Raw genomic sequence first — 230,686 nt, 5'->3', positions numbered from 1 at the left:
ATTCGTAAACGCCTTCCGTTATGTAGTGTTGAAGTATTGATTCCAGATTTCCTGGGAGAACGAAATAGTCTAGAGATTGTCATGAACAGTAATCCAGACATTCTTAACCATAATATTGAGACGGTGGAACGGATGTCAGACCGTGTGCGGGCTAAAGCGAAGTATCGCCGTTCGTTGGAACTACTGCGTAGAGCCAAGGAAATGAAGCCGGACATTCCTACCAAATCAAGCATTATGCTTGGAGTCGGTGAAGAGTGGGATGAAATTTTACAAGCAATGGATGATTTACGAGCCGTAAATTGTGATATATTGACTTTAGGACAATACTTACAGCCTTCTCCAAAGCATTTAAATGTGGAGAAATATTATCCACCGGAGGAATTCGCACTGCTCAAGGAAGAGGGGCTAAAGCGTGGCTTCAGCCATGTGGAATCAGCCCCGCTTGTTCGCAGCTCTTATCGTGCGCATGAGCAGGTAAAATCTGCCGCTCAAGCTCGTGAGGAACGCGCAGTTTCTTCTAGTTAATTTTTTTGAAATAGTGACAAAGTCACAAAAAGGTTATTAAGAAGAGGGTTGAAGGAGCGATAGCGTTCTGAAACACTCAGCCCATAGGTTACACATAAAAAAACGTTGATTTGAGTCATTGGAGAGAAATGTTGGAGCTGCAGGAGCGTTAGCGTTTGCCTGAAAGCTTTCCGAAGGAAAGCTAGCATCGTAAGCATACACTGTTGATTTATTTCAACCGCTGATGCGGTTCAAATAAAAGAAATTAATCAACAACAGCGACCGAAAGCCCAATATTTCTCGGAAATGACGGCATAATCAACGAAAATACTTTCCTTCGAAAGGCAGGCGGCAAAAAGTTTGATCGTTATAGGCGGAAAAGGCTACGAACTTATGTTAGATCATAAGGATGGTTGGAATCCGGAGGCGTTTCGCGGAAGATATAGCGAAGTGCTGGAAAGATACGACTATATTATTGGTGACTGGGGTTACAGTCAGCTGCGCTTGAAAGGCTTTTACCGAGATAACCACCCTAAGGTGAATCGGGATACAGCGATTTCTGGCATGGTCGATTATATTAATGAATATTGCAATTTTGGCTGCGCATATTTTGTGTTGCATAAATTAAAAGAGGTACCACAAGAAGGCATGTTCAAGGATATTCTAATCAAAGAAATACCAGAACCGAGTGAGGAAGAAGATTCGGAGCTAGAAGCCGAGGATCATGATGGAGCGGTTATAGATAAAGAGTTCTCCTCCAAAGAAACGTCATCTAAGCCAGGTTCGAATTCATCTGCTGCATTTAAAGAGATGACTTCTGCTAAGGAAAGACCTTTAAGAGAACATCAAAGCCGAAATCACCGGGGTAAAGATTCGCAGGGGAAGAAGTCCAAAAAGGAATTTCAAAGCAGACCACCACAAGGTCAATCTCAAAAGCCGCAAAACACACAAAACACACAAAACACACAGAAGTCTCAAAATAACCAAAATGCACAAAACGTAGAGAATTCAGAATCTTAAAGATGAAAGCTGACCATAAGTAGAGAACTTCTACGAGTGAGACAGCTTTTTTCTAAATATAGGGATAACGTATAAGTTTCCACTATACATTATCCTTTTATTTCTCGCATAAACGACTACCGTCCATTGGGACGCCGAAGGCGTTTTTTGCTTTTTTGAAATGGATATTGTACAACAATAAAGGCAGCAACCCTCCATCTCTGGAGAATTGCTGCCTTTTCATATCGTTATGGATTATTTTACAGATAATTTCAATTGCTTCTGTGTAGCATTGTAACTCCACACGAGTGCGGGGAACTTCTTCTTAAAGGCATTTAATTCAATGTAGGTCTCACCATTCTGGGATAGCGCCTCTTTGGAGGAAATCGTAAAGCCAGTGGAATTGCCTGCTCCGCTCTTTACGATGACCTTTTTATTCTTGGCATCCCATGTGACCTCACCCTCGATAAGTGCAGCCAGCACAAGCGAAGAAGCATAAGTTTTATCGCCCTGCTTCACAAGACCGACATTACCAGCAAAAGGAACGCCATTGATATTTAAGATGTGATGATCTCCGGTGACTTCTAAAGTCTTCATTCCAGCAATCTGCAGGGCGGTAATCAGCTGTGCGGTTTTGCCTTTAACCTCAATATCCGGTGTAAGACCGATATGATTAAAGTCTTCTTTCTTAGGGGTCAGATATTTCTGCGTGGTTAATTTCAGCATGTCGCCATTAGACACCTTAATTAGGCTTTGAATACGCGCTTTGCCGTAAGAGCGAGTGCCTACGACAGTTGCCAGCTTGTTGTCACGCAGGGCCCCAGTAAGAGCTTCAGATGCACTTGCAGTATATTCGTTGGTTAGAATTACGACGGGTACACCGATTTTGCTGCCACTAGTAATCGTTACAGGAGTTAATGCGCCACTTTGATCAGAGGTATACATCATAATGCCTTTATCCATAAAGCTAGAGGCAATGTTGTATGCCGAATCCATATAGCCACCCAAGTTATCACGTAAATCTAACACCATGGATTTCATTCCTGCTGCACGCATCTTCTTCAGCATAGCAGCGAATTCTTCATCAGAATTCTGGGTGAAACCACTGAGCGAAATATAAGCAATCTTCGGTCCAATGAGGGTTCCAAAAACGGAAGTCGAATTTAATTCATTTCGGGTGACAACATAATTTTTAGAGACGCCATTTCTGAGAATCAATAAGGTGACCTTGGTGCCTGCGGCTCCACTGAGTTCGGTATCATCCGTTTCGTCAACGGGGATTCCGTTAATTTTGAGAATCGTATCTCCGCGTTTCAAGCCTGCCTTTTCTGCAGGAGAACCTGGAGAAATTTCTTCAATGTAGAGCTCTGTCGGCGTATATTGTAATTTAACACCGATGCCAACGTATTCGAGATCAACCGCATGTTCAAATTGCGCCGCTTCCTCGGAATTGAAGTATTGGCTGTATGGATCGTCCAGTGTGTTCACCATGCCGTCAATGGCTCCGCGAATCAAAGTATTCTTATCTACATCTGAAAGGTTATAGTTCTCTAATAGCTTCATTACTTCATTAATAAGATCACTGTTGTCTGTAGAAGCTTGAACGGCATCTGCAGCAGAGGCTACAGGAGCAAATGTAATAGATAAAGCCAGACAGCTGGTTAACAGTGCGCTTATTACTTTTTTCGATTTCATGGAATCAAACACCCTTTTTATTAGGATTTCACAAGTTTATTGTAGACGTTATATGTGTTATCGATTGTCCATACACCGGTATCCGACTTGGATAGAATGTAGATAAGGCCCTGCTCATAAGTCTCCTCTTCACTAGCTTCCTTGTCTTTGCTTTCTACATATATCGCTGCTTCTTTGGCACTGTAAAAATAGACATTTGAAATGCCTGGAGTATAGGTAATATCGTACGAAGTGAAGAAATCATCCAAATCTGCCTTGAGAGAAGAATCATATTCTTCACCATATGAAGTCATCGTGGAAAGAACTGCTGTAAGATTCTCTTCGTTCATTGCTTGATAATACTTGGTAATAGTTCCTTTAATAGCATCGGCATCATTTTGAGGGATGTTGGCTGCTGTTTTTAGGGCTTGTTCACGAGTAAGGAGAATGGTCGAGCTTTGGGATTCCACGGATGATATCTTCCAGCTTCCATTCTTGCGGACCAGGGTATATACGTATTCATCCTCTGTATCTGGAGTATAAGCCCCACCTGTTCTGCGAGAACTTTCAAGCGTATACACAGTGGCTTCGTCAGCTTTAAGGTCGAGGATTTCCAAACTATCAATAGTATTCTTTATGTCAAAAGCTTTAAAAGATTCATTGAGCTCTGCCACTGATTCCGCGTAAGAGGAATCCGAATCTATAAGGGAGTAGTAGCTAGTCGCTTTTTCTTCATTAAAATACTGATTAGATAAACGGATTAATGCTGTAATGGCTGCTTCGTCCTTATCTTTGGAGACAGGAGTAGTAATCTGTACACTTCTACTGGTGGAATTCCAGACGGCTGTGCCTCCTGTTGCCTCAGCGATAAAACGCAAAGGGATGTATGTAGTGCCAGCTGATGAGACTGGTGCGGTCGTTAATTTTTTAACGGTTCCGTTAACAGTTGCGCGGTTGCTGCCAATCTTGAGGGTAATTGCAAGATTTGAACTTTTACCTGTTACGGTTCCAGTCTTGGCATCCCAGAGAACTTGAAGTCCAAGCTTCTCAAAGACGACCCGGAAAGGTACGAGTACAGAATTGTTCGCTAAGTATGGAGATCCAGCGGTGAAGGAAACCTTACTCCCGTTAATATACACGTCAATCGGTTTTGAAGCTGCAAAAGCCGGGACCGCTAGTATAAGGGCCAGTAGACTTATGCTAAAGAGGGATAATAATCTTTTCAACAGTACTCTCTCCTTTTATGTAACTCTTTGTAAAATAGCCTCATTATACCATTTGACTTCTCTCTCTGTCTATCAAATGGTGTTAGTTTTGTCACACAAAAGAGCCGGAGATACGGATATCTCCAGCCACAAAAAAATGTTAAATTCTTAAACCAAAAAGGCTTCACGGACACGGTTCCAGAATGGGAAAGGACGGTACCTGGCGAAACTGACTTTCTTGTCCGATACTTGGCAGCGTACTGAAATCAGGTCGTCTACCGGGATATTGTTATGATCTATCGTCAGTAGTAAACGCTGATCTTTACATGAAAGAATATCGCAATGATGATGCTTCGGCAGAAGCAATGGCGATCCCATTGTTCGGAATACACGGTTGTTAATGGAGGCGATTTCGGCAATCTGCAGCGCCTCTATAGATGGGTGAACCATGGCTCCCCCAAGGCTTTTGTTATAGGCCGTGCTACCAGAGGGAGTTGAAATACATAGTCCATCACCTCGGAACATTTCGAAGGTGACATCATTGATGTCAACTTGAATCATTATAGTTCCATCCACCCCTTTAAGGGTAAATTCATTTAGGGCTATGTGGGACGAAGAACCGGATTTCTTGTGAATTTCCAGCTCAAGTAACGGATATTTTACGATTCGGGGTTTCTGTGGCTCAGAATCCTCGGTTCCGCACATATAGTCGATTAAGGTGGGCAGCTCTTCCGCTTGCCAGTCCGCATAGAAGCCTAAGTGCCCTGTGTGGACACCTACGAAGGCTAAATTGGGAACTTGATCGATAAAAGTATGAAAAGCGTGCAGCATTGTGCCGTCTCCGCCAATAGAGATGACGATTTCGGGAGACTCGGCATCCAGTTGCAGGTCCCGCTCCGCCGCCAGCTTGTGAAACTGCTCGGCAAGTTTGATTGATAGTTCATCACCGCGGTCCAGAACATAATATCTCAAGATGTACAGGCTCCTTTTGTATATTTCAGTCATACACCGATCATAATCAATCTTGACCCGGAACACAATATGTTAATCAACTTCGCCGTATCCAACGAATCATTGCAGTGAAAGCTGGGAGAAGCAGGGAGACTAAAATCGCAGCACTTAATAAAAGGCTCAGCAGAGCGATGCTTGCAGTGATCCCCGTGGCAGAAGGTGTAAAGGCAATAGAGGCAGGCAATGATACCCATGCAGTAGACAGCCCTGTGTCCATTACAGGGTTCCAGAGCAGCAATACGAGTCCTGATGCGAGGAAGGCGTGAATTAGACGTGCAGTCATAAATGGCAGATACCGAATTCCGGTGCCATTCAGGATACTGGCTACCTGGGCATGTACAGATAAACCGCCCCAAGAGAGGATGAAAGCAGCTGCGGCAACCTTGAACTGAAGCGGGATGGAAGAAGCAGCTTCACCCGCAGAACGGGCACCGATAGTAACTTCGAAGAATCCGCTGATCAGAGCCTGGGCCAGTTCGGGGGGACCACCCACAAGGGAAATAAGATGTCCGGTCAAGCTAAAGAGTGAGGATAGAATTCCTGCGCGGGCAAGCAGTTCCATTAGTACATTGAAGAATACAACCAAACCACCTACGACAATAATAAGCTTTAGTGAGGACTGGATGGCACCTCTTAATAGCTCCCCGAAGCTTCGCCCATCTTTGCGCCGAGCTTCCTCCATGGCAAGTAGTGCTGCATGGATTCTTCCAAAACCTTTTTTGGATGGAGCAGAGGGGGCGGCAGAACTAGTTGTGGATGGGTCTTGAGATGGGGATCTCTGTTCTTTGCGTCCATGGAACGACATTAGCAAGCCAACAATCAAACCGCTCCCGTAGTGGGCGAGAGCTAGGATGAGCCCCAATGATGCATCTCGAAAAAATCCGACGGACACTGCACCCAACAGAAAGATTGGATCGGATGAGGTTGTGAAAGCGACTAATCTTTCCCCTTCCACTCTGCTAATCAGATTCTGTTCCCGCAGCTTAGCGGTTAATTTAGCGCCAACAGGATATCCTGATACATATCCCATTGCAGCGACAAACCCACCGCTACCTGGTATACCAAAAAGAGGACGCATCAACGGATCAAGCAAAGCGCCAAAGAGATGAACAATCCCTAAGCCCAGCATGATTTCGGAAATGACGAAGAATGGAAATAGGGAGGGGAATAACACATCCCACCAAATGGCCAAGCCACGTAAGGCTGCGCCAAGGGACGCCTCCGGATGAAACAGCATTAGCAGCATACAGCCCGCCAATGTTAATCCCAGCAGTGGGCCGCCAATCTTTTTTAAAGTCATAATTAACGCCTCCTGATCTATGGTTAGATGTATGCGAAAAGAAGGACAAACAGCACAAAAAAAATAAAGGAAGCGGTTACATAAATCTGTGCTTTTTCGCTTGAGTTATGATATTATGTAAATAAGGAATGCACCCTCTGTTACAAGAATAAATGGGATGGAGTGATGGCGATGAGCGTTGTAGCCGGAGTTCTCGTTTGTGCTTTTGTATATGTGATCCGGGTCTCTCTCGTCCCTGCAGGTGATGAAGAATTTCGGACCTACTGACAATAATCTCCAGACGCTAAACTAAAGTTTAGCGTCTTTTTTCTGCCGTTTAGGGGCACTTTCGACGGATATCCGGGCAGTGCTTTTTTTTGGTATAATAAATTAAGAAACGTTTCATTAATATGGAAGAAAGCTGGTAACCTCAATGAATCCAAATGAGAGTATATATGAGAACTTAGGGGGAGCTGAGGCATTACATCGTTTGGTGGAAGTGTTCTACGCCAAAGTACAGCTTCATCCGCAGCTGGGTCCGTTATTTCCCGAAGACATTTCTCCTGTTCTGGAGAAGCAGTATCAATTCCTAACACAGTTTTTTGGCGGTGGCCCACTGTATTCAGAATTATATGGACATCCCATGATGAGAGCAAGGCATATGCATATTCCCATTACTCCAGAACGTGCTGAAGAATGGCTGCAGTGCATGAAAGAGGCGCTTGTGGAGACTGGTGTAGAAGAGCCGCTGCGTTCCTTCGTGCTTAGTCGCCTTGCGGGTCCCGCACATCATTTTGTTAACATGCCCCAGGAATAATAAGGGACAGGTTGATCCTGAAAGGAATGAGAGTACTTGCCAGACTTAATACCCCTATATTCTATTAAGGTCAAATGTTGCAATTGTGAACATGAATTCTCAACCTCTCGCGTACGTCCTAGTCTGAAAAAGGCTATTCGCCGCGATGCTGATTTTTGTGCATATTACAAAAACGAGAATCCCGATTATTATGTTGTACGCGTCTGCCCGAGTTGCGGGTTTGCCTCTACAGAAAATTCAGCGGACAAGCTGACGGAGTTGCAGCGAAAGGCATTTAATGAACAGGTAGGAAAACGCTGGAAGAGCCGTGACTTTGGGGATAAACGAAGCTGGGAAGCTGCACTTGAGACCTATAAACTTGCACTTCTATGCGCTCAAAGCATTAACGATAAGGATCGGATTATTGCAAGTCTACTGCATCACATTGCTTGGTTGTATCGATATCAAGGGAATACAGAGCAAGAACAACGCTTTTTGCGTTATTCATTAGATGAATATGTGAAGGTGTATGAAAAAGATGGAATAGGCGGTAATGATGCCCGGCTCATGTATCTGATTGGTGAGCTTAATCGGCGCATCGGAGAGTTCTCTGTGGCTGTAATGTGGTTCTCCCGTCTGATTAATGATCAGAAGATTATGGATGCTGCGATGATTCGGGCTGCCAGAGAGCAGTGGGTTGTGCTAAGAGAACAAATGCGCGGTGAAGCCGTAGATGTTGATGCCGATGGATTGCCTTCAGGTTCTTAAAGTTTACGAACAACAAAAAGCGCAGAAGAGAGTAATGCTCTCGTCTGCGCTTTATAAAAATGTTAATATTGGAATTCAGATGACCTTTTATTTATCGAACTGCCCGATCGAATAGGAGGTAATCTCCGTCGTTATCTACAACTGTGGGGCTGGCGCTGCAACATGGGAAGACAAGCAGTTTTTTCTTGCCGTCACGAACGATTTGCAATTCTTTTGGCTTCATAGGAAGAAGGACATTCTCCGAGTTGCAAAAAGGGCAGTACTGCACATACATATCGCCTAAAATAATGTCATAAGGCCAGGTATGACTAAAGGGAATCATTGTGAATCCTTCCCGGAAGGAGACTCTTCATTTCCATCCTCAGCTTGCGGTGAATTCTGCTTTTTGGATAGCTCAGCTATTTTTTGTAGCAAAATATGTTGGGGCATATGCATCAAGTGTTCCAGTGGAACGCCTAGTTGCTTGGATAACGTAATGGCTGTTTCCGGTGAAATTTGTAGTGGCTTCATATGGATGCCCTCCTAAAGTTTATCGGCTATGAATGTTCCGGTATCGTTATTCACTTTACCATGGTGTTAAGTCAATTACAAAGAAAACCAAATGAGAGCAAAGGAATGGTGAGTACAGATGAAACAACCATTATCACTGACTTGGGAACTTGATTCCATATTTCCTGGAGGATCGTCGTCTTCTGAGTTAGAAAGCTTTTTAAAGAATCTTGAGCAAGATATTGCAGCCTTACAGGGTCTGGTGAAGAATGCTGTAGCTCCAACGGATGTTGAGTCTACCAAGGCGCTGGACGAGGTTATAGAACTACTTCAGAGCTGTTCAGGAAGACTAGTGGAGGTATCTTCCTTCGCAGACTGTCTGGGCGCTCAGAATCAAATGGACAAAGGTGCAGTAAGACTGGCGGCCCGAGTGACAAGTATGCGTGCTGGTTTCGAAGGCATCAGTTCACAATTCAGTAATGTGCTTCGTCAGACTACGGACAAGGTATGGGCAGAATGGATGGCTCGTCCGGAGATTGCTCCTTTAACGTTCGTGCTGAGCGAGAGCCGTGATTTGGCCCGTGAAAAGATGAGCCCAGAGCTGGAAAGCTTAGCGCTGGAACTAGCTGTTGACGGATATCATGGATGGAGCGGGCACTATGATACGATTGTGAGCTCGATTAAAATCCCGTTTGAGGATGAAGAAGGAACCAAGCTACTCTCTGCAGGTCAAGCTTTTAACAAGCTGGATGATCCAGATCCGAAAGTACGTCAATCCATGTTCCGCAAATGGGAAGAAGCATGGACCGAAGCAGCAGATAACTGTGCGGATACCTTGAATCACTTAGCAGGCTTCCGTCTGAAGCTTTATAAAGGAAGAGGTTGGGAAGATATTCTGAAAGATCCGCTGAGCATCAATCGTATGTCACAAGATACTTTGAATTCGATGTGGGACGTGATTACGAATAGCAAGCCTGCACTCGTAGGCTATCTTCAGCGTAAAGCAAAGCTGCTTGGGCTGGATGCTCTCTCGTGGGTAGATGTCGAAGCACCTGTGGGCAAATCTTCAGGTAAAATCCCATATGATCAGGCTGCTAAAGATATCGTTACCCAGTTCCGCAAATTTAGTCCGAAGATGGCCGAGTTTGCAGAGCGTGCTTTTGATAACAACTGGATCGAGGTTGAGGATCGTCCGGGGAAACGTCCTGGAGGATTCTGTACATCCTTCCCTGAGAGCAAGGAATCACGGATATTCATGACCTATAGCGGCACAACTTCCAATGTTTCAACCTTGGCGCATGAGCTGGGACATGCTTATCATTCTTATTTGCTGGATGATCAACCTGTCTTTAATCAGAACTACGCTATGAACGTTGCAGAGACTGCTTCAACCTTCGCAGAGGTCATTGTGTCTGATGCTCAGGTTAAAGCCGCTAGCAATGCTGAAGAGAAGCTGGCGCTGCTTGAAACGAAGATTCAGAACAGCGTTGCTTTCTTTATGAACATTCACGCTCGGTTCTTGTTCGAGACTCGTTTTTATGAGAAACGTAAGGAAGGCCTTGTAAATGCTGAAGAGCTGTCTGAATTGATGGTGGAAGCACAGAAGGAAGCTTTCTGTGGGGTGCTTTCAGAATACCATCCTCATTTCTGGGCTTCTAAACTGCATTTTTATATCACGGATGTGCCGTTCTATAACTTCCCTTACACCGTAGGTTACATGTTCAGCACAGGCTTGTATCGACTGGCCCTGCAAGAAGGAGCTTCCTTTGCGGATAAATACGATAGCCTGCTGCAAGATACTGGTGTGATGACTTTAGAGAATCTGGTACTTAAGCATCTGGGTGTGGATCTGACGAAGCCGGACTTCTGGCAAGGTGCTACAGATCTGATTGTAGCTGACATTAATGAGTTCTTGGAAATGACGGAGCACTTAGTTTGAAAAAGTCTAAACTAAGACATATTTTACGGTAGAAAAAACAACAGAATTTCAGTATGAATACGCAAAAGCCCCTGATGCAGGGGCTTTTTTTAAGGGCAAAATGTCGAAAAAACACGGTTTATAAAAACTAATATACAATAATTCTATGGATTTCGCGCATCTATAGGGATAATAACCCAATTTTGCCGAATAATGTTGTTTACCTTTTATTAGTAACCTATAATGAGTCTTAAGCCTTATATAAGGCGAAACTAGAAAAATCACTCAGCTAGCTCACAAAACAGAGAAAACGCTTACAAAAACAGTTTTGTACGAAGTCAATTCGGATGAAACAAAGTCTCACAAAACTTTTAGGAGGAAAAGTATGCTTAAGACAGAACAGCTATCATTAGCAAGACAGATGGACATGGTATTTAAGGAGCTTCAGGAAGAATTATCAGGATTAACTTCTGGTACGGTATTTGTGCAAATACGAAATAACATGATTGGCAAATTCGGTATACGGCATAATCCTCTTTCTGGGCGGAGTGGGGGGTTCACTGATGTGAAAGAAGGGATGACAGATGGACAGCAATCTTCTTTTCGACTAATGGCGCTGGAAAGCCTGAAGTACAAGCGTCGTTGGACACATGGTGAGATTTCTTATGAATTTGCCATTAGACAGGGTATGGTGATTGTAGATGCTACGCTGGAGTCCAATTACAATATGGCCAACTTGATGATTCGTTCTCCTCGTAATGCCTACGCTGAAAGTTCCGAACAATTTTTTGGTTAAGCGTTATTTACATAAAATTTCAATAATTGTGAAAATCAAAAACCCTCCCACAGCTTCAGAAAGAAGTGTGAGAGGGCTCAAAAGCTACTCGGTTTTAGGCTTTTTTAATATGCCCTAGCCGGATAAAACACTTAAGATAACGTTGTTACTGACGACCGGACAGTTGTTGTTCTGCCAGTTGTACTAGACGTTTAGTGATGTAACCGCCCAGAGAACCAGTTTCGCGAGAAGTGTAGTTCCCGTAATAACCGTCAGCTGGGATCGTTACTCCAAGCTCCTGTGCTGCTTCATATTTCAACTGTTGCAATGCCGCAGTTGCTTGAGGAACGACCAGGTTATTGGAACGGCTGCTACGACCTTGACCTGCTTGACCCATGTGTGTCACCTCCTTCGCCCGTTGTGAAGATAGTATGAGCGCTAAGAGGTTAATTCATGCATTCCTTCGAAAGGTTTTAAGGCTGGTAATTATTAGTGAAATAAAAGTGAGGATAGGATAGAAATTCTTTGTTGCTAGGTATCATACAAAAAAATCGGTCTTTCCTTACGTAATCGCAAGGCAAGACCGATATAATGTATATCTGCTTTAAATCTCAGGATAAATCATTTCCAGCAAGGTGGTCAGATTCTGACTCTGTCCGGGTTCTATCGTTAAGAGGCCTGTGAAGGAAGCGTCATCGGATACATTCGGTGCATTTGCGAGCCATGTATAGGGTTCAATGCACAGAAATTGATCTGCTGGTCCTTTGGTATATAGCACCCAGTGACGGAATAGATTCTCGTCAGCGGTATAACGGAGGCCATAACCATCATCGCGTAATAATAGGGCTTCTACAGGCTGTTTTTCTCCAATGCGAAGAGCAGTATCAAAATTAGTTCCCTGCATGTTCATTCCGGTGTTCAAGGCTTCCAGATCACCAAGTGGAATTAGATTGCCGCTAGGGAGCAATTCATCGTTCAGTTCATAAATACTATTTACTGGGAGCTTAAGATTCCAGCGCTCAGGTTCTCCATCAATCATAAACCAGGTGTGATAACCGATCCCAAAAGGAATTCGATGATCTCCGAGATTTGTAACCTTTAAAGTTTGGGTAAATCGGGCTTCCTGAAGCCTAAATGTCATTTCGAATTTAAGTGGGATAGGGAATTGTTCCATCCAATGTGGATCATCTTCCGTTCGGAATTCAGTAGTGACCGCGCAACCATCTTCATCTTCTTCAATATCGCTGACACACCAGGCCTGAGTTCGGTGTAGACCATGAATATGATTGTCATTAGCGGTATTCTGGTCAAATTGATAACTTGTACCGTCGAACTGAAATTGGCCCTTACGAATTCTTCCGGGTGGAATTAATAGCGGCATGCCAAAATGGTAAGGTTTTTGCATAAAGAAAGCTTGATCGCTTTCATCAGGCCGCCGTAGAATTTCCCGTTGTTTCTTTACATCAAACAATGAAATCACGTTATTTCCTAGTCGCGGCAAAAGCGTGACTTCCAGTTCACGGCTGTGCAAAATATAAGTATCATAACCGCCCCACTGCCCTTTGGTCACCTGTTTCATGAGATATGCTCCTTTATCGTAACTGTAATCGAATAGAACATGGATAACCTTATCATAACAGATTTATACCGTAGTGGTTAAGTGATTTGACAACTTCTCTTTATGGTTCTATGATGAAGGCATTAATTCATGATGATAATGTGATGACGGGGATAAGTAGGCAGGTATTGTACCTTCAGAAAGCCGGTGGTTGATGCGAACCGGTAGGACACTCCTGATGAATGGACCCCTGAGCGCCGAGCTTGAACGGGAGCTAGATGCCCTAGTAGACCGGCCGGATCTTCTCCGTTAACGGAAGACGAAGGCTGTTTTCTTCTTGTCCTAACAAGATTAAGCAGCGAATAAGGGTGGCACCACGGTCTCACGTCCCTTGCGGATGAGGCTTTTTTTGCGTTCTCGGAAACTTAGAAATTACATCAAACGGAGGTCTCTATTATGAAAAAAGTAATGTCAGGCATTCAGCCGAGCGGTTCACTTACACTGGGGAACTATATAGGAGCACTGAAAAATTTTGTGAAGCTGCAAGATGATCATCAATGTTTCTTTATGGTTGTCGATATGCATGCGATCACTGTAGCTCAAGATCCAGCGGCGCTACGTGAGCAATCAGAGTCTGTAGCGGCTCTATTTATTGCAGCAGGAATTGATCCTGCACGTTCTAATGTTTATATGCAGTCGCATGTGCCGCAGCACGCTGAACTAGGCTGGATTATGACGACACTTACAGCGATGGGCGAGCTGGAGCGTATGACCCAGTTTAAAGATAAATCATCAGGTAAGGATTCTGTCGGCGCTGGTCTTTTCGTCTATCCTTCCCTGATGGCAGCAGATATTCTAGTTTATAATGCGGATCTTGTGCCGGTAGGAGAAGATCAGAAGCAGCATTTGGAGTTGACTCGTGATTTAGCTGGGCGCTTCAATAATCGTTTTGGCGAATTCTTTACCATTCCTGAGCCATACATCCCAGAGGTTGGCGCACGTATTATGTCTCTAGATGATGGCACCAAAAAAATGAGCAAGAGCAATCCAAACGCTGGAAGCTATATTGCTCTGTTAGATTCAGCGGACGTAATTCGTAAAAAAATCAGCCGTGCAACGACTGATTCTGGACGTGAAGTGATCTTTGATCCGGCTAATAAGCCAGAAATCAGTAATTTGATGAGTATTTATTCTGAGTGTTCTGGAATGACACTTCAGCAAATTGCCGATCGTTATGAAGGACAAATGTATGGCGGCTTTAAGAAGGATCTTGCTGAAGTGGTTGTATCCACGCTTGAGCCTTTACAACAAAGATATAATGAAATTCGTAGCTCGGGTGCGATCACAGATATTCTTGCTGAAGGAGCTGGTCGCGCACGTATTGTTGCAACAGAGACGCTGAATGGAGTTAAAGAGCGGATGGGATTTCTGCCAGCTCGTTAATCTAATCAGCGCTTAGGCTTTCCTGTTTGCGTCTGATCTTGGCTTTGAGGATAAATCCCCAGCCAATATTCATAACACAGAGAAACCCGAGCAGAAGTGCCAACCAAAAGCTATAACTGATCGCGATTGAAGCGGCTGTAAGAATAAGAATAGAAGAACAAGCGAACCAAAGTGAAAGTCCTTTACCCATTAGGAGAGCCTTCCTTTCTATGTCTACTAAAATGAATCCCGGAGTATGATAACCATACTCCGGGATTTTTTGTGATTATAGAATAGATCTCTGCGTAAGTCTACAGTTTCATCGTAAAGAACCGGGATCAATGGAAAATCGTTTGTCGAGCTTCTCGCTGCTAAGCCAACCTACATACGTATTTAAAGGTCGATATTGATTGTCCATCACTAATACAGCCACAAATGGGTATTGTTTGCGGTGTAAATAACGCACGTCCCCCCAGCGCACCATATATCCTGAAGGAAGTTCCTCCACTTCGGCTACTGCATAAGAGGTGAAGTATAGAAAAGACTGAATATCAGGGTGCGACTTGGATATCTCTACAGCGGGATGATTCGAGCAAACAGCATGTTTGAACCATTCCAGACGGTTATTCACTAACTGCCCAACATTATAGCTGCCATCTTGTTTTACTTTTACTACGTTCCAGCGCTTTAGTGAAATTGTAGGGATTACAATATAACGTTCGCCGACATTATGATGTAAATCCTTAAGCTTGATATTACGCGTAAGGCGAGCGTGAACGACGGTTCTCCAAATATAATAAAGAATAGTACAGGCATAAAGCGTAATAAATAAAGGTTGCGGTGGAACGATACCGGTGATCCAGAGAAGGATGGCAGCGATATGGCTACCAAATATAAACGGATCAAAAATATGGATGATGTTCCAGGCAATCCATTTCTCCGTGAATGGACGAGCAGCCTGAGTGCCATAGGTATTAAATAGATCAGAAAATACGTGAACACCTACACCAATGAAGCTCCATAGCGCAATATGGCTTAGGGCTTGTAAATCAGTAAAGCCGAATAAGGGCCCTAACACGAAGGAAATCAGGGCGGGCCATAGAATTAGAAAGGGTAGGGAATGTGTGATTCCTCGGTGGTTACGAATATACAATGCATTGTCCTTCAGTCGCAGCGCAGTATCAGCATCAGGAGCCTGAGAGGCGAGAACCGTTGCCAGCATAACAGCTCCGGCCAGTTTCGGATCAGAAGCAACGATGGGATCAACGAAGGAAAGCCCAGCTAAGCCTAGGCCCATAACTAAATGTGTAGCAGTATCCATTGGTCAGTTCTCCTTTGTTGTTCGGAAGTTCTCTATTAATAATTACCCAAATACAGCTCAGGTTATTAAGGGGATTGCAATAAATATAAAATAATTATTGTCACGTAATTGTCGAATTCATGAACTTACTGCCCCATGACTGTCAAAGTCTTCACGGGTTTGTTATGATAAAGTTAACAGCGAAGTTTTAAATGCTTCGGCTAGAACGTTAGATGTTCGTTTAGAAGGAGGATCATTAGGTGTGGACAATCATATAACATTTCAAGCTTCTTCCGACTCAGCAGCTATGTCTGCAAAATCTCCACCGGAAGGTGCTGGCTGGCGTGATTTCATTACCGTAACAAAACCCGGTATTATCCGATCTAACCTCATTGCGGCCTTTGCGGGATATTGGCTTGCCTCAGGTTGGGATGTTAATTACGGCAGGTTAGTTCTAACTCTGCTAGGAACAATGCTGGTTATGGCTTCGGCCTGTGTTTTTAATAACTATTTCGACCGTGACCTGGACATGAAGATGGAAAGAACCCGTGAAAGGGGGCTTCCTACAGGACGACTGAAACCAAACATTGTATTATTATACGCCATTGGGCTTGGTATTGCAGGTTTGATCGTACTGTTTGCTTTTTCGGGTATGCTTGCCGGTCTGTTTGGAATTGTTGGCATGTTCGTTTACGTTGTAGTATACACGCTTTGGTTGAAGCGGACATCAACATGGAGCACCTCAGTAGGTGCAATTTCTGGAGCGATGCCTCCGGTAATTGGTTATGTCGCGGTTTCAGGAAGCGTTGATCTAGGTGCTTGGCTGATTTTTGCCATGTTGTTTTTATGGCAGCCTCCTCACTTCTGGGCTTTGGGTATAAGACGTAAAGAAGAATATAGAGCGGCAGGATTTCCATTGCTACCTGTAGTTAAAGGAACGCGGCGTACGAAATTTCAGATGATTCCTTATGTAGCCCTTTTGCTGCCTATTCCAGTGTTAATGTACGCCTACGATTACGCAGGCATATTTTATCTAATCATTTCAACAGCGTTGTCTTTGGCTTGGTTAGTATTGACCTTGATGGGCTTTAAGGCTAAAGATGATGAAGTCTGGGCGAAGAAGAACTTCCTCTTCTCCATTAACTACCTGACAGTTAGTTTGATCGTACTTGTATTAAATACGATTCACGGTTAAGAAGAGGGAGGGTATACGTGTCCGTGCAGACCTTTAAGCGTTATAAATGGACTTGGCTTCTGCTATTACTTGCTTTGATTATGGCTGGTTATCTGGCAGTTAACTCTTTGAATTTAGGAAAAGAAAAACTGCCAGTAATCGGAGAAGTACAGGACTTTTCTCTTGAAAATGTGAATGGAGACCAGATTACTCTGGCTGATACACAAGGTAAAGCACGGTTGGTATACTTCTTTTTTACTCAGTGTCCGGATGTATGTCCTATAACTACGTTTTTGTTATCTCAGACACAGAAGATTTTGGTTGAGGATGGCAGCTTTGGTAAAGATACGGAGTTTGTCTCTATCTCTTTTGATCCGAAGAATGATACTCGGGAAGCTATTAAGACGTTTGCGGACCGTTTTCAGGCCAATTATGATGGATGGTATTTCTTGCGGGGAGATCAGGAAGAAGTTCGTAAGCTGGCGACTGATTCTTTTAAAGTACTAATCGCGGGGAATTCCAAAGAAAATTTCGTACATGCCAACCGTATAGCGTTAGTTGACCGAGACAATCGTCTTCGTGCATTGTATGACGCAGGTGATACGGAGACCGTAACTCCTGAATTTCTTGCGGCTCAGCTGAAGGAATTGGCTCGGGAATAGAACATACCGATACACCAAAGACGCCTTTTTCGAATCCCCCTTTTTGGAAGGGATAACGAAGAAGGCGTTTTTTTAATGAAATATAAGAAAATATAAGTTTCACGCTATATAGAATCCTTAATATTTCTCGTATAAACGCTTATCGTCCTTATAAGGACGATAAGCGTTTATGCTTGTTTCAGCTTAAAAAGGAAGGGGTTCAGGATAGATGATGAAATCTTCCAATCCAGCTTTCTCAAGCTGAGTGATATTGTATTCATCGGGCGTACCCTCCACCCCAGCATATCCGCGACGAGTATAGATGTGACCGGCATCGGGGAAAGCATCACGGAGAACACTGCGTATTTTTTTGCCAGAAGAGTCGTTATCCAGATAAAGGTACACTTCTCCATCCCCTACTTGTTGCCGAAGGGACTCTAATTTAAGTGTATTTAATGTGCCAAAGGTACATAGGATTTCTACTTCCGGTACCAGCACACGCCGTAATCTGCTACGATCGTTTTTGCCTTCGACAATAATCGTAATGGACATTAACTGAAAATCACCTCCGGAAATGGGCCCCAAGCTTCAGACTCATTATAGTTTACCGAAGGATCGTCATTTTTAACAACCGTTTCTGCAGGAAAGTCTTCATTCCCCGGGAAATGTCGTAAAAACAAAGAATCATGCGGCTCGCCCGTTCCATTTGGAAGTGAGGTCAGATAGTTTCCCTGTATTGTTAGGCGGAAGCAGAAGCAACGCGACCATGAGCAGTAGAAAGGCTATGAAGTAAGGTGAAACGAATCCCCTTAGCTGTCCGGCGGCTACGGGTCCAGCGAATGCACCAAGTGACATGGCAATCGACTGCAAGGAGAAGGTCCGACCCATTCGACCAGGGCCGCCTAGACTAATAAAAAGTGATGCCATTGCAGGGAACAACACTCCTTTAGCCGCACCAAGCATAAAGAGAATAGCGGCAGTCGGAATGGTGTGGAATGAAGCGAGTGCAAAGAAGCAGATGGCCATTCCCAATAATGCCGCTGCAATTCTTCCTCCCGGAGAAAGACGGTTCAGGAAGAGCATGCTGAGCGTTACCAAAGCACCTAAACTAAGGAGTGACAGTAGGATGCCTGTGGAAAGAATGCTGTTACTGCCTGTTTGAGACAGTGGGAGCTCGAAAAAGAGCACGCCTTGTGAACAGGAAACGAAAAAAGGTAATAGGTAATAACGTTTGGATACGAGATCATCATCTTTCGCCGGAATAGAAGGTTTAGCAGGGATTTTTGGTGACTGCGCTGTGCTTAGCGGGCTTAATGTACGTCTTGAAGGCGCAGGTACACTGAAAAAAGCCATGACTCCTGTTGCGATAAGCAGCCATCCAAGTGTGGTGAAGGTGCCAGAGTAGCCGGCTTTTGCTACAATAAAAGCTCCCGCTGCAGGGGATACAACTGAAGCTAAAGTATGAACGATACCATGTCCGGACATATATTTACCTTGCTCTGTGGCATCCGATGACAATGAAGCCAGCAGTGTCATACATGCTGGAGAGAGGAAGGCGAGGACGAATCCACTCGCTGCTCTTAGCATTAGCAGATGCCATGGAAGCTGCACATGAGCCTGCAGCAGTAAAATAGCTCCCGCAGCGACAAGGCTGAAGACGATGTAGCGGCGGGAACCGTTGCGATCGACGAGTACGCCTGCAAGTAGATTGCCGGGAAGGTGGGTCAATGAGTACATGCCCATCATCCAGCCAATAAAGGTGGGTCCCGCACCAAGAGAGATGGCAAAGGGTGTAAGGACAGGATACTGAGCATGTAAATCGAAGAAAGCCAGAAAGAGAAATAAGTATAGCCACAGCGCAGTTTTCACAGGGAAACACCTCCAAGAGCCACCTACAGCACAAGTTAACGCAGGACGGCTTAATAATGAAGAACAAAATTAAAGCACTACTTGTACTTTACGTGGGACAGAGAGGGCTTATACCGCTTTTTTAAATCGTTTAGTAGGGTATACCTTTCGCGGAGGGTGGAACCATGAATTATGATGGGCATTCATGTATAATAATTAATATTGGCGTTATGTCTATGGGAAGTGAGAATCCTTAGGACGAAATTAGGTGATAGGGGTGTTGTGAGGTTGATGGATCCAGAGGTATGGTCACAGTTTATAAGGGAAAATTGGCTAGTTATTGTTATTGCGCTTGTCCTGCTGTTTGCGGTTGTTAATTTGGTCAAAACCGTTCTGAAATGGGCGATTGTCATTGTTATCGTTGTAGGTTTATTCATCTATAGTGGTGTTACAATGGACCAAATTGGTAACGCTGTGAATAAGGTGGCGGATGGAACAGTAAGTACGCTAAAGAAGGAAGCGCAAGAGGTTATGCTTAAAGAAGCGCAGGATGCGAAGTATACTTCAAATGGAGATGGGACATTTACGATCACAACCCCAAATATTGAAGTGAAGGGCGCAGCGGGTGAAGATAAAGTAGAGGTTACTTTCCGTGGCGTTAGTCTTGGGAAGTGGAGTGTTACAGATACGACAAAAACATTTATCGAGGAAGCCCAAAAACATAAGTGATAGGCTTGAACTCAAAAAATATAACAGCCGAGCAAGCAGGCGACTGAAAGGAGTGAGCGGATATGATAAACGGATGGATGGCTAGTGTGAGTGATGCTAATATCATCTCCATCGCCCTCCTGCTGGTTGTAGTCTTCTCACTATTGCAAGGCTGGAGCAGAGGCTTCTCAAGTGCCACCGGAAGATTATTTGGACTGCTGGGAACAGGATTATTTACTATAGTATCTTTGGTACTAGCTATCCCAGCTGCGGCTTACCTGAATCCTTATGTAGAGAATTGGGCGTCGGGGATTAGTTTGCCTGATACGAAGCTTGCCCAGTGGCAGCAAATTTATTATACGGCGGTGTCTGTGCTATCGGAATCCCCGCTAGTTCGGTTTCTGCTGTTACTCCTGATTTCTTATATGTTGATTCGTATGCTCCTGGGATTGTTATCCATGTTGCTTCCTTTTCCGCAATTACGGCGTACTAAGAAATTTAAAGATAGAAAGATTACGCAAGTAAGCCGAATGGGAGGAGCAATTGTTGGATTAATTATCGGCTTAACTCGTAGTCTGGTAATTGTTCTTGCTCTTTTTATCTGTGTCGGATTAAATCCAGAGAGTGGGTTTAGTCGTTATGTGGAGTCATCTCCAATCTATAGTCAAAGTGCTGCCGCTGTATTTGAACCTATTGTTGGGGAGACCGTGCAGAAGAAGCTCCCTATCCTGACGAAGACCGTTGCAGCTGAGATGAATGATATTCTTCGCAGAAAATATGAGGTTATTGATCACGAAATTCCTCAGGATATTATAGGAGCAGCAGAAGACATTGCTGGACAAGCACAGGGCGAAGAAAAAAAAGCCAGACTTCTCTATGATTGGGTAGGTTCGCGTGTAACTTACGATTATGCCAAAGCTGATAATTATTTGCAAAACAAGGTCTGGCATGAACAGACACCACAGGATACATTCGACACTCGGCAAGGGGTGTGTATAGACTATGCCCGATTGTACGCAGTGATGGCCCGTTCACAGGGCTTACAAGTACGGGTTGTAACAGGCCAAGGGTATGACGGACGTGGCGGTTATGGTGCACATGCTTGGAATGAAGTATATATAAGTGATCGGCAAGCGTGGATCCCATTGGATCCGACTTGGGCGAGCAGTGGAGATTGGTTCAATCCGAAGGACTTTGATGAAACTCATATAAGGGAGAACGCCCTCTGAGTGAGGGCGCTGAACTCCTTGGGTGTGGTACAATAAACTCAAGTTACAACAGCTCTACCTTAAATGCGAGTGTTATGCTTACAATAAGCAGCTTAGAAATCACCTTCATCATGAGAGCAATGTCGCAGGTAACGGTGTGTCAGACATTAAATATAAGAAAGTATAAGGTTTACGCTATACTTTATGTCTTATATTTCTCGCTTAAACACTTACCATCCTTATAAAGATGAAGAAGGCGTTTATGCTTGTAGAAGGGGAGAAAGCTGGTGAGCTTGTTTGGTAAGCTGCCCCCGCCTAAGGACGGGATATCTTCAAGAAATTCTGTAGGTCTGAGACTGAATATTTTTTTCTTTGGCACTTTTTTTGTTTTTTGCATTATTATTGTTCGTCTTGCAGGTTTGCAATTTACTGAGGGAGCACTGTTGTCTGAAGAAGAAACGAATCGGGAAACGAAAATTGTTCCGCTCGCAGCGTTGCGTGGGATTATTTTTGCTGCCGAAGGAGAGCAGATTGCCTTTTCAACACCTACGGAATCACTTTACCTTACATTAACTAAGGATTACACAGCTAGAACAACAGATAAAGTAACAGGGGAATCCTCATTTACGGAGAAGGCGAAGAACAAGTCTAATGCGCTTGCGGCAAGACTTGCGGCTGATTTTGCTAAATATGGAGATCCCAATGCACCTAAGCTTACTCAGAAAGATATCTTGGATTTATTAGATTTAGATTTCAAGAAATATTTAGGGTATGTACCGCGGCGAATTAAGACTGGATTAGTTCCAAAAGAAATAGCCTATTTCATGGAGCATAAGGACGATTATCCGGGACTTAGCATCGTGGAGGAAAGTCTTCGTCATTACGATAAAGACACGGTGGCGGTTCAAACGGTCGGCTTTGGGAAGCCTTTCAAATCGACTGAAGACATAGCGCTATACAAGAATATTCGTAGTGCTATGAAAAAAGATGCTTCGCCTGGCCTTATGTATAAAGCAGAAGAATACGTGGGATTTGACGGTCTGGAAATGCAGTATCAACGAGAGCTGCGAGGAGAAAATGGTTATCAGGTCATTTCGATAACCCCTCAGAATATGGCTGAGAAGGTTGAACAGAACGTTGCTCCTGTAAAAGGTAATAATATTTGGATGACCATTAATAAGAAGATCCAGATGAAGACAGAACAAGCTATATTGGATCAGATCAAATGGCTACATGCCAATGCTGTTCAAGGTGAGACACATCCGGATGCTTTAACAGGATACGCCGTAGCAATGGAAGTGGAGACTGGAAATATCGTCGCTATGGCAAGCATGCCGGATTACGATTCGAATGTGTGGACCAAAGATTCCTTACCAACTACTGTTTGGAATAAAATCATGAATAACCATCTAAACGGTACAATTACTTCAAATTCGTCTGGTAGATCAGGTCATGATTTTAGTTCACTTGTGTTTATGGGATCTACGATTAAGCCATTAAGTGTGTTAATTGGTTTGAACGAAGGTTTTTTTAATACATCAACAACTTACACAGATGTGGGCATTACCTATTTCGGTAAGGATAATAAATCTTCCGTAAGAAATTCATCGGGTCACGTATATGGTTCACTACGTCCAGCAAAGGCGATTACAGATTCCTCTAACGTATTTATGGTCGATATGGTGGGCAAACAGCTTTACAAGAAATATCCGGGGGATAAAGGCATTGAGGTTTGGGACGAATATATGAAAGAGTTCGGATTGGGTGTATCTACGAAAAGTGGACTCCCAGGTGAATCACCGGGCCAGATTAACTACACTGATCTTAAGGCCGCAGGCAGTTCGCAGGCTGCTCTGATCTATGCTTCTTTTGGCCAACAAGGCAGCTATACTACACTACAGCTTGCCCAGTATGCAGCTACCCTTGCTAATGAAGGGGTGCGTATTAAGCCTCAGCTCGTTAGTAAGATTACGGATGCGCAAGGTAAGGTGGTTAAGGAATTTCAAAGAGAAGTGCTTAATAAGGTAACGTTTAACAAATCCTACTGGAAAGAGATCAAACAGGGGATGAGTAGTAAAGTTAGTGCCTTTGATGATTTTCCTTATGATTTTGCACGTAAGACAGGTACCTCTGAAAAAACAGACAGAAAAAATATAAACCGCGATAATGGGGTGTTTATTGCCTTTGCCCCGCGAGAAAATCCGAAGCTGGCCGTAGCGGTTGTTATACCTGAAGGCGGCTTTGGCTCCAACAGCGCTGCTCCGGTGGCTCGAAAGATTTTTGACGCCTACGATTGGGAGTACGGGCTCGATGGTGTGCCAAAAAAGAATGTAACTCCTGTGACAGAACCCATTCAAGAATAACAGGCTTATTTCAAATAAAAACGCCTTCGGCGTCCCTAAAGGACGGTAAGCGTTTATGCGAAAAATATAAGGATAATGTATAACGTGAAACTTATAGTTTCTTATATTTTAGAGAAAAAGGAGAGAAATATACTGTGAGTTTTTTCCGTAAGCAGGCCTCACCTCCAGATGAGACCAGCAGTAAAAGTTCCATAGGCCTGCGACTCAACGTGTTTTTCTTTAGCACGTTCGTTATATTTTGCGTAATTATTATACGCCTGGCTGTGTTGCAGTTCGTGGAAGGCCCGACTTTAACCGAAGTGGAGACAAGCAGAGATACCAAAAATGTACCTCTTGCATCCATGAGAGGTGTAATTTATGCTGCTGAAGGTGAGAAGTTAGCGTACTCTACGCCGGTACAATCGCTGTATATTACACTCAATAAGGAGTATACCGCGAAACAAACAGATAAAATTACCGGTAAAACTACGTTGACCCCGGAAGCTAAAGCCAAGTCAGATGCATTGGCGGCGAAGCTGGTAGCTGATTTCAATAAATATGGCGATCCAAATGCTGAAAAGATGACAGAAGAAGATGTTATTGAAGCGCTGGATTTATATTTCCGCAAATCACTCGGCTTTATGGCACGGCGGATTAAGGCTGATCTGACTACTCAGGAAGTAGCCTATTTCATGGAACATAAGGGTGAATATCCGGGTCTTGAAATTGTCGAGGAAAGCATTCGTCATTACGATAAAGATACGGTTGCCGTACAGACGATAGGGTATATCAAGCCTTTTAAATCAGCAAACAGCCTTAATATTTATAAGAATATCTTAAATGCTATGAAGAACAATCCAGAGCCAGGACTAACGTACAAAGATGATGAATTTGTCGGATTTGACGGTCTGGAGCTACAGTATCAGAGAGAGCTTCGGGGACAAAATGGGTATCAAGAAATTTCTGTAAATCCACAGAATATGGCTGAGAAAGTCGAACGAGTTGTCCCTCCTGTGAAAGGTAACGACGTTTGGACAACGATTAATAAGAATATCCAGATGAAGACAGAGCAGGCCATTATGGATCAGATTAAGTGGCTGCATTCCAATCCTGTACAGGGTAAAACGCATCCTAATGCATTAACGGGTTACGCTGTGGCGATGGAAGTCGATACGGGAAATATCGTCAGTATGGCGAGTATGCCGGACTACGATACGAATATTTGGACATCAGGCTCCTTATCTACAGATGTCTGGAACAGTATTATGGACAACTACCAGAACGGTACCATTAACCCGATTTCTTCAGGAACTTCAGGGAATGGACTAAGATCAGTGCTGCTTCTAGGTTCAACTATTAAACCGTTAAGTGTACTCGTGGGTCTGAATGAAGGTCTATTTACACCTTCAACCTACTACTCAGATAAAGGCTTTGCGACTTTTGGTAAAACAGGTCATGAAACCAAGGTAAGAAACTCTGGAGGACATGTCTACGGTTCTATGGACCCTGCAAGAGCGATTGAGAAGTCCTCGAATGCGTTCATGGTTGATATGGTCGGTAAAAGATTATATGAGAAGTATAAGAGTAAGGGGATAGATGTCTGGGATAAGTATATGAAAGAGTTTGGTCTTGGTGTATCCACGGGAAGTGGTCTGCCAAATGAATTCTTAGGACAGATTAACTATACCAATATAGAGGCTGCGGGTAGTGCACAAGCGGCACTTGTATATGCTTCTTTCGGTCAACAAGGTAGTTATACAGTGTTGCAGCTTGCGCAATACGTAGCTACACTTGCTAACGAAGGACAGCGGATCAAACCTCAACTCGTTAGCAAGATTACAGATGCTGATGGAAAAGTAGTCAAGGAGTTCGGTCGTGAGGTACTGGATGAAGTAACAGCCTTCGATAAATCCTATTGGAAAGAAATACAACAGGGTATGCGAAGCGAAGTTAGTGCTTTTTCTGATTTCCCTTATGATTTTGCTCGTAAGACAGGAACATCACAGCAAGTGGCTAAGGGTCAAATTCGCGATAATGGTGTATTTATTGCTTATGCTCCACGTAATAACCCTAAGCTGGCAGTGGCCGTAGTCATTCCTGAGGGTGGCTTTGGTTCCCAAAGTGCTGCGCCTGTAGCACGCAAAATTTTCGATGCTTATGATTGGGAATACGGGCTTGATGGTGTTCCGAAGAAGAGCCTTCAGTCAGGTAATAATGTCAATGACCCTGCGAAGGAGGGAACGGCTACAGGTACCGAATAACTCTGACCCTAAGGTGAATATGGAATAAAAAATAAACAGCTGCTCTTTAGAGAGCATACAAGAATGGAGGGGTGGCAATGACTGCCAAATACCGCCTGCTTGCTTTGGATATGGATGGAACCTTACTGAATGATGAACAAATTATTACACCTACAACGGTGGAATGGCTTCAAAAGGCGGTCGACGCAGGCGTTCATGTCTGTCTGTCGACAGGCCGGGCTTTTACAAGTGCATTTCCATATGCAGAACAGCTTGGACTAGGAACACCAATGATTACTGTGAATGGCAGTGAGGTGTGGCGAGCGCCGCACGAAATTTATCGCCGGTCGCTGATGGACCCTATGCTAGTAAAACAGATGTATGAACTTGCGAAGGAAGATGACATTTGGTTCTGGGCCTATTCTACGGAAAAGGTTCATAAACAGGATAACTGGGATGGGGATGTAACGGGCAGAGAATGGCTTAAATTCGGTTATCACACCGAAGATGATGAGCTTCGTCATAAGCTGCTGCTTCGCCTTCAAGATATGGGTGGACTGGAGATTACGAACTCCTCCCCGCATAATCTAGAGATTAATCCTCTAGGTGTGAATAAGGCGACCGGAATCAAGGAAGTCTGTAAGCTGCTCGGGCTAGAAATGTCCCAAGTTATAGCAGTTGGCGATAGCCTCAACGACCTTGCGGCGATTCAGCAGGCAGGGCTTGGGGTCGCTATGGGCAACGCTCAGGAGACGGTTAAAGAAGAGGCTGACGCTGTGGTGGCTTCTAATAATAATGATGGTATCGCTGAAGTTGTCCAAAAGTATATTTTTAATGAAGTGGTAACCTCTTTAGGCAGCCAATAATAAAGAATTGCTATATTCGAAGTGAATCCATAGAGCATATTTGCTATTAGGGGGTTAAGTATTGACGATCCTGGGTTGGATTCTTATTATTGCTTTATTCGCCGTAGGACTGGCCGGGGCTGTGTATCCGATATTGCCAGGTGCACTAGCGATTTATCTTGGCTTTTTCGTATATGGCTGGTTCTTCTCTTTCGAGCCTTTTGGTGTTTGGTTCTGGATCATTCAAACGCTGATCGTTGTAGTACTATTTATTGCTGATTATGTTGTAGGGGCGTGGGGCGTTAAGAAATTTGGCGGCTCACGTTCATCCATTATCGGAAGTACGATTGGGCTAATCCTTGGTCCATTTGTAATTCCAGCCTTTGGACTTATTATTGGTCCGTTTTTGGGTGCCTTTATAGGAGAATTGATCGTGGGTTCTTCACCAGCTAAAGCTGCCAAAGTAAGTGTAGGATCAATACTTGGGTTGTTTAGTAGTACTGTTGTCAAAATTGTGCTACAAATTATTATGGTCGTCCTCTTTTTTATTTGGGTCGTCCGGTTTTAATTTTAACAGTGAAGAAGGGGAAATGGTTTGTCCAAGAAAGAGTCTTTCGTAAAAGGCACGCTTATCCTTGCTGCAGCAGCTTTGGTGGCAAGGGTACTCGGGCTTGTTCAGCGGGTGCCGCTGGATCATATTTTTGATGATGTGGGGAGAGCATCATTTGGGGTATCGAACAATATCTATTTAATGCTGCTCACCGTGGCTACAGCAGGTATTCCAAGTACGCTCAGTAAAATGGTCTCCGAGCGGTACGCTCTGAATCGTCCTGAAGAGGCGAGACAAGTGTATCATGCAGCATTGCTGTTTTCAGTAGCAGCAGGGGTAATCATGACTGCCTTGCTGTACATAGGCGCTCCGTTCTATGCGACACATATTGCTGATGTACCTGAATCAGCGATGGCAGTTAGGGCTATTGCACCTGCGCTTTTACTTTTTCCGGCAATTGCCATGATGCGTGGATATTTTCAAGGGCGTAACAATATGATGGCTGGTGGTATTTCACAGATCGTAGAGCAGTTCGCTCGCGTACTAGTCGCTATTTTACTAGCTTATATTCTATTACAGCAGGGATATAACAATACAACTATAGCTGCGGGAGCATCCTTCGGTAGCGTAATTGGTAGTATTGCAGCATTTGGTGTCATGATTTATTTTGCAATCAAGCTGCGCCGAGAGGATAAACAGCAAGGTTTAAATTACAATACCACTCAAAAATTGCCGATTTGGGGAATTTACAAAGATATTTTCACACTATCGATTCCGATCGTGCTCTCCTCACTTACGATTCCAGTAGTGAATGTAATTGATACTTCTTTGGCTGTACCGTTGCTTATTGATCAGATGGGTAGAGAGAGTGCAACAGCAGCTTTGGGTATACTAACCACGCGTGCTCAAAGTGTGGCCGGAATTCCACCGGTTCTAGCCATTGCGCTAGGTACCTCGCTGATTCCGATCATTTCAGCTGCTTATGCCCGTCGTGATGAGGGACACTTGAAGAAGCAAATTACACTTGCTTTGCGGATTTCTATTCTGACAGGGATGCCAATTGTGTTGGCACTTGTGGCAGCAGCCTATTCTGTAAACGGGTTATTGTTCAGCAGCTTGGACGGAAGCGGAATTGTGGCGATGCTTACGATTGGAACGATCTTTCAGATCACCATGATGACAACGAACTCCATCTTGCTCGGTATGGGCAAATCACGCATTTCAATGTATTATGTGCTAGTGGGTATTATTGTTAAATTAGTAGCAAGCTTCTTACTAAGTAAGGTATTTGGAATATACGGGATTATCGGCGCAACAGCACTTTGTTTCGTAGTCATTACTATTCTTAATTTACGAATGCTAAAATCCATTGTACCTTTCGAAATTATGGGTAAACGGTGGGGCGGCTTTGGAATTGCGGTTCTTGTGTCCGGAGGTATTGGTTTTGGTTTGAACCAAGCTGGAATTCTGTTAACGGATCTAATGCCTGCACGTCTGGCGTTTCTGATCACTTGTCTTGTTGTAGGGGCTGCAGTTGTTGTTATTTACCTGGTATTGCTAATTGTACTGGGCGTGCTTACTAAACAGGAAATCTCCAGTTATCCGCGTGCACTGCAAAAATTGTTGAATCCGCTGATGAAATTACAGCCTGCGCGTGTTCGTATGAGAGAATAGGTTTGACTTCTGCATGACATTTTGCTTCACTTAAAGAATAGAAATTTGACAGATATGGAAGAAAGGACGGAACAAACTATGGACAAAATAAGTTCTCCTGGTGAATTTCAGGTAGCCATTCAATCTCCACGCTTAACAGTAGCCATCTTCAAGGCGGACTGGTGCTCGGATTGTAAGTTTATCGATCCTTTTATCCCTGAGGTAGAGCAAGCCTATGCAGATCGTTTAACGCTGGTTGAGGTTGACGTTGATGCTGTAGGTGATGTTAGTCAGGAACAAAATATTATGGGGATTCCAAGCTTCGTCGCGTATTCCGATGGACGTGAATTGGTTAGATTCGTTAATAAATTACGTAAATCCCGCGAGGAAATTGAGAATTTCCTGGATAAAGCGGTTCAAGTGCATCAAAGTCTTCAACAGTAATTCCGGAAAACCACCGCTTTCGCCTGTTTGAGCAAAAGCGGTGGTTTTTTTAAAATGCTTCTTCATTACTAAAAACTGCGGGTGATATTTTTTGACGACAAATCAGTTGAAATGGCTTAGTTATCTTACTTGCCTTATCATGTTCCTAGCCGTACTAGGGGGAGCAGTAGTAACGAAGACTGGATCGGGATTGGAATGCGGAAATGAATGGCCGCTCTGTCATGGCAAATTAATTCCTGCTTATACTGTAGGTTCGATGATTGAATACACTCATCGTTTGTTTAGCGGATTGGCTGGTTTATTGTCACTTGCTTCGATGTTTGCTTTTTGGCGTTATGCGCGAAATCGCCGGGACTTGTTGGTCTATGCATTTATGACTTTGTTGTTTGTAATTGTACAAGGTGGTATGGGAGCGCTTGCAGTAATTAAATCCCAATCTGCTGCTGTGATGGCACTGCATATGGGTTTTTCCTTGATCGCTTTTTCTAGTTCTCTGATGCTTGCACTTGGAACAAAAAGACGGCATGAAGCAGGCGATTATGATTACGATCAAAAGATGGAGATTCAGAAGAAGCCTGTTAGCAAAGCTTTCCGCAATTTAACCTGTTTTACGGCCTTATATTCCTATGTTGTCGTTTATATTGGAGCCTTTGTTAGTCATACAGATTCACGCGGTGGATGTTCTGGCTGGCCGCTCTGCAACGGTGAATGGGTGCCTGAGCTTTCCGGGGGAGTCGGTATTGTTTTTACACACCGGATTGCGGCTTTGATCTTATTTATTCTTACCGCGGTGCTTGGACATTTAGCTTTTTGGAAACATAAGGATTACCCCGAGCTAAGAGCTCTTGGCGTAGCGGCTGTTCTGCTGTGCTTGATGCAGGTATTTAGTGGAGCTGCAGTTGTTTACACATTAGATAATGAAAGATTGTACATATTTGCCGCTTTGGCTCATATTTTGTTGATTGCTTGTTTGTTTGGTGTTTTATGTTATATGAGCGTAAGAGTCTGGCAGCTGAGTAGCGCGAGAAATGTCGTTGTTGAAAAAAATCCAACGAACCCAATGACACCGTTGTAACCCCTTGGTAGAAAGTTCCCTTCGCGGATAGAGTCGCTTTACCTGCGGAATAATAAAGTGGAAATCGGTATATCGTGGTGCTGGACAAAACTTTAGGAGGACTGGATATGCTGCGGGTTATACTTGGAGAGCCGCCTCGAAAGAACAGCGGTGTATTGGCTGATGCGATGGAGAATATGGCCACTTTTGCAGCTTTACTGCGCAAGGAAATGAACGCCCATGAGGATAATGACCACGAATACCGCAAGCTGGAGATTTGGACACGTGGGTTGATCTCCTCATTGGATGAATTGGAGCAAAGCTGGTTCGCTGCAGCTTTTTACCGAAAATCGGTAATCGCCGGTTATATGGATGATATGTCACCAGTGGAACAAGGCGATTATGCGCGGTATGTTTATTTTTATAAAGATGGATTTATTCGTGTGTTCTCTCTTCTGGACAAGCTTGGAACGGTGCTGAATCATTTCTATGACCTCAAAACTTCCAAATTAAAAACGCACTTTTCTTATTTTACAGTGCTGCGTCAACTTCAACTATTGAATGTGCATCCAGCATTAGCGGATCAATTGGAACAGATCAAGAACTCTTATCGTGATCCACTGGAGAATCTACGCAAGCGCAGAAATGCTGAAATTCATTATATGAATTCTGAAATGCAGGATGATTTATGGCAGCGACATCAAGGCTTGCATGACAAAATTCAGCTTGAGGATTTAGATAGCCATCTAGAGGATTTAAAGCAATCCCTCGAAATGAACTGTAAGACGTTAATCGCAGCATATAGCTACAGCAATGAGCAGTTGCGTAAGGAAATAAGCAAGCCAAATCGGGTAAAATCATAAGCGTTCAATATATTTCCTTTTGACAAAAAACAAGAAACTTACTATACTTATGCTTGCATTAAAGTCTATACAAATTCAAACATAAATTTCATACTCTATATCTTATCGAGAGTGGCGGAGGGATAGGCCCGATGAAGCCCGGCAACCGATTTGTATACAGCGCGATAAGCGTTATGTACAAATGTCATGGTGCTAATTCCTACAATGACGCAAGGCTTGTGGTCGTTGGCAGATGAGAAGGCATTGTCTAAATAAACACACAGAGCCTCTTGCGATCTGCATCGATCGTCGGAGGTTTTTTTTGTATGGAATAAGTGAAATATAAAGGGGGCGATGATCGTTGATTAATCTAAAAGGAATAACAAAGGTATATGGAAAAGGCAGCCATGCGGCCACAGCACTTTCCGGATTGAATCTGTCTATCGAGAAAGGTGAAATATTCGGAGTCATTGGGCATTCAGGGGCGGGAAAAAGCACATTGATCCGTTGCATTAATTTGTTGGAGCGCCCGACAGAAGGGGAAGTCTGGGTCGATGGTATTGAACTAACTAAGCTTACCCAAGGTCAGCTGCAGGAACAGCGGCGCAAAATTGGGATGATTTTTCAACATTTCAATCTGCTATCATCTGCGACAGTGTACGATAATATTGCTTTTCCTCTGCGACTCACAGGCACTTCGAGAGCAGCTATTGATACAAAAGTAAAAGACTTGCTTGCCCTAGTAGGGCTTGAAGAACACCGGGATAAATATCCATCTCAGTTATCAGGAGGGCAAAAGCAACGGGTCGGCATCGCACGGGCACTTGCCAGCGATCCTGATGTGCTGCTATGTGACGAGGCAACCTCTGCGCTTGATCCACAAACGACAGACTCTATCCTTAAGCTATTGCTCGATATTAATAAACGGTTCCATCTGACTATTGTGCTGATCACTCACGAAATGCACGTGATTCAGAGTATCTGCGATCGTGTTGCGGTTATTCATGGTGGTGGTATCGTTGAGCAAGGTAAAGTTACGGAGGTATTCTTAAAGCCGCAGCATGAAGTTACTCGCGATTTCATCCGTAGTGAGTCACAGAATGAGGGACCCCTTCGTACGGCGCTTGACGCTGCTGCTGGGGACAACTCTCAGGCCGTCAAAATTACTTTTTTCGGAGAAAAGACCTACGGCTCCGCACTTTCCAATGTAGTACGAGAAACAGGTGTTAGCTTTGCCATTTTGCACGGCACCATTTCAACGATTAAAGACGTACCTTATGGACAAATGATTGTAAGGTTCGAGGGTCCAGCTGAAGCGATTGCTGTGACAATAGCCGAACTAACCGCTCAAGGTCTTGAAGTGGAGGTGATTTCGTAATGAATTTCGCAGACTTAAACTGGCAAGAAATGATGGATGCTACGGTTGCTACCTTGCAAATGTTAATATTTTCCGGAATGTTCACAATTATTCTTGGTTTACCACTCGGAATTCTATTGTATTTATGGGGAAGATCGAATAGTATAGTAATCAGAGTAATTTACTCGGTCTTATCATTCGTTGTAAACATCTTACGATCCGTACCGTTTATCATTTTGATGGTAGCATTAATTCCATTTAGCAAAGCCGTTGTTGGAACTTCTATCGGAGTACTCGGTACGATCCCACCGCTGGTAATTGGTGCAGCTCCATTCTTTGCTCGCTTGGTGGAAACGGCGTTAAGAGAAGTAGATCGCGGAGTAATCGAAGCGGCGCAAGGGATGGGAGCATCTACGAATCAGATCGTTTCGCGCGTTCTTTTGCCAGAGGCTCGTCCAGGTCTGCTCGCTGGAGTTACGATCACACTGGTCACACTGGTTTCCTATACGGCAATGTCTGGGATGGTAGGCGGCGGTGGTCTAGGGGATCTAGCAATCCGTTACGGATATTACCGTTATGAGAAGGAAGTTATGATTATCTCAGTAGTCTTGATGGTCATACTGGTGCAATTGCTACAAATGGCCGGTGATCGGCTAGTACGACATTTCACACGGAAATAAGGTACGTCCATATATAGCCTTATTCATACAAATACCAAGGATAAGAGGGGGATTTAAAATGAAAAAATTACTACTTACTTTTTTTAGTCTGACACTGGTTGTGGTGCTGGCTGCTTGCGGCAATAACAATAATGCTTCTAACTCGGCTGCCACTAGTGCGCCAGACAACGGTGCTGCAAATGGATCAACTACAGAACCAGTGAAATTGGTGGTCGGTGCTTCACCTGTTCCACACGCAGAGATTCTAAAAGCTATTGCTCCATTGCTTGAAGCTCAAGGAATTACTTTGGAAATCAAAGAATTTACTGACTATGTTCAACCAAACGTTCAGCTTTCAGAGAAGAACCTGGATGCTAACTTCTTCCAACATCAGCCTTACCTAGATGACCAGAATCAAAAGAACGGTTCGGATCTAGTATCCGTAACAGCTGTTCATGTTGAACCTTTTGGTGCTTATTCCAAAAAAATCAAATCCATCGACGAATTGGCTGATGGTGCGAAAGTTGCCATCCCGAATGATGCTACAAACGGTGGTCGTGCACTAATCCTGCTTGCCAAAAATGGACTGATTTCTTTGAAAGATGATACCAACATCACATCTACCCAAGCAGATATCACTGAAAATAAGAAAAACCTTAAAATCATCGAGCTAGATGCTGCAATGTTAGGTCGTCAATTAGATGAAGTGGATCTTGCATTGATTAACACTAACTATGCTTTGGAAGCTGATCTGGTTCCTACTAAAGATGCTTTGTTCATCGAGGGTACGGATTCCCCTTATGCTAACATCCTCGTAGCTCGTCCTGATAATAAAGATTCCGATGCAATCAAAAAGCTTGCCGCTGCACTGAATTCTCCAGAAGCGAAAGCGTTCATTGAAGAGCAGTACAAAGGCTCGATCATTCCAGCATTTTAAGACAGAGAGCTAGCTTACTCTCTAATTACAGCATAAAACCCGCTGCCTAATGGCATGCGGGTTTTATGCTGTATGTTGTAGGAGAAGGGTAAATCCACTATAATAAGAAAATCCCGATCTCCTGAAGAGGAAGATCGGGAATGATATTGAATGGGATTAGAATACTTGCATAACTTCTTGTACGCCTTCTACTTCTTCAAGAAGAGCGCGTTCAATCCCGGCTTTCAAGGTGATCGTGGAGCTTGGGCAGCTGCCGCAGGCACCCATAAGTTTCAACTTAACGATGCCGTCTTCTACATCAACTAGTTCAACGTCGCCGCCATCGCGTTGTAGGAACGGACGAAGCTTATCCAGCACTTCCAATACTTCATCATACATTTCGGTGCTTTGTGCATTCTCACTCATTTCTCAATCACTCCTTTCGTAAGTTCATTATAGTACAAAAAGTTAAAAAATAAAATGGTTAGGCGGAACAGGGAGATCATCATGAGACCAATTATTGAATTTTGTGCCAGTAACATGGGTCACGGAACAGACAAACTAATGCATAAGCTGGAGGAAAATCCCGATTACGATGTAATCGAATACGGATGCCTGAACAATTGTGGGGAATGTTATTTAACACCTTTCGCCATGGTCGAAGGAGACATCGTTGCAGCAGATACTGTTGACGAGCTAGAAGAAAAGATTTCTGCCAAAATCAAAGAGCTAGAGGCTTGGTTCAATATAGACCTTGACTAAGTAGTCGCGCAACATATAATTTATTTTTTAAAAATAAAGGGCTGCTCTTTTCCGTTATAAATACGGAAAAGAGCAGCCCTTAGGTTTATCCTAAAGTGCGTTTCGACATCCAGAGCACACCGCTCTTGAGAATACGTGGAACCCGTCCTTTAACGGAGCGTTGGCCCATCAGACCAAATCCAGCTTTCTTGCCTAGTGAGCCTAAAGTACCCTTCAGACGAATAGCATGAAGCTTAGGGGTCTCGCCGCGCCATAAGGCTTGAATTACCTGAGCAACCTGCTCACCCTGCGCTCCTGCAGCTTGTGCGCTTGGAGCGAATGGCAGGCTGGCACAGTCGCCAATCACATACACTTCCGGATAATCAGGTATACGATAATACTCGTCCAGAATGATCCGTCCTCCGCGATCCTTCGGTACTGTTAATTCCTGAACAACCTTCACGGGTTGAATCCCTGCTGTCCATACCGTAACATCTGAAAGAATTTCCTCTGTGCCGTTAAAAAGCGCATCTTTCTCAACGTGGGATACAGAGACACGTCCCAGCGTCTGTACTTGATGGTGATGAAACCATTCTTCCACGTACTGTGACAGCTTTGCCGGAAAAGCAGACAAGACACGTTCACCGCGATCCAGAATAGCAATATTAAGATCTGGTCGGCTCTCCCGAAGCTCTGCCGCCAATTCCACTCCACTTAGTCCACCGCCAACAATGTTTATCGTTCCATAAGGCTTCACATCGTTTAAGCGTTGATAAGTCTCCCGAGTCCCTGCAAAGGTCTGGATACTGCAAGTGTATTGATCAGCCCCAGGGATGTTATGGTAATTGTCAGTACAGCCTAGCGCAATGGCTAGAATGTCATAAGACACCGTTTCGTCAGGCTCCATTGTAACGATTTTGCTATCCAAATCAATGGAACTCACCTCCCCGTAACGGATGGTAAGACGGGGATGAACCGGAAATTGAATCCGCAAGTGATAGTCCGTTACTGTACCTGCGGCAAGTGCATAATATTCCGTTTTGATTCCTTGATAAGGCATTCGGTCAATTAAGATAATTTCAATATCCTGAGGAAGATGATTATTGAGCAATTCTTGAATGAGGGCCAAGCCGCCATAGCCGCCGCCCAGAACGAGTAGTGTTCTCATGCTGACCGAACTTCCTTTCAATATAGGATAACGGATCTAAGGTAGTCTTTTATTCGTATACCTTTATCGGATTGTAGAACGTATCGCGTTCTACTGGAATTCGTCCAGCCCCTTTTACTAACCAAATCAATTCATCGCGTGTGAGGCCTTCAGGTGTTAAGGCGCCAGCCGCATGGCTAATACGTTCTTTAAGAATGGTGCCATGTACGTCAGAAGCACCGAAGTTCAGCGCAACCTGAGTTAGCTGAGGGCCGATATTAATGAAGTATGCTTTGATGTGATCGAAATTATCGAGCATCAATCTGCTGATCGCAATTGTCTTCAGATCCTCATAAGCGGAGTTGCGGCGCATAATCCCTGCATTCTTATTCTTAGGCTGCATAGATAATGGAATGAATACCATAAAACCATTGGTTTCGTCTTGCAGATCGCGGATCTGCATCATGTGCCGAATACGGTCTTCATGAGACTCAATGGAGCCGTAGAGCATCGTTGTATGGGTCTTCATGCCAAGCTGATGTGCTGTACGGTGAACTTCCAGATACTCTTCCACATTAGCTTTATCAACGCGCATTTTTTTACGGTATTGATCGGATAATATTTCTGCGCCACCACCGGTAAGTGTTTTTAGACCTGCCGCACGCAGTTGTTCCAGAACCTCACGAATACTCAATCCGCTAATTCGGGTGAAAAAATCGATCTCAGCTGCTGTGTATGCTTTTAAGGTTACCTCAGGGAAACGTTCGTTCAAGGCTTTTAAAGAATCCACATAATACTGGAAAGGAACCTTGTCATTATGCCCACCCACGATATGGAATTCGCGTACACCTGGATGAATATGCTGTTCGACATATTGCACCATTTCCTGACCGGATAGGGTATAAGCACCCTCTTCTCCATCATCTTTGCGGAAATTGCAGAATGCACAATGTGATTCGCAAACATTGGTGAAATATAGACTCATATTTTCGATAAAATATACCCTGTTGTTGTTTTTTGCAAGATTAACTTCATTTGCTAATTGACCAATGGTAAGTAGGTCGTTACTTTGATATAAATAAACGCCATCTTCTAAATTCAATCTTTCGCCGCCGCGAACTTTTTCAATAATGTTCATCATTCGGGCGTCTGTTTGGGGGGTGAAAAGAGTAGACATGTTATGAATTCCTCCTGAAAGTTTTACGGGGTCCATTGCCCGCAGATAATTCCCAGACTTACCCAGACGGTAGCTGTTCATTCATGAAAATAAAGCGGAGGGTTAGCCTCCGTGACAAATTTCCGAATTTTTACTTATGTTTGCCTTCCTTATTATAAACCTCTCTTATAAGGGGATCAACAGCTGGATATGGATGGTTTATTTTGGGGTGATAGGTCAAGCATAAGGCAGTTGTGACTTGAGGGTAATGGAATAGTGGGTTATACTGAGTTTATTAAGTATATATTTTTAAGAAAGCAACTTTTGACCGGAAGGTCTCTTAAACATAAGTTTTTCTTATGAAGTGAATCTAATTTATAGGAGGATATGATCATGATTAATATTAGCGAAAAGGCAGCAGAACAACTGAAGGCGATGCTTGCTGAACAAGAAGTGCCGAACATGTTCCTCCGTATTGGAGTAACGCCCGGCGGTTGCAGTGGATTCTCATACGCTATGGGCTTTGATGATAATGAAACCGATCAGGACGTATATATGGACATCCAAGAAATGAAGGTTGTCGTGGAGAAAGAGAATCTTCGTTACCTTGATGGTCTCGAAATTGATTTTGAAGAATCCGGAATGACAGGTGGCTTCACCATTAATAACCCGAACGCTACTGCAACCTGCGGCTGTGGCTCAAGCTTCCGTACAGCTACGGATGCAGGTAAACCGAACGAAGAGCCTTGCTAATCGCGACGTATCAACGTTTTTACTCCGTTGATCTGAACGGTAGCCGAGACGGTAGCCACTCGCGAACAGGCGTTTGGAACTGCGGATTGTACTGGTGAAAATGAACGTTAACAACCCCGAAGGCCCGGAGTTAACAGCCCGGAAATGGCCGTTTGTGGGTTGTGGATTACGACCTCTACGACGCATTTAGTCCGCGACTAATGCGTATTGGAGGTCGTTTTTATGTCGTTAAATAAACGTACACGGCGCGTTCCAAACGGAGCCCGCACGCTAAGAGAGTTTCCGAAGATAACGCTAGATCAAGCGTTAGACTTCGCGATTAATGCGAAACGGTCAGAGGGATTGCGCGATCGGACGTTACTGGATTACGGAAAGCATTACGGTTACTTTCTAAAGTGGTTGAACGATAAGTATCCGGAGGTAGAATACGCGGGGGATATAACGACGGCGATGGTGCGGGATCATATCGCGTTTATGAAGTACGATCAGGTGCGCTATGAGGGACACAAGTATATATCGGAAGAAAATCAGCGTGTAGGCCTGTCAGATACGACGGTTAATATCCGACTTCGTACGCTTAAGGCGATATTTAATCAGCTTGAGCGCGACGAATTGATTGAGATTAACGCATTTACGAAGGTGAAGCTTATACGCCAGGACGTAGACTTAACGAATTGCCTTACGGATGATGAAGTTAAGGCGATACTAGCGCAGCCAAATCAGCGGGATTTCGTAGGTTTTCGGGATTATGTAGCGATTGTCACGATTTTAGACAGCGGGCTTAGAATTTCGGAATTACTAAAAATAAGCGTCACGGATATCGACTTTCAAACGCGATTTATCGTTCTACCTGGCGAGATGAACAAAAATAGAAAACCGAGAATGGTTCCAATATCCGCACATACTGCGAAATTGCTGCTACAGCTTATCGAAGAGAATCGTCAATTTTTCACGACTAACCGAATATTTATGTCGTCATTTGGCGAGCCTGTAACCGCAACGCACTTCAATAAGCGGCTGAAATATTATGGAGAGAAGGCGGGCGTATCCGGTAAGAAGATGACAGCGCACGTCTACCGTCATACATGGGCTCGCGCTATGATATTAAACGGAGCCGACCCCTTTACCCTTCAAAAAATGGGTGGTTGGTCCGATATACGTACGATGCGCCGATATATTCAGATGGATACGGGGGATATGCGAAAGAGTCACGATGCGTATTCGCCGGCCGATCGGTTTGTTAAGAAACGGAAATAAATAAGCGCTCGGCTCCGGATCATAACGGGGTCGGGCGCTTATTTGCGTTCTAGTTAAAGGCGTGGCCACTTTACGCGGCATCTCTCCGGAAGTTAGCCGACCGTCCGAGCAACTCGTCGCGAATCTCCTGGTATCCATATCCGAGGCGCAGCAGCGAGCTTATGGCGGTTTCGACGTCGACAACGTTGCGAAGGTCCTCCGTACTGAACGCATCGCGGATATTATCATCGGGGTCGAGTCCGTAGAGCTTGCGCAGCCCCGGCGCATCGGTATCGAACAGCACGCGGTATACGAGGTTCGTATAGTTAGCGTATACGAAAGGGTTTCCGTCTCCGAAAGCTTGAACCGCATCGGTTAACCGCCGGCGCTCCCGTTTAGATACCTCGCGCTCCATCGACCAGGCGCGTTGCTCTTTACTCGCGATCTGCTCTACGTTGAGGAGGTAGCTGCGGACGGAGCGTGCGACTTCGGATTCCGTGAGCAGCATACCAATACGCAGGAGGCCGCGACGAGAGATTAAGGTTAATACAGATGTCTTTTGCATGGTAGGTGCATCATGCACCCAGCATCTAAGCTTTGCCAGTTCTCCCCCGCGAAGAACCCGAGTCTCTCCGTACTCGTTGAACTCTGACCTGTGCCTTCTCAGTATGGCCTTTACGGTATCTACCGGAACTTCGTAAAAGTTTGCGGACATCTCAACGGTAACCTCAAGTGTTCCAGCCAGTACCGGCAAAGCCTTTACGCGCTCAAGCACGCTGTCTTTAAACACGTATTCGTCTCGCATAGTCCGACTCTCCGTAAGGATAAGCTCATTTTGTCCGCTCACGTTATCCGCCCCTTTTCGTTATTTAGCAGAAAAAATACGCCGGCTAAACACTCACCCGCGCATCAACTGCTTTCGTTAGGTAAAAATAACCCAACTATATGCGTTTGTAAACAGTTTTTGGGAATGACCACTCGGTCTATTAGACAGGCCGATCACTCCGCGTTTTGTGAGGTTCACCGTGAACCTGGCAAATGTTGCGTTCTAGTATGCACGGTGAACACACGCATTAACTCCGATTAGCTCATAAGGCGGGTAGGTGAACCGCCCATTCATCGTATGGAGGCGTGAATCACGACGTCATCCTTCCGTATAGGTCTCATTCACCGTGCAGGAGAGCTCCGAGGTTAGGTTCACTTTGAGCCTGAGTCTGCGGAAGGTCGGGGACAGCGTGTCCCTAACCCTGTATGTGTCACGCGACACGTTCGCCTCGTGATTCCTTACGGCCGGCCATTATTCCGCCATCCCGAGCGCTACAGCAGCGTCTATTACCGCTTGAATCTCCGGCGTGATCGGGAAGTTACGTGCCACCTTGAACCGTAGGCTGTCCGTGATCTTGCGCTTACCTACTTCGGCCATCGCTACGCATGAAAGGCTGACGCCGAGCACCTGCGCGAAATCCTTTTGCTTATACCCGTACGCCAGCCTTACCGATTTCAGATTGTTCCCCGTCATTAAAATTCCTCCATTATCGTAGTTTTTGGTGCGGAATCAAAAAAGGAACCCGTAGGTTCCCCGTTTGTCCCACACTCCACTAAGAAGCAATAATAGGCACAATTACGCCGTTTATCACAATAAAAAGATGTGACGGATTTTCGGCATATTAGACACAATTGTATATTTATTCATTTATACACAAACGCAATCACCATCGCTAATCAATTACGCTCAATTATCTCTCCCTTACGCATCACCGTAAAATCACCGTGAAATTAGCGTCTTATATGTCCGGGAGTGATAAGTCTACCCTCGCACTATCAAAACGCCTAAATCAACGGTGATTTAACGGGAGAATGACGGAGGGAGAGCGGAGGGTACGGATATGATAGCAGCGGCTGGGCGCATCGGCCTTGTTTTATCTCTTATATTTTAAAATCCGCGCAGTTAGATATGTGTAATACAAGTTAATCCGCGTGTTTCCTGATATGTCGGGACGGATTGTACTTTATCCGGTCCGAATTACTTATGAACGTAAGTGAATAAGTAATTTAAAAGAACTTAAGGTCTAAATCTTTAAGTACTTAAGTTCTTAAAAGATTTATAAAATACCACAACGTCCGCCCATTGTCAATAACTATTTTACGCGCGGCCTTTATTCGATGTATATTATACGTAAATTTGCATATTTAACCGCTATTGTATGCGCACGTAATCCTCGACGGTCACCACCGTTTCCGCGACGCTATTGATTGCGGAATTGAATACGTACCGGTCATGCGCCACCTCGCGCTAACGGACGAAGAAAAAGAAGGCCACGCGTACTTCCTTAATACGCTGGGCCGCGATATATCGAAGCGGGAGAAACAGGAAGCCGCCGTAAACTTGCGTCGGGCAGGCAAGAGTTACCGGTTAATAGGCGAATGGTTAGGTATTGACCCAAAGACAGCGTTAAATTGGACGAAGGATGCTTCGGAAATTCCAACTGCTGTTTTCCCCGCAGTTGGAAACGTAGAATCAGCGGATGGAAAGTTTCGCCCGTCAGTTGCCGCGTCCGCCGAAACGTTAACCGAACGCGAAGAAACAGCGCTGCGCCTCCGCGAAGAAGGCCGCACGCTAAAGGAGATCGCGCTTGCGATCGGAGTGTCCTCGCCGCAGACCGCAAGCAATACGCTGGCGCGTGCGGAAAGTAAGCGCGTGGAAATAGCGGACGAGCCTGACGAAGAGGAGACGCACATTCCCGCTAAGCCGGCGATCGACATGCGCATCTTCGAGTTAATCGAGTATTCGGCGCGGACGGCTGCGGAGATTGCCTATATCGACCGCTATGCCTGCGTAAGCCCGCGAATCAGCCGCGCTAAGGCTGTCCGAGGGTATAAGCGTAAGGCTACGGGCGATAGGCGCTGATTTGACGGTGATTCTACGTAAACCTCCCGCAACTCCCGTACGGTCATTTCGTCGACCGTTTTCGTCGCGCCGGTTGATGGAATTGTGTGCGGCTGCGTCCGTTCTTCAGGCGGAAGCGTTGCAATTTCGTAGAGGACACGCTGACCTAAATTGTGCCACGTGGCATATTTTGCCTCGCCGAGCTCCTCGACAATCCGCATGATACGCGTCGCTAGTGTTCGGTCGATCTCTACGCTTTCGAGCCACTTTCCGAAGTCCCCGTGTGCTAGACCGTTATCCTTAACGTGCTTCAACCTACGCCCGATCTCGAATATTGCTTCGCCTGCCACACGTTTGTATGCGTGTATTTCGGCGGTTAATGTTGACACTTCTATTAAAAATATGTGTATAATTGGAAGAAGTGATCTATATTTTCAAAGAGAGGTGAGAATATGAAGGGTTGGTCTATCTTGCTGTATGTTGTTTCGTTGGGTTTGGTTATTTTTGGTCTGGTTACTACCTTCCACTACGGCGACTATAATGCGGACTATAACACGACGGGGAGTATGTTCGGACACATAGTTGGTGGTGACGCTTATAACTACACAATAATAGCAACTAGAGGTGTTGTGTTACTTATAGCGGGATTAATTGCGGCTCTAGCGGCGAGTGCCTTATTGATTGTGAACGCTATTCAAGAAGCAGAGTACAGAATGAAGTCGTCTGCGGATGGCCTTGAGTATCGATTCAGAGAAACCGTTAGAGAGTTAGGAACATCGAATACATAATTATAGAACGTAATAAAAGGCGCAGTCTTAGCGGAGGGTATCCGTTAGGGCTGCGCCTTTTATTTGTTTGTATATCGTCCTATCTGCCTGATTAGCGCTTCTAGCCCTTCCGGAGTGTAGCGGTAGGGTACGAGGGTAGAACGGCTAATTTGTGGTGATTTCTACGTAAAAAGACCGCTACCGTTATTCGGCGCGGTCCTCTTCGTCTATGTATTCGATCAAATCGCCAGGTAGGACGCCTAGTGTGCGGCATAACTTATCTAACGTAGGGAAGTCGATCCGGTTATTCGCGTTGTTTGCCAAAGCCTTGATAGTGTTACGGTTAATACCGGAGATTTCTACAATATCTTTCTGTTCCAACTGGCGCTCTTTCATAATCTTATCTAATGAAAATCTAATCACAGAAATTCCTCCAATTTATTTTCGTAAACTAGTTGACAAGGTTGCGCCCAAGGTATAAGATGTAACCAAGACAACAAGTAATCTAGTTTACATGATACCTTGTTAATTACTAATACGCAGATTATAACATATGGTTTCATAATTATAAAGGAGGATTCCTAATGTCAAACTTAGTTCCCGTAATCTCTAACAACATAGAAGTCCCAACGTTCATTCCAAGCCGCGCCCTCACACGTAACGGCATCCGCAACCGCCGCTCTATGCTTAGAGGTGCGTTATGGCCTATCGCTAAAGCTGCCGTTGCCTTGACTGCCGTCTTTGTCCGCGAACTACTCTTTTAAATCGGAGGGATTACGCTAATGTCTAAAATCACCGTTGTGACTGAACTGTACGATAGGAACGAAGAATTAGAGCGCTACGAATATCCCGGCGTCCTCGTTGATGATAACCACGCGTTTTATATCGACGCTGAATACCGCACCGTTATCCTTGAGCGTGTTAATTCTGTCAATGGCGAGTATCTAACAACCGGAGGCCCCGGCTCGGTCGGCTTCGATCTTCCGGTTGACGACGTAACATTCTTTGACCGCATAGCGGAAATGTCGGCCGTCGAGCTTCTGTCCGCGCTGGTCCGCCGCAGTAAGGAGGGCGCTTGATGGTCGCGAAGCTGATAACGCTGATCTACATTTATGACGTTGACGACGATGAGCCGCTATCCGAAACGCTGCCGGCGTACCTTATTGGTGAGGACCGCGCGTTATTCGTATCGGAGGGCCTGCTATGGGCGCACGAAGTTCGGCCGAGCGAAGTTGATCCGGAATACTACGTAGGCAGCAACGAAAACGCCGGCATTATTCTCGCGGAGAACGTAACCGGCTCGGCCGCAGACGCTATCCCGGCGTTGATTGAACGGTGGGGCGGAATGACAGCGCTGAACTTTATCGTACGTGATTTGGTCGCCGCACCGCTGCTGGAATTGGGGCTAACGATATGATCCGCCTGACGAGTGCCGGAGGGATACCGGCCGAAACAAGGGTGTAGCTTTAACCGACGCCCTTTTCGCGGAAATCCGCACTGCAATCATACAATAGCCGTCGGGCTTAAATCGCGGAGGTCATTCATGGCAAAAGCGCCAAAAACTATCGAAATCGGATACGCACGCGACCGCAGAACAGACAACTTTATCGTCACCAAACTCGATTACAGATTCCCCGCAACTAGTAAATTCCGTCGTCAACAAATTTGCGTCCTTCCCGGCGCATTCTTCCGCGCATTACCTCACATCGACCGTAGATCAATCGCTAATGTTATCGAAGTAACCGCTGTTCAACTGCATCACCTCGGATTTATTGTTCCCGAACTCGCAACGGAGGTAACCGCACATGCCTGCGCCGTCGCCATCTAAGTACCCGCGTATTAACGTTCTTTGGGTCCCCGAAGCCGGTAGCGGTATGGAGCCGGAAGATAGCCTGGGCATCCTCGTAACTGATAACGCCGCACTTTACCGCTCAGAAGACGGCCGTACTGCGCTGGGCATCGTTGAGCCTGCGGATAAAGCCGACTCATACCGAATCAAAGGCGCTGACCTCGTTTTGTTATCACGCGAATCATTACCGAAGCTGGCCGACCGTCTCACCGGTATGACCACGCTGCAGTATCTGCTTTCACTTGTTCCGCGCTTTGACTGCCCGGAGGAACTACACGTATGAAGCCAGGCCAACACTGGTACACGTACGTTCTCGATCGCGACGGCTGGCGCATAACGACTAACATATATTCCGACCGGACGCTAACCGGTGAGGAATTACTACCGCTGGCCGTTGAGAAGGATATCATACACGCGCGCGCTCTCGGAGTTACTGCGCTGCCGAGCGAATATACTCCGGTAGGGTATAGATATCGCGGTATTATGTGAAGGAGGTGACTAACGATGTACTATCCACGTAAAGATAAGCTGATGGTCCGCACGCGCCACGCGATTCTAGTCCGGGCACATGATGGGGAGCTCGTACGCCTCAATACTAGCGCCGGTCTTCGCTGTGTACGATTGGGCTAACGATTACCTTCGATGAAACTCGGTACGACACCGTACCAAAGGCGCGCCAACGCCATATGTGGAGAAGACGATTAGACTGCGTTTAACGCAGGGTATTACCCCGACCGTCTTCGCGCTAACGTTGACGGCCGCCTAAGTTGAACTTAGGAACTGTAAAGACTTTATGTCCGCGCCTACCGGTTACAGCCGGCGGAACGCCACGCGGATAGTATTAATTGCGCCGCCAACGCTTTAAACGTCCGTGTTCTACGGTTGCAAACGTAGGAATCGCCACACGGAATGCTTCACCGGATTGCGTCAACAATTCGGGTAACAACGCAAGTAGCGCCAAATGCTTGCGGAACACTGTCCGGTCATCTACGCCAATAGGTGGCCGGACTTCCTAACGCCAATTACTGTATCTGCGGACTTGGCCGTCTGCAGGCTACGTTAACATATAGCGGACGGCAACCGCCTTTTATCGCGAACGACCTCGGAGTAACATATCGGGCAGCCGTGTGTTGTTCGCTGCTTTATGAATAGTAATACGCACATGTGTTCTATAGGTTCCAAAAATATTCATAATTTTATTTCTGTTTTTAAAACTATTTACAAACACTATATATTGGGTTATTTTTACCTAAAGAAACAAGATGTAGTATATACGGGCGCTACCGGAAGAAGGAAGCGTCCTTTTTATGCGCTAAAGGTGCGGGAGAGTTTATTCTTCATCCTCAATATGTCCTTCTTTGCCCAATTGCCAAAAGTCATGGTCTTCTTCCGGAACTAGCACAAGCAGTTCCCTTATGTCTGTAATCTTTAAAGCTTTTGCAATTCTTTCAATATGGTCAATGGAGAGACGTTCAGGAAATCCACGATAGATGTTACTTATCGCATTTGGACGGATTCCCGTCATTCTTGCCAGGTCACGTTGCTTTAGATTGCGTTCCTTTAGTGCGACGTGAAGACGTAGCTCTATCCTATAGGTTTGTTCTACTTCGTCTTCAATTTCATTATTAACGATCTCCGCACCAACCCGAGTGAACAAGTTACTTTTCTTTTCAACAGGCATAATTAATTTCCTCCTAAAATATCGTGTATACGTTATTGACAATAATATCGTATAAGCGTTATTATTGCAACAAAGACTTAGTATCGCATAAGCGATATGAAAAATCTATTTCAAATCCAAACGAGAAGGGAGGACGCTACTTTGAACAATAATCATTGCGTTGTTGGACGTTTTGGCTCGGCGACGTTTACGTTAGGACAAGCTGCACTAGTGCTCGGATGGGACGAGCGTACCATGCGCGAGTTTCTGTATAGACGCAAGGTGCTGCGTAAAAAAGGTCTGCCACTAAACCGTTACGTTCCTAAGTACTTCGTAATCCACGAGTTTGAAGTGACGGAGACGCCAGAACCTCCGTTCATTATGCGTTACACGGGCGTGACTCCTGACGGCGTTCTGCTTATACGGAGAGTACGCGAGGGTGAGGACGTTAACGTGCGGGACGATAGTGGGGATATTCGCGTCATTGCGGATCAAATACCGACGCGGCTACCTTCCGTGGCTTAGTCGTTTATATAAAACCAAACAAAAGGAGGCGGCGTAATGGAACAGTTGGCGAAATTGTTTACGCACGAGAGATTTGGGAGTGTTCATGTGCTCGTTATTGACAGCAAGGAGATGTTTGGAGCTACGCAAGTTGCCGCAGCTCTTGGCTACTCCAACACGCGGGATGCGATTTCAAGACACTGTCGAGAGGATGGGGTCGTGATTCACGACGTCATCGATAGTCTCGGACGCACACAGCAAATGAAGTTCATAAATGAGGGTAATGTCTACCGCCTCGTTGTCCGATCTAAGCTCCCGGAAGCCGAGCAGTTCGAGCGTTGGTTATTCGACGAGATACTTCCGACGATGCGCAAAACTGGCGGAGCAGTTGTAAACGACGTGCTATTTATCGACACTTACCTGCCTTTCGCAGATGCGGCTACTCGCGCGATGTTCGCGGCGACACTCGAGACTGTCCGAAAACAGACCGAACATATTGCGGTTATACAGCCGAAAGCGGACAAATACACGGAGTTTCTCGATTCCGAGGGATTAACGGCGTTTACAACGATCGGTAAACACTTCATGGGCGGGGTAGTTGGTGCGGAGGAAATCACGGCTTTTCTACAGAAGCACGGCGTTCTTTACTCACGTAAAATTGACAGATGCTTTCCGCCGCGTAAAGGTTACGAGAAGTATTTTCGTGTTGTTCCTTATTTCAAGGGCGGATTTCTACTTAACAACACCGTTAAGGCTACCGCCGAGGGGATAGACTTAATCGTCGATATGTATCAACGTGTTCGGGAAGGGTTACCTGCGGTGTCCAAACCTCCGATTTCGCATATATCACGGCCTATGAAGGTTAGCCTGCGCTTGAATGCGTAACTAATAAGAGAGGTATCGGCTACTTTGCGGTGCCTCTTTTTCATAAACAAACGGAGGAGGAATACGGATGGAATTTGTCCAGGCAGTAACTGCGTACCAAATGACCGGCGATCGCCACATAATCGACGTAATACTAGAAGATGTCGAAACGGATTTCTTAGCGAACACTTCACGTAGATATAAAACGAACTTCACGCACGACATTTCGATTAATCTGACAAGCCCGGAGGAATATATCGCTTATCGGATAAAGGCGATCCGCGAGAAAGCCGTCAAGCGCGTGTTCTATATCCGTAAAGATTCCGGATGGGCTCACTCGGAGATTAACCGTTATTTATCCATAATGGTGCTCGATTTACGTATGCGCATCCCATTCAAACCAGTGCGCCATAACGATTTCGGCTATGAGTACACGTTAACTCCCGAATTTACCGCCTGGCTAAGAGAAAAGAACGGCCGCATAGAGCGAAGATTCCGCGAAGAAGGATTCGGCAGTTCATTTACGCAGTACCAACGCGCCCTAGACGTTGCAGATCGTACTGAACGCGAAGCCGTGATTGAAGAAACGCGTATACGGGCGGAGGTTATGGCGGACATGGTCGGCGCACTAGAGTACGCGCTAAAATATGCCGATGTCAGCCGTAGTCCGAGGGAGATCGTCACCTACGTCAATAAGGCGTTGTTAACGCGCTACTACGAAGCCCAAGCGCGCCGAAAAGGGATGCGGAGAGTCACCGTAGACGGACGCCGGCGGATGATCGCGCCTTTTTATGAGGGAGCGATCCGAACGATACTTGGGGTTAACTCTACGGAAGATTACGTATATAGACGCGTATCCAGTAAACAGGCGGATTTCCTGCGGGAGCTCATCGGTATTGTCGAAACGGACATGGCTGCAGGGTATTGCGCGGCCTACCACGTGCTTCCGGACGGTGAGTACCTTCTCTCACGAAAATATGCGGCGGAGAAGACCGGATTATCTTACACAACCGTAAAAATGCGGCTATTAAGAATTCGAAAATTAATTACGGAAAAGGTTGCGTAAATGTATCCGTAAGGATGTATATCTAGAGACTACGAAGGAAGAAATAAGGGCGCAGATTGCCGCTTAACCACGCATAAACCACGGTGAGAAAAGGCGGATGAGTCCGGCGGCATGCGCTTTATTTTATGTTAAAACGTGGACTTTTGCCTTACTTTACGGGCAATAAGGGGAGACGTATTTTGCGCTGTATGGTTGCATTATGCAGGAACTGCGGACTAAGAGAGTACAGAGCGATAAGGTTACGAATGTTGCGGGTACACTCCGCACGTCCTTACGTTATTTTAACGATGGAGGGGATGGTAGAGTGGGAGTTCTAGAGAAGACGATAGAGGTAAGTACGGCTTTTCGCAACCGTCAATACTACATAGACAGAGGGTACGCTATAGGCCCCGGCGTAAAGAAGCTTGAGGTATCAGTAGAAGATTTACCTCGTGGGTGCGAACGTCCAGTTACGCCCATATGTGACGCTTGCGGTAAGGTAGGAAGGCCACGGAAATGGTCTCTTGTTAGGAGAGATCGCATGTACGGCACCGACCTATGCTCAAAGTGTATGTACGACATAAATGTCATTATTGATCCTGGCGGCATTGAGTCCGTTGGGGAGAAAACAGTAAAATACTGGTTAGATTTCTACCAGTTAGAGTATAGAGCGCAAGTACGCAGAAAAGGTGTTACCGGAGTTTGTGGGAGGCCTCTACTATTCGACTTCGCATTACTTGGCCTCTCCGGAGAACCTATTGCGTTTATAGAATACGATGGGGAACAGCATTACCGTCCGGCGGTATTTGAAGGGGAAGACCCAAGTAAGGCCGGCAATAACTTCGTGTTCCAACAGGAGTTTGACCGTATAAAAGACAGGTATTGCGCAAAGGCGGGCGTTCCTATGATTCGCATAAAGTACGCGCTATCTGTACAAGAGATCGGCGAGGTTATAAGAAGTTTGAAAGGGGAGTTGCTCGTTGCCTAGTAATTACCTTTATTGTTATTCGCCCGCTATGTTCCACTACCTACGAACGGCTGGACACCGCTATATCTGCGTAGGGATTAACGAAAAGACTGGTGGACGCTTCTGGCTATACGCAAAGGATGACGCGGTTAAACGGAGTCTAGACGAGTATGGTGCGAGTAGTTAGTTCGTAAATTACGTGGAGTGGAGTGATATGGAGTATGGGCAAGCAATTCCGTGATATAGGACACGAAGCTGCTAGACGTAAATCATCGTTTTTGGACCGAGGGCACTACGCTCCGGTCCCGCATGATTTATTCCGCCGGATAGTGCCGATCGCGCGCGAGTACGATAAGAGCAACGCGCATATAGCGGCTATCTATACGTACCTGCTTTCGATGGTGAACGGACAGCCGGACAATGACCGGTACATGAGCGCGTTCCCTTCCGTACAGCGTATTGCTGACGACACGGGCATCGGACGTAACCGGATTAAGCCGTTATGTGACGTGCTGGAGGCGGTGGGACTCGTTAAATCAGCGATGGACTATACGTCTAATAAACGCGATAAACTTTACTATCCGCAATATTATAGCGAGCTTACTGACGAGCAAATACGCGCTAAACTGGACGTTCTATATGGTCATTCACCGGAGAGTGAATTACTTAATGCACTGTAGAGTGAATTACCTAAATCACCGAGGAGTGACGGTAATAAGAACAAACGTAATAACAACGAACTCAATAATAATAAACAAAACATTACCGCATCCGATTAATTCGCTACGCTCATGAATCCTCGCGGAACTATATGATTAATAGATTATTTGCGCATAAAGATAGTTTCGAGGGAACGGTAGTGACTGAGATAGGTTTTGCAAAGAACTGAACTCTTACCTATTCATGATGATTAATCAAAGCAGAATCTCATGTAGGCAAAGACAAAGAATAGCGCGGATGTTAATAAACGTAGTTTACTTCGCATGTATAGCGCTATGTATCGAACTATTAAGCGCTAGTATTACGTTAAGAATCGGATAAGCAACGCACATAAATAGCGCTATTCTTACGCTTTGCTCGGGCGTAGGAATAGCGCTATTTAAGTGCGTATTTTTACGTTGAATTAGACGTTCAATACGTAAGGTAATACAAATACTTATACGCGACGTTAAGGCGCTAATATACGGGAGGAATTACGGATGAAATTCGAAACTATAAGCGGAAAGTATGCGCTAATATTTGACGAGGTGCCGGCGTTTGTATTCGTAAGTGACGGAGAAGAAGCAAAAGCGTTTGAGAAAGGCGTTCAAGTTACGGACGTTGATAGAGTTCTTATTGACGCGAGTCTATCTATCGGAACACGTAGACCGTTTCCGCGCGTAGGGTCTACGCTCATACATTCCCCACAACGAAAAGATGCGGCGGATCTACGTTCGTTATTTAGGGCCGTGGATAACGTATCATCGAAGGTTTTCGAAATCATTAAATGAGGAGGAATAATGGTGGCATTGAAACGATTAGAAGCACACCACCTTATAGCGCTGAACTACCTTGCGTTGCCTAGACGCGGAGGATTAACGATGGAACAGATCGGAGAGACCGCAAGTGTGTCGCGCCAGTCTGTATACGATTGGTTAAAAGATCCGCTATTCGAACGCGAACTCAAGCGGCAGATAGCGCGCAATACTCTCGATCGGATACCGGAAGTAGTGGACGCAATGGCAGACGCAGCTATACGGGACGGTAACGCAGCGGCCGCGAAGCTCTTGCTTAATATGAACGATATGTTAACGGAGCGTGTAGACGTAACGAAGACGGACATAACCGGCTTGGAACGCGATGAATTAGACCGTAAGATTGCGGAGTATAGAGCACGAACTACGGATGTGTAAAGCGTAGGTAACGCATATATTCTAACGCCTATATATGAAGGAACGCGATTGGGTGCGTCTTGACTACGGCTTACAGCGTAGGTAAATACATCGGCTGCGAAGCTTGGACGCGCGCCCTCCGAGAATTTTCGGAATGGCGAAAAGGGCCTGCGTTCAATGCCGACCCTACGCTTCCTATAGCTTAAACCCTTCGAGAGTCTCGTCGATCTCGTCCTGACGGATACCTATGTAGCGCTTCGTTATAGATGGCGCAGAGTGGTTGAATATCTCCTGCAGTGCGGCTACATTCTTATTGCGTTTGTAGTGGTGATAACCGAACGTCTTACGCATTGTGTGCGTTCCGATATCCGTACGGTCGATCATCTCGCCAGCCTTTACGAGCGCTCTATACGCCTGAGTTGGCGTGATATGACCGTTGCCCTTACGAGAAGGGAACAGCCAATCTTCCGGGCTCATACCGCGCGTATACTCGGCGATATCCGGCTGTAGCGCCTTGAGATTGACGTTGCGAACCTTGCCGCTCTTTTGCTCGACGATTCGTACGTGCGTCTTATCTTTGACGTCCGCAACCTTAAGCGTGACTATGTCCGATACGCGAAGGCCTGTATTTATTCCGCAGATAAACATAAATAGATCCCTTTCGCCATTCCACCGGCGGAGTGATTGTTTCATGTCTTCGATTTCCTCGCGTGTTCTAAGCGGCTGGACATCGTATATAGCTTTCTTCTCGCCCATTTTGACACGTCCTTTTCATACATAATAGTACGTTCAATGTACGATTACGTTATCATGAGCCAATCATATCACGTAACCCTAGTAAAATCAACGTTTTGAATGTACGAAAAGATACAAAATCATACATTCGAATGAAAATAAGAGGGCGGACCACCCCCGGCACCCCTCGCAGGCCCTGCGTTTCGTGCCGGACCAATCCGCGTATCAATTTTAACTTTGAACTTTACGTTATAGTCGACGGCTGGATGAACCTCGCAAGCTTACGCATGATTTTACCGTAGAATCAACGTTGAATTAGCGCGTTAGGGGCGCAGGACTACTATTTGCTAGGGTACGATATAACAACGCTAATTTAACGGTAATTGCACGGACATAACGAAGAGGAGGTGATGCGGCTATCGCGTGGATAAATGAACGTTGGATTAAACAAGACGAACGCGCTGAGACGATCGGAAAACTCGACGCACTAATCGGCGCGATGACCGCGAACCTTGATTCGCTGTCATACGAGGAGGAGGCGGATCTCGCGCAATACTTGGATGAGAGCGCCAGGTTAACGAGGATTCATCGTGCGGAGGGCGACCTTCTCTACTTTGCGTTTGAATATTTCTCTGAGACGCGAAATCCCGGTAACGCCGGTAATTGGGACGGATTCGATATCGCAAGTTTGGATGAATCGCCCGATTTCCACCGTGAAATATGCGCGACAATGGACGATGTTTCCATGCGGACGATAAACGCTAAGGTAGTACGTGCGGCGCCGCGATCTCACGCCAAATCATCGTATTTATCGAAGGCTAAACCACTACGCGAGATTGTGTACCGTCATCGTAAATACATTATTAATATTTCGGAGACGCCTACAGTATCAACCGGCAACCTCGAATGGATCGCAGGTCAGCTTAAAAGTAATGAGAAGCTCCGGCGCGATTTCGGTCCGTTATTATCTCCGAAGCAGCAAGCGAATCCAAGAGATAATTCAACGGAGTTTATCGCATGGGAGCCGCAACCTAACGGAATTCCACGCCTGCTAACGAAGATGGAAGCCGCGAGTAGTAACCAAACGTTGCGGGGGCGAAATTGGGAAGGCATACGGCCGGATTTAATAATCTGCGATGACCTGGAAGACGTAAGGACGAACGCGGCCACACCGGAACAGCGCTTGAAGCTGCGCGATTGGTTTTCCCAAACAGTCGTACCGTTAGGCGATCCGGAGGGTAAAAAGACTGCGATTATCTATATGGGAACGGTCGTACACGTTGAGTCATTGTTACGAACCGTAATGAAACGGCCGGACTTCAACGATAAACTGTATAAAGCGCTGATTGAGGAACCGGAACGCGCCGACCTCTGGGATAATTGCCGCTCAATCTATCTGAATACTGACGACGAAGACTCGGTAGTTCATGCTCGGGCCTATTACGAAGCAAATCGCGACGAAATGGATCGCGGAGCCGTCGTATTATGGCCGTCAGTTCAACCGCTATGGACGTTAATGACGTGGAAATGGGCGAATGGATCGAAGGCATTTAATACGGAGTATCAAAATACGCCGATTGACGAAGAATCCGCGATTTTTAATCCGGAAGAATTTCGATACTACGACGAATCAGACCTGTTTGACGAATCCGGACGGCCTAGACCGCTGGAGATGTACGCGTTTTGGGATATCGCGCAAGGAAAAAACAGCCGGTCAGACTATAACGCGATTGTCACGATAGGAAAAGACCGATTAACCGGCGTTATGTATGTACTGGATGCATGGGCGCGCAAATGCCCGGCACACATCGCGTTAGATCAGTCCGTTACCGTAATCGTAGAATATGGTCATAAAGTCTTTGCGATAGAAACTGTCGGTGCTCAACACGATATGTACCGTCAATTACAAGAACGACTATCAAAAGAACGTATCGGGACTACTCGACTAAAGCCCGTCATATCCCGCACTAAAAAAGAAATACGCATAGAGTCATTGGAGCCGCTTATAGAGAGCGGTTTTTTACGTTTCAATAGAGCGCACCGCCTATTGTTCGAGCAAATGGAGCAATTTCCCTCCGGCACACATGACGATTTACCTGACGCATTAGCTGGCGCAGTTGAGGCGGCTGGTGGAACGGGAAGGCGTGGACGGACGTGGCAGCGGAAACCAAAAGGATTATGAGGAGGTTAGGGATTGTTCGAAGTAGGACAAGTTTACCCACCGGTAGATCATGAAGATCGGATAGAACGTTACCGAGAAAATGCCGAGTTGATTAGTTGTAGCAAATACATGATTAGACGGATAGCACAATTATTAGAAACGGAAGAACACCGGTTCATATATACGAATTACGCCGGATTGATCTGTAAGAAGTCCGCGGATTTACTATTCGGAGAATCTCCGATATACAGCGCAGGCGAGGACAGTTCTACAGAGCAAAAAGCCCTTGAACGTATCGTTAAGGAAAACGCGCTAGGCACTGTCAATTACGAAATGGCCTATGGTAACGCCTATCGAGGCGACTCGTTCTATAAAGTGAAGTGGGCGCAAGAATATCGCGGAGCCCTATCCGAGACACTTGACCCATATCGCGCCGTAATCGAAGCGCAAAACGCAGCGTATGTGTTTCCGGAGACTATCCCAGGTAACGAGAAGAAAATCGCAGCTTATCACATCGCGGTTCCGGTAAAGGTGACGGAAGGGAATTCCGTAAAATGGGAACTTTTCGTTGAGACGCATAGGCCTGGCGAACTAACCACGGCTAAATACGCAATGACTGCGCAGTCAACTAAAGACGGCGAGGTCATTTCGTGGAATATAACCGAGGAAATAGAAGCGCCGAGCGCTCCAATTGAGACAGGCGTACCCTTGCCGCTAGTGGTCCACGTTCCTAACTTTGCGCTTGATACGTCGTGGCACGGAGTCGATGACATTACGGAGAATAGGGCGCTTCTACGCGAAATTAATCACCGCCTTACGCAGATATCCAACATCTTAGACAAACACGCTGACCCAATCCTAGCGGTTCCAACGGGTGTATTAGAAGACGGTCCGGACGGTGTACCACAACAAAAGGCCGCTTACGCTAAAGTATTTGAGATCGTAGGGAAAGACGACGTTATACCGCAGTACGTTACCTGGGACGGGCAACTTGAGTCCGCGTTTAAAGAGCTAGACAAGCTTATTGATGCACTGTTAACCGTTTCCGAGCTCCCTCCGGTGGCCCTCGGCAAAGAGAACGCCGGAACAAGCGGAGCAACAGGGCTCGCTGTTAAGTACCGGATGGGTCCGTTGCTTTCAAAGACGACGCGTAAACGTCAGTATTTCGATAAGGCGCTGGTAGAGGTGCTATTCATCGCGCAATTATTGGAACACGCGCAGTCCCGCGAAGAACTCGGCTACACTCCTACGAAACCGCACATTATTTTCAAAGATGGCCTGCCTACGGACGCCCGCGAAATGGCGGAAATAGCGCAAATTCGTACGGGGGGCAAGGCTACGATGGCAGTATCTGATGCTATTAAACTGCTGGACGGAGGCAATGACGAGCAGGCGGCGCAAGCAATCGCGAGGATAGATGGCGACGAATCGCGAACGGGTGGGACGGTAGACTCTTCGTTGTTTAATGACCTCGACGAGAGCGCTGCGTAATGATCATACCGGACCCGATTTACGATTACGACGTCGCCAAACTCGTCCGAGCGCTCAAAACCGCAATACTCGATATAACCGGAGAGCTCTCCCGTCTCGACCTTGCCGGCCTTTCCCTCGCTAATTCAAAGTTTGCACTCGCGGAAGTTTCAAAGATACTTAGCGGACTCAACGCGGAGTCTGAGGCGTGGGTAAATAAATACGTTCCTAAAGCGGCGACCGACGGAGTAATCCGCGCGATCGTCGATTTAGGCGTTGTATCAACGGTAGAAGAGGCGGAAAAGATCGCGAAGTTTAGCCGTATCAACCGCGAAATGGTTGCGGCGGCCGTAGCGGATACACAGGCTGACGTACTGGCCGTTACGCAGAATATTGAGCGTAGGGTTCGGATTGCAGTACGCCAGGCTACCGCAGATTCCTTGCGCGGAAATATGGCGAAGGGAGTTAACGGAAGCCGTACGATTAGTCGCGATATTCTTAGCGGAATGAAGAAAACGCTAGGCGATTCCGTGAATACCGGAATAATTGATGCGGCCGGAAGGCGCTGGGATCCAAAAGTTTATACCGATATGTTGGCGCGAACTAAGTTATCGCAAGTACACCGGGAAGCTTCGACGAACGAAGCAATAGGCCGCGGCGCTTACTACGCGGTTGTTTCGCGTCATGGTGCGACAGATGCCTGCCGCAGTTGGGAAGGCCGCATAGTCAAGCTTATTCCGGACGCTCCGGGCGAATTTCCGTATGTTGGCGACATCCCGAAACGTGAGCTTTTTCACCCGTCATGCCGCCACGTTTTATCACCAATACGCGATCCGAAGTTATTGGAGCAATGACTCCGCGTCCGAACGCAAACGACGCCATAAACTTCGCGGAAACTATGCGCTACGCGGCGCTTAAACGCGGGAGGACTAACGATGCAAAACGAAATTAAACGTTCACGATATCCGCTTAATCTTCAATTATTCGCGGAAGGCGATTCCGAAACGGACAAGACGTTCACGCAGGCGGATCTAGACCGCATTGTTGCCGATCGTCTTGCGAGAGACCGTAAAGGACGCGAAGATTACGACGATATCAAAACAAAGTTGACCGCGCTGGAACAAGCGGAGGCGGATCGTGAGGCCGCAAAGTTAAGCGATACGGAGCGATTAGAGGCGGAGAAGGCGGCCGCGCTCGCTGCAGCGGAGTCCGCAAAGGCTGAGCGGGATAGGGCGCTCACTACAGCGAATCAACGTCTGATTAACGCGGAGTTTAAGTCACTGGCGCGTGAGGCTAACGTACCTGCTGACCGGTTAGCCGCGGCATTGAAACTGGCGGATTTAAGCGCGGTTACGGTGGATGACGAAGGGAACGCGGTTGGCGTTAAGGAAGCGGTCGAGGCGCTTATCGCGGCAGAACCGTATTTAGCGAACACGGCTGGCGGTGGGAATCGTCAAATTGGTGGGGATACAAACGGCGGCAGTCGTAAGCCTGGAACTGATGGACTCAGTACGCGAGAGAAGCTTTCGGCAGGATACGCAAGTAAATAAATAAGCAGAAGGGTCCCTAGTGGGCTCTTTTTTATTACAAAAAAACATTACTAGGGGGATTTATAAATGGCTTTGACACTATTGGAATCTGCGAAACTTTCGCAAAACACGCTTCAACAAGGGGTAATTGAGACATTTGTACAGAATGCGCCAGTGCTTCAACTTATGCCGTTCATGGACATTCAAGGTAACGCCTACACCTATAACCGCGAGGCTACACTACCGGGAGTTGCGTTTCGTGGTGTTAACGAAGCTTACACAGAATCGACCGGTACAGTTAATCCGGTTACTGAAAGTTTGGTAATCCTGGGCGGAGACGCAGACGTGGATCGATTCATCCAACAAACACGCTCCAATATCAATGATCAACGCGCTATTCAAACGGCGCTAAAAACCAAGGCAGCGGCTTTTAAGTTTCAAGATACTTTTTTCAACGGAGATACCGCAGTAGATTCCAAATCCTTCGACGGTTTGAAGAAACGCCTTACTGGTAGTCAGTTGATTACTGCAGCTACAAACGGTTTGGATTTAAGCGATGCAGCTAATGCAACAATGTTCCTCGAAGCTCTGGACGCTTTGATTTACCAGACTCGCGGTAGAGCGGACGCGCTGTTCATGGACTCCAAGACAATGATTAAGGTTAATTCCATTGCGCGTAAACTTGGATACTTCACGCAAAGCGAGGACGCGTTCGGTAAACCTGTAGTTACTTATAACGGGGTGCCTATGTTCGATGCAGGTGATAATGCTAGCGGAAGCAAGGTAATCGGACACGCTGAAACAGCCGGGACAGCAACAAACACAACTTCGATCTATGCCGTTAAATTCGGTGCTGACGAGTATGTGTCCGGTTTGACTAACGGCGGAGTAATGGTTGAGGACCTTGGTCTTTTGCAAGAAAAGCCAGCTTACCGTACTCGTATCGAGTTTTACACTGGATTGGCGCTGTTTGACGGTAAATCCGCCGCACGTTTGTCCGGCATCATTGCCTAATTAACCGGGGAGGTGCGCAGATGTACGTAATCAAAACGCCTAACCCGAACTATGACGGGACGACACACGGCGTCAAGTTTAGCAACGGTGCGGCTGTAGTTGAGGACGAGGGTCTGCGCAAGATTCTCGTTCACGACTATGGATACACGTTGGAGGAAGACGAAAGCAAGCCGGAGGAGCTGCAAGTTAGCGTCGTAAAAGCGCCAAAACCGCGCAAGACTGCCGCAAAATCCTCCGGTAAATAAACGGAGGTGTGCGCATGTCAACGACAGTAATCGCAGCAGATACTTATATTAGCGCGAACGTAATTGATACCGAAGGATGGGTGGACTCAGACGCAGCCAAAAGACAACGAATGTTAAACGTGGCTGAGCGTACTTTAATTCGCTACTACTCGAAGTATACGATTCCGGACGAAGCTGTGTACGAATTTGCTGCGGCACTGGCTACGGTTTATAGCGACGTAATGGTTGCAGGACAGCGAGGAGTTCAATCGACCTCTTTGAGCGGAGTTACTTCAACGAGTTTCCGAGAGGGATCGCGTGAATTAGTAAGTATGATTCCGCAATCTTGCCGGGATCTAATAGGGGACGCGAACGGGGTTAGGATACCGGCGCGTCGAGTCGGGAGGCTGATACCTTAATGGCGGTTATCCCACTTAAGCAAGACGTAGTTATTACGCCGTTTACCGGATATGATCCGGATTATAACGAGCCGTCATACGGCGTCCCTTATACGCAGAAATGCCGCTTTAGCGAAGCGGTCAAACTCGTACGCAATCAACACGGCGCGGAAGTCGTAAGCGTCGGCACGTTTTACTTTGATAAACTCGCGGACATATCGCTCGACGACCGCCTCACGTACACCAACGAACTATTAGCGGAGACAACGTACACGCCACTCGCAATCAGCGTTAAACGGGCGCTCAACGGTAAGCCGCTAATAACGGAGGTGGGTGTATAGTGGCGCTATTAACAGTCGCAGATATTAACGCAACCATCCGCTTAATCGTTCCGGGATTTACCGTAGTCGGCAACGATTTTACAACGGCGAATCCGGATGATTGCGCATATACGCGGATAACAGGCGGACCGCCTCCGAGCGAATGGTCATCCGTTGCGTATCCGTCATTTCAAGTCGTGATTCGCGCGAAGTCGATGGCGACCGCGGAAGCGAAGGCAAACGCAATATTCGAAGCGTTACATGGTAGAGCGGAATTTATAATCGGAACTACGCGCGTCGTTAAGTGCCTAGCGGATCAGTCGGCGCCTTGGTATCTCGGACCTGACGCGAATAACCGAGCGCTATATTCCGTTAATTTTACGCTAACAACATCGCTATAAACGCAGGGCTGTCCGTTATCGGGCGGCTCTTTTTGTTGTGCTACGCAGTACACAAATATAAATATAAGGGGACATGTGAGAATGTCACAAAACTTTAGCAAGATCGAGGTAGGCCCGGCGATAGTCGAATACGGCACAGGACTAACGGCGGTCAAATTCGAAACGACCATCGGCGGCGTCGTCTTCACAACGGAGACTACTTATCGCGAACAGAAGACGGACCAAACCGGTGAGACCATCGTCGGTAAGCGTGTAACCGGTCGTAATGTAAGCGTGACGGTACCGTTCGGCGAGTATGATCTGCCAACTATTCCGAAGATTATGGCGGGCGCGGAAGTTGTAACAGGCGCAGGTGGTTCGAAGGTTGTTGTTAAGACTGGCGTAGGCCTTAACTTGATTGACACCGCAAAGCAAGCCGTCATTAAGCCATTGGCGAAACTGACTGATCCGGACTTTTGGATTACGATTCCGCTGGCGTACAGCGAGACGGATTTATCTTATTCGTTCAACAACGAAAATGAGCGCATCACAAACGTAACACTCCGGTCAACTCCGGATGAAGACGGAGTTATTGCGATTCTCGGTGACGAAACAATCACTGCAACACCGTAAATATCACGTTGAAAGGGGCGCTTAATTGCGCCTCTATTTCTTTATAAGGAGCGAATATAATGCAGATTTTTAAGCGTTCAGATAAAGCGGAAACTACCGCGCCAGAAATCGTAATTGACCCCAACGTAATCCAGCTCGGAGACAGAACGGTAAAGGTGCGGAAGGTTCCGGTCGGACAATGGCGCGAACTATTTGCCGCTGTTAATATGCTGCCGGAATTGATTATGGGCGTTATGTCAGCGCCAGCCGAAAACCGCGCAGCATACTTATTCGCGTTCATCGAGCACGCGCTAAATGACGTCGTTCAAGTAGTCAGCGTATTGACCGGATTTGAACCAGAGTGGATCGAGGCAAACGTAGCGCCCGACGAATTGATGGCGTATTTTACCGCCGTTGCGCGCGTTAACAACTTCGGTGGTCTCCTAAAAAACGTGCAAGGCGCTCTGCAACTAGCGAACCTACAAACGGGAGTAGCGGAAGCGAGCGCCGAGTAACGATAGATGAGTTTTTCATAGACGCAGCCGTCCGCCTCGGTAAAACGCAGGTCGAGTTCGAGCGCGGTTATTACGTTATGGATTTACTCGACGTGTTGGATGCGGACAAGCGACGTAAGGCTGGCGAAACACTTGACGCGCTAAACGTTAACGTCATGTCGCACACGACTAACGTAGAGGATTACCGCAAGTTTACGACGGGATTACAGCGGCAAGCTGGATTCGCGACGCAGAGTAAGCCGAAGTTTGATGAGGCCGGATTTAGACTACTGAAAGACCAGATGAGCGCGGGGAGGGTGTGACGGACGGATGGATTTCGAATTTAGAGTAGATGAACTGCACCGATTTTTAGAAGCGAAACGTGGCGCCATGGTTGAGGCAGCCGTCTCCGGACTCCACGATGCAACGGACCGCCTCCTCGCAGACTCACGTGATATGGCGCCATTGGATACCGGGACTTTACGAATGACAGCGGGCAAAGAAGTAACGGTTAAGGGCGCACAAGCTTACGGAGAGGTGTTTTACTCTGCTACGGAAGAAGGATCGAGCGGCGTCCGATTTAACTACGCATTGCGCGTTCACGAGATGGGACCGTATAAGAATCCGACGACTCCCGGCACGCGACCTAAGTTTCTATCTCAGCCGCTCAAAACTAACAAACGCTTATATACGCAGTTTATAAATGACGCTGTTAGGAGGGCGATGGGATGAGCGAAGGTGCTGGCGGTGCTACTAACGTAGGTGAAATACGCGCACGGATTACGCTAGAAATGGCGGAGTTTAGGCGTCAGATGGACGAAGCGCGTCGTAGGATAACAGGGCTTGAGGAAGAAGCTCGCCGAGGTGCGGACGGTATGAAAAAATTAGGCTCCGCGATGGCGGCGCTCGGTGCTGGCGCAGCTTTGACGAAACTTGTACGTGAGATGCAATCGGTCGTCGCGGAGAGCACGAAATTGTATAACGCGTTCCAGGGACTTAACGCCGTTGCGAAAGGCTTCGGCATCCAAACGGGAGACGCACAGCAAGCCGCGCAGGATTTAGCCAAGCGCGGTTTTTTAACGCTTACTGAATCGGTGCTAGCGTTTAAGACTGCGATGTCTACCGGACTTGATCTCGGAGAGTCTACGAAGCTTATTAACTCGCTCGCAGACTCAGCCGCATATAACCGCCAATCCTTCTACACGATGGGCGGCGCTATCCAAGCGTCCCTCGACGGTATCAAGAACGGTAACTCCGTACTATCTGATGCGGTCGGCGTAACGAAGAATCTATCCGTTATGCAAAAGGAATACGCGGAATCAATCGGAACAACAGCGGGCAGATTGACGGACGCTGAAAAGATCCAAGCGGCGTATTACGGGTTTATGCGTGAAGGTGCGATATTTACCGGAAATGCGGACGAAGCAATGCAGGGATTTACCGGTACGCAGAACCGTTTCGCGCAAGCGACGAATGAAGCGCGCGTCGCACTCGGAGAGTCGTTTACGCCGGTCGTACAGAAGACGCTTGAGGCTTTGACTCCTGTAATAATCGGACTTGCGGATTTTGTGTCGGAGAACAAAGCACTCGTATCTGGGCTAGCTACCGCAACGGGTGGCGTACTCGGATTTATCGTCGTATTGACGGGGCTGGCAACTGTCATGAAGACAATACCTATAGCAATCGAGGCTATCGCTGCGGCGTCTAAATTGTTAGGCATCTCGTCCGGACCAATCGGAATTGCAATCGTAGCTATCGCGGCTTTGGCCGGCGGAATTGGCGCACTCGTTGCTAAGCGCGGGGAAGACGCAAGAGCTACGCAGGACATGCTTAAGGCGCAGAAGGAACTTAACACGCTACTCGATAAAGCGCCAGTCGATCAATCGGCCGCGGATATCGAAACGCTAACAGCCAAAACGAAGGATCTTACGGAGGCCCTCAACGAACGCGCATCTATGGAAAAGCGGCTTAACGAAATACAAGCGGCGGGCGAACAAGGGTTAGGAAATCCGGCGATGATGTCGGAAGCGATGGACATTAACGAAGCGCTCGGTGAGATGGACGATAAGCTGCGCAATATGGGATTCGACGGTGTTGAGGCCGCAACGTCTAAACTCGAAGAGATGAACAAAGCGCTCAAGTATTCGATAGACTCGATATCCGCGCAGGATAAAGCGGAGTATTCCGCGCTCGCAACGAAGAAGGCAACGCTTGTACAAATGAGCGCATTGGCGACGCAGTTTAAGGAGTTATCCGGTTCTCAAACGCTGGACGCTACGCAAAAAGGACGCCTCGTTGATATAACGGAAAAGTTGATCGAACAGTATCCGGAGTTAAACGCGCACCAAGGCGAAGATGGCCGTATTCGTGCGGATAATATCGACGTGATTATCGACCAAATCGCCGCAGATAAGAAATTTACGGATCTCGCCGCCGATCAAGCTGCGCAACGTATTCGAAACTTCGCGAAGGAAAATAAGGCGCAAGAGGAATCGGTTAAGACGCAGATTAAGAACTATACGCTGCTGATCGAAGCTATGGCGAAAGTATCCGGAGCAAAGGCGGAGACATTTGCGGAGTCTGTAGCGCAAGGCGAATCGCGAATGAACGGTAAGACGCCGAACGTTATGGATATCGTAAACAACGACTACCTGACGAATAAAGTTTCGGAGGATGCGAAGAAGGGGCGGGACTTAGCTCTCGCACAACAGCAGAAGTATTCGGACGCAGCACGCGAGATGGAAAAGTTAGCGGCGGAAGTTGAATCCGGAGCGCAGGCGTTTACTAAGGATATTATTCCAGAGGACGCGCCGAAAGCTAAGAAGGAGAAGACCGGTAAAACAGCCGCCGAACTCGCCGCCGAAGCGCGTAAAGCAGCGTATGATGCCGATATGAAAACCGTCCAGTTTCAAGCGGACTTTTACGATATGACGGCTGATGCGCAGATTAAGAAATACGAAGAATTGCGCAAGAAGCACGCTACCTTTTTAAAGGAATCCGTAGATGATGCGCGCACACTAGCGCTACAGCTTAAGCGGCTCGGCGAAGACAGCGCCCAATCACGCTATGACTTTTCGGTTACGTGGATTGATGCGGAGTCGAAACGGATGGAAGACAGCGGTAAGTCGGAGCTAAAGATAGCGGAAATGAAACTCGCAAGCTGGACGCGATTACGTAATCGTTACGCCAAGGACAGCGCAGAGTATATTGCCGCCGACGATCAAGTCCGCCAATCGCGCAAGAACGTAGCCACCGCAACCGAAGCGGAGGCGCGCGCGCAGTACAACGCATCGTCGAAGTGGATTAGCGCAGAGGAACGCCGCATGTCTGACGCGGGTAAATCGGAGACAGAGATCGCGCAAATGAAGATCGACGCGTGGACTCGCGTACGGGATCGCTACGCCAAGGATTCGGAGTATTACGCGCAGGCGGACGAACAACTCTATAACCTCCGCAAGTCACTAACGAAGCTGACGCAGGATCTCGCGACCGATCTCGTTAAGACGCAGAAAGCCGCAATTAAGGACGCGAAGGATGCGGAGATTAAAGCGATTGAAGAGCGTAAGCAAGCGGCACTCGACGATTATGACGCGCGGATTGACGCTATTCAGCGCTTACGTGACGCCAACAAAGAGCTTAATGTTGACGCCGATTACGCGACGCAATTAGCGGAGAAGCAATCGCGCTTAGCGGAGTTATCGAGCGCAGTCGGTCCGGAAGGAATAGCGGAACGTGACGCGCTGCTTAAAGAGATCGCGCGCATGCAACTCGAACACGACCGCGAATTAACTGACCGTACGCTCGCGGATCAGCAAGATGCGCTTAAGGACGAAAAGGATGCGCAGACGAAAGCGTACGAAGCGGAGAAGACCGCAGCCGAAGCGCAATACAGCGTATTAACGGCGGCATTTGATGCGTACTCAGGCGACATCAAATCGATAGAGGACGGAATCGCGGCGTATCGTGTTAGCGCAAGTGGTTCCGCGAATACTGCGATCCTTACGGAGCTTGACGGCTTTCTTACGCAATATCGCGCGAAGATGGCGTCAATAACGCAGATCAATGCGGAGTCGAAGAAGGCAGCAGATTTGGCGCGCTACAACTCGAATAAGGACGCATATGACGTGGCGAAGAAGTCCGGTAATACAACGGAGATGTCGCGTTTGCAAACGGAGAATCAAGCGATTCGCGATCTGTACGGAATAGGCGTAGATACCGGTAAACTGCAGGCGTTTAAGGTCGGGGGCATCGTCCAAGGCGCGGTAGGTGAGGCGGTTCCTGCGATAGTACACGGAGGCGAAATGGTGTTGACCGCCGCAATGCAAGCTACGTTATGGGACGCCGTATCAAATCCGCGGATGGTTGCGCAATCTCCGGCAGCCCCGACTTATATTACGAATAACATTGATATGGGGGCGGAGAATGTGACGCTGACAGATAAGGCAGATATCGGTATGTATTATGATGAAAAAGCGCGCGCAGTCAGCCGATTAGCATCGATGGGCATTAAGAGCGATTAAGCGAAAAGGGGAGTCCGGCTATTGTGCGGGCTCCTTTTTATGTGGGTGTTTAATGTCTCACGAGTAGAGAGAAGGGAGATGTGCATTATCGGAGAAAAGACTTGTAGCGCCTGTGGTAAGGAGAAGGCATTGACGGAGTTTAGCCCAGATAAGCGTGCCCGCGATGGGAAACAGTCTGCGTGTAGGCTATGTGGAAACTTCCGTAAGCGTAAGCGTCTTGAAGCGCGCAACCCTGGAGCGAGAAAATCAATGCGTTGGACCACAGAAGCGTTTGCGGAAGCTGTAAATGTCCGAACAAATGGGGAATACACACTCATTAGCGATTACCTTGGCGCTTTGATACACGTAAGTATCCTCCATACTTGTTGTAACAACACCTACTCAGTAGCACCAAACAACTTTCTAAACGGAACACGTTGCCCTCACTGCGCTACTGAAATTAAACGGAAAACCTCTGCGCAATTTAAAGAGGAAGTGGCCTTGCTTGTGGGTGACGAATATAGCGTTGTTGGAGAATACACGAGTGCCAGGGCATATATAGACATGCGCCATAACATTTGTGGTGGTTCATACCTTGTGTACCCTAACAACTTTCTTTCTGGCAAACGCTGCCCACACTGCGTTGAGTCTCACGGAGAAACCACTGTTCGAAGGTACTTAATTGAGCATAAATATGCCTTTACCCCGCAGTATAGATTCAATGACTGCCGAAACGACCGACCACTGCCGTTCGATTTTGCTGTTCACTTTCCCAGCCTCGACGTTCTTATTGAGTACGACGGTGTGCAGCATTTTCAGCCAGTATCCTTCGGTCGCGGTGATGGTGATATGCTTCTCGAGTATAAGAGTATTCAACGCAGAGACCGCATTAAAACCACGTATTGTAAGGCGCACGGCATTCCGTTAATCCGAATCTCTTACGAGGAGTTCGACCGGATAGACGCTATTTTAGACGAAGCCTTAGCGCGTTATAGTGAGATACCGCCGGAGGTGAGCGCCGCATGAGTACGTACGATGTAGCGGTAAATGGCGTTTGGTTATCGGAGCATGGAGCCGCGCTATATGAACGTAACTTGCCGGTCTTGCCGGAGACCGAAGACAATACGGTCAAGCTCGCGAATACGGACGGCGTCGTTGATTTCGGTGCTTCCTACGGTCCGCGTACGATCGGACTAACGTTCGAGATTACGTCGAGCGCCGCGGAGTTTCACAGGACATTGGCGTATTTAGCGCGGACGTTTAACGCTAAGCGCGGAGAGATTACGCTAGAGTTTGCGGACATGCCCGGCAAGTATTACGTAGCGACTTACGCAGGTACGCTCGCGCTCGGTGCGACAGGATCACGTTTGATTGACGTCAATCTGCGCATGAATGATCCGTGGCCGACCGGTAGTGAAGTTCTAACGGAGTATACGATAGATGCGCCATTGCAAGCGGTGGCGATCGAGTCGGAAGCGGAGGTAAGAGCGCGGCCGGTTATTACGATGGCGAATACGGGATCGTCGACGGTTAACGGATTTACGATAACTAACGAATATACGCTCGAAGATTAAACGAAGGAAACGCGAGGGTTCGGCAATTATGCCGGGCCTTTTTGCGTTGTCCAAAAAATAGGAGGAAACGAATAATGGCGATGCAAATTTCGAACTACTTGAGCGCGGCGCTTCTTAACGCGGCTTTACGCAATACGGCGTTTACCGGACCAGCTACCGTTTACATTGCGCTATATAAATCGGACCCGACAGCAGCGGATACAGGCACGGAAGTAAGCGGAGGCTCATACGCACGGCAGGCGGTAACATTCGGAGCGCCGACGCTCGTTAGCGGACAACAAACCGTAGCGAACACCGCAGAAGTAGTATTCCCCGTTGCTACTGCGGATTGGGGACTCGTAACGCATATCGGATTACGTACGGCGGCAACTGGCGGAAGTCTATTATGGACGAAACCGCTCGATAATCCGCGTACATTACTCGTCGGCGACCGTCCACGTTTCGCGGTATCAAGTACGTCGGTTAAATTCACGCAATAATAGCGGAGAGGGGATTTTATAGATGGCGCAGGTAGAAATGTTCGCAGCAAAAGCGAATAGTCCGGTAACGGAATTGACCGCAGCAATCACGGACGTAGCAACGACTGTCTCCGTATTGGATGCGTCGAAATTACCGGACGCTCCGAATATTGCGACGATTGGCGTAGATGAGACGGCGGAGACGATTAAGTATACGGGAAAAAGCGGAAATACGCTGACGGGAGTAACGCGTGGATTTAGCGGGACGGCGGCGAAGGCGTGGGCGATCGGCGTAGGAGTGGCGCGTTACTTTACGGCGTACGATGCGGATGCGCTACGCGAGAATGTAGCGGAGCATAGCGCGGAATTGGTGACGGTTAATGCGCAGTTGGCGGATATATCGACGGTACTAGTCGGGGTGAGTTGGTACGGAGCCATCGCTGACGGAAATAGTCATCCCTTATCGGAGAGGTATGCTACCCTCGCGCAAGCTCAATCCGTATATCCGTTTGCCACATCCTTGACTAATGAGATTGACTGGTGTGCCTTACAAATGGCACTTAATAGCGGCAATAATATTGCAGTGTATGGCGGTTTAATTGTGGACCAAGCTGCTACGGCGAGCAGGGGCGGAATAAAACTCAGCGGCAATGGATCAATTACGCTAACCAATAAAAATGACGACATACTCAGAATTACGGGAACCGAACTTAGCCCACTCGATAACATTGAAATTTATGGTCTGGAATTTATCGGCAACGCCGATAAAGCGGACATCACTCCCCAACGTGCGATTAATATGTTTTGGGTGAATACGGTCAATATTCACGACTGTATTTTTAAAGAATTTAACTGTGCCATGCGACTCCAACGCTGTAATGATCTTCAAGTCCACCACAACAAATTGTACGATATACACGAAACCAGCGACAACATTAACGGCTATGGCGTGCTTTACGAGGGATGTAAACGTCAGACAACCTCGTTCAATCAGTTTTACAGGGTAGAACGGCATTCCATATATTTGAACGGGTACGAAGCAGCCGTAATATCAGGAAATACACTTATAGGCGATCCTGCCTATGTCCCCGCATCCGGATATGAGATGCCCATTAAGCTAACAAACGGGAATGGCTGTTCAATTCTTAACAATACCTGTAGGTACACAGTAGGGTTTGTCTGGCTGGACACAGCCTTCGACGGTCTCTTACTTGGTCCAGAAGATGTAATCATATCCGGAAACGCTTGTGAGAACTATCTGCAAAATGACTCTATCGTAACCGGCTGGATATTCTTAAAGGGTATGTATATGAAAAATATTAAGGTAACCAGCAATACGTTCAAGACAGCATACAATCACGCTTTCCACTATACGGGTTCTGGAAACGTAGAGATAACGAATAACACCATTGATGGTGGCGTGCAGGGGCTGAGAGTTGATACGGCCTCTACCGGAGCAAGAATTAAGTTCAGCGATAACTTGCTGTTAAATCTCACTTCTGGCATCAATGTCACGAATGCCAATGCTTTAATCTATGGACGGAATAACGGATTTAAGAATGTGTCTGCTGTATCTAACTGGAACAGCATATACCCCAACGTAGCTGTACTGGACAACTACGATATTGATAGTGTGGATGCCAAGTTGATTAATAGCGGGGAATCCACTATAGATGTGCGCCTTGGAAACACCTTTAGAGTGAGTAATACGGGTGTGACTAACGTTACTGGGTTGTCTGGTCAAGGAAAGCAGCAGAAAGTCACGCTGTATTTTACTAATGGGAACACCATTCTCAAACATAGCAGCACCTTTCGGATGAAAACAGGGGCAGACGTTACTTCTGTTGTAGGAATGGTCAAAGTATTTTACCAAGAAAGTATTGGAAATTGGTGGGAAATATAAAATAGGGAGGAGTATGGTAATGAGAGGAATTAACCAGGAGATCACTGTAACAAAAGAATCGACGATTACCTATACTGCAACATCGGAGCGTATTGTCGGAATAAACGAGAATAAAAATTCACAGGTCGTATACGTGCAGATTGAACTGAGTTCCTCTGACGGAACAGTTTTGAAAGAAGAGAGCCTTGTGATCACCGACGCTGACTACGATCTTTTGATGCAAGGGAATCCGTCTTATGCGCCGCAGAAGCCTGTCAACGAATATAGAGAGTCTGACATCTGGCATATCGTTGACCTAGTTAGAAGTCGGCAATAATCCGTAGTTGGACCAAACTGCGCACTAACGCGCCATCACTCACGCAAGCCCTTCGCATCCACGCGCAGGGCTTTTTTACTACGCATCTATTCGCATCCCACACGAAAGGAGACGCACGCCTATGTCGTTTCTCGGCGCATTCAATCGCGCGCCCTTTAATCGCCCTTACGTTATCCAAACGTTCTTCAACGTTACGATCGCATCCGAAACGGACGTATCCGCACGCCTAAACGCTGACTTCGCGGTCGGCATCGTGTTTGACACCGTGACGGAATTTAACGGAGCTCCAACGCGCGACATACCATCCGCCGCAGTATTCGAATCAGCTACGGAATTGCTCACGTCAATGATCCGCGAACGCCTACACACGGCCGGCATCCGATCATCTACGCAATTTAACGCAAAAGTACGCTATATGCACGTTGATAAGCTCGCGTTTACTGGCGGTTTCAACCCCGGCGATAAACTCGTAATTGACGTTAAGAAGCAGACGATTACGCTAAACGGAGTCAACGCGATTCACTTACTTGACGGAGATTTCTTCGAACTCGGCCTCGGACTTAACGAAGTCACCTACGCGGATAACGAAGCAGCTCGCGAAATCCTAACGCGCATTACGCACCGTGACCGCTATCTATACTAATCAGCTTACGCGAAGAGAGGTGAACGAATGATCAACGCACTACAATCGTACGACCGTTTCCGCAAGCGTATCGGCATCTTACGCGACGCTTACGATATCACACGAACGCGGCGGATTAACGCAGATTATACGCTGACTTTCACCGTCCCGATGACGTCCGATGATTTCCGCGATAAATTACCGCTGAAAGGTCACGTAATGGATGAACGCGGTCAATATTACGTAATTAATAAGCGCGAACGATCCCGCGAAGACCGCAAACTTACCGCACAAGTGACATGTAGCCATGTCCTTTTTAAACTCGCGGACTATAAATTTCCGTACGCGTCGTATATACGCGAAGCTTACGGAATCCATATCACGCAATTAACAGCGCTCATCTCGGCGGCAACCGGTGGGCGCTTTTCTATTGCGGTCGATGATACGTTTGATCTCGCGGACGTTAAAGCGTTCGGCGGCGGCAACTGTCTCGAAGCGCTCAACGCGGTCATTAACCTATATGGCGCGGAAGTTGAGCCGGATAACTTTACGCTTCACTTGCGTAAAAAGATCGGCAATCCCGCGTCAGACTATCGGATTCAAGTAACGCGGAATTTGATCACGGCCTCTTTTACAGACAGCGCGGCGTCATTATGTACGCGGCTATACGCGGAAATGAAAGATTCGCGGACATGGATCGGTCAGCCTGCGTCGATATTAACAGCGGAGGAACAGGCGCGACTTAGCGTGATACCTGGCGCAATCACTGACGGAATCCTCCGCGTCAATTACCTCGTATCTCCGTACGCTGACGCGTGGGCATCGGATAGCGTGCCGTTTTACGACGATCTAGTAACGGAGCAAGACGTTACCGATCCGCTTAAGCTCGTAGCTGCCGCGAGATTGCGCTTAGCCGAACGCGAAGTGCCGGCGCTTGAAGTATCCGTCAGCGCTGCGGATTTATTTAAGATCGATAAGCAAGAAGCGCGGCCCGGCCTCGGCGATACGGTTACGCTCGTTGATCCAGCGCTCGGCTTAACGGGCATCACTGCGCGGATTACGGAAATGACGGAGTATCCGTATGCGCCCGATAAACATACGTCCCTCACGGTCGCGAACGTAATGAAGCGCGACTATACGCAGATACTCGCGGACTTGGAGGCGGGGCGGCGCGCGATAGAGAACGTGTTTAGTGGCGGTCGTATCAGAGCGGAAGTATTCGAAGAGTTCGCGCGGCTGGCGGTTAACGAGATCAACGCGAGTAAGACGGAGATTAGATACGATGAACGCGGAATCGTCCTGCAGTCGAAAACGGACCCGTCCGATCAAGTCATATTAACGTCAAACGGACTTATCTTAACGACGGATGGCGGAGCGACTGCGCGGACAGCGATAACGGCGACCGGAATTGCGGCGGAGGTAATCGCGGGGCAACTCGGTAGTTTCGTATCGATGGTTATCGGTAGCGGTAATAACGTAGTCAAGATTAATACGAACGGAATTAGCGCGGGCCATGACGATTTCAATTCCGCGCCTTTTCGTCTAGATATGGCGGGTAACGTCGTACTCAATAAGCTGACCGCTAATAGCGCGTATATCAGTACGTCAAATTTAAACGCCTCAACATGGAAGGATGGGTACTTTACCGGAAATATTACGGCTAATGGCGAGATCACCGGCGGAACGATAACTGGTGCATTGATTCGAACTGGAATATCCGGAGCGCGTTTCGAAGTAGACTCGTCGGGTTGGCGAACATATGACGCATCAGGGACGCGGAGAATCGGGATATACGCGGACTCTGGCTATGGAATGAGCGCGATTACTTTCGATAAAACTGGCGGAGGGCGCAGCGGATATATAAACGGCGGTGACGGATTATTTGCTATTGCTTCGTCCGTTGATATGCAGATATCCGCAATGGCGGGCAATATATACTTTCAAGGTCAACTTGATTTTAGTTCGGCGTACAGTATTAGTGGACTTCAAATGTCTCATATTAGTGGGTTATCCTCTAGCATTTCCTCCCTACAGTCTGAGATGTCAGCAAAGGCAAGCAAAGGAAGTAGTACTGGATCGGCGGGACCATATAACTGCGGAATACCGATCGGTACAATAATCAAAGACGCAAGTGGAGCCGCTTATACTTGGTCCGGTGTCCCGGCGCACACACATACGCAAAACTAATATATGCGGGCTCTCCCTATTATTGGTATAATCGCGATATATCTACTAGGAGGGTTTGCTCATGAAAAAGTCGATCATTGCGCTATTAACTGCGTGTGTTCTTGTTACTGGTACGTCTGCGTTTGCTGCTACGTCTTCACTCGTTGGTAAAAAGGTAGCGAAGGAAGTCGTTATTGAAAAGAACGGAGTTAAGTCCGCTAAAAAGGCAGTAATCATAGACGGAGTAACCTACGCGCCAGTTCGTGACATTGCGGAAGGCGCGGGGTATAGCGTCACTTATAAGGGGGATTTGATCTCATTGGAAACCGTAGCGGAAGAGGTGTCCTCAAAAGAAGTAGATATCTTAAAAGCCGAGGTATCAAAACAGGAGGAGCTGATTAAGTGGCATCAGTTTAATATAACAAATACAACTACTACTGATATCGCTAACCTTGAACAAGAGATCGCAAAAGAGAATGCGCGAATTGAAAAAATACCTGGACGTCTAACGGGGCTGGAAGCGAACTTAAAAGAGCGTCGTACTTACGTTTCAGAACAACAGGCGTTGATTGACGCAGCTCAAGCGAAGATTACTGAACTGCAGGCGGAGATTTCCGCACTTAATAAATAAATTTCAAATTAACGAAGAGCTTCGCTGACACAGCGGGGCTCTTTTTACGTAAAGGGGATGCTATATGAAAGTGCGCACGTTACTCGAATGTACGATAGATACATTTAATCCCGCACCAGAACTTACTGCGACTATTGGTGTAGTATTAGCCGGACTCCCTAGCGCAGAGGAGCGCTTAGCGGTGCTTCAAACGTTATATGACGAAATCGTCAACGCGCTAGAGGAGTATACAACGCCTGAAACGGAGGCGGCTTCGTAATGGAAACGGTATGGTCCGAAATCGCAAAGAACGGAATATTTGCGCTCGCTGCCGCTGTTATTGGATACGCGCTATGGAAGCAGATGCAGCGCATATCAGACGAAGCTAAAGCGCGCGAAGAACGCATTACAGCGGAATCGAAAACGGAACGCGAGCGGATGCACAGCGAAGCTATCGCGCGTGAGGATCGCTTGATGAAGCTGGCGGAAGGACTGACGGATCGATTCGAAGCGCTGGCCGGTCAATACGAGAACCTGGCGCTCGATGTCCGCGATATTAAAACGATAGTACACGGAAAGGATGTTGCGTAATAATGACGCTCACAATCGAACAGGTACGTGCGAAGTCCGCCGCTAAGTTGGTTGGGCTTATTCCGTGCGTAAAAGCGGCAGCCGAAGCGCTTATCGATCGGTCATATGCGCTAGGTATTCCGATTGTTGTTACGCAAGGACTGCGAACATTTGCGGAGCAGAACGCACTATACGAACAGGGCCGCACGAAGCCGGGAAGTATCGTAACGAATGCGCGCGGAGGATATTCGAATCACAACTTCGGAGTCGCGATTGATTTCGCGTTACTTACGAACGATGGGAAATCCGTATCTTGGGATACGAAGCTAGACGGAAATCGGAATGGTAAAGCGGATTGGAACGAAGTAGTTACGCTGGCAAAGGCGCTCGGCTTTACGTGGGGCGGCGATTGGAAAACGTTCCTTGACCTGCCGCATTTCGAAATGACGTTCGGATTATCCACTGCTCAATATCGTGCGGGTAAATGTCCGACACAGGCGCAGGTAGACGCAATAATGGCGTTAGTTAATCCGAAAAAGGAGGTCAACGATATGATCGTATATAAAGCGAACGTAGTAGTTAACGGATGTAAGGCGAAGGACGGCGTATTGATTGACGGAGCAGTGTACGTTCCATTGCGCGAGATGTCCGATCAGTTTGGCGCGGCCATCGCGTGGGATAACGTTACGAAGACCGCAAGTGTTACAATTAAGGAGGCGAAATAATACGATGAATAGAAACGATATCATGCGTAAATTATCCTCGCGGAAGTTTTGGGCGCTACTCGCTGCGTTAGCTACTTCGGTACTTACGGCTTCGGGCGCGGGTGACAATACGGTGCTGCACGTAACTGGCGTCATTGGCGCGGTCGGTGCGTGCGTTGCGTATATGCTGGCGGAGGGCATTTCTGACGCAGCGCGAGGTACAGGCGGAGATAAGGCGGAGGATTAACGATTTAAAAGGCGCAGTTCTTACGGGAGTGACTCCGTAGGGGCTGCGCCTTTTTTTTTGCGTTTATATTAATAGAGAAGAAACGCGCTTCTGACGTTGCAATCCACGCGCCATTAGGGTACACTACGGTTAGCGAGATTAGGCGTTGTAGAGGCGCGTAATTAACAAGTGGTTGTACGGATTAACAATCCCCGACATCGTTCAAAAACGTTGATCTGACGCGGTTTTTAGCCGAGCGTTAGCCTAACGTCGATTCACCATTAATAACCCGAACGCTACTGCAACCTGCGGCTGTGGCTCAAGCTTCCGTACAGCTACGGATGCAGGTAAACCGAACGAAGAGCCTTGCTAATCGCGACGACACGCCTCCAGGTCCTATGTTGAGTTCTAGAACATCGGGCTTGGAGGCTTTTTTTTATTCTCAATGACAAAAGTCATCACAAGGAGCTCTATGCATGCTGATAAGGAAATTAAACGCAGAAGAACAACCCCCTTTGCATCTGTTGTTATTAGCCGATCCTTCACAAAGTCTTGTTGAAGCGTATTTAAAAAGAGGTCAATGTTTTGTAGCTGAAATAGAAAATTGCATTATTGGTGTCTATGTTTTGCTACAAACGAGGCCTGAGACAGTAGAACTAGTGAATATAGCCGTTGATGAGAAGCAGCAAAGTAAAGGAATAGGAAAACGGTTGGTCTATCATGCGATTGAGAATGCGAGATTACTTGGTGCGAAGACGATTGAAGTGGGTACCGGGAATTCAAGTGTAGGGCAGCTGGCTCTCTATCAGAAATGTGGATTTAGAATTACCGGAATCGATAAAGACTTTTTTATCAGACATTATAGTGAAGAGATTGTTGAGAATGGGATTAAAGTAGTAGATATGATCCGCCTTTCATTAGATATATGAGTACAATACAAACAAAAGCCCTCCGACGGAATTCCGTGAGAGGGCTTCTGTTTGTTTCAGGGTACACTTAGGCTGGAATAATGAACTTGTAATTAATCATAAACACGATGAGCGCTGCGGCTCCAAGGGAAAAGGCAATACAGCCAGCACCCAATGCTCTGCGTCTGTCTTTAATGAATTTAAAGCCAATAGCGCAGATCAGTATAGTCGTTCCAGCCAATACGATGGACATCCCAAGCATGGCCACCCAATATAATACCTCGAAAAACTGAGCCATTCCGAGCCCTCCCCGCGCTGTTTTTTTTAAGAACCTCTGAGACATAATTATATAGTTAGAATTGAAAATGTAACCGCTATTAATAATACAACGATTTTGAAGATTATTCTAGTTATAGTGAACTCATCCATTACGATTAAAATGTCGAATGTTCAGAGATAAGATTCTTCAAAATCTGCAATCTAACTATGCACGATTGAGATTGTTGTCGATACAAGCTCTAAGCCCTTTTTGCTAATAGCCTCTTCCTACACGGACAATCATACAAGAGGGCGGGACCTCTTCTGAGTAATGTATAGGGTAGGCTGGAATGTGAAAGGAGGGAAAGGACAATGTCGGGAAGACAGTTGGCTAGCAAATGGTTAAAGACAGAAGCATTGCTCAGTGACGCGAGGGTTTCTCATTATATACCAATGACGAGGGTGTATTCGGCTGACTCACTGTTAGCCATGCTCCGGAAATATGGAAATGTTGTTATTAAACCTATAGTTGGTGGCGGAGGTTACGGTGTAATCAAAGTATTTCGGGATAGCCGAGGTTATGGATTTACTTATATGGACAGAACTCGAATTTACAAGGATTTCAGATCCATGAGACGGGCGCTCCATTTCGTCAAGGTCAGACGCAGATATTTGATTCAACAGGGGATTTCTCTCGCCAGGATTGGCGGGCGTCCTATTGATTATCGGGTAAAGGTAGTGAAAAATGGTGCTGTATGGGAGTTTCGCTCCATGGTAGGAAGATTAGCTCGACCGGGCCTGTTCGTAACCAATTTATGTAAAGGTGGTACGATGCTTTCTTGTCGTGAAGGACTTCGCAGATCGTTGCCCCGGATGAAAGCATCGGCGAAGAAAGCGGAGATGCGTAGACTAACACTTGTATGTATTGAACTAATGGAGCGGCACTTCCCGGGAATAGGTGAACTGGGCTTTGATTATGCTGTGGATTATTCAGGTAAAATATGGATTTTGGAGGTTAATACAAGACCTCAGTAAATTAACAAATATTTTTAAATTGACGATAATAGAGTAGTGAGATAAAATTGCGTTTAGTTGCGTTCTTTTGGGGTAAATTATATTGTAATTTATTTACAATAAAAATATATTTTTAGCTGTATACAAGTGGTTCAATCCTGTGTATAACTATTATCCCCATATTCCACTGTGCAGTTATCACCTTTGTAACGCTTACGCACATATTATACACAGGATTTCCACATGTACTTGTGGATAACACGAACGCTTGTTCGAAAAATGATAGTTTGATATGATAGATTCAGATCCAAATACAGGAAAGGTAGATGAACGTTATGGTTGAATTGTCCGATGAGATGCTTCTAGACTCTTACCATAGAGCGATAGAATTGCAACTAGAGCATGATTTCATCGCTCTTCTACTCGTTGAGATTCGCAAACGAAACTTACACTCTCCAGTTCATGCGGTTCTTCATTAAAAGAGCGCAAAGTATACCTTTGTAGCTGGCTACATATAAATAGACCGCGAGTCACAAACATAAAAGGGTATCCTGATAGGCTGCTATTGATAGGCCTATCAGAATACCCTTTTTTATTGTAGTAGATAGAATTAGAGTTTCATATTACTGCTGTGACCTGGTGAAAGCTTAGCTTCCGGATCGATATAGACTTTTGCGTTATTCACAGCCGTTGGAGCTTCACCGAATCCTACAGCAATCAGCTTCAGCTTACCCGGATATGTGGTGATATCGCCGGCCGCAAAGATGCCTGGAATACTTGTTTCCATACGTGAGTCAACGACAATGGAGTTTCCTTCAATATCGATACCCCATTCTGCAATAGGTCCTAGCGAGGAAACAAATCCGAAATTGACGATTACACTGTCGACTTCGATCTCTTGTGTTTCCTTAGTTTTGATATGAGATAAGGTAACCTTAGTAATAAACTCGTCACCATGCAGTTCTGTAATTTCAGTAGGTGTAATTACGTTAACTTTGGAAGCCATCAGATTCTCTACGCTGTGTTCATGCGCACGGAATTTATCCCGGCGGTGAATCAGGGTTACCTGCTCCGCGATCGGCTCCAGCATTAGCGCCCAGTCTACTGCGGAATCTCCGCCACCGCTGATCAGAACTTTTTTATCTTTAAAGGCATTTAAATCATTCACAAAATAATGGAGGTTGGCTTTTTCAAACCGTCCTGCGTCTGGCAGTTCTAAACGGCGGGGTTCAAAAGCGCCTACACCAGCTGTGATGATAATAGCCTTACTGTGGTATTCTGCTACATCAGTTGTAACTACAAAATGGCGTTCGTCCCGTTTCTGAACAGAAATTACTTTCTCCTCCAGCCGGATATTCGATTGGAACATATCCATTTGCCGTGTCAGGTTGTCAACCAATTCTTGTGCAGTTACTTTTGGGAAACCTGCTACATCATAAATGTATTTTTCAGGATAAAGTGCAGCAAGTTGTCCTCCCAATTGGGGCATACTTTCAATAAGTGTTACTGATGCCTGACGCATCCCACCGTAAAATGCGGCAAACATGCCAGCTGGACCGCCACCTATGATTAAAAGGTCGCTCATAGGAACGCCGGATTGCTCTTGTGTCACGGGATATTACACCTCCGAGTTGATATATTCATTTTGCCATACTTGTATTCTTTCTTATTATAAACATTGTGACACATACCTGCAAAGAAAGACTTTAGAACACAATAAGAATGTGACGTTTTTTAGTATTTTAATGTTTGATTAATACTACACTAAGGTTTACAATGGATATGGTCAATTTAGAAATCCTTTAAGTTTGATTGGAATTTCTTCTAAATATAAGTGTATAAATTCACAAAAAGGACCGTACATTGTTTCAATAAAAAATACAAAGACAGATTTACCTCTTGGAAGGAGCCGGAACATGAGTAGTATTCCCAAAATCGTAATCTTAGGCGCGGGCTATGGGGGTATTTTGACCGCACAGCGCTTACAGAAGGCTTTGAACTATAATGAAGCGGATGTCACGCTCGTAAACCGTCACGAGTACCACTATTTTACTACCCATCTACATATGCCTGCTGCGGGTACAGATAGTATTGAACACACTCGGGTGTCTATTTCTAAACTAATCGATGAATTCAAGATCGATCTCGTTAAGTCATCTGTTCAGGAAATTCGTACCCAGCAGAAAAAGATTATTTTGGAGGATGGTACTCTTTCGTATGACTATCTCGTCATTGCTTTGGGCGGAGAGCCTGAAACCTTCGGTATCCCAGGACTTGATAAATACGCACTGACGATCCGGAGCATCAACTCCGTTCGTTTGATTCGTGAACATATTGAGTATCAATTTGCCAAATACAAGAACGAGAACAACGCTCAGGAGCATATCAATTTCGTAGTCGGTGGTGCCGGCTTTAGCGGAATTGAATTTGTGGCCGAATTAGCGGACCGCATCCCTGGGTTGTGTAAAGAATTTGACGTTGATCCAAGCATGGTAAATATATATAACATAGAAGCTGCTCCAACAGCTCTGCCTGGATTTGCACCAGAACTTGTTGAGTATGCAATGAACCTGCTCACTAAGAAGGGTGTTACATTCAAGATGGGCGTTGCGATCAAGGAATGTCTACCAAACGGTGTAATTCTGGCATCAGGTGAAGAGATTAAAGCTTCTACAATTGTCTGGACAGGCGGAATTCGCGGAAATCGTCTGATTGAAGCTGCAGGATTTGAAGCTATGCGTGGTCGTGTGAAAGTAGATGAATATTTACGTGCACCAGGCCAAGACAATATCTTCATTATTGGAGACGGCTCCTTGATGATTAACCCAGAAGGACGTCCTTACCCGCCAACAGCACAAATTGCTATGCAACAGGGAGAATGCTGTGCACATAATTTGGTGGCTGCGATCCGTAATCAACAACCAAAGAAATTCGCATTCAGCAATAAAGGAACAGTAGCTTCTCTAGGTAAAGGACAAGGGATTGCTGTAGTTGGCAGCAAAACTTACAAGGGCTGGACTGCAGCTCAATTGAAAAAAGTTGTGGATATGCGCTATTTGTTCATTATCGGTGGAATTCCGCTGGTTCTGAAAAAAGGAAGATTCTTATAAGATGCGTCACTGCAGCGTGCAGGTGCGTGGATTGCTGACAAGAGAAGAATTGGACCGATACAACGGACTGATTGAGGTTGGATCTTATCTGGAGGATCAGAATCAGTACGATCTAGCTTATGTTGTCCAAAAGGAAATTGATCTGCTCATTCTCCCTGGCATTGAACGCTTAAAGGAAAAAGGGCGAGCGCGTGACCGGGCTACGGCTGAATTTTTGGAAAGTCTGCGTGATGATGAAGATGACAGCGAAGAGGATGAGGAAGCAGGAACCTCGTTATAGCATTCAAAAAGGGTGAGTCTCCATAACGATCTGGAAACTCACCCTTTTTGTTACAATTTAAGCATTTCCTCAAAAGAATCCTCAGTCAGCAGGTTGCCGACATAGAAAGGTCCGAATTCACCGTAGCGAGCACTGACTTCGTCAAAGCGCATTTCGTAGACCAGCTTCTTGAATTGCAGCGGATCTTCAGCGAACAGGGTTACACCCCATTCCCAATCATCAAAACCTACGGAACCGGTGATAATCTGTTTCACCTTACCAGCATAACCTCGTCCGATTAATCCGTGAGAAGCCATCAGCTCGCGGCGTTTATCCATATCAAGCATATACCAGTTATCGGCAAGCTCGCGTTTCTTGTTCATTGGATAGAAGCAAATATGCTTCGCTTGCGGCAAAACAGGCTTTAGACGTGCGATGACATGTGGATTCTGCATAGGGTCGCTACCATCGCTGCCCCCCGCAAGGTAGTTGCTTAATTCAACAATACTTACGTAGGAATAGGCTTTAGTTGTATATTGAGCAAAAGCTATTTTGTTAAAGGCTGTCTCAAGCTGGTTCAGAGCTTCCAAACTTTCACGCAAGAACATCATTACGAAATCGGCCTTCTGGCCAACGATGGAATATACTGCAGAGCTGCCTTCCTTAGCTTCTTCGACAGTGCTCCACTCCTGCATAAAAGCATGTAATTCTTCCATAGCAACGGCACGTTCTTCATCATCTGCTGCCGTCCATGCGGTCCAGTTCAGTGAGCGGAAGTCATGCAATGCATACCAGCCTTCCAGTGTCATAGCGGCTTCGTTCATGATCTCACTCCTTAAAAGTTTTACGAAGCTTAAGCTTCGCTGAATAACTTCGCGTAAAACTTGCATCGAAAGCATACACTTAGTTTTACGAAGCCTAAGCTTCGCTGAATAACATCGTGTAAAACTTGCTACGAAGCTCCTGCATCATAGACTATGTACGATTCATTAATCTATATGCATTGTATCGCAATCGAGTTGCTTAGAGCAAATGATGACAATCTGTTGTAAGTGAATTAGGCCTAAATTTGAATAAAGTTCATTGCTTCGTGACATTTTTTCTAGTAAACTTACTACTAGCTCGTATAAGATGTGCGCTTCTTTATAGAAAGGGGTAGTGGCGGTAACATGGGGTTTATTCCAGTGTTTATCCTAACCGTTTTATTCTTTGTGATGATGTTTGGTATTGGATTTATTCTTAACATGTTAATGAAGACAACCTGGTTTCCCGCTTATCTATTCGTTCTTATTATTCTACCCGTCGTAGTCTATTCCATTTGGGATAGAAGCGCGATGTCGCTTTGGGAGCATCTCTCCAGTTTCCACTTTGTTGATTACTTAACGGGTGTTGCTGGTCTTGCAGGTGCTATATTGAGTGGATGGACCATTCAAAAACTGCGCTTTGGTGGTTACAAGATGTTTTAAAGATTTAATTGGAAGACCTGCGGCTCTGATGTGAGAGTCGTTTTTTTGAACATATAAGCTTTTAGGTGCTAAGAATCAATTTTGAAATTCAGCGAGAAACGGAACCTTCCTCTTTCAGAGGACAGCGAAGCCGTTTCTTCTTGTTTAATAGAGGCAGATAATCGTAAGAAAAAGCTGATTATATAGCGAAAAGAGTCGGAATTGGTAGTTTATTTACATTTCCGGTGACGTTTTTTATGATAGAATAGAATCCTGTATGAATTCGTGAAAACAAGGGGGTATCCGTAGATGCGCATGAGTAACTTACATCATTTCACCGAACATCATCGGTACTGCGTTTCCCGCGAATTTGGTCTTAGTGTTATAGATGGACGTATGCTTAGCTCTGTGTATCAACCTATGGTAGGAGCTTTTGCAATCAGTTTCTATCGTTTGCTGGTTGAACATGTGCCAGCAGATAGCATTGGCTATTCTGGAGTGGAGCAACAGCGCAGATTATTTATGACGCTAGGCGTTGAACCGAATGAGAAAGGCCGCAAATATTTAATAGATCAGGCTTCCCGGTTAGAAGCGGTAGGTCTGCTGCAGACCTGTCGAATCTATGTGCCGGAAACCGATGATTACTTATATGAATATGAGCTTATGCCGCCGCTATCGCCAGCTGACTTTTTTGCTACTCAGCATTTGACGTTGCTATTACGCGATAAGATCGGCAAGTTTGCTGTGCTGTCCTTACGGGAACAATTCTGGAACCGAGAGCCAGAAGAGTGGAGTCGCAGATCCATAGGCAAAGAGAATATTTCCGTGCCTTTTTATGATATTTTTCAACTAAATACACATGTCATTGATTATGAACTGGAACAGGCACTTGCAGAAGTGGCCTCTGTGCGTCAGCCCGGCATGCGTGAATCGGGAGAACAGGCGATTGGATATAGCGATATTATTTTGCGTTTTCCACGGGAGTCTGTGAACCGGGCTCATGTAGAAAAACTTCGCTTTGACCATACTCAAATGGGTGTTATTAACTATGTAGCTCATAAGTATGAACTCAGTCCACAGGATTTATGTCGTCTGCTGGATGAAGATGGCGTGTTCTCGCCGGAAGGCGAGGTAATACTGGATGCACTGCAATATAAAGCCAGCCAGCATTTCAGGCAAGATATGAAACGGCAGGAAAAGCGTGAAATTGCAGCTGCTAAGGTTGTTTCCATCCGAGCCAGTGCCTCCGAAGAGAATGATGATTCTATTGCGCCACCGGAGCAATCTGTAGAGATGGAGTATTATGTAGAAGTACCACCACAATTTTTGTCCAAATGCGACATTCACCAATATAATATGATGCTGCGGAACGAACCTTATACGCGGCTGCTTCAAACCTTTTTTCCAGGTGCAGTACCCAGTCATTTGATGGATATGTTCGAGAAAATAGATTTGAACTATAAGCTAAGCGGTGAAGTAATCAACGTACTTATTCATTATTTAATGACTATGGTAGCCTCTGGTGGAGAACAACGAATGAACCGCAATTTTGTGGAGGCTATTGCTTCCAATATGCTGGTTAAACAAGTGAACACCTACGAGAAGGCTGTAAAATATATCAGGGATCAGTCCAAAGTGAAGGGCAAGGGTGCCACAACTAACACGGCAGCAGGACCACGATCACGTTCATATGCTAAAAATGCAGGCAGATCGGCCAAGCCGGAAATACCGATTGGGCTGGACGATGGAAGTGCCGGAACGGTATCGGAAGAGGAATTCGCGGCGATGATGAAGAAAGCGGCAGAAATTAAAGCCAGCAAGAAAAAAGGCGTTTCCCAAGCGCCGTAATGAAAGAGAGGTGGAACTATGGAGTCTATGGGCGATGTACTTCGTTCGATCAACAATCCAACTCTACGGCAGCGTCAACGCGATCTTGAACAGGGGTTATTCAATCATCCACTTGTGAAGGCATTGCAGTCCGAACATCCTGAGCTGGATGAATCGCGACTGCGGCTTCATATGAGCCGTCTGTATCAATATGTTGAGGAAAGTCGCAACTGCGCGAACTGTCCGGGACTTGAGAAATGTCCAAATGATTTTCCGGGGCATTATAGTAAACTTACGGTAGAGACTGTGAATGGTTCAACGGATTTATATGAACGCAAAACGCCATGCCGTCTTAAAGTGGCACAGGACAGTCAGGATAGTATCCGCAAACGTATTCGCAGCTTTTATGTGGACGAGCGTGTGCTTAATGGCGGTTATGATGAAATAGATATTATGGGCAAGGATCCACGCCGGGTCTCGGCGGTTAATAAAATATTTGATTATATTACGAGCGTTAAAGATGAAGGTCTGACCTCACGCGGGATTTATTTACACGGAACCTTTGGAACAGGTAAAACATTTCTGATGTGTTACTTGCTTCATGAGCTTGCTGTTGCCGGCTATACTGGAGTTATCGTATATATGCCGGATTTTATCGAGGATTTAAAATCGATTATGATGGACGGCCAGAAGTTAAAGGAAACCGTGGATACGATGAAAAACTGCGATTTGCTTATCTTTGATGATATTGGTGCAGAGAACTTGAATCCATGGGCGCGTGATCACGTGCTTGGCGCGATTCTAAATTATCGGATGAACCGTAAACCAACCTTCTATACCTCGAATTATCCGCTCGATGGTTTGGAGAAACATCTTAGCTTTACAAGCAAGGATGGCGAGGAGATCTATAAAGGCCAACGTTTGATGGATCGTATTGCTCCTTTTGTGGATGTTATTCCACTGCACGGGGAGAATCAACGGGGGACAATTAGATAAGCCGGAGTATTCAAAACCTTAAAATTCAGAGAGAGCAGCGATTCTCCGTTTATTGGAGGGTCGCTGTTCTCTGTTTTCTTTCTCTAAATTACTTTTTTAAAAAAAGAAGCCGCCCCAAGTAGCATTCGCTATTTTTGAGACAGCCTCTTTTTATATTACGATGATTCCCTTACTCCGAAATGAACTTAATGATGACCATGCCGAAAAAGACAACGGTCATAAATGCAGTCATTCCGAAAAATCCATTCATTAAATCGCCTAGATCATTGCGGGGTTCTTCGTTGATGTGTTCTCGTGGGTCCCGTACTTGCGCGTTGACATCCATAGCTTCTGCCTCCTTACAGGGACAATGCCTGTATTGTTAAGATGCAAATTAAGTTGACCATTATGAAATAAGTCATTGACATTTAATGCGCTTTCTTAGAGTATACCGAAAGGCTGGGGAGATTGTAAAGAAAAGAGTAACGTAAATAAAATTAGTTTGAGGGCAATATAATTGTATGTGATATATAACATATCCCTTAAAGATATGTTATACTGGAATTGTGTCGGTAAGTGGTAATTTGGTTATCATATTACATGAAACAATTTATTAACTTATATTTTCGGAGCAACTTCCATAAACTAAGCTTTGGTTTAGAGTGGAGTAATGTTTCGTAAAACTTTAGAGGAGGAACAATATCATGGCTATCGTGAACGTGTCTGACCAAACCTTCAGTAACGAAGTGGAAGGTCAAGGTACTGTAGTAGTAGACTTCTGGGCTCCTTGGTGTGGTCCTTGTAAGATGATTGCTCCAATCTTGGACGAATTGTCCGCAGAACTGGGAGACAGCGTGAAGATTGCAAAATTGAATGTGGATGAGAATCCGGAAACGGCTTCCCGTTTTGGCGTGATGAGTATCCCAACCCTGATCTTCTTCAAAGACGGTCAACCGGTAGATAAAGTTGTGGGATTGAACTCCAAAGAATCCCTGAAAAATATCGTAGCTAAACATCAATAATTGTTAAATGCTACTGTTCGGGCCTCGGCCCTGCCGCTCAGCGCCTTCGGTTCATTCCGGAGGCGTTTTGTGTGCTGAATGCCAATTAATTATGGGTCCAATTTAGCTGGAGGGGATCATTTTGGACAACATCCGCAACAAACTGGCTCTATTACCCGACCTGCCCGGGTGCTATCTGATGAAGAATGAAGAAGGCACCATTATTTATGTGGGTAAGGCGAAGGTGCTTAAGAACCGGGTTCGCTCTTATTTTACAGGCAGTCATAATGGTAAAACTCAGCGGCTTGTCGCTAACATTGCTGATTTCGAATATATTGTTACGTCCAGTAACATGGAAGCGCTCATTCTCGAGTGCAATCTGATTAAGAAGCATATGCCGCGTTATAACGTACTTCTGAAGGACGATAAGACATTTCCTTATATCAAAATAACGAATGAAACTCACCCTCGGCTTGAAGTCACACGCCGGGTGATTAAAGATAAAGCAAAATATTTCGGCCCTTATCCTAATGGTTATGCTGCACAGCAAACGAAAAAGCTCCTCGATCGTATGTATCCGCTCCGTAAATGTGGCGTAATGCCAAAGGAAGTCTGTCTTTACTATCACATGGGCCAATGCTTGGCGCCGTGTGAGAAGGAAGTGCAGAAATCCGAGTATGAGCAGATTACGCAAGATATCGCTGCTTTTCTGAGCGGAGGTCATGATGCGGTTAAGAAGGATCTACAGCAGAAGATGCAGGAAGCTGCTGAGGAATTATATTTTGAACGGGCGAAGGAACTGCGGGATCAGATTATCCATATTGATGCATTGATGGAGAAACAAAAGATTAACACCACAGATACTAAGGATCGTGACGTATTTGGTTATGCGGTAGACAAGGGATGGATGTGTGTACAGATTCTGTACATGAGACAAGGGAAGATGATTCAGCGCCACTCCTCTGTCTTTCCGTTCTATGGGGAAGCCTACAGTGACTTTATGTCTTATGTGACGCAGTATTACAGTGATAATCCTGCTCTGCCGCAGGAGATTCTTCTGCCGGATGTGCTTGACGAGGAAGCAGTGGTTGATAAAGAAGCTAAACCGGCGATTGTCATTGCTGCTCCAGCCGAAGAAGATCTACAAAAGGGGGAAGATACCCCCGAATCGCCTGAAGAAGTTGAGGCCCGTGAAATGGCCGCTGCGGAAGCATCAGCAGCAGGTGTCGTTGATGCTGCAGGTGGCGCCTCTATTCTACAGGAGTGGCTCGGCACCAAAGTGCTAGTGCCACAGCGTGGCCTCAAGAAGCAGATGGTCGGTATGGCATGCCAAAATGCTACAGTCGCAATCGACGAGAAGTTCCGGCTTATTGAACGAGATGAAGTACGTACCTCTGGTGCTGCAATGAGCTTAGGCGAGAGCTTGGGGCTCGAACGCTTAAGCCGGATCGAGGCGTTCGATAACTCGAATATTCAAGGGACTAATCCGGTTTCTGCGATGGTTGTCTTCATTGATGGCAAGCCTGCACGAAAAGAGTATCGTAAATATAAGGTTCGTACGGTGGTGGGTGCGGATGATTATGGAACGATGCGCGAGGTCATCCGGCGGCGGTATGAACGGGTGCTGAAAGAAAACCTGCCGATACCAGATCTTATCGTAGTCGATGGTGGTAAAGGGCAGATATCCTCAGCTATTGATATTCTGGAGAACGAGCTGGGGTTATTCATTCCGGTCTGTGGTCTCGTCAAGGATGATAAGCATAAGACGGCTCAGCTTTTGGTTGGAGATCCGCCAGAACCTGTCGCTTTGGCTCGGGATAGTCAGGAATTTTATCTGTTGCAACGGATTCAGGATGAGGTGCATAGATTCGCCATCACCTTCCACCGTGAACAACGTGGGAAGTCCATGGTTACTTCTAAACTGGACTCCATACCAGGTATAGGCGAGAAGCGGCGCAAGGCGTTGCTTAAGCATTTCGGATCGCTAAAGAAAATTAAAGAGGCCTCCATAGAGGATTTTAAATCACTTTCTATTGGCGAAAAGCTGGCTAGTCAAATTCTTGAGGCGCTCAAGGATGAAGAGCCAGCGACATAGGCATTCGAAAGACTGGAATGATGTATACGTAAATATAAAAAAGGTGTCACAGCAGTTTTCTGCTGTGACACCTTTTTTTATTATCGGTTATCCACCCGTTACTTCTTTAAATGATAGATGTCGGTTCAACCGGCTTCGGATCAGGTTTTTGCGGTGGATTAAACCGGTAGACAATGTAGGCGACTATGAACGGCATGATAATCGCGAAGATACCTGCTCCGACATTCACGCTTTCCTTCATAAAGATCAGCGTAGCGCCCATCAGAATGCTGTCAAACACGACATGACTGAACATGACGGCAATAAAGCCGTAACGAAGGAAAATATAGCTGAAGAGCAGCCCGATCACGGTAAGCTCAATAGGACGGGAGCTGATAGGGTAGATCGGATAAAGTGTATGACCAAACGCCCATACCAGCGTAGTGATCAGGCAAGCGATGAACGTGCTCCGGAACACCTTTTTCAACATAGGGATTCCGAAAAAACGATAAATAGCTTCCTCGGATAACCCGGCGAGCCATGCAACGATAGGCAGCAGCCAAGCATATCTCATGTTGTAAGGAGATTGAGTAGCGTCAGTAGTGGACCAGTTCTGCAAAGTCAATGATAATACGATGAACATAAGGGTCTGTACCCCTAGCAGCACGAATGCCCAGACGTATCCAGCCCGGATACTATCCAGCACGTATTTACCATAGCCAGGCTCTTTAGCACGAGGCCATGGGTTCATCCCCTCTTCTTTTTTCCAAAGACCGTCCCCTCCAATTAAAGAGAAATAGAGCAGGGAGGACATTAGAAGGCTATATAAGGCATAAATGATGAACATAATGACGGAAGTGATCTGAGCCTCGAGTCCTTCGCCCGAAGATTCAGGAAGCATATTATAGGTGCTGATCATCATGATTACAAAATAAGCTGAGCTTAGGAAAATTCCGCGCTTAAAGGAGGTATGTTCTCTTCTAAGTATGCTGTAGATGAGTGCCAAAATTCCTAAAGCTAAGGTAGGCAGACCGTAACCGAATAGAGTAAGCTTTTCCGCGAGAGAGGTCTGGTCCTTCACGTAGGAGGTATGCCAGGCTGGAGCAGTGAATCCGGCTTTAAAGCTGGATACCTGTTCGTCAGCGAAATCGAAATAATAGTGAAGCAAGGATTCGCCGATCTGAACGGAACGGTCAGTATACACGAGCCCATAGTATCCTGCATTCGATTCAATTTGCAGCTTGGCGGGATTCACATCCCATTCCTGAAGCCAGGGGCGGGCAAGATTTTCTTTTTGTGCCAAAGACAAGTCAGCACCCTTGTCCTCTTCTTTTGCACCAGTGGTTACATTGCTTGCCGATTCTGCAGATGATCCTTCTGCACCTTGTGTGAAAGCGACAACTGCACCAGTATACATATTGAGGTCAACGGAGATCAGTGGCTCTTGTTCCGCTGAAGGACTAAGTGTTACACGAAAGATGTCAAAAGGATATCGTTGATCCAATTTCTTTTTTGTATAGTCCTCCAAAAGCTTCTCGCGGGACATATAACCATAAAAGGAAGAATCCGTTTCATAAAGTACATTCCACTGATCGTTTGGTGCTTTGGTATAGTTTAACTTTTGTTCCGCAAATGATATCGCTTTGTCGCGGGCTTCCGCCTTACTGATGACGGTAGTATCTTCCCCGGCAGGGCTATTTAGCACCGAGGGGGCAATCTGAAACATAATAAATAGAATAAGACCGATAATGCCCGAGATGATGAGCCTCTTGGAGAGGGCACGTTGCTGTAAGGGCTGGCCAACGGGATTCATGTAACGCCTCCTTGTAAACTGACAATGTTATGTTCCATTATAGTATTAGTGCCATGATAGTTACAAAAATCATCGTATATTTTTTTTATGGGTAATAGAGATATTATAGAATAGGAAACTGAATATATACCATGAATTTAAAGTGATCATTTCTTCATTTTTCATGAAAAACGATGCAATTGCAGGGAAAACACGGAAAAGTGATGAGAAAAGGCACTCCTTCTGGTACATCCTCTCCAAACCGCATTTTTCATATGAATCACCATTAATTGTGTCTTTGTGATTTATCGAAATAACAGATATAATTTGTATGCAATTGTATATAGCCGAATTTCAGGTGAAAACGGGGGAACCATAAGAAGTAATGAAAAGATGAGTATACGCCGTAAAAGGTGACTTTATTCATCAGGGGTGAATTTCGTTCTAGGAACGAATAGGGCAGCCTGCACAGTCCGAATCCGTCAGCTAACCTCGTAGGCTAATTTACTGCAGGAACCAAGGGTAGCATTGGTTTTCCAGTGCTTTTTTTGTTGGAATTCTTTAAATTAAGATAAGAGGGTGAGCATAGTGGCTTCACAGTTTCGCAGAGTTTCTGAATCAAAGTTTCTGAAGCTCTCTCCGCCTCAGATTATGGTGCTCGGTTTTGCATCGATTATTCTGATAGGAGCTTTGCTGCTTATGCTTCCCATTTCGAGTACGAGCGGGAATGCTGTGAGTTTTATTGATGCATTGTTTACTTCGACATCGGCAACCTGTGTGACTGGACTTGTGGTGCTGGACACCGGGACGACATTCACCTTTTTTGGAAAAACCGTGATTATGTTGCTTATCCAGGTTGGCGGCTTAGGTTTTATGACAATGGCCACCTTATTTGCCATGATGATGAAACGCAAAATCTCTTTGCGGGACAGGTTAATCCTACAGGAAGCCATGAACCAAGGTTCTATGGAGGGGATTGTTCGGCTGATCCGGAGAGTACTTATTTATTCATTAGTCATTGAGGGCTGTGCAGCGGTGCTGCTGTCCATACGTTGGGCGTTTGATATGCCGCTGGGAAAGGCCATTTATTTTGGGATATTTCATGCAGTGTCGATGTTTAATAATGCTGGATTTGATATTTTTGGGGATTTTCGGAGTTTAACCGACTATGTATATGACCCGCTAGTGAATATCGTGGTGATGTTTCTGATTGTCTCCGGCGGTATTGGTTTTATTGTCATGTCTGATCTGGTGGAGTTTCGTGTAAAACGTAAATTGTCTTTGCATAGCAAAGTTGTACTCTCTACCACGGCTGGGCTTATTGTTATTGGTGCTTTGGTTATTTTTATATTTGAATTTACGAATCAGCGCACACTGGGTAATCTTAATTTCGGCGGCAAAATATTATCGGCATTCTTCCAGTCTGTATCGCCCCGAACCGCTGGTGCCAATACGGTGGATATTGCCGGACTCCGGCAAGCCTCTCAGTTCTTTATGGTTATTCTTATGTTTATTGGTGCATCACCGGGTTCAACGGGTGGCGGGATTAAGACTACTACCTTTACCATTATGATAGGTGCGGTAATCGCGATGCTGCGCGGGCGTGAAGATGTTGTACTGTTCCGTTATCGATTGGCGCAGGAGCGTATCTATAAAGCGTTGACGTTAACATTACTAGCTTTACTATTGATCCTCTCTGTGTCGATGGTACTTTCCACAACAGAGGATAGTAATTTCTTAGCGATCTTATTTGAGACAACCTCGGCCTTTGCCACGGTAGGGCTAACGATGGGGCTGACACCTGAACTATCTATCATCGGTAAGATTCTGATCTGTCTGACTATGTTCGCAGGTCGACTAGGTCCATTAACTTTAGTGTATGCGCTTGGTCCTAAACAGGGTAAACCATTGTATAAGCATCCAGAAGGTAAAATAATTATTGGATAGGAGCTAATCAGAAATGAAAGCACAGCAATTTGTAGTAATCGGCTTAGGGCGCTTTGGGTCAAGTCTCGCGCTTGAGCTGATGGAAATGGGCTACGAGGTGCTCGGGATTGATCACCATGAAGAACGCGTAGAGGAAATGAGCGATCACTTGACACATGCCGTAGTGGCAGATGCTACAGATGAGGGGATTATGCGCTCACTAGGTGTACGGAACTTTGACTGCGGGATTGTAGCGATTGGCGACAATATGGAGCGAAGTATTCTGGCGGCTATTTTGTTAAAAGAGATTGGAGTGAAGCAAGTTGTAGCCAAGGCGATCTCGATTCTTCATGGTCGTGCGTTGTCCAGGCTGGGCGTGGACCGGGTTATTTTTCCGGAGCGGGATATGGGCATTCGTGTAGCACATCAGCTTGTGACACCCAATTTGCTTGATTATATTGAACTGTCAAAAGATTATAAAATCGTGGAGCTAACCGTACCGTCCTGCATGAACGGGAAAAGCTTGTCCGATTTAAATACAAGAGCAAAATATGGCTGCAGTATTGTTGCCCTGAACAGGGAAAGTGGAATTATCGTTGCTCCAACGGCTCATGATCATTTGAGCGAAGGCGATGTAATGGTACTCATTGGTTCTAATGAAAGTATTGATCGATTTGAGAATGAGGTTGTAAACCAAGATTAAATAGTTAGCCCTTCGTCCTTTCATTGGACGGAGGGCTTTTTAAATTTAAGTTGCACGAGAGAGGCAGGGATTACTTCTCTCGTTCTGTCAGAAACATTTCTTCTGTAACCTGCACCAGGCTGCGGGCCGCTGTGCTCAGGGTTCCATCGTCACGGTAGATCAGACAGGTAGTTCGCTGGGTCTGCTCTAGCTCTTTAATATGCAGAGAGACCAGTCCACCACCGTTTAACAGCTGCGGACGCAGATAAGACTTAGGCAGTAATGCGGCTACATTGACCGTCGGCAGCAGCCGCACGATGGCTTCGAAGGAGTCAATTTCCATACGTACGTCGGGATCAATCCCGCAGCGCTGGAAGAGATCGTCCGTTAGACGGCGATACCAGGTGCCTTTGGAGAAAAGGATCATTGGCAGTCGGGACAGATCATCCATGGTCAGCTTGGAAGACTGATTCAGAGGATGATGCTCAGAAACAACCAGCCTAAGCTGATCCTCAAACAGAGAAATACAGCGCAGTCCAGGCTCTTGAATAGAGGAAGCAATCAGACCTATATCTGATTTCCCTTCACTGACAGAGGAGACAATCTCATGCGTTCGGCCTGTGATTAGCTTTAGCTCCGCTGTCGGGTACTTTTCCATATATGCGTTAACCAGTGGAGGCAGAGTGGTCTGCAGTGAAGTGAGAGATGCCCCTAAGGTGACCAGCTTTGGCTCGCCTTCTTTGTATTTAGACAAAGCCTCCAGAAATTTAGAACGCTGCTGACGCTGTTCAAGTGCGTAGGAATAAGTGAGACGCCCAACCTCGGTTAACTCCAGCCGTTTGCCATAACGATTAAACAGCGCGACACCTAGACGTTCTTCCAGCTTGGAGATTTTACGAGATAGGGCAGGTTGGGACAGATTGAGCTGGCGCGAGGCGCGATTCAAGCTAGAATGCTCCACAACCGCTGCAAAAACATCTAAATCGTCAAACATATTTATGTTCCTCTCGTAGTGCAATCTATAAACAGTAGTGACGAAATTCATAGCCTTGAAGACAATACTTCTTGCTCCATAAGGAAATAAAAGATTTGTCGGAAAATGTTGCTTCTCTAAATGAGAATTATTATCATATAAAATCTATTCTTATGCGTTTATTGTATAACGATTAATAATTAGATTGCAATTCCCTTATAAGGGAAAAAGGAGTAACATGAAAAGTGACACAAGATATTCACATTTTGTGAAAAAGAAAACAAAGTCCGGGAAACTAGGGGATAGCGGTAAATATAGGCATTTTGTCATACATAGTCTACGTTATCCTGTGTCAAATGTAGTTCCGGCGGTGAATACACATTAATGAAAACGCTGTTTTAATCGGAAAGGGGTTACTTTGTATGAAAGGATTTTATTCCAGAAAGATTCATTCCTTGCTAGGCGTTATCCCGCTTGGAGCCTTCTTCATTGAGCACATGATGACGAATTTTGCGGCTGTAGAGGGTGGCGCTTCCGGTTTCACTGACAGTGTGATCTGGCTGAACAGCCTGCCGCTTGTCTTCTTCCTGGAATTGTTCGGTATATGGCTTCCTCTGCTATACCATGGCGTATATGGACTGTATATTGCCTATCAATCCAAGCCGAACTTAAACCGTTTCAACATTGAAAGAAACTGGCGTTATACGCTGCAACGTATTACAGGAATTATCACCTTTATCTTCATAGTCTGGCATTTGTTCCAAACTCGGGTTCAGGTGGCAGTGGGTAGTGTTGAGCACGAAGAATTGGGCGGTCTGATGCATGATATCGTGACTCAACCACTGATGTTGACACTGTATATTATCGGTATCGTTGCAGCATGCTTTCACTTCTCGAACGGCCTATGGTCTTTCCTGATAAGCTGGGGAATCACGGTAGGACCTCGTTCACAGCGGGTATCCTCTTACCTTTGTCTGGGTATTTTTGTTCTTGTAACGTTCATGTTCCTCATTTCGTTAGTCACTTTCCGTGATACCGAATTTCAAACCGCAGCTTCCATAGCTCAGTCCATAAAGACTTTCATCTAAGTAATTACCTCTCAGGACTAGATTCCAGAATCCTTTCTGATATTTTCGATAAAGGGAGTGAACTATCATGGCAACAGCAAATATCATTATCGTGGGCGGCGGTCTGGCCGGCCTGATGGCTACCATCAAGGCAGCGGAGTCCGGTGCGCATGTTCAATTATTCTCATTAGTGCCTGTAAAAAGATCACACTCCGTTTGTGCACAGGGCGGCATCAACGGCGCTGTAAATACGAAAGGAGAGGGCGACTCTCCTTGGGAGCATTTCGATGATACCGTTTATGGCGGTGACTTCCTGGCGAATCAGCCACCGGTCAAGGCGATGTGTGAAGCGGCACCAGGTATCATCCACCTCATGGACCGGATGGGCGTAATGTTCAACCGTACACCTGAGGGACTACTCGACTTCCGTCGTTTCGGAGGAACGAAGCGTCACCGCACTGCATTTGCTGGCGCAACGACAGGCCAACAGCTGCTGTACGCGCTGGATGAGCAGGTGCGTCGCTGGGAATCTGAAGGTCTCGTAACCAAACGGGAGAACTGGGAGTTCCTTTCAGCTATCATCGACGACGAAGGCGTATGCCGCGGCATCAGTGCTCAGAATCTAAAGACGATGGAGATTGAGACTTTTCCTGCGGATGCTGTTATTTTGGCTAGCGGCGGGCCTGGTATTATTTTTGGTAAAACGACAAACTCCGTAATTAATACGGGGACAGCTGCAAGTGCGGTATATCAACAGGGCGTACACTATGCCAACGGAGAATTTATACAGATTCACCCAACAGCTATTCCAGGAGATGACAAGCTCCGCCTAATGTCGGAATCGGCACGTGGCGAGGGTGGTCGTATCTGGACTTATAAAGACGGAAAACCGTGGTATTTCCTCGAAGAAAAATATCCGTCCTACGGTAACCTGGTGCCGCGTGATATTGCTACACGTGAGATTTTTAATGTGTGTGTGGATCAAGGGCTGGGCATTAACGGTGAGAACATGGTGTATTTGGACCTCTCTCACAAGGACCCAAAAGAGCTGGATGTGAAGCTTGGCGGGATTATAGAAATTTATGAAAAATTCATGGGGGATGACCCTCGTAAAATACCGATGAAAATCTTCCCGGCTGTGCATTATTCTATGGGCGGTATGTGGGTTGATTACAACCAAATGACGAATATTCCTGGTCTGTTTGCTGCAGGCGAATGTGAATATCAATATCATGGAGCGAATCGTCTAGGCGCTAACTCTCTGGTATCTGCCATTTACGGTGGTATGGTCGCAGGACCAAAGGCTGTTGAATACATTAAAGGTCTGAAGAAATCATCACAGGATATCTCTTCAACGGTATACGATAACTTCCACAAAAAGCAGACAGACAAATATGAGTCTCTGCTAGGGATGTCAGGTACAGAGAATGCTTATGTGATTCACAAGGAGCTGGGCGAATGGATGACCGCCAATATGACGGTTGTGCGGCACAATCCGAAGCTGGAAGCGACCATTGGCAAAATTAAAGAGCTTAAAGAGCGCTACGGCAATATCAATATGAATGATACGTCACGCTGGAATAACCAAGGTGTGGCCTTCACCCGCCAGCTGTGGAACATGCTGGAGCTCTCCGAAGCGATGACATTGGGCGCGCTAATGCGCAATGAAAGCCGCGGTGCTCATTACAAGCCGGAATTCCCGGATCGTAATGATGAGGAGTTCTTGAAGACCACGAAAGCAACCTGGACTGCAGACGGTCCACAAATCTCCTACGATGAAGTCGATGTCTCACTGATCCCTCCACGGGTACGTGATTACTCGAAGGATTAATTTTTTAAGCAGCGAAACAGCTTGCGAGGCAAGCTTAATGAAATAAAATTAGGCAATTTGAGGAGGGAACCATTATGGCGGAAACTGCTACAGCTCCCAAAAACGTAAAGTTTATCATCACCCGCCAGGACGATCCACAAAGCTCATCTTATGTTGAGGAATTTGAGCTCCCTTATCGTCCGGGTATGAATGTAATCAGTGCTTTGATGGAAATTCAGCGTAACCCTGTGAATGCCAAAGGTGACAGCACCGTTCCGGTATGCTGGGATTCCAACTGTCTAGAAGAAGTATGCGGAGCTTGCTCGATGGTGATCAACGGCAAACCTCGCCAAGCCTGCGCAGCGCTTATAGACAATCTGGAACAACCTGTACGCATTGAGCCAATGAAGACATTTCCGGTGGTGCGTGACTTAGTGATTGACCGTACTCGGATGTTCAACGCACTTAAACGAGTAAAGGCCTGGATTCCAATCGATGGTACGTATGACCTTGGGCCGGGACCACGTATGCCGGAGAAGAAACGGCAGTGGGCTTATGAATTATCTAAGTGTATGACTTGCGGCGTATGCTTGGAAGCTTGTCCGAATGTCAACGAGAAGACGGATTTTATCGGACCCGCAGCCATCTCACAAGTACGCCTATTCAATGCTCATCCTACGGGTGAAATGAATGCTGATGAAAGATTGGACGCTCTGATGGAAGATGGCGGTATTGATGGTTGTGGTAACTCACAGAACTGTGTACGCGCTTGTCCGAAGGGTATCCCTCTTACTACCTCCATTGCAGAAATTAACAAGCAGACGACAAAACATATGTTCAAACGCTGGTTAGGTGTGTAATAAGTAGTACCGCCAGATCTTTAATATTGAGCTATCCTCAAAGGTGGATTTTAATTCGCTGGGGATAGCTTTTTTGTTTATAATTGGTAGGGAATAGGAAATTGGTATTTCTCAGAATAAGGAATAGTATATGCTATAATGTCCATTGTTAACGTACGTTAGTGTGGAACAACAGGGAGGAATAATCGTGATTTGTCGGGAGCATGATGGAGCAATTGTAATGGTTAAACAGCATGATCACGGGAAGTTAGCTGGAGAGCTTGCCATTTGGTTCAAGGAAGAGCATGTGCCGGAAGAAGGGCGCAGAGATGAGGTGCTCTGGGCGGTAGCCGAACATGACCGGGGCTGGATTGACTTGGATGAGACACCCTTCTGGAACGATGCGGAGCATGCGCCTTACAGCTTTATTGATTTTCCTGTAGTGCCGAAGCTAACCTTTTATAAGCGAGGACTTGACGAGATTGAGGCGCGAACACCGTATGGAGCGCTTTTGTGCAGCTTGCATTTTGAACGACTCATTAAGATTTCAGGATTGGATTATCCAGAACTGACTTTATATCAAGAGCATGAGGAAGAACGTAGATCCCGTATTCACCGAGAGCTAGAAGTATCCAAGCCAATTGGTGAAGATGAACTCTATTATGATGCCCGTCTTTTAGAGTTCTGTGATGATTTATCCCTATATTTGGCCTTAAATGAGCCGGGGAGCCCGAAATCAGAGGAGCATCCATGGTGGCGTGAAGGGTTCTCGGGAAGTGAAGATTTCAGTTTTACATCAGGTCGTACGATAACCGTGGAGTGGAAAGATAAGTCAACGTTAGTGCTGGATCCTTTTCCATTTAAGAAGACGGTAGAAGTAGCATTTACGATGAAACGAGTCCCAAAAACAGAAATTGCTAAGAGAGGCATTGCACCCGCATATAGTGATACACCGGAAGAAGAATGTAGAATTGTACTGACGGCTCGAAACGAAAGCTGAACGGAAGGAGAAACTCCGTATGAAGATACAATCGTCTGGGGCTTCTCCCAATAAGGAACATACTAATTCGGGTAAAGACACCCATTCTAGCGCCTCTGGACGGCGATCTAAGGGCAAAACAACAATGACCCGCCGGCAATTCCTGGCTCGAAGTGCGGCTACTGTAATCGGCGCTGGTTTGCTTACAAGCGGTTACGCTTGGCAAGGGGAGCCAAACTGGATTGAGGTTACTAAACTGAAGCTGTCTTTCAAAGATCTTCCTTCTGCTTTTTCAGGGATGAAGGTTGTCCATTTTAGTGATACTCATCTTGGGTTTAATAAAGATGCCCGTGATTTGGAACGGCTTGCAGAACGTATAGCTAAGGCAGAACCAGATCTTATATGCTTTACCGGTGACATCGTAGACAGCAATCCTGAGGATCTTGTAGACGCCATACCTGTATTGGCATCGCTGAGTGCTCCGCTAGGGAAATATGCGGTTTTAGGCAATCATGATTACAAAAATACGAAGCGGATCATCGATCTGCTTACGTCGGCAGGCTTTCGAGTGTTAAGGAATGAATCCTATCTTCTAAAAAGAAGCGGAGCCGTTATGGCTGTGACGGGACTGGATGATCTGCTGCATGGCGAGCCTGATCCTGTGAAGGCACTCAGTGGTGTGCCAACAGGAACCTTTGCCCTTCTGATGATGCATGAACCGGACTATGCTGATACAGCAGAGACTCATTCTTTTCACCTGCAGCTATCCGGACACAGTCATGGGGGACAAATTCGCCTGCCGTTTGTAGGTGCGCCATTCACCCCTTACGGATCCCAAAAATACATAAATGGATTGTATTATACAGATGCCAAGCGCATGCCAGTGTATGTGAATAGAGGCTTTGGTGAAACAGTCATGCCTTTTCGTTTTTTATGTCGACCTGAATTAACGGTGCTAACGCTGCACCATTCATCGGGTGAATAGGCTGGACTTTTAACTGTATGGAGGGGGAGAGAGTATGAGCACCTATGAGGCAGTATCGTTCCAGACGCAACTAGGTATAACGGTCGACCTGAGGCTGATCCTGCCTGAGGATGCTTTTGCTTTGCAGCAGCTGCTCTCCCATCCAGAAGTGCAGGCACATATTCAAATACGCAATGGCGCTGGATCAGATCCTGCTCAGGTGGAGAAGCTGGTGAACCGGATGTTATTTGCATTTGATCCTTGTGCACTACATGCGGGTATCTATTTGAAAGAGCAGCAGAAGTTGATTGGTATAGTTGCTTTACAGCATTGGAACCGTCGTGAGGGAAAGGCCACTTTAGGATACATGCTAGACCCGGCGTACTGGGGAGGCGGACTGGCGACAGAGGCGGTTGGCTTATTCTTGAATTACAGTGTTCATAAGCTTGGGATAACACGGATTGAAGGACGCTGCCGAGGAGATAATATTAGATCCGAACGTGTGATGCTTAAGAACGGTATGATGCTGGAGCGAGTGTTGCCCAGAGTAGGGTCCTTGGACGATGTAATGAAAGTATTCACATTGTTACACAAATGAAATAATGCCGTTATGAAACTCTAACAGTGTCCGGTTAAACTAAGTACATGACCCCCTTTTAAAAATATAAATGCTTTGGGACCCGATGATTCGGGTCCATTTTTTTTGTCAGGACCTTATCTGATCGTTTATGATTAATAAACAGTCGAATGAATTGAGAAGGAGGCGTAACATTTTGAATGATGTAATCCAGACGTTAATGAATCACCGTTCTTTCCGGCAGTATTCTGATCTACAAGTGGAGCCGGAGAAGTTAAAGATAATGATCGAATCCGCCCAAGCAGCGCCCTCATGGGTAAATGGACAGCAGGTCTCAATTATAGCTATTAAAGATCCTGCGCGTAAGGAGCAGCTTTCGGTCTTGTGCGGCAATCAGAAGCATGTAGCAGCAGCACCCGTCTTTCTGGTGTTCTGTATGGACTTCTATAGGGCAAAATTAGCAAGTGAGCTGGAAGGTAAGTCTTTTGAAGCGGTAAAAGATGTAGATGCTCTGCTCGTTGGCGCTACAGATGTCGGTATCTCATTGGCTAACGCGATTGCAGCGGCAGAATCCATGGGACTCGGGATTATTCCTATTGGGGGTGTTCGCCGCAATACAGCAGGTGTTATTGATCTGTTGAAGCTGCCGGAGTACGTATTCCCTATCGTCGGCCTCTGTGTCGGATATCCAGCGGAAGAGATTGCACAGAAGCCGCGGCTGCCGATGGAAGGAGTGTTTCATGAGGAGCAATACAATCCGGATGTGGAAGGTCTCCTGGAGGCGTATAATCAAACCCACCGTGAATATATGCAGCAGCAGGGATTAACGGAGAGGGATTGGACGAGCACAATTGCTCATTTTTATGATATTAATCCGGAATACGGAGATGCGAAGCGCACCTTGAAGCAGCAAGGGTTTACCTGCGATAACCTATAAATAAACGACAATGCACCAAGCGGAGATTGGTTTAACGGAGGGTAACCCCACCACTAAACCAATAACACTTGGTGCATTTATTTAAATATAAGAAAGTATTACAGAGAAACTTTGATTTTCTCGCGTTGCTTGTAGTAAACCCAATGTGTAAAGCCTATCGCTTTAAGCTGTGTGGCTACCGCATCTAAGTCTTCAGCGACTCGGGATGGCTTATGCGCATCCGAACCAAAAGTAACCTCTACGCCAAAATGGTGCGCGCGCTCCAGTATCTCTTCTGATGGATACCAGCCGCCAACCAGCTTGGTTCCGCCTGAGGTATTAATTTCGATCGCCACGCCACATTCACTAATCACCTTCAGACAATCATCAATGGGCTTGGGTGCAGGAATATCGGAGAAGGCCGGGTAGTTCCCTTTCATCGCATCAATGTGTCCAAGAATTTGGAACATGCCACTGCGGGCTGAATCAGCAATCAATCGGTAATAATCAGACTTCACACGAATCTGTTCATTCTTACTAAGCCCTTTCCAGCGACCTTTGTTAAAGATACTAACGCCGCCAACACTATGTACCGATCCAATCACATAATCAAATGGGTAGGCAGATAATGTTTTGCGGTAAAGCTCGGCATGCTCAGGGAAATAGTCTGATTCGATGCCTAGCAGAACGTCGATTACACCTTCGTATTCTTTTTTGAGGGAGAGGACTTCCTCAACATAATTTGAGAATTCAGACTTACCCATAGCAATTTGAGGAAAAGCCTGTTCGGAAGGACTTCCGAAATAGGGGGTATGGTCAGAAATGCCTATTACCCCTAGACCCGCTGAAATTCCAGCTTCGATATAGTCTCTAATCGTTCCATCGGCATGACCACAGCGAAAATGATGTGTATGCAGGTCAAATTTCATCAAGATCAACTCCTTTAAACAAGGTTATGCAATACGCTCAGAAGTATCGATTCCACTTTCTGGGTGTGTGTTACTCAGAGCCAATAAATTGTGTCTCCGGCATACCTTTGAGATCACTAAGAAACTGTCTCATAGCAGAGTTCACGTATTTCCCAGACTTTGTTATTACACCTACAGGATGTGTGACTTCCAATTCAATAATAGGCACAATTTTGAGGGAACCGGCTCGAACCTCAGCGGTTACTGACTGCTTGGAAATAATGGCTGCACCTAAATCGAGCTCGACCATCCGTTTCACTTCCTCACTGCTGGTCAGTTCCATAATTACCTGTGGCTCTATGCCATGCTTGGCGAATACCTCATCGGCAAATTTACGGCCCACTGTATCTGGAGAGAGCAGAATTAGCGGGATTTTGTTTAGGGCTTCTATACCTGCGGTCTTAACTTGAGCCAGGGGGTGTCTCGGTGAGACCACCAACTCGAACGTATCATAATAAAGAATGGAAGTAGTCATGCTCGGACTACGTCCGATCAAATAGCCGATGCCGACATCGACAATGCCACTCTCGACATGCTGATAAATTTGAGACGAGGACATAGAGGAAATGGATGTTTTGATATGAGGGAACTGGTCTTTAAAATAGGATAAAATACGCGGTAAAATTTGAATGGCGATTGAGGTAGTTGTGCCGAGAATAATATGTCCTTGGGGATTATCTTCAAGGTCTGCAAGTCTTTGTTTAAGCTCCTCGACAATCGTCACAATTTGTTCCGCATGCTCCAGAAATACAGTCCCTCGATCGGTTAGTGTAACAGGCTGGTTCCGGTCAACCAGCTGTGTTTTGAACTCTTCTTCAAGGCTCTTGATTTGTGCTGAAACCGCTGGTTGGGTCAAGTTAAGCAGTTCTCCGGCCTTGCGAAAGCTCATCGTTTTGGAGATTGTTATTAGTGTCTCCAGCTGGCTGATGTTCATGGAATACCTCCTTTGGACAAGCGAATATGAAAGTGATGGGGTGATATTTTACGTTCCATGTTGGCATTTGATTTAAATTATAGGAGATAATACCCGACAGAGCAATGTTACTGCATAAACAAACTTGGGTTGGAATTCGACATATACATTAATTTTTGCTGAATTGTGCCGATATATAAAGTATAATAAATCCATATTACTTGGGACTTTTGGTATATGACTAAAGCACGATATAGGGGGAGACTGGACTTTAATGAAAGCAGAAGTAATTAATCCGTTTTTAGAATCTGCACGGACTGTTATAGAACAAGTGATTCAGGTCTCGCCTTCCACTGGGAATTTAGGCATTAAAGAAATTGAACTGATCGATAATCATATATGGATTCAAGTGGGAATGACTGGCCAGCTGAGCGGAAATATTATATTTGGTATCGCGGAGCAGGTAGCCTTGCGAATGGTATCAATTATGATGGGTGGCTATGTGATTACGGAGATGGATGAGATGGGTCAGAGTGCAATTTCAGAGCTTGGAAATATGATCAGTGGGAATGCTAGTACGATTCTTTATAATCAGGGAGTGTCAGTGGATATAAGCCCGCCTCAAATTATGAAGCTTGAGAGCATGTCTTTTTTGCCTCGCAGAGCACTTAGTATTCCATTGTTGATGGATGGGGTTGGAGAGATGGACATTCAGGTGATGATCTCTTAGGCAAGAGTTAGGAGCTGAAATACTTTTTATGGTACTCAAAGATAAGGTTGTTGTGATTACAGGAGCGTCAAGCGGTATTGGTGCATTAACAGCACAAATGCTTAGTAAGCGGGGGGCAATTCCGATCCTAGTGGCACGTTCCGAAGCGAAGCTGAAAGAAACGGCGGCCGGTATTCCGGGCGTTTTTGGACTGTATACTTGCGATGTAACAGATGCCGAGGCTGTACAAGAGACCTTTGCTCAAATTTTGGCGACTTACGGCAGAATTGATATTTTGCTAAATAATGCTGGGTACGGTAAATTCGCCTCTTTTACAGAGATGGAGCCTCATGAGTTTGATGAGATGATGGATGTTAACTACATGGGGATTGTTCGCTGTACGAAGGCTGTTGTTCCACATATGCTAGAGCGGGGAAGCGGCCAAATCGTAAATGTGGCTTCTATGGCAGGAAAGATCGGCACAGCCAAATCTGTGGCTTACACAGCTACCAAACATGCTGTTCTCGGATTCACGAATGCACTCCGTCAGGAGCTGCGGAAGAGCGGAATTATCGTTTCGGCTGTGAACCCTGGCCCCATTGCGACTGATTTTTTCAAAATAGCTGACCCATCCGGCAATTATCAAAAGAGCGTAGCTCGGATGATGATGACACCAGAACATGTCTCTTCCAAGATCGTAAAGGTCATGGAAACTGGCAAAGAAGAGATTGATCTTCCGGGTCTAGCGGGGTTTGGTATTCGGCTTTATGGACTGTTTCCTCGTCTGGCGGACAAGCTTACTTATAACGCGATGAACAGAAAATAGAGCCTATTGTCAGCATTATTGGCCTTCCATTTGGTGGAGAGGCCTTTTTGGCATATAATGAAGATATTATCTCAAGCGAAAAGGATGAATTACACTTATGAATAAAGCTTCTTTTGCGGCTATCGGCATTCAAGAAGACCTAGTTACCCGATTGTCGGAATTCGGCATTAACGCCCCATCCCCGGTACAAGAGCAGACAATTCCACTTCTGCTGGAGGGAAGAGATGTTATTGCTGCTTCCCAGACTGGAACGGGTAAGACCTTGGCCTATCTGTTGCCCCTGCTTCAAACGATTAACCCGGAGCAGAAGGTGGTCCAAAAGCTGGTGCTTGCCCCTACACAGGAACTGGCGATGCAAATCTTACGCGAGGCAGAACGTTATGGTGAACACCGCGGGATTCGGGTGATGGGCCTCATTGGCGGAGCAGCTATCAAACGCCAGATCGACAAACTGCGTGAGCATCCACAGCTTGTTGTGGGAACGCCCGGCCGAATCCGGGAGCTGATCGGACTTCGCAAGCTGAAGATGCATGAAGTCAGCACGATTGTTCTAGATGAAGCGGATCAAATGTTCCAGTTAAGCGGGGCCGGTGAGGTAACGAAAATTGTTAGCAGTGCGCTGCGTTCACGCCAGCTCGTGATGCTGTCAGCAACGATTGGACCGGAGACGAAGGCCTTGGCTAATCGTGAAATGAAGAACCCGGCAGAAGTAGGCATCGCTCCTGGTGTAATGACGGCTGAGAGCTTGGAGCATCATTATGTTGTCGCTGAAGAACGTAACAAAATAGACATGCTGCGTCGAGTCATCCGTCATTACAATCCGGATAAAGCGATTGTGTTCGTGAATGCTACAGATGATATTGCAGAGGTTGAGGCTAAGCTGAACCATCTTGGACTAACCGCAGCGGCCCTTTACGGTGATGCTGATAAGGTAACACGTAGTAATGTATTGTCACGTTTCCGCGAGGGGAAATTCCGTGTACTCGTTGCCAGTGATGTAGCAGCCAGAGGACTGGATATTGAGAATTTGTCACTGGTAGTCAGTTTCGATCCTGCGTTTGATTCCGAGCATTATGTACACCGTGCGGGTCGTACGGGTCGGATGGGAAAACGCGGACTATCCGTAACGATTGTGACAGAGCAGCAGACCTTTATCATGCGTAAATTTGCCCGTGAGCTGGATATTGCCCTTGAAGAGCGGGAAATGGTCGGTGGCAAGGTGCTAGCAGCAGATGAAGCGCGCAACGCTTTGAGTAGTGGGCGGGGACGCAATGAGAACAGTGGACAACGCCGCGATGGAGCTTCTCCGCAGAGCAGCAGACCACAGGCACGAACATCTGGGAATGCAGTCGTGCAGTCGCCAGCAGCCGGAACAAGCCAGCAACCTGCCAAAAGACTGGCTACGATTCATACAAACGAGGCAAGCGGAGAACCTCAGCGCGATTCTCAGCGTAGTGTGAATCCTTCCGCAGGTGCGCGTGGAGGTGCAACTCCTGCCCGGAGTAAACGCAGCAGCAATGCGGAACGTGAGAAGAACCGTAAGAATAAGGGAGCGCCAAAGTGGTTGAAAGACAAAACTCCGAGAGGTGACGGTCAATGAATAATTCTCCCGTATTGCAAATTACGGGCCTCAGTGGTGGATACAGCCTGAATAAGCCGGTGCTGCATGATATTGCTCTTCAGGTGCAGCCTGGCGAAATGGTTGGCTTGATTGGTTTAAATGGAGCAGGGAAAAGTACGACCATGAAGCATATTTTAGGATTGATGTCGCCCCATAAGGGCGATATTACAGTAAAGGGTAAGTCCCGTGCTGAAGATCCAATCGGATATCACAATGCGTTAACTTTTGTACCTGAATCGCCTCTTCTATATGATGAAATGACGGTACGCGAGCATGTTGAATTTACAGCAAGAGCGTATGGGGTAGAACAAAGTGATTACGAAACCCGCACCTTACATTTAGCCAAGCTGTTCCATATGGAAGATAAGATGGACACGTTGTCGACTCATCTATCTAAAGGGATGAAGCAGAAGGTCATGATCATGTGTGCTTTCGTGGCACGTCCTGCGTTATATGTGATCGACGAGCCTTTTTTAGGGCTGGACCCGCTCGGGATACGCTCTCTGCTTGATTTCATGATGGATCTGAAAAAATCAGGCTCCTCTATTCTGCTAAGCTCTCATATTCTTTCTACCATTGAGAATTATTGCGACCGCTTTATAGTGCTGCATAAAGGTAAGGTGATTGCTCAGGGAACGCTGGCAGAAATAGCGGCAACCACTGGACTACAGGGGCTGACTTTGGAGCAGCTGTTCTACGAGCTGGTTCAGGGAGGGAAATAATATGGATTTGAAAGAGCTGCGGCGCACGCGGCGAGGTCGATTCATGGGAAGTATGCTTCCTTATGTGGGATATATCATTCAAAGCGGCGTAGCGATGGTCTTCCTCTTTGTGTTGATTGTCTTCTCAGCTTGGTATACATCGTTGTTACAGAATGTACCAGAAGGTATTCCCATCCGTTGGATTATGCTTGCAATACTACTGCCTGCGGCATTACATAGCAGCTTCCGAACCTATTTGCAGACCCCGGATACAATCTTTCTATTGCCTCAAGGACACCGAATGAAGGAATATTTCGCACCTTCGTGGGTGAGTGGAAACGTATGGAAGATTATTCGATTGTTATTTGTACTCATTACGCTTTGGCCGTTGTACATACGTACAGATGACTCTCCTAAGCGACTGTTATTTACAATATTGATTCTGATCGCTGTGAAGCTAATCGCGAGTTATGGCTTATGGAAAGAGATAGCTATGCTGTCGCGTCCGATGGCTGGCATATTCACGTTCTTACGCTGGGCAGTAGGAGGATTAATTATAGCTGCTTGGTTGTGGCAGCCTGCTGGTAGAAGCCTGATATTTATGGCACTCTTAGCAGCAGCCTATCTGGTTGCATTGTCTGTGCCTGCACGTCACGCCGTGCCTTGGGAAAGACTAATCACCATGGAAAAGAATCAAGGTGGACGCGCGCTGATGGTTCTGGGGTGGTTCGTGGATGTACCGGGCCGTGAGCAGCGGGTGTATCCTCGACGATATCTTTCCAAATGGGGGGCTCGGCTGCCTTGGCGCAAGGATACGGCTTACCGTTATTTGCTGACCAAAAGCTTCGCCCGGGGAGATATCTTCGGAATCATCATGCGGATTTCGGTGCTGGCCTTGCTGCTGAATTGGTTGAACCGTGACAGTTATTTTGGCACCGCGATCTATTTGTTCTTCCTGTTCATTATTGGGGTGCAGTTGTCGGCACTTCGCAAATTGCATAGTGAATCTTTTTGGCTGACAGTGTATCCCTTTCCTGAAGGCAGTAAGGCGGATAATACAACACAATTCGTATTCCGCGCGCACTTGGTAGTGGCACTGATTCTTGGATTGCCTTTCTTAGCTTCTATTGGTGACCGACTACTGCCAGTGATCGGAACATTCGCAGCAGGTATTCTGGTATCCTTTTTGTTTAAGGCATACTTGTCCCGCAAAGCGGCACGGATAGCTGACGAAGATTTGTAAGGAATTCTTTCAAAATAAAAAGGCTTTCTCAAAAGTAGAGCATTCTACGGATGAGAGAGCCTTTTTTTTACGTATCAGAAAGTATATATTGGGGCTCCCGCATAGTACCTGAGTACGCATCGAAGCAAAGCCCAACTTAGTGGGGATATAATTGATGGGGAATGAGACGTACTACGGGAAATGGGAAAGAGCTCGAGGCTCTCTCCCCAGAATGTCATCTCTAGTTAGACAAAGAGTGAACGGCTGATGATTACCAGCAGGATAAAGAGAACCAGAATGGCGCCAGTGCTTGTGAATCCACCGCCACAACAACCGTTAAATCCGCCTCTTACTTCTTCGCTCATGTTCATTCCCCTTTCGGTGTGTGTTGTACTTGTGTACATCGTATTGTATGTGCGGAGAGAGAAGCATGTATAGGCCAATGCCGGAGGAGTCCAGAAAAAAATCAGCCCCGCAAAAGCGGAGCTGATTGTAGGGAATATGAAAGATGGGTTAAGCTTTTTCCAGATCACGCACGCCTGCGTATACAAGATCGAATAGATCTTCGAGCTGATCTTCTTCGATACAAGAGAAGGCAATACGCAGATCAGTTTCTCCGAGAGCGATAGTGCCCAGTCCGTAATTATGAATTAGGTGAAGCCGAAGGGCTTCAGCCGAAACGGTATGAAGCTTCAGACACATAAAGTATCCGGAGTTAAAAGGATAATATGTCCATACATCATCGCCGTATTTGCCGCTATCTAGCAGCGCCTTTACTTTATTCGCACGGCCTTTCATGATTTGGAACTTTTCATCCTTCTGTTCTTCGAATTGCGGTGATTTCAGTGCATCCAGTACAAAGGTCTGCGAAGGATGTGCACCGCTGGAAATGGTGGCGCGAATGATGCCTAATGTTTTTTGCTCCAAGGCAACCAGCAGATCCTTATCTTCCGAGGCATAAGTGATGAAGCCAACACGGAAGCCCCATACGTACTCCTCTTTAGTCGCTCCGTCAATCTTAATTGGAAGCACACGTGGGTGAATATTAGCTAATTTACCGAACAATGATTCCTTTAGTGAATCTTCAAAGAACAGTCCGAAGTAGGCGTCATCGCTTACGACAACCACGTTAATACCTTCTTCAGCCGCACGAAGGATAGCAGCGACGATTTCATCGCCTTCCTTCATCCCTGGAGTATATCCAGTAGGATTGTTAGGGAAGTTCAACAGAACGATCGCTTTTCCGCGTTCTTTTTGAGCCAGCAGCGCTTCTTCAAGACCCGCACTGTTAAAGGTCATTTCTTCTGTGAAAAGAGGATAGTTAACAGTCTCCCCATGACGGCGGATTCCGAAGGTCAGTTCATAGTTTTCCCAGTTCTTATCTGGATAGATAATTGCGTCGCCTGGCTCTGCGAAGAGGTCAGCCACAATGCTAAGCCCATGAGTCAGGGCATTGGTCACAACAGGATTACTGAAGGATTTTCCTTCAAGTGATGGGTTTTCACGTTGCATTTTTTCACGCCATACAGTACGTAGCTCAGGTTTACCTGCCGGTGGAGCATAGCTATACAGATCCTTAGGATTGTAAGCAGAGAGCTTATCCTGAATGATGCCGAGGTGCATAGGCACGCCGCCTTCGGTGGCAATCCCGATGGTTGCATTGTATTTCTTGGCGTGAGCACCTGCTTCAGCGGATTGGCTCAGAATGCCCTCCTTAGGGAAGTAAATTTCTTTGCCAAGCGTAGAGAGCATATCATACACATGTTCATTTCCTGCTTTGATGCTTTCGTTCAATTGTCCAGCTAGTGGATTCATCAGTTTCATCCTTCCAGGGTTCTTTGGGGATAACATACTGTTAACATTGCCTAACATTATATCACCGCGGCTTGCAACCGTCACTTGGAAAGATACGTTTTTTTAAAATTTAAAGAAGTATAAGTTTTACACTATACAGAATGCCCATTTTTGTATGAGAATCAGGTCTATCTTATATATTATTCGGAGTGGTAGGGGCAGTATTTTTTCATCATTTCAATGGTTTCTGCATCCCGTGGATGATTTCTTTCAGACAGACCGGAGATGACTCCAGAACGTCCTTCTTCTTTTAAATTTTGCCCAAACTTAAACTTCGCAGTGATCTCATCGGGGGTAATACGTACAACGGCAACTCCCTTTAGACGGGAACGGTACCTAGGGTCTTCCGATTCAATGGGATCATAACCCCCCTCGGGCTGAAGCTTATTCATAAATAAGGAGAGCACGGTGGCTTTTTCGCTAATGTCTTCGACAGGCTCGGCTGTGCCGTAGGCTGTAACACTTTTAAAATACGCGGTTGCTGGGCAGGCCATCTCTGGATCGCTAAAATAAGACGGAATCAGTGCATACTCATCCGCTACAGTAAAGCAGACCTTCTGTTGATTGCGGATCGCCTTCATTTTGCCACCAGCATGACTGCCGTGAAAATAGAAACACCCACCTGTATATACAAAATTCAGCGGAGTCACCCTCGGCAGCCCCTGTTCATCGCTTGTCCCGAGAAAACCGAAGCTCATTCCGTTTAGAAAAGAGACCAATTCTTCCTCCTGATCTACTTGAAATTCTTTTCTGCGCATAGGGATCACGTCCTTTTCTTAATAGTGTAGAGCGTTTGCTCCGATGTAGATGTTCTTTCAAGAATAGTAGAGTGGTTGACAATTAAAAAGTACCAATTAAGATTGTTTTTAATGGGCCACTTGTGGGCCAAGGAGGGAACAATGAATATCACGCTGGCATACGATCAATATCTAGCGATATACCGTTACAAATATCTAGCGCTATATCACGCGCTCCGCGCTGCAATATTGGAGGGAACTCTCCCAGGCAGCACTCAGCTTCCGTCTACACGAAGTCTGGCAATGCACTATGACATGTCGCGCGGGTCGGTCTCGCAGGTGTATGACATGTTGCTCGCTGATGGTTATGTAAGGACGGTGACTGGGCGGGGGACATTCGTATCGGAGGATAGCTTCTCTTCGGCTTCTGGTAATAATAAGGGTGAAAATAAGGCTTCGGAATCAGCGGCTGGAGTAAGCGGATTAACTGAGACAACAATCCCCCTATCAGCATGGGGCAGGAGACTGCTCGCGCGTCCGACACCCTTATATGAGCAGAGTAGCAAGCATATTGTGAGCTTCCTGAGCAGTGGTATGCGGATGGAGCATTTTCCGTATTCCGAATGGCGCAGTGCGTTGTCTTATGCCGGAGGCAAAGAAGGCGGATTGTTGCAGAGCACTTGTCCGCCTCAAGGTGATGCAGGACTTCGGAAAGCTATTGCTGCGCATCTGCGGATTACCCGCGGAATTCGTGCGGATGCTGAGCATATCGTATTGTTTAGCGGTTCGATGCAAGGCATCGTTATATTGACCCAGCTGCTGCTGGATGCGGGAGGTTCGGCTGTCGTAGAGGACCCGGGTTTTCATGGGATTCGCCGAGCGGTAGAGATCACTGGAGGTCAATTGCTGAGTGGCAAGCTGGATGGAAGCGGGCTTATCCCGGAGGATTGGGATGCACGCTTGTTGTTTGTTACACCGAGTCGTCAATTTCCTACAGGCGTCGTGCTACCCTTGGAAAGACGGCGGACCTTATTGGAATGGGCTCAGCAGCATGATGCGCTTATTATTGAAGATGATTATGATAGTGAGTTTCGGTGGTCAGGACGTCCAATTGAGCCTTTAAAAGCGCTAGATCGCGGAGAACGAGTGGTGTATATTGGCTCCTTCTCGAACACGATGTTCTCTGGCCTTCGGCTTGGCTTTGCCGTGCTTCCTCCCTCTCTGGTGAAGCCAACAATTGCCGCAAAGGCGCTGTATGAGCCCTCACCAGTAGGACTCCTGGAACAGCGTGCGTTAGCGCGGTTTATGAATACTGGCGGTTATGGTCGTCATCTACGTCGGATGACCCGTATTTACGGCGAGCGCGGCCGTATTCTTAGGGCTCTGCTGACAGAACAGCTTAAAGAGCTGTTTGAGCTGCTACCCGGAGATGCGGGGCTGCAAGTATATGCACGGTGGCTACGCAGTCGCGAAGAATTCGTAGCATTCCGTTCGGCGGCGCGCAGGCGCGGTACAGATTTCAGAGATGCGGCGTTATATCAAGTTTCGCTGGGGGAACCAGCCGCATGTTTTGCTTTTGCCCATCTTAGTGCAGTGGAGCTGGAAGAAGGAGTAAAGCGCCTGCTTTTGGCATGGGAAGATGTACAAAGTGCAACATGACAAGGTATGATGGTGGGGATGGGAAGCAAAACGAAGTGAATGCTTACGAAGCAAGTTTTGCGAAGGAACTCAAAGTAGATTATGCTAACAAAACGAAGTGAACGCTTACGAAGCAAGTTTTGCGGAGTAACTCAAAGTAGATTATGCTAACAAAACGAAGTGAACGCTTACGAAGCAAGTTTTGCGGAGTAACTCAAAGTAGATTATGCTAACAAAACGAAGTGAACGCTTACGAAGCAAGTTTTGCGAAGTAACTCAAAGTAGATTATGCTAACAAAACTTTTGGGAGGGAACGTTATGCTGCACGCATCGCCGTCCTCTTTTGTTATATTACCTGCCTTGGCGAAGATTGTGTGCGAACCAAGCTGGAAATGGCAAAAAAGAGAGAAGTCGCTGCAAAATTATGATTTATTCTATGTATGGAGCGGGGAAGGGACGGTTATACGTAACGGGGAACCCTTCCAAGTGGGCAAGGGTAGCTGTTTCTTGTTCCGTCCGGGTGACCATACAAGCGCTACTCATAATCCGCAACGGCCGCTTGTCCTTACATATATTCATTTTGATGTCACGGGAGAGGTGACGGAGATTCCGCTGCCCTATCGCGTACTTGCAGAAACGGTTGAATTTGAGCATCTGCTTGCTCGTTACGTTCGACTATTCTTAGTGGATACGTACGCGGCTGAGGAAGAAGGGCAGCTTGTTCTAAAACAACTAATGATTCATCTACTTAGGGAGGACCGAGTGAAGCCTGTAGAACGTTATGCTAGCAACCATTTAACAGAGATTATTCACGAAATAGCGAACTATGTGAGCCAGCATCCCGGAATTCCGCATCGCGTAGAGGATCTTGCTGCACGTGCAGGGCTGTCACCGCGGTATTTTTCAATTAAGTTCAAGGAGCTTACCGGCTCATCCGTTCAATCTTATGTCATCCGTGCCCGGATTGAGCGTGCTCAGCATTTGCTGCTTTACGCAGGAATGAATGTGACTGAGGTAGCGGATGCTCTTGGATATCGTGATATTTTCTTTTTTAGCCGCCAGTTCAAGCAATACACCGGAAAAAGTCCATCCGAGATCCGCTGATTTCCATTCTTTGTTTCAGATATGTCATCCAAGGGTAAATACTTTGCAGTTTAGTTTACAGAGAATTTACATAACATCTTGGAAGGGGAGACACATAGGATGGTGATCAGACGCCGAATCTGCAACACTGATTGTAAAAGTGGAGGCGCAAGGATTTTTAGAAACCGTTTAAAACGATTAAAACAGTCGAGTGCTTTTGCCATAGATAGCTGGTTCTAAACTAAGCAAGCAGGTATATCAACGCTGGATATGACCAAAGACTTTAAATAACCGGGGCCAACAGGCTGCCGGTTTTTTTGGCAAACTGAAGGGTTAATCATCCTTAACGTTGTATTTTATACAATAGAATGAACTCCTTTGAGGGTAATTTTGCATTCTGTTGCACATCTTACAATCAAATGCAGGGGAAACACCGATTCTAAAGATTATCACGGTGATCTATTGCATGAAGTACAACGAAATCTTTTTACGAGTTAAAATAAGGATGATCTGTTGCGCATTCTGCAATTAAATCAACACCTCGCATCAGATGATGTTTCAAAAGTCCAATGTTGGCTAGTAGTCGATATTTATTTGAGTGAATGGGTTATTACTAAGGAGAGTATTATTCTTGTAATGCATCGTAAAAATCACACGTGACAGAGTTCTAGAGCTATAGGTGGGAGGAGAGAGAAAATGTACGAAATCGTGCTTATACGTCATGGTGAAAGCCAGTACAATGTGCAGAATTTGTTTACGGGCTGGAGTGACCCCGATTTAACCGAGAAGGGTATTCAAGAGGCCAAGGCTGCTGGCAAGCTATTGAAGGATGAAGGGTATACGTTTGATCTTGCTTTTGCCTCGGTACTCAAACGATCGATCAAAACACTTAACTATGTTCTTGATGAAATGGATCTGCTGTGGATTCCTGTGCAAAAGTCCTGGAAGCTAAACGAACGGCATTACGGCGCACTTCAGGGACTCAGTAAAAGTGAAACGGCGATAAAATATGGTGAAGAACAATTGCATCTCTGGAGACGCAGTTTATCGGTTCGGCCCCCTCTGCTGGAGCTGGATGATCCCCGGTATGCCAGAAACGATATTCGCTACAGCAGTGCTCGCCCGGAAGATATCCCGCGTGGCGAGAGTCTGGAGGATACTGTTCATCGTGTGGGCGATTTCTGGAGAAACCGCATTGTCCCCCTTGTGCGTAAAAAGGAAAGGGTGCTTATTTCAGCTCACGGGAATACGCTGCGAGCGTTGATCAAATTTATGGAGGATATTGATGAGGCAGCACTGCTGGAGCTCAATATTCCTACCGGTGTGCCCCTCGTGTACAAACTGGATGAGGACATTAATCCAATCAGCCGCTTTTATTTAGGCGATCCGGAACAGGTGGCAGCCAAGGCACGGGATGTTGCTAAGCAGGGGCATGTGTAAATAGGGATTAAGGGACAGCCGCGGGGCTGTCCTTTTGTTTTTCCTTTTGCGACGGTTTGCTTGGATCTTGTTGTCTTTGTGATATATGAGTATATTCAATAAATCTATGAGGATTTTCTATGTTAGGATGATAATTCTGATGATAGTATTCAATGTGAGTTCAAAAGTAAAGGGGGAATCAATGAACATTTTCGCACGTTTTAATTTGTAAGATGGGTTAGTTGGTACTGTTCTTCCTCAAAAAAACAGGGAAATAGAGGGGAATTATGCACAAAATCTAAACCGGTTTAGATTTATTCTGATTTGTTCTGTTCTGTAACTTACTTGATCTTTGAATAAGCCTTACTCCACAGCGGCTGGCGCAAATTATTTTTAGAGAATAACTCCTTCCTGAAAGAAAATTCATCCTATTGATTTATGAAGTGAATATTTTACGATGACCCATTATCCTAAGCTGTACCTTAATCGAAAGGAATGGTGATAAGTATGAGGAATAATTGTAATCGCTTACTTAAAATATTATTCTGCTGCATTCTGATAACCTCAATCATAACGCCTGGTACCAGTTCTACCGTTATGGCCAAGGTTCTCCCGGGTTTAGCGGATGTATCCCGGGAAGTGGCCGCTGAAGGTATCGTGCTGCTGCAAAATCCGGAGTATAAACTAGCAGGGTCAGAAGTAAATGAGAATGAACAAGTGCTCCCTATCAAGAAGAGTGAAAATGTATCTGTATTTGGCCGCATACAAGCGCATTATTACAAGTCAGGCACAGGATCTGGGGGTGCTGTAAGGGTAGATTATGTGAACGGGATTCTGGAGGGGCTTCGGAACAATCCCAGTCTCAAGTTAAATGAAGAGCTGGCGAAGGTCTACGCCGACTGGATCAAAAAGAATCCTTTCAACAACGGCGGTGGTGGCTGGGCAGCAGAGCCATGGTCCCAGGCGGAAATGCCTTTAACCGATGAAATTGTGGATGCAGCAAAAGCAAAAACGGATGCTGCTGTGGTCATCATCGGCAGAACAGCCGGTGAAGATAAGGATAATACGGACGTCAAGGGTGCCTATAAGCTGACAGACCTTGAAGTTGATATGCTTGACCGGGTCTATGCCAAATTCGACCGAGTGGCCATCGTATTGAACGTAGCCAACGTTATCGATATGTCATGGGCTAAAAACTATCCCAAAGCTGCTATTTTGTATACATGGCAAGGGGGGATGGAAGGGGGGAGCGCAGTAGCTGATGTGCTGACCGGAGACGTTACGCCAAGCGGTAAATTGAGCGATACGATTGCAGCTACACTTGCTGACTATCCTTCTACTGCACATTTTGGCAGCAAAACTGAGAATTCTTATAGTGAGGATATTTATGTTGGTTATCGGTATTTTGAGACCTTTGCTCCAGATAAGGTGCTCTATCCATTTGGTTACGGGTTGTCCTATACCAATTTCAAGATCACTACTGACAATGTCACTGCTGGTGAGAATGAGGTTGCGGTGACTGTAACTGTTCAGAATACAGGTAAGGTGGAAGGCAAAGAAGTTGTACAGATTTATTACGGTGCACCACAAGGTAAACTTGGTAAACCGGCCAAGGAGCTTGCTGCTTTTGCTAAGACCCGGCTGCTACAGCCTGGGGAAGCACAGTCAATCACCATCACATATGACACCAAAGATATGGCTTCATATGATGACAGCGGAATTACAGGTCATGATTCATCTTATGTCCTAGAAGCTGGTGACTATAATATTTATGTAGGCAACAGTGTAAGTGACAGCGTAAAGCAAGGAGTATACAGTCTAAATACTTTGAAGGTTGTAGAAACCTTGCAGGAAGCGCTCGCGCCTACTAAGGAATTTGATCGCATCAAACCAGGTCAGCCGAATGGAAATGGTACTTTTACCACTGTTACTGAAAAGGTACCGATAAGAACTACCAACTTGGATGAGAGAATCAAACAAAATCTCCCTGCGTCCATTCCACAAACTGGGGACAAGGGTTATACCCTATTGGATGTATACAATCAAAAAGTGACTATGGACCAGTTCATCGCACAATTGTCCAACAACGATCTAGGGGCCATTATTTTAGGGGAAGGGATGTCCAGCCCTAAAGTTACTGCTGGCATCGCTGCCGCCTTTGGTGGTGTCACTAAAAATCTGCTGAAATTCGGACTCCCTATCGACAGTGCGGCGGACGGCCCTTCAGGCATCCGGATGGAGACCAATGCAGAGAAGGCAACCAGTATCCCGAACGGGACGATGCTTGCTTGTACGTGGAACACGGAGCTCAATGAAAGATTATTCGATCTTCTTGGCAAAGAAATGTTGATTAACAATATTGATACGCTGCTAGGACCGGGAATCAATATCCATAGAAGTCCCCTGAACGGGAGAAACTTCGAGTATTTTTCGGAGGATCCGTTACTGACAGGCATCATGGCTGCTGCACAGACAAGGGGTCTTCAGAAGAACGGTACGGCACCAACGATTAAGCATTTCGCTGCGAACAATCAGGAAACGGATAGACATCTTGTGAATGCACTTGTCTCTGAAAGAGCGCTGCGCGAGATTTATTTGAAAGGTTATGAAATGGCTGTGAAGAGTGGAAAGGCGCGTTCAGTGATGACGTCCTATGGTCCGGTAAACGGTACTTGGGCTTCCAGTAACTATGATCTGAATACCACCATCCTTCGCGGAGAATGGGGCTTTGACGGTATTGTCATGACAGACTGGTGGGCGAAGATGAGTGAGGACCAGGGCTTCTATGCCACTTCCAATCGTTATGATGAAACCAATGGCAAAGCTATGGTTCGTGCCCAAAACGATCTTTACATGGTAATTCCGAACGATTATGCAGAAACGCATAAGAACCGGAATAACAGTACATTTAATACGATGACATCGCTTGCTAACGGCAGTCTGACTTTAGGAGAATTGCAGCGTTCTGCTAAAAATATCACGAGCTTCTTGATGCAATCTCCAGCCTTTGCAAGAACGGCAAAGATTGACTACGTGGTCAATTACACGCCGGGAAAAGATTGGTTCCGGGTGAATACGGACAAATCGGGTGATCCGCAGCTCTCCGAGATTACGGTAGGCGGCAAAAAGATCAAGATATTTAATCCATTGAAACTCGACTATAAGGCGTTTGGTGAAACGACTGAAATAAGCAGCTACCCTGAAGTCAAAGCTACGGCGACAGCCGGTGTAGACGTAAGTGTACGACAAGCTGATAAAGATAGACCTGCTGCTGTAATTACTGCTTCGGCCGGAGGAGAGAAACGGATCTACAAGGTTATCTTCACTTCGGAGGAAGGCTTGGAACCGATTTTTGAGAATCCGACCTATGCTTATTTAAAGAATATCTCGATTGATGGTAAGCCGCTTGAGGGCTTTGCACAGACCAGGTTCAGTTATGATGTAGGTCTCAGTAACGGGGCTGCTTTACCTAAAGTTACGTTTGAATCGAATGATGGTGTAAAAGCGACAGCCAATGTAGAACTCATCAATAAAAGAGTGACGATCAAATGTATCAGCTCCGATCAGGCGAATTCCTATGTGATACAGTTTGGTACGACACCACAGAGCGATGAGTTCGACACTACGAGTTTAAGCAACTTCTGGACGATTAATAAAGAGACTGCTACCAATACAGAAAACAACAAAAATTGGTCTTTGAGCACTGCTCCCGGCAATTTGAGAATCATCGCTGAAAGAGGGGACTTCTGGAGTGATCATGCAGATTTGAAGAACTATTTCCAGCAGGAAGCCTTCGGCAACTGGGAAGCAACCGTAAAAATTAATATGAGCAAAGCGCCAAATCAAAATTATAACGGCGTTGGCATCACGGCTTCACAGGATAACAATAACTATATCTGGGTGAAGTATGAATACAGTAGCGGCAAGATCATTGGCATGACCAAAGAAACCGGAGGCACGGAGCCTGTTACCATCGGACAACTGTCTGCCAGTCAGCTCACTAGTATTTTCGGAGAAAAGAAAGAGCTATATTTACGGCTGAAAAAAATAGGTAACAGCTACTCCGGTTATGTCAGCGCTGACGGCAAGGAATATATTTCACTAGGCAGTACAACTGCGAATTATGCCAATCCGAAGTTTGGGTTACTTGCGTCCAACGGAAGTCAGACTCTCACAGATCCATTTATTGTTGATTTTGATTATGTCAGAATCAATAGTGATGTAGCTTTGGCAGTAAAGAAGATTGGGAAAAATACTAAATTGAAAGTAGCTGAAACGGAATTTGCCTCCATTACTCCAATAATCACGCCGGTAAGCAGCAATGATGTAGACGGCGGATTATGCTACACCAACACAAGCAAAGGTGAAGCCATTTCCTATAAGGTAAATGTGGAGAAAGAAGGCATGTACAAAGTCACATCACGAATTCGTTCCAGTCAATCGGATGTCGCCCAAATGTCCTTTGGCGTCTATGATGGCGATAAGCTACTGGGAACCTTTGACCTTACCACGACTAAAGGGGTATGGAAAACCTTCAGAATCCCTGATATTCATCTGTCGGAGGGCGAGCATACCCTTAGAATTGTATTTGAGAGTGCTGGCATTGACTTGAACTGGCTAACCTTTCAGTTAAAGCAGGACAATGTAGACACTTCTGCGTTAGATGCGGATATCAAGGCTGCTCAAAACATCGATATGAGTGCATACACAGCTTACAAAAAGCTCAAATTCAACGCTGTGCTGGAAGAGGTCAAGGCTGTTCTTGCCGAGCCGATCAACGATGAGGTTGTTGCAGAGGCCATAGCTTCTTTGAAAACGGCTATAACAGATCTGAGCCTATCGTCCATGCCGATCAATATTGCTCCGAGAGAAACGTTGAAGGTAGAGAACGGTATTAGAATTTATCCTTATAATGCACCATGGATTTATGCAACCAATACCCAGTTCAGATTTGAAAGTGGCACGGAGGCCATGAGCTATGTCAATTCTAATGACCTTGTTTATTTCGGTCAGGTTGACTTGACCAATCTTGTGGAAGTCAGAGTGCAGTATGCACGTGAAGGCGGAACCTCTCCATCCTTTAAGTTCTATACAGAGGCGGACAATACGGGTAAACCAGTTAAACGAGCTACCACAACAGGAAGAGCATACGCTGATGCTTACAGCGGCGGAGGTTCTTTTGAACTTGGTAATGAATTTGCAAGCATTAGTTTTGCTCAGAAAGCAGGCGCTGCTTGGGGAAATTATGGCATGGCAAGCACCAAGCAAACGCCCGGAAATTCTTATATTGATCATTATTTGACAGCGGAAACCTTCCTAGACAGAAGCAAAGTGACTGGAAAACAAAATGTGTATATGATTTTTAACGGATTAAATGCTAATTTGCAATATGTTGAACTCATTTATGCTGAGCCGATTGAAGTAACCTTCGATCAGAATTATCTGGACGCACCGTCGCCTACTAAGGTAACCGCACTTAAAGGTGAAGCATTAAGTAGCTTACCTATGGCACCGGAACGCGAAGGTTACATTTTTGATGGCTGGTTTGATAATAAAGAAGGGACCGGTAATGCATTAACCGCAGAGACAGTATTGAATAGAAGCACGGTGTATTATGCCAAATGGACAGAGGATACCCATGCCAGAGACATTGTATCGATTGTTCAGCCGCAACTGCTAAGTGTACCGTTCGGGACTGCTGAAGGAGAATTGAATCTACCTGCTACAGTGGAAGCGACATTGGGCAACAAAAAGGTAATTCACTTGCCTGTACAATGGGACGGTAAAGATTATAACGGCGGCAAAGCTGGGAATTATACGCTTGCAGGCAGCTTTGAGCTACCAGAGGGTGTGTTGAACAGTACCCATCAAACTGTTTCTATAACAGTGGTTGTACTGCCAGAAGGCACTAAACCTATCCAGATTACTAAAGTTGAGAAGCTGGAGGGTAAGAATGTTGAGTTTGGCACCGCCTTTGATAAGCTGGAATTGCCATCTTCAGTTACAGTAACACTGGATACGTATGAGATGAAGGAACTTGTTGTTCAATGGAGCCCTACTGGTTATAACGGTAATGCAGAAGGATCATACGTACTGAACGGTACTATGGTTCTGGAAGAAGGAATGATCAATCCGAATGATCTGAAAGCTTCCATCACTATTCAGGTAATGCCGGAGGTGATTCGTATTGCTGAGATTACCGCCGTGCAGGATTTGGAAAGTAAGAGCGTTCCATTCGGGACTCCATTTCATGGATTGAAGCTGCCATCTTCAATTAAAGCTACATTGAATAACGGGGAGACCAAGGAGATATCCATTGAATGGAACGATGAAGGTTACAATGGCGATAAACAGGGGACTTATATCCTGAATGGTGCGCTAGTACCTGTGGAAGGGATCAGCAATCCAAAGAACCTGAAGGCAACCATTAAGATCGATGTACTGCCAGAGATCGTTACGACTCCGGAGATTACGGCAGTGCAAGCACTAGCAAGTAAGAGCGTTGCTTACGGTACCGGATTTGACGCGCTGGAGCTGCCAGCGTCAGTATCTGTAACTCTAAATACCGAGGTGAATAGGGTCATTTCTGTTCAGTGGAACAAGGAAGGCTATAACGGTAATGCGGAAGGAACATACACTATCAAGGGGGATCTGATCTTGCCGGAGGGTGTAGGTAATCCGCTTGGTCTGAAGGTGCAGATTTCTGTGATCGTTAAACCTTACAGCGGCGGATCAGGTGGAGATAGCGGTCAACCAAACACACCAACACCGACTACCCCAGCGGTACCTTCAGTACCGTCGATTCCTGGAGAAGTCATAAAACCTGGAGAACAGCAGACTCCAAAAACAGATGAAAAAACTAAGACACCGGAACTAATCAGACAAGAGCTCAAGAATAAATTCAAAGATGCTGCTCTAATTCCTACTTGGGCAGAATCCGCAATTGCAGCGCTGATGGAGAGAAATATTATCGGCGGACGCACAGACGGAAGCTTTGATCCAAGCGGGAAGGTAAACCGTGCCGAGTTTGTTGCCATGGTAGTAAAAAGTTTCAACTTCAGCATGGGTGAGAATCAAAAGCAGTTTACTGACGTTCTGAAAGATGCTTGGTATAAAAACTATGTTGAGATTGGTACTTCTAATCAGCTGATCAACGGTATCGGTAATGGAATGTTTGCTCCAAATAGCAGCATTAGCCGTCAGGACTTGTGTGTAATTCTATTCAATGCATTGAAGAAACTGAATGTTGAATTACCGCAAGCGATGAACCATGACTTCCCAGATGATGCTTCTATCGCAGGTTATGCTAAAGAAGCGGTCTATGCCTTCAAAGATCTTGGTATTGTTAATGGAGGCAGTGGTGGAGAAATGCATCCGACAGCTTCGGCAACAAGAGCTGAAGCAGCTGTGATCATCAAAAATGTGCTCGATTACTATGCTAGTGTAACAAGCTCTAAAGTGAAATAAACAAAATAAGGGTATCCCGGCGCCGATTTTAAATCGGTCAGGGATACCCTTATTTTGTTATATCGTAACTTTACTAAGGCTGATGCAGCGTCCCCAGCAACTCCCCCATTTTTACCTTCGAGTTGACCTCAAGGTTAGGTCTTGGGGTAAAAGTACCGCTTTCCATAAGTAGTACTACAGTGGAGCCGAACTCGAAATAGGCTAGATCATCGCCGATTTGCCACTCGGTAGCATTAGCATCCGTATACCGGATGCTGCTGACGTTCATCGCGCCTACCTTTACTACTGCGGTTTCACCATAGCTTCCAGCGATATACGTAATGAGACGTTCGTTACGATTCAATACACCCTTCATATGTCGCATACCGAAATCATTGACAGGGTAGGCTCGTCCACGAATATAATCGCTCTCCACCTTATGTCCAGTAAGGGGAGAGTGAATCCGGTGATAATCTGTAGGACTCAGATAAAGGACGAAGAAAAAGCCCTTTTTGTACAGCTCCAGATGTGGAGAATGATTTAGTAGATCCTCGATCTTATAATCCTGCCCTTTTACATTCATAATCGTACCAGAATTAATATCGCCCATAGCAGTAATCATTGCATCTACGGGACTAACTAAAGCGTCAGCATCGGTTGCAATAGGCCGCATGCCAGGCTTCAGCCGGCGGCTGAAAAACTCATTAAGAGTGAGATATTCTCCAGGATTCTTCTCCGCCTGCGCGGAGGGGATTTGATAAGTCTTAATAAATACCGGGATTAGAAAACGGCTGAGTCTACTATGAGAAAAAGACCCCATTATCCGTGAAATCCATCGGTGCGAGGATAGCTCGGTCATCAGCCGCAGCAATTGTTTTACCATGCCCATCTCCCTTCCATAATACAGCAGTACGGCTGTATGCGGCCGTCTCTGCTCTGCATTATATTGACATAGAATAGGAGACAAATCAATAACCGTTATATATGAGACTATTCTTTTCTAGTAAAAAACGTGCGTATCCCATGGGTCTTCGGTAACTCTCCTTCCAAATCTCTGTTAGGCCAGCTTTGTGAAATCCATAGCGTTGGTCGCGGCCATTGCATTCTATGAAGAAGAGTTGGCCGTCCTTAGTAATGCCAATATCCAGTCCGATATCAGCTAGACCTGGAAGGTCTTGTTCGAGACAACGTGCGATCACAAGACTAAGTGCTTCGACAGACATACGGATATGGGCTGCTGTTGATCTAGTGAAAGCTTTTTCAAGTGCAAAGGAAGAGCTTAACGCTTCGCCTCCACGGGCTATATTGGAGACAAAACCCCCAGGGGGTGCCAGTTTGGCAAAGAGCCCCGTGACTTGCCAATCTCCTCCCCAGCCGCGTTGAACAGTGACCCGTAGATCAAATGGACGTCCTCCAATCTCCGCAAGGGGAATACGCTCCTGCACGAGATAAGGGACGGAGGCAAGACGTGTTCGGAGGGCTTTTGGCAGTGCCCCCTGATAGACGGGAGTGCTTATCCAGCGCCGCATTGAGGGAGAGAGATAATTTAGGCTCCAGTGCTGTGTTCCTTTGCGAACCAGCCGCATAACACCATGCCCAATGCTTCCACGGCATGGTTTAAGAATAAGATCGGGGTAATGGTTCATCATTTGTTTGAGTCCAGATACTCCTGTTGTTGCAGGTAATACCTCACGAAGCTCTTCATGCTGCTCAAGCAGTTCATGGATCTCATCTTTGCCGTATCGATTGCATGTATTGTACACCAAAGGATGGTGCCGCAGCAGACGTTGCATCCCTGGACTATTTTGGCTGTATATCGCCCGGTTATGGATGACTGTGGGCGTAGGTACTACAACGCTTTTATATCCAAGAGAACCTTTTATATAGGCGGCACTGAAGCCTGAGTCTGTATCGATGTCCGCGAGCTTCAGGAAGCAAGGGACTAAGCCGTATGCAGCGGCCGCCTCTTCATAGTTGAATAGAGACTCCTGTCCTGTTTTTAGCCTGGGAACGCCTCGGTGCATATCGGCATTTAGTAGTATTCCAACGAGCTTATGCCCCATGTCTGTACCTCCTGTTTCTTCGGCCACGTGATTCCCGCCTTTACTACTCTTGTCATTGTATGTTTGTACCCGCGTGTCAGGGTGGACGAATGCGCGGCGGCAGAAGCCTTTTTTTATAAATATAAGAAAGTATAAATTTCATCAGAATCTAATAAAGGGCTTATTGCAAAAGGGTGTCATCAGCCCATACCGCTGCATATGATGCCTAGGAGAAACATTAGATGGAAGGAGGAGACTGCTTGTGAGGGGTTCCAAAAAAAAGCAGCCGCGCAGTCCACAAAAACGACTCTACTATGTAGATAATCCCAATATAAAGGAACTGACTATGCTGGAAAGCAAAAGCAGTTCAAAGGATTCGGGGAGCGGCAGTGACGGAGTCAGTAAAGCAGAGCTCGCGGATGTTCAGGTAAGTGGAGGAGCAATAGCTGAAGTCGTTCAAGAGGAAGCGATTTTCGTACCCGTTCTGCAACCAGAGCCAGAGCCTATAGTGGAAACACAGCTTCAGAAACAGGCGGATAATCTTCCTGAGACGATATGGTTCGCTCCTGAAAAAGAGCGGTTCCAGCCTGTTTATACAGATGATCTATCGGATGCAGCGGTGACCGGGGCTAAAATCGCTCCACGCACCATTGACGGCTCAAAGCTGAAGTACGGCATTATTGGTACACCTTGGCTGCAAGATTACGCTGTACAGAGTATCAATATCGCGGACAAGGCAGTTACTTCTTCGAAAATTGCGCCTGAATCCATTGTAGGTGAGCATTTAGCCGAAGGAAGCGTAAGTGGCGGTAAACTGCTGGATCATTCCATCAGTGGAGAGAAGCTGAAGAACGGCAGTATTAGTCCGGAGAAGCTGGCGGATCGGATTATTGGCGGCGGTCAAATTGCAGATAAATCCATTGAGAGCCGTCATTTGAGTGATCTGATTATTACGGCAGAGCTACTGGAGGATGGGGCGGTAACTGGTGACAAAATAGGAAGCAGCAGCATCTCGGGCCGCCACATCGCAAATGGGAGTATTGACCGCTCCAAGCTAGCTGATGCAGCGGTATCAGGCGATAAAATAGCCGATGGTGAAATCAGCGGCTCCAAGCTGGCTGATGCTGTGATTGAAGGTCGCCATCTAAGCGATGCTCTGATAACCGCCAGACATTTGGCTCCGGGAGCGATCGGCCCAGGGCAGCTTGCCAGCAAGCTGATCGGCAAGGAGCAGCTCCAGTCGGGTGTAATCGAAGGCGCACATGTAGCAGATGGCGCTATCGGTTCCAAGCAGCTAGGTGCAGAAGTGGTGAGAAGTATCCACTTAAGTGCAGAAAGCGTGCACGGTTCCCATATCAGCGACGGGGAAATAACGAGTCGACATCTGGCTGACCGAAGTATCTCCTTTTTGAAGCTAACAGAAGGTGCGGTAGGCACTGCACAGCTGGTTGAGCAAGCGGTCACCTCATCGAAAATCGCTGATCAAAGCATACTCGCACATAAGCTAGCAGATGAAGCTGTAACCACCAGACATATTGCCAAATCCGCCATACGCGGACCGCAAATCGCTATGCAAGCTGTTTCCTCTAATCATCTGGAACGTGAGGCTGTGAATCACTCCCATTTAGCTTCGGAAGCAGTAGGCTCGGAGCAGCTTATGGATGAAGCTGTTCATACGGATCATCTATCCTCTGGTGCTGTTACTGGAGAAAAGCTGGCCTCAGAGTCAGTGGGTGCGGAGCACCTGCGTCCACAGAGCGTTACTTCCGCCAAGTTAGCGGACGGAGTGGTGAGCTCGGCGAAACTAGCAGCAGGATCGGTCATTGGAAGCACGATTGCCCGTGAAGTGGTGAGTGGGGAGCATATTGCTTTTTGTGCAGTAGAGGAGAAACATCTAGCCGATGCCAGCGTGAGCGGCCGTGCGTTGCAGGATGCTGTGGTAGATAAAGATCATCTTGCCACTGGAGCTGTGGAACGGAGACATCTCGGAGAAAATAGTGTGACTGCAGCTGCGATTCAGTCCGGTTCGGTTTCAGGCGATAAGCTGGCTTCTGCTGCGGTGAGGGAGATTCATTTGGCCGCTGGAGCAGTGCAGCCGCATCATCTGGCAGATCATGTAGTGACGTCGTTAAAGCTGTCCCCGGAAAGTGTATCAACAGATAAGATTAGTGATTTATCGGTCACTTCGGCTAAGCTTGCCGACGGAAGTGTAGATTCTAGTAAATTAGCTGCGTCGGCAGTTCAGGCAGAGCATTTATCTGTGAATGTAGTTCAATCAAAATCCATTAGTGACAGTGCGGTTCAGAGCAGACATTTGAATCCGGGAAGCATCGGCGGAGCGCATATCCGGCCGTTGTCCATCGGAAATGGCCATATTATTCCTAATTCCATCTCTACGGTTCAAATACAAGAGGGCAGTATAAGCGGCTCTAAGCTGGCCAAAGGGGCTGTGGATTCCCAGCATCTTTCACCGAGCAGTGTAGACGGCAGCCATCTATGTGCGGATACGATTGAAGGACGGCATATCGGATATGGTGAGATCAAGCTGGCTCATCTAGCAGAAGATGCACGCAGCTCCGACTTGCTGCCAGAGGGCAGTATTACCGGGGAGAAGCTAGCAGAAGAATCCGTTGATTCTATTCATCTTGTACCTGAAAGTGTGGACGGAAATCATCTGAGTCTTGGTGCAGTAGAAGGCCGTCACATCCGGCATGGAGAGATCACACTCGCTCATTTGGCAGAAGAGACTTTTAGTTCTGAGCTGCTGCCTAACGGTAGTATTACCGGCGAGAAGCTCGCAAAGGAATCTGTAGGTTCTGTTCATTTAGTGGATGGAAGTGTAAATGGCAGTCATCTGAGCTTAGATACAGTGAAAGGTCGTCATATTGGGCATGGTGAAATAACCTTAGCTCATCTGGCCAAAGATGCACGCAGCGCAGATTTACTTCCAGACGGCAGTATTACCAGAGAAAAGCTGGCGGAAGAATCTGTGAATTCAATTCATTTAATACCTGGAAGTGTAAATGGCAGTCATCTGAGCCCAGATACAATAGAAGGACGTCATATCGGGTACGGTGAGATCACACTGGCTCATCTAGCTAACGATGCACGTAGTGCAGACTTGCTTCCAGACGGCAGTATTACCAGAGAAAAGCTAGCAGAAGAATCTGTGAATTCAATTCATTTAATACCTGGAAGCGTAAATGGCAGTCATCTGAGCCCAGATACAATAGAAGGACGTCATATCGGGTACGGTGAGATCACATTGGCCCATCTGGCTAACGACGCACGTAGTGCAGACTTGCTTCCAGACGGCAGTATTACCAGAGAAAAGCTAGCAGAAGAATCTGTGAATTCAATTCATTTAATACCTGGAAGCGTAAATGGCAGTCATCTGAGCCCAGATACAATAGAAGGACGTCATATTGGGTACGGTGAGATCACACTGGCTCATCTAGCTAACGATGCACGTAGCTCAGACTTGCTTCCAGACGGCAGTATTACCAGAGAAAAACTGGCAGAAGAATCTGTGAATTCAAGTCATCTAATACCTGGAAGTATAAATGGCGATCATCTGGGTCCGGATACAATAGAGGGCCGGCATATCGGGTACGGTGAGATTACCCTATCACATCTAGCTAAAGAAGTACGTAGTTCGGAGTTGTTACCGGAAGGCTGTATTACCGGGGATAAGCTGGCAAAAGAATCCGTAGATTCTACTCATCTTGCACCTGAAAGTGTAGGGAGTAGTCATCTGAGTTCGGGTGCAGTAGAAGGTCGCCATATCGGAAACAGCGAAATCACACTGGCTCATCTAGCAGCAGAAACGCGTAGTGCGGACTTGTTACTGGATGGCAGTATTACTGGCGAGAAGTTGGCAGAAGAATCGGTAAGTTCTATCCATCTTGCACTTGGAAGTGTAGGGAGCAGTCATCTGAGTCCGGGTGCAGTAGAAGGCCGACATATTGGGTACGGTGAAATCACGCTGGCTCATCTGTCGGAAGAAGCTTGTAGTGCTGATCTGCTGCCAGACGGTAGCCTTACTGGTGAGAAGCTGGCAAATCAATCCGTAGATTCTATTCACCTGGTGCCTGGAAGTGTGGATGGTAGTCATCTGAGTTCGGGGACAGTAGAAGGGCGTCACATCCTGCATGGTGAGATCACTTTAGCTCATCTGTCAGAAGAGGCTCGTAGTGCTGACCTGCTGCCAGATGGTAGCCTTACTGGTGAGAAGCTGGCGGAAGCATCCGTAGATTCTATTCATCTAGCGCCTGAAAGTGTAAATGGAAGTCATCTGAGTCCAAGTACAATAAAAGGCCGTCATATCCGACACGGAGAGATTAGTCTGGCTCATCTGTCAGAAGAGGTTCGTAGCTCTGATCTGCTGCCAGACGGCAGTATTACCGGAAAGAAATTGGAGGGTGGATCTATTAATGCCTTCCATTTGTCTCCGGGCAGCGTGTATGGGGGACATTTAGCGAGTGATACGATAGATAGCCGTCATCTCCGGTCTGGAAGCATCGCTCTGAATCATTTAGCAGAAGAAGTATTTAGCGCCGATTTGTTGCCGGATGGCAGTATCACAGGAGAAAAATTGGAGGGTGGATCCATCCATTCTTTCCATCTGGCTCCTGGTAGCGTCTATGGTGGTCATTTGGCAGCGGATGCGGTGGATAGTCGTCACATTCGATCCGACAGCATCACCTTAGGGCATCTGTCAGAAGAGGTGCGTAGCGCCGATCTGTTGCCGGAAGGAAGTATCACCGAAGAAAAGCTGGCCGAAGGTTCAGTGAATTCTTTACATTTGCAGCCATGGAGTGTGTATGGAGAGCATCTTGCTGACCAGATCGTGGCAGATCGACATTTGCAGCCCGGTATCATCAAATTGGAGCATCTTGCGGATGAAACACGTAGCGCAGCGCTGCTTCAGGATGCTAGCATCGACGGATTGAAGCTTAAGGCAGGCAGCATCGAGTCCACTCATCTGGCCGATGGTGCAGTAGGGACGACGGAGCTTCAGGATGAAGCGGTTGTAGCTTCCAAAATCTCTTCATTTGCCATTCAAGCCCGTCATCTGGAGGAAGAAAGCGTTCAGGATTATCATATTGCGCCCGGTGCAGTAAACGGAGCCCATTTGGCAGTGAATTCTGTCAATGCTGAACATCTATCCTTCAGTCCGATTCAGACTGCAGGAAAGCGAGAGGCGCTCCAGCAGTTCGGTATGACAGCATTTATGTTCAATGGAGATGCTGAGAGTGTGGAGGTGACCGTATCATTCGATGAGAACTTCGGTCATACGGGTTATGTGCTCGTCGCCATGACGAATCAACCTTACTTCTATGCTTCCTTAAAGAGCAGAGCTAATGGAGATGCAGTGATACAAGTGGTGCGCTTGCGCGAAACTCCTCATTTCTACGGGGTCATCTCTTGGATTGCTATCGGCGCTCCTTTAGCCAAACCGGCAGTGGATGATCGAGTGTTTGATTAAATTTCAAATCGTCTCTCTTAAAATAACAGAGCAGCGATTCTTCTTATGGAGATCGCTGCTCTGTTGTTTTTTGGGTCGTTAGCTACATGTACCGCCGAGTCCTAGTCACCCGCTACGGCTTCCGGATCCAGATAACGTAATTTAGGAATAGGGCATTCTTTGGTGTTTTTCCGGACAATAGCGTCTATGGAGTCCATTAGCAATTCAAATAAGGGATAATGCAGCGTTTAGGGTTAGCGGTGTCCCATAGCATACTAGGTACAAGCAAATGTCTCAGCCAAAGTTTGGCGGTGAGTACATTTGTCCTGTTTTCCACTCGACAGGAGACAAAGGCCGTTACCCTGTTCGGCGCAGTACATAAACTGTGATGTAACCCTCAGCCTGACGAATAGGCTCTGTAAGGAAGGTGGATGAGCATGAAGCCCAAACGTACTTCTGCCCGCCGCACAGGACGGCGGGTCTCTCGGATCAAGCGGCGGACTTCACGCCCAGTGCGGCAAGTCGCTGCAGTCCCTATCGTTAACCATCCAAATCCCTATGTTTCCGTAATTATTCCGGCTATGAACGAAGCTAAAACCATTGCGGGAGTGATATCCGGAGCTAGAGGGGTCCATCCGCGCTGCGAGGTTATTGTAGTCGTCAACGGATCAGCCGATCAAACGGCAGAAATTGCTCTTTCGCTTGGTGCACATGTTATTTCCTATGAGTTGCCGCTTGGTCATGACGCTGGTCGCAGTGTGGGAGCAGAGGCAGCCAAGGGAGAGGTTCTCTTGTTTACAGATGGAGATTTAGTGATTCCTGCTACGGGGCTACGTCCTTTCGTCACCGCTATTAGCGGTGGGGCAGACATAGCGCTTAATGATTATTCCGGACCGGTACGAAAACTTTCACCACATCCGGTAGTACTGTCCAAACATGCACTCAATATTTTGCTTGGCCGTCCGGATCTAAAAGGATGTTCGATGACGGCAGTTCCGCACGCAATCAGCCGGAGAGCGCTTGAAATCTTAGGGAGTGAATCATTATCTCGTCCCCCTTTGGCACATGCTCAGGCAGTTCTGAGTGGTTTACGTGTGGTGGCTGCTCACAAAGTACATGTAGGGAAACTGAATGCAGTCAGACGTAAGGAAGATGGCACAGATCCTTTGCAGCAGTTGATTACAACAGATCATATGGAGGCTGTATCCCTCTTGCTTGAACACCGGGGAAACAGGGCAGGGTTTAGCGACGGAACCCGGCGCAGAGAGATGGTGAGATGATGGTTGCTCTGTTACAAGTATCTGGCAGCTCCACCGTTCGACGAGGAACAGCAACTCGTACGGTAAAGAAACGTTCAGCAGCTCGTCCGTCCAAAACGACACGGGCACCCCGTCAAAGGGCAGCGAATCGTTCTGTAAAAAGAGAAGCCGCTGCCGTTCGATCGCCTATTTTGTCTCGGCAATCAAAGGTAGGTCGTGAGGCAATGAAACTACCGAGCTTACGTGGGACCTTGTCGGTTATTATCTCCGCGCGTAACGAGGAGCAGACCCTGGGACGTCTGCTACAACAGGCATCCCGGTTGGAGCCTGCTGAAATAATCGTCGTGCTGAACGGTTGCAGCGATAGCAGCTTTCCCATTTCCAGACAACATCGTCAAGCTGTAATTGTACATTGTCCGGAGTCTGTCGGACATGACGTAGGGCGGGCTATTGGCGCGAAGCTGAGTCGAGGAGATATTCTGCTTTTTCTGGACGGAGATATGGTCATTCCTGCATCTCAGCTTGGATTATTCACAGCTGCGGTAGATGGAGGAATTGATGTGGCTCTTAATGATTTGGATCCACTGATGCCTTCTTTTGGATTATGCGACGATGTCACTCGCAGTAAGCTGTTTCTGAATTATGCTCTTGGACGGTACGATCTCGGAGTTAGCTCTATGACGGCTGTCCCGCACGCGCTTTCTCGGCGAGCGCTTGAGACCATAGGCTACCGTGAATTAATAGTTCCTCCTAAAGCCCAAGCTCTTTCTGTATTGAAAAAGCTAAGGGTGGAGAAAGTGGGAACAGTGAATGTGATTAAGCATAATCGGCTGCGTCAGGCGAACATAGGCGCTGGAAATGCTGTGGAGAAACTGATCATAGGAGATCACGCAGAGGCTCTCCTTGAGGTGCTTTCCCGTCGTGAGGATGGGGGCCTACGAAATAATGAAACGCAGCGCGAATACCGCAGACAAGTAGCCGCTTGGAGGAACCGTATATGACAATGACCAGTATTATTATTCCGACCTATAACGCATTACCTCTGCTGCGGTCCTGTGTGGAATCGATTCGTGCCTATACTCCACTGCCTTACGAGATCATCGTTGTAGACAATGCTTCAACGGATGGAACGGATGCCTATTGCCGTGCGAATCGTATAACGTTTATTTCTTTGCCTGAGAATCGAGGTTTTCCAACCGCATGCAACATGGGCTTATTGTTAGCATCGGGTGATGAATTATTGCTGCTGAACAATGATGTGGTGGTTTCCCACGGATGGTTAACCAATCTGAAGAGATCATTATATAGTGCTCCTGAAGTAGGTATTGTTGGACCTGTGACTAACTATGCGAGTGGACGTCAGCAGGTGAAGACCGATTATGAAAGTCTGTTGGATTTTCATAAGGCTGCAGAGAGAGCTAACCGTTCCAATCCTCAAAAATGGCTGGAGACTAAACGGTTGGTAGGATTATGTTTTTTATTCAAAAGAGAGCTACTTACTTCCGTAGGTCTGCTGGATGAGAGATACTCACCAGGACATTACGAGGACGATGACTATTGCTATCGCGCCAGGCTAAAGGGATACCGATTGCTCATCGCAGGGGATTGCCTTATACACCATGAAGGAAGTGCGAGCTTTAAGCAGGTATACCACACCGGGCTGCAGGAGCTGGTGGAACGAAATCGTAAGCTTTTTATGAACAAATGGAATGTGGATCCAATACTTTTCATATAAAGTGCAGATCCGAAGGCAAAGGACTTAGATAAAGAGGAGGAAAGTAAGTGAAAGGAGTCATACTGGCGGGCGGAACAGGATCCAGACTTCAACCGCTGACCCGGCTTATGAACAAACATTTGCTTCCGGTCGGCAAATATCCTATGGTGTGTTACGGCATAGATCGGCTTCGCCGAGGAGGAATTACCGACATTCTTCTGGTCATCAGCAAGCAGTCTGCTGGTCTGTATACGGATTTTTTAGGCAGCGGTGCAGCCTTTGGTGTATCTCTGACCTACAAAATTCAGGAGGCTGCTGGAGGCATTGCAGAGGCTCTTGATTTAGCAGAAGGATTCATTTTCCCTGGAGAACGGTTTGTCGTATTGCTTGGGGATAATCTATTTATGGATGATCTGACGCCTTATGTGGAGAGCTATCTTCGACAGCCTGAAGGAACAGCGAAGGTATTGTTGAAGCCGGTGGATGACGCTCGTAGATACGGTGTTCCCGTGTTTGACAGTCAAGATTCTGCTTGGATTGCATATATCGAAGAGAAGCCGGAGCATCCAAAGACTAAATTTTGTGTAACAGGTATTTATATGTACGATGAAGCTGTGTTTGATATCATCCGCCAAGTATCTCCTTCCAAGAGAGGGGAACTGGAGATTACCGATGTAAATAATATATATGCTGCCAACCGCAGGCTTAGCTATGATGTCCTCAAGGAGTGGTGGAGTGATGCGGGCACGTTCCAGTCTCTGCGGGAGGCGGGAGAGAAGCTAAAGGATGCACTGCCATAAGTGGCAGTGCTTTTTTTGTAATATTGGAAAGTTGGAAGGGAGTCGGGAGATCATGAAAGTTCCTTAGCGATTCTCCACCAGATCAAATCCTCAGTCTCTAGGTACCTTTCTGAACCTAAGCGCTCCAATACTTTATGGGAGGCAATGTTATCTTTTTCAGTATCAGCGATTACATAGATGGCTTGGGGATGGCTGAGAATCCACGTATTGATCGTCCGCAATGCCTCAGTAGCGTATCCTTTTCTTCTATATTTCTCATCAATCACGTAACCTATAGTAACCTCGCCTTTTTCATTCGGATACCCTTTAAGAATAATGAACCCGATAATGCATTGATCTTTCTGATGAATGATTGCCCAATTGGTCAACCATAGGTAATGCTCTGGTTCCTGCCGAACTTTTTTGAGCCGTATCTTCATCGCATATTGCATGTCATCGTCAAGCTCGGCACTAATGGCGTTTAAACCCAAATGTTGCTGAAGTTCCGCGTAGTTTTCTGTGGCTAGTGAAAGCTCTGCAGCATTTAAAGGTGCCAAATCGATCCGTTGGCTTCCAAGCTTCATAGTCCCCCTCCAATCTTTGTGAATGATAGAATGCGCATTTCACATTTTAATCCATTTATAGGCAGGCAGCAATTATTAACATTTTCTATTCAAAATATAAGAAAGTTTAAGTTTTACACCATACTTTATGCCTTATATTTCCCGCTGAAATGCTTGGCGGCCTCTTATATCCCCGGCACCGTCCCGGCTTCTGCCGCATATGCTGTAGCAGGGCGTTTGAGCAAAGGAGACATGAAGGTGCAGAATAAAATAACTAAAGTCCTGCAGCACATGGCCCATACGCACGAACAGATGGCGCGGATTCTAGACGCAGAGCGCCACGTGGCTGTCCGTATGTCGCAAATAGTCCACGATCTGCCAGATGCAGATCCCGATTTTGACGGTATCAGCGGGATGATCGAAAGCTCAACTCAGGTAAACAAGAATATTATTGCTTACTTGAACGCACTTGCAGATCTGGAAGAAGCGATGGCTGAAGGGGTAGGCAGAGTAATTAAGGAACTGAACGGTCAAGACGAAGAGTAACGCTATAGGAGCAGGAGGCGGATGATGAGCAGAGAACAAGCATATCTGCAAATGCTGGAGTCGACCGCCACTATCCAGTGGAACATTGCAATGATTCTGGAAGCTAAGGCGGTTGAAGCTGAAAAGGTAAAGCAGTGGGCACAGCATCATATCCACGCTAGAGCTTTCGAATCCCATGGTGAGCAGCTAAAGGAATCCCTCTCTATTCACGAAGTCATCGTGGAGATGGTTGAAGGGCTGACCAAACTGGAGAATGGACTCTACAGCAATTTAAAAGCAGTGTTGGGCAGTGGTGAAGATGATGGCGGCGGAGAAGGTTTTGGTGACATGGCAGGTGATGGGTTTAGTTTTGGGGAAGACAGCAAATGAGCGGGGACCGTCTCTCTGAACATGCCGTCAAGCTGGAGATGATCCGCTCCATTTCGCGCAGTCAGGCTGCATTGGCGGCCATCTTGGAGAGCATCGCCGAATTGACGGGGCAATCTGAGCTGACGGCCCGTAAATTGAGCGACAATATTAGAATCCTTAGTGGGTATCAGAGCGCGATGTGCCGGATGATGTCCGGGATTTCACTGCATCAACCGAAACGGGGGATTCCTGCTGCGCCCTGGCTGAGCAAGGCATACGCCGTAGGAACCTCCAGAGATCATGGAGCACAGGAGGAATAGAAGCATGAAGAAAAAAAGCCTTAGAACATTACGTTCGGGCAGAACCCGCAGACGTACATTGCTGCTCTCGCGTAAAACGAAAGTTCGTAGAGGTCTAGCCCGCAAACCTCGCAGAGGGCATGCTCGGAAAATCGTTCGTTACGGTAAGACGAAGAAAGGCCTTTTGGTACGTAAGAAAAGAAGGCTCCGCCGAAAGCTTGTTCGAAAGGTAAGAGTTATTCACGCACCGGTACATGTAGTGCCGGCTGTCGAGGCTCCACCTGCTCCACAGGTTATTCCGCTCCCCCCGGACCTGGGCGTTTCGCCGGAAACGCCACCGGCAGACGCCTATCAGCAGGGCTACACCGAAGCATACAACGTGGGGTTCGACGCCGGTTTCGCCAAGGGCTTCGAGGACGGGCATAAACTGGAGTTTAATTAAGCAGCAGGTGAATTAAGAGGAAGGGACCCGGAGATCTAATCTATGACGCGTTATACTGATCTTTCGTGTCCCTCAACTTAGAGGGACTGCTTCCTCTCTGGAATCATCCTACTATCGGAATTTGTCTCCGAATATGATAGACTTCTAAAACGAGAATCTATTTAAACGGTTTTCAGATGTCGATAAGAAAGAGGGGATAGCAGGATGCAAGTAGGAAATGGGATCAGAAAAGCTAGACAGGAAGAGATAGAAGAGATTATGGAATTGATCTCAAAATGTGTACAAGTTATGCAGGCCGCTGGAAGCGACCAGTGGGATGAGCGCTATCCGAATAGAGAGATTATCGAACTGGATATCGCGCAGGGTACCTTATATGTATGTGAAGAGGATCAGGCTATCGCAGGTATTCTTGTATTGGATGAGAATGCTTCTGAGGAATATAAGAAGATCGAGTGGAAGCAAAATCAAGGGCCACATCTGATTATGCATCGGTTAGCAGTCCATCCACAGATTCAGGGTAAAGGGATTGCGACTAGGTTAATTGCTTTTGCAGAGGATTACGCAGCACGTAATGGTTACACTAGTATTCGGTTAGATACTTATGCCAAGAATACTAGAGCACTTGAAATTTATCCTCGCCTTGGTTATGACCATAGAGGTGAAGTGGATTTTCCAAACCGCACGGCGAACTTTCCAGTATTCGAGAAGGTGCTGAAACCGGAACAGCGTCCGGATTCTTCAACATAAACAAGCTGGTTGTGTACTAGAACGATGACTGCGTCTAGGATAGCTGGCGGTAAATAGATGCACAAAGAAAATGCTCCTATGGAGATGGTTGGGTGATCCCTCCATTTCTACATAGGAGCGTTTTTGTGTTTATAAGATTATGGAGATTTTCATTAACGGCAGGTCTGGTATCGTGGGTCAGTATTTTTTTGATCTCGGTTAAGGATGAGCAGTCTATTTCCTGATACGCCGATTAGATAACGAACGTTAACGATATCTTCATCGCTCATATCATCTATCGACAGAACTGCTGTAAGGCGTATTCTTGTTGATGTGCGACCCGTAACGGTAAGTCTTCTTGGGATAAAAGCAATGGTTCCTGTATCTCCCGATATTACGTAGAGTCTGTTGTTTCTAGAAACGGTTTGTAAATTACAGAACATGGTGTTGCTCATTGTAATACCCCAGTATTTTCTAAAATATGAAATGACCTTCGCTCTGGTGCTGAATCTAACCGGCAGACGATAATAATCAGCACCGTCAACGCGGATCACTCTACGGGAATCGGCAGAATCGTAGACCTCGAACCATGCTTTTTCAGCAGCGGTAATGAATGCTTGCAACTCACTTGGGGTTTGAGAAATTGTTGGCATTTGATCTCCTCCTCGCTATTACTTTATTAAAAGCGCGGCTATCGGTTCGGGTAATAGGACGAGTATAAAAAGCGGAATTAATGAGTTATTAGAATAATAGTGCGGAAAACCAAAGTTTGAGTTATGTTTTATAACATAAACAAGGGGTGAATTATTTATATTTACGTAAAAACATCTAAATTTAAGTTTTGTGTTATTTTAAATAACTTGTGTTGACACTAAACCTGTCTTTGTTTTATGATTGTTTTATTCAAATTTGGAATAGAATAGTTTCTTTTCGTATATCCTTAATAATTGGTTTAAGGGTCTCTACCGGGAACCGTAAATTTCTGGCTACGAAAATATGCTAAGGCATATTTTTGTGGCCTTTTTCTGTTACATCGTGGAGCGGCAAACGAATGAATAATGAGGGGGAGAAGCACAATGGGGAACATCCTAATTAAAAATGCTGAAATCATTACCATGAATAAGCAGGAGGATATGCTTGTCGGGGATGTTCGAATTAAGGACGATATCATCGTAGAGATCGGCACTGACCTGATCCCGAAGGGAGACGAAAAGGTAATCAATGCCACAAACCGGACCTTAATCCCCGGTTTTGTTCAGACACATATTCATTTATGCCAGACGTTATTCCGTGGGAAGGGAGATGATCTGGAGCTTATGGATTGGCTGCGTAAACGGATTTGGCCGTTAGAAGCTGCGCATGATGAAGAATCCCTTTATTATTCGGCGATGCTTGGTATTGGGGAACTGATCTCCAGCGGAACCACTACGATTGTTGATATGGAGACTGTCCATCATACGGACTATGCTTTTCAGGCTATTGCTAAAAGTGGAATTCGGGCATTGTCCGGCAAGGTGATGATGGATCAAAAAGGAGGAGATGTGCCTGAAGCACTGCAAGAAGACACTGCTTCTTCTTTGCAGGAAAGTGTGGATTTGCTTGAAAAATGGAATGGCTATGGCAATGGCCGAATTCAATATGCGTTCTCTCCGCGTTTTGTAATATCCTGTACCGAGCCCTTATTAACCGAGGTACGAGTTCTCTCCGCAAGGTATGATGTGAAGGTCCATACCCATGCTTCTGAGAACTTAGGGGAAATTGAGATTGTGCAGGCGATGACCGGAATGCGTAACATCGTCTACCTGGACCATCTAGGATTAGCTAATGAGCGCTTAATACTGGCGCACTGTGTTTGGCTGGATGCTGAGGAGCGGCGCATATTGCGAGATCGCGGAGTCCATGTAAGTCATTGCCCCGGTTCAAATCTGAAACTAGCCTCTGGAATTGCAGATACACCGGGGATGCTCCATGATCATGTGTCACTAAGTCTAGGTGCTGACGGTGCACCGTGCAATAATAATCTAGATATGTTTAATGAAATGCGCCTTGCGGCAATTATTCAGAAGCCTCAACATGGACCTACGACGATGGATGCGAGAAGTGTATTTCGTATGGCAACTATAGGCGGGGCAAAGGCGGTAGGAATGGAAGAGAAGATCGGCAGTATTGAGGTAGGTAAAAAGGCAGACCTAGTGCTTCTGAATCTCTTCAATTTCCACACCTTCCCCTCCTACGACGTAGATCCCATCTCTAGAATTGTATATCCCGCTACCCGGGCGGATGTGGAAACTACGATTATCGATGGGGAGATCGTGATGGATAGAGGCCTGTTGAAGACTGTAGATAAAGAAATTGTTCTAAATGAAGCTAACCGTTCTATTAAAAGATTGCTTAAGCATACTTCGATCGTCTAAAGATTGATCAACTCAGAGTTAACAGGGATGTTCCAATGCCGAAAGGGCAGCGGGGCATCTCTTTTTTTGAGTGGAAGATAATTCTACCATTTTGATAAAAAAAGTAAGTATTGTTATACTAGAACAACCTGATATTTTACAAAATAATAGAATAGATTTTATATTTTGAACAAATGAACATGTAAGAGGGGATTATTCGTGAAAAAGCAAGGGCAGGATCGTGCCCATTTCTTTATCGTTGTTATATTGTTATGGTTAAAGCTATTGTTTTTGAGAGTGTTGTTCTTTGATAGAATTGCTTGGGAATGGATTGCATCGGATGTAGCGCCAGTCCTTTTTATCATGGGGATTTTAACGGTGATTACGCCATCTAGGGTGAGAACAACCGTCTATTGGATATTTAATGGTTTTTTATCGCTGTTGCTGTTCGCAGCTAGTGTGTATTTTAATCACTTTGGTTCTGTTCCAACCTACCTGGCCTTATCTGAAATTAATCAGGTATTTCAAGTGAAGGCAAGCGTAGAATCTACTATTAAGAGTATTGATTACTTATTCTTCGCGGATTTTGTTATCTTCGCCATCTACGGTTTGATTCGCAGATGGAGACAAGGAAAAGCCTACCCGCGTGAACGCTATAGTTACCGGAAGACAGGATTAGTACAGGTGCTGGTGATTCTGGTATCCATTATTGGAGGTTTTTCTTTATCGGCATATTCTGTTCACTCTGCTCGGGGGATTACGAATGAGCTTGTACAGGCAGAAACTGCCGGATTTATAAATTATGAGGTCGTTGCAGCGATTAAGATTAAAGAAGATAACAATCTTATTGGAACGGGAGATATTAAGGATACGATCGCGAAGGTTGATGCGCTGCAATCTTCCTATCCATATAGTGACAAGCCAGCAGGTACGACTCCTGATTATTTTGGCTCACAAAAGGGTAAAAATGTAATTGTGCTACAATTAGAAGCTTTTCAGAATTTCCCATTGCATCAATCCTTGGATGGGCAAGAATTGACGCCAGTCATGAATAAGTTAGCAGATGAGGGCTTTTATTTCCCTCATGTCTATCAGCAGATTGGTCCAGGGAATACATCTGATGCGGAATTCATGAGCAATACGTCAATTTATCCGATTGGTACGTTGGCCATGTCTACCGGATTCGGGGACAGAGAATTGCCAAGCTTACCACGCCTGCTAAGGGATAAAGGATATGAGGCGTACACCTTTCATGTGAATAAAGTAGGCTTTTGGAATCGGAATGAGCTTTACCCGGCGCTTGGTTTTAACGGCTATTATGATAAAGATTATTTTACGAATGATCATTTTAATGCGTTCGGTGCTTCCGATGAACAGCTGTATATTACGGGTGTCGAGAAATTGGCAGAGCTAAAGAAGAAAGGTACTCCTTTTTACGCGCAGATGGTGACAGCATCCAGTCATCATCCTTTCAAAATCCCAGATTCCTTTAAGAAAATCACTGTGCCTGATAATTTGAAAGATACGATGCTAGGTGATTATTTGACTGCTATAAACTATACTGATTATGCCATTGGTACTTTAATAGAAGGTTTGAAAGAAAATGGATTATGGGATAACACTGTTCTGGTTATGTATGGTGATCACTTTGGCCTTCAGCCTCAGGATGTTCCGCCGGAGCAAGTGGAAAGCGCACTTGGTGTTCCATATGATTCCCGGATCAGCCGCTTTAATATTCCACTCATTGTGCGTGTGCCGGGAATGGAGCAAGGGAAGGTAGTAGAGCGTACGGGAGGACAACTAGATATCCTTCCTACGATAGCTAATTTAATGGGCGTTTCACTGCAACAAGAAGGATTTACAGCCTTTGGTCATGACCTGCTCAACATTGATCGTAATGTGTTAGGCATGAGGTATTATTTGCCTTCCGGCTCCTTCTTTAATGATGACATTCTCTATGTCCCTGGAAAAGGATTTGCAGATGGTGAAGCTGTGTCGCTGGATACGCTCAAGCCGGTAACGGACTTCTCGAAATATCAGAGTGATTATGAGTATGTATTGAAGCTTATGAACTTGTCCGACGAATATGTGAAGCTGTTACCACAGAGATAGGGGGAATCATGAAAAAGTTCTGGAAACCGGAGTATCTCGTAAGCCTTGCCGGCTGCGGTCTCATTATTTATCTGTTATTCGTAGGTCCTTTTATTGGGGTTGCCGATAATGGGGATTTCCTGCGTATGATGAATACCATCGGTCTGAACTACTATGATACTGCAGCATCGTATACCGACCAGTTTTTTAATTTTAGCCATTCTCGTTTTGCGTATGAGAATTTGTTTAGGGGCTTCTATCCTTCTTCACAGATTTTGGTTGTGCTTGTACCGAGGTTGATCGGCGGGCTCATCCATGGCAGCTTTTTTGATGTTAGATTGCTCGGTGCAGTTTACGGTCTTCTTTTACTGGTGGCGACCTGGCTGCTGGTGAAGTACAATGCTCGCGGCTCTTATGTTACGGGGCTGCTGCTAGGTGCAGCTATTTTGTTTGTTTTTTACGATATTGGGTATTTGGCATACTTCAACTCCTTGTTTGGAGAACCGGTATCGATGGTGTTTATGCTGCTGACCTTTGCGCTGGGGTTAAGATTAACTAGCCAAGAAAAGCCTACGACAAAGGGGTTAACCTTATTTTTTATTGCGATACTGTTTCTGGTCACCTCCAAAATTCAGAATGCGCCGATTGGGGTTGCCTTTGCATTGATCTTCCTGCGGTTTATGACGCTTGATGGTGAACGAAAATGGAGAAAGCTGGCCTTACGCTTTTCGATTGCGATATTTCTGGTATCCATCGTTATGTACGTGACGGCGCCAAAAGAGCTGAAGCATATTAACCTGTATCAGACTGTGTTTTTTGGGATATTAAACGAATCACCGGATGTGAAGGGAGATTTGCAGGATCTCGGATTGCCGGAGCGGTTGGAGGTACTTGCGGGCACGAATTATTTTCAGACCGATACAGTGATCAAACAGGATGATCCTTCGCTGGTACCGGATTTCTACGACCGGGTATCCCATAAGGATGTATTGTTCTTCTACTTAAAACATCCAGGACGGTTAATAGATAATATGGAATATGCTGCGAGTAACAGTATGGCGATTCGCCCTTATTATTTAGGGAACTATGAGAAGAGTGAAAATAAGCCAGCAGGCGCATTATCGTATACTTATAGCGGATGGAGCGAATTCAAGAACAAGCATATTCCGCATACGCTTGGATTCCTCTCCCTATTTTATCTGCTGTATTTTGCCGGGGCATTGTTCCAATACTTCCGCAGTAGGGATGTTCGTGGTAGAGTTGCCGGTGAACTGCTGATGTTATTAGGGCTGATAGGGATTTTCTCCTTCTTGGTTCCGATTCTTGGGGACGGAAGGGCTGATATCGGTAAGCATTTATTCCTGTTTAATGTGTGCTTCGATATGATGGTTGTAGTCATGTTCGGATGGGTTGTACACAAGCTCGTAGGGATTGTAAGACGTTAAGTTAAGGAACAAATCAAACAGCAAGTTTCCGATTATGGAGACTTGCTGTTTTTATTTGTTTATCTATTCATTCATCCTCTAAAAGCTCACGCAGCATGCCCTGACGGTCATTCATAAATGCTTTGGTCACGGTATAGTGCTCCGTCTCCTCCAAGGCGACAGAACGGATGCCCTCACCCTCTAGAAGAAAAATTTCAGCTTCCGGATAGGACATCAGAATAGGTGAATGGGTTGCGATAATAAACTGTGAGTCCTGTTGCACTAGCTCATGCATACGCACCAGCAGAGACATTTGCCGCAGCGGAGATAGAGCTGCTTCAGGTTCATCAAGGATATAAAGTCCGCGGCCTCCGAAACGATGAACAAACGCTGCGAAAAAAGACTCTCCGTGAGACTGCTCGTGAAGAGACTTGCCTCCATAGGAGTTCTTGATTGGTGGACCAAAACTAGGCTGTTCATCTAATTCATCGATGTAGGAAGCCACATTATAATAGCTCTCCGCGCGTAGAAAAAAGCCGTCCTTCGGACGTCTAACCCCTCTAGCAATTCTAAAATACTCATAGAGACTCGAATGCGAGGAACGAGTGTTAAAAGAGAAGTTAAGTGTTCCACCTTCAGGGTTAAAGCCCCACGCAGCAGCAATTCCCTCTAACAAGGTAGATTTCCCTGTGCCGTTCTCCCCGACAAGAAAGGTTACTGGCTTTTGAAAAATAAGCCGATCCAGTGTTCTTACGGCTGGCAGATGAAATGGATAGGTTTGGAATGATGGAACCTGATCACGCAGCAGTTCTGCATGACGCAAGTAAAGCGTGGTGTTATTCATAGTGCCCCCCTGTGAATGCCAGAAAATAATCTATTCCGGACAGATATGACGAGATTAGAGCTAGACCATTATAGTGCGTGTTCAAAAAGTACGGTTTTCAGCACCGAGAAGATTGAAAGAAGGTAGAAACTGAGGAGCTGAGCGTAGTGGAAGCTACGTGAGCACCGGAAGTTTCGCCTGAATTCAATATTCGATGTCGAGTAATCTTCTTGGGGTACTTCGTGATCAAAAGCGGACTTTTTGAACTACCTCTTATAGTATACCAGCATCCTGTGAGTGGATGAAATCATCTAAGGTTCGGGCAAGCCGGGCAAAAGACAGGGGACATCTGCCAATTTAGTTCTAGTAAAGACAGATGTCCATGAGGCGAGTGCTGACTCCGCATATAGTTATACTGTCTTGAGAATACGACGGGGCAGGGTGAAGGCCGTGAAAGCGAGAAAAAGAAAAAAACACAAGCGTCCGCGAGAATATCGCGACGGTTATCACGAAGGATATCGTCTTGGCATGTGTGAAGCTGTGCAGCGTCTGAATACTCCAGGGGTCGAAGCCTGCCGACCATTTAAGTTAATGTATGTTCCTCAAGGATTTCAGGCGATCGACACTGGCGTAACGGAGGCACTGCAGCAGCTTGTAAGTGAGCTTGTAATAAGCACTCCTGAAACGATGCTGGAAACCGCGGCACGGGAAATGCCTGGAGCAGTATTAGTAATGAATGGGCTTCACGTATTCCCGGAAAATCATTTAGAGCAGATTTCAGAGATAAGAAAGCTAGGCATCCCAACCGCCATCTGGTTTGTGGATGATCCTTATTTTACAGAGGACACTTCAGTCATTTGTAGGCACTATGATCACGTATTTACACATGAGCTGGGTTGTGTGGAGTTCTATCAATCCCTTGGAGTGTCATCGGTTCATTATTTGCCACTATGTGTCAATCCAAAGATGTTCTACCCACGCCGTACCGGCCCGCAATATCAGTATGACATTGTATTTATTGGTAATGCATTTCGTAACCGGACAGAGCTGTTCGATGAACTGGCACCTTATCTAAAGGGGAAGAAGGTGCTTATCGCCGGGGGATTTTGGGAACGCCTCGCCACCTATGATCAGCTTACACCTTTTATTAGCAACGGCTTTATTCCGCCTGAGGAAACAGCGAACTACTACAGTGGTGCGAAAATAGTCATTAATATTCACCGCCCGTGGGAAGAAGGACAGGATAACCGGAATAGCTACCGCCTTCCTTCACGTTCCATTAATCCGCGGACCTATGAGATCAGCGCCTGCGGTACTATGCAGCTTACGGATGTACGTGAGGACCTGGGCAATTATTATCGGCCTGGTTATGATCTGGATACTTTTGGCTCCGCTAAGGAATTGCAGCAGAAGATTGAGTACTATCTGAAGCATGAAAAAGAGCGTCGAATCTACGCCTTACGGGGATTACGGACTACAATGCGCAACCATACATTCACTGCGCGTTTGCCTCATTTGTTGAATGTGATTGCTTCACGTGTATGAAATCTATAACGGGATAAAGGAGCGAGGATTATGAATAATAATGAATTTATTATGCCTACACCACCATTACCTCTGACACCTCCAGAGGAAGAAAAGCTGCGTGGTCGCCTGAGTGGTTTTAAAGGCGGTTATGATGAGGGCTATTTACGGGGGCGTCTTGCGATTCTGAATGGTCGTCCTGAAGAAGTGTTTCCTGTACGGAATATTCATGTCATGTATGTCGCTTCTGGTAAAGGATACCCTTACTCCCCTTTAGATGATGCGGTTCTTTGCGCTCTGCAAAAATTAACAGCTCAAGTTACGATAACGGACGTGCGTCAAAATCTAGTAGAGCTGGCTGCAGCGCAAAGACCGGATCTTGTACTGGTATTGGACGGTATGGATTTACCGCTTGAGCAGATCGATGCGATTCGCACTAGTGGCGTCCGGACAGCGATTTGGCTCACAGATGATCCTTATTACACTGACTTTACGATCAAGATTGTGGCACACTACGATTTTGTATTCACACTTGAACGTAATTGTATTGATTTCTACCGGGGACTCGGTTGCCCTGAGGTCCATTATCTCCCCTTTGCTGCTCATTTAGAGCATTACCGTCCTACTACAACACGTTCGTCATTGAATCGGGAAGTTAGCTTTATTGGCTCCGCCTATTGGAACCGGGTCAACTTCTTCCGTGAGATTCTTCCTGACCTGATGAACTATAACACGGTGATTAACGGAATCTGGTGGGATCGTCTGCCTGAGGCCCCGCTGTACGGTGACCGTATTGAAATTGGTAAGTGGATGTCGCCACAAGAAACAGCGGTAGCTTACAGTGGCTCTAAAATCGTCATTAACCTCCACCGCTCGCACATTGATGAAGTAGTTAACAACAATACGCTTTCGATTCCCGCCGTTTCTCCGAATCCGCGTACCTTTGAAATTGCAGCAACGGGCACGTTGCAATTAGTAGATGCCAGAGATGATATGGGATCTTTCTACAAACCGGGTGAAGAAATTGAGACCTTTGCAAGCCCTCAGGAAATGATGGATAAAATCCGTTATTACCTAACTCATGAGGAGGAACGCCGGGCGATCGCACTGCGCGCTTTTGAACGGACGCTTAAGGATCACACCTACGCAAAACGTATTTACCAGATGTTAGCGGTAATTTACGGCTAGGCTTGTTTCTGAACTGGATATGGAAATGTGCGTTTAGCAGGGGACAGGTGTCGTGCCGGCATCTGTTTTTCCTCGATATACTGTAGAACCGGCCTCAGCGTATGCCTGTAACCTATGATAAGAAATTGCAGCTGGAGCGGCTTGAATAGCTGAGTGGCTGGGCTCGGGAAAAGCGACTGCTTTCGAAGCGAATTTTACTGCGAAGTAAGAAACTTGAGTAACGCTTCGTAAAACTTTTAGGGAGGTGAATGGCTGCTCCAGGCCCTCGTTAGGGAGCGCCGAAACGCCATGGCTGATAAAGCTACAATCGTCCTCTTTTCACATGTATCCAATACACGCAGTATTACCGGAGCGGAGAAGCTGTTGTTGTTTTTCGCTCAGGAGCTTTCTCCGTACTTTAATTGTATTCTCGTTGCACCTCAGGACGGCAAGCTTACTGCTCAGGCTCGAAGCTGCGGAATAAGTGTACAGTTGCTCTCGATTCCTCTTTTATACGGAATGTACACTCCTTATGCAGGGCTCGAGGCAGATGCTCGTAAATTTCAGGAAGGCAGGGAGTATCATGAATTAACAGACTGGCTAGCCTCTCTGCGCCCGTCGTTTATTATTACAAGTACCTGTGTGCATGCTTTGCCGGCAATGGCTGCCAAGTCACTGGGCATTCCGGTGGTATGGAAAATATCAGAGACGATAACTGACAATGAATATACACCCATTAGTGTAGGGCTGATTCATCGGAATAGTGATGAGATTCTGTCTATTTCACAGACGGCAGCAGCTTGCTTTCCAGAGGAAGTGAGAGCGGAGAAAGTAATCCAGCTACCCCCTTCTTGGAATGACAAAGAGATGATGATTGAGGCTTGGAGCAAGCTTCGGGGCGAACACCGGCGAGAGCTAAGGATTAAACCGCAGGAGCAGCTGGTCGGTTATATTTCTTCCTTTATTAATAAGGAAAAAGGATTGGAACATTTTGTGAAAATGGCTGTGCTTGTGTACGCAGTCCATCCCAATACGAAATTTGTTGTCATAGGCTCAGCCGGTGACAAAAGCTACTATGATCGCTGTGTCCGCAAGGTAAAGCTTGAGGGACTGTATACCCGCTTTAAATTTGTTGGTTATGCTGAATGTCTTCCATCTGCTTATTGCGCGATGGATGTACTGGTTGTTCCCAGTCTGATCCGTGAAGGCTTTGGAATGACCGCTTTGGAAGGAATGGCTTTTGGAAAGCCCGTTGTCGCTTACGACTCCGGGGGCTTACGGGAAATTCTGCACGCAGCAGGCTGCAGCGAAAATCTCGTCCCAGCGTCGGACATTTCCGCGCTGGCCGAAAGAGTCAACGTCATGCTGGCGCAGCCGGGACTGGCGATAACCATAGGCGCCCAAGCGCGGGAGCGCGTCGACGCCGTTTATGGCCCGGCGGCTTATCGGAGCCGCCTGCAGGGTCTTGCGGAGATGTGGAGCCTCCGCTATTGCAGCGCACCGCCGGTGCGCGAGGCGGACAGCGTGGTGGAATCACCCGCTGTCCTGCCTGAATTGCCCGCAGCATCGCCGGCTTTGCCGCCGCGAAGCAAGGGCCTACCGAGCCGCGTCGCCCGCAAGCGGCGCGGCAAAGCCCGGGCGCGCCGGCGAAGCGGGCGCCCGTTGGTTTTGCGCCGCGCTGCTCGCAAGCGGCGTAAGGGTTCTGCCCGGCGGCGGAGCACCGCCGGGGGCAAGCGCCGCCGAGCCCGCCGGAGTGGGCGGCGGCGCGCGGCGTAAATGCTCCGCTTGCCGCGAAGGTGGCTAGCGGAGCAAGAGGTGTATAAATCCCCCAGATTGCCGCGAATCGGGCCAAATGAGCAAAAAGAGGGGTAAAAATCCCCCATATTGCCGCGAATTCAGCCGAATGAGCGGAAAGAGGGGTAAAAATCCCCCATATTGCCGCGAATCCGACCGGAAACGCGCAATAAACAGTATAAATCTCGTAGATTAGCCGAGTCCAGATAAGAGACCTATCCTTTTCACACTCAGTCCACCCGACTGAGCCAAGACAGACCATCATCAAACAGGCAGGGGAGTGAACTCATGAAGATCATGACGATTTTGGGCACGAGGCCTGAAATCATCCGCCTCAGTGTTATCATTCCGCTTCTCGACGAACATGCTGAGCGGCACATTCTGGTGCATACCGGCCAGAACTTCACCGCCAGTCTCAGTGGCATTTTCTTTGCGGAGCTGGGACTGCGAGCGCCGGATTATGTGCTGCAGGATAAGCAAGCAGGACTCGGCGGCCAGCTTGCCGCTATGTTCGGAGGGCTAGAAAGCATTTTACAGAAAGAACAGCCAGACCGTGTCTTGCTTCTGGGGGATACGAATAGCGCGCTATGCGCGATTTTGGCGGAACGAATGGGTATTCCGGTGGTGCATATGGAAGCGGGGAACCGCTGCTATGACCTAAAAGTGCCCGAAGAGAAAAACCGCCGTGTCATAGATGCCGTTTCAACCATTAATATGCCATATACACAGCAGAGCAAAAGACATCTAATTAGCGAAGGCTTCCCTAGCAGACGTATTGTGTTAACAGGAAATCCGATTCATGAGGTCATGACTCATTTTGAAGCAAGGATCCAGTCTAGCAGCATTCTGGAGCAGCTGAAGCTTACCTCAGGGCAGTATTTTCTTGTAACAGCACACCGTGCAGAGAATGTAGATGATCCAGAGTCCCTTGTACAAATTATGTCAGGTCTTAACGCTGTGGCTGAGCATTTTGGAATTCGTTTAATATGCAGCATTCATCCTCGCACTCGCTCCAAACTAACCGAGCAATTCTCTCTTCCAATGAACCCTCTCGTTGAATTTCATGAGCCCTTCGGATTTTTTGATTTTGTTTATTTGGAACAGCATGCCTTGTGTGCCATCACCGACAGCGGGACCGTACAGGAGGAATGCTGCTTGATGAAAGTACCAACCGTGACGATTCGCAGAACAACGGAGCGTCCAGAAACGGTGGATTGCGGAAGTAATGTGGTATCAGGTGTAGATCAGAACAGTATTCTGCGCAGCGTCAAGCTGATGACGGCGCTTCGCCGGGATTGGGTGGCTCCGGAAGGTTACTTGACTCCGGATGTTTCGGTAAAGGTAGTTAAATTTTTGCTTGGAGGGAACCTGCATGTTCAATAATAAACGGATTGTGGTCACAGGCGGCACCGGTTCCTGGGGGCATGAACTGATTAGGCAACTTCTGCCTCAAAATCCTAAGGAAATCATCGTATTCTCCCGCAGCGAATCTGCACAAGTGGCAATGAGCCGGGAGTTCGAGGATCACCGTCTCAGTTTTATCATTGGCGATATCCGTGACAAGGATGCGCTGATCGCCGCCTGCCGTGGCGTGGATTACATCTTCCATTTGGCGGCACTTAAGCATGTTCCGGTCTGTGAAGATCAGCCCTATGAAGCACTTAAAACCAATGTAGTCGGTACCCAGAATGTGATTGAAGCTGCCATTGTGAATGGTGTTGAGAAAGCCATTTACATCTCTACTGATAAGGCTGCAAACCCGTCGAACTTCTATGGGATGACCAAAGCGATTGGGGAAAAATTGTTCGTCTACGCCAACCTAATTGGCTCAAACACCCGTTTTGTAACCGTGCGTGGAGGTAATGTGCTCGGAACGAACGGCAGCGTAGTGCACTTGTTCATGAAGCAGATCAAGGACAAGGGACAGGTACGCATTACAGATATGAAAATGACCCGCTTCTTTTTCACATTACGCGATGCGATAACCTTGTTATTTAAAGCTTCTGAGGTTAGCTTAGGTGGAGAAATCTTTGTCATGACGATGCCGACCTGTCGGATAATAGATTTGGCAGAGGTGTTAATCGAAGCCTCTGGAGAGTCCAATGTAAGTATTGTTGAGACCGGAATTCGTCCTGGGGAGAAAATACACGAGATTCTAATGAGTGATTTCGAAAGCTTAACCACTGTCGTCTACGATGAACAGTATCTAGTAATTCTCCCTACGCTGAACATGCCGGAATTAAAGGCGCATTATAGCGCTTATCCTCATGTCTCCTTTAATAGCTTCAGTTCAGAGACAAATCTAATGGATCAGGAAGAGATCAAAAGCATCCTGATTCGGGGAGGGTTTCTGCAATGAAGCTGCTTATCCTTGGTGGAAACGGTATGGCGGGGCATATGCTGGCGGATTATTTTCGCCGCCAGGGCAAGCATCACGTCTTCCATACAACCCGGGATAAGAGCGATCTTGGCGGGCTGTATGTAGATGCGAACGATATAGCCGGAGTAGAGAAGCTGGTCGATATCGTCTCCCCTCATTGCATCATTAATGCGATGGGGGTACTCAATCAATTCGCAGAACGTGACAGAATTGGAGCTTACCACGTGAATGGATTTCTTCCTCACCACTTGTGGCGAATGGCGGAAGCTGTTCACGCAAGACTTATTCATATCAGTACCGACTGCGTGTTTGAAGGAACACGCGGGGGGTACACAGAAGAGGATGTACCTGATGGCACGTCATCTTATGCGATTTCGAAAAGTCTTGGCGAGGTGCGGCAACCTGGACATCTTACAATCCGTACTTCGATTATTGGTCCGGAAATCCGTTCAGGCGGTATTGGTCTGATGGATTGGTTCCTGTCACAGAGTGGTCAAGTGTCAGGATACCGCCGGGTGATGTGGAATGGAGTCACTACACTCCAATTAGCCAAAGCAGTGGATACACTGCTGGATTCTACGGTATCGGGGCTGATCCATTTAGCGCATCCGAAGCCGGTGAGCAAGTATGAGCTGCTTCAGTATATTCAGGCTGCTTTTCATAAAGAGGATGTGGAAATCATTCCTGAGGATGAACATGTGCAAGATCGTACATTAGTGAATACAAGAACGGATGTTAACTTTCCGTTGCCTTCGTACCCCCTGATGCTGCAAGAACTGGCTGACTGGATGAAACAGTCAGAGATGTCCCCATGAAAGGGCAAAAACTACTAATCACCGGGGCGGCCGGATTCACCGGTCGACATGCTGTTCATTTGTTCTCGGCAGGAGGCGCTGAGGTTACCGCTGTGGTACGTCCGTCATCAACATCGGGGGTCCTGGCTTCCGCTGTGTTTCCAGAAGGAGTAAAGGTTTATCACTGTGATTTAAGCAATCGGAAGGCCGTAGCTGAGATGATCAAGGAAACTTCACCGGAGGCTGTCCTTCATTTGGCAGGAAACAATTCGGTGCCCGAGTCTTGGCGCAACCCTTTGCTCTTTATGGAGACGAATGTGATGGCTACGTTATATTTGCTAGAGGCGATGCGAAGTTTACCTGCCAGTCGGATTCTTGTAGCAGGCTCACGGCTTAAATTCAAACCGGGTGTGGTGGCAGGACCACCACATCCATATAGCCTTAGCAAAACAATAGAAGAGCTGGTGTCCCTAGCTTGGGGCACCTTGTTTAAACAGCCCGTTCTACTGGCTGAGCCCTGCAACCTGATCGGTCCCGGTCCTTCTACCGGCTTCTGCTCATTATTGGCACAGCATATTGTTCGTAGTGAAGTGTATGCAGGCGAAGAAATCCCTCCCTTTAAACTTTCCTCTCGCTATGCCTTACGTGATTTTTTGGATGTACGCGATGCTGTAAGAGCTTATGACCTTATATTGCGCGAAGGTACCAATGGAACCATCTATCGAATTGATTCAGGAATACAGCGGCCACTTGGAGATATCTCGGAGCAACTGATAAGCCTTTCCACAACTTCGGTTCCAATGGACTGGGGACCAGAACTAGCTGCACCCTCTATTCTAGAAAACGGAGTGGCGGGGGATAGACTAATCCCTTCAGATGCTTCGGCAACACCGGAGGAAGATGTATCTTCCCTGGGCTGGAAGCCAGAAATTGAGTTTAGTCAGTCCTTAACAGATATTTTGGACTATTGCCGTGCGAACTGGGAAGGACGGATGTTATGAGACCGAAAGTATCGGTAGTGATTCCTTTTTATAACTGCCCTTATATAGAGCATGCTTTACAAAGTGTGCTATCACAGTCTTGGGAGCCTTACGAGATCATTGTCGTTGATGACGGCTCGACCGTTCATTCAGAACTGATAAGACCGTATTTTCCGCGAATTCATTATTTGGGAAAAAGCAACGGAGGAACCGCCTCCGCACTGAATCACGGCATCTTGCATGCAACTGGAGATTATGTGGCATGGCTCAGCTCAGATGACTTATTCTACCGTGACAAAATCAATAATCAGGTGCTGTTCATGGAGCAGAACCACCTGTTCATCTCTTATACCAACTTCAATTATATTAACGGTCAATCTCAGTTACTTCAGATGAACGCCGCACTTCTGTTTCCGAATCAGTTGGAGTATTTACGTTGCTTTCTGCACGGTAACCCTATTAATGGCTGTACGGTGATGTTCAAAAGAGAGGTGTTTGGAGCGATTGGACTTTTTAATGAATCACTTCCCTATACACATGACTATGATTTATGGTACCGTGCGATTCTGAACGGTTATGCACCCGCGATGCTGAATCAGTCACTCACTGCTTACCGTAATCATGAAGGGATGGGGACGCTTAAATATTACGATGTCATTATGGCAGAGGCTGCTGCAACTAACGCTCGCTACAAGGCTCCGCTCCAGCACTTGATCTCTTCTATGGGGGGGTAAGAAAGTTATGTACCGGGAAATTGAAGTGAATGACTTTCTACCAATCTTATTGGAGCAGTTAAAATTCTGTGAAAGTATACTGGATATCGGCAGTGGCACCGGTACCCTGCTTGAACGGTATGAAGCCGCAGTAGTCCTTGGACTAGAAATTCACAGACCTTACCTGCTGCATCGTGAATATAAAGCACCTCATATTATTCCTGTGCACGGGGATGCTTGTCATATGGATAAATTATTCCTTCCAAAGACGTTCTCAGCGGTCACTTTTATCGATTCAATTGAACACTTTGAAAGGAAGGAAGGACAAAGATTACTCGGGATGGCAGAGAGAATCGCCTATAATCGTGTAGTCGTATTTACACCTCGGGGTTTTTTTCCGCAGGAGGGAATGGACCATTATCACTTGCAAGGAGAACATTATCAAAAGCACCGGAGCGGATGGGAGCCAGAGGACTTTATAGAGCTGGGGTATGCTGTAACAGTACTTAAAGGTTTTCATCATGCTCAAAACCCATCGTTTCGTGAGGCGTTTGGTGAAGGTCATGCTCCGGTAGATGCCTTATTGGCTTGCAAAACAGTATAAAGGCCGAGCTTCAGGTGAAGGAGGTGAGCGCATGAGTGAAGAACCTAAAGTGTCGGTGGTCATTCCTTTTTATAACTGTCCATATGTGGATCTCGCCATCCAAAGCGTTTTGGAACAAAGCTATTCGAACATAGAGATCATTGTAATTGATGATGGGTCTACGCTTTGGATGGAGAAGCTTGAACCTTTCAGGGATAAGATTGTTTATATACGAAAAAACAATGGAGGAACCGCCTCCGCGTTAAATAAAGGAATAGATGCGGCTACCGGAACTTATTTTGCCTGGCTAAGCGCTGATGATTTATTTCATCCGAATAAAATCAAACACCAGATGCAAATGCTCAAGAGGACAGGTACTTCGTTTAATTATACAGCCTATTATTATATAAACGAGCAGGGTGAGCGGATTTCCGAGACGATAAGTATGATTTTTGACAGCAGGGCAAAGTTTATTGAGACCATGATGTTAGGCTGCCCGGTGAATGGAAGTACGGTCCTTCTTCATATGGGTATCTTCCGCGCAGTTGGGAAATTTAATGAGAGATTATTATATACACAAGATTATGATCTTTGGCTGCGTATTTTACCGTATTATACATGGTCTTATATAGAGGAACCGCTGCTTGATTACCGAGTTCATAATGAGATGGGCTCAGTCATTCACAAAGAGGAGCAGAAAAAGGAGATTGAACAAGTACAAGCAAAACATCACAGGGTTTTATCGCGGTTGTTGCAAAAGGAGAGAGGGAGATGAAGTTAATATTTCCTGTTCTAACTCTTACCAGAGGCGGGGCCCAGCGTATGCTAGCGGAATTGGCTAATCGTTTGACAGAGATTGGTCATGAAGTAACGATTCTTTTACCCAGCGATGGTGTTGTAGAATACGAGATGGAATGTGAGCTGCTCTATGCAAAAGAAGGTGAACTGGCAGCAAGCGATTTTCCAGTAGGAGATGTGATTATTTCCAACTTCTATACCACAGTTGAAGTATCGCAGCGGGCAAGTGAAGAGGGTAAAGGTGTTCATGTTCGATTGGCGCTTTGTTATGAGCCGGCCTTTTTACCTGACAATAGCCGTTCTTTTTCATCATATAATATTGCGACAAACCTACTCGTTCTATCACGCTGGCAACAAGGAATTGTCCAAATGAATCATGGCATTAAAGGGAGAATTGTACCGATCGGGGTAGGTCCGGTCTTTAAAAATATGCAAATCCGTGATCCTAAAAAAAGGCTGGTAGTTTCTGCGATTATGCGCAAGCCAGAGGGTGGATTCTCAGCTCACCGTGAGCAGGATTATTTACTTCAGCAATTAAACAAGGTTAAAGCCTACCACCCGGAGGTTGAACTGTATTTGATTTCTCCTCCCGGAGAACAAGCGGAATCTGCAACGCTGCAAACCCTGGTGAACGATGAACGTTACCAAATAAGGACTCCAGCGGATGATACAGAACTCTGTTTCCATTATAGTGAGAGCGACATTTTTGTGAGTTCGAGTACGTATGATACAGGTTCGTTGCCAGGGATTGAGGCTATGCGTTGTGGTGCAGCGCTCGTTACGGTTTACTCAGGTGGGAATATGGAATATTGCACGCATGGCCATAACTGCTTAATGTCCTACCGATTTCAGAATCGGCTCGCAGATGATATTATAACCTTAATCAGAGATCCGGCTTTACGCCAACGATTAGCTCGTAAGGGTGAACAGGTTTCACAGAATTTCACTTGGGAAAAAAGCACACAAATATTTCAAAATGTGTTGTTTGAGATTGTATCAAGAAATCCATCTTAGTATGTCCCACAATAATAAAAGAACCTTCAAATCCACAAATAAAGTGGTTTGAAGGTTCTTTTGCAGTTAAAAGTTAGAAGATGGCAAAGGAGTTCATCATTTCACGAAATGACTGCGCATATTTTTCTGTACCGTAACGTGTAACCATATAATTCCTTCCTTGCTGGCGGAGTGCATTTCGCAGTGGCATATTGTTCATTAGCTCTAACCCTTCATTGACGGCCGTTTCGATGTTGCCAAGAGGATAAAATTTGCCTGAGATATTATGCACAATAAAAGATCTAACACCGTCAGAATCCGTACTAAGTACAGGACAAGTGCAGCAAATGGCTTCTGCAACAGCATATCCAAAACCCTCTGTAATAGAAGTGGATAACAGAAACCCTCCAGAATTAGCTATGGAGGAATAATAAATCGGCATTACATGGTTAGGAATATTGGTGAAGGTACTTAGACGATCGTTCAGACCTAAGTTTTGCAATTCTTCTTGGAAGGGCTGCTTTTGATCCTCTGTGGCTAATTCAGGGTCATGAAACATCCATAAATGAAGGTTTGGTTTGTGAAGGCGAAGTTGATGGGCAATTCTCAAATATTCGCGCCAATTTTTATTGCTTTCCAGACGCCCGACCCAAGCGATGACCGGATCAGCCGGAGGCTCGGCAGGGATGTGCTGAAAGGACTGGACATCAACAATATTGGGAATGACATATCGATGTAGCCATGGACAGATTTCAATAAACAGCTCCAGTAAATGATCCGTTGGTGGAATTAGGACAGCATTACAATAGGAGCGGAAATATGGGACAGCGTCTTTGATTAGTTCTTTTGCATGACTACGTTTTCCAAGTCCTTGGGATTCGTATATCAAAATACCGCTGTAACCAAGCTCACGCAGACGCTTCAGCAATAAATAATCCGATGTAACAATAATGGCATCATAGTTATGGGTCTCAAGTACTTCTTTAATCTCCTCATCTATAGAGGAAATAAACACCGGAAAGTTAGCCTTATTCTGGCTTCCTGAACCAGGCATTAGATATAAAACATGACATTCGATCCCATCACGCTGGAGACTTTCACACCGCAGCTTATTTAAAGTCTCCACCCCGCCACTCGGTACATAAAACGTGAATAAAACTTTCATGCACGCGCCTCCTAACTTTTGCGGAGCACTACCGACTCGTTGAAATACGGCTTACTGTTTATAAGATACGCCGATATGCATTGGCAGGTGACGGTCAAACGGGCACAGTTCCAAATCCTTTCAGGATAGCTTGTTCGCCGGAAGGTCATCCTAACGACTGTTATGCTGCACACATACAACAATAGAGATGGAGGATGAATTCATGATGCGATCCAAGATCAGCATGTCAGTCTCAGCCGCATTACTTCTAGGCTTGGTGAGTATTACAGGGTGTGGGACGAATACGGCAGAGAAGACTAATGTGCAAACTAATAGTGTCCGGGGGGTAAATGACGGACGTATCGGTGTAAACTCCGTACGCGGAGGAACGATGGGGACGCATAATATTACTAAAATGGAGGTCAGTCAGGAGCTCGCTGATCGTATTGCTGCTATGCCTGAAGTTCGCACAGCGAACGTAATGCTTGCAGGTAAGAATGCGTATGTCGCCGTAACGTTACATGATACAACTACTGGTCTGCGGGCTAAAGGAACTACATCCTATCGAGCAAAATCGTCTACAGTACCTCACAATTATGGACCGACAGGGGTCATGTCGGGTACTGGAAGAGTGAAAATAGGACGCGATGGAATGAATGATACAGGGGCGGTAACGAATGGGACGAACGGAACCCTAAGAGGTACTGTGAATACAGTTCCTGGTACAACAAGTACTGGACCTGCAACCAGAAACGGAACACTTGGCATGGGGACTCTGGGTACGGGGACGACAGGTGTGGGCACTCACAGAAATGGAACAACCGGAATGGGAAGTTTGGGGACAGGAACAGGGACGACCGGAACTAGAACCCATACTTATAATAATGGACCTCTGCTGAACAGCAACGGTTCGAAACATGATGTCAATATGGGGATGGGCATTGGTAACGGAATGGGTATGGGAACTAGAAACGGCACTGGGATGACGGATGGCTTGGGAACTGGAATGGGCATTCGCAGCACCACTCCAAACTACACCAATAGTACCCATGGTACGAATTACAGAAGTAATTCTACCCACATGAACAGTACTCATTCGACTCACATGAACAACACAAATAACACTATGCATACAAAAGCAGCAGATACAGTTACAAAAGAAATTAAAGCGAAAATCGCTGCTGAAATTAAAAAACATGATGCAACCATTAAGGATGTATACGTATCAGCAAATCCAGACTTTGTAGATCGTGTCAATGTCTACGCAGAAGAGGCTCGTGCGGGTCATCCGATCAAAGGTTTTGTGGATGAATTCAGAACGATGGTTGAGCGAATTTTCCCGACTCGTAATTATTAATAAATAGTTTGATTTTTAAATAAAAAAGCAACAGTCCTCACCTTTATGGCGAGAATTGTTGCTTTTTTATTATACATCATTCTTATTTGACGTTAATTTGGCGCCCGCCAATCCATACACTTTGCAGATTCAATTCAGCATCAAGTCGCAGGATATCACCACGTTTTCCGGCTTCCAAGGTACCGATGGAGCGTTCCATTCCAATGGATATTGCCGGAGTAAGGCTTGCAGCACGGGAGGCTTCTTCTAGGCTGAGTCCTACTTCTTGTATGAGATAACGGAAGCCGCGGATCATGGTAAGTGTACTACCCGCTAAAGCGGCAGGGTTATCTTTAAGTGTGGCAATGCCATCTTGAACCAGTACAGGTAAATCACCGATCGTATATTCACCATCGCTAAGTCCAGTAGCAGACATGGCATCTGTAATTAATAACAGGTTGTTATCTTTTTTTAGATTAGCCACTAGAGAAATGGCTGCAGGATGAACATGTATGCCATCGGCGATGATCTCTGCACGTATGCGTTTATCGAACATTACAGCACCAGCAGCACCAGGCTTGCGGTGATGTAGCGGTGTCATCGCATTAAACATATGCACGGCTTGATTTAATCCGGCATCTGCCGCAGCAATGACCTCTTCAAAGGATGCATCCGTATGACCGAGCGCGGCGGTAATTCCATGCTTACGCAGCCATAGGATAGCCTCTAGTGCACCTTCGCGTTCTGGAGCCAATGTGACTTGCCGGATCATGCCCGGATAGTCGTTCTCCCATTGTTCCAGCCACTCAATATTAGCCAGAACAATATGCTCAGGATTCTGAGCACCGGACCATTTCGGGCTGATGAACGGCCCCTCCAAATGCATGCCCGCGATTTGTGTGTATGGCATCTCAGTGGCGCGATATGCATTTATTTCAGTAAATACTTGGTCAATAGCTGGCTTGGAAGCCGTCATAGTCGTAGCCAGCATGGTAGTAGTTCCTTGGGAGCTGTGAAATTTAGTGATGGCATTTAAAGATTCAGCATCACTATACATAAAGTCGTGGCCGGCCCCACCATGTACATGAACATCTACGAATCCAGGGATGAGCAGGTCTTCTGATGTTTGACCATCAGCTGGCCAGTGCGCGTAAACTTCTGGAAGCCATATTGCCTCACCCGCGTAATGAATTTGCTCACTCGATACGGCAATTACGCCACGCTCAATTAATCTTTGGGGAGTCAGCACCTTACCAAACAGTAATTTACCTTGTTCTTTATTTATTTCAGCCATTTTCCTGCTCCTTCATCTACAAGGACGATAACATTCGGATGGCTCTGCAGTAGAGATGCAGGGCATTGGGTAGTAATCGGACCTTCAACTGCATTACGGATAGCTTCAGCTTTACCAGCACCGCGTACTAACAAAAGAATTTGGCGTGCTTTCAGAATGCCGCCGATGCCCATAGTTATCGCTTGCCGTGGTACATCGTCCAAAGAGTCAAAGAATCTGGCATTAGCTTCCCGTGTGTCTTCAAGCAAATCAACGACATGGGTTTTGCTGCTCAGATTAGCATCTGGTTCATTGAATCCGATATGGCCGTTGCTTCCAATCCCGAGAATCTGCAAGTCAACCGGTCCGTATTCTTCCAGCATTTTGTCGTAAGCGAGGCATTCCGCTTCCATATCTGCTGCGTTGCCGTTAGGGATATGTGTCTGTGCAGGGTCAATATCTATATGATTGAATAATTGCTCATTCATGAAGCTGCGATAGCTCTGCGGGTGATCGACAGGCAATCCGATATACTCATCAAGATTGAAAGAAGTGGCCTTCGAGAAGCTTACAAGCCCTTTTTGGTTCATTTCAACCAATTTAGCATAAACACCCACTGGGGAACTTCCAGTCGCAAGACCGAGCACCGCTTTAGGATTGCTTTGAAGCAGACTGGCGATAAGATTCGCACCAGTTTGTACGAAATCCTCATCACTATTGAACTTAAGAATATTCATTAAGATTGACCTCCTCGTTTGTTTCGGTAATGTTGGACATTCAAATAAGATTGCTCCAGTCTAGGAATAAAATCCCCAAAACGGGTGCTGACCATTCCAGTAAACAAAATATCAATGATGTGTAACTGTGCAATACGTGAAGCCATATCGCCTCGTCGCATTCCTTTTTCCAAGGAGGAGGAGAACAGTGGGATATCAGCTAGAGTGGCCAAGGTACTGCTGCCGTAAGAGGTTAGAGCAATAGTGCTTGCTCCACTGGCTTTGGCACATGTTAAAGCATCAATGGTCTCTGGGGTTTCTCCGGAATACGATACTGCGAACACGACATCACCTTCAGATAGCGATGAGGCAGAGGTGATCTGCATATGGGAATCGGCGAAAGCAGTACAATTCACGCCAATACGGATCAATTTTTGATAGAAATCCTGAGCGACAATGGAGGAGGTAGCCATTCCATATAGATCCACTCGCCGTGCTTGGCATAATAAATTAACGGCTTCCTGTAGTCGTTCCAGATCCAGAAGTGAAGTTGTATCACGAATGGATGTCAGATGGTTCATTTGCATTGCTTCCACAATAACGGAGAGTGGATTACCTGCAACAATATCTTGATAAGAAGAACCGCCATCCTGAGGAGCTGCATCGCTATGAGCAATCTCAGCAGCCAGCTTTACTTTGAAATCTGGAAAACCCTTGAAATGCAGAACCTTACAAAAACGTGTAATCGTAGCAGGACTAATACCGCATTGTTCTGCGAGTTCTGTGATGCCCATATGAACAATTTCACCTGGTGATGACAGGATCCGTTCCGCCAGCTTCCGCTCCATTTGAGAGAGCTTGGACTTTTCATGCTCAAGTGCATATAAAATTGGGGACATCCATTCACCTCGACTTCTGATGTAGCTCATTGAAATTATTTTTAAAATTATTTATTAAAATAAGAAAATTATTTTCATATTCAGAATAAAACAAAATCTATCCGGATGCAAGGGGTAAAAATGAATACAAAAAGGATATTATGCAATCACGCATAAACTCATAGATTTAAATCAAAACGGCCCACTTGCAGATGACTGCGAAGTGGACCGTTTTTGAACAGCGCCTGAATTGAGCTATACCGTTGAACGTTCAATAATGCGATATTCAAGCTTATAGTGGACCGGAAGCCTATCATTATTCTGAATCTGATCATAAATGATCCGAAAAGCTGTCGTACCCATTTCGGACAATTGGTTATCTATGGTGGTCAGACCCAGCGTTCGGCCGATAGGCTGGTTGTCAAATCCAATGACGGCCAAATCCTCAGGAATTCGAATACCATTCTTCCAGGCTTCGATGATTAGACCAGCCGCAACATGATCGCCAGATATAATTAGCGCGTCAGGCTGTTCCTTCATTTGGAGCAGATGGTGAAGCACACGAACCCCATCCTCTTCCGTTACACAGTCGTATATCATCCACTCTTCAGGATAAGGCTGACCAGTTGTGTCTAGAAAGTCCCGGAAGGCGATTTGCCGGATAGAGCTGCTGCTGCCATGTTGTCTGCCTTCACAGTAACCGATCCTGCGGTATCCTTTATCATTCAAGTATTGAAGACCGCTTCGAAAAGCGGAATAGTGCTCAATATAAACGGAAGAGAACTGGCAATTCCCTCTATCTTGGCAGACCACGATGGGACCATATGCTGTATATTCTTCAATAACTTCTGAGCTCATGCTTGTAGAGACAATAACCACGCCGTCAATTTCTTTATTGCGTAGCATCTCCAGTACTTTTATTTCTTCATCAGGTTGGTAATCGGTCTGGCATAAAATTAGTCGGTATTGTGCTAAAAGTGCCTCTTGGGCTAGTCCTTCGATGATCACAGAGAAATAAAATAAGTTTATGTAAGGAATAATAACTGCAATGGCTTGCGTACGACCGGTAATCAGATGTACGGCGTTCATATTACGTGAGTAATTTAACTTTTCAATCGTATTTAGGACTGCGGTTCTTTTGGCTTCACTTACATAAGGATGATTATTAAGTACTCGCGAGACCGTTGTCACGGAAACACCAGCCATACGGGCGATTTCTTTAATATTAGCCATTCGAGAACAACAGCCTCCTTTTGGTGCTTGTGTATAGTGTATAGTCTTTTTATTCTATCATATCGTCCGTAAATTACCTCCCAAATAAAAAAGCTTGCTATGGAATCCATTTCATAAATTAGACTGTATTTGCAAGGGATTACCGGACTAAACCGGCGTAACCTAACGGGCGTGACGGACCGGTAAATCTAGCCTCATTTCTAAATGTAATGGTCATCGGATCAGCTTCTTTTAAATGCTAAGAAAAACGGTTGTCATCGTTTAACGATGACAACCGTTTTTCTTATGGCTATGCTATGCCGTTCGTGAAGCTCTTGGTGCTCTATTGCGCAACATATCCCACACAATAAACGCAAGGACAAGCAGTTGAGGCACTAAAGTTTCCCATGTCGGATACATCCCGAGCCAGCTTATAGAAGGCAACCCATCCTGTACATGTGCGGGAAGTTTCCCAGCGACTTGAAGGGAGTGAATGCTTTCTCCAAGAAAGCGGAACACTAAATAGTAAATAAGAAGTGTAGCTGTACGGAAGAAGGCGGCAATTGGCAATTTTGCACTTAAGGCAATAATCGCGTATCCTACAATCCCTAGAATCACTAGAGCACTTCCGATTCCTAGCAGCAACTGAGACAGTTTAATGGAAGGCGCCATCCCTACATAAAAAATAGTGGTTTCTGCACCTTCACGTAAAATTGCGAGCGCTGCTACGGAGGACAATGACCATAGATTACCCTTGGCTAACGCTCCATCCACTTGTCGACCAACATAGTTGTTCCAATTCGCAGTATTTGATTTACTATGCAACCAACGTCCAATGGTAAGCATCATAATGACGGCAACAAGACCCGTGATGCCCTCAATCATCTCACGTGCTCCACCGGATGCAGCGCGGGAAATGGTATAGGTGAGTATAACAGCTAATCCGATACTCGCTACAAGTCCTACAGCTGCGCCAGACCAAATCCATTTTTGTGCTTTGGCGTTGCCATCGCGCTTCAGGTAAGCAAAAAGGGCAGATAATACGAGGATTGCCTCTAGTCCTTCACGAAGAAGAATAAGTGCAGCATCCCAAGCATTATAGGTTGTTTCACCTGCCAAGGGAGTCAACTCAGAGACCATATTATCCATGATCTTCAAAGCCTGATCTAGTTTAGGCGGATTAGAAAGCAGATAGCCGGTGACCGCTGCGCTTTCGTTCTCGATATTGGTATAGACCGCTGGAGAAGCGATCTGCACTTGTCCTTCAGCAGAGGGCCAATCTACGATGAATTGCTCCATGATATTAGCCGCTTCTGCGCTATTGCCTGCTTTTGCGGTGGAAGAAGCTTTATTGAGGTGGCTGATCAGTCCTTCAATAGATGCTGGTTTACTGGAAGTATCTCCAGCATCTATTGCTTTGCCTTCACTGTAATCGGCAAGCAGCTGATACAAGGCCTCGGCTTCTGATTTCGCCGACTCCTCGCGGAGCGGCTCTGCCTGCAGCGCGATGCGCAGCAGGCTTATCTTCGTCTCCAGCAAGCTGTAGACGGCGGAATTGTCGGCCCGGATGTTGCGCTCTGCCGGCTTCCATCCGCTGACGATGTCGCGGTACGCTGCCGCTGCCGCGCTCCAGTCGGCGCTACGCACCGCATCCCGCGTGCGTTCTGCCGCGGGCAACAGCTTCGCCGCCGTCTCCCGACCGGCGGCTCCAGTGTCACCTCCGTCCGTGCCGGAGGCGGCGGTGACATACGCGTCCACGCTTCTTGCAAGCGTGGACAGTGCGGTTTTGGCGGGCGCACCATCGCCCGCCGCAAGGGCCGCCGCCGCGTCTGCAAGCGCGGCGTCAACGGCGGCAGCCGGACCGGCGAGTGCCGGGTCCGGCGTGTTCGCGTTCGCGGTGCGCCACAGCGCAGCGAACGCTTCTACATCGGCGGCGGCCGCGTCCCAGCGGCTCTGGCCGGCTTCGACGAGCGCGCTGCCGACAGGTGGCAGCAGCTCGTCGACCGAGCCATCACCCTCCGCCCCCGCCGCCGGGTTAGATAGCATCAGTATACATACGATGCTAAACAGAATCAGTACGGCTGCCTTCGATAGCAGCCGTTTATTAAGAGAGTACATCGGGATAATCCCCTTTCAATAATGGACAGGAACATTCGATTGAGAAACTTAGGGGCAAGCTTAGCCTAGAAGCGCTTCCCCGATGTAGCCGCCTTTGCGGATACCTGGGAAGCAGGCAAACACTGCGCTGCCGGTGTGCGTCATATATTCATTTAGCCGATCACTCTTGGAGAGACGCTGCTGGATCGCAACAAATTGCTTCATTAAATCCCGTTGAAAACTAATGAATAATAATCCTGCATCGAGCTGACCTGTTGCGGCATCTAATCCGCTGGAAATGGAGTAGGAGCGGCGCAGCATCTTGACTGTACCGTCACCATGCGCTAAAGCAGAATGTGAATCCGGCGGGATGACAGGTTTCCCGGATGCATCAGCCGCTTTAAGATTTAAATCATCGAATTCATCCTTTGCACCGATAGGTGCTCCGTTATGACGATAACGGCCGAAGGTGGCTTCTTGATCGCTTAAAGAAGAACGATCCCAGACCTCAATTCGGAAACGTACACGGCGAACTGCCATATAAGTGCCGCCGCTCATCCATGAAGGACCGTCACTACTGCTGTTCCAGACCACTTCGTTCATTTCTGCTTCATTCTTAGTGTCTGGATTTCCCGTACCGTCTTTGAATCCCAGAAGATTACGCGGCGTCGTTCCTTTAGGGTCGGCTGTGCCTGTGCGCTGGAAGCCTTCCTGAGTCCAGCGGAGTACAGCTGTGCCGCGAGCGATACGTGCCAGATTTCGGATGGCATGGAAAGCCACCTGCAGATCATCAGCGCATGCTTGGACACAAATATCTCCACCACACCACTTTGGATCCAGGTTGTCTCCCGTAAATGCCGGAAGATCGGCTAATAGGGTTGGACGCTTGGAAGATAAGCCGAATCTGCTGTCAAAAAAAGAAGGTCCGACACCAAAGGTAAGCGTACAGCGTGAAGGGTTTAAACCATCTACTTCACCTGTATCGGAGGGTGGGAGATTAGGATTGTCATTGACATCGCCTATGAGGCTGCCAGTAGTAAGAGAAGCTGCGGCAGTTGTCCATGCTTTCATTAGCTTTTTAACATCGGATAGCCTTGTTGTGGTGAGATCAAAGGCTGCGAAGTAAATAAAATTCTGTGAAGGGGTTAGAATGCCGGCCTGATGACTCCCGTAAAAAGGAATGGAATCACCATCAGAGGCAACTGTTGGCTCAGCTACGGCATTGCGCGCAGCCATAATTCCGCCAACACCTCCACCACCTAATAGTAGACCGAGACTAGTGGCGCCAGTAAGCCGCAGCATATCGCGGCGGCTTAGTTTTTTATCTAATATAGGATTGCTCTTGGATTCTTCATTGAGAGGGGCACCCTCTGCACTAGCTGGTAAATCGGTAAATCTGTTTTGCTTATTCATGATGGTCACACTCCTAGAATAGTTCCCATGTTGGACAATGGCTCAGCCAAGGCATCCAAATTTTGACTCAATTTACGCACATCTTCTTCTTTCAGCTCTTCATAGGAAACATATCCATCTCCAGATTTGAAAGGAGCAAGCTCAGCTTGCAAAGCTGCAAACCGTTCACCAATCGTTTTTTCCAGCTCAGCGTCTTTTTTCGCCAGTTCTGGCTTTAACAGCTCGTATATCTTTTGGGCGCCTTCAACATTAGCTACGAAATCATAAAGATCTGTGTGGGAGTAACGTTCTTCCTCACCTGTTACTTTGGAAGAAGAAACCTCATTAAGCAGTTCTACAGCACCAGTAACGAGCAGATTAGCATCGATCTCTACGGTCTCTACTTTTGCACGCAGAAGCTGGGCATCTTTCAATAATTGGTCAGCAACCTCGGTCATATCTTTAGTTGTATTGTCCTGCCAGAGCGCTTTCTCAAGCTTGTGGAAGCCGCGCCATTCAGCAGCATCTACGTCATTCTCGCGGGCATCAATATTCGGATCCAAATCACCAAGTGCTTCTGCAATCGGCTCAATTCGCTCGTAATACATGCGGGCTGGCGCATAAAGTGCCTTCGCATCCTCAATCTTTGCTTCTTTAACTGCGTTTGTGAAATTTTCTGTTTGCTTTACAAATTCATCACATTGCTCGATGACATATGTACGATATTGCTCAACCGCCGATGTAAAGTCGGCAGTGGTTGCTGCAGAAGTATCAGATGTATTCGTTGCTGCGGTACTGTTAGCAGCGGCATTTGTAGAGTTATTGTTGCTTGTGTTGCTATTACTGTTATCGTTGTTGCTGGTACACCCGGTAAATAGTATGGAGGCTGCAAGTAGACCTGCAGGCACGGCATATGTGAATTTCATTGAATGAAGCACCCCTTTTTTTATATGTGAATGATAATCGTTATCATTTATGCTGGATTTATCATAAGTCCGTATACATTTACTGTCAATATAAAATTGTGATGTATTTCATAGTTATATTTTGCAAGACAAAAAAACTCCCGGGACTGGGAGTTGAGTTTGTAGAAATATATCTAATTACATCCGGGTATTAGCAAGTTAACACTTCCTTTGATTTGATCATTTATTTGCGCGTAAGCAACTGCTATCGGACACATCTGCTCTTAAATGCAGCATATTTTGAGTTTGGATCGCTAACGGACCTCATACTCGCCATTGGCTTAAAAGTCACCCAACATTGACCGCTTCCTTAGTAGGAATAGCTGCACTGGGGTCCGAAACTCTGCTAAAAAGGCAATGAATTTACTAATAACGTCATCGGGGGCCTTTCTGTAACCCTCCGAAGGAGAAGATGAATACACTGTTGAATCGGGCAGTTAACGACCAACAACACAAAAGAGCGATTCTTCCAATAATGGCTGAATCGCTGCTCTGTGTTCTTTACGATTTTTATAATTAACCGGACCGTCTCACTTATAGAAAAAAGCTACTTATTCGACAGCCCCATTCTGTGTCGTCTTTAATTTATTGTTCATTATGGGATTCATGTTCCGCAGAGGGGTGATTTTTGAATACTTCTGCGGCTTCCTCAGCAGAGAATTCCGGTTCAAATTTATCCACTAGTGGCAATTTGTTTAATTTCGTAGTTTGTACCTCTGCTTTAGTAGGTTGATTATTTTTCGAGTTACTCATATTTACACCTCCTTTAATAAGAAACAACAAGTTGTAGTTTGCCCTGTAAGGAGATGATTTTATCCAAGAAAATTTCAACGTTTTGCAGGTGAAAGCCCTCACTAAAGCCATGTAATAAGCCCCGGATGGTTAAGCCCATTTTGTAGTTATGACAGCACCATTAACTTCATCAATACATAATATGTTTTGACTGTATCCCTTTACCTTGTTATACCAAACAAACCCAGGGCAAGGAGGGGTGACACCATTGAAGGGGAACGAACACCACAGCAAATTTCTGTTGACTCATCGTGAGCGCGAAGTTTTCGAGCTTCTCGTGCAGGACAAAACGACTCGTGATATCGCTGGTTTATTATTTATCAGCGAAAAAACAGTTCGGAACCACATCTCCAATGTAATGCAAAAACTAAACGTTAAAGGCCGTTCACAAGCGGTTGTCGAGCTGATTAAGCTTGGGGAGCTGAAAATATAGCTGGCCATGTCTTCGGAAGTGACGCGTTTAAGCCTTCTCCACCTTTAGGGGTGTGGGGAGGTTTTTTGTTGTGGTTCTTGAATTAATAATAAGCGATTATATCCTGCGGAAAGACATTGCTATTCCCGACGATTTAAATTCCGAAATATTAATTTTGGCTGCAGTTTATGGATTGACGGATATTGGGAATGGTTGTAAAATCATGTTAAAGTTAAAACCTTTATACTTTCGAAAAAGTTCTAATACTTTCTATAAAGGGGGAACTGACATTAAATGTTCGATTCTCAGTCAGGACGTAGTTGTGACGAGTTGAGTTAATCTTTTTTATTTCCCCTAAAAGTTATAACGTTTAAACTATTGAACTTGGAGGCATAGAAGCTTAGATGAATATACATGATGTAGCCAAAAAGTCGGGACTTTCTGTAGTGACCGTATCCAGGGTGCTTAACAATTTACCATCTGTACGTGAAGCTAATAGACAGAAAGTGCTCGAAGCAATGGAGGAATTGAATTATCAGCCTAATTCAGCAGCGCGAAGTCTTGTGAGGGGCAAAACGGGAGTCATTGGTATGTCGATTACCAACTTTAACGATTCTTTCTATGACCGCGTGATTCGCGTGGTGAACCGGAAGCTGGCAGAACAGGGTTACTTCTTGGCCTTGTCCATAGCCGAGAATGAGGATGAAGGTGTTAACTTCCTGTTTCAGAAGGACCGCGTAGACGGGATTATCCTGTTGTCTCCGATTGAGGAAAAAGAATATGTAGAGGAGCTGAAAAGAAAAAAAATTCCGTTTGTCTTGCTGGATAACCAGCTCCAGCATGAGGATGTTCCCAGTGTTGTCGTCGATAACTATCAAGGGGGGTATGAAGCAACCAAACACTTGATTGGTCTTGGACACACCCAGATCGCCTACATCGGTGGCCCTTCGGTGTTCCTGAGTGTAGCGGAGCGTAAGCGGGGTTATGTACAGGCGCTGGGTGAAGCGGGGCTAACGCCTTTTGGTACGGAATATTGCGGATTTACGGTAAGTAGCGGTTATGAGGTAGCTAAGAGATGGATTCGTGAAGATAAGCTGCCCACAGCCATTTTTTCTGGAGACGATTTTATTGCTCTAGGTGTTGTTCAAGCCCTGCGTGAGGAGGGAATTCTGGTACCTCAGGATATCTCAGTGGTTGGTTTTGATGATCAGCAGTTCGTAGGTGAATTTTATCCCCGATTGACGACAGTCAGACAGCCTGAGGCGCAAATGGGCAGCATTGGTGTTGATTTGCTGATGAAATTAATTAATGGGGAGGTGATGCCAGCTGTTGTAACGAAGCTCGCTCCTCAGCTTCTCGTGCGTGAATCCACCGCATCTGTAAGGTTAACCTAAATATTAGGAGTGAAACGAATTGTGAAGTACTTTTTGGGAGTCGATGCAGGGGGCAGCAAAACCTACGCAATGATTGCAAATGAACAGGGAGCGGTCATCGGTGTAGGCAGGGGAGAGAACGGAAATCATCAAAATAATCGTGAGCAGGCGGAGAATAGTTTGCAACAGGCCGTATCGGGAGCGATTATGGCGTCAGGGCTGACAAAGGACCAGTTGGAGTATTCCTGGTTCGGTCTGGCTGGAGCGGACAGAGAATCCGATTTTCGAATTTTACGGCCAATCATCAGCAGACTTGGCCTTCCCCGAACTGAGATTTCCTGCGATACCTGGATTGCCTTGCGATCAGGTACAGAGAGTAATCATGGGGTCGTACTGATCTGTGGCTCGGGAGTGAACTGCGCCGGTAAAAATCAGCGAGGTGTTACGTACCAATGTGGTGGATTTGGTTACCGGTTCGGTGATTACGGCGGAGGCTATGATCTAAGTATTGAGGTATTCCGTAGCGTTCTTCGGGCGGATGAAGGAAGAGAGAAAGAGACTGTCTTAAGCGAACGTTTAATTCATTTGTTGGGCTATTCCAGTGTTTCGGAGCTAAGAGAGGATCACCTGGATCATTCCAGAGACTTGCCTCCCCATATTGCTGAGCTGCTGTTTCAAGCGGCAGATGAAGGAGACCAGGTTGCCACCCTACTGCTAACCAAGCAAGGGGATGAGCTGGGTTTGGCAGCGGCATCGACAATCCGCCATTTGGCTATGGAGGAGGATTCCTTTGACATCGTACTTGCAGGCAGCCTATTGACCAAGGGAGATCGCTCAGGCATCATCCGGCGGGCCATTGAACAGAGAGTGAAGCATTCGGCTCCAAATGGCACTCTAAGGATTCTAACTCGGGAGCCGGTTGTAGGCTCGGTCGTTCTGGCGATGGAAAGCTGCGGTATGCGTGTAAATCAGGAGGTTCTTGGTCGTCTATCACTGGGTAAGGAGGGGCTGTTATTATGAAGGATACTTTGAAGCTCGTTGTTATCGGAGCGGGTTCATCATATACGCCTGAGCTTATTGAAGGCATCATCTTGCATTACAAAGAGCTTCCGGTCCGCGAAATATGGCTGGTGGATATTGAGGCGGGAAGGGAGAAGCTACATACGATTGCGGAACTGAGCAAGCGCATGATTGCTGAGTCCGGATTGCCGATTACCGTGGCCCAGACGCTTGAGCGCAGGGAGGCCATCGCCGGAGCAGACTTTATCTGCACCCAAATCCGAGTGGGCATGCTGGAAGCGCGAAAATGGGACGAATTAATTCCGCTTCAATACAATGTCATCGGTCAGGAGACGACGGGTCCCGGAGGGATGATGAAAGGACTACGGACTATTCCGGTCATTCTGGATATTTGCAAGGACATTGAGGAGCTGGCTCCGGATGCCTGGTTGCTGAATTTTACGAATCCGGCCGGTATGGTGACTGAAGCTGTTCACAAATATTCATCCGTAAAAAGCGTAGGCCTCTGCAACTCGCCTATCGGTTTTCAAAAGTGGCTCTCCGAGTTCTTCGGACTTCCTATGGAGAAGATCTACGCGGAGTTTGTCGGCATCAACCATCTGCATTGGGTATCCGATGTCGTGATTGACGGTGAGAGCAAGCTGCAGGAGCTCATTGATTACCCTCAGAGCTACAAGGCGAGCAATGTGCCGTTTGATTCCTGGAACCACCGGTTTCTGAATGCTTTGAAAGCCATCCCCTCTTATTACCTGAGCTATTACTATCTGACGGACACGATGCTTGCGGAACAGAAGGAAGCAGCAGTAACGACCGGGTCGCGCGCTGAGGTAGTGAAGAAGGTGGAGGAGGAGCTGTTTGAGCTGTACCGGAACGTAGAGCTGAAGGAGAAGCCAAAGCAGCTGGAGCAGCGCGGCGGAGCCTATTACTCGGAAGCAGCAGTGCTGCTAATGCGCTCCATTTATAATGATTTCCGCGATATCCAGACGTTGAATGTAAGGAATAACGGAATGATTGACTTCTTGCCGGACGATGCCTCCATTGAGGTGAACTGTTTGGTAACTAGACAAGGTCCGCTGCCGATTCCGATGCGCACAATTCCTCAGTCCATCAAAGGCCTGCTAGCCGCGGTCAAGCAATACGAGAGCCTCACCATCGAGGCGGCTGTGCACGGAGACCGGGATATGGCCCTGCAGGCTATGGTACATCATCCGCTCGTGCCTTCGGTCACCGTAGCAGAACAACTGCTGGATGAAATGCTAGAGAAGAACAAAGCGTTTTTGCCGTTGTTTCACTAGAATCGTCCAGAGGAGGAAAAACGGATGAACACGGCCGAGAAACCAAGTAGATGGAAGAAATTCACCAGTCAATTGGATTTGCAGTCCATGGTTTGGCCGGGAATTATCTTTGTATTCATTTTTAGCTACATTCCGATGTATGGTGTGGTTATGGCATTCCAGCAATACGATATTTTTGGCGGCATTATGAAGAGTCCCTGGGTTGGATTTATGCATTTCAGAATGTTCTTTGAGGCGCCGGAGTTCTGGAATGTGATGCGAAATACCATTGTGATTAGCTTGCTTAAATTGATTATCTCTTTTCCTGCCCCGATTCTTCTTGCACTGATGCTGAATGAGATCGGGCATATGGGCTTTAAACGCGTTATCCAGACCGTCAGCTATTTACCTTATTTTTTGTCCTGGGTTATTGTATCTGGTTTTGTATTTTCGCTGTTATCCGTTGACAACGGAACGGTGAACTATGTGCTGGAGCGATTCAATCTAGTCGGGGAGCCGGTTAACTTCCTGGCGTTACCCAAATACTTCTGGTCCATTCTAGTAAGTGTAAATGTATGGAAGGAGGTCGGATTTGGGAGCATTGTTTATCTGGCTGCAATTGCAGGCATTGATCCGACCCTATATGAGGCCGCTTCTATAGACGGAGCAAGCCGTTTTAAGCAAATTCACTTAATTACACTCCCCAGCATTACCCCCATTATCATCATCTTTATGATTCTTGCTATCGGCAGTCTGCTCAGTGCGGGCTTCGAGGATATTTTGCTGCTGGCAACCAATCCAATTCTGCGACCCTACTCCGATGTCATCGACACCTATGTGTACCGTGTTGGGATTTTGAATGCCAGATTCTCTTATGCGACAGCGGTAGGACTATTTAAAGCAGTCATCAGTGTCATTCTGCTGGTGATGGCCAACAAAATCGCCCGCCAGGCAGATGTTAGTCTCTGGTAGGTACTACTACTCATAGCGAATGCTTCCGATGCAAGTTTTATTGGGATGTATCGACTGTAAGTAATGCTCCATAAACCTTTTAGGAGAGGTGAACAATGAGACTAAGCCTGGGCGACAAAATCATGCAGCGGACTATTTATATCCTTTTGACGCTGCTGGCGCTACTTATGCTGTACCCATTTTGGAACGCGCTGGTCATTTCCTTTAATCTAGGGAGCGATACGGCGCTCGGCGGTGTAACTTTGTTGCCGAGAGCATTTACTCTGGAAAATTATTATATTGTGTTTCAGGATCATCGCCTGCTGAATTCTTTTCTGATCACCATTCTTAGAACATTGAGCGGCACGGCATTGTCCGTCTTCTTCACGGCCCTGTTAGCTTACGGAATGTCCAAGAAAACATTGCTTTTTCGAAAACAATATATGGTGTTCTTCATGATTACCATGTTCTTCAGTGGAGGGCTCATCCCTAGTTATTTACTAGTTCGCTCTTTGGGTATGCTAGACACCTTTTGGGTTCTGATTATCCCCGGCATCATCAGCGTCTGGAACATGATTGTCATCCGCACCTTCTTCAACGCTTTGCCTGAGGGGCTTGAGGAATCGGCCAAAATCGACGGTTGCAGTAACTACGGCATTTTCTTCCGAATCGTTATTCCCGTCTCCGGCCCGGTGCTGGCCACGATTGCTTTATTTACTGCGGTTGGTTACTGGAACGACTGGTTTACGGGAGCGATCTATATTACGAAGGACGAACTGCTTCCCATACAGACTCTGCTGCGGCAGGTTATGAACTCCAACATTATGACCCAAATTGGTTCATCGAATGCCATCGCACTGGATCATATGAACCGAAATCGGACGATTACTACGAAGTCACTGACCATGGCTACGATGATGATCGCTACTATTCCGATTATCCTGACGTACCCTTTTCTCCAAAAGTACTTTGTTAAGGGCGTAATGATCGGTTCATTGAAAGAATAGCAGCAGTCTCCATATTATGTAGAAAGAAGGGAAAAGAATGGGCAATCGTATGAAATGGGTATCACTTCTGCTGACTTCGCTGGTGCTTCTTCTCGCTGCCTGTAGCGGAGGGGGGAATTCTAACACTTCACCAAACACAAGCGAGAAAAATTTGAATACCGAGGTCGCCACTGATGACGGCAGCGGGATTAAGCCCGTCACCTTCAGCTTCTATGGAAATTACGACTGGCTTACGACATCACCCTGGGGGGATAATGAGGCGACAAAATGGATTCAGGAGAACCGTAAGGTTACTGTTGAACCGATTCAATCGGGAGGTGCGGCCGGAGAAAAACTCAACACGATGATCGTCGGTGGTGATTTACCGGATGTCATTTTTACTGACCGGGGATCCTCAGTGGAACGGCTGGTGCAGGCAGGGCAACTTGTTGCGCTGGATGATTACTATGACAAGTATCCGAACTTCAAGAAATATGTGAAGGAATCCACCCTGAATTTGCTCCGTTCAGATGACGGAAAAATCTATCAAATCCCCAACTGGTATACATCCGGGCAATTCGGCAACGGCGGATGGATGGTGAATAAAGATATTTATAATGAGCTCGGCAGACCGGCGCTGGAGACCTTTGATGATTTGTATCAATATTTACGCTTGGTGCAAGAGAAGTATCCGGATGTTGTACCCCTGGAGGTTGGCGAAAAGGGGGCAGGTCTGGAAATTATGTATGGCGGTTTTAAGGAGAACTCCACCAGTAAGTTCATTTCACTCATGGGATATCCGGAAGGCGACAAGCTGTCATCTATCTTGGACGATCCTGCCTACGAGGAGATGGTGCTGTATATCAATAAGCTGTATCGTGAACGGCTGATTACGCAGGATGCACTGCAACAAACCCAGGATGCGGTCAAAGAAAAGGTCAATACCAGCCGGGTAGCGGTCATGGTCGAATCCAATATCACTACGTATGGAGCCGAGGGACACCGTGCACTGACTGCGAACAATCCGGACAGCGGTTATGAAATTATATGGCCGATTCATAAAGCCGGAATAGACAAAACACAAGTGTTTGTAAGCGGTTTCGAGACACTGGGTTGGAACGTCAATGTCATTACGAAAAAGGCCAAGGATCCGGAGGCCATCTTCGCTTACTTTGACTGGATTACGGGTCCAGAGGGACAGAAGGTGCTTTTCTTCGGTCCTAAAGGCTTGTACTGGGATGAGGAGGACGCAGACGGAGCACCAATTCCGAACGAGAAATACAAGACGACTCCTGCTAACGAGCGTACGGAAACGATGAGAAAATTCGAGGACTTTAACTGGGCAGGAAATACGACCTTTATTGATACGGCAAAAATGAGCCTCGAGGCGCTGCTTTCTGCGAACCAGAAATCATGGGAGACGGTGGCGCAGTCCACGGTCACCTGGAAAACCGCGCTGGACATTACGGAATTTGTGAATACCGATCCGCTTCCAGATACGGAGATCGGTATCATCGCACAGAATGTAGGGGATATTTATACCCTTGCTTACGCACAAATGGTTCAGGCGAAGTCGGATGAAGAGGTATTGTCGGCACTGGAGACAGCCAAAAAGAACACCCAAAAAGCGGGCCTGGATAAGCTGCTTGAGTTCAGAACCGAAAAATGGCAGGAGAATGTCAAAAAAATCAACGCGACGAAATAAGACTTTTATTAAATCTTATACTTGTGGAGGCGATATTATGGCATTTGCGCTGAGGTCGAAATTCATAGCAATGTTAAGCTTCGTATTAGTTTCTTCGATAGCAGGTGGTTCCGTGCCGGCTAAGGCCGATGTGGAGAGTAATCCCCCTTTTGAAACGGAAGTGATTGTACGGACAGTAAACCAGTTTAAGAATACGGCGGATGTCCATAATTTCATCCAGCTGTCCACAAGCTACGGTGTCGATGTCATCAGCATGAACGTGAAGCAGGATGAAGATGATGAGGTTCCGTCTGGAAGTGTATTTTATCAGAGTGATATCGCTCCGATCGCGCAAGGCTACGAGAATTTCGATGCCCTGCAGGCTGTCATTACAGCAGCCCATGCTGCAGGAATCAAGGTTCATGCCTGGATTCCTCAGTTCCATGATCAGCAAGCCTTCCTTGCTCACGATGAATGGCAGATGCAAGCACTGGTTGACGGGGTTCAGACTCCTTTCACAGGTTCTAACGGCAATGAATACTTCGTCAATCCGATTCACCACGAAGTGCAGCAGTATGAGCGTTCCATCATTCAGGAAGTGATCGAGAATTATGCTGTTGACGGTGTTGTGCTAGACTGGATCCGTTTCGACAATTATAACATGGACGTCAGTGATTACACGGTTGCGAAGTATCAGGCGCAGTTCGGCTATTCCCCGCTCAGCATTGACTTCGATACGGATTCCCCTCAGCGTGAGCAGTGGAATGAATGGAGAACTGAACAAATTGGACAGTATGTAGGCGATATCCGTGAGGATATTTCCGCATCCTCAAATCCGGATGTGCAGCTCGGTGTGTATATTTTGCCGCCGGAATTTACAGAGGTTGGACAGAATGTAGCCAAATTCAAGGATGATATCGACTTTGTCGCACCGATGGCGTACTTTGATGACTGGGAGTTCAATAGTGATTGGGTATACAGCACTTCCTACGGCATTCTGAAGGATACGAGCGACCGGATCAGTGACAGTGATGTGGAGATTGTAGCCACACTGGATAATGACTGGACTGATGATCAATATCAGGAGATTTACAAGGGAATCCGCGAGAATTATCCGGACGTGAAGCGCCTGTCGTTCTTTGCCTATGGGGCCTGGCCAGAAGATGAATTGGCCAATATTAAGGAACGTGAAACCTGGCCGACGCCGGGCTGGACGCCTCCGGTAGAACAAGACTATCCGGCTCAATTACCAGTAGGATGGAAGGCTCGGAATATCGGTTCCATGCCGGGGAACGTTACCTACAATTCATCCAATAAGCAATTTACACTCAGCAGCACCTCTACGGATATTTGGGGAAATGGAGATCAACTGAATTATATATATAAATCCGTGAGTGGCAATGCGGAGATTATTGTAAAAGTACAGTCCACTAGCCGATTGGACGGCTGGGCTAAGGCCGGTATTATGATTCGCGAGTCGCTGGGGCATAATTCGAAGCACGCGGATATGATGCTTACCCCTGAGAATGGGGCAACCTTCCAGTATCGTGCAGAGACAGCGGGCAATATGGTCGACCATACTGCGGCTGCCTCGGCTCCAAGATGGCTAAAGCTGACCAGAAGCGGAAATACCTTCAAAGGGGCTATTTCGGCGAACGGGAATAACTGGCAAACGGTCGGAACTGTTCAGATCCCGATGAATCGCAAGGTGTATATTGGCATAGCGCTTAGCAATCCGGGGGATGATTCGAGGAATAAGGCCGTGTTTGGAAATGTGAAGATTACGGATTAAGTCTAATACAATAGCTTGGGGAGCTGAAAATATAGCTGGCCATGTCTTCGGAAGTGACGCGTTTAAGCCTTCTCCACCTCTAGGGGTGAGGGAAGGCTTTTTGTTGATGATGTGTATTTACGGACTTTGCCAAATCCCTTTCTTGCATGGTTATAAGCTGTTCTGCGGTCTTCTGTCTCGTCAAGGAAAGCTCGGCCAATCAACATGAAAAGGGATTAACGGGTTATTCTCCGGTTGGGCGCGGAAACTCCTGTATTGTATTGAATTGAATTAGAGGTGTAATTTCCTCATAGTGTTCTGAAAATGTCATTTATCGTGTAATACAAAGCATTAAGTTCTTCCATATAAACTGTTTTTATTTTAGTTTTATCAGGATTGTCACTTACCATTTCCATAAAAACATCCAGATCATTAATGATACCGTTAAGGCTTGCGCGCTTTAACAATTCTGAATCGGAAATATCATCTTTAAACGATAGTCTTAAGATTTCCATAGTGTCGTTTACAATATCCTTGAAATTTTCTTCTTCTCCATAGAAAGTTGCAATCTTTTTTAAGAAGTCTGCATATTTATCTGGTATTTTTGAATTTTCTGAAAAAATAATCATATATATCTTCTCCCTATATTCATTGAATTTTTAAACAGTTTAAGTCTTGGCCAGCTGTGAAATCACCTAATTGTAGTCAGGGATATTATAATTAGTTTTGGAACAATTGGCGGTTAAAAATGATACAGTAGTTCAGTTATAGTTGACCACTTCGAAAGCGGGTGCTGGTAATGCTAAAGACAGTATCAGTTATTTTTAATGAGCGGCCAAAAAGTTGGGGATTAAGAGGGGATCCATATCTTTGGGATGAGCTAGAGAATTACTTTCAAGAAGTGACTTATCCATGTACAGGTGAGGCGTTTGCACAGAGATTCAAATACGCGTTTGAGGAATTAACAGGAGGTAACTTAGATGATTTAGACAAACAAATCTATTGTGAGAAATACAGTCATGGTGGTATGTCCAGTGGGTACGTTTCTCTGGAGTTTTGGGTTGAAGTAGTGATTCCAATGCTAATTGAACGATTGGAGGAATTAGCAAATTAAATTGGTGAACAATAAAGCGTTAAAGACCGTTCACAAGCGGTTGTCGAGCTAATCAAGCTTAGGGAGCTGAAACTATAGCTGGCCATGTCTTCAGAAGTGATGTGTTTAAGACTTCTTCACCTTTAGGGGGGAAGTTTTTTTGTTGTGTATGCGTATTTGCCTAAAAGAACATTCAATTGATAATCATTCTCAATACATATATAATGAATCCAAAGTACGGGGAAGCAGGGATGAGCATGGAGCGTAGCGATGGTCTGAATGCAGCAGAAACAATTGATGCCCATAAGACGCTTATATACGAGGGGTTTAATTTTACTTACCAGCTGGATGGGAGTCACTTTGAGATAAAACCACCGGTCGAACTAGGGGGAGGCAGCTGCCGGAGCCTGCTTACGCATGGGTATCTTCAGATGACGGATTTTGATCTCCGATTTAACCGGGATATTGAAGCGAAGGGCGAGTTTAGAACACCGCGTACGGAGCTTGTATTCTGCATGGGCCATGGAATTGAATGGGGTACCTCGCTGAAGCAGGACTATTTTGCCATAGATACAGGAGAAAGTGCGCTGCTTCACGGTGGAGTAAGAAGTGAGAATTGCACGTACCTTAGCGGAGCAGGCTACCGATTCCTAAGCATAGATATGAGTCCGGCACAATTTGAGCGGATGACCAGTGGATTGACTGAGGATACACGGCTCCGAGCCGGAGGAGGAACGGGTTTGTTTTTTGGTAAAAGTGGTATCACGCCATCTATCCGGCTCATTCTGTCGCAAATTGCGGATTGTTCCTATGGTCAGGGTATGCGGGAACTCTATCTGGAGGGAAAAATGCTGGAGCTGATGGCGGTCTATCTCAATGAATCTTTATATGAAGCGGAGCGGATTCCAGGTTCGGTTAAGCTGTCTAAAGATGATATGGAGAGCCTGCGACTAGCCAAAGAAATTCTGCAGCGTGATTATTTACACCCACCGACACTGGCTGGCCTCTCTCGCATCATTTGCCTCAATGAGTTCAAATTGAAAAAGGGTTTTAAGGAAATGTTCGGTTATACCGTCCATGCCTATGTTATCGAACAACGGATGCAAAGGGCGCAGCAGCTGCTGGAACAAGGAAATATGACTGTAAGTGAAGCAGCTTCCAGGGTTGGATACGGGAATGTCAGCCATTTCTCAGCAGCCTTTCGCAAAAAGTTCGGTGTGCGTCCCGGAGAATATTTGATCAGCAGCAGACAGCGTTCTGTAGGAACTTGGATGTAAGCGCGTATCGAATAGAGATGCTCCTGATTTGATTAGTTATAATCCGGGAAGCGGTAGCAACCGTGAACAGCATTCTTATACACTAGTGCACAGAGAATCATTCTCAGTGCACTTTTTTTGTGCGTAATTATCAAGAGTGGGGGAACAGCTGTGAGTAAAACCAAAACTGGCATGTCGAGACTGCTAGAGATTGCCGGAGAGAAGCGGGGCCTGCTGATCCTGTCTGGCGTATTGTCATCTGTCAGCGCCGTGCTAATGCTGGTACCGTTTTTATCTGTTTATTTCATATTGGCTGAGCTACTGCGGCATGCCGCGTCTCCTGGACAGGTCGATGGTGATGCCATGATTCGCTGGGGATGGATTGCACTCGGCGGATTGATTGGAGGTCTGGTGACCTCGTATTGCGGTATTATGTGCTCGCATATTGCGGCTTTTCGTATTCAGTTTAATCTGCGTGTGCGAATGACCGAACATTTGGGCAGACTGCCGCTTGGTTTCCTGAACGGAACTTCGACCGGCGCAGTGAAGAAGACGCTGGAACAGAATGTCGACAAGGTGGAAAATTTCGTAGCGCATCAGCTCCCTGATCTGGTCAGTGCGCTGGCGTCTACGGTGCTGATGATTGTGGCGATGTTCTGGCTGAGTCCGCCGTTAGCTGTTGCCTGTCTTCTACCGATCCTCATAGGAATGGTTGTACAGTCGGCACTTATGATGAACGGCAAGGGAAAAACCAGTGTGAAGCAGTATCATGATTCTTTGGAGCAGATTAATGCTTCGGCGGTGCAGTATGTACGGGGGATGCCGGCGGTGAAGGTGTTCGGGCAGACGGTGCATTCCTTCCGTAAGTTCTACAGTGATATGACCAGATACCGTGATTATTGTCTAGAGTTTACGGACCGTTATCAATCAGGGTATATCCTGTTCAAAACATTGCTGGCTTCCTCGTTTACCTTTATTTTACCGGTGGGTGTCTTTATGCTAAGCGGCCAGCCGGACTCCATGTCTTTTGCGCTTGTGCTGCTGTTTTTTCTAATTATGGCACCTGGCGTATCCTCTCCGCTCTATAAGCTGCTTATGCTGGCTTCAAGCACAAGGGATATCGGAGAAGGTGTAGAGCGGATGGATCGTCTTTTGGCACAGCAGCCTGTACCAGAGATAACAATGCCGCTGTCACCGTATGCTTTCGACGTTGAATTCACGGACGTAACTTTTTCCTACAGTGAAGAAGAGGGGGCTGCGGCTGCGCTCAGTAAGGTATCCTTCCGGGCAGAACAAGGGAAGGTTACAGCGTTGGTTGGACCGTCAGGTTCAGGGAAATCGACGGTGGCCAGCCTGGTGCCGCGGTTCTGGGACCCGCAAGAGGGTGCGATCCGTATCGGTGGCGTGGATATTCGCCATATGGCGATTCATGAACTGATGAATACAGTTGCCTTTGTATTTCAGGAGACCTTCCTGTTCTATGACACTTTGTATGAGAATATTGCCGTCGGCAAACCGGGAGCGACGCTGGATGAAGTCCAGGCTGCAGCCAGAGCTGCGCAATGCGACGAGTTCATCTCTCGGCTTCCGCAGGGGTACGAAACGTTAATCGGTGAAGGTGGTGTCTATCTCTCCGGCGGTGAAGAGCAGCGTATTGCGGTAGCCCGGGCCATCCTCAAAAATGCGCCGGTACTTGTGCTCGATGAAGCGACTGCTTTTGCCGACCCGGAGAATGAGCATCACATGCAGCTGGCACTAACGGAGCTTATGCGCGGGAAGACGGTTATTGTCATTGCCCACCGCCTGTCTTCTATTCGTGAAGCTGCACAAATTTTGGTACTGAGAGACGGGGAAATCGTGGAGCGCGGAGATCATGATCGTTTGATTGATCTCAATGGACTTTACACTCAAATGTGGCATGCCTACAGTGACACTGGAGATTGGCATATGGAAAAGGGAGGGGATCAGCTATGAAGGTATTGCATAATATTACCGCAGGTAAACCTCAACAGCTGCTAAGGCCTGTGCTTTTTTCTTTGCTAGCCAATCTAGTCAGTGTGCTTCCGTTCGCGCTTGTCATTGAGGCGGTGAGGTTAATTTTTGCTCCTTATATTACGGTGGGGGCAGAGCTTCAGATAGAACGGCTTTGGTGGATTTGTGCGGGACTAGCTGCTGTCATGATACTGATGTTCCTGAGCGAAATTCCGGCATACCGCTCGGCATACCGCGGGGCTTACAATGTTGCGGCGCAGGGACGGGCGGAATTAGCAGAGCATCTGCGAAAGCTTCCGCTAGGTTACCTGACTCGCCGGGACCCTGGTGATCTGGCCAATATGATGATGGGCGATTTCACATTGGTGGAGACAGGGATTTCTCATCTGCTGCCACAGCTTGCAGGGGCTTTTGTGCTGCCGATATTCGCACTTGCGGGGTTGCTGTTCCTAGACTGGCAGATGGCAATCTCCATGTTCGTAGCGCTGCCGATTGCCCTCTTGATCATGTATTTATCGGGCAGACTGCGGCGAAGACTCGGAGCAGATCATATGAAGGCTAAATTGAACGCTGCGAACCGGCTGCAGGAATATTTAAACGGTATACGGGTGATGAAAGCCTACAATCTGACGGGAGAGCGATTTGTTCGTCTGGATAACTCTTTTAGAACTTTGATGAAGGAAAGTGTGAAGCTTGAAGGGATATTCGGACCGGTCATTCTAACGGCTATGGCTCTTCTTCGTGCGGGTCTGACCTTAATGGTATACGTAGGTGTGCATCTATTGTTAGGCGGGGAGCTCGGTGTTTTGCAGCTGGCGGTATTCCTTATTGTCGGCACACGCATCTATGATCCACTGACGACGGCGCTCGCCAACTATGCTGAATTCCGGTACAACGAACAAGCGGGTGAACGCATCGTAGACCTGCTTCGCCAGCCGGTAATGACGGGTACTACAGCCTCGCTTCCCGAGTGCAGTACCATCCGCTTTGACAATGTTACCTTCAGTTATGGAGGTGACCCAGTTCTCAAACAATTAAGCATAGAAATGCCGCAAGGCTCATTAACTGCAATCGTGGGTCCCTCCGGCAGCGGAAAGAGTACAGTGCTGCGTTTGATCTCACGTTTCTATGATCCTGACGAAGGAAGTGTTCTGCTAGGCGGACGCAATATTAAAGAGATTGATCCAGAACATTTGCTAGGGTCTGTGTCGGTTGTGTTTCAGGATGTGTACCTGTTCCAAGATACCATCGGAAACAACATTGCCTTTGGACGGCCGGGCGCGTCACAGCAGGATATTCAACAAGCAGCAGAAATGGCCCGTTGCCATGATTTCATTATGAAATTGCCGCTTGGTTATGACACGCCAGTAGGAGAGGGTGGCAGTACGCTTTCCGGAGGGGAAAAGCAGCGGATTTCCATTGCACGCGCAATTCTCAAGAACGCTCCAATCGTATTGCTGGATGAAGCTACTGCATCGCTTGACCCGCAAAATGAAGCCGAAATCCAGAAGGGAATTGATGCACTGATTACGGGAAGAACCGTTATTGTTATCGCCCATCGCCTGAAGACCATACGTGGTGCAGACAACATTATCGTGCTGGAAGATGGCCGACTGGTGGAGCAGGGACGGCATGAAGCTTTACTACTACGAGGCGGATTGTACGGCCGTCTCTGGAAGCTGCAGCAGCAATCCGTCGGATTCCGTATCACATCATAGGGAACGTCATTCACATTTTTAGGTGGGCAAACGTATGACTATCACAAAGTATGAATCTAACTGGCCGATTATAAGCCTAAGTCTGAGAGTGATAAGGAAATGAGCTGTGCGGAGAAAATATCGAAGCTGGCTTCAGCTAAATAACCTACAAAAGACGAAGCCAGATTTGGCTTCGTCTTTTGTAGGTTTGCATACCCTTTTCATCATAGAGAATAATGTCCTTTTTACAAATGAACTATTGCACCGAAATTACAGTCTCCAGCTCAGGGATATATTCCTTGACCATATTGTTGTCCTCCCACCGTCCTTTAGTCCCAGCTGGGGCTTGACCTTCGGAAACGACTAAGTACGGTTTGATGGTTACGGTACTCGGTATAGTCTTGAAGGGTTCAAAACGAACATTATAAGATTCGCTTAAGGGGTGAGCACCGATGGGCTTCAGTTGAACGCCATGTTCATCCACAATGTCAAACTGAAGAGCGATGATGCCTCCGTTAGCACCCTTGTATTTCGAAGGGATAGAAGCGAGCATTTCTTCTATGCTCTGGCCTGGTTTAGTTTTGTACTCAACGGATATCTGTGTTGTAATTGGGGTGATTTCTACCTTACTGATCTGCAAGTTAATGTTATCGTGATGCTTGGTCTCCTCTGAAGTTAGTGCGGTAACGGGCGTTGATTTTGTAACAGGCAGAACGAATTCGAACGGGACATCGTAACCCTTTAACGTTACATTTACAGTCAAGTCAAACTGATCAGGGAACTGGACAGTCTGTGTTGTTGTACTCGGCTCATAATAAGTGTTCAAAACCTGAACCATTATACTGGAAGCAGTCTCACCGTCCATATGTTCGTAACTCCAGAGCAGAGGTTGGCCTTTATAGAGAACCTCAAACTTATCCACCGCTCCTTTATTGGCATCTGAAGGCGGTGAATTGGGCTCCGAAGCCAGACTGTTTCCAGGAGTGGTTATGTTCATAAGAATTCGGGTTCCGTCAAATAACAACGTTGGGATATTCATGGTCACATCGCCATGGGTCACGCTTTGGTTTACGTTTGTGATGAAATCCTCGGCTTGTTGAACACCGGGATCTCCATTGTTTTCGCCCCATAATGAATAGATTTCTCCCAGAACCGGAATTTGCTTGAGTGCATCAGCCATTACGGGCGATACAAAGCCGGAAGCAAGGACTGTAACTCCAAGAATTGCAGCGGCTGCAGTGGAAATCCACCATTTATTAAAAGTTTTTGATACATTTTTCTTTTTCTGAACGGGGGAAATGGAATTATCGGTTTCCCTGATGATTTGGTAAGTCTCATTCAGTTTGGAGCGGGCAATATCCGATAACTGATCGGGAAGTAGGCTTTGGCAGTTTTTTAATTGTTCTTCTAACTTAGTGTTTACCATGTCGCAACTCCATTTCTTGATTGAATTGAGATAAATGCTTTAGCTTTTTGCGGGCGCGATGCAGCCGGGTCTTCACGGCTACCGTAGAAATTTCGAGAATGTCGGAAATTTGACTGATCGGCATGTCCTGTAGGTAATGAAGGTGAATGACAATCCGTAGATTCTCCTCAAGATGTTGAACGGCATCCCATATTTCGATTTTCTCATAATCCTTGGAAATGGAAGGGACTTCGGGAAGCTCTCCATAAGGGAGGGCTCTTGAGTTGTTTTTGATCATTTTGTTGCATTCATTAATCAGAATCCGGAAGATCCACGTTTTGAAAAAAGCGGGCTCTCTGAGTGTATGGATGGACCTAAAGGCTTTAAGCATCGTCTCTTGCAGGGCATCTGCACAATCTTCTTCTTTGTTGACGATGGACCTTGCAGTTCTATACAGAGGTAACTCTATCTCTTGCATCAACTGCACGAATGCTTCAGAGTCCCCAGCTTTGGCTTTGACGACAATAGGATTAATATGCAAAGATTTACCTGCTTTCTTGACTAAAAGTCTTAGGATGTTCGTAACGTTACTTAAATATTAGATCGGGTAGGTAGCTAGAAGGTTACAACGAAAGTAAACCTAAGATATCCGGAGACTGCACCGCTTGGGTAAAATCAGCACACACGGGTTTCTGTAAGCATTCTTGTTCACAAAATAATGTAGTATCTGGTGGGGCAGTTTTGTTTACTGAAAGCAAAAGCCCTTCCGCCGTTTTGGCGGAAAGGGCCAGTCGAACTTGCTATTTGGTATTTTAATAATGTTAGGTTTATTTATTCAACATTATCTTTAAATTTTCTATTTCTCTCTTATAAAAATCAACGGTCTTACCCTCTGTGACTTTCCAGTCCTTTTCTAGTGATTCGGTACGAAATTCTTATACTACTCAATGAGTTTATGGTGATTTGAAAAGTTTCAATCAAAAATGATTCCATTCTCCGCATCCCGCAAAACATTATGATTGCTTTTACTGTCGTGTTTTCCCATTTGGACAATCTCCAAGTAGTCTAAACCCATTGGAAGATGAGAATTATGTAAAAAATTCCCTTGTAATCTCGATTTTCTTTCCCAAGGTTGCAGAGGATATCTTGTTATGACATACTCGTCAGCAAATGGTTCGCTAAGTTAAACGATTGAACGAGATGAAAGCGGTGAGAATCATAAATAAACAGCAACAAGTTGAAGTCATCAAAGAAGATTTCAAATTATGCCAGAAGGTCTTTTTGGCCATTGGTAATGAGACACGGCAATCTATTATTACTGTACTTATGGAGACTACTTGTACGAACGGACTACGCCTAGGTGAGATTACTGAACAAACTCATCTCTCACGACCTGCTGTTTCACATCATCTGAGGATCTTAAGAGAAGCTGGAATCATTATGGTGCGGGAAGAAGGCGCTAAAAATTATTATTTTATGGATGTTAGAACAAAATTAGGAGTGTTAAAAAATCTTATAAACCATCTAGATGAATTCATGGAACAATATTACTAGAAAATACAGACGAAGTAGACTAACAATTACATGCTTCGCATCTCGATAATGAAAAGGAGGATTCTTGTGAAAGCAATGATCATTGAAAAATACGGAAAAAGTCCTCTTCTATTGGCAGACATTCTAACGCCTTCAGTGGGTGATTATGATGTATTGGCGGAAATCCATGCGGCGAGTATTAATCCTATCGATTTCAAGGTGCGGGATGGCAAAACTCGTATGCTGTTGAAATACGATATGCCGCTTGTTTTAGGAAATGATTTTTCAGGTATAGTCACCAAAGTAGGAAACAAAGTAACAAAATTCAAAATAGGTGATGCAATATACGGACGGCCAAGAAAGAATAGAATTGGAACCTTCGCTGAATATATATCCGTACATGAGGACGATATAGCCTTAAAGCCTCACAACCTTTCCTTTGAGGAAGCGGCGTCAATCCCACTAGTCGGGCTTACATCCTATCAAACATTACATGATATATTACAGCTGTCGGCAGGGCAAAAAGTATTGATTCAAGCTGGCTCGGGCGGCGTTGGAACCTTTGCTATCCAGCTTGCCAAAGCAATGGGGCTTTATGTGGCTACAACTACTAGTGATGCCGGAGCTAAACTGGTCAAATCTCTTGGAGCCGATCAAATAATTAATTATAAAACAGAACAATTTGATGAGGTTTTACAAAATTATGATGGAGTATTCGATACGATTGGCGGAGAAACATTAGAAAAGGCTTTTAAAATAGTCAAACCAGGTGGACAAATTGTATCGGTTTCTGGGCTGCCCAATGCGCGCTTCGGAGAAGAATATGGGGCTGGCTTTATAAAAACGAGTCTTTTTCGATTGGTTACCCGTAAGCTCACAAAATTAGAGAAGCAATACCATGTTAAATACAACTTCCTGTTCAAGAAACCAAGCGGGAGACAATTAGAGATCATTTCAGAGTTTATAGAGGCAGGGAAAATAAAGCCTGTAATTGATCAAATATTTTCTTTTGAAGAAGCTCAAAAGGCAATGGAGTATTCCGAATCGGGAAGAGCAAAAGGAAAAATCATATTAAAGATAAAGTGATAGGGAATTTAACCCAACTCATAGAATATAACTACTTGTGCCAAGAAAGGAGCATTTCTATGTGTTTTCACTGTTATAGGAAGATAAGAATCCGCCACCTCTCCGAAACCAACGTGTTAAAGTAAGATACTACACAAATCATATGGGGTGTATCGGATGAAGATAAATGATAATTATTTGAAGGAACAATTAAAACATGTTTATTGGCTTAATGGTGGACCTTGTGCTGGAAAGACTACTATGACCAAAAAATTCGTAGAGGAACTAGGCTTTCAAACATTAGGTGATGATGTCTTAAAATATAGACCATTCACTAGTCCTGTTGATTACCCTGCTCTTCAATTTCCTAATCCTGATTTGGATTGGAATAAGTGGTTCAATAAACCCGTAGATGAGCACTGCCAATGGCTATTTCAAATCGTCGAAGAGATGATGGACTTCTTTATCATTGACTTGTTAACAATGCCTAATGACAAACCAATAATTATTGATTTAGGCATAATGCCTGAACGTATATTACCTTTTATAGCAGAAGAGAGAATGATTTGTTTGTATACGTCTGACGAAGAGATAGAGCGATTATATTACTTTAGAGAAGATCATAAGATGATTTTGGACTGTATCAACGCCTATACGATAAACCCAGAGGAAACGATTAAGCACGGGAACAAATCTATGGTTAAGTTTTCTAATGAGATTAAGCACGCCTGTACTGCTATAGGGATTAAAACCGTTGAAAGAATACCAAGTATGAGCGTGGAGGAACAATTTAAGTTAGTTAAAGAACATTTTGGATTGTAGAGATGACCTAAAGGTAAGTTTTGTACTGACTTTTTCGTGCAGTAAATGCACGGCTTTCATTTGTTAACTACACTAAAATTTATCTCGAAGGGAGGGAATACGATGGATTGGTTGCAGAGGATGAACAGCGCGATGGAATATATAGAAACAAATTTAACGGATAAAATCTCATATGATGACATAGCGCAGATCGCCTGTTGTTCTACTTATCATTTTCAACGAATGTTTCCGTTTATTACTGGAATAACGTTATCTGAGTACATTCGACGTCGACGGTTGACATTGGCGGCTTTTGAGCTGCAGACAACAAATGCAAAGGTTATTGATATAGCTATGAAATATGGGTATGATTCGCCGGAAGCGTTTGCGCGAGCGTTTAAGATTCTTCATGGGATAATACCGATATCTGCACGCGATAAAGGCGTTTCTCTAAAAGCCTATCCTCGGATGTCCTTTCATATTTCTATAAAAGGAGATGTCGAGATGAATTATCGAATTGAACAAAGAGGGCCTTTTGAGATGTTCGGAGTATATGGTCTAATAAATTTGGACATGAAAACAGCGTTCTCTGAAGTTCCTCAATTCCGTGTAAAATGTGATGATGATGGTAGTGTTGATCTTATGAATGAATTACTGGGACGTTTTGGTGATACCGTATTGCACGCTGCCTTATATGATCACACGGGAGAATCTTTCAAGTATATGATTTGTTACAATTTACCAAAGGGGCTTGAAATTCCAGAAAGATTTACAAAGCTCTCTGTCCAGGCTTTAACATGGGCTATTTTCCCGGAGCCGCAATGTGATTTGCAAAAACTGTGGGAACGAATATACTCCGAATGGTTTCCGACCTCTGAATACGAACAGGTTGATGGTCCTAGTTTCGAAATGTATTATGGTATGGCAGTGAATGTTACAGGGGAAATATGGATACCCGTAAAGAAAAAATAACATTTACTCAAGTGAAATGCAGGGATGCGTAAGCGAAGATGATAGCTGAACAAAGTAAATCTATTTAAAGAAACCACTCCTTTGTCGGGAGTGGTTTTGTCTTATATATTTTGTATGATAAAACTACCTGCAGTTTATGAGCTGGAAAAAAATTTTAGTATAAGTGCAACCATTTCTACGAACTTTCTACTATATAGATAAGAGTGTTGAAAAGGAGAACAGCGGATGGAAGACCAAGGAATAGTTCACTTATATCTACAGCGTTCACAGCAAGCTATTTTAGAGACTAAGAAAAAATATGGGGCTTACTGCAGAGTGATTGCAAGAAACATTATTTCAAATTTGTCTGATGTTGAAGAGTGTGAGAACGATACATATTTAGCAGCATGGAATGCAATACCGCCTAATCTGCCTAGAAATTTTCCGGTATTTCTGGGGAGGATCACCCGTAATATTGCGCTTGATAAATATGGTTATAATACAGCGCAAAAGCGTAATCGTGAGTTTGAAGTCATTCTAACTGAACTAGAAGAATGTTTAGCTTCCCCTGATACGGTAGAAACAGAGTATGAAGAAGGTGAGATAGCGAGCTTAATAAATCAATTTTTATATGGCATAGATGAGCAAGCCAGAAACATATTTATTGGAAGGTACTGGTATTCGTATTCGATAGAGGAGCTTTCCATGAGATTTAATATGAGTAGTAGCAAAGTGAAATCTATATTATTTAGGACAAGAAAAAAACTTAGAATTCATCTAAATCAAGAGGGGGTTAACCTATGAAAAAAGAAGATTTATTTAAGGAGATCGGATTCATTGATGAGAACTTAATTGAAGCGGCTAAGCACAATGGGAAAGAGAAAAGAAAAAAAGGTATCTCTAAAAAGTGGGTTGTTTTGGTCGCCTGTCTTATCCTGTATAGTTCAACTGCTTCAGCTTTATTAGCAACAGAATATTATAAAAATCAAAATTCTGAGCCTTACATACGTTACCTAAAAGCTGAAGATATGGAGTTAGAGCCTGCTACTAAATATGATGCCGAAAAATTTCTACATGCTTTGAAAAGTGATAATAATGAATATGTATATATTGCTATTAATAGGCTGGTAGAAAGCTTTAATGATCAAAAGTTGAGAGTAAAAGCTTTAAAAGAACTTCAACCATTTTTAAAAAATGAGAATCAAAAAATCGCCGATGCGGCTGCTTTTGCCGTCGATATTTTGTCAAAAAGTTATAAGAGCCCTTATATTGTTAAATTAGCAGACGGAAGTATGATATTTACGTTGTTTAATAATTATTCGGATTATGGAAGTCAAAATGTCATTTGGAGAATAAAAGACAATGTGCTTGAAGAGTATCTAAGTTTTTCAACACCATCAATGTATGTTAAAAAAATTATTCCTTCACCAAATCATAAGTTAGTTGCAATACTAACATGCTCTAATAAAAGTAATTTCGTCCAAATTAATAATATTGAAGAGGGAAGGGTAAGTCCAGAATTAATAGAATCTGCAAGAGTTAAATATGGTGTGCAAAAAAAATTAGATACATGGATTCGCACAGATCATGAAAATTATAGCTATGCAGATAAGATAGTGTGGAAAGACAATGATACTTTAGCATTTGAGGGGTCTCTTGCCTACCAGAATACTGAGATTATTGAGAATGTTACTGTAAAGTATCAGTTTAGTAAAAAGATCATAGAAGTAAAAGAGCTTAATTCTAGATGAGAGTATGTTCCGGCGGCTCCTGTTATAGTTTTCGCCCCCCTTGTGATACGGTTTACTGTATCATAAGGAGGGGTATTTTTGCGCTGGAATTTCTTGAAATAAGAGTGATTAATTATGAAAAGAACTCCAAATATCCATATGGAGCATGAAGTCACTTTTGAATAAACAAGGTCATTTGCAAGAGAGAATTCGTTTCTGTTCTTCTACTATAATGAATCCATCCAGATTAAGTAGAGTGAGGTTCGAACCTATGACAAACCCTGCAACGAAAGCTGTAACCAAGCCGTCCTATACGCAGTCAATGGGCCGCATTGACCGGCTGCTGCGCAATATCGTGAAGTACCGGGTGCTGCTGCTTATGCTGCTGCCCACCTCCATTATCTTCTTCATCAATTGCTACATCCCAATGTTCGGATTATTCATTGCGTTCAAGAACATCAACTACGTGGATGGTATTATGGGCAGTCCATGGGCGGGGCTAGACAACTTCCGTTTCCTGTTCGCTACCTCCGATGCCCTGCGGGTGACCATCAACACCGTTGCCTACAACGTGGTTTTTATTATCTCAGGCCTCATTCTCTCCGTCTCCCTGGCGATTGCGATCAATGAGGTCCGCAGCAAGCTTTCCTCCCGTTTCTTCCAGACCGTTATGATTATGCCGAATTTCTTGTCCATGGTGGTCGTCAGCTTCATCGTCTATGCCTTCCTGCACCCGGAGTATGGCTTCCTGGTCAAGCATATTCTGCCGATGTTCGGCTATTCCTCAGTCAATGCTTACATGCATCCTAATGCATGGCCCTACATTCTATGGGCTACCAAGATGTGGCATTCCATCGGTATAGGGAGCGTCATCTATCTCGCCGCCATCACGGGTATCAGCGAGGAACTGTACGAGGCCGCCGTCATGGACGGCGCCAGCAAGTGGCAACAGATCACCCGGATTACCCTGCCGTTGCTCACGCCGATCATGGTCATTCTTACTATTCTCAACCTGGGCGGCATTTTTCGCTCGGACTTCGGGCTGTTCTACCACGTTACACTCGACTCCGGTGCGCTGCGTTCGACAACGGATGTCATCGACACCTATGTGTACCGGGGCTTGATCCAGCTCAATGACCTAGGCATGTCCTCGGCGGCGAACTTCTATCAATCTGTCATCGGCTTCTTTCTTGTCATTGGAGCGAACAGTCTGGCCCGTAAGCTGAACCGCGATACGGCACTTTTCTAGAACGGAGGATCATAATGAATACTGCATCCCATATCAGTTCTTACTCCAAGGGGCCAAAGACCGCCCAGATTATTCTTCACCTGTTCTTCATTGCTTTCAGCATGGCCTGCATCCTGCCCATTGTGCTGATTGTGGCCATTTCCTTAACCAATGAGAAAACGTTAACTCTAGAGGGGTATAAATTCTTTCCCGACAAGGTTGATTTATCCGCTTACCAGTATTTGTTCAACCATTCGGAGACCCTGATCAAAGCTTATGGAATCAGTCTGACCGTTACGCTGATCGGAACCCTTCTGGCCGTACTGCTGATTGCACTATATGCATACCCCCTTTACCGGAAGGACTTTCCCTTTAAAAAGGTGTTTAACTTCTATCTTCTAATTACGATGCTGTTCTCGGGAGGGCTTGTTCCGTTCTACCTGCTATACGTTAACTATCTGAATCTGAAGGACTCGCTGATCGCGCTCATTCTTCCCGGACTGTCTAACGCATTCTATATTTTTATTACGCGAACCTTCTTCCAACAAACGGTGCCGGAAGAGATGATAGAATCTGGTAAATTGGATGGGGCATCAGAATGGCGGATTTTCTTCCAGCTTGTGCTTCCGATCTCGCTGCCCGTGCTCGCTACCATCGGTTTGTTCACCACGCTGATGTATTGGAATGACTGGTTCAATTCGATGCTCTTTATTAATGACACTGACAAGTACTCTCTGCAGTACGTCATGATTCAAATGATCCGTCAGGCGGAGTTCTTCAAGAACCAGTTGGCGGGAAGCGGTGTGGCCCTGCTTGTACACGAGTCGGTTCCGACCGAAAGCCTGCGGATGGCCATGGTCGTTGTATCGATAGGTCCCATTCTGTTCATCTATCCGTTTTTCCAGAAGTACTTCACCAAAGGCCTTACAATAGGAGCTATCAAAGGTTAAGCTGTCTAACTCTGGCTAAAATGCCGGTTAGAATATATGATCCGAATTATCATTGAGGAGGTTTAAACAAATGAGAACAAAAAGAGGCTCAGGCGCGGTGCTTGCTGCTCTAACCGCCGTTATACTGGGCATTACCGGGTGTAGCGGAGGAAATTCTAACGCTTCCGATCCGTCCGAGGCAGAGTCCAGTGCCGCAGCTACAGCTACCGGGGGCACGGAGAGCGGCAATCTCGATATTTCAACTTACCGGAAGCTAACCGTTTACACGGTCGGAAATTTCCCGCAGAATGATACCAAGGCGGTTGTGGAGGAGATCAATAAATATCTTAAGCAAAAGATCAACGCCGAAGTTGACTTCCAGGGGCTTCCTTGGTCCTCTTGGGCCGAAAAGATGGCTCTGGCGTATCAATCCGGGGAACAGGTCGATTTAACGTTTGCCCCCAACTGGGCCGATTTCGCCAACAACGTTGCCAAGGGTGCGTTCCTACCTCTTGACGATTTGTTGGACAAATATGGACAAGGGATCAAGGAGACGTTGGATCCCCGTTTTCTTGACGGCGGAACGGTGGACGGCAAAATCTATGCCATTCCAACCAATAAGGAAATCGGCGAGAGCCACACCATTATGTTCCGCAAAGACCTTGTGGACAAATACGGATTCGATGTAGACTCAATTCAGACTCTGGAGGATCTGGAGCCATGGCTTCAGACGATCAAGGAGAAGGAGCCCGCTATTGCGCCGATCTGGCTCTCCGGCAGCGGTTCAGACACACTTGGCTACTTCGACAAAACCAGGGAGAGCATCAAAGAAAACTTCCGTTACGAGCTGGTTGCAGGCGCTCCCGCCGGCATCGTCCTGGATACCAAGACCGATAAGATGATTATCAGCTCAATGGAATCCGACACTGCGATCTACCGGATGAAGCTCTACAGCGATTGGTTCAGCAAAGGCTTTATCAATAAGGATGCCGCAACGACCAAGACCAGTACTGAAGATGCTTTCAAAGCGGGCAAGACCTGGATGAAATTCGGCTCGGATAAACCGGACTCCGACAAGGAAGATTCCATCGCCACCGGAATTGAGCTGGTGAAGCTGAAGGGCAATGATCCCGAGATCAGCACAGCCAGCGTCAGCAACTCCATGATGGCCATTGGACGCACCTCCGTTGATCCGGAGCGGACGATGATGCTGCTGAACCTGCTGCATACAGACCCGCATCTGGTCAATCTGATTGATTTCGGTGTGGAAGACCGGCAATACGTCAAGGTGGACGGCAAGGAGAACTTCATCAAGCTTCCCGACGGCGTGGCGACCCGGGCCGATACCGGCTGGGCGCCGGGGATTGAATGGATGTTCGGCAACCAGACCTTAACTTACCTTTGGGAAGGCGAAAGCGCTGACAAGTGGGAGAAGTTCAAGGCTTACAACGATAAGGCCCATAAGGTGAAGTCTTTCGGCTTCAACTTCAATACGGACCCTGTCAAAACGCAGGTATCTGTCGTCAGCAACATCATCAAGGAATTCCGTCCGCTGCTTGAAACGGGCAGCCTGAGTGTAGACAAAGTACTGACAGAATACAATAAAAAGTTGAAAGCCAACGGAATCGAGGACATCCGCGCCGAGGTTCAGAAGCAATACGATGCCTGGAAGGCAAAACAATCCTAAATAAACAGGCTGAGGGGAAGGACGGCTACCGTCCTTCCCTTTCCTGCAGCCGAGGCGCAAATGTACCTAAGGGGTGGGAATGTGAAATTATCCTTGCGATTCAAAGTGAGTGCCCTGGTCTTGCTGCTGGTCACTCCGCTGTTTTTCTTTCTCTATTACACCAACATCTATGCGACCAACATCGTTCGGGAGAAAGTCGCAAAATCTGCTTCCGATACACTGACCCTTCACTTAGGTACGCTCGACGAGTTGCTGGAGCAGACCAGCCATTATCTACTGCGTACCGCTAATGAGAACATGCTACTGGAGCTCTATTCGGACAGCGGTCCGGATAGTGTCAATTACTATCTGTCCATCCGTAAGCTAATGGACCAGTGGTACAGCGATGTCAGCTATTACACGATTATCCGTAGTGTGTTCGTATACCATCAGGACCGGGATGAGTTATTCCTCAGTAGCCAGAAAGAATATTATCAGGAGAAAGAGATGATTTCTACCGGATTGTCCACGCGCTTGAATGCTTCCAGTCTTCCAGCTTCCCTGAAGTGGGAGACCGTCACCATCGGAGGAGAGCCGCTGCTATTCAAGGTGCTGCCGGACAAGAGTGGGCGGCTCCTGATGGGTGTTCTGATCAGCATTGACGCTTTGGCACAGCCCCTGACCCAACTGGAGTCTACAGGAGGTAGTGAGCAGATCGGCATGATTAGCAATGACGGTAAGCTGTTATGGGGCCAATTCGCCGGGGAGGATCTTACACGTATCCGTAGACAGCTCAATAATCCTGCCCATCCCGTGGATGCATCGATTCGTCTCAGTAACGGCAATAATTATCTGCTGATTGACAAGCCTTCGCAATACTCCAATCTGAATGTCTTTATTCTATTGGACGAGAAATCTATTCTGGATGAGCTGCCGATCTTCCAGAGGATCATCAAGACCATTCCCATAGCCATTATTATCATTATGGCTATCCTTCTGGCTCTGCTGAGTCGGCTTGTGTTCAAGCCGATCCAGCATTTGACCAGCGGGATGCGTATTCTGGGGAAGGGGCATCTGGAGCACCGGCTGAAGGAAGGCAACAGCAGGGAGTTCCAGATCATCACCCGGCAATTCAACCAGATGGCCGAGCATATCGGCAATCTCAAGATTGATGTGTATGAAGAGCAAATGAAGGTGCAGCAAGCGGAGCTCAAGCATCTTCAGGCGCAGATCAACCCGCATTTTTTTATGAATTCCTTGAATATCGTCTTTCATCTGGTGGAGCTGCAGAAGTATTCGCTGATCAAAAAAATGATAAGCCATCTGGTCTCCCATTTCAGATTCATTATGAATACCAATAGTACCTGGATTCCCCTCCTCAGCGAGCTAAAACATATTCAAAACTACATTGAGATTCAGATGGTCATGTATCCGGACAAGCTGTCCTATCAAGTCCATCTGCCGAAGGAGCTTGAATCCAACCTCATTCCGCCGCTGCTGATTCAGCCATTCGTCGAGAACGCGATCAAGCATGGATTCGTCAACAACGCCAAGCCATTCGAGGTCGTGATCACGGTCCGGGAAGAAGCCGGGGAGAACAGCGATGCCTGCATTGCCATTCAGGTCCGGGATTCCGGGCCGGGCTTCTCCGCACTTCAATTGGAGATGCTCAATCTGGGTTTGTATGAGCAGAAGCCTACAGACCACCATCTGGGAATATGGAATGTATACAGACGCATGCTGATGTTTTACAACAACCGGGCAAGGCTTACCTTCCATAATATCCCTGACGGGGGGGCGGTGGTGGAGATAAGACTGCCCGCTCAAAGGGAGCTGTGAAGTTCATATGTACAGAGTTCTAATCGTTGATGACCAATATTTCGCCTTGCTAGGTCTGAAGCAGGGCGTGAATTGGAGCGCGCTGCAGGTGGAGGAGGTCCGGCTGGCGGAGAATGTGGATCAGGCGGTTGCCTGCCTGGAGCAGCAAGCCATAGATTTGCTTATCTGCGATATTGAGATGCCCGGAAGAAGTGGGCTGGAGCTGCTCGCCTGGGTGAAGCAGTATTCTCCCGGCACGCTGACAATTATGCTGACTTGCCATGCCGATTTCGAGTATGCACAGCGCGCTCTTTACCATGGTGCATTCCATTATTTGCTCAAGCCGGTGGACTATGAAGAATTAATGAAGATATCTCATGAGGCGCTCTCAGAAATCAGCAAGCAGAGGGAGCAGCAGCAATTCGAGGCGCTCATCCGCGAGTACCGACAAAAGTGGGAGCATCAGCTTCCCCTGCTGGTAGAAAGGTTCTGGCAGGATATTCTCAGCCAGCGGGCCGCGCCCGTCCTGGAATCGCTCACTATTTCGGCGAATACCTACAATCTGGATCTGCAGCCAGGAGACCGCTACTTTCTCGCTCTGCTCGGCCTGGAGCAATGGAAGGAGAATCTGAGCGCACGGGATGAGACCATCATGGAATATGCGCTACGAAATCTGGCGGAAGAACTGCTGCTGAGCGGGCTGGGAGGGGCTGTGCTGCAGGATCAGGTAGGCCATAACCTGGCAATTGTCTACGTGAGGGGCGACATGAATGCGGTTCGACACACACTGGAGCAGAACTGCCAGACCTTCTTGAACACCTGCGAGCAGCTCCTGCATTGCTCCTTGTCTGTCTATATCAGCCCGGGCGTATTGCTGCACGAGATGATGAGCGCCTACACATACGTCACTGAACGGGAACAGCGGAATCTGAAGCATTCCCGTCAGGTGTTCGGCCCGAATGATCCGGCTTATGATCAACCGCTTGGCACCATGCCTCTGGCCGCTCCAATGCATATCTTCGGGGAGTGGGCGACCATCCTGGAACTGGGCGAGTTGGAGGAGCTGGAGCGCCGGGTGAAGCTGTGGTTCGTGAGTATCGGTGCAGACCGCTGGACCCGTGAGCTGCACCGGCAGCTTGTCCACGGCATTCTTTTCATTCTGCATACTGTACTGGCCAAAAAAGGCTTATCCGCCCACGCCTCTTCCGAGTTGAAATCGCTGATGGACAAGGAGAATTACCCGAAGCATTCCTCCACTTTGCAGAACTGGGCAATAGATTGCCTGAAAGCCGCAATGCAGTTATTGCAGAAAAGCCATAATATGTCCTCGGCCGTGGTCACCAAGATCAGACAATATATCCGCTCCCGGCTGAGTGAAGAGATTACTCGTGATGAATTGGCCGCCTATGTTTATCTGAACCCCGCTTATCTGTCCCGGCTGTTCAAGAAAGAGACTGGACTGTCGATATCGGATGTCATTATTCAGGAACGTCTGCAGAAGGCCAAGCAATTACTGGAGGAAACCGAGCTTAAGATTACCGATATTGCAGAGCAGGTGGGATACACCAGTCTGGGCAGCTTCTCCAACCTGTTTAAACGGGTAGTCGGCGTAACGCCGCAGCAATACCGAGCCCGGAAGAAAAAATAAATACTCCTGCTTGCATTTTCATGCCAGGTTGCACTCGGCATTGAGAGCCGTATTCGAGATCACCATGGGCAACCAACCTGATTAAGGGTTCATGAAATCCTTTTCTATGAATGGCTAACCAAGAGCATTTAACCCATATGGTGAGACACACCGCAAGTAGCAGAAATTTGACAGTCCGACATTCGCTTTTACGGCTACTTTTTTCCTTGTATAGCTGTCGTATCCTTGTGACCATCGGATAAATGTATTTTTTTTCTTGTCCACCTTTATACCTTAATAAAACGATGCAATTGCATTTAATGAATAATATCGATAATAAGGGAGGTTTTGGGGATGGGAAATAGAAAAGCTGGCGGTTATGACCCCGTACAGATCTTTAACTCCACATCGTTTAATGCATTTGGAAAAGTTGAATATGCATCCATCTTATGTAGTGATGGTTCAGCGTGACGAGACTTGGAAAGCTTCTAGCCGTGGAGTCTGTTTGGTGACTAGAATCACTGCAACGGTTAGAACGCCTAGTGGAAATATTCAAGCGGAACCTTATACGTCTTCCGGCACTTCTTACAGCCAGTTTGCCATTATACAGGTAGGGGTAAATAAGTTCCAAGTGACGCGTGTTGTAAGTAACAAAAGACGCAAGTAAAATTGCAAGCGGGGTATTATCAAGGATAGGCACCAAACATGAAAAAACGACAGGCCAAAGATAAGAGGCTGGTCGTCTTTTTTTCGTTTTAATGTTTCTTATACCATAATATTCTGCGGTGCATTGAAGAATCTTTCAGGAGCCGGAATGGGCGTAAGTCCGGTTGATAATTGCCTTCAATGATCCAAATCCGGCAGTTCCTGTCGATGCCTATATCGAACCCGACTTGTCTAAGCTTTGGGTAACGCTCTCCCAGTCGTGCTTTCTTTTCGTTATGAATACGATAGGCGTTTGCACCGTTTCTTTTAGTGAACAGGATATCCCTTCCGTAATTCCCGTTGTGGGGTTTCAATACGACGCTTTGATAGTGAAGCAGCATATTCGTTAATGCGTTCTTCTTAAGCAACTGTGTCTCTGGCAGCCGTCCGGCGAGAGAGGAACCTTTGCGAAGGATGCGATATTGCAACCATTTGTCTCTTTTGATTAACATTAGAATCACAGCCTTTTTCAATCTTCTACGGTAATTCTAAGTCAAATTAGGAATCAGTATAAGTGGATATTCGTCCATATTTATGAGCCGAAGCAGGTGAAAAAGGCTTTTAGGTGGCTAAATTTCATTACTGTTCAGCTTCGGCTGGGCGTGGATTATTTATTGGCATTCGCCCAAACACTCTTTCCGCGAATGCATATGATGATTGTGCCTACTCATTGAAAGGAGCGATCACATATGGGATTTTTTCCAACGCCGGGAAGCGGCCAATTCCCAGGGTTTCCGGGTGGACCAGGAGGACCAGGAGGACCAGGAGGACCGGGTGGACCAGGTGGATTTCCTGGGACTCCGGGACCTCCAGGAGCTGCACCGGGAGGCGTTCAAGCGCCGACGGCACCTCCACCGCAATTCGTACCGCAAATGTCGGCCACTGCATTTGCCATCGACCCTGGTGCGATCAGAGGCTGTCTGTTCCGCAACACATACATTTGGCTGAACAACGGCGAGCAATTCTGGTTCTTCCCGGTATTCGTGGGGCGTAATTCTGTTGCAGGGTTCAGATGGTTCGGTCTCTTCTGGGGGTACTTCGGTATTGATTTGAATCGGATTCGCTCGTTCACCTGCTTCTAAGGCAGACAGCATCGAGAAGGGGACCCTAAATAAGGGGACGTTTTGCGGCGAGGCATGATATGGTACCTAAAGAAGGAACTTTTACTTGCAGAAGTAAAAGCCCTTCTTTTTTTTGGTTGTAGAGGGGCATTTCTAAAGTTGTTGAAGGTCGGACGAACTCAAGTTGTCGCTATCGGGTCTTTTTATGGAATCGAATCCTGGTATTTGTCGATATATAACGATCCGTCCAATTGGAGCTCTGCGTAAAATACTTGATCAAAAGAATGAATGTTGGCTTTCTTTAGTTGCTGGTTGAGCCAGACTTTGGAAACATCTATTTTAGTAAGGTTTTTTTCTACGATTTTACCATCAACGATAAGCTCAGTCGGGATATTGTGAATAGGCATAACGGTTGCTTTTACATCCTTTTTTGTTGCAGGCAGCATTTCTTCTTTTTTTAACACGCTGAGTTGACCGTCAGGTTCCAAAATAGCAACTTCGACATCTGTGGGGGAGAAGACATCCTTGTTCCGAAGCAGCATGCTTAAATCGTCGATGTTGAGGTGCTGCTTAGCCAATGCCTTTTCCAGAATTTTGCCTTGTTTGACGAGAATCGTAGGTTGGCCATCGAGAATCTCACGTGCTCTGACGGAGCGCAATCCGATCCAAGCAACGATGAACGCCAAGAGCGACCATAAGATCAAGCTAGATATTCCTTGCAGCAGCGTGATTTGTCTGTTGACGATAATCTCCGCAGTGGTGGAGCCGAAGGTGATTCCTGTTACATAATTGAAGAACGTTAGATGCCCGACTTGTTTTTTACCGAGCAGACGTGTCAATAAGAGTAGAGCAACGAAAGACGTTGCCGTACGAAATAGAATTTCTCCATATGTCATATGCTGAGCCCCTTGCATAACAGATGGTCTTAAATTAGCCCTTATTTCCATCTCTTATACTTGTTAATTGAAAGGAATCTACTGATCATGAACACGTTATATTACATCAATAGAAACTAACAAGAAAGTATCTAAAATTTATTATTGTTTTATATATCCAAAGAGGCACTGATCGGGAGGACGGAATGCAATTTTAATCAATGTATTATGAGGGGGAATTATTTCTACCGAAGATTGAATTAAATATGACGTTGAACCAATCGATTGTCATTATAACGGACTTGAAGCGGAAACAGCTATTGATGAGTCAATTAGTGGACCATTCTCATTATTATATATTTCGAGCTGGACCTCATTATCTTGGTATGGACGTTTGTCCTAACAGTAGTGTCTGTCATTTTTGTATCAGTGGGGGTTGAAGGACGAGTAAGGGGGCAATAAAGGGACTTTAGCCAGCCTTCGGTGGGTCTTTGGTATGGTCGAAACAAGCGGCCAAATGTGACTATACGACGATTATTTTCCAATTGAGGCTGTGATGTTGTCATGAAGAGGATTGGCGGGTAATAAAGATGATTAGAACTTTCAAATTTGGTTGAATTTGGAGTGGAAGCCAAGGAAACGGAGTGAAGGATCATGGCAGCACTGACAGTAGCAGGCATCCGTCCGTTACAGGCCATTGCGGCCTACGGCGGTACACAGAGTGAGGTCAGTTCCCTGGAAAAACAGCGGAACCGGCTGATGATGGAACTGGATAAAGTGAATGCAGCACAAGGAAGCGAGATGCAGACTCCTTATCGCCGGGAGCAGCTGCAGCGGCAAATCCGGCTGCTGGAGTCCCAACTCGTACAGAAAAGCGGGAGTAGCAGCCCCGTAAATTTTGTACCGGCTTCTCCGCTACAAGATCACCCCTTCCTCTGGCGGAATGAGTGGAAGGGAGGCCTCAAGGGCATCGGTTTGACCGATCCCCGGACGGCGACGGTGAACTCGGAGGGACATTTCGACGCGTTAATTTAGACAAGAGAGCGAAGGTGAGAAAAGCTTCCGGTGATGAACCGGCTTTTTCGCACTTTCTTTTTTGAATAGGCGGCTCATAATCATGAGGCTAGCTAGCCGATCTTCCACCGAGGAGAACAGCATGACAGAAACAACAAAATAGGCGAGAGGGAAGTTCCAACACTTCCTCTTCGCCTATTCGTGTTTATGCATTTTGCCTAGGGTTCATCTAGATTACTCCGGTGTTCCTTGGGTTACCCCATGGATATAGGTGAGTGTCGGAGAATCGACGGCCCCTTGCCCCGGATTATAGGTGAAGGAGTACTCGATAGTATCCCCTTGTTGCAGGTTATTTACAGGGTAGGTATAGTTACCGTTCCCTGCCGGGGTCATGGCTACGTTCAGCTGCCCACCGTTATTTAGCTTATAGTGTAAGTCGGCAAAGGTTGCGCCGTTCACATAGAACAGCAGGTCGTCGCCTATTTTCTTCAAGCCACGCACCTCATCGCCAACAATGATAACACCGGATGATGATGCCGGTACAACAGTGATGGTGGAAGTGGCTGTTTTATTGCCGTTGGCTGTTGTAGCCGTTACGGTTGTCGTGCCCGGAACGATTCCCGTCACGAGACCGTTCGGATTCACGGAAGCGACGTTGGCGTTCGACACGGCCCAAGTGACCTGCTTATTCGTTGCATTAGACGGGGCTACATTGGCGTTCAACTGTACAGTCTGTCCGACTTCCACCTGTGCAGTGGTCTGATTCAGGGTTACACCGGTAACCGGTACGTCGTTACCCGGATTCTGGCTGTTGCCTTCTTTATAGACACGTACATAATCGACCTGCATTGTTGCAGGGATATCGGATGGGTCCGGGGTATGACCGTTGTCAAAATATCCGCCGATCGCCAAATTCATAATGATGTAGAAGGGCTGATCGAATGGGGCATTCGGATTGTTCGGTGCAGCTACGGAATACCATTGATCTCTGCTCACTTTAAAGAAGAACTTTCCATCTACATACCATTTCATATTATCTTCTTCCCAGACCATGGAGTACACATGATAATCATTGGCGAAGGTCTGGCCTTCAGAGAAGTGATACTCACCCGCAATATATCTGTTCACCGGCCATTGACCACCAAAGTGTATGGCGCCGCTGGTCGTGCCAGGCAAGCGTCCTTTGGCTTCCATAATATCAATTTCGCCGGATGCGGCCCATGCACCATAGGCGGAATCTTTCGGAAGCATCCAGAGTGCTGGCCAGACGCCATTACCTGTAGGCAGCTTGGCACGAATGTCTACTCTTCCGTACTGGAAGGACAACTGATCTTTGGTGTTAATTTTACCGGAGGAATATTGTGCATACCGGTTTGGGTCCTGCGGAAAGGATTTGGAATCGTGCAATGCTCGGATGTTTAGCTTTCCGTCCTGTACAAATATATTTTGTGCACTGTCTGTATAGTGCTGAAGTTCCGCGTTGCCCCAACCCCAACTATTGGGATCGTCAGTGATATAATAACCCTGCTCATAGCTCCATTTATTCGTATCGAGCGTGGTTCCGTTAAATTCATCCTGCCAGATGAGATTCATGCCTTCAATGGCTGGGTCGTTTGGTGTTCCGATAGTAATGTCATCATGATCGGATACATCCGGACGCGGGGCATCGGGATTGCCAATAAAGGTGTAGTTGACGTAATTGTTGCCCACATTTCCGCCCGTCTGTCCATTCAATGGATAGCCGATACGAATCTGCACATCCTCTTGTACGGGCTGGAACCAAAGCCCATAGATATAGTCAGCCCAATATCCCCATTGGTTGGCATCGGACATGTTGTTATAGCCGTTACCGGCGTATACAAATCCGCTCTGACTGGAATCACTCATAGCCACCCATTGTCCGTTGATGTTAATCTGGTAAACGTAATTTCCGAGCTCGGTGCCAATAGGTGCTCCCCCATCAATCTTGGGCAGCGGTACACCTATGACGCCTTTCGCATCTGCGGTAAAGGTCGTTCCCTCATAGGGAGTGAGGACGTATGAATTTCTTACAGGTTTATTAAAGGTGAGAGTGTAAATGACGTTAGCTGAAGAGGTCTTCGATTCTAATTTTACATGGATAGACTCCGTTACGGTAAACCAGTAGCCGCCGCCCCCTTCAGTGAATTGTCCGAAGTTGTTATCATAGATCCAGCCGCTGGCTGCGTTATTGTCAATATCAATCCAGGTACTGCTGTTTACAGGTTTTACATATACCTTCAAATCGTCAGCCACTGCTTCATACGTTACCGCCGAATCGTTGTTGAAGGTAGGATAAGTAAAGCCGGCACTACCGGTGAAACCTGCCGTAATCTGTGGCCCTTGTGTAGGCGCCATAGCGGTGATAGTTGTCTTGTTTATGTTCTGAAATACTAGGGTGTAATCCAGTGTTACCCCGTTAGCTTTGGAGTACAGCTGAATTTCAGTGGTTGCGGAGAGCGTGAACCAATAGCCATTCAAGCCGCCGTCACTCCAGTGTCCCCAGTTTTGGTTGTAGGTATAGCCGCCGGCACTGTCTATATCAACCCAACTGCCAGCAACTTTCACTTTTACACCGACATCATCGGAAACATCATTCCAGGTAGCAGAGCCTCCATTGAATGTAGGCATGACGAATCCATAGCTAGCGTGTCCAACCCCTGATTTTGAGATGACAGGTCCGTCTGCCGCTGAAAAGTAAGACATAGAGGTAACTGTGGTTACTGCTGCTTGCACCTTCGAAGTCGGCATTAGACCAACACCAGCCAACAGCACTACCGCTAAGAACAAACTGAATACCTTCTGCTTAAAACCACTCTCCGTATTGTGAATTCGCTTCATACTTGCCCTCCTTTAATAAAATAATAGAAAACGAAACCGCTTTCATTTAGGAACAACTCTATTCTATCGAATATAATAATCAGCTAAAAGGTACAATTATTTTTGTTATAACCCAATTTTTTGGCTTTTGACTATTTATAGCGCTGTGTCCTGGTAATTGTCTTCTCTGTCATGCTTCCGGCGAATCATTTGGCGGTACTCTGTGGGTTGCATGTCCATGACATCCCGGAAGGCACGTGTAAAGCTTTTATAGCTTTCATACCCTACCATGGTGGCTACCTCTACGATTTTATGATCGGTCTCAGCCAGCAGCCGCCGAGCTTTATCCAGGCGCACGTCGCGCAGGTATTCTGCAAAGCCTTTGCCGATATTCTTCTTGAACAGATTAGAAAAATAGGCATAATTAAGCGACACGTGGTTGGATACCATCGCGAGGTCCAGTGGTTTATGATAACTTTCGTGTATAAAACGAATGGCTTCATTCAAATCCTGCGAGTTTCGGTAGCTGCACTTATATTCGTAATAGAATTGGTTCAGCCGAAGCAGCTGTTGTTGCAACGCCTGAATATAATCGCGAATACCCGGATAGTCGAATAGATTACGCAAACATTCGATGTCCAGCGCTTCTTCTCCCATGTATGGGCGGATGACACGCACGTATTCCTCCAGCATTTGCACGATGGCACGGCATAGCTGCTGGGTGTATTGGATGTGATAGCGTTGCAGCGTATCTTTGTGAAATATCATAGAAATACCTTGGGTAATTGCACCGCTATTCTTGCTACCGACTAATTGGAACAGGGCATACAGCTCCTCATAGGGAAGCTCCCACTGCTGTTCCAGCCTTACAATATGCGTAGGTAGAATGCAGCTCTTTTCAGGAAAAAGGTAACTGTGGCGGTAGAGCTCAAGCGCTTGTGTATAGCTGAGGGGCAGTGCCTTCAATCCTTGCTGCGGGCTGGTCATGGCAGTGATGGCATCGATCTGTCCTGTCTTAAGAGCGGACGGAAAGGCGCCCGTATCTACGGACGCATCCACCGCGAGGATCAGATACGGGCGGTGCTGCAGGCATATGCAACCTTGTCTGCCATATACACGATAGGCAATAGATTCCATGCTGTGGCTACTATTAGCCCCCGGTTGGTTAATCCATAGTTCCTCCCGCAGCAGGCATAGGCGGTAATTACTCCATAACTTTAGATTCTGCTGCTGGGTCTGGAGGACCCACGACTCATCGCTCACCGCGCCCTGCATATACATACTCAGTTCTTTGCGGTCGGTCTCTTGAGCACGACGGGAGATATGCTCCATATTGCGCGAGAGCGCCTGCCGGGTTTTTATTTCATGCGCTACATGTTCTACCGCGGTTTGTAAATCTTCACGTTTCACAGGCTTAAGCAGGTAGCCCTTTGCCCCGAGTTCGATGGCTTTTTGAGCATAAGCAAAATCACTGAAGCCGCTAATAATCAGGTATTCCACCTCGATGCGTTCCGCTTTGCTCCGGGCCATCAGTGTTAGCCCATCCATATCAGGCATTCGGATATCGGTAATTACCAGTTGAATGTTGTGCTGACGTAATATTCCCAAGGCCTCGATGCCGTTTACGGCACAGTAAATGTTGTCCAGCTGCAGGGGAAATTGGGGCAGCATGGCCTGAAGTCCATCGCGAATATGCTTTTGATCATCGACAATCAGAATATTGATCATACTCTACCATCCTCCAAGATTCACATTTTCCCAAGGCAAGCGTATGGTCACACAGGTATAGGCACCCTGCACACTGTCAATCCAAAGACCGCAGCCCTTGCCATAATGAAGTTGTATGCGTTTATGCACGTTCTCTAGGCCCAGTCCGTTCTTGCTGGTGACAATCGGCGAATCCATATCGCCTAGTAGCACAGCTTGTAAATTGTACAGCATCTCTGGGTTAACACCTGCACCATCATCTCGTATTTTTATTAGCAGAAGGCTTTCATTCTCTACAGATACGGTAATTTGGATATTTACACTGCCGCCTGAAGGCGCCGCGTGATGAACGGCATTTTCGACGATGGGCTGCATGCACATTTTAGGAATTGTATAACGCAGCACCTCCTGAGGGAGATCAGCCATCAATACAATGTTGCCGCCTTCCATAAAATTTATGAAGCGGATATAGCTGTGTATGTTGGCAAGTTCTTCGCTAAGGGCAACCGTATCGCTGCGCCACTGCATGCTGTAACGCAGTTGGGAACCTAGAGACACCAACGCGTCGGCGATCGCAGGCTGTCGCTGAACCTCCGCGAGCATACGAATAGATTCCAGTGCGTTATATAAAAAATGCGAATTGATCTGCGAATGCAGCGAGTGCAGTTGAGCATTTTTGGCAACCAGTTGCTTATCTACCACCTGAGTCATCAGATGCTTGATCTCGTCTAACATGTTATTGTAGCTGACGGCCACCTCATCAATTTCATCACCGGTTTCGTTCGCACCGAGACCGGTTTCGATTTTTGCATCCAATTGTCCTTGCCGCACCTTACGCATAGAAGCCAGAACCCTGTCCAGCCGCCTGAATATACGCCGGGTAGTATGTGAAACGAGCAGCAGCATCAGGAGCAGTACACATAATGTGATCGCTACAACGAGTAGATACCAGCTCCGCGGACCCTTCATCAGTGCCTGATGAGAGGCAATATCTACGACATAGGCGTTCAAGGGGGCGATGTACCGGTACAATGCGTAGTAAGTATGGTTGCCGACCTCAACCTTAATGGGGCTGGGGCTACTTTGCTGAAGCACATCCAGCTGTTGATGAATGCTGCCCAGAATTTTATCCAAATCCTCCCTGGCATTTTGAGAAAAGAGATGATCAGGATTGTAAACAGAGCGGGAAGGGTTGCTTCCGTCCATCACTACAGAAAAGAAATCTCCCCCGCTATCCTCAAGCAGGTCACTGAAAAAGACGCTATGCTGGGCGCGAATTTCCATAATGGTAGGGAGTTTCTGCTGCTGCCCTTGTAGGCGTACCAGTCGGTAATAAGATAGCGTATGCTCGCCATCCTTAAAAGCAAATAGGCGGAATGCCGCACCACCTTCCTCCCGAAGGGTCACCCAGTAGTCCTGCGGCCAAAACTTGTCATAATGGTAGATTTCAGGCCAAATCTCAAATAGATTTGGATTATCGACATAGAAACTGAGCTCACTGATCATCTCGTGGCTCTGAATAATATTATGCATTTGCTCAAATTGATTTTGTCTAAATTTTACGAGACGCAGGCCATCTCCGCGCATATTGGAGTGAATAAAATCTACAAATGCCTTTTGATTCAGCGCAGTAGAGGAAGCGTTCTCAATAACGCCCATTCTGCTACGCAGCTGTTCGTTAAGCCGTGAGACATGGCTGCTGCCGGTGGCCATAGCGTCCTTGTATAGCTGGCTTTCCTGCATGCGAATAAATAAAAAAGATACTACAATCGCAGGAACGGCAATCATCATGCTAAAGGCCAGAAACAATTTTTTCGAAATGCGTGAATTTCGGTAAAGCCTCTTCATTTTAGTCAGCAGATACTTCATTTAAGCAGCCTCCTACCCTTGTAATATACCATATATTACAAACCGCCTGGTAGGTAACTAGGCTGTTTTTCCAAATGGTTATAACTAGTGAAAAAGGGAATACCGGCCACCATTTCGGTGACCGGCAGCAATCTTTATACGGGGATTATTACTCTGCCATTTTGGATTTTCGCACATCCAGTTCAGCCTGGCGGTATTCCATCACCTTGCCGAAGCTGTAATTCTCGCGGCGGTCAAGGAAGTTTTCAAAGACCTTATCAAAGTCAGCCTCATTCTTGGCCGTAATCAGCTCAGGGAGAACTTCCTCCCAATTTTGAGAAATACGCGACCAGGCTACCGATACATCAGAATCACCCTGTGGATCTAAGCCCTTGTAGATACCGCTATCAATATCAGCCCGTTTATTAGCGAAGTCTTCCATTTGCTTAATGACAGGAGCTTTCTCTGGTCTCCACTGGTTGATGATTACAGGGTTTCGCATCATCCAATAGGTATCCATGATGCCATATTCCTTCTCCATTTTCTCAATATCAGTTTCGAGCAAATTTACCATTTCAGGCTTCAGCTGCGGCTTGCCGTCTACCATTTCCCATGTTTCGCCTTCTTTGCCAAGGAATATATCCCGTTGGCCTTCTTCGCTGGCCAGATAGCTCAAAAAGCGGATGGCCCGTTCAGGATTTTCGGTGGATTTGCTAATCATCGTCACCATCCAGCCGTCCATGTTGCCGGGGAATAGCTTAGGACTGTCGCCCTTGCTGTTCTTTGGCCCATCGACTGCGATGTAATAAGAATCGGGGTTTCCACTTGCAGCCAGCATAGGATTGACAGCCGACATACCAGTCCACTCCCGGACCATCATGAAATAACGTGCGTTGTTCGTTTTTTCCTCTACCTGAGTATCGGAATCCACCAGGAAATCTACATTAATCAGCCCGCGCTCGTAAGCCGTACGGAAGGTTTTCAGCCAGGCGATATAATCGGGATCGGTAATGCGGTCGTATACTTTACCGTCTTTTTCATGCGGAACGGCCAGCAGGTTCTGCAAATATTCGGTCATCCCGTAAGGGACATTCCCTTGTGCAAAGAAGGGGCTGATCGGCTGACCTTTATACTGCGAATATTTATCCTTCAACAATTGCAATGCATTCAGAAAGCCCTCTGGTGTGCTCAGGTCTGGGCTGCCCATCTCCTCATACAGATCCTTCCGCACCAGAAAAGTCTGGTTGGCGGCCGTCATGCCGGTTTCATGCATCAGGTTAGGGCTATATGAATCATTCGGAACACCATAGGTATTACCATTTTCTTGGCGATACCATTTCAGTGTGCCGTCTCCAGCCACCTTGAAGAAGTAGGGATCATACTTATCTGCCAATTCATTCAAGGCATAGACATGATCGCCTTCCCATAGCTTTTTAACAGCCGTTTCCCACGAACCCATCGAGATCAAGTCGGGCAGCTTTCCGGAGGTCATCATCAAAGTAATATGCTCGTTCGCTTCGCCGGAGGGTACTTCTAGCTTGATGTTAACACCTGTTTTTTCCGTTACATACTTGGAGGTCAAGCTTTCTCCCCAGGTGTGGGCATACCAGTTAGCACCAACGAACCAGGTCAGATCCACAGGGCTGGTGTCGAGTTTCCATGCTGGTTCATCGGGATTGAGTGTTGCTTCATTCGGCGGCGGTGATGTACTGTCCGTCGGTTGTGGTGTTGGTTTGTTATTGGCTGAATTGTTGCTACATGCGGCCATGCCTAGCGTCAGAATTATAGCCAGAACGAGGGTCAAACCTGGCTTAATGAGATTGCGTTTCATGACATAATCATCCTTTCTCTGCTGCTTCTGAATTTTTGGATACCCGTTTCTATACGCATACACTTATCCCTTAATGGCGCCAATCATCACACCTTTGACCAGATAGCGCTGGATAAAGGGGTAGACTACTAGAATTGGCAGTGTGGCTACCATCATGGATGCAAATTTGATAGAGTTGCCAGGCAACCTAGCGCCGAATTGTGCCATAGCTTGCTGCTGCATGAAAGACATGGAGTTCTCTGCAATAATTTTGTACAACATGGTCTGCAGTGGCAGTAATTCCTGCGAGCGGATGTAGATAACGCCCTGGTAATAATCATTCCAATGATAAACGGCTGAAAAAAGCGATATGGTTGCAATGACAGCCATACTGTTGGGCAATACAATTCTGAACAAGACGCCATAGTCTGAAGCGCCGTCTACCTTCGCAGATTCCTCCAGGCTGTCAGGAATGGTGCGGAAGAAGCTCATAAAAATGACCATATTAAAAAAAGTGTACATGGAAGGAATAATAAATACCCAAAAATTATCATATAAGCCCAGCTTTGTCATCAGAATAAACGTAGGGATTAGACCGCCTGAGAACAGCATTGTAATCAATGCAATTTTGAGATACACTTTGCGGCCGATTAGATTAGACTTGCTCATTCCATAAGCTATAACGGCGGTAAAGAATACATGGATCGCTGTCCCAAGTACCGTGCGCAGGGTGGTGATGTAAAAACCGTTCATCATCGTCTTATCATTGAACACAACACTATAGCTGGCCAGCGATAATTCTTTGGGAAACCAATTGACGGTGCCCAGTGATGCTTGCTGCGGCGCATTAAGTGAGTTAATAAATACAAACCACATCGGGTACAGTGTTAAAAAACAAACCGCCAGCATCAGCAGGGTATTGCAGACCTCAAATACTCCGATTTGCCGAAACCTCTTGCGTCTTTCCATACCTCTGTCCTCTCCCTTTTAAAAAATGCTGTCACCGGTTAGTTTTTTGGATGTGTGATTGGCCAAAAACAACAAACCTAGCGCCACAATAGAGCGGGCAAACAGGACGGCTGTTGAGAAAGAATGGCGCCCGGAGACCAACCCCATATTATAGATATACAAGTCCAGGCTTTCCGCCATCTTCATGTTCATGTTGTTCTTCAACATAAAGATCTGCTCAAAGTTACTGCCGAGTATCCCGCTGACAGCGAGGATGAACAAAATAGCGATGGTGGGGCGTATGCTCTGAATGGTGATATGCCACATTCGCTGCCGCCGATTTGCGCCATCCAGTTCGGCTGCTTCGTACAGTCCAGGATCAATACCGGATATTGCCGCTATGTAGATAATGGCGCTCCAACCCGTCTCCTTCAAAATATCGGTGAAATAGGTAATCCACCAAAAGTACTTAGGGTCGCTGTTAAACAGGATTTCACGTTCCTGAAACCCGATTGCCATCATCAGCTGATTGATCACACCTCCTTCACCGAGCCAATTGAGTGCAATGCCACCAAAAATCGTCCAGGCAATAAAGTGCGGCAGGTACGAAATGGTTTGTACCGTACGCTTAAATCGAAGACTCCGTATTTCATTAAGCATTAAGGCAAACAAGATAGGAATGGGGAAACCCAAGATCAGCTTAATGCTGCTCATCCCCAGGGTATTGCGGATCGAACGCCAAAAACGCTCATCTGTCATAAAATCGTGAAAATGCTTCAGCCCTATAAACGGTGATTCTAGTAAAGGTTTGGCGATGCTGTAGTCCATAAATGCAATAATGAGCCAAAACATGGGGATATAACAAAAGATAAACATCCAGAGGATTCCCGGGATAACCATGCTTTGCAATTGCCACTGTTTAACAAGCGCTTTCATTTGTTCCGTTCTGTATTGGAACATGTTCCGTGCCCCCTTTCTATTTCATCGTATGAAAAAGCGTATAGGAAAAAAAGCCCAGGATTATTGACCCTATCCCAATTTTTTAGATTTGTTTGACCAGCCGCAAAATTTAAGTATGCTGTGATTAAATGAGGGGAGTGTGCAAAGGATGAACAAGCTTGTATGGGAACAAAATTTCTTAGCTAGTAATACTGATCTGAAGTTATGGAATATTCGCCATGGCAACGACTTGCTAGATAACAATGGTAATCCTATAGACCCAGGTTGGGGCAACGGTGAGCAGCAGTATTACACGGATCATTCCAGCAACCTATATATCGATGAATTTGGCTTAAACTTGTGTGCGCGCAGCGAATCCATTGAAAAGGATGGGCGGCATTTTGGGTATACCTCGGCCCGTTTGGATACAAAGGACCGTTTTTCCTTTTGCTATGGTAAGTTAGTCGTGCGTGCAAGGCTGCCGTTAGGGCAAGGGATATGGCCTGCCATTTGGCTGCTTCCGCAGGAACAAGTTTATGGGCATTGGCCAGCTTCCGGCGAGATTGATATCATGGAAGCCAAAGGCCGCTTGCCCCAGCAAATATCCGGAACGCTGCACTACGGAAAGGATTGGGAACATCAAATCGTCGAGGAGTTTTCGTACCAGTTTGAAAACGGGACGATTAATGAATTCCGTGATTATGCACTGGAATGGGATGCAAATTCAATTCGATGGCTGGTAGATGGCCATTGCTTTGCTGAGCGTCGCCAGGAGCCGGGCGTGATGCCCTTTGATGAACCCTTTTATCTAGTGCTTAACCTTGCGGTGGGTGGCTGGTACGACAATGTGGCGGTGGACGAGTCTGCACTGCCAGCAATCATGACGGTTTCAGGGATATGGCTGTACCAATAATTAGGCCTTATTTCAATTTTCAATACCTACTTCCTATCTGGTAGAATAGGGAAAACTATATTTCTATATTCTAGCAACTTGATTATTTGCTTGGGGAGGTAGACATGGATAAAGAGCGAATTGCACAGCTGGTACAGTGGCATGAAGATGATGAACATCAGAAGATAGTTGATACCTTGATGGAGATTTCACCAGAGGACAGAGATTACGAGGCGATCAGCAGTCTGGCAAGAGCGTATAACAATCTGGGTCATTATGAAGAAGCGCTTGAACAGTTTGCGATGATTGCAGAACAGGGGCAGGATGACCCGTTGTGGCATTTTCGAGTAGGGTATTCCTACTATTATCTGAACCGATATGAGGAAGCAGTGAGAGTGCTGGGTATCGCCCATGACCTCGATCCTGACAACGAGAATACGGCCATGTTACTGAACTTTAGCCAGCGCAAGCTACGCAAAGAACAACTCGCCGCAGCTAGACGGGTGATTAAAAATTCGCATAATGATTCGAGGACGGCTGCAATTCCTTTTGAAGGGATGAATTTCTCCGAGTTTTGGGACGATAGCGATTATGCAATAAGAGAATATGTCTCTGATCCGCCTACGGATGAACTGATTGCTTCCGTAGAAGAAGAGCTTGGTTACAAGCTTCCTGCCTCCTATATCCGTCTGATGAAGCAGCATAATGGGGGAGTTCCTTACAATACTTGTTACCCGACGGAGGACGCGACCTCATGGGCTGAGGATCATATTGCGATAACAGGCATTATGGGCATTGGGCGCGAGAAAAGCTATTCAATCTGCGGCGATCTCGGCAGCCCGTTCATTATTGAGGAGTGGGGGTATCCTGACATCGGGGTGGTGATTTGTGACTGCCCTTCGGCAGGCCATGATGTTGTGATGCTGGATTACCGGAACTGCGGGAGGGACGGTGAACCGGAGGTGATTCATGTGGATCAGGAAGACGATTATGAGATTACGTTCCTCGCGCAAGACTTCGAGACATTTATCCGCGGTCTGGTGAGTGAGGAGGAATATGATACCTCTCAAGAAGATAAAGAAGAGGATCTGCGAAAAGTAGCCGTAGGCAAGTTCTCACCTTTGCTCGCGGAGCTGTGTAGTCGTGTGCCTGAGGTGGACCAGCTTGAGCAGAAGATCCGTAAAGTCTGTACCCGAATCGTTGAAGAGAAAGGACACTTTTCCTTTCATGCGGATGAGCTTTCTATTCTGATGTACGATGTGCAGTTCTGGCTGTACACAAGGGCTTATCCGAATACGGGCCGTCAACAATATCTGGATGTATATGAGACAATAATCGCTTTTGGCGGCGAGTTCGGTCAAGGCGGGTATGCTCCCGGATGGATCAGCGACTGGCTGGATGGGCGGATTCGTGAAGGGATAATCGTACAGGAAAATGAGGTGCTTCGCTTCACGGATCAAGCCCACTTCGAGGTCATTGCAAGGCTCGAGGCGGAATGCGCAGACGCGGAGCTTGATTGATCCAAAAATAATCATAAGCTGGACCGTAGCACATACAGGTAAGATATCTCTTTTCATAAAAGTAAGAGCAACCCATACTTCATGTAAGGGTTGCTCTTTTTGATATATTTGGTAGTGCCTTTGATGTCGCTCCGTAGATTATTTGATGAATCAAGCCTAAAGTTAAGATTGACCCTAATTTTTACATATGAGAAAATAATGGAAATTTTAAAGATGAAGGGAAAATAATGTTATGAGCAATCTTTTCCGATTCATTCCTATTAGTCAACTAGCAGATAAATTTCCGGAAGGATCTTGGTGGGCGAAGTTTTACCAGGATTTCAGTGACGAGCAGCTTGCCGCTTATTATGAAGGGGATTTAACACTGCCTTCTCTTAATCTGGATTGGGAGCAGGCATTTCCGCAACAAAAAGAGGTAATTATCATTTTTATAGATGGGAATTTTACTGTAGACAATCTCTATAACAAAGAAACAGACGGTGCTATTGGACTTATGGTGACCGGTAATATGAGTGCGAAAAATATAGCTGTAGGCGGTCAGGAAATTTATGTTTCGGGCAATCTGATGATTGAGGAAATATTGTGCGGCTCTTACAATCATGGGGAAACGATTGTGAAAGGTGATCTCAGCGCTGCAGTTTTAGTTCAGGATGATGAGTACAGCATCAAAGTTGACGGACAGAAATCGATTCCCTGCTTAGTAAATGTGTGGGAAGGGGACGGCGTATTTCAGGAGCTTCCGGTGGATATTCATGAGGTGTTAATCGATGAAGTTTTTCTGGATGTAGAAGAGGAGGAAGATGAAGCCGACTTTTCCTTTGGCACACTAGTGAACATAATTAAAGAAGGGCGTTCCGTACTGAAAAAAATAAATGAATCCCCGACTAACAAGAAAGCTTTTCATTTATATTTCACCCACAACACGATCAATGAGGAAAATATATTGAAGTTGACGCAGTGTATTTTAATGCCGAGTGACAAGCCGTCTTTTAGATTTTGGGAGCAAGACGTTTTTTTCAAAGTTCAACTGGAGCATATAGATGCTGACGGAGAAGAGCGGGATCTTAGCGTGTATATGAATGATAACCGGCATCACTATTATATTTGGCTGGAGCAAGATCATTCTGTCGGTTTGTTGAGGAGAACCATAGATGAAGGCTCTGAGTGGGAGGACATTTCAGAAGAGTCTCAGGAACAACTAGCAGAGATTAGCGATTGCTGGACGATGTTGCTGACCTGCGCGAATATGGCTGAGCTTTATTTACGAAACATTGAGGTACAGTATGTGGAAGATATTTTGCAACACCCCGTAATTCAGGAATTATATTCGGAAGAGGAAGAAGAGGTGGATGACGGGTTCTGGGACGGCTCCAAATGCTACAGCTTCCGTCAAGCGCATACGGACGAGGACGGAGACCTCCTGCATGGTCGGATTGAAATCAAGACACCGGATGGAGCATATTATTTTTATACACTGGATAATGGAACTTATGTTTCCCGGTATTATCAGCCGCCCGATCAATATGGCAAGCAGGACATGCCCTATTTGGATCTTAGGCGCTGGGAAGCATCAGAGCGGTATTTTACAAGATTCAAACAATTTATTGCTCAGAAGATAGAGTCAGGCGTGAATAGTTAGGTCTGGATATGCTTCTGAAGAAAGGATGATAGAAATGCCAAATGATAGCCAAGCTAGTCCTTCAGCTGGTTCAGTTAGAGAAGTTGGTGGTTATCCTATCGACCTGACAGGTCCACTTAGTCACACTCTTGTCATTAAGCCCGGTGTGGGCAGTCTATCCATTGGACCGTCGCAATTGGGGAAGAAGGCAGACCTTCATGTCTCACCTGATACGCATATTGATTGGACCGTATTTGATGTCTTTGCCACCCCGGCGGGCTCTCCTTGGCCGCGATTTCTGCATTATACAGGCAGTGACCAAGGCTTCTTTGACTGGGCACAGAAACGTCCCATTGAAGAGATGACGTGGACTCCGATCCTCTCTGCAGACACGGTGGCGGATGCCACTCAGTCTAATTTGTATGGCTTGCATATCGAGTTGGATCAGTCCGGGAGCTCTCTGAGCTTGAGACTTCCGAAGCGGCATTTCCGCCTGAGTGTATCCGGCGACCTATCACGCTTCTCGGCCACAGGAGATATGCCATCTTCTCTGACACTAGCGCCGCGCACCGGCCGACGCAAGAATGATACTCCTTTCTTGCTGCCTGACATGGGTGAGCTGCACAAGGTAACGAGCCTGACGCTACAGAATACGCCGTTAGGTCAGCCGATTTCGCTGGAGTGTCTAAACCGGTTCCCAAACCTAACCTCACTGAGTTTGTGGGGAGACTTTTGCGACCTGGACTTAATGGCTCATCATACCCAGTTAACGAATTTGGAGCTGCGCTTCATGCCTGATCTGGGTGGCTTGCCGACCTTGAACGCGTGGCCGTTGCTTACTAGATTTATCGCCTATAATGTGGAAGAGATTGCTGGCAAGCGTCTAAAACAGCAAATGAAAACTCGCGCTGTAACCCGCCCTTGGACCGACCATGCTTCAGTGAGCCAATTACGAAAGGCTGAGTGGTGGACGACTGAGTTCGGCCGCCCGTTTTCGTCGTGGCCTAAACGTCAGGCCAAGCTGGCTAATGAAGCTTACAACGTTGCACAGGCAACTTTGTCCGAGGCTCGTAGTTTTGCCGAAGCCGAGGCAGCTATTACCGCTTTCACCGTGCGCTTCAACAACCTCAAAGGCATTGAAACCACTGAACGTGAAGACCTTGGTGAAGCGGTGTGGCAACTCAGTCAGTCTGATCACCTGATTGGTCAGCCAATAGCAGAGGAGATGGCTCAACAGTGGTTCGATGCAGCGCGCGAATACTGAATGAAATAAACGTTCAGTCCAACATTGCTTGCGAGCTGTTCGCTATTGCAAGGGCAACATCATTCGCTACGTTGCAGCACAATATTTAAAATCTATGTTTTGAATAGGAAGGAAGTCAATCGTGCTGTTTCGAAAAGCTATTGCAACGGATATACCGCAGTTAATTGAATTTCGCAAGATACTGCTATCTCATGAGGACAATAGTAGCATGGATGAAACTTTTAGAAACTACTTTGATTCCTCATTATCGGATAAGTCACTCGTTGTATGGGTTGCATATATGACTAATGTTTTCACAATCCCTAATTATCGTCGCCAGGGTATTGTATCCAAACTTGTTAGTGAAGCAATAGACGATTTGAAGGCACAAGGAATTAGAAAAATCCTGCTACATTCGTCTGATATGGCTAAACCGATGTATGAAAGTCTAGGTTTTGTTGAAGGAAAGAATTATATGTCAATTAATATTTGATGCTAGAACGTCCTCTAATAAGTATTCTCTACCAAAAAACTGGGATTCCGATAACGGGTTCCAGTTTTTATTTGCGTGGAGGTAAGAATCCATTATGGAAATTTCGCTAGAAAAATATACTTGACTCCATTCGTTTGTGAATTGTAGTCGGGGTTACAGACTGATCACCATATCGGATGTAACAATAGTACAAGATAACATCGAGATAGGATAACGGCTTGATTAAGCATGGATAGGTTGGTGGCATTACGTTAAGGTTTCCAAAAAACAACCGATTCTCTAAGCGAAAGGACGGAAGAACAGTGATAAGGCTACGCAGCAAATTGGCAATTATGGTTTTGATTATTCTTTTTTTAATAGGTGTACTTCCGGGGAAGTATGGGGCAGGTATTGGCGGCATATCGGCCGTTGCAGCGGCTGCAAATATCTCTAATCAGGACGGGTTCGGATATAGTGGCTCCATTCCTGAAAACGAAGTGCTGGGGACCGCTTTTACGGGATACCAAGCCTGGCCAAGTGGGTTTTCAAAGGGATTATCTGCCTTTGTCGGCGGCGTTTATGACGGTACAAGTATTTGGATGATACCCTATAATGCCGACCGATTGATGAAGGTCAATCCGTCCACTGGAGAAATGACAGGGTAAAGCAATTGGCCAGACGGATCGAGAGGTAGCGAGCTATATATTGGAGGCACTTTTGACGGAACTAATATATGGCTCACCCCCTATTCCGGTAGTCGTTTAAAGCAGCACAGAGCGGAATCGTGAACGGTTATGTGAATGGCATGTTCAAACCTAATGGCGTCGTAACCCGTGAGGAATTTGTAGTTATGTTAATGAAGGCGTTGAAGCCGCAAATAGATGCTGAGAAGTTAAAGTTTACCGATTCGGTGAAGATTGGCATATGGGCGCAGCAAGCGGTAGAGCAAGCTGTACAATTAGGCATTGTTAAAGGCTATTCGGATGGCAGTTTCCGTCCAGACGCAGAAATTACACGCACAGAGATGGCTGTGATGATCGTCAAAGCATTAGCATTGAAGGTGGAAGACAGTGCTGTAACCAGTTTTGTGGATGACGCTCAAATTCCAAATTGGGCGAAGGGGCAGGTAGCGGCATTGAAGAATCTTAGCCTTGTATCCGGTAAAGGCAATAACGAATTCGCTCCTAATGATAAGGCAACAAGAGCAGAGGCGGTAACGATTCTAATGAAGATGATCGCTCAAAAGAGTTATTAAAGCAACAATATTACTTCAATCTCAATGGAAGACATTGAAGAGAAAAAAAGTTCTTTAAAGTTTTATCTACGATTAATAGATAACAGGGCATCCAAGGGGTGCCCTATTAAATTGCAATTCATTGCTGTATGCCCACGGTTCTGTGTGAAGCGTGTACTATGTCGCTTACTTTGAGTGGTTATTCTTGTTTATTACATAAAAATCCATATTGTCATATGACAAAGTGATGACAGCACTCACTATTCGACAATTTATTTATTCTCTATTATTGAAAGAATTGAGGCTTAAAGTGGCAGCTTGCCCTTTTAGTTCACTTTATAATTGATTACCCCAAGGAGTGAGCGTGTGTGGAACAAACGGTAACTAATCGAGTTACGGGTGAACAAATTACTTTTATAGAAACAGCAAAGGATACGAAGGGTGAATACTTATTAATTGAAGTTGCACTCCCCCCACATGGCAAAGGTCCTCCACTACATATTCATGATCGTTTTGAAGAAGAATTTGAAGTGATTTCTGGCAATCTCACGGTAACATTAGGCAAAACAAACCACATTCTAGTAGCGGGAGAACGTCGTATTGCCCCGATGAAGACACCACATACTTTTACGAATAATGACGATGATCCGGTTGTATTCCGTGTACGATTAACACCACCAAGTCAGTTCGAGCAGTCTGTTCGTATTCATTACGGGCTAATGGAGGATGGTTTAACTGATTCAAAAGGTAATCCTAAATTGCTCGCACACACCGCTTTAGTGTTATTACTACAAAATACGCTCATCGCTGGCATTCCACTCTGGATACAGCGTAGTATCTTTGGTCTAATCGTTAAACGCGCACATAAAAGGGGGCTATATGAAGCGCTAGAAAAGTATACAGGGGAGACCATATAATCCCCATGCTCTGTCGCTAGAAACTATGGGGATTATGATTTTCTGCAAGCCAAGCTGTAGTTGTATGAGGGCAGCTCAGCACAGTTTGCTAGAGTAGCATTAATCTATTTTACAACTTGAAAGAGGAGGGAGCCCCTTTATGAAACGTTCTTTATCTTTATTAATGTCATTGATAATTCTATTTGCAAGCCTTCCCGCAGCCAAGGCTTCGGAGGCTCCCGATTCTCTATCTCCTAGCGAATTTATAAGTGCTTCGATTCAAAATGCAAGAGCACTCGCTTACCATGACGGCTATATTTATGTAGCTCAGCGAGAGCCGGGCGGCATCTATCGCATTTCGGTCGAGACGGGGGCGGTCACGAAAGTGCTGGATAGAGGTGTTGTTATGACCGTCGCCTTGAACCAAGCCGGAGATCTGTTCTTCACGACTGACGGATATGATAAAAATATTTATAAAATCAACAAAAGCGCACTCGTCAATTTTCCTCTTCCCGCGAATAGCGGCACCGTATATTACAATACGGGCTTTAATTTTGTATACGGCATGGCTTTTGATGCCACAGACAACCTTTATTTCACGGACTACACAAGTAAAGGCATTTACAAGCTTGCGCCAGGAGTAATGGCTGCGACATCGGTCATTCAAGGACTTCCAACACCTGTGCTAGGTATAACGATAAGTCCTGCCGGCCATCTATATGCACTTGGACAATTTAATTATAATGTCTATCGCATTAACAGTGATCATTTATCGAACGGTACTGTAGCTGCGTCCGAATTCGAGACATTGCTGAATAATATGCAGTACAGTCTCTATGGCATCGCTTATCTTCCAAGCGGCAAAGCTTATACATCCTACGGCTCGCAGGTCTTGCAGAGTCCTGAGCTTGACGAATATTCAAGTCCCGCCATCGATACGGAAAAACCAGTCATTACGCTTAACGGTGCTTCAACCGTGCTGGTTAGGAATGGTACGTCCTTCCATGATCCTGGTGTAATAGTAACTGATAATGTCGACATCGATCTGACAGCCAAAGTCACTTACAGCTTGAACAATGTCCAGCTCCCGGCTATCGATACGTCTGTTGCGGGCCGGTATACCATTCGATATGATGCCACTGATACCGCAGGCAATGAAGCTGTCGCGGTAAAGAGAACCATCATCGTTAATGAAGACAGCACTAACCTGGCATATGGTGTACCGGTTACAGTCGATAAAGGAACCACCAGCGGTCAGACCGGCCATTTGACTGACGATTTATTGGAGACTGGCTGGATTGGCAGTCAATTCGATGCACCTTGGACAATCACACTAGATATGAATGTAGGCGCGACTTATAATGAAATCCTTGTTGTCGATACCGTCTATCTGCAATCCTACGAAGTGAAGGTCAGCGACAGCGTGACTGGACCGTTTGAAACAGTCACAGGCACGACTTACGCTAGCCTTGTCCATACGGATGGACAATATAATGGCTATACGACAGATTCGGTCTCTTTTCCGAAAGAGATCTCCAAGCGCTACATTCAGATTGTGATCCATGCAGTTGGAGAAGATGGCAACACGGGTCCTGATCTTCAAGAAATTAAAGTGTTTAATCAACCGATAATACCGACGCCAACACCAACAGCGACGCCAATGCCAACGCCAACAGCGACGCCAACGCCAACAGCGACGCCAACGCCAACAGCGACGCCAATGCCAACAGCGACGCCAACGCCAACAGCGACGCCAACGCCAACAGCGACGCCAACGCCAACAGCAACGCCAACAGCGACGCCAACGCCAACAGCGACGCCAACGCCAATAGCGACGCCAACGCCAACAGCGACGCCAACGCCAACAGCGACGCCAACGCCAATAGCGACGCCAACGCCAACAGCGACGCCAACGCCAACAGCGACAGCAACGCCAACAGCGACACCAACTCCAACTCCAACTCCAACTCCAACTCCAACTCTAAAGCCTACTCTGGAACCTGAAGTAACAGTCGGAGGCTCCAGCCCACCGAATCAAACGGAACAGATTTTGATTCCGGTGGATGACGGTGATAACAACCATATCTTATTTGCGATTATCATTCGTACCACTGGATCTGACGGCAAGAGAAGAGATGAGATTACATTGTCTGTCGATAATGTCCATGAAATCGTAGAGAAGCTTTCAGCAGCGGGGATTGATACTGCCCGCATTGTCATCCCTGATACAAAGGACGATGTTGTCCAAGTAAACGTAAACCTTCCTGCGGGAGCCACCCGACAGCTGGCTGAGGAACATATTAACCTGGAGATTCGTACGGCCAACGTAGGTTTGCTCATTCCTTATGCCTCTTTGACAGGTATAACCGGCGATATTTACTTCCGCATCATTCCGATTAAGAATCAAGCGGAACAGGATCAAGTCAAAGAACGCTCGCTTAAAGAAGGAGCGATCAAAGCTGTGCTGGGAAGTGGAGGCCTCCAACTCATCGGTCGTCCGATGACAATCGAGACCAATTTGCCATCCCGGTCTGTTAGTCTGTCACTGCCACTGCCTGCGGCACTGATTCCTGATAATGCGAAGGAGCGCCAGCAATGGCTGGACAACCTTGCCATATTCATCGAACATAGCGATGGGGAACGGGTCGTAATTAAGCCGGAAATCGCAATCGATGCTACCGGACAGTTAAGTCTGAAATTTACAGTTACAAAATTTAGTACCTTTTCAATTCTTCATATAAGCAACTGGTCGCTATATCAGCAACAGCAGCAGAGCTCTTATATTAACGGATATGCTGACGGCTCCTTCAAACCGGAGAAGAGCGTTAGCCGCGCCGAGATTGCCGCGATGCTGTCGCGAATCGGTGCTGGCGAGCAAGGCACCGTTGCAACTGTTTCTTTCTCGGATATGCCTGCCGATCACTGGGTATACCAAGCCGCCGCGCTTATTCAAAGTACTGGATTGATGAAGGGACTTGCAGATGGTACGTTCAAGCCTAATGCTGAGCTGACCCGTGCCGAAATGGCTGTTATTATCAGCCGCTGGCTGAAGCTAACGAACGAAGGCGATGGAGTGGCTAGCGACATTCAAGGTCATTGGGCAGAGCGCTCTATCCGATTGGTTATCCAATCCGGTATGATGTCCGATACACCGGACGGTTCTTTTAAACCAGATCGAGCTTTAACACGCGCAGAAGCTGTGGATGTATTCAACCGCGTGCTAGGTAGGGAGCCATTACCGGCTTCAAGCGTTCCGACATGGACAGATGTTCCGTCCTCCCATTGGGCTTTCGGCCATATCGAACAAGCTTCGCGTAATCATAGCTTGAAGCTAGATTAATCACAAATGCACCTGCTCCAAGGACAAAGGCTATGAGTCTCGACCTCCTTGTAGCAGGTACTCTTTTTTAGAATGATGAAAGGCAATGAATCACAAGAAGATACACCGAGTAATGCATACTATAACCTGTTGCGAGGATAGATTTGAATATATGAAGTAGAATGTTTTTGATATAATATAGTTAAAATTTTAGTTATTGTATCCTGTTGATAGGGAATAATGAGAGAAAAGGAGAGATGGAAATGTCGTATATCGTTGATTTTAATAATGTATCTACGGTTGGATTAGAGTCTTCACCTGTAGCAGAAGCGCTTGCTGGTTTACGTGCGAATGAAGCCCGTTATTTTATGAACAAGTACAAGCATGAATTCACAGTTGTCCCAGCTAGCGAAAGTCAGGATAATCTTGATTATGTGAACCGGATTTTGAAAGAAGAACGAAAGATTGAGTTTGCGGCCAAACCTTTAGAAACTTCGCGTTTTCAAGTAGAAAACATCAAATTCACCTATGTCTTTTATGAAGATGGTCTTGAGGTTAATGTCATGTATACGGTTGATGATCCTAAGAAGCGGGCCGTTGGTTTTAAGCTCTCTGAGGGGATGGAGATCCCAAAAGAGTTAGAAGAGAAGTTTAAGTTTGCTAGGCAGAAGTCTAAACTAGCCGGTACAATTCGGGGCTCGTATTTTGTAATCAAAGGTGAGTATTAAGGCATGAGAATAATATAAGCCTCTATTCCGAGTGGCGGGATAGAGGCTTTATTTATTTGCTATCTGCATAAGCCAAGTATCTTAAAATGAAGGCGTAACCAAGGGATTCACGGAAATGATTTTATAGGATTATCTCCGCAAGGCAATGTATCCCCCGCTCAATGGATGCTTCATCTACTTTTGCAAACCCCAATACCCATCCCTTTCTTTTGCTATCCAGACAATAGGGTCCAAGAGGGTAAACACGTATTCCATGTTGTAGGGCTAAATTTGTCACAGTTTCTTCGTCGTATGATTCCTCAGCCTCAAGTAACATATGCAATCCTGTTTCTACTCCACTGAGTGTAAAACGCTCCCCTAAACCACTAGCCATAATAGCTTTTGTCATGACTTCGTGTCTTCTTCGATATACATTTCTGACTCTTCTCATATGCCGCATAAAATGACCATTTTTAATGAAATGGGTTAGTGTTAGCTGATCCATAATCGGAAGATGACGGTAAGTCAGCTCCTGTACCTTCGCTAGTTGAGCGATTGCCTCGACTGAACCTATAATAGCTGAAATACGAATGCCAGGAGCAATCATTTTAGAGAAACTCATGAGATACAAAGTATTATTGGATGCCTGACTAAACAACGTTGGCAGCGGCTCCCCACGATACCGGAATTCACTGTCGTAATCGTCTTCAATGATCCAAAATCGTTCTTGAACCGCTTTATGCAGCAATTGCTGCCGGCGGGGCTCCGACATAACAACCCCTACTGCGCACTGGTGTGAAGGGGTGGCAAAGACCAGTTTGGATTGAGGATGAATATGCTCCACCACTAGACCATACTCATCAACGGGAACAGGTACCACATTCATTCTTCGATATTTCATCGCCATCCAAGCAGCTGGGAAACCGGGATCTTCTACTGAAACTCTGTCCCCATCAGCTAAAAGCGACTGTGCGATTAAGTCGATACTATGTTGAGCTCCTGAGGTCAACAGAATCTGATTGGTTTGGATATGTATGCCCCGTTCAAGGGATAAATAACGCTGTATTTGCTCACGTAATGGTGTGTAACCGTAGCAATTACCGTAAGCCCAGCTTGATAAATCCATTTCAGCAGATGCGTGTAGCAGCGATTGCCGCCAGCTTTTTTGAAATTGTTCATCCAAATAGGGTTCATGAGGACTGAAATCAATATCCACTTCTAGCTGTTCTTTACCTCTGAACCAGTCATGTAAATGATCAACAGCTGAGTCTAACAAGGAGAGTGAAGGAGGTGTGGGACCCCCTGTTTCTATTTCCTTCGTTGAAACATTGAATTGCTTCCATTTACTAACTCGCGTTCCTCCTCGGCGAGAGGTAACTGTATAACCTCGACTTAACAATTCCTCATAGACGATCTGTATAGTTGAGCGTGAGACACCTACGATGTGAGCTAGTTCGCGGGTAGGTATTAGTAATTCTCCTGGCGCCCAGACTCCGCTAGTAATATTATGAATCGCTTGATCAAGCAATTGCTGCCAGATCGGTCTCTTATCATTACGAATTACTTTCATCATCGTACACACCTCCAAATAGAAGCCTATCATAATAATATTAATTATGGATTGCTCTAAATGGTGATTTTTGGATATTTTAATGCAATCCATACATTGATATACTACCGTAACAACGCTGGTATTCGCAATTTGGTCGTTGCCGCACGCTAGAGTTAAAGGAGAGATATCAATATGAATTCGGTTCGTTACAAGAGCAGGGAATGCCTGGATCAAGAGAAGATTGAAAGGTTCCTTAAGCAAGCGAGATTGGGTTATCTTGGGTTGGTTGATGGCAATCTCCCCTATGTTGTACCACTTAATTATGTATGGACTGAAGGGAAACTCTATTTTCACGGGGCTGGAGATGGAAGGCGTAATCAGGTGATGAGTGATAATTCAGAGGTGTGTTTTACGGTATGTGAGGAATACGGAACCATTACGGATCCGGTACCTGCGAAAACGGATACAGCTTATATGAGCGTAATGATATTCGGACAAGCAGAACCGATCACAGATTTGGATGAAGCCACTCATGTACTTCAGGAAATGATGAATAAATATGTACCGGGTTACTATAATCGCCCCTTGTCCAAGCAGCATGTGGAGAAGTATAGATCAGCTGTATTCGGCGGTCCGGTTCAAGTTTATCGGGTCATTCCGAGCCATATGACGGCAAAAGAGAGTCCTATTGAAGCGGAAAAAATGTATAAAAAGAGCATGGATAATGAACGTCAAGTTTAACCACAAGATATGCTGGTTTCGTTAGAAATTTCATCAAAAAAAAAGCCTTTTGGAATCAAATCCAAAGGCTTTTTGTATGCTTATTTTTTTCAAGACCTAATTCAATATGATAATTGATCATAAAGAAAAAGTCTATACTTTTGGCTGGATTTTATTTACTATTGTGAAGCCGGCAAAACCTAATAAATGGAGTGTTGTAAATGAACGTTACTTGTCATCTCGATCAGGCTGATTTGCAGGATTATATTGGACGGGTTTTTGGCAGCAGTTATTTAGTTACTTCTGTTTCGCGAATGCATGGTGGCGCACAAAAGGTGGTCTACAAGATGGAGTGCAGTAATGGATTTTCCTGCGTTTTGTATGTGTGGGATCTTTCCATGAATTATTTTGAAGAAGAAAAAGCCAATGAAGATATAAATGAACGATCCTATGGAAGTGACTTATTTGAATTAAACAATAAGTTCTTAATACAACATGGAATTCAGACCCCTGCACTTTATGATCTAAATAAGGAAAAAGATCGTTACCCATTTGATTATGCGCTCGTTGAATATATAGATGGACGTAAGGCAGAAGACTATTTTCATCATGCTGATTTACGTGTTCAAGATAAAGTGTTTCAGCGGCTAGGGGACATGCTTACTACTATGCATACCAACGAAAGGCGTATCTTTGGGAAAGTGAATGCTAACGAGATCATCTCAGAACAATGTCATTTCTTACAAATGGAAAATGCGAAAGTACAGCTAGCTTATGCCTCTCAATATATAGAAAAGATCGGGTCTAATCAAAGTAAACTGCTCGACAAGTTGCATGAGTTAGAATCAAGAATTAAGCCCAGACAGCAGTACGGATTTATTCACGGGGAAATGGGTCCTGACCATGTATTGGTTAATGATAAGCTGGAACCCTTTTTGATCGATATCGAAGGGGCCATGTTTTTTGATATTGAGCATGAGCATAGTTTTTTGGAGATGCGATTTGGAGATTTCTATCGGTATCTTAAGAACGATAAGCTTGATCCGGATAGGCTGTTATTTTATCAATTGCATCACCATATATCATTAACTTCAGCGGGTTTAAAGCTACAGCATAGAGGATTTCCCGATCAACAATTCGCAAAAGGTCTAGCTGAATATCAATCTGAACGTGCGCTTAGGTTTATCGAAAAATGATGAAGAATTGAAAATGAAGCAAGAAGCGGCGCATCAGCTCTTGTCAAATATCGTGGGAGCTGAATATTTGAGTTGTTACACGGTAACGTTTCAACGAAGCGAAGGGGGAGTCAACCTAACCTAGGGGAGACTCCCCCTCTCTTGTGCGTTCTAGGGGCAAGCCTGACGGTAGTCAAGAGGTGTATACGAAAGTAAAGACTAGTATATAGATGGGGATCACTCCCTTTCCTATACTAGAACTAGGAAGAGAAGCTGCATGAAGTAGATGCACGACCTATTTTGAGACAATGTGGAGGGGTAATATGAAGAAAAAAAGTAAAATACTTCTGATCGTCGCATTGATCCTAAGTTTAACTATCACGGCATGCGGCAAAACCACAAATGAAGGGGAGAAGCAGCCTGAGAAGCAGCCTGAGACACCTGTGGAACAAAAAAATGAAGTGATTGAAGTTTCAACAGTTTCGGCAAGCGATCAGTATCTCAAATTCGATGAGGGCGAAAGCTTCGAGAAGAACTCGGTCTATGATGCGTATGAGAAAGATATCGGTGTGAAGCTCACGAATAAATGGGTGTCCGCCGATGACGTTCAATTCAAGGAAAAAGTGAAGATGTCCATCGCCTCCAATGATCTTCCGGACTTCATGAAGGTTAATGCTACACAGCTGAAAGAGCTGACCGAAGCGGATATGATTATGGATATCACGGACGTATATGACAAGAATGCGACGGATGAGACGAAGAAATTCTTGTCGATGGATGGCGGAATGCAACTGAAGACCGCCACTTTCGACGGTAAACTCATGGGGATTCCAAGTTCTTATAATCCGTACCAGTATCAGTTCCTCTATGTACGCACGGACTGGCTGAAGAAATTGAACCTGCCGGAACCGAAGACGATGGCAGATCTCTTGACGATCGCCGAAGCGTTCAAAACAAAAGATCCAGGCGGCACTGGGAAACCGTATGGAATTGTAATTAGCAAAGATCCATTTAACAACCAGTCCACAGCTGTTACAGGACTAATAGCATTCTTGAATAGTTACCATGCTTATGAAAATCTTTGGATGGAAGACGGAAATGGCAATTTGGTCAACAGTGACATTCAGCCTCAAGTGAAAGACGCACTTAAGGCGCTGCAGGAAATGTTCAAGAAAGGATTAATTGATCCTGAGTTCGTCGTTAAAGATGTGGAGAAAGCAGCAGAGCTCCTCTATAACAACAACGCAGGTATCGTATACGGCCAGTCTTGGGTACCGGCTCAGCTCGCTAAAGGCGCAGTAAAGGATGGTAAAGTCGTACAAGAGTGGGGCGTATTCCCGATTCCATCGGTGGATAGCGAACCTGCACTATCGCAGATAGGTTTGGGTGTTGACGAATATTATGTTATCTCCAAGCAAGCGAAGCATCCGGAAGGCGTTATTAAATTGCTGAACCATTGGATTGTCGTGGATAATCATCCGACGCCAGAACAGAAAGTGTATGAGTATGGTAAAGACCTGAAGGAGAAAGGCAACAACTACTGGCTTCTAAGCCCGCTTCGTGTTGGTAAACAAAAGGATAATAACGGTGAAATATTGCCAAAAGCGATCGAGAACAAAGACGAGAGCATTTTGGAGACGAAAGATCAAAAAACTCGTTACGAGCGTGCCATGAAGTATGTTGACGGTACCGATATTAACATGTGGTGGGAATATCTGATTTCAGGTCCAAAAGGCGCATATTCACTTGTTCCTGAAATTCAGAACAATAAACAATACTTACAGAACAAATTCTACGGCGCACCGACTCCAACCATGGCAGATCGACAAGAAATCCTGAAGAAGAAGCGGGATGAAGTATACTTCAAGATTATGATGAATCAAGTATCCGTGGATGAATTCGATAAATTCGTGGAAGAGTGGAAAAAGCTTGGCGACGACGAAATGACCAAAGAAGTCAATGAATGGTACGCGACTAACAAACAATGATAGCAGGAGAATCGAGGGGTTGGACACAAACGACCTCTCTTTTCTTTAATCTAGTTCTTATTTTTTAGTCCTATAGCGAGGTGGATGGCATGAATGTATTAACGCGTATGTGGAAAAGGGAGTGGCCGCTTCACTTGATGTTGGTTCCTGGGATCGTATTGGTCCTCATCTTCAGTTATATCCCGATGGCCGGCATTACGATGGCCTTTCAGAAATACGTACCGAATAAAGGGTTGTTCGGCTCACCATTTATTGGTCTTAAAAACTTTCAGTTACTGATGGATTACCCCGATATCGGCCGGATATTCTTCAATACAGTATACATTGCGGTGATGAAAATTGTAGCAGGCATGGTCGTTCCGGTCACCATAGCGATACTGCTGAATGAGCTGCGGAAAGAATGGGTCAAACGGACCTTCCAGACGCTCGTGTACTTGCCGCATTTTCTATCATGGGTCTTGTTAAGCGGTATTCTAATCGATGTTTTGTCTCCATCTTCCGGTATTCTCAATCAAGTGCTTGGCTTGTTTGGTATCGACCCTGTTTTTTTCCTGGGAGACAATAAATGGTTTCCTTATGTCATGGTCATATCGGATGTATGGAAAGAGTTCGGATTTGGTACGATTGTCTATCTGGCTGCGCTTACCGGTATTAATCCGTCACTGTACGAGGCAGCGGAGATCGACGGCGCAGGACGCTTTAAGCAGACGTTACATGTGACGCTGCCGGGGATGCTTCCTATTATCGTTCTCATGTTTACGCTTAGTATCGGGAATGTACTGAATGCCGGATTTGATCAAATCTTCAATCTATACAGTCCTCCGGTCTATGAGAGCGCGGATATTATCGATACCTTCGTATATCGTATGGGGATTGAGCAAGCACAGTTCGGTTTCGCTACGGCCGTAGGACTACTGAAATCAGTCATCTCTTTCGTATTCGTATCTATGTCCTATATCTTAGCCTATCGTGTAGCGAATTACCGCATTTTCTAATGCAATCGTCGGTAATTTAGAAGGGAGATACATCGTGCGTACTAACAGATCATTCGGAAGGAAATTGTTTTTGATATGTAATTTCATTTCTCTGGCATCCGTATCTTTGTTATGCCTCATGCCTATTATTCATATTTTGGCGCTCTCGTTTAGCTCCGGGCAGGCAGCATCCGCCGGAAAAGTCATCCTGTGGCCAGTTGAATTCACAACGGCTGCTTATGCTAACGTATTTGGAAAACCTGAATATTTACGTGCATTCTGGGTATCGATTCAGCGGGTCCTTATGGGAACGACAATCAGCATGTTCCTGACGATTATCACGGCCTATCCATTATCCAAAGATTCTCGCCAATTTCGGCTGCGGACCTTCTATTCATGGTTCTTCGTATTCACGATTTTATTCAGTGGCGGGCTTATTCCAAACTATTTAACCGTGAAGAACCTTGGAATGCTCGATACAATCTGGGCTTTGGTGCTGCCAGGAGCGGTCACGGTGTTCAACGTTATTCTGCTGCTGAATTTCTATCGCAGTCTGCCCAAAGAACTTGAGGAATCTTCGCTGCTCGATGGGGCGGGTCAATTTACTACCTTATGGAAAATATATGTGCCGCTATCGTTGCCGGCATTGGCAACGACAGGTCTTTTCACCATGGTGGGGCATTGGAATAGCTGGTTTGACGGTATGATTTACATGAATCATCCCGAGAATTATCCGCTGCAGACCTTTCTGCAGACGATCATTATCAAAATGGATTTCCGCTTTATTAAACCTGAGAGGGCAGAATTAATGCTCAAATTGTCCGATCGTACAAGCAGAGCCGCTCAAATTTTCGTAGCAGCATTTCCGATTCTAATCGTGTATCCGTTCTTGCAGCGGTTCTTCATTAAAGGAATTGTGATGGGGAGTGTCAAAGAATAAAATAGGGCACTCAAACTAAGACATTGCATTGCAGGAGAACAAACGATGAAAATCCGATTCTTGATTAAAGATTCCTCTATATTCCAGAAAATAATGGCTGCCTTTCTGGCAGCCTTGTTTCCGCTCATGGCGATTACCTGGTTGATTAATGAGAAGGGTTCGGACAATATTCGGAGTGAAATTTCCGAGTCTATTCTAAATACGACTCGCTTCTATCTGGATTCACTGGACAAGGAAGCAGACCGGATCAGCCGTTATTTGCCGAACTATGTGATGGACAAAGACTTGATGGAAATTGCAACTACAGGCAATTACATGAGTTATTACGATCGTGCGCAAAAAATATTAGATATCCAAAGACGGCTTGAATTGATGAAGAACTCAAGTCCATTTATTCAAGAAGCAAGGGCGTATATCCCTCTTATCGACCGAACGATTCTTAGCAATAAATTTGAAACCTCGGTGAATAAGCAGGAATATGCTTCTATGCAGCAAAACAAGAGATTATACGAAGAACCTTTCATTTATTGGAACGATCGATTATTTATTTCCATGCAATATCCCATTAATACCGTTAAAAATCCGATTTATATCGTAGCGGTTGAATTATCGACTACCAAAATCAGAGAAACGTTATCTCAAATTGGCAGCTCGCGTGGTGGGCAGAGCGTATTGCTCAATCTGGAACGTGGTTGGGAGATCGAGAGTAACATGGATCCGGAACTGCTGGAACAAATGAAATCCTTCGCTGCAGATAAGCGGGAATTGCAAAAAAACGAAGGATACGAAACGATTATGTATAATAGTAAGCGGTTTCTTACGGTATATAAATACTCCAGTCTCTGGAATTCCTATTCGATTATGTGCATTCCCGAAGAGACGATTTTGGGTTCTCTTGAGATCTATCGAACATTGTTCTGGTGGGCTTGCGCGCTAGCTGTGGGTATTGTCGTTTTCTTCTCCTACTTTCTATTACGATTTATCTATCGGCCATTAATGAAACTTGTGCATTCCTTTCGGCGCGTTCAGCAGAATAGGCTGGAACCGATCGTGATCGATCGTGGAGCTGATGAGTTCGGGTATTTGTACCAAGCTTTTAATAATACGATCCGATCCTTGAAAACACTAATCGAGGAAAATTACGAGCAGCAAATCAGGAACCAGCGTTCCGAGCTGAAACGATTGCAATCGCAAATTAATCCTCATTTTTTATATAATTGTTTTTTTGTATTGTGCCGGTTAATTAAATCTGAGAATCAGAAGGAAAAGGCTTATCAATTCTGCCTGTACATCGGACAATATTTTCAGTTTATTACTCGCGATGACGAGGATGATATTCCGCTGGGGCTGGAGGTCAATCATTCTCGCACGTATGTAGACATGCAAACCATATGTTACGGAGATCGTATTCAAGTCAAGTTCGAAGGTGATGTTCCCGATCTCTTTGTGCCGAGGCTGATTCTGCAGCCGATCATCGAAAATGCTTATAAGCATGCCTTGGGCAATATGATTCAGCAGGGTGAGCTATGGGTTCATTGTGAGCGGGTGGGCGATGTATTCTCCATCTATGTCGAAGATAATGGCCGAAGCATCTCCGATGCGGAGATCGAACAGCTTCAGAAGCGACTGCGTCAATCCACGATTCGGATGGAGGAAACAACCGGAATCATAAATGTGCATCGCAGAATACAGCTGCGGTACGGTGAGGAATATGGCATTACCGTGTCACGTTCTGCTCTTGGTGGACTTCAAGTAAGAATCAATCTGAGCACGAACTAGAGGAGGAATCAGCATGTACCGACTGCTAATCGTCGATGATCTTCCCATTATTGTCGATG

222 protein-coding genes, 2 pseudogenes, 3 riboswitches and 1 other annotated feature (2 of these 228 cut by a window edge) are annotated in these 230,686 nt (G+C 46.1%); of the genes and pseudogenes, 164 read left to right on the top strand and 60 right to left on the bottom strand.

The annotated features are described in order from the left end of the window. Together lipA and ACN6MV_RS26535 are read left to right on the top strand one after the other, a co-directional pair. Nucleotides 1-525, top strand: the 3' portion of a protein-coding gene (lipA, locus tag ACN6MV_RS26540; protein WP_076121202.1) for a lipoyl synthase. The gene continues 381 nt to the left of window position 1, outside the view; 525 of the gene's 906 nt are visible here — the last part of the coding sequence; its start codon lies beyond the left edge, outside the window; it ends in the stop codon at nt 523-525. 339 nt (nt 526-864) lie between these two features. Then, complete coding sequence (locus tag ACN6MV_RS26535) at nt 865-1,524, top strand: YutD family protein (RefSeq protein WP_375103957.1); 660 nt, start codon at nt 865-867, stop codon at nt 1,522-1,524. A 234-nt stretch (nt 1,525-1,758) separates the two neighbouring features. Here the strand turns inward: ACN6MV_RS26535 and ACN6MV_RS26530 are convergent, their stop codons facing one another. The 4 genes from ACN6MV_RS26530 to ylbJ all read right to left on the bottom strand — a co-directional run bounded on the left by ACN6MV_RS26530 (nt 1,759) and on the right by ylbJ (nt 6,693). After that, the gene (locus ACN6MV_RS26530; protein ID WP_341115013.1) at nt 1,759-3,198 is read right to left on the bottom strand and encodes a S41 family peptidase; all 1,440 of its coding nucleotides are present in this window, start codon (nt 3,196-3,198) and stop codon (nt 1,759-1,761) included. Nucleotides 3,199-3,218: 20 nt separating this feature from the next. Continuing rightward, a complete protein-coding gene (locus ACN6MV_RS26525; RefSeq protein WP_419885214.1) occupies nt 3,219-4,403 on the bottom strand; it encodes a copper amine oxidase N-terminal domain-containing protein in 1,185 nt (394 codons plus the stop codon). 147 nt (nt 4,404-4,550) lie between these two features. After that, nucleotides 4,551-5,354 (bottom strand): NAD kinase, encoded by an 804-nt coding sequence (locus tag ACN6MV_RS26520; RefSeq protein WP_042130925.1) that lies wholly within the window; start codon nt 5,352-5,354, stop codon nt 4,551-4,553. A gap of 76 nt (nt 5,355-5,430) precedes the next feature. Then, nucleotides 5,431-6,693 carry a sporulation integral membrane protein YlbJ gene (ylbJ, locus tag ACN6MV_RS26515; protein WP_419885213.1) on the bottom strand — a complete coding sequence of 421 codons (1,263 nt, stop codon included), beginning with the start codon at nt 6,691-6,693 and terminating at the stop codon, nt 5,431-5,433. Between the two features lie 412 nt (nt 6,694-7,105). Here ylbJ and ACN6MV_RS26510 point away from each other — a divergent pair, with 412 nt between their 5' ends. Together ACN6MV_RS26510 and ACN6MV_RS26505 are read left to right on the top strand one after the other, a co-directional pair. Beyond that, on the top strand, nt 7,106-7,489 hold the full coding sequence (locus ACN6MV_RS26510) for a globin (RefSeq protein WP_419885212.1): 384 nt from the start codon (nt 7,106-7,108) through the stop codon (nt 7,487-7,489). A 36-nt stretch (nt 7,490-7,525) separates the two neighbouring features. Continuing rightward, nucleotides 7,526-8,236, top strand: a complete 711-nt coding sequence (locus ACN6MV_RS26505; protein WP_339288034.1) for a DUF2225 domain-containing protein — start codon at nt 7,526-7,528, stop codon at nt 8,234-8,236. A gap of 91 nt (nt 8,237-8,327) precedes the next feature. On the opposite strand, the gene ACN6MV_RS26500 is transcribed toward ACN6MV_RS26505, so the two are convergent. Continuing rightward, nucleotides 8,328-8,558 (bottom strand): hypothetical protein, encoded by a 231-nt coding sequence (locus tag ACN6MV_RS26500; protein WP_042130921.1) that lies wholly within the window; start codon nt 8,556-8,558, stop codon nt 8,328-8,330. Next, nucleotides 8,555-8,746, bottom strand: a complete 192-nt coding sequence (locus tag ACN6MV_RS26495; protein WP_042130920.1) for a YycC family protein — start codon at nt 8,744-8,746, stop codon at nt 8,555-8,557. Before ACN6MV_RS26495 ends, ACN6MV_RS26500 begins: the two co-directional genes overlap by 4 nt. 118 nt (nt 8,747-8,864) lie before the next feature. Here ACN6MV_RS26495 and ACN6MV_RS26490 point away from each other — a divergent pair, with 118 nt between their 5' ends. Together ACN6MV_RS26490 and ACN6MV_RS26485 are read left to right on the top strand one after the other, a co-directional pair. Then, entirely contained in the window at nt 8,865-10,664 is a 1,800-nt protein-coding gene (locus tag ACN6MV_RS26490) for a M3 family oligoendopeptidase (protein WP_419885211.1), read from the top strand. Nucleotides 10,665-11,028: 364 nt separating this feature from the next. Further along, complete coding sequence (locus ACN6MV_RS26485) at nt 11,029-11,439, top strand: hypothetical protein (RefSeq protein ID WP_042130918.1); 411 nt, start codon at nt 11,029-11,031, stop codon at nt 11,437-11,439. A gap of 145 nt (nt 11,440-11,584) precedes the next feature. On the opposite strand, the gene ACN6MV_RS26480 is transcribed toward ACN6MV_RS26485, so the two are convergent. Together ACN6MV_RS26480 and ACN6MV_RS26475 are read right to left on the bottom strand one after the other, a co-directional pair. After that, on the bottom strand, nt 11,585-11,815 hold the full coding sequence (locus tag ACN6MV_RS26480; protein WP_042130917.1) for an alpha/beta-type small acid-soluble spore protein: 231 nt from the start codon (nt 11,813-11,815) through the stop codon (nt 11,585-11,587). Nucleotides 11,816-12,022: 207 nt separating this feature from the next. Beyond that, nucleotides 12,023-12,997: an aldose 1-epimerase gene (locus ACN6MV_RS26475; protein ID WP_076119513.1), complete on the bottom strand. Its 975-nt coding sequence runs from the start codon at nt 12,995-12,997 to the stop codon at nt 12,023-12,025. A gap of 134 nt (nt 12,998-13,131) precedes the next feature. Beyond that, nucleotides 13,132-13,371 (top strand) — a binding site (T-box leader). 61 nt (nt 13,372-13,432) lie between these two features. Here ACN6MV_RS26475 and trpS point away from each other — a divergent pair. Next, a complete protein-coding gene (trpS, locus tag ACN6MV_RS26470; RefSeq protein ID WP_042130915.1) occupies nt 13,433-14,419 on the top strand; it encodes a tryptophan--tRNA ligase in 987 nt (328 codons plus the stop codon). A 1-nt stretch (nt 14,420) separates the two neighbouring features. Here trpS and ACN6MV_RS26465 read toward each other — a convergent pair whose 3' ends face one another. Further along, the gene (locus ACN6MV_RS26465; RefSeq protein ID WP_042130914.1) at nt 14,421-14,609 is read right to left on the bottom strand and encodes a hypothetical protein; all 189 of its coding nucleotides are present in this window, start codon (nt 14,607-14,609) and stop codon (nt 14,421-14,423) included. Nucleotides 14,610-14,717: 108 nt separating this feature from the next. Then, nucleotides 14,718-15,719, bottom strand: coding sequence for a metal-dependent hydrolase (locus ACN6MV_RS26460; protein WP_042130913.1), 1,002 nt, complete (start codon nt 15,717-15,719; stop codon nt 14,718-14,720). Between the two features lie 241 nt (nt 15,720-15,960). Between ACN6MV_RS26460 and cyoE the strand changes: the two genes are divergently transcribed. Beyond that, nucleotides 15,961-16,893: a heme o synthase gene (gene cyoE / locus ACN6MV_RS26455; RefSeq protein WP_042130912.1), complete on the top strand. Its 933-nt coding sequence runs from the start codon at nt 15,961-15,963 to the stop codon at nt 16,891-16,893. Nucleotides 16,894-16,910: 17 nt separating this feature from the next. After that, entirely contained in the window at nt 16,911-17,534 is a 624-nt protein-coding gene (locus ACN6MV_RS26450) for an SCO family protein (protein WP_231573923.1), read from the top strand. A 183-nt stretch (nt 17,535-17,717) separates the two neighbouring features. On the opposite strand, the gene ACN6MV_RS26445 is transcribed toward ACN6MV_RS26450, so the two are convergent. Together ACN6MV_RS26445 and ACN6MV_RS26440 are read right to left on the bottom strand one after the other, a co-directional pair. Beyond that, entirely contained in the window at nt 17,718-18,065 is a 348-nt protein-coding gene (locus tag ACN6MV_RS26445) for a DNA primase (RefSeq protein ID WP_042130911.1), read from the bottom strand. 132 nt (nt 18,066-18,197) lie between these two features. Further along, complete coding sequence (locus ACN6MV_RS26440; protein ID WP_042130910.1) at nt 18,198-19,382, bottom strand: MFS transporter; 1,185 nt, start codon at nt 19,380-19,382, stop codon at nt 18,198-18,200. 270 nt (nt 19,383-19,652) lie between these two features. Here ACN6MV_RS26440 and ACN6MV_RS26435 point away from each other — a divergent pair, with 270 nt between their 5' ends. The 13 genes from ACN6MV_RS26435 (at nt 19,653) to ACN6MV_RS26375 (ending at nt 34,200) form a co-directional block, all read left to right on the top strand. Next, nucleotides 19,653-20,090 carry a hypothetical protein gene (locus ACN6MV_RS26435; protein WP_042130909.1) on the top strand — a complete coding sequence of 146 codons (438 nt, stop codon included), beginning with the start codon at nt 19,653-19,655 and terminating at the stop codon, nt 20,088-20,090. Nucleotides 20,091-20,152: 62 nt separating this feature from the next. Beyond that, a complete protein-coding gene (locus ACN6MV_RS26430; RefSeq protein WP_419885210.1) occupies nt 20,153-21,298 on the top strand; it encodes a transglutaminase domain-containing protein in 1,146 nt (381 codons plus the stop codon). Between the two features lie 266 nt (nt 21,299-21,564). Continuing rightward, entirely contained in the window at nt 21,565-23,640 is a 2,076-nt protein-coding gene (locus ACN6MV_RS26425) for a peptidoglycan D,D-transpeptidase FtsI family protein (RefSeq protein WP_052414732.1), read from the top strand. A gap of 134 nt (nt 23,641-23,774) precedes the next feature. Further along, a complete protein-coding gene (locus tag ACN6MV_RS26420) occupies nt 23,775-25,880 on the top strand; it encodes a peptidoglycan D,D-transpeptidase FtsI family protein (RefSeq protein WP_052414731.1) in 2,106 nt (701 codons plus the stop codon). Between the two features lie 77 nt (nt 25,881-25,957). Continuing rightward, entirely contained in the window at nt 25,958-26,725 is a 768-nt protein-coding gene (locus ACN6MV_RS26415) for a Cof-type HAD-IIB family hydrolase (RefSeq protein WP_042130907.1), read from the top strand. A gap of 61 nt (nt 26,726-26,786) precedes the next feature. Beyond that, the gene (locus ACN6MV_RS26410) at nt 26,787-27,272 is read left to right on the top strand and encodes a DUF456 domain-containing protein (protein ID WP_042130906.1); all 486 of its coding nucleotides are present in this window, start codon (nt 26,787-26,789) and stop codon (nt 27,270-27,272) included. 27 nt (nt 27,273-27,299) lie between these two features. Continuing rightward, nucleotides 27,300-28,928, top strand: a complete 1,629-nt coding sequence (locus tag ACN6MV_RS26405; protein ID WP_042130905.1) for a putative polysaccharide biosynthesis protein — start codon at nt 27,300-27,302, stop codon at nt 28,926-28,928. Between the two features lie 78 nt (nt 28,929-29,006). Beyond that, a complete protein-coding gene (locus ACN6MV_RS26400; RefSeq protein WP_042130904.1) occupies nt 29,007-29,351 on the top strand; it encodes a thioredoxin family protein in 345 nt (114 codons plus the stop codon). A 91-nt stretch (nt 29,352-29,442) separates the two neighbouring features. Continuing rightward, nucleotides 29,443-30,426 carry a COX15/CtaA family protein gene (locus ACN6MV_RS26395; protein WP_081954182.1) on the top strand — a complete coding sequence of 328 codons (984 nt, stop codon included), beginning with the start codon at nt 29,443-29,445 and terminating at the stop codon, nt 30,424-30,426. 107 nt (nt 30,427-30,533) lie between these two features. Then, complete coding sequence (locus tag ACN6MV_RS26390; protein ID WP_042130903.1) at nt 30,534-31,268, top strand: Cthe_2314 family HEPN domain-containing protein; 735 nt, start codon at nt 30,534-30,536, stop codon at nt 31,266-31,268. A 99-nt stretch (nt 31,269-31,367) separates the two neighbouring features. Next, nucleotides 31,368-31,507, top strand: a riboswitch (SAM riboswitch). A gap of 101 nt (nt 31,508-31,608) precedes the next feature. Then, on the top strand, nt 31,609-32,625 hold the full coding sequence (locus ACN6MV_RS26385; protein ID WP_042130902.1) for a methionine ABC transporter ATP-binding protein: 1,017 nt from the start codon (nt 31,609-31,611) through the stop codon (nt 32,623-32,625). Continuing rightward, nucleotides 32,625-33,284, top strand: coding sequence for a methionine ABC transporter permease (locus ACN6MV_RS26380; protein ID WP_419885209.1), 660 nt, complete (start codon nt 32,625-32,627; stop codon nt 33,282-33,284). The genes ACN6MV_RS26385 and ACN6MV_RS26380 overlap by 1 nt, the downstream gene beginning before the upstream one ends. Before the next feature lie 58 nt (nt 33,285-33,342). Next, nucleotides 33,343-34,200, top strand: a complete 858-nt coding sequence (locus tag ACN6MV_RS26375) for a MetQ/NlpA family ABC transporter substrate-binding protein (protein ID WP_042130900.1) — start codon at nt 33,343-33,345, stop codon at nt 34,198-34,200. 156 nt (nt 34,201-34,356) lie between these two features. Here ACN6MV_RS26375 and ACN6MV_RS26370 read toward each other — a convergent pair whose 3' ends face one another. Further along, on the bottom strand, nt 34,357-34,605 hold the full coding sequence (locus ACN6MV_RS26370) for a NifU family protein (protein WP_042130899.1): 249 nt from the start codon (nt 34,603-34,605) through the stop codon (nt 34,357-34,359). A gap of 81 nt (nt 34,606-34,686) precedes the next feature. Here ACN6MV_RS26370 and ACN6MV_RS26365 point away from each other — a divergent pair, with 81 nt between their 5' ends. Next, complete coding sequence (locus ACN6MV_RS26365; protein WP_042130898.1) at nt 34,687-34,941, top strand: YuzB family protein; 255 nt, start codon at nt 34,687-34,689, stop codon at nt 34,939-34,941. 85 nt (nt 34,942-35,026) lie between these two features. Here ACN6MV_RS26365 and ACN6MV_RS26360 read toward each other — a convergent pair whose 3' ends face one another. Next, nucleotides 35,027-36,088, bottom strand: coding sequence for an NAD(P)/FAD-dependent oxidoreductase (locus ACN6MV_RS26360; protein WP_042130897.1), 1,062 nt, complete (start codon nt 36,086-36,088; stop codon nt 35,027-35,029). A gap of 49 nt (nt 36,089-36,137) precedes the next feature. Beyond that, a complete protein-coding gene (gene mqnE / locus ACN6MV_RS26355) occupies nt 36,138-37,244 on the bottom strand; it encodes an aminofutalosine synthase MqnE (protein WP_042130896.1) in 1,107 nt (368 codons plus the stop codon). A 372-nt stretch (nt 37,245-37,616) separates the two neighbouring features. On the opposite strand from mqnE, the gene ACN6MV_RS26350 reads away from it, so the two are divergent. Together ACN6MV_RS26350 and ACN6MV_RS26345 are read left to right on the top strand one after the other, a co-directional pair. Further along, nucleotides 37,617-37,976 carry a HesB/IscA family protein gene (locus tag ACN6MV_RS26350; protein ID WP_042191575.1) on the top strand — a complete coding sequence of 120 codons (360 nt, stop codon included), beginning with the start codon at nt 37,617-37,619 and terminating at the stop codon, nt 37,974-37,976. 222 nt (nt 37,977-38,198) lie between these two features. Further along, the gene (locus ACN6MV_RS26345) at nt 38,199-39,233 is read left to right on the top strand and encodes a tyrosine-type recombinase/integrase (protein WP_419885208.1); all 1,035 of its coding nucleotides are present in this window, start codon (nt 38,199-38,201) and stop codon (nt 39,231-39,233) included. Between the two features lie 70 nt (nt 39,234-39,303). Here ACN6MV_RS26345 and ACN6MV_RS26340 read toward each other — a convergent pair whose 3' ends face one another. Together ACN6MV_RS26340 and ACN6MV_RS26335 are read right to left on the bottom strand one after the other, a co-directional pair. Continuing rightward, nucleotides 39,304-40,017: a hypothetical protein gene (locus tag ACN6MV_RS26340; RefSeq protein ID WP_419885207.1), complete on the bottom strand. Its 714-nt coding sequence runs from the start codon at nt 40,015-40,017 to the stop codon at nt 39,304-39,306. Nucleotides 40,018-40,509: 492 nt separating this feature from the next. Continuing rightward, nucleotides 40,510-40,731, bottom strand: coding sequence for a helix-turn-helix transcriptional regulator (locus tag ACN6MV_RS26335; RefSeq protein ID WP_419885206.1), 222 nt, complete (start codon nt 40,729-40,731; stop codon nt 40,510-40,512). A gap of 681 nt (nt 40,732-41,412) precedes the next feature. Here ACN6MV_RS26335 and ACN6MV_RS26330 point away from each other — a divergent pair. After that, a complete protein-coding gene (locus tag ACN6MV_RS26330) occupies nt 41,413-42,120 on the top strand; it encodes a hypothetical protein (RefSeq protein ID WP_419885205.1) in 708 nt (235 codons plus the stop codon). Here ACN6MV_RS26330 and ACN6MV_RS26325 read toward each other — a convergent pair. Beyond that, the gene (locus tag ACN6MV_RS26325) at nt 42,039-42,449 is read right to left on the bottom strand and encodes a DUF3102 domain-containing protein (RefSeq protein ID WP_373455855.1); all 411 of its coding nucleotides are present in this window, start codon (nt 42,447-42,449) and stop codon (nt 42,039-42,041) included. The genes ACN6MV_RS26330 and ACN6MV_RS26325 overlap by 82 nt on opposite strands. A gap of 102 nt (nt 42,450-42,551) precedes the next feature. Between ACN6MV_RS26325 and ACN6MV_RS26320 the strand changes: the two genes are divergently transcribed. Further along, entirely contained in the window at nt 42,552-42,887 is a 336-nt protein-coding gene (locus ACN6MV_RS26320; protein ID WP_094878887.1) for a hypothetical protein, read from the top strand. A gap of 183 nt (nt 42,888-43,070) precedes the next feature. Here the strand turns inward: ACN6MV_RS26320 and ACN6MV_RS26315 are convergent, their stop codons facing one another. After that, a complete protein-coding gene (locus ACN6MV_RS26315) occupies nt 43,071-43,289 on the bottom strand; it encodes a helix-turn-helix domain-containing protein (protein ID WP_076273088.1) in 219 nt (72 codons plus the stop codon). Nucleotides 43,290-43,450: 161 nt separating this feature from the next. Between ACN6MV_RS26315 and ACN6MV_RS26310 the strand changes: the two genes are divergently transcribed. The 7 genes from ACN6MV_RS26310 to ACN6MV_RS26280 all read left to right on the top strand — a co-directional run bounded on the left by ACN6MV_RS26310 (nt 43,451) and on the right by ACN6MV_RS26280 (nt 45,345). Then, on the top strand, nt 43,451-43,630 hold the full coding sequence (locus ACN6MV_RS26310; RefSeq protein WP_419885204.1) for a hypothetical protein: 180 nt from the start codon (nt 43,451-43,453) through the stop codon (nt 43,628-43,630). Nucleotides 43,631-43,648: 18 nt separating this feature from the next. After that, nucleotides 43,649-43,945: a hypothetical protein gene (locus ACN6MV_RS26305; protein WP_419885203.1), complete on the top strand. Its 297-nt coding sequence runs from the start codon at nt 43,649-43,651 to the stop codon at nt 43,943-43,945. Then, nucleotides 43,945-44,283, top strand: a complete 339-nt coding sequence (locus tag ACN6MV_RS26300) for a hypothetical protein (RefSeq protein ID WP_419885202.1) — start codon at nt 43,945-43,947, stop codon at nt 44,281-44,283. Before ACN6MV_RS26305 ends, ACN6MV_RS26300 begins: the two co-directional genes overlap by 1 nt. Nucleotides 44,284-44,409: 126 nt before the next feature. Then, nucleotides 44,410-44,694: a hypothetical protein gene (locus ACN6MV_RS26295; RefSeq protein WP_419885201.1), complete on the top strand. Its 285-nt coding sequence runs from the start codon at nt 44,410-44,412 to the stop codon at nt 44,692-44,694. A gap of 46 nt (nt 44,695-44,740) precedes the next feature. Then, entirely contained in the window at nt 44,741-44,998 is a 258-nt protein-coding gene (locus ACN6MV_RS26290) for a hypothetical protein (protein WP_419885200.1), read from the top strand. Next, nucleotides 44,995-45,204 carry a hypothetical protein gene (locus ACN6MV_RS26285; RefSeq protein WP_419885199.1) on the top strand — a complete coding sequence of 70 codons (210 nt, stop codon included), beginning with the start codon at nt 44,995-44,997 and terminating at the stop codon, nt 45,202-45,204. The genes ACN6MV_RS26290 and ACN6MV_RS26285 overlap by 4 nt, the downstream gene beginning before the upstream one ends. A gap of 15 nt (nt 45,205-45,219) precedes the next feature. After that, nucleotides 45,220-45,345 carry a hypothetical protein gene (locus tag ACN6MV_RS26280; protein ID WP_419885198.1) on the top strand — a complete coding sequence of 42 codons (126 nt, stop codon included), beginning with the start codon at nt 45,220-45,222 and terminating at the stop codon, nt 45,343-45,345. Nucleotides 45,346-45,556: 211 nt separating this feature from the next. Here the strand turns inward: ACN6MV_RS26280 and ACN6MV_RS26275 are convergent, their stop codons facing one another. After that, on the bottom strand, nt 45,557-45,691 hold the full coding sequence (locus tag ACN6MV_RS26275) for a hypothetical protein (RefSeq protein ID WP_419885197.1): 135 nt from the start codon (nt 45,689-45,691) through the stop codon (nt 45,557-45,559). Nucleotides 45,692-46,045: 354 nt separating this feature from the next. Then, on the bottom strand, nt 46,046-46,396 hold the full coding sequence (locus ACN6MV_RS26270) for a helix-turn-helix transcriptional regulator (protein WP_341003381.1): 351 nt from the start codon (nt 46,394-46,396) through the stop codon (nt 46,046-46,048). A 141-nt stretch (nt 46,397-46,537) separates the two neighbouring features. Here ACN6MV_RS26270 and ACN6MV_RS26265 point away from each other — a divergent pair, with 141 nt between their 5' ends. From ACN6MV_RS26265 to ACN6MV_RS26230, 8 genes are all read left to right on the top strand, one after another. Beyond that, a complete protein-coding gene (locus tag ACN6MV_RS26265; protein ID WP_419885196.1) occupies nt 46,538-46,900 on the top strand; it encodes a hypothetical protein in 363 nt (120 codons plus the stop codon). A 36-nt stretch (nt 46,901-46,936) separates the two neighbouring features. After that, a complete protein-coding gene (locus tag ACN6MV_RS26260) occupies nt 46,937-47,764 on the top strand; it encodes a BRO family protein (RefSeq protein ID WP_419885195.1) in 828 nt (275 codons plus the stop codon). Nucleotides 47,765-47,831: 67 nt separating this feature from the next. Continuing rightward, nucleotides 47,832-48,809: a hypothetical protein gene (locus ACN6MV_RS26255; protein ID WP_419885194.1), complete on the top strand. Its 978-nt coding sequence runs from the start codon at nt 47,832-47,834 to the stop codon at nt 48,807-48,809. Nucleotides 48,810-49,113: 304 nt separating this feature from the next. Then, complete coding sequence (locus ACN6MV_RS26250) at nt 49,114-49,776, top strand: hypothetical protein (protein WP_419885193.1); 663 nt, start codon at nt 49,114-49,116, stop codon at nt 49,774-49,776. Then, nucleotides 49,769-49,942 (top strand): hypothetical protein, encoded by a 174-nt coding sequence (locus ACN6MV_RS26245; RefSeq protein WP_419885192.1) that lies wholly within the window; start codon nt 49,769-49,771, stop codon nt 49,940-49,942. Before ACN6MV_RS26250 ends, ACN6MV_RS26245 begins: the two co-directional genes overlap by 8 nt. A gap of 34 nt (nt 49,943-49,976) precedes the next feature. Continuing rightward, nucleotides 49,977-50,435 (top strand): hypothetical protein, encoded by a 459-nt coding sequence (locus tag ACN6MV_RS26240; protein ID WP_419885191.1) that lies wholly within the window; start codon nt 49,977-49,979, stop codon nt 50,433-50,435. Nucleotides 50,436-50,954: 519 nt separating this feature from the next. Continuing rightward, the gene (locus tag ACN6MV_RS26235) at nt 50,955-51,245 is read left to right on the top strand and encodes a hypothetical protein (RefSeq protein ID WP_419885190.1); all 291 of its coding nucleotides are present in this window, start codon (nt 50,955-50,957) and stop codon (nt 51,243-51,245) included. 9 nt (nt 51,246-51,254) lie between these two features. Beyond that, nucleotides 51,255-51,647: a hypothetical protein gene (locus ACN6MV_RS26230; protein ID WP_419885189.1), complete on the top strand. Its 393-nt coding sequence runs from the start codon at nt 51,255-51,257 to the stop codon at nt 51,645-51,647. A gap of 174 nt (nt 51,648-51,821) precedes the next feature. Here the strand turns inward: ACN6MV_RS26230 and ACN6MV_RS26225 are convergent, their stop codons facing one another. Then, a complete protein-coding gene (locus tag ACN6MV_RS26225) occupies nt 51,822-52,382 on the bottom strand; it encodes a tyrosine-type recombinase/integrase (RefSeq protein ID WP_419885188.1) in 561 nt (186 codons plus the stop codon). A gap of 535 nt (nt 52,383-52,917) precedes the next feature. Here ACN6MV_RS26225 and terL point away from each other — a divergent pair. The 13 genes from terL to ACN6MV_RS26160 all read left to right on the top strand — a co-directional run bounded on the left by terL (nt 52,918) and on the right by ACN6MV_RS26160 (nt 65,483). After that, a complete protein-coding gene (terL, locus tag ACN6MV_RS26220) occupies nt 52,918-54,543 on the top strand; it encodes a phage terminase large subunit (RefSeq protein WP_419885187.1) in 1,626 nt (541 codons plus the stop codon). Nucleotides 54,544-54,555: 12 nt separating this feature from the next. Then, a complete protein-coding gene (locus ACN6MV_RS26215; RefSeq protein ID WP_419885186.1) occupies nt 54,556-56,013 on the top strand; it encodes a phage portal protein in 1,458 nt (485 codons plus the stop codon). Further along, on the top strand, nt 56,013-56,846 hold the full coding sequence (locus tag ACN6MV_RS26210) for a phage minor capsid protein (RefSeq protein ID WP_419885185.1): 834 nt from the start codon (nt 56,013-56,015) through the stop codon (nt 56,844-56,846). Before ACN6MV_RS26215 ends, ACN6MV_RS26210 begins: the two co-directional genes overlap by 1 nt. Nucleotides 56,847-56,927: 81 nt before the next feature. Then, complete coding sequence (locus ACN6MV_RS26205; RefSeq protein WP_419885184.1) at nt 56,928-57,542, top strand: scaffolding protein; 615 nt, start codon at nt 56,928-56,930, stop codon at nt 57,540-57,542. A gap of 66 nt (nt 57,543-57,608) precedes the next feature. After that, complete coding sequence (locus tag ACN6MV_RS26200; RefSeq protein WP_341138434.1) at nt 57,609-58,535, top strand: major capsid protein; 927 nt, start codon at nt 57,609-57,611, stop codon at nt 58,533-58,535. A gap of 20 nt (nt 58,536-58,555) precedes the next feature. Beyond that, complete coding sequence (locus ACN6MV_RS26195; RefSeq protein WP_076179837.1) at nt 58,556-58,780, top strand: hypothetical protein; 225 nt, start codon at nt 58,556-58,558, stop codon at nt 58,778-58,780. Nucleotides 58,781-58,794: 14 nt separating this feature from the next. Continuing rightward, a complete protein-coding gene (locus tag ACN6MV_RS26190; protein ID WP_419885183.1) occupies nt 58,795-59,178 on the top strand; it encodes a hypothetical protein in 384 nt (127 codons plus the stop codon). Beyond that, on the top strand, nt 59,178-59,498 hold the full coding sequence (locus ACN6MV_RS26185) for a hypothetical protein (RefSeq protein ID WP_419885182.1): 321 nt from the start codon (nt 59,178-59,180) through the stop codon (nt 59,496-59,498). The genes ACN6MV_RS26190 and ACN6MV_RS26185 overlap by 1 nt, the downstream gene beginning before the upstream one ends. Beyond that, the gene (locus tag ACN6MV_RS26180) at nt 59,498-59,878 is read left to right on the top strand and encodes a minor capsid protein (RefSeq protein WP_419885181.1); all 381 of its coding nucleotides are present in this window, start codon (nt 59,498-59,500) and stop codon (nt 59,876-59,878) included. Before ACN6MV_RS26185 ends, ACN6MV_RS26180 begins: the two co-directional genes overlap by 1 nt. A gap of 81 nt (nt 59,879-59,959) precedes the next feature. Continuing rightward, the gene (locus ACN6MV_RS26175; RefSeq protein ID WP_076141597.1) at nt 59,960-60,490 is read left to right on the top strand and encodes a hypothetical protein; all 531 of its coding nucleotides are present in this window, start codon (nt 59,960-59,962) and stop codon (nt 60,488-60,490) included. Between the two features lie 59 nt (nt 60,491-60,549). Further along, nucleotides 60,550-60,984 (top strand): hypothetical protein, encoded by a 435-nt coding sequence (locus ACN6MV_RS26170; RefSeq protein WP_419885180.1) that lies wholly within the window; start codon nt 60,550-60,552, stop codon nt 60,982-60,984. Between the two features lie 309 nt (nt 60,985-61,293). Next, nucleotides 61,294-61,695 carry an HK97 gp10 family phage protein gene (locus ACN6MV_RS26165; RefSeq protein ID WP_419885179.1) on the top strand — a complete coding sequence of 134 codons (402 nt, stop codon included), beginning with the start codon at nt 61,294-61,296 and terminating at the stop codon, nt 61,693-61,695. After that, nucleotides 61,692-65,483 carry a hypothetical protein gene (locus ACN6MV_RS26160; RefSeq protein ID WP_419885178.1) on the top strand — a complete coding sequence of 1,264 codons (3,792 nt, stop codon included), beginning with the start codon at nt 61,692-61,694 and terminating at the stop codon, nt 65,481-65,483. The genes ACN6MV_RS26165 and ACN6MV_RS26160 overlap by 4 nt, the downstream gene beginning before the upstream one ends. A 657-nt stretch (nt 65,484-66,140) precedes the next feature. Here ACN6MV_RS26160 and ACN6MV_RS26155 read toward each other — a convergent pair. After that, a complete protein-coding gene (locus tag ACN6MV_RS26155; protein ID WP_419884829.1) occupies nt 66,141-66,338 on the bottom strand; it encodes a hypothetical protein in 198 nt (65 codons plus the stop codon). 146 nt (nt 66,339-66,484) lie between these two features. Between ACN6MV_RS26155 and ACN6MV_RS26150 the strand changes: the two genes are divergently transcribed. The 13 genes and pseudogenes from ACN6MV_RS26150 (at nt 66,485) to ACN6MV_RS26090 (ending at nt 75,540) form a co-directional block, all read left to right on the top strand. After that, nucleotides 66,485-67,036: a phage tail domain-containing protein gene (locus tag ACN6MV_RS26150; RefSeq protein ID WP_419884828.1), complete on the top strand. Its 552-nt coding sequence runs from the start codon at nt 66,485-66,487 to the stop codon at nt 67,034-67,036. A gap of 74 nt (nt 67,037-67,110) precedes the next feature. Beyond that, entirely contained in the window at nt 67,111-67,515 is a 405-nt protein-coding gene (locus ACN6MV_RS26145) for a phage tail fiber protein (RefSeq protein ID WP_076297448.1), read from the top strand. A 22-nt stretch (nt 67,516-67,537) separates the two neighbouring features. After that, a complete protein-coding gene (locus tag ACN6MV_RS26140; protein WP_419885177.1) occupies nt 67,538-69,397 on the top strand; it encodes a hypothetical protein in 1,860 nt (619 codons plus the stop codon). Nucleotides 69,398-69,416: 19 nt separating this feature from the next. Continuing rightward, nucleotides 69,417-69,713, top strand: coding sequence for a hypothetical protein (locus ACN6MV_RS26135; protein ID WP_419885176.1), 297 nt, complete (start codon nt 69,417-69,419; stop codon nt 69,711-69,713). Between the two features lie 121 nt (nt 69,714-69,834). Next, on the top strand, nt 69,835-70,356 hold the full coding sequence (locus ACN6MV_RS26130; protein WP_419885175.1) for a phage distal tail protein: 522 nt from the start codon (nt 69,835-69,837) through the stop codon (nt 70,354-70,356). 27 nt (nt 70,357-70,383) lie between these two features. Further along, nucleotides 70,384-72,522 (top strand): phage tail protein, encoded by a 2,139-nt coding sequence (locus tag ACN6MV_RS26125; protein WP_419885174.1) that lies wholly within the window; start codon nt 70,384-70,386, stop codon nt 72,520-72,522. A gap of 61 nt (nt 72,523-72,583) precedes the next feature. Next, a complete protein-coding gene (locus ACN6MV_RS26120; protein ID WP_419885173.1) occupies nt 72,584-73,132 on the top strand; it encodes a hypothetical protein in 549 nt (182 codons plus the stop codon). A 64-nt stretch (nt 73,133-73,196) separates the two neighbouring features. Beyond that, nucleotides 73,197-73,391, top strand: coding sequence for a hypothetical protein (locus tag ACN6MV_RS26115; protein ID WP_419885172.1), 195 nt, complete (start codon nt 73,197-73,199; stop codon nt 73,389-73,391). Next, nucleotides 73,391-73,702, top strand: a complete 312-nt coding sequence (locus ACN6MV_RS26110) for a hypothetical protein (protein WP_419885171.1) — start codon at nt 73,391-73,393, stop codon at nt 73,700-73,702. The genes ACN6MV_RS26115 and ACN6MV_RS26110 overlap by 1 nt, the downstream gene beginning before the upstream one ends. Before the next feature lie 2 nt (nt 73,703-73,704). Further along, the gene (locus ACN6MV_RS26105; protein WP_419885170.1) at nt 73,705-74,406 is read left to right on the top strand and encodes a M15 family metallopeptidase; all 702 of its coding nucleotides are present in this window, start codon (nt 73,705-73,707) and stop codon (nt 74,404-74,406) included. 4 nt (nt 74,407-74,410) lie between these two features. After that, entirely contained in the window at nt 74,411-74,632 is a 222-nt protein-coding gene (locus ACN6MV_RS26100; RefSeq protein WP_419885169.1) for a hypothetical protein, read from the top strand. A 253-nt stretch (nt 74,633-74,885) separates the two neighbouring features. Continuing rightward, a pseudogene (locus ACN6MV_RS26095) lies at nt 74,886-74,984 on the top strand (iron-sulfur cluster assembly accessory protein); the annotation flags it as partial. 103 nt (nt 74,985-75,087) lie between these two features. After that, the gene (locus ACN6MV_RS26090; RefSeq protein ID WP_419885168.1) at nt 75,088-75,540 is read left to right on the top strand and encodes a GNAT family N-acetyltransferase; all 453 of its coding nucleotides are present in this window, start codon (nt 75,088-75,090) and stop codon (nt 75,538-75,540) included. Between the two features lie 67 nt (nt 75,541-75,607). Here ACN6MV_RS26090 and ACN6MV_RS26085 read toward each other — a convergent pair whose 3' ends face one another. Next, the gene (locus ACN6MV_RS26085; RefSeq protein WP_042130893.1) at nt 75,608-75,817 is read right to left on the bottom strand and encodes a hypothetical protein; all 210 of its coding nucleotides are present in this window, start codon (nt 75,815-75,817) and stop codon (nt 75,608-75,610) included. A gap of 332 nt (nt 75,818-76,149) precedes the next feature. Here ACN6MV_RS26085 and ACN6MV_RS26080 point away from each other — a divergent pair, with 332 nt between their 5' ends. Together ACN6MV_RS26080 and ACN6MV_RS26075 are read left to right on the top strand one after the other, a co-directional pair. After that, entirely contained in the window at nt 76,150-76,812 is a 663-nt protein-coding gene (locus ACN6MV_RS26080) for a YheC/YheD family protein (protein ID WP_042130892.1), read from the top strand. A gap of 314 nt (nt 76,813-77,126) precedes the next feature. Beyond that, nucleotides 77,127-77,270: a sporulation histidine kinase inhibitor Sda gene (locus ACN6MV_RS26075; protein WP_036685584.1), complete on the top strand. Its 144-nt coding sequence runs from the start codon at nt 77,127-77,129 to the stop codon at nt 77,268-77,270. 131 nt (nt 77,271-77,401) lie between these two features. Here ACN6MV_RS26075 and ACN6MV_RS26070 read toward each other — a convergent pair whose 3' ends face one another. After that, a complete protein-coding gene (locus ACN6MV_RS26070) occupies nt 77,402-78,376 on the bottom strand; it encodes an NAD(P)/FAD-dependent oxidoreductase (RefSeq protein WP_094877850.1) in 975 nt (324 codons plus the stop codon). 331 nt (nt 78,377-78,707) lie between these two features. On the opposite strand from ACN6MV_RS26070, the gene ACN6MV_RS26065 reads away from it, so the two are divergent. Then, nucleotides 78,708-79,901 (top strand): NAD(P)/FAD-dependent oxidoreductase, encoded by a 1,194-nt coding sequence (locus ACN6MV_RS26065; protein WP_042130890.1) that lies wholly within the window; start codon nt 78,708-78,710, stop codon nt 79,899-79,901. 1 nt (nt 79,902) lies between these two features. Continuing rightward, nucleotides 79,903-80,181, top strand: coding sequence for a hypothetical protein (locus tag ACN6MV_RS26060; RefSeq protein ID WP_042130889.1), 279 nt, complete (start codon nt 79,903-79,905; stop codon nt 80,179-80,181). A 50-nt stretch (nt 80,182-80,231) separates the two neighbouring features. On the opposite strand, the gene hemQ is transcribed toward ACN6MV_RS26060, so the two are convergent. Next, nucleotides 80,232-80,984, bottom strand: a complete 753-nt coding sequence (gene hemQ, locus ACN6MV_RS26055; protein ID WP_042130888.1) for a hydrogen peroxide-dependent heme synthase — start codon at nt 80,982-80,984, stop codon at nt 80,232-80,234. Between the two features lie 345 nt (nt 80,985-81,329). Between hemQ and ACN6MV_RS26050 the strand changes: the two genes are divergently transcribed. From ACN6MV_RS26050 to dnaI, 3 genes are all read left to right on the top strand, one after another. Continuing rightward, nucleotides 81,330-81,626 carry a YuiB family protein gene (locus ACN6MV_RS26050; RefSeq protein WP_042130887.1) on the top strand — a complete coding sequence of 99 codons (297 nt, stop codon included), beginning with the start codon at nt 81,330-81,332 and terminating at the stop codon, nt 81,624-81,626. A gap of 288 nt (nt 81,627-81,914) precedes the next feature. Continuing rightward, nucleotides 81,915-83,453 (top strand): DnaD domain protein, encoded by a 1,539-nt coding sequence (locus tag ACN6MV_RS26045; RefSeq protein WP_042130886.1) that lies wholly within the window; start codon nt 81,915-81,917, stop codon nt 83,451-83,453. Between the two features lie 18 nt (nt 83,454-83,471). Next, nucleotides 83,472-84,428, top strand: coding sequence for a primosomal protein DnaI (gene dnaI, locus ACN6MV_RS26040; RefSeq protein ID WP_042130885.1), 957 nt, complete (start codon nt 83,472-83,474; stop codon nt 84,426-84,428). A 169-nt stretch (nt 84,429-84,597) separates the two neighbouring features. Here the strand turns inward: dnaI and ACN6MV_RS26035 are convergent, their stop codons facing one another. Next, nucleotides 84,598-84,753, bottom strand: coding sequence for a YqzM family protein (locus ACN6MV_RS26035; RefSeq protein ID WP_094871648.1), 156 nt, complete (start codon nt 84,751-84,753; stop codon nt 84,598-84,600). 358 nt (nt 84,754-85,111) lie between these two features. Here ACN6MV_RS26035 and trxA point away from each other — a divergent pair, with 358 nt between their 5' ends. Beyond that, entirely contained in the window at nt 85,112-85,429 is a 318-nt protein-coding gene (trxA, locus tag ACN6MV_RS26030; RefSeq protein ID WP_042130884.1) for a thioredoxin, read from the top strand. Nucleotides 85,430-85,550: 121 nt separating this feature from the next. After that, nucleotides 85,551-87,503 (top strand): excinuclease ABC subunit UvrC, encoded by a 1,953-nt coding sequence (uvrC, locus tag ACN6MV_RS26025; RefSeq protein ID WP_339267016.1) that lies wholly within the window; start codon nt 85,551-85,553, stop codon nt 87,501-87,503. A 106-nt stretch (nt 87,504-87,609) separates the two neighbouring features. Here uvrC and ACN6MV_RS26020 read toward each other — a convergent pair whose 3' ends face one another. Beyond that, the gene (locus ACN6MV_RS26020) at nt 87,610-89,295 is read right to left on the bottom strand and encodes a CPBP family intramembrane glutamic endopeptidase (protein ID WP_419885167.1); all 1,686 of its coding nucleotides are present in this window, start codon (nt 89,293-89,295) and stop codon (nt 87,610-87,612) included. Nucleotides 89,296-89,609: 314 nt separating this feature from the next. Continuing rightward, a riboswitch (cyclic di-AMP (ydaO/yuaA leader) is annotated at nt 89,610-89,789 on the top strand. A gap of 136 nt (nt 89,790-89,925) precedes the next feature. On the opposite strand from ACN6MV_RS26020, the gene ACN6MV_RS26015 reads away from it, so the two are divergent. Continuing rightward, nucleotides 89,926-91,221 (top strand): TrkH family potassium uptake protein, encoded by a 1,296-nt coding sequence (locus tag ACN6MV_RS26015; protein WP_042132457.1) that lies wholly within the window; start codon nt 89,926-89,928, stop codon nt 91,219-91,221. 13 nt (nt 91,222-91,234) lie between these two features. Further along, nucleotides 91,235-91,903: a potassium channel family protein gene (locus ACN6MV_RS26010; protein WP_042130881.1), complete on the top strand. Its 669-nt coding sequence runs from the start codon at nt 91,235-91,237 to the stop codon at nt 91,901-91,903. A 70-nt stretch (nt 91,904-91,973) separates the two neighbouring features. Here ACN6MV_RS26010 and ACN6MV_RS26005 read toward each other — a convergent pair whose 3' ends face one another. Continuing rightward, the gene (locus ACN6MV_RS26005; RefSeq protein ID WP_042130880.1) at nt 91,974-92,876 is read right to left on the bottom strand and encodes a LysR family transcriptional regulator; all 903 of its coding nucleotides are present in this window, start codon (nt 92,874-92,876) and stop codon (nt 91,974-91,976) included. A 401-nt stretch (nt 92,877-93,277) separates the two neighbouring features. Here ACN6MV_RS26005 and ACN6MV_RS26000 point away from each other — a divergent pair, with 401 nt between their 5' ends. The 7 genes from ACN6MV_RS26000 (at nt 93,278) to ACN6MV_RS25970 (ending at nt 100,028) form a co-directional block, all read left to right on the top strand. After that, nucleotides 93,278-93,943, top strand: coding sequence for a succinate dehydrogenase cytochrome b558 subunit (locus tag ACN6MV_RS26000; RefSeq protein ID WP_339288002.1), 666 nt, complete (start codon nt 93,278-93,280; stop codon nt 93,941-93,943). A 67-nt stretch (nt 93,944-94,010) separates the two neighbouring features. After that, nucleotides 94,011-95,753 carry a succinate dehydrogenase flavoprotein subunit gene (gene sdhA, locus ACN6MV_RS25995; protein WP_042130878.1) on the top strand — a complete coding sequence of 581 codons (1,743 nt, stop codon included), beginning with the start codon at nt 94,011-94,013 and terminating at the stop codon, nt 95,751-95,753. Between the two features lie 74 nt (nt 95,754-95,827). Then, nucleotides 95,828-96,592, top strand: a complete 765-nt coding sequence (gene sdhB, locus ACN6MV_RS25990; protein WP_042130877.1) for a succinate dehydrogenase iron-sulfur subunit — start codon at nt 95,828-95,830, stop codon at nt 96,590-96,592. 187 nt (nt 96,593-96,779) lie between these two features. Next, nucleotides 96,780-97,571 carry a DUF3891 family protein gene (locus ACN6MV_RS25985; RefSeq protein ID WP_042130876.1) on the top strand — a complete coding sequence of 264 codons (792 nt, stop codon included), beginning with the start codon at nt 96,780-96,782 and terminating at the stop codon, nt 97,569-97,571. A gap of 19 nt (nt 97,572-97,590) precedes the next feature. Then, nucleotides 97,591-98,535, top strand: coding sequence for a metallophosphoesterase (locus ACN6MV_RS25980; protein WP_419885166.1), 945 nt, complete (start codon nt 97,591-97,593; stop codon nt 98,533-98,535). 34 nt (nt 98,536-98,569) lie between these two features. Next, a complete protein-coding gene (locus tag ACN6MV_RS25975; RefSeq protein ID WP_419885165.1) occupies nt 98,570-99,112 on the top strand; it encodes a GNAT family N-acetyltransferase in 543 nt (180 codons plus the stop codon). Nucleotides 99,113-99,287: 175 nt separating this feature from the next. Next, nucleotides 99,288-100,028: an NADPH-dependent oxidoreductase gene (locus tag ACN6MV_RS25970; protein ID WP_042130875.1), complete on the top strand. Its 741-nt coding sequence runs from the start codon at nt 99,288-99,290 to the stop codon at nt 100,026-100,028. Between the two features lie 98 nt (nt 100,029-100,126). Here the strand turns inward: ACN6MV_RS25970 and ACN6MV_RS25965 are convergent, their stop codons facing one another. Next, nucleotides 100,127-100,936 carry a histidinol-phosphatase gene (locus tag ACN6MV_RS25965; protein ID WP_339287994.1) on the bottom strand — a complete coding sequence of 270 codons (810 nt, stop codon included), beginning with the start codon at nt 100,934-100,936 and terminating at the stop codon, nt 100,127-100,129. Nucleotides 100,937-101,006: 70 nt separating this feature from the next. Next, complete coding sequence (locus ACN6MV_RS25960; protein ID WP_042130873.1) at nt 101,007-101,909, bottom strand: LysR family transcriptional regulator; 903 nt, start codon at nt 101,907-101,909, stop codon at nt 101,007-101,009. A 253-nt stretch (nt 101,910-102,162) separates the two neighbouring features. Between ACN6MV_RS25960 and ACN6MV_RS25955 the strand changes: the two genes are divergently transcribed. From ACN6MV_RS25955 to ACN6MV_RS25935, 5 genes are all read left to right on the top strand, one after another. After that, entirely contained in the window at nt 102,163-102,618 is a 456-nt protein-coding gene (locus tag ACN6MV_RS25955) for a chemotaxis protein CheX (RefSeq protein WP_042130872.1), read from the top strand. A gap of 28 nt (nt 102,619-102,646) precedes the next feature. After that, on the top strand, nt 102,647-103,423 hold the full coding sequence (locus tag ACN6MV_RS25950) for an SDR family NAD(P)-dependent oxidoreductase (protein ID WP_042130871.1): 777 nt from the start codon (nt 102,647-102,649) through the stop codon (nt 103,421-103,423). A 97-nt stretch (nt 103,424-103,520) separates the two neighbouring features. After that, nucleotides 103,521-105,023: a DEAD/DEAH box helicase gene (locus ACN6MV_RS25945; RefSeq protein ID WP_419885164.1), complete on the top strand. Its 1,503-nt coding sequence runs from the start codon at nt 103,521-103,523 to the stop codon at nt 105,021-105,023. Further along, the gene (locus ACN6MV_RS25940) at nt 105,020-105,766 is read left to right on the top strand and encodes an ABC transporter ATP-binding protein (protein ID WP_419885163.1); all 747 of its coding nucleotides are present in this window, start codon (nt 105,020-105,022) and stop codon (nt 105,764-105,766) included. Before ACN6MV_RS25945 ends, ACN6MV_RS25940 begins: the two co-directional genes overlap by 4 nt. 1 nt (nt 105,767) lies before the next feature. Continuing rightward, nucleotides 105,768-106,988: an ABC transporter permease gene (locus tag ACN6MV_RS25935; RefSeq protein WP_419885162.1), complete on the top strand. Its 1,221-nt coding sequence runs from the start codon at nt 105,768-105,770 to the stop codon at nt 106,986-106,988. Nucleotides 106,989-107,212: 224 nt separating this feature from the next. Here the strand turns inward: ACN6MV_RS25935 and ACN6MV_RS25930 are convergent, their stop codons facing one another. The 3 genes from ACN6MV_RS25930 to ACN6MV_RS25920 all read right to left on the bottom strand — a co-directional run bounded on the left by ACN6MV_RS25930 (nt 107,213) and on the right by ACN6MV_RS25920 (nt 109,579). Beyond that, nucleotides 107,213-107,332: a YjcZ family sporulation protein gene (locus ACN6MV_RS25930; protein WP_212567871.1), complete on the bottom strand. Its 120-nt coding sequence runs from the start codon at nt 107,330-107,332 to the stop codon at nt 107,213-107,215. Nucleotides 107,333-107,480: 148 nt separating this feature from the next. Continuing rightward, a complete protein-coding gene (locus tag ACN6MV_RS25925) occupies nt 107,481-108,782 on the bottom strand; it encodes an aminotransferase class I/II-fold pyridoxal phosphate-dependent enzyme (RefSeq protein WP_419885161.1) in 1,302 nt (433 codons plus the stop codon). A 179-nt stretch (nt 108,783-108,961) separates the two neighbouring features. Next, entirely contained in the window at nt 108,962-109,579 is a 618-nt protein-coding gene (locus ACN6MV_RS25920) for a pyridoxamine 5'-phosphate oxidase family protein (protein WP_419885160.1), read from the bottom strand. A 141-nt stretch (nt 109,580-109,720) separates the two neighbouring features. On the opposite strand from ACN6MV_RS25920, the gene ACN6MV_RS25915 reads away from it, so the two are divergent. The 4 genes from ACN6MV_RS25915 to ACN6MV_RS25900 all read left to right on the top strand — a co-directional run bounded on the left by ACN6MV_RS25915 (nt 109,721) and on the right by ACN6MV_RS25900 (nt 121,165). Next, nucleotides 109,721-111,217: a PLP-dependent aminotransferase family protein gene (locus tag ACN6MV_RS25915; RefSeq protein WP_419885159.1), complete on the top strand. Its 1,497-nt coding sequence runs from the start codon at nt 109,721-109,723 to the stop codon at nt 111,215-111,217. Nucleotides 111,218-111,514: 297 nt separating this feature from the next. Continuing rightward, nucleotides 111,515-112,300, top strand: coding sequence for a helix-turn-helix domain-containing protein (locus ACN6MV_RS25910; RefSeq protein ID WP_042130864.1), 786 nt, complete (start codon nt 111,515-111,517; stop codon nt 112,298-112,300). A gap of 675 nt (nt 112,301-112,975) precedes the next feature. Further along, nucleotides 112,976-113,719 (top strand): 2,3-diphosphoglycerate-dependent phosphoglycerate mutase, encoded by a 744-nt coding sequence (gene gpmA / locus ACN6MV_RS25905; protein ID WP_042130863.1) that lies wholly within the window; start codon nt 112,976-112,978, stop codon nt 113,717-113,719. A 576-nt stretch (nt 113,720-114,295) separates the two neighbouring features. Continuing rightward, nucleotides 114,296-121,165, top strand: a complete 6,870-nt coding sequence (locus ACN6MV_RS25900; protein WP_419885158.1) for a glycoside hydrolase family 3 C-terminal domain-containing protein — start codon at nt 114,296-114,298, stop codon at nt 121,163-121,165. 73 nt (nt 121,166-121,238) lie between these two features. On the opposite strand, the gene asd is transcribed toward ACN6MV_RS25900, so the two are convergent. Together asd and ACN6MV_RS25890 are read right to left on the bottom strand one after the other, a co-directional pair. Next, on the bottom strand, nt 121,239-122,027 hold the full coding sequence (gene asd, locus ACN6MV_RS25895; RefSeq protein WP_042130862.1) for an archaetidylserine decarboxylase: 789 nt from the start codon (nt 122,025-122,027) through the stop codon (nt 121,239-121,241). Nucleotides 122,028-122,112: 85 nt separating this feature from the next. Further along, nucleotides 122,113-123,234 (bottom strand): YheC/YheD family protein, encoded by a 1,122-nt coding sequence (locus ACN6MV_RS25890; protein WP_419885157.1) that lies wholly within the window; start codon nt 123,232-123,234, stop codon nt 122,113-122,115. Nucleotides 123,235-123,448: 214 nt separating this feature from the next. Here ACN6MV_RS25890 and ACN6MV_RS25885 point away from each other — a divergent pair, with 214 nt between their 5' ends. The 5 genes from ACN6MV_RS25885 (at nt 123,449) to ACN6MV_RS25865 (ending at nt 132,426) form a co-directional block, all read left to right on the top strand. Further along, entirely contained in the window at nt 123,449-128,674 is a 5,226-nt protein-coding gene (locus ACN6MV_RS25885) for a WIAG-tail domain (protein ID WP_419885156.1), read from the top strand. 416 nt (nt 128,675-129,090) lie between these two features. After that, a complete protein-coding gene (locus ACN6MV_RS25880; protein ID WP_331281341.1) occupies nt 129,091-129,933 on the top strand; it encodes a glycosyltransferase family 2 protein in 843 nt (280 codons plus the stop codon). Further along, nucleotides 129,930-130,913 (top strand): glycosyltransferase family 2 protein, encoded by a 984-nt coding sequence (locus ACN6MV_RS25875; RefSeq protein WP_419885155.1) that lies wholly within the window; start codon nt 129,930-129,932, stop codon nt 130,911-130,913. The genes ACN6MV_RS25880 and ACN6MV_RS25875 overlap by 4 nt, the downstream gene beginning before the upstream one ends. After that, nucleotides 130,910-131,647 carry a glycosyltransferase family 2 protein gene (locus tag ACN6MV_RS25870; RefSeq protein WP_419885154.1) on the top strand — a complete coding sequence of 246 codons (738 nt, stop codon included), beginning with the start codon at nt 130,910-130,912 and terminating at the stop codon, nt 131,645-131,647. The genes ACN6MV_RS25875 and ACN6MV_RS25870 overlap by 4 nt, the downstream gene beginning before the upstream one ends. Before the next feature lie 47 nt (nt 131,648-131,694). Next, a complete protein-coding gene (locus tag ACN6MV_RS25865; RefSeq protein ID WP_042130857.1) occupies nt 131,695-132,426 on the top strand; it encodes a sugar phosphate nucleotidyltransferase in 732 nt (243 codons plus the stop codon). Between the two features lie 50 nt (nt 132,427-132,476). Here the strand turns inward: ACN6MV_RS25865 and ACN6MV_RS25860 are convergent, their stop codons facing one another. Then, a complete protein-coding gene (locus ACN6MV_RS25860; RefSeq protein WP_249923536.1) occupies nt 132,477-132,989 on the bottom strand; it encodes a GNAT family N-acetyltransferase in 513 nt (170 codons plus the stop codon). A gap of 231 nt (nt 132,990-133,220) precedes the next feature. On the opposite strand from ACN6MV_RS25860, the gene ACN6MV_RS25855 reads away from it, so the two are divergent. From ACN6MV_RS25855 to ACN6MV_RS25835, 5 genes are all read left to right on the top strand, one after another. Then, on the top strand, nt 133,221-133,514 hold the full coding sequence (locus ACN6MV_RS25855; RefSeq protein ID WP_081389864.1) for a nucleoside-diphosphate sugar epimerase: 294 nt from the start codon (nt 133,221-133,223) through the stop codon (nt 133,512-133,514). Nucleotides 133,515-133,535: 21 nt separating this feature from the next. Continuing rightward, nucleotides 133,536-133,883: a restriction endonuclease subunit S gene (locus ACN6MV_RS25850; protein ID WP_419885153.1), complete on the top strand. Its 348-nt coding sequence runs from the start codon at nt 133,536-133,538 to the stop codon at nt 133,881-133,883. Further along, nucleotides 133,880-134,182, top strand: coding sequence for a hypothetical protein (locus ACN6MV_RS25845; protein WP_042130853.1), 303 nt, complete (start codon nt 133,880-133,882; stop codon nt 134,180-134,182). Before ACN6MV_RS25850 ends, ACN6MV_RS25845 begins: the two co-directional genes overlap by 4 nt. 4 nt (nt 134,183-134,186) lie before the next feature. Next, entirely contained in the window at nt 134,187-134,603 is a 417-nt protein-coding gene (locus ACN6MV_RS25840; RefSeq protein WP_076119484.1) for a hypothetical protein, read from the top strand. A 204-nt stretch (nt 134,604-134,807) separates the two neighbouring features. After that, nucleotides 134,808-135,350 carry a GNAT family N-acetyltransferase gene (locus tag ACN6MV_RS25835; protein WP_042130851.1) on the top strand — a complete coding sequence of 181 codons (543 nt, stop codon included), beginning with the start codon at nt 134,808-134,810 and terminating at the stop codon, nt 135,348-135,350. 152 nt (nt 135,351-135,502) lie between these two features. Here the strand turns inward: ACN6MV_RS25835 and ACN6MV_RS25830 are convergent, their stop codons facing one another. After that, complete coding sequence (locus ACN6MV_RS25830) at nt 135,503-135,982, bottom strand: DL-endopeptidase inhibitor IseA family protein (RefSeq protein ID WP_375103941.1); 480 nt, start codon at nt 135,980-135,982, stop codon at nt 135,503-135,505. A gap of 257 nt (nt 135,983-136,239) precedes the next feature. Then, nucleotides 136,240-136,338: riboswitch (purine riboswitch) on the top strand. Nucleotides 136,339-136,405: 67 nt separating this feature from the next. Between ACN6MV_RS25830 and ACN6MV_RS25825 the strand changes: the two genes are divergently transcribed. From ACN6MV_RS25825 to ACN6MV_RS25815, 3 genes are all read left to right on the top strand, one after another. Further along, entirely contained in the window at nt 136,406-137,743 is a 1,338-nt protein-coding gene (locus tag ACN6MV_RS25825) for a 5'-deoxyadenosine deaminase (RefSeq protein ID WP_419885152.1), read from the top strand. Nucleotides 137,744-137,941: 198 nt separating this feature from the next. Further along, nucleotides 137,942-139,834, top strand: coding sequence for an LTA synthase family protein (locus ACN6MV_RS25820; protein WP_419885151.1), 1,893 nt, complete (start codon nt 137,942-137,944; stop codon nt 139,832-139,834). Nucleotides 139,835-139,842: 8 nt separating this feature from the next. Beyond that, entirely contained in the window at nt 139,843-141,258 is a 1,416-nt protein-coding gene (locus ACN6MV_RS25815) for a hypothetical protein (protein WP_419885150.1), read from the top strand. A gap of 67 nt (nt 141,259-141,325) precedes the next feature. On the opposite strand, the gene ACN6MV_RS25810 is transcribed toward ACN6MV_RS25815, so the two are convergent. Next, nucleotides 141,326-142,081 (bottom strand): AAA family ATPase, encoded by a 756-nt coding sequence (locus tag ACN6MV_RS25810; RefSeq protein WP_042130846.1) that lies wholly within the window; start codon nt 142,079-142,081, stop codon nt 141,326-141,328. Between the two features lie 507 nt (nt 142,082-142,588). Between ACN6MV_RS25810 and ACN6MV_RS25805 the strand changes: the two genes are divergently transcribed. From ACN6MV_RS25805 to ACN6MV_RS25755, 11 genes are all read left to right on the top strand, one after another. Then, nucleotides 142,589-143,605 (top strand): CgeB family protein, encoded by a 1,017-nt coding sequence (locus tag ACN6MV_RS25805; protein WP_375105297.1) that lies wholly within the window; start codon nt 142,589-142,591, stop codon nt 143,603-143,605. A gap of 51 nt (nt 143,606-143,656) precedes the next feature. Beyond that, the gene (locus tag ACN6MV_RS25800) at nt 143,657-144,772 is read left to right on the top strand and encodes a CgeB family protein (RefSeq protein ID WP_042132451.1); all 1,116 of its coding nucleotides are present in this window, start codon (nt 143,657-143,659) and stop codon (nt 144,770-144,772) included. A 288-nt stretch (nt 144,773-145,060) separates the two neighbouring features. After that, nucleotides 145,061-146,527, top strand: coding sequence for a glycosyltransferase family 4 protein (locus ACN6MV_RS25795; RefSeq protein WP_419885149.1), 1,467 nt, complete (start codon nt 145,061-145,063; stop codon nt 146,525-146,527). A gap of 306 nt (nt 146,528-146,833) precedes the next feature. Then, the gene (gene wecB, locus ACN6MV_RS25790; RefSeq protein ID WP_339287967.1) at nt 146,834-147,928 is read left to right on the top strand and encodes a non-hydrolyzing UDP-N-acetylglucosamine 2-epimerase; all 1,095 of its coding nucleotides are present in this window, start codon (nt 146,834-146,836) and stop codon (nt 147,926-147,928) included. Further along, nucleotides 147,918-148,904, top strand: coding sequence for a polysaccharide biosynthesis protein (locus ACN6MV_RS25785; protein ID WP_042130842.1), 987 nt, complete (start codon nt 147,918-147,920; stop codon nt 148,902-148,904). The genes wecB and ACN6MV_RS25785 overlap by 11 nt, the downstream gene beginning before the upstream one ends. Next, nucleotides 148,901-149,740: a dTDP-4-dehydrorhamnose reductase family protein gene (locus tag ACN6MV_RS25780; protein ID WP_042130841.1), complete on the top strand. Its 840-nt coding sequence runs from the start codon at nt 148,901-148,903 to the stop codon at nt 149,738-149,740. Before ACN6MV_RS25785 ends, ACN6MV_RS25780 begins: the two co-directional genes overlap by 4 nt. After that, complete coding sequence (locus ACN6MV_RS25775; RefSeq protein WP_419885148.1) at nt 149,737-150,720, top strand: NAD-dependent epimerase/dehydratase family protein; 984 nt, start codon at nt 149,737-149,739, stop codon at nt 150,718-150,720. The genes ACN6MV_RS25780 and ACN6MV_RS25775 overlap by 4 nt, the downstream gene beginning before the upstream one ends. Beyond that, on the top strand, nt 150,717-151,433 hold the full coding sequence (locus ACN6MV_RS25770) for a glycosyltransferase (protein WP_042130839.1): 717 nt from the start codon (nt 150,717-150,719) through the stop codon (nt 151,431-151,433). The genes ACN6MV_RS25775 and ACN6MV_RS25770 overlap by 4 nt, the downstream gene beginning before the upstream one ends. 7 nt (nt 151,434-151,440) lie before the next feature. Then, nucleotides 151,441-152,016, top strand: coding sequence for a class I SAM-dependent methyltransferase (locus tag ACN6MV_RS25765; RefSeq protein WP_042130838.1), 576 nt, complete (start codon nt 151,441-151,443; stop codon nt 152,014-152,016). Between the two features lie 31 nt (nt 152,017-152,047). After that, entirely contained in the window at nt 152,048-152,770 is a 723-nt protein-coding gene (locus ACN6MV_RS25760) for a glycosyltransferase (protein WP_419885147.1), read from the top strand. Continuing rightward, nucleotides 152,767-153,807 (top strand): glycosyltransferase family 4 protein, encoded by a 1,041-nt coding sequence (locus ACN6MV_RS25755; RefSeq protein WP_419885146.1) that lies wholly within the window; start codon nt 152,767-152,769, stop codon nt 153,805-153,807. Before ACN6MV_RS25760 ends, ACN6MV_RS25755 begins: the two co-directional genes overlap by 4 nt. A 73-nt stretch (nt 153,808-153,880) precedes the next feature. On the opposite strand, the gene ACN6MV_RS25750 is transcribed toward ACN6MV_RS25755, so the two are convergent. After that, nucleotides 153,881-154,951: a glycosyltransferase family 4 protein gene (locus ACN6MV_RS25750; RefSeq protein WP_341114889.1), complete on the bottom strand. Its 1,071-nt coding sequence runs from the start codon at nt 154,949-154,951 to the stop codon at nt 153,881-153,883. A gap of 202 nt (nt 154,952-155,153) precedes the next feature. On the opposite strand from ACN6MV_RS25750, the gene ACN6MV_RS25745 reads away from it, so the two are divergent. Then, nucleotides 155,154-156,287, top strand: a complete 1,134-nt coding sequence (locus ACN6MV_RS25745; RefSeq protein WP_419885145.1) for a YhcN/YlaJ family sporulation lipoprotein — start codon at nt 155,154-155,156, stop codon at nt 156,285-156,287. Between the two features lie 82 nt (nt 156,288-156,369). On the opposite strand, the gene nagA is transcribed toward ACN6MV_RS25745, so the two are convergent. From nagA to ACN6MV_RS25705, 8 genes are all read right to left on the bottom strand, one after another. Further along, on the bottom strand, nt 156,370-157,560 hold the full coding sequence (gene nagA / locus ACN6MV_RS25740; RefSeq protein ID WP_419885144.1) for an N-acetylglucosamine-6-phosphate deacetylase: 1,191 nt from the start codon (nt 157,558-157,560) through the stop codon (nt 156,370-156,372). Next, a complete protein-coding gene (gene nagB, locus ACN6MV_RS25735; RefSeq protein ID WP_042130833.1) occupies nt 157,548-158,276 on the bottom strand; it encodes a glucosamine-6-phosphate deaminase in 729 nt (242 codons plus the stop codon). The genes nagA and nagB overlap by 13 nt, the downstream gene beginning before the upstream one ends. Then, on the bottom strand, nt 158,276-159,154 hold the full coding sequence (locus ACN6MV_RS25730; protein WP_042130832.1) for a MurR/RpiR family transcriptional regulator: 879 nt from the start codon (nt 159,152-159,154) through the stop codon (nt 158,276-158,278). Before ACN6MV_RS25730 ends, nagB begins: the two co-directional genes overlap by 1 nt. Nucleotides 159,155-159,388: 234 nt before the next feature. Beyond that, nucleotides 159,389-160,366 carry a LacI family DNA-binding transcriptional regulator gene (locus tag ACN6MV_RS25725; RefSeq protein WP_419885143.1) on the bottom strand — a complete coding sequence of 326 codons (978 nt, stop codon included), beginning with the start codon at nt 160,364-160,366 and terminating at the stop codon, nt 159,389-159,391. 294 nt (nt 160,367-160,660) lie between these two features. Then, nucleotides 160,661-162,463 carry an FTR1 family iron permease gene (locus ACN6MV_RS25720; RefSeq protein WP_419885142.1) on the bottom strand — a complete coding sequence of 601 codons (1,803 nt, stop codon included), beginning with the start codon at nt 162,461-162,463 and terminating at the stop codon, nt 160,661-160,663. A 60-nt stretch (nt 162,464-162,523) separates the two neighbouring features. Further along, on the bottom strand, nt 162,524-163,855 hold the full coding sequence (gene efeB, locus ACN6MV_RS25715; RefSeq protein ID WP_419885141.1) for an iron uptake transporter deferrochelatase/peroxidase subunit: 1,332 nt from the start codon (nt 163,853-163,855) through the stop codon (nt 162,524-162,526). Between the two features lie 5 nt (nt 163,856-163,860). Then, complete coding sequence (gene efeO / locus ACN6MV_RS25710; RefSeq protein ID WP_341114882.1) at nt 163,861-164,760, bottom strand: iron uptake system protein EfeO; 900 nt, start codon at nt 164,758-164,760, stop codon at nt 163,861-163,863. A 624-nt stretch (nt 164,761-165,384) separates the two neighbouring features. Then, the gene (locus tag ACN6MV_RS25705) at nt 165,385-165,552 is read right to left on the bottom strand and encodes a hypothetical protein (protein WP_419885140.1); all 168 of its coding nucleotides are present in this window, start codon (nt 165,550-165,552) and stop codon (nt 165,385-165,387) included. Between the two features lie 247 nt (nt 165,553-165,799). Between ACN6MV_RS25705 and ACN6MV_RS25700 the strand changes: the two genes are divergently transcribed. The 8 genes from ACN6MV_RS25700 (at nt 165,800) to ACN6MV_RS25665 (ending at nt 175,083) form a co-directional block, all read left to right on the top strand. After that, nucleotides 165,800-166,024 (top strand): helix-turn-helix domain-containing protein, encoded by a 225-nt coding sequence (locus ACN6MV_RS25700; protein ID WP_019908812.1) that lies wholly within the window; start codon nt 165,800-165,802, stop codon nt 166,022-166,024. Between the two features lie 383 nt (nt 166,025-166,407). Beyond that, nucleotides 166,408-167,397, top strand: a complete 990-nt coding sequence (locus tag ACN6MV_RS25695) for a LacI family DNA-binding transcriptional regulator (protein WP_419885139.1) — start codon at nt 166,408-166,410, stop codon at nt 167,395-167,397. Nucleotides 167,398-167,418: 21 nt separating this feature from the next. Continuing rightward, nucleotides 167,419-168,396: an N-acetylglucosamine kinase gene (locus ACN6MV_RS25690; RefSeq protein WP_419885138.1), complete on the top strand. Its 978-nt coding sequence runs from the start codon at nt 167,419-167,421 to the stop codon at nt 168,394-168,396. Continuing rightward, nucleotides 168,393-169,691, top strand: a complete 1,299-nt coding sequence (locus ACN6MV_RS25685; protein ID WP_419885137.1) for a 6-phospho-beta-glucosidase — start codon at nt 168,393-168,395, stop codon at nt 169,689-169,691. Before ACN6MV_RS25690 ends, ACN6MV_RS25685 begins: the two co-directional genes overlap by 4 nt. Nucleotides 169,692-169,715: 24 nt before the next feature. Continuing rightward, nucleotides 169,716-170,642: an ABC transporter permease gene (locus ACN6MV_RS25680; protein ID WP_419885136.1), complete on the top strand. Its 927-nt coding sequence runs from the start codon at nt 169,716-169,718 to the stop codon at nt 170,640-170,642. Nucleotides 170,643-170,737: 95 nt separating this feature from the next. After that, complete coding sequence (locus tag ACN6MV_RS25675; protein ID WP_042130810.1) at nt 170,738-171,628, top strand: carbohydrate ABC transporter permease; 891 nt, start codon at nt 170,738-170,740, stop codon at nt 171,626-171,628. A gap of 37 nt (nt 171,629-171,665) precedes the next feature. Next, nucleotides 171,666-173,312 carry an extracellular solute-binding protein gene (locus ACN6MV_RS25670; protein ID WP_042130809.1) on the top strand — a complete coding sequence of 549 codons (1,647 nt, stop codon included), beginning with the start codon at nt 171,666-171,668 and terminating at the stop codon, nt 173,310-173,312. Between the two features lie 37 nt (nt 173,313-173,349). Further along, the gene (locus ACN6MV_RS25665) at nt 173,350-175,083 is read left to right on the top strand and encodes a family 10 glycosylhydrolase (RefSeq protein ID WP_419885135.1); all 1,734 of its coding nucleotides are present in this window, start codon (nt 173,350-173,352) and stop codon (nt 175,081-175,083) included. Between the two features lie 287 nt (nt 175,084-175,370). On the opposite strand, the gene ACN6MV_RS25660 is transcribed toward ACN6MV_RS25665, so the two are convergent. After that, nucleotides 175,371-175,691, bottom strand: coding sequence for a hypothetical protein (locus tag ACN6MV_RS25660; RefSeq protein ID WP_042130807.1), 321 nt, complete (start codon nt 175,689-175,691; stop codon nt 175,371-175,373). Between the two features lie 170 nt (nt 175,692-175,861). Between ACN6MV_RS25660 and ACN6MV_RS25655 the strand changes: the two genes are divergently transcribed. The 4 genes from ACN6MV_RS25655 (at nt 175,862) to ACN6MV_RS25640 (ending at nt 181,121) form a co-directional block, all read left to right on the top strand. Then, a complete protein-coding gene (locus ACN6MV_RS25655) occupies nt 175,862-176,176 on the top strand; it encodes a hypothetical protein (protein WP_375103925.1) in 315 nt (104 codons plus the stop codon). A 230-nt stretch (nt 176,177-176,406) separates the two neighbouring features. Further along, nucleotides 176,407-177,432, top strand: a complete 1,026-nt coding sequence (locus ACN6MV_RS25650; RefSeq protein WP_419885134.1) for a helix-turn-helix transcriptional regulator — start codon at nt 176,407-176,409, stop codon at nt 177,430-177,432. Nucleotides 177,433-177,603: 171 nt separating this feature from the next. Beyond that, entirely contained in the window at nt 177,604-179,385 is a 1,782-nt protein-coding gene (locus ACN6MV_RS25645; protein ID WP_419886818.1) for an ABC transporter ATP-binding protein, read from the top strand. Further along, nucleotides 179,382-181,121 carry an ABC transporter ATP-binding protein gene (locus ACN6MV_RS25640; RefSeq protein WP_419885133.1) on the top strand — a complete coding sequence of 580 codons (1,740 nt, stop codon included), beginning with the start codon at nt 179,382-179,384 and terminating at the stop codon, nt 181,119-181,121. Before ACN6MV_RS25645 ends, ACN6MV_RS25640 begins: the two co-directional genes overlap by 4 nt. A gap of 235 nt (nt 181,122-181,356) precedes the next feature. Here ACN6MV_RS25640 and ACN6MV_RS25635 read toward each other — a convergent pair whose 3' ends face one another. Together ACN6MV_RS25635 and ACN6MV_RS25630 are read right to left on the bottom strand one after the other, a co-directional pair. Continuing rightward, the gene (locus ACN6MV_RS25635; RefSeq protein WP_419885132.1) at nt 181,357-182,526 is read right to left on the bottom strand and encodes a DUF4179 domain-containing protein; all 1,170 of its coding nucleotides are present in this window, start codon (nt 182,524-182,526) and stop codon (nt 181,357-181,359) included. Then, a complete protein-coding gene (locus ACN6MV_RS25630) occupies nt 182,513-183,046 on the bottom strand; it encodes an RNA polymerase sigma factor (RefSeq protein WP_076119439.1) in 534 nt (177 codons plus the stop codon). The genes ACN6MV_RS25635 and ACN6MV_RS25630 overlap by 14 nt, the downstream gene beginning before the upstream one ends. 677 nt (nt 183,047-183,723) lie before the next feature. On the opposite strand from ACN6MV_RS25630, the gene ACN6MV_RS25625 reads away from it, so the two are divergent. The 12 genes from ACN6MV_RS25625 to ACN6MV_RS25570 all read left to right on the top strand — a co-directional run bounded on the left by ACN6MV_RS25625 (nt 183,724) and on the right by ACN6MV_RS25570 (nt 196,520). After that, on the top strand, nt 183,724-184,059 hold the full coding sequence (locus tag ACN6MV_RS25625) for an ArsR/SmtB family transcription factor (RefSeq protein WP_419886817.1): 336 nt from the start codon (nt 183,724-183,726) through the stop codon (nt 184,057-184,059). A 66-nt stretch (nt 184,060-184,125) separates the two neighbouring features. Continuing rightward, on the top strand, nt 184,126-185,124 hold the full coding sequence (locus ACN6MV_RS25620) for an NADP-dependent oxidoreductase (RefSeq protein WP_419885131.1): 999 nt from the start codon (nt 184,126-184,128) through the stop codon (nt 185,122-185,124). A gap of 156 nt (nt 185,125-185,280) precedes the next feature. Further along, nucleotides 185,281-185,925 (top strand): hypothetical protein, encoded by a 645-nt coding sequence (locus ACN6MV_RS25615; RefSeq protein WP_419885130.1) that lies wholly within the window; start codon nt 185,281-185,283, stop codon nt 185,923-185,925. A gap of 102 nt (nt 185,926-186,027) precedes the next feature. Next, nucleotides 186,028-186,876 (top strand): AraC family transcriptional regulator, encoded by an 849-nt coding sequence (locus ACN6MV_RS25610; RefSeq protein WP_419885129.1) that lies wholly within the window; start codon nt 186,028-186,030, stop codon nt 186,874-186,876. A gap of 225 nt (nt 186,877-187,101) precedes the next feature. After that, nucleotides 187,102-187,659: an RNA polymerase sigma factor gene (locus ACN6MV_RS25605; RefSeq protein WP_375103917.1), complete on the top strand. Its 558-nt coding sequence runs from the start codon at nt 187,102-187,104 to the stop codon at nt 187,657-187,659. Beyond that, on the top strand, nt 187,656-188,606 hold the full coding sequence (locus ACN6MV_RS25600) for a hypothetical protein (protein ID WP_419885128.1): 951 nt from the start codon (nt 187,656-187,658) through the stop codon (nt 188,604-188,606). The genes ACN6MV_RS25605 and ACN6MV_RS25600 overlap by 4 nt, the downstream gene beginning before the upstream one ends. Nucleotides 188,607-188,856: 250 nt before the next feature. Continuing rightward, nucleotides 188,857-189,834 (top strand): ABC transporter permease, encoded by a 978-nt coding sequence (locus tag ACN6MV_RS25595; RefSeq protein WP_231573912.1) that lies wholly within the window; start codon nt 188,857-188,859, stop codon nt 189,832-189,834. 14 nt (nt 189,835-189,848) lie between these two features. Beyond that, a complete protein-coding gene (locus ACN6MV_RS25590) occupies nt 189,849-190,763 on the top strand; it encodes a carbohydrate ABC transporter permease (protein WP_042130793.1) in 915 nt (304 codons plus the stop codon). A gap of 70 nt (nt 190,764-190,833) precedes the next feature. Continuing rightward, on the top strand, nt 190,834-192,429 hold the full coding sequence (locus ACN6MV_RS25585; RefSeq protein WP_339287930.1) for an ABC transporter substrate-binding protein: 1,596 nt from the start codon (nt 190,834-190,836) through the stop codon (nt 192,427-192,429). A gap of 81 nt (nt 192,430-192,510) precedes the next feature. Beyond that, nucleotides 192,511-194,247, top strand: a complete 1,737-nt coding sequence (locus ACN6MV_RS25580; protein WP_042130789.1) for a sensor histidine kinase — start codon at nt 192,511-192,513, stop codon at nt 194,245-194,247. A gap of 7 nt (nt 194,248-194,254) precedes the next feature. Then, nucleotides 194,255-195,874, top strand: coding sequence for a helix-turn-helix domain-containing protein (locus ACN6MV_RS25575; protein ID WP_339287928.1), 1,620 nt, complete (start codon nt 194,255-194,257; stop codon nt 195,872-195,874). A 487-nt stretch (nt 195,875-196,361) separates the two neighbouring features. After that, nucleotides 196,362-196,520 (top strand): hypothetical protein, encoded by a 159-nt coding sequence (locus tag ACN6MV_RS25570; protein ID WP_419885127.1) that lies wholly within the window; start codon nt 196,362-196,364, stop codon nt 196,518-196,520. An 88-nt stretch (nt 196,521-196,608) separates the two neighbouring features. On the opposite strand, the gene ACN6MV_RS25565 is transcribed toward ACN6MV_RS25570, so the two are convergent. Next, a complete protein-coding gene (locus ACN6MV_RS25565) occupies nt 196,609-197,010 on the bottom strand; it encodes a YheC/YheD family protein (protein WP_156114863.1) in 402 nt (133 codons plus the stop codon). Between the two features lie 237 nt (nt 197,011-197,247). Between ACN6MV_RS25565 and ACN6MV_RS25560 the strand changes: the two genes are divergently transcribed. Then, nucleotides 197,248-197,640 carry a hypothetical protein gene (locus ACN6MV_RS25560; RefSeq protein ID WP_042130783.1) on the top strand — a complete coding sequence of 131 codons (393 nt, stop codon included), beginning with the start codon at nt 197,248-197,250 and terminating at the stop codon, nt 197,638-197,640. 182 nt (nt 197,641-197,822) lie between these two features. Here ACN6MV_RS25560 and ACN6MV_RS25555 read toward each other — a convergent pair whose 3' ends face one another. Then, entirely contained in the window at nt 197,823-198,515 is a 693-nt protein-coding gene (locus ACN6MV_RS25555) for a DUF421 domain-containing protein (RefSeq protein WP_042130781.1), read from the bottom strand. Nucleotides 198,516-199,148: 633 nt separating this feature from the next. Between ACN6MV_RS25555 and ACN6MV_RS25550 the strand changes: the two genes are divergently transcribed. Further along, complete coding sequence (locus ACN6MV_RS25550) at nt 199,149-199,529, top strand: hypothetical protein (RefSeq protein WP_339287925.1); 381 nt, start codon at nt 199,149-199,151, stop codon at nt 199,527-199,529. 213 nt (nt 199,530-199,742) lie between these two features. Here ACN6MV_RS25550 and ACN6MV_RS25545 read toward each other — a convergent pair whose 3' ends face one another. From ACN6MV_RS25545 to ACN6MV_RS25520, 6 genes are all read right to left on the bottom strand, one after another. Next, complete coding sequence (locus ACN6MV_RS25545) at nt 199,743-202,367, bottom strand: family 16 glycosylhydrolase (protein WP_339287924.1); 2,625 nt, start codon at nt 202,365-202,367, stop codon at nt 199,743-199,745. 135 nt (nt 202,368-202,502) lie between these two features. After that, nucleotides 202,503-204,074, bottom strand: coding sequence for a response regulator transcription factor (locus ACN6MV_RS25540; protein ID WP_339287923.1), 1,572 nt, complete (start codon nt 204,072-204,074; stop codon nt 202,503-202,505). Between the two features lie 3 nt (nt 204,075-204,077). Beyond that, complete coding sequence (locus ACN6MV_RS25535) at nt 204,078-205,922, bottom strand: sensor histidine kinase (protein ID WP_339287922.1); 1,845 nt, start codon at nt 205,920-205,922, stop codon at nt 204,078-204,080. 148 nt (nt 205,923-206,070) lie between these two features. Continuing rightward, complete coding sequence (locus tag ACN6MV_RS25530) at nt 206,071-207,795, bottom strand: extracellular solute-binding protein (RefSeq protein WP_339287921.1); 1,725 nt, start codon at nt 207,793-207,795, stop codon at nt 206,071-206,073. After that, nucleotides 207,796-208,680, bottom strand: a complete 885-nt coding sequence (locus tag ACN6MV_RS25525; protein WP_042130773.1) for a carbohydrate ABC transporter permease — start codon at nt 208,678-208,680, stop codon at nt 207,796-207,798. Between the two features lie 18 nt (nt 208,681-208,698). Further along, on the bottom strand, nt 208,699-209,619 hold the full coding sequence (locus tag ACN6MV_RS25520) for an ABC transporter permease (protein ID WP_042130771.1): 921 nt from the start codon (nt 209,617-209,619) through the stop codon (nt 208,699-208,701). A 148-nt stretch (nt 209,620-209,767) separates the two neighbouring features. Here ACN6MV_RS25520 and ACN6MV_RS25515 point away from each other — a divergent pair, with 148 nt between their 5' ends. From ACN6MV_RS25515 to ACN6MV_RS25465, 11 genes and pseudogenes are all read left to right on the top strand, one after another. Continuing rightward, nucleotides 209,768-210,511 carry a glycoside hydrolase family 16 protein gene (locus ACN6MV_RS25515; RefSeq protein ID WP_339287919.1) on the top strand — a complete coding sequence of 248 codons (744 nt, stop codon included), beginning with the start codon at nt 209,768-209,770 and terminating at the stop codon, nt 210,509-210,511. 104 nt (nt 210,512-210,615) lie between these two features. Next, nucleotides 210,616-212,010: an SMI1/KNR4 family protein gene (locus tag ACN6MV_RS25510; protein WP_419885126.1), complete on the top strand. Its 1,395-nt coding sequence runs from the start codon at nt 210,616-210,618 to the stop codon at nt 212,008-212,010. 232 nt (nt 212,011-212,242) lie between these two features. Then, complete coding sequence (locus ACN6MV_RS25505) at nt 212,243-213,649, top strand: hypothetical protein (protein ID WP_419885125.1); 1,407 nt, start codon at nt 212,243-212,245, stop codon at nt 213,647-213,649. Between the two features lie 34 nt (nt 213,650-213,683). Next, complete coding sequence (locus ACN6MV_RS25500; protein ID WP_339291458.1) at nt 213,684-214,892, top strand: hypothetical protein; 1,209 nt, start codon at nt 213,684-213,686, stop codon at nt 214,890-214,892. A gap of 121 nt (nt 214,893-215,013) precedes the next feature. Next, nucleotides 215,014-215,364 (top strand): GNAT family N-acetyltransferase, encoded by a 351-nt coding sequence (locus ACN6MV_RS25495; protein WP_052414718.1) that lies wholly within the window; start codon nt 215,014-215,016, stop codon nt 215,362-215,364. Between the two features lie 302 nt (nt 215,365-215,666). Then, the gene (locus ACN6MV_RS25490; protein WP_419885124.1) at nt 215,667-216,008 is read left to right on the top strand and encodes a hypothetical protein; all 342 of its coding nucleotides are present in this window, start codon (nt 215,667-215,669) and stop codon (nt 216,006-216,008) included. Nucleotides 216,009-216,118: 110 nt separating this feature from the next. Then, nucleotides 216,119-216,175, top strand: a pseudogene (locus ACN6MV_RS25485) (S-layer homology domain-containing protein); the annotation flags it as partial. Next, nucleotides 216,149-216,598, top strand: coding sequence for an S-layer homology domain-containing protein (locus tag ACN6MV_RS25480; protein ID WP_339287915.1), 450 nt, complete (start codon nt 216,149-216,151; stop codon nt 216,596-216,598). The pseudogene ACN6MV_RS25485 and the gene ACN6MV_RS25480, both read left to right, overlap by 27 nt. A 347-nt stretch (nt 216,599-216,945) precedes the next feature. Continuing rightward, nucleotides 216,946-217,494, top strand: a complete 549-nt coding sequence (locus ACN6MV_RS25475) for a cupin domain-containing protein (protein WP_339287914.1) — start codon at nt 216,946-216,948, stop codon at nt 217,492-217,494. Nucleotides 217,495-217,633: 139 nt separating this feature from the next. Further along, entirely contained in the window at nt 217,634-220,813 is a 3,180-nt protein-coding gene (locus tag ACN6MV_RS25470; protein WP_419885123.1) for an S-layer homology domain-containing protein, read from the top strand. A 242-nt stretch (nt 220,814-221,055) separates the two neighbouring features. Then, entirely contained in the window at nt 221,056-221,520 is a 465-nt protein-coding gene (locus ACN6MV_RS25465) for a phage tail protein (RefSeq protein ID WP_339287912.1), read from the top strand. Nucleotides 221,521-221,641: 121 nt separating this feature from the next. On the opposite strand, the gene ACN6MV_RS25460 is transcribed toward ACN6MV_RS25465, so the two are convergent. Beyond that, nucleotides 221,642-223,072, bottom strand: coding sequence for a PLP-dependent aminotransferase family protein (locus ACN6MV_RS25460; RefSeq protein WP_339287911.1), 1,431 nt, complete (start codon nt 223,070-223,072; stop codon nt 221,642-221,644). Nucleotides 223,073-223,243: 171 nt separating this feature from the next. Here ACN6MV_RS25460 and ACN6MV_RS25455 point away from each other — a divergent pair, with 171 nt between their 5' ends. From ACN6MV_RS25455 to ACN6MV_RS25425, 7 genes are all read left to right on the top strand, one after another. Further along, nucleotides 223,244-223,792 (top strand): pyridoxamine 5'-phosphate oxidase family protein, encoded by a 549-nt coding sequence (locus ACN6MV_RS25455; RefSeq protein ID WP_419885122.1) that lies wholly within the window; start codon nt 223,244-223,246, stop codon nt 223,790-223,792. Nucleotides 223,793-224,037: 245 nt separating this feature from the next. After that, nucleotides 224,038-224,967, top strand: coding sequence for a phosphotransferase (locus ACN6MV_RS25450; protein ID WP_419886816.1), 930 nt, complete (start codon nt 224,038-224,040; stop codon nt 224,965-224,967). Between the two features lie 302 nt (nt 224,968-225,269). Beyond that, entirely contained in the window at nt 225,270-226,934 is a 1,665-nt protein-coding gene (locus tag ACN6MV_RS25445) for an extracellular solute-binding protein (protein WP_419885121.1), read from the top strand. 89 nt (nt 226,935-227,023) lie between these two features. Then, a complete protein-coding gene (locus ACN6MV_RS25440) occupies nt 227,024-227,929 on the top strand; it encodes an ABC transporter permease (protein ID WP_197069713.1) in 906 nt (301 codons plus the stop codon). A gap of 34 nt (nt 227,930-227,963) precedes the next feature. Next, nucleotides 227,964-228,848: a carbohydrate ABC transporter permease gene (locus tag ACN6MV_RS25435; RefSeq protein WP_042130759.1), complete on the top strand. Its 885-nt coding sequence runs from the start codon at nt 227,964-227,966 to the stop codon at nt 228,846-228,848. Between the two features lie 45 nt (nt 228,849-228,893). After that, on the top strand, nt 228,894-230,627 hold the full coding sequence (locus ACN6MV_RS25430) for a sensor histidine kinase (protein ID WP_076120808.1): 1,734 nt from the start codon (nt 228,894-228,896) through the stop codon (nt 230,625-230,627). Between the two features lie 13 nt (nt 230,628-230,640). Continuing rightward, nucleotides 230,641-230,686, top strand: partial view of a response regulator transcription factor gene (locus tag ACN6MV_RS25425; RefSeq protein ID WP_419885120.1) — the beginning only. It continues 1,637 nt past the right edge of the window; only the first 46 of its 1,683 coding nucleotides appear in the window; its start codon is at nt 230,641-230,643; its stop codon lies off the right edge, out of view.

It is taken from the genome of Paenibacillus sp. B-A-8 (assembly GCF_048572915.1).
Lineage (GTDB): Bacteria > Bacillota > Bacilli > Paenibacillales > Paenibacillaceae > Paenibacillus_AQ.
Note: the sequence above shows the minus strand (reverse complement) of the source record. Positions and strands in the feature narration are given on the sequence as shown.

What these genes read in the sequence shown, in the direction of transcription:
- ACN6MV_RS26260 (WP_419885195.1), top strand. Translation starts at nt 46,937, where the DNA reads ATGGAACAGTTGGCGAAATTGTTTACGCACGAGAGATTTGGGAGTGTT.
- ACN6MV_RS25460 (WP_339287911.1), bottom strand. Translation starts at nt 223,072, where the DNA reads ATGATGAAAGTAATTCGTAATGATAAGAGACCGATCTGGCAGCAATTG.
- ACN6MV_RS25875 (WP_419885155.1), top strand. Translation starts at nt 129,930, where the DNA reads ATGATGGTTGCTCTGTTACAAGTATCTGGCAGCTCCACCGTTCGACGA.
- ACN6MV_RS25695 (WP_419885139.1), top strand. Translation starts at nt 166,408, where the DNA reads ATGAATATACATGATGTAGCCAAAAAGTCGGGACTTTCTGTAGTGACC.
- ACN6MV_RS26500 (WP_042130921.1), bottom strand. Translation starts at nt 8,558, where the DNA reads ATGATTCCCTTTAGTCATACCTGGCCTTATGACATTATTTTAGGCGAT.
- ACN6MV_RS26085 (WP_042130893.1), bottom strand. Translation starts at nt 75,817, where the DNA reads ATGGCTCAGTTTTTCGAGGTATTATATTGGGTGGCCATGCTTGGGATG.
- ACN6MV_RS26490 (WP_419885211.1), top strand. Translation starts at nt 8,865, where the DNA reads ATGAAACAACCATTATCACTGACTTGGGAACTTGATTCCATATTTCCT.
- dnaI (WP_042130885.1), top strand. Translation starts at nt 83,472, where the DNA reads ATGGAGTCTATGGGCGATGTACTTCGTTCGATCAACAATCCAACTCTA.
- ACN6MV_RS25765 (WP_042130838.1), top strand. Translation starts at nt 151,441, where the DNA reads ATGTACCGGGAAATTGAAGTGAATGACTTTCTACCAATCTTATTGGAG.
- ACN6MV_RS25750 (WP_341114889.1), bottom strand. Translation starts at nt 154,951, where the DNA reads ATGAAAGTTTTATTCACGTTTTATGTACCGAGTGGCGGGGTGGAGACT.
- ACN6MV_RS25980 (WP_419885166.1), top strand. Translation starts at nt 97,591, where the DNA reads ATGAAGATACAATCGTCTGGGGCTTCTCCCAATAAGGAACATACTAAT.
- ACN6MV_RS26205 (WP_419885184.1), top strand. Translation starts at nt 56,928, where the DNA reads ATGCAAAACGAAATTAAACGTTCACGATATCCGCTTAATCTTCAATTA.
- ACN6MV_RS25705 (WP_419885140.1), bottom strand. Translation starts at nt 165,552, where the DNA reads ATGAGTAACTCGAAAAATAATCAACCTACTAAAGCAGAGGTACAAACT.
- sdhA (WP_042130878.1), top strand. Translation starts at nt 94,011, where the DNA reads ATGGCAACAGCAAATATCATTATCGTGGGCGGCGGTCTGGCCGGCCTG.
- ACN6MV_RS26510 (WP_419885212.1), top strand. Translation starts at nt 7,106, where the DNA reads ATGAATCCAAATGAGAGTATATATGAGAACTTAGGGGGAGCTGAGGCA.
- ACN6MV_RS25830 (WP_375103941.1), bottom strand. Translation starts at nt 135,982, where the DNA reads ATGCCAACAATTTCTCAAACCCCAAGTGAGTTGCAAGCATTCATTACC.
- ACN6MV_RS25845 (WP_042130853.1), top strand. Translation starts at nt 133,880, where the DNA reads ATGAGCGGGGACCGTCTCTCTGAACATGCCGTCAAGCTGGAGATGATC.
- ACN6MV_RS26080 (WP_042130892.1), top strand. Translation starts at nt 76,150, where the DNA reads ATGTCGGGAAGACAGTTGGCTAGCAAATGGTTAAAGACAGAAGCATTG.
- ACN6MV_RS25950 (WP_042130871.1), top strand. Translation starts at nt 102,647, where the DNA reads ATGGTACTCAAAGATAAGGTTGTTGTGATTACAGGAGCGTCAAGCGGT.
- ACN6MV_RS25675 (WP_042130810.1), top strand. Translation starts at nt 170,738, where the DNA reads ATGAGACTAAGCCTGGGCGACAAAATCATGCAGCGGACTATTTATATC.
- ACN6MV_RS25640 (WP_419885133.1), top strand. Translation starts at nt 179,382, where the DNA reads ATGAAGGTATTGCATAATATTACCGCAGGTAAACCTCAACAGCTGCTA.
- ACN6MV_RS26475 (WP_076119513.1), bottom strand. Translation starts at nt 12,997, where the DNA reads ATGAAACAGGTGACCAAAGGGCAGTGGGGCGGTTATGATACTTATATT.
- ACN6MV_RS25565 (WP_156114863.1), bottom strand. Translation starts at nt 197,010, where the DNA reads ATGTTAATCAAAAGAGACAAATGGTTGCAATATCGCATCCTTCGCAAA.
- ACN6MV_RS26310 (WP_419885204.1), top strand. Translation starts at nt 43,451, where the DNA reads ATGTCAAACTTAGTTCCCGTAATCTCTAACAACATAGAAGTCCCAACG.
- ACN6MV_RS26140 (WP_419885177.1), top strand. Translation starts at nt 67,538, where the DNA reads ATGGCGCAGGTAGAAATGTTCGCAGCAAAAGCGAATAGTCCGGTAACG.
- ACN6MV_RS25575 (WP_339287928.1), top strand. Translation starts at nt 194,255, where the DNA reads ATGTACAGAGTTCTAATCGTTGATGACCAATATTTCGCCTTGCTAGGT.
- nagA (WP_419885144.1), bottom strand. Translation starts at nt 157,560, where the DNA reads ATGGCTGAAATAAATAAAGAACAAGGTAAATTACTGTTTGGTAAGGTG.
- nagB (WP_042130833.1), bottom strand. Translation starts at nt 158,276, where the DNA reads ATGAATATTCTTAAGTTCAATAGTGATGAGGATTTCGTACAAACTGGT.
- ACN6MV_RS25520 (WP_042130771.1), bottom strand. Translation starts at nt 209,619, where the DNA reads ATGTTCCAATACAGAACGGAACAAATGAAAGCGCTTGTTAAACAGTGG.
- ACN6MV_RS25500 (WP_339291458.1), top strand. Translation starts at nt 213,684, where the DNA reads ATGCCAAATGATAGCCAAGCTAGTCCTTCAGCTGGTTCAGTTAGAGAA.
- ACN6MV_RS26075 (WP_036685584.1), top strand. Translation starts at nt 77,127, where the DNA reads ATGGTTGAATTGTCCGATGAGATGCTTCTAGACTCTTACCATAGAGCG.
- ACN6MV_RS25780 (WP_042130841.1), top strand. Translation starts at nt 148,901, where the DNA reads ATGAAGCTGCTTATCCTTGGTGGAAACGGTATGGCGGGGCATATGCTG.
- ACN6MV_RS25665 (WP_419885135.1), top strand. Translation starts at nt 173,350, where the DNA reads ATGGCATTTGCGCTGAGGTCGAAATTCATAGCAATGTTAAGCTTCGTA.
- ACN6MV_RS25560 (WP_042130783.1), top strand. Translation starts at nt 197,248, where the DNA reads ATGGGATTTTTTCCAACGCCGGGAAGCGGCCAATTCCCAGGGTTTCCG.
- ACN6MV_RS25835 (WP_042130851.1), top strand. Translation starts at nt 134,808, where the DNA reads ATGCAAGTAGGAAATGGGATCAGAAAAGCTAGACAGGAAGAGATAGAA.
- ACN6MV_RS26375 (WP_042130900.1), top strand. Translation starts at nt 33,343, where the DNA reads ATGAAAAAATTACTACTTACTTTTTTTAGTCTGACACTGGTTGTGGTG.
- ACN6MV_RS26160 (WP_419885178.1), top strand. Translation starts at nt 61,692, where the DNA reads ATGAGCGAAGGTGCTGGCGGTGCTACTAACGTAGGTGAAATACGCGCA.
- ACN6MV_RS26390 (WP_042130903.1), top strand. Translation starts at nt 30,534, where the DNA reads ATGCTGCGGGTTATACTTGGAGAGCCGCCTCGAAAGAACAGCGGTGTA.
- ACN6MV_RS25645 (WP_419886818.1), top strand. Translation starts at nt 177,604, where the DNA reads ATGTCGAGACTGCTAGAGATTGCCGGAGAGAAGCGGGGCCTGCTGATC.
- ACN6MV_RS25965 (WP_339287994.1), bottom strand. Translation starts at nt 100,936, where the DNA reads ATGAAATTTGACCTGCATACACATCATTTTCGCTGTGGTCATGCCGAT.
- ACN6MV_RS26195 (WP_076179837.1), top strand. Translation starts at nt 58,556, where the DNA reads ATGTACGTAATCAAAACGCCTAACCCGAACTATGACGGGACGACACAC.
- ACN6MV_RS25510 (WP_419885126.1), top strand. Translation starts at nt 210,616, where the DNA reads ATGGATAAAGAGCGAATTGCACAGCTGGTACAGTGGCATGAAGATGAT.
- ACN6MV_RS25615 (WP_419885130.1), top strand. Translation starts at nt 185,281, where the DNA reads ATGAAGATAAATGATAATTATTTGAAGGAACAATTAAAACATGTTTAT.
- ACN6MV_RS25795 (WP_419885149.1), top strand. Translation starts at nt 145,061, where the DNA reads ATGGCTGATAAAGCTACAATCGTCCTCTTTTCACATGTATCCAATACA.
- ACN6MV_RS25635 (WP_419885132.1), bottom strand. Translation starts at nt 182,526, where the DNA reads ATGGTAAACACTAAGTTAGAAGAACAATTAAAAAACTGCCAAAGCCTA.
- ACN6MV_RS25815 (WP_419885150.1), top strand. Translation starts at nt 139,843, where the DNA reads ATGAAAAAGTTCTGGAAACCGGAGTATCTCGTAAGCCTTGCCGGCTGC.
- ACN6MV_RS25825 (WP_419885152.1), top strand. Translation starts at nt 136,406, where the DNA reads ATGGGGAACATCCTAATTAAAAATGCTGAAATCATTACCATGAATAAG.
- ACN6MV_RS25660 (WP_042130807.1), bottom strand. Translation starts at nt 175,691, where the DNA reads ATGATTATTTTTTCAGAAAATTCAAAAATACCAGATAAATATGCAGAC.
- ACN6MV_RS26165 (WP_419885179.1), top strand. Translation starts at nt 61,294, where the DNA reads ATGGATTTCGAATTTAGAGTAGATGAACTGCACCGATTTTTAGAAGCG.
- ACN6MV_RS25915 (WP_419885159.1), top strand. Translation starts at nt 109,721, where the DNA reads ATGAATATCACGCTGGCATACGATCAATATCTAGCGATATACCGTTAC.
- ACN6MV_RS25975 (WP_419885165.1), top strand. Translation starts at nt 98,570, where the DNA reads ATGAGCACCTATGAGGCAGTATCGTTCCAGACGCAACTAGGTATAACG.
- ACN6MV_RS25600 (WP_419885128.1), top strand. Translation starts at nt 187,656, where the DNA reads ATGAAAAAAGAAGATTTATTTAAGGAGATCGGATTCATTGATGAGAAC.
- ACN6MV_RS25855 (WP_081389864.1), top strand. Translation starts at nt 133,221, where the DNA reads ATGAAGGTGCAGAATAAAATAACTAAAGTCCTGCAGCACATGGCCCAT.
- ACN6MV_RS25800 (WP_042132451.1), top strand. Translation starts at nt 143,657, where the DNA reads ATGCCTACACCACCATTACCTCTGACACCTCCAGAGGAAGAAAAGCTG.
- ACN6MV_RS25910 (WP_042130864.1), top strand. Translation starts at nt 111,515, where the DNA reads ATGCTGCACGCATCGCCGTCCTCTTTTGTTATATTACCTGCCTTGGCG.
- ACN6MV_RS26125 (WP_419885174.1), top strand. Translation starts at nt 70,384, where the DNA reads ATGATCAACGCACTACAATCGTACGACCGTTTCCGCAAGCGTATCGGC.
- ACN6MV_RS26120 (WP_419885173.1), top strand. Translation starts at nt 72,584, where the DNA reads ATGAAAAAGTCGATCATTGCGCTATTAACTGCGTGTGTTCTTGTTACT.
- ACN6MV_RS26115 (WP_419885172.1), top strand. Translation starts at nt 73,197, where the DNA reads ATGAAAGTGCGCACGTTACTCGAATGTACGATAGATACATTTAATCCC.
- ACN6MV_RS26345 (WP_419885208.1), top strand. Translation starts at nt 38,199, where the DNA reads ATGTCGTTAAATAAACGTACACGGCGCGTTCCAAACGGAGCCCGCACG.
- ACN6MV_RS25685 (WP_419885137.1), top strand. Translation starts at nt 168,393, where the DNA reads ATGAAGGATACTTTGAAGCTCGTTGTTATCGGAGCGGGTTCATCATAT.
- ACN6MV_RS25725 (WP_419885143.1), bottom strand. Translation starts at nt 160,366, where the DNA reads ATGGCTAATATTAAAGAAATCGCCCGTATGGCTGGTGTTTCCGTGACA.
- ACN6MV_RS25440 (WP_197069713.1), top strand. Translation starts at nt 227,024, where the DNA reads ATGAATGTATTAACGCGTATGTGGAAAAGGGAGTGGCCGCTTCACTTG.
- ACN6MV_RS25610 (WP_419885129.1), top strand. Translation starts at nt 186,028, where the DNA reads ATGGATTGGTTGCAGAGGATGAACAGCGCGATGGAATATATAGAAACA.
- ACN6MV_RS25480 (WP_339287915.1), top strand. Translation starts at nt 216,149, where the DNA reads ATGTTCAAACCTAATGGCGTCGTAACCCGTGAGGAATTTGTAGTTATG.
- ACN6MV_RS25920 (WP_419885160.1), bottom strand. Translation starts at nt 109,579, where the DNA reads ATGCGCAGAAAAGAATTTCAAGTAGATCAGGAGGAAGAATTGGTCTCT.
- ACN6MV_RS26320 (WP_094878887.1), top strand. Translation starts at nt 42,552, where the DNA reads ATGAAGGGTTGGTCTATCTTGCTGTATGTTGTTTCGTTGGGTTTGGTT.
- mqnE (WP_042130896.1), bottom strand. Translation starts at nt 37,244, where the DNA reads ATGTCTACTCTTTTCACCCCCCAAACAGACGCCCGAATGATGAACATT.
- ACN6MV_RS26270 (WP_341003381.1), bottom strand. Translation starts at nt 46,396, where the DNA reads ATGCCTGTTGAAAAGAAAAGTAACTTGTTCACTCGGGTTGGTGCGGAG.
- ACN6MV_RS26070 (WP_094877850.1), bottom strand. Translation starts at nt 78,376, where the DNA reads ATGAGCGACCTTTTAATCATAGGTGGCGGTCCAGCTGGCATGTTTGCC.
- ACN6MV_RS26285 (WP_419885199.1), top strand. Translation starts at nt 44,995, where the DNA reads ATGAAGCCAGGCCAACACTGGTACACGTACGTTCTCGATCGCGACGGC.
- ACN6MV_RS26300 (WP_419885202.1), top strand. Translation starts at nt 43,945, where the DNA reads ATGGTCGCGAAGCTGATAACGCTGATCTACATTTATGACGTTGACGAC.
- efeB (WP_419885141.1), bottom strand. Translation starts at nt 163,855, where the DNA reads ATGAATAAGCAAAACAGATTTACCGATTTACCAGCTAGTGCAGAGGGT.
- ACN6MV_RS25935 (WP_419885162.1), top strand. Translation starts at nt 105,768, where the DNA reads ATGGATTTGAAAGAGCTGCGGCGCACGCGGCGAGGTCGATTCATGGGA.
- ACN6MV_RS26305 (WP_419885203.1), top strand. Translation starts at nt 43,649, where the DNA reads ATGTCTAAAATCACCGTTGTGACTGAACTGTACGATAGGAACGAAGAA.
- ACN6MV_RS26380 (WP_419885209.1), top strand. Translation starts at nt 32,625, where the DNA reads ATGAATTTCGCAGACTTAAACTGGCAAGAAATGATGGATGCTACGGTT.
- ACN6MV_RS25535 (WP_339287922.1), bottom strand. Translation starts at nt 205,922, where the DNA reads ATGAAGTATCTGCTGACTAAAATGAAGAGGCTTTACCGAAATTCACGC.
- ACN6MV_RS26185 (WP_419885182.1), top strand. Translation starts at nt 59,178, where the DNA reads ATGGCGGTTATCCCACTTAAGCAAGACGTAGTTATTACGCCGTTTACC.
- ACN6MV_RS26365 (WP_042130898.1), top strand. Translation starts at nt 34,687, where the DNA reads ATGAGACCAATTATTGAATTTTGTGCCAGTAACATGGGTCACGGAACA.
- ACN6MV_RS25900 (WP_419885158.1), top strand. Translation starts at nt 114,296, where the DNA reads ATGGCCAAGGTTCTCCCGGGTTTAGCGGATGTATCCCGGGAAGTGGCC.
- wecB (WP_339287967.1), top strand. Translation starts at nt 146,834, where the DNA reads ATGAAGATCATGACGATTTTGGGCACGAGGCCTGAAATCATCCGCCTC.
- ACN6MV_RS26235 (WP_419885190.1), top strand. Translation starts at nt 50,955, where the DNA reads ATGAAATTCGAAACTATAAGCGGAAAGTATGCGCTAATATTTGACGAG.
- ACN6MV_RS25445 (WP_419885121.1), top strand. Translation starts at nt 225,270, where the DNA reads ATGAAGAAAAAAAGTAAAATACTTCTGATCGTCGCATTGATCCTAAGT.
- ACN6MV_RS26145 (WP_076297448.1), top strand. Translation starts at nt 67,111, where the DNA reads ATGGCGATGCAAATTTCGAACTACTTGAGCGCGGCGCTTCTTAACGCG.
- ACN6MV_RS26350 (WP_042191575.1), top strand. Translation starts at nt 37,617, where the DNA reads ATGATTAATATTAGCGAAAAGGCAGCAGAACAACTGAAGGCGATGCTT.
- ACN6MV_RS26065 (WP_042130890.1), top strand. Translation starts at nt 78,708, where the DNA reads ATGAGTAGTATTCCCAAAATCGTAATCTTAGGCGCGGGCTATGGGGGT.
- ACN6MV_RS26170 (WP_419885180.1), top strand. Translation starts at nt 60,550, where the DNA reads ATGCAGATTTTTAAGCGTTCAGATAAAGCGGAAACTACCGCGCCAGAA.
- ACN6MV_RS25940 (WP_419885163.1), top strand. Translation starts at nt 105,020, where the DNA reads ATGAATAATTCTCCCGTATTGCAAATTACGGGCCTCAGTGGTGGATAC.
- ACN6MV_RS25930 (WP_212567871.1), bottom strand. Translation starts at nt 107,332, where the DNA reads ATGAGCGAAGAAGTAAGAGGCGGATTTAACGGTTGTTGTGGCGGTGGA.
- ACN6MV_RS25720 (WP_419885142.1), bottom strand. Translation starts at nt 162,463, where the DNA reads ATGTACTCTCTTAATAAACGGCTGCTATCGAAGGCAGCCGTACTGATT.
- ACN6MV_RS25595 (WP_231573912.1), top strand. Translation starts at nt 188,857, where the DNA reads ATGACAAACCCTGCAACGAAAGCTGTAACCAAGCCGTCCTATACGCAG.
- ACN6MV_RS26335 (WP_419885206.1), bottom strand. Translation starts at nt 40,731, where the DNA reads ATGACGGGGAACAATCTGAAATCGGTAAGGCTGGCGTACGGGTATAAG.
- ACN6MV_RS26415 (WP_042130907.1), top strand. Translation starts at nt 25,958, where the DNA reads ATGACTGCCAAATACCGCCTGCTTGCTTTGGATATGGATGGAACCTTA.
- ACN6MV_RS26010 (WP_042130881.1), top strand. Translation starts at nt 91,235, where the DNA reads ATGAAAGCACAGCAATTTGTAGTAATCGGCTTAGGGCGCTTTGGGTCA.
- ACN6MV_RS26445 (WP_042130911.1), bottom strand. Translation starts at nt 18,065, where the DNA reads ATGTCCATTACGATTATTGTCGAAGGCAAAAACGATCGTAGCAGATTA.
- ACN6MV_RS26035 (WP_094871648.1), bottom strand. Translation starts at nt 84,753, where the DNA reads ATGGATGTCAACGCGCAAGTACGGGACCCACGAGAACACATCAACGAA.
- ACN6MV_RS26430 (WP_419885210.1), top strand. Translation starts at nt 20,153, where the DNA reads ATGATAAACGGATGGATGGCTAGTGTGAGTGATGCTAATATCATCTCC.
- ACN6MV_RS26290 (WP_419885200.1), top strand. Translation starts at nt 44,741, where the DNA reads ATGGAGCCGGAAGATAGCCTGGGCATCCTCGTAACTGATAACGCCGCA.
- ACN6MV_RS26485 (WP_042130918.1), top strand. Translation starts at nt 11,029, where the DNA reads ATGCTTAAGACAGAACAGCTATCATTAGCAAGACAGATGGACATGGTA.
- ACN6MV_RS26060 (WP_042130889.1), top strand. Translation starts at nt 79,903, where the DNA reads ATGCGTCACTGCAGCGTGCAGGTGCGTGGATTGCTGACAAGAGAAGAA.
- ACN6MV_RS26200 (WP_341138434.1), top strand. Translation starts at nt 57,609, where the DNA reads ATGGCTTTGACACTATTGGAATCTGCGAAACTTTCGCAAAACACGCTT.
- ACN6MV_RS26230 (WP_419885189.1), top strand. Translation starts at nt 51,255, where the DNA reads ATGGTGGCATTGAAACGATTAGAAGCACACCACCTTATAGCGCTGAAC.
- ACN6MV_RS25880 (WP_331281341.1), top strand. Translation starts at nt 129,091, where the DNA reads ATGAAGCCCAAACGTACTTCTGCCCGCCGCACAGGACGGCGGGTCTCT.
- ACN6MV_RS26135 (WP_419885176.1), top strand. Translation starts at nt 69,417, where the DNA reads ATGAGAGGAATTAACCAGGAGATCACTGTAACAAAAGAATCGACGATT.
- trxA (WP_042130884.1), top strand. Translation starts at nt 85,112, where the DNA reads ATGGCTATCGTGAACGTGTCTGACCAAACCTTCAGTAACGAAGTGGAA.
- hemQ (WP_042130888.1), bottom strand. Translation starts at nt 80,984, where the DNA reads ATGAACGAAGCCGCTATGACACTGGAAGGCTGGTATGCATTGCATGAC.
- ACN6MV_RS26015 (WP_042132457.1), top strand. Translation starts at nt 89,926, where the DNA reads ATGGTGCTCGGTTTTGCATCGATTATTCTGATAGGAGCTTTGCTGCTT.
- ACN6MV_RS25730 (WP_042130832.1), bottom strand. Translation starts at nt 159,154, where the DNA reads ATGTCCCCAATTTTATATGCACTTGAGCATGAAAAGTCCAAGCTCTCT.
- ACN6MV_RS25465 (WP_339287912.1), top strand. Translation starts at nt 221,056, where the DNA reads ATGTCGTATATCGTTGATTTTAATAATGTATCTACGGTTGGATTAGAG.
- ACN6MV_RS25430 (WP_076120808.1), top strand. Translation starts at nt 228,894, where the DNA reads ATGAAAATCCGATTCTTGATTAAAGATTCCTCTATATTCCAGAAAATA.
- ACN6MV_RS26465 (WP_042130914.1), bottom strand. Translation starts at nt 14,609, where the DNA reads ATGGGTAAAGGACTTTCACTTTGGTTCGCTTGTTCTTCTATTCTTATT.
- ACN6MV_RS25955 (WP_042130872.1), top strand. Translation starts at nt 102,163, where the DNA reads ATGAAAGCAGAAGTAATTAATCCGTTTTTAGAATCTGCACGGACTGTT.
- ACN6MV_RS25525 (WP_042130773.1), bottom strand. Translation starts at nt 208,680, where the DNA reads ATGGAAAGACGCAAGAGGTTTCGGCAAATCGGAGTATTTGAGGTCTGC.
- ACN6MV_RS26000 (WP_339288002.1), top strand. Translation starts at nt 93,278, where the DNA reads ATGAAAGGATTTTATTCCAGAAAGATTCATTCCTTGCTAGGCGTTATC.
- ACN6MV_RS25505 (WP_419885125.1), top strand. Translation starts at nt 212,243, where the DNA reads ATGAGCAATCTTTTCCGATTCATTCCTATTAGTCAACTAGCAGATAAA.
- ACN6MV_RS25810 (WP_042130846.1), bottom strand. Translation starts at nt 142,081, where the DNA reads ATGAATAACACCACGCTTTACTTGCGTCATGCAGAACTGCTGCGTGAT.
- ACN6MV_RS26530 (WP_341115013.1), bottom strand. Translation starts at nt 3,198, where the DNA reads ATGAAATCGAAAAAAGTAATAAGCGCACTGTTAACCAGCTGTCTGGCT.
- ACN6MV_RS25960 (WP_042130873.1), bottom strand. Translation starts at nt 101,909, where the DNA reads ATGAACATCAGCCAGCTGGAGACACTAATAACAATCTCCAAAACGATG.
- ACN6MV_RS26190 (WP_419885183.1), top strand. Translation starts at nt 58,795, where the DNA reads ATGTCAACGACAGTAATCGCAGCAGATACTTATATTAGCGCGAACGTA.
- ACN6MV_RS26495 (WP_042130920.1), bottom strand. Translation starts at nt 8,746, where the DNA reads ATGAAGCCACTACAAATTTCACCGGAAACAGCCATTACGTTATCCAAG.
- efeO (WP_341114882.1), bottom strand. Translation starts at nt 164,760, where the DNA reads ATGAAATTCACATATGCCGTGCCTGCAGGTCTACTTGCAGCCTCCATA.
- ACN6MV_RS26370 (WP_042130899.1), bottom strand. Translation starts at nt 34,605, where the DNA reads ATGAGTGAGAATGCACAAAGCACCGAAATGTATGATGAAGTATTGGAA.
- ACN6MV_RS25550 (WP_339287925.1), top strand. Translation starts at nt 199,149, where the DNA reads ATGGCAGCACTGACAGTAGCAGGCATCCGTCCGTTACAGGCCATTGCG.
- ACN6MV_RS25680 (WP_419885136.1), top strand. Translation starts at nt 169,716, where the DNA reads ATGAACACGGCCGAGAAACCAAGTAGATGGAAGAAATTCACCAGTCAA.
- ACN6MV_RS26280 (WP_419885198.1), top strand. Translation starts at nt 45,220, where the DNA reads ATGTACTATCCACGTAAAGATAAGCTGATGGTCCGCACGCGCCACGCG.
- ACN6MV_RS26100 (WP_419885169.1), top strand. Translation starts at nt 74,411, where the DNA reads ATGAATAGAAACGATATCATGCGTAAATTATCCTCGCGGAAGTTTTGG.
- gpmA (WP_042130863.1), top strand. Translation starts at nt 112,976, where the DNA reads ATGTACGAAATCGTGCTTATACGTCATGGTGAAAGCCAGTACAATGTG.
- ACN6MV_RS25670 (WP_042130809.1), top strand. Translation starts at nt 171,666, where the DNA reads ATGGGCAATCGTATGAAATGGGTATCACTTCTGCTGACTTCGCTGGTG.
- ACN6MV_RS26090 (WP_419885168.1), top strand. Translation starts at nt 75,088, where the DNA reads ATGCTGATAAGGAAATTAAACGCAGAAGAACAACCCCCTTTGCATCTG.
- ACN6MV_RS26045 (WP_042130886.1), top strand. Translation starts at nt 81,915, where the DNA reads ATGCGCATGAGTAACTTACATCATTTCACCGAACATCATCGGTACTGC.
- ACN6MV_RS25770 (WP_042130839.1), top strand. Translation starts at nt 150,717, where the DNA reads ATGAGACCGAAAGTATCGGTAGTGATTCCTTTTTATAACTGCCCTTAT.
- ACN6MV_RS26400 (WP_042130904.1), top strand. Translation starts at nt 29,007, where the DNA reads ATGGACAAAATAAGTTCTCCTGGTGAATTTCAGGTAGCCATTCAATCT.
- ACN6MV_RS26340 (WP_419885207.1), bottom strand. Translation starts at nt 40,017, where the DNA reads ATGCGAGACGAATACGTGTTTAAAGACAGCGTGCTTGAGCGCGTAAAG.
- ACN6MV_RS25840 (WP_076119484.1), top strand. Translation starts at nt 134,187, where the DNA reads ATGAAGAAAAAAAGCCTTAGAACATTACGTTCGGGCAGAACCCGCAGA.
- ACN6MV_RS26460 (WP_042130913.1), bottom strand. Translation starts at nt 15,719, where the DNA reads ATGGATACTGCTACACATTTAGTTATGGGCCTAGGCTTAGCTGGGCTT.
- ACN6MV_RS26210 (WP_419885185.1), top strand. Translation starts at nt 56,013, where the DNA reads ATGATCATACCGGACCCGATTTACGATTACGACGTCGCCAAACTCGTC.
- ACN6MV_RS26150 (WP_419884828.1), top strand. Translation starts at nt 66,485, where the DNA reads ATGAGTACGTACGATGTAGCGGTAAATGGCGTTTGGTTATCGGAGCAT.
- ACN6MV_RS25925 (WP_419885161.1), bottom strand. Translation starts at nt 108,782, where the DNA reads ATGAATCCACTAGCTGGACAATTGAACGAAAGCATCAAAGCAGGAAAT.
- ACN6MV_RS25555 (WP_042130781.1), bottom strand. Translation starts at nt 198,515, where the DNA reads ATGACATATGGAGAAATTCTATTTCGTACGGCAACGTCTTTCGTTGCT.
- ACN6MV_RS25455 (WP_419885122.1), top strand. Translation starts at nt 223,244, where the DNA reads ATGAATTCGGTTCGTTACAAGAGCAGGGAATGCCTGGATCAAGAGAAG.
- ACN6MV_RS25470 (WP_419885123.1), top strand. Translation starts at nt 217,634, where the DNA reads ATGAAACGTTCTTTATCTTTATTAATGTCATTGATAATTCTATTTGCA.
- ACN6MV_RS25860 (WP_249923536.1), bottom strand. Translation starts at nt 132,989, where the DNA reads ATGAAGCTTGGAAGCCAACGGATCGATTTGGCACCTTTAAATGCTGCA.
- ACN6MV_RS26050 (WP_042130887.1), top strand. Translation starts at nt 81,330, where the DNA reads ATGGGGTTTATTCCAGTGTTTATCCTAACCGTTTTATTCTTTGTGATG.
- ACN6MV_RS25655 (WP_375103925.1), top strand. Translation starts at nt 175,862, where the DNA reads ATGCTAAAGACAGTATCAGTTATTTTTAATGAGCGGCCAAAAAGTTGG.
- ACN6MV_RS25755 (WP_419885146.1), top strand. Translation starts at nt 152,767, where the DNA reads ATGAAGTTAATATTTCCTGTTCTAACTCTTACCAGAGGCGGGGCCCAG.
- ACN6MV_RS25775 (WP_419885148.1), top strand. Translation starts at nt 149,737, where the DNA reads ATGAAAGGGCAAAAACTACTAATCACCGGGGCGGCCGGATTCACCGGT.
- ACN6MV_RS26110 (WP_419885171.1), top strand. Translation starts at nt 73,391, where the DNA reads ATGGAAACGGTATGGTCCGAAATCGCAAAGAACGGAATATTTGCGCTC.
- ACN6MV_RS26175 (WP_076141597.1), top strand. Translation starts at nt 59,960, where the DNA reads ATGTCACAAAACTTTAGCAAGATCGAGGTAGGCCCGGCGATAGTCGAA.
- ACN6MV_RS26105 (WP_419885170.1), top strand. Translation starts at nt 73,705, where the DNA reads ATGACGCTCACAATCGAACAGGTACGTGCGAAGTCCGCCGCTAAGTTG.
- ACN6MV_RS25585 (WP_339287930.1), top strand. Translation starts at nt 190,834, where the DNA reads ATGAGAACAAAAAGAGGCTCAGGCGCGGTGCTTGCTGCTCTAACCGCC.
- ACN6MV_RS25515 (WP_339287919.1), top strand. Translation starts at nt 209,768, where the DNA reads ATGAACAAGCTTGTATGGGAACAAAATTTCTTAGCTAGTAATACTGAT.
- ACN6MV_RS25760 (WP_419885147.1), top strand. Translation starts at nt 152,048, where the DNA reads ATGAGTGAAGAACCTAAAGTGTCGGTGGTCATTCCTTTTTATAACTGT.
- ACN6MV_RS25650 (WP_419885134.1), top strand. Translation starts at nt 176,407, where the DNA reads ATGAGCATGGAGCGTAGCGATGGTCTGAATGCAGCAGAAACAATTGAT.
- ACN6MV_RS25545 (WP_339287924.1), bottom strand. Translation starts at nt 202,367, where the DNA reads ATGAAGCGAATTCACAATACGGAGAGTGGTTTTAAGCAGAAGGTATTC.
- ACN6MV_RS26225 (WP_419885188.1), bottom strand. Translation starts at nt 52,382, where the DNA reads ATGGGCGAGAAGAAAGCTATATACGATGTCCAGCCGCTTAGAACACGC.
- ACN6MV_RS25870 (WP_419885154.1), top strand. Translation starts at nt 130,910, where the DNA reads ATGACAATGACCAGTATTATTATTCCGACCTATAACGCATTACCTCTG.
- ACN6MV_RS26005 (WP_042130880.1), bottom strand. Translation starts at nt 92,876, where the DNA reads ATGTTTGACGATTTAGATGTTTTTGCAGCGGTTGTGGAGCATTCTAGC.
- ACN6MV_RS26480 (WP_042130917.1), bottom strand. Translation starts at nt 11,815, where the DNA reads ATGGGTCAAGCAGGTCAAGGTCGTAGCAGCCGTTCCAATAACCTGGTC.
- ACN6MV_RS26240 (WP_419885191.1), top strand. Translation starts at nt 49,977, where the DNA reads ATGGGCAAGCAATTCCGTGATATAGGACACGAAGCTGCTAGACGTAAA.
- sdhB (WP_042130877.1), top strand. Translation starts at nt 95,828, where the DNA reads ATGGCGGAAACTGCTACAGCTCCCAAAAACGTAAAGTTTATCATCACC.
- ACN6MV_RS26435 (WP_042130909.1), top strand. Translation starts at nt 19,653, where the DNA reads ATGGATCCAGAGGTATGGTCACAGTTTATAAGGGAAAATTGGCTAGTT.
- ACN6MV_RS26130 (WP_419885175.1), top strand. Translation starts at nt 69,835, where the DNA reads ATGTCGTTTCTCGGCGCATTCAATCGCGCGCCCTTTAATCGCCCTTAC.
- ACN6MV_RS25605 (WP_375103917.1), top strand. Translation starts at nt 187,102, where the DNA reads ATGGAAGACCAAGGAATAGTTCACTTATATCTACAGCGTTCACAGCAA.
- ACN6MV_RS25785 (WP_042130842.1), top strand. Translation starts at nt 147,918, where the DNA reads ATGTTCAATAATAAACGGATTGTGGTCACAGGCGGCACCGGTTCCTGG.
- ACN6MV_RS26360 (WP_042130897.1), bottom strand. Translation starts at nt 36,088, where the DNA reads ATGAGAACACTACTCGTTCTGGGCGGCGGCTATGGCGGCTTGGCCCTC.
- ACN6MV_RS25540 (WP_339287923.1), bottom strand. Translation starts at nt 204,074, where the DNA reads ATGATCAATATTCTGATTGTCGATGATCAAAAGCATATTCGCGATGGA.
- ACN6MV_RS25945 (WP_419885164.1), top strand. Translation starts at nt 103,521, where the DNA reads ATGAATAAAGCTTCTTTTGCGGCTATCGGCATTCAAGAAGACCTAGTT.
- ACN6MV_RS25745 (WP_419885145.1), top strand. Translation starts at nt 155,154, where the DNA reads ATGATGCGATCCAAGATCAGCATGTCAGTCTCAGCCGCATTACTTCTA.
- asd (WP_042130862.1), bottom strand. Translation starts at nt 122,027, where the DNA reads ATGGTAAAACAATTGCTGCGGCTGATGACCGAGCTATCCTCGCACCGA.
- ylbJ (WP_419885213.1), bottom strand. Translation starts at nt 6,693, where the DNA reads ATGACTTTAAAAAAGATTGGCGGCCCACTGCTGGGATTAACATTGGCG.
- ACN6MV_RS26020 (WP_419885167.1), bottom strand. Translation starts at nt 89,295, where the DNA reads ATGAATCCCGTTGGCCAGCCCTTACAGCAACGTGCCCTCTCCAAGAGG.
- ACN6MV_RS25805 (WP_375105297.1), top strand. Translation starts at nt 142,589, where the DNA reads ATGTGTGAAGCTGTGCAGCGTCTGAATACTCCAGGGGTCGAAGCCTGC.
- ACN6MV_RS25850 (WP_419885153.1), top strand. Translation starts at nt 133,536, where the DNA reads ATGATGAGCAGAGAACAAGCATATCTGCAAATGCTGGAGTCGACCGCC.
- trpS (WP_042130915.1), top strand. Translation starts at nt 13,433, where the DNA reads ATGAAAAAAGTAATGTCAGGCATTCAGCCGAGCGGTTCACTTACACTG.
- ACN6MV_RS26255 (WP_419885194.1), top strand. Translation starts at nt 47,832, where the DNA reads ATGGAATTTGTCCAGGCAGTAACTGCGTACCAAATGACCGGCGATCGC.
- ACN6MV_RS26295 (WP_419885201.1), top strand. Translation starts at nt 44,410, where the DNA reads ATGGCAAAAGCGCCAAAAACTATCGAAATCGGATACGCACGCGACCGC.
- ACN6MV_RS25590 (WP_042130793.1), top strand. Translation starts at nt 189,849, where the DNA reads ATGAATACTGCATCCCATATCAGTTCTTACTCCAAGGGGCCAAAGACC.